This window comes from Tardiphaga sp. 839_C3_N1_4, assembly GCF_051811045.1.
GTDB lineage: Bacteria > Pseudomonadota > Alphaproteobacteria > Rhizobiales > Xanthobacteraceae > Tardiphaga.
The window spans coordinates 4,088,001-4,313,639 of sequence record NZ_JBPWQD010000001.1; the positions used below are offsets into that span (position 1 = coordinate 4,088,001).

General features: G+C 61.7%; 219 protein-coding genes, 2 tRNA genes and 1 pseudogene (2 of these 222 running past the window's edge). 109 read left to right on the forward strand and 113 right to left on the reverse strand.

What is annotated here, in order from left to right; genetic code table 11:
- On the forward strand, positions 1–315 hold the 3' portion of the coding sequence (locus AB8A38_RS19555; RefSeq protein WP_315839918.1) for a YggS family pyridoxal phosphate-dependent enzyme. It extends 414 nt beyond the left edge of the window; 315 of the gene's 729 nt are visible here — the last part of the coding sequence; its start codon lies off the left edge, out of view; the stop codon is at positions 313–315.
- Between the two features lie 9 nt (positions 316–324).
- Here the strand turns inward: AB8A38_RS19555 and AB8A38_RS19560 are convergent, their stop codons facing one another.
- Positions 325–834, reverse strand: a complete 510-nt coding sequence (locus AB8A38_RS19560) for a L,D-transpeptidase family protein (protein ID WP_410001754.1) — start codon at positions 832–834, stop codon at positions 325–327.
- Between the two features lie 249 nt (positions 835–1,083).
- Here AB8A38_RS19560 and AB8A38_RS19565 point away from each other — a divergent pair, with 249 nt between their 5' ends.
- Entirely contained in the window at positions 1,084–1,770 is a 687-nt protein-coding gene (locus AB8A38_RS19565) for a response regulator transcription factor (RefSeq protein ID WP_068730214.1), read from the forward strand.
- Positions 1,771–1,842: 72 nt separating this feature from the next.
- Positions 1,843–2,292: a cyclic nucleotide-binding domain-containing protein gene (locus tag AB8A38_RS19570; protein ID WP_315839916.1), complete on the forward strand. Its 450-nt coding sequence runs from the start codon at positions 1,843–1,845 to the stop codon at positions 2,290–2,292.
- A gap of 6 nt (positions 2,293–2,298) precedes the next feature.
- On the opposite strand, the gene AB8A38_RS19575 is transcribed toward AB8A38_RS19570, so the two are convergent.
- From AB8A38_RS19575 to tesB, 8 genes are all read right to left on the reverse strand, one after another.
- Positions 2,299–3,114 carry an exodeoxyribonuclease III gene (locus tag AB8A38_RS19575; protein ID WP_068730212.1) on the reverse strand — a complete coding sequence of 272 codons (816 nt, stop codon included), beginning with the start codon at positions 3,112–3,114 and terminating at the stop codon, positions 2,299–2,301.
- 66 nt (positions 3,115–3,180) lie between these two features.
- Complete coding sequence (locus AB8A38_RS19580; RefSeq protein ID WP_439087122.1) at positions 3,181–4,035, reverse strand: outer membrane lipoprotein carrier protein LolA; 855 nt, start codon at positions 4,033–4,035, stop codon at positions 3,181–3,183.
- Between the two features lie 193 nt (positions 4,036–4,228).
- Complete coding sequence (locus tag AB8A38_RS19585) at positions 4,229–6,715, reverse strand: DNA translocase FtsK (protein ID WP_439087123.1); 2,487 nt, start codon at positions 6,713–6,715, stop codon at positions 4,229–4,231.
- Positions 6,716–6,754: 39 nt separating this feature from the next.
- Complete coding sequence (locus AB8A38_RS19590) at positions 6,755–7,984, reverse strand: aminotransferase class I/II-fold pyridoxal phosphate-dependent enzyme (RefSeq protein ID WP_315839912.1); 1,230 nt, start codon at positions 7,982–7,984, stop codon at positions 6,755–6,757.
- Positions 7,985–8,278: 294 nt separating this feature from the next.
- The gene (locus tag AB8A38_RS19595) at positions 8,279–9,718 is read right to left on the reverse strand and encodes an ammonium transporter (protein ID WP_089263149.1); all 1,440 of its coding nucleotides are present in this window, start codon (positions 9,716–9,718) and stop codon (positions 8,279–8,281) included.
- Positions 9,719–9,772: 54 nt separating this feature from the next.
- Positions 9,773–10,111, reverse strand: a complete 339-nt coding sequence (locus AB8A38_RS19600; RefSeq protein WP_068730208.1) for a P-II family nitrogen regulator — start codon at positions 10,109–10,111, stop codon at positions 9,773–9,775.
- A 469-nt stretch (positions 10,112–10,580) separates the two neighbouring features.
- Positions 10,581–10,919: a P-II family nitrogen regulator gene (locus AB8A38_RS19605; protein WP_068730207.1), complete on the reverse strand. Its 339-nt coding sequence runs from the start codon at positions 10,917–10,919 to the stop codon at positions 10,581–10,583.
- A 168-nt stretch (positions 10,920–11,087) separates the two neighbouring features.
- Positions 11,088–11,963, reverse strand: a complete 876-nt coding sequence (gene tesB / locus AB8A38_RS19610; RefSeq protein ID WP_315839911.1) for an acyl-CoA thioesterase II — start codon at positions 11,961–11,963, stop codon at positions 11,088–11,090.
- 142 nt (positions 11,964–12,105) lie between these two features.
- Between tesB and AB8A38_RS19615 the strand changes: the two genes are divergently transcribed.
- The gene (locus AB8A38_RS19615; RefSeq protein ID WP_315839910.1) at positions 12,106–13,326 is read left to right on the forward strand and encodes a ubiquinone biosynthesis hydroxylase; all 1,221 of its coding nucleotides are present in this window, start codon (positions 12,106–12,108) and stop codon (positions 13,324–13,326) included.
- A gap of 8 nt (positions 13,327–13,334) precedes the next feature.
- Here AB8A38_RS19615 and AB8A38_RS19620 read toward each other — a convergent pair whose 3' ends face one another.
- Complete coding sequence (locus AB8A38_RS19620; protein WP_315839909.1) at positions 13,335–14,312, reverse strand: LysR family transcriptional regulator; 978 nt, start codon at positions 14,310–14,312, stop codon at positions 13,335–13,337.
- A 102-nt stretch (positions 14,313–14,414) separates the two neighbouring features.
- On the opposite strand from AB8A38_RS19620, the gene gstA reads away from it, so the two are divergent.
- Genes gstA through AB8A38_RS19635 form a run of 3 tightly spaced genes read left to right on the forward strand, consistent with a single transcriptional unit; the run spans position 14,415 to position 16,062 of the window.
- Complete coding sequence (gene gstA, locus AB8A38_RS19625; RefSeq protein WP_315839908.1) at positions 14,415–15,041, forward strand: glutathione transferase GstA; 627 nt, start codon at positions 14,415–14,417, stop codon at positions 15,039–15,041.
- Positions 15,038–15,736, forward strand: coding sequence for a glutathione S-transferase family protein (locus AB8A38_RS19630; RefSeq protein ID WP_439087124.1), 699 nt, complete (start codon positions 15,038–15,040; stop codon positions 15,734–15,736). The genes gstA and AB8A38_RS19630 overlap by 4 nt, the downstream gene beginning before the upstream one ends.
- Positions 15,733–16,062, forward strand: coding sequence for a DMT family transporter (locus AB8A38_RS19635; RefSeq protein WP_439087125.1), 330 nt, complete (start codon positions 15,733–15,735; stop codon positions 16,060–16,062). Before AB8A38_RS19630 ends, AB8A38_RS19635 begins: the two co-directional genes overlap by 4 nt.
- 17 nt (positions 16,063–16,079) lie before the next feature.
- Here the strand turns inward: AB8A38_RS19635 and AB8A38_RS19640 are convergent, their stop codons facing one another.
- From AB8A38_RS19640 to trxA, 3 genes are read right to left on the reverse strand one after another with little or no spacing between them, the layout of a single operon-like run.
- Positions 16,080–16,280: a Trm112 family protein gene (locus AB8A38_RS19640; RefSeq protein ID WP_068730204.1), complete on the reverse strand. Its 201-nt coding sequence runs from the start codon at positions 16,278–16,280 to the stop codon at positions 16,080–16,082.
- 48 nt (positions 16,281–16,328) lie between these two features.
- A complete protein-coding gene (locus tag AB8A38_RS19645; protein ID WP_439087126.1) occupies positions 16,329–17,003 on the reverse strand; it encodes an LON peptidase substrate-binding domain-containing protein in 675 nt (224 codons plus the stop codon).
- 30 nt (positions 17,004–17,033) lie between these two features.
- The gene (gene trxA, locus AB8A38_RS19650) at positions 17,034–17,954 is read right to left on the reverse strand and encodes a thioredoxin (RefSeq protein WP_439087127.1); all 921 of its coding nucleotides are present in this window, start codon (positions 17,952–17,954) and stop codon (positions 17,034–17,036) included.
- 298 nt (positions 17,955–18,252) lie between these two features.
- Between trxA and AB8A38_RS19655 the strand changes: the two genes are divergently transcribed.
- The 4 genes from AB8A38_RS19655 (at position 18,253) to AB8A38_RS19670 (ending at position 21,131) form a co-directional block, all read left to right on the forward strand.
- Positions 18,253–18,327, forward strand: a tRNA-Gly gene (locus AB8A38_RS19655).
- Between the two features lie 159 nt (positions 18,328–18,486).
- On the forward strand, positions 18,487–18,936 hold the full coding sequence (locus AB8A38_RS19660; protein WP_170849625.1) for a hypothetical protein: 450 nt from the start codon (positions 18,487–18,489) through the stop codon (positions 18,934–18,936).
- Positions 18,937–19,195: 259 nt separating this feature from the next.
- Positions 19,196–20,464: a PQQ-dependent sugar dehydrogenase gene (locus AB8A38_RS19665; protein ID WP_439087128.1), complete on the forward strand. Its 1,269-nt coding sequence runs from the start codon at positions 19,196–19,198 to the stop codon at positions 20,462–20,464.
- Positions 20,465–20,540: 76 nt separating this feature from the next.
- Positions 20,541–21,131: a c-type cytochrome gene (locus AB8A38_RS19670; protein ID WP_439087129.1), complete on the forward strand. Its 591-nt coding sequence runs from the start codon at positions 20,541–20,543 to the stop codon at positions 21,129–21,131.
- A 54-nt stretch (positions 21,132–21,185) separates the two neighbouring features.
- On the opposite strand, the gene panE is transcribed toward AB8A38_RS19670, so the two are convergent.
- The 5 genes from panE to AB8A38_RS19695 all read right to left on the reverse strand — a co-directional run bounded on the left by panE (position 21,186) and on the right by AB8A38_RS19695 (position 25,787).
- Complete coding sequence (gene panE, locus AB8A38_RS19675; protein ID WP_439087130.1) at positions 21,186–22,109, reverse strand: 2-dehydropantoate 2-reductase; 924 nt, start codon at positions 22,107–22,109, stop codon at positions 21,186–21,188.
- A 151-nt stretch (positions 22,110–22,260) separates the two neighbouring features.
- Positions 22,261–22,998, reverse strand: coding sequence for an SDR family oxidoreductase (locus tag AB8A38_RS19680; RefSeq protein WP_439087131.1), 738 nt, complete (start codon positions 22,996–22,998; stop codon positions 22,261–22,263).
- A 12-nt stretch (positions 22,999–23,010) separates the two neighbouring features.
- Complete coding sequence (locus AB8A38_RS19685) at positions 23,011–23,625, reverse strand: 2-hydroxychromene-2-carboxylate isomerase (protein WP_315839899.1); 615 nt, start codon at positions 23,623–23,625, stop codon at positions 23,011–23,013.
- Positions 23,626–23,728: 103 nt separating this feature from the next.
- Positions 23,729–25,093 carry an MATE family efflux transporter gene (locus tag AB8A38_RS19690; RefSeq protein ID WP_244499663.1) on the reverse strand — a complete coding sequence of 455 codons (1,365 nt, stop codon included), beginning with the start codon at positions 25,091–25,093 and terminating at the stop codon, positions 23,729–23,731.
- 88 nt (positions 25,094–25,181) lie between these two features.
- The gene (locus tag AB8A38_RS19695) at positions 25,182–25,787 is read right to left on the reverse strand and encodes a DUF2239 family protein (RefSeq protein ID WP_439087132.1); all 606 of its coding nucleotides are present in this window, start codon (positions 25,785–25,787) and stop codon (positions 25,182–25,184) included.
- A 108-nt stretch (positions 25,788–25,895) separates the two neighbouring features.
- Between AB8A38_RS19695 and AB8A38_RS19700 the strand changes: the two genes are divergently transcribed.
- A complete protein-coding gene (locus AB8A38_RS19700) occupies positions 25,896–26,561 on the forward strand; it encodes a glutathione S-transferase family protein (protein WP_439087133.1) in 666 nt (221 codons plus the stop codon).
- On the opposite strand, the gene AB8A38_RS19705 is transcribed toward AB8A38_RS19700, so the two are convergent.
- From AB8A38_RS19705 to ggt, 3 genes are all read right to left on the reverse strand, one after another.
- A complete protein-coding gene (locus AB8A38_RS19705; RefSeq protein ID WP_439087134.1) occupies positions 26,558–27,457 on the reverse strand; it encodes an amidohydrolase family protein in 900 nt (299 codons plus the stop codon). The genes AB8A38_RS19700 and AB8A38_RS19705 overlap by 4 nt on opposite strands.
- Positions 27,444–28,748, reverse strand: coding sequence for an MFS transporter (locus AB8A38_RS19710; RefSeq protein ID WP_439087135.1), 1,305 nt, complete (start codon positions 28,746–28,748; stop codon positions 27,444–27,446). The genes AB8A38_RS19705 and AB8A38_RS19710 overlap by 14 nt, the downstream gene beginning before the upstream one ends.
- Positions 28,749–28,828: 80 nt before the next feature.
- A complete protein-coding gene (gene ggt / locus AB8A38_RS19715; RefSeq protein ID WP_439087136.1) occupies positions 28,829–30,574 on the reverse strand; it encodes a gamma-glutamyltransferase in 1,746 nt (581 codons plus the stop codon).
- A gap of 106 nt (positions 30,575–30,680) precedes the next feature.
- Between ggt and AB8A38_RS19720 the strand changes: the two genes are divergently transcribed.
- Positions 30,681–32,072 (forward strand): MFS transporter, encoded by a 1,392-nt coding sequence (locus tag AB8A38_RS19720; RefSeq protein ID WP_439087137.1) that lies wholly within the window; start codon positions 30,681–30,683, stop codon positions 32,070–32,072.
- On the opposite strand, the gene AB8A38_RS19725 is transcribed toward AB8A38_RS19720, so the two are convergent.
- Positions 32,069–32,989 (reverse strand): LysR family transcriptional regulator, encoded by a 921-nt coding sequence (locus AB8A38_RS19725; RefSeq protein ID WP_439087138.1) that lies wholly within the window; start codon positions 32,987–32,989, stop codon positions 32,069–32,071. The two genes, AB8A38_RS19720 and AB8A38_RS19725, sit on opposite strands and share 4 nt — an antisense overlap.
- Before the next feature lie 116 nt (positions 32,990–33,105).
- Here AB8A38_RS19725 and AB8A38_RS19730 point away from each other — a divergent pair, with 116 nt between their 5' ends.
- The 3 genes from AB8A38_RS19730 (at position 33,106) to AB8A38_RS19740 (ending at position 35,116) form a co-directional block, all read left to right on the forward strand.
- On the forward strand, positions 33,106–33,750 hold the full coding sequence (locus tag AB8A38_RS19730; protein ID WP_439087139.1) for a DsbA family protein: 645 nt from the start codon (positions 33,106–33,108) through the stop codon (positions 33,748–33,750).
- Between the two features lie 72 nt (positions 33,751–33,822).
- Positions 33,823–34,719 (forward strand): MBL fold metallo-hydrolase, encoded by an 897-nt coding sequence (locus AB8A38_RS19735; RefSeq protein ID WP_439087140.1) that lies wholly within the window; start codon positions 33,823–33,825, stop codon positions 34,717–34,719.
- Position 34,720: 1 nt separating this feature from the next.
- The gene (locus tag AB8A38_RS19740) at positions 34,721–35,116 is read left to right on the forward strand and encodes a nuclear transport factor 2 family protein (RefSeq protein ID WP_439087141.1); all 396 of its coding nucleotides are present in this window, start codon (positions 34,721–34,723) and stop codon (positions 35,114–35,116) included.
- A gap of 104 nt (positions 35,117–35,220) precedes the next feature.
- Here AB8A38_RS19740 and purH read toward each other — a convergent pair whose 3' ends face one another.
- The 3 genes from purH to AB8A38_RS19755 form a co-directional block, all read right to left on the reverse strand.
- A complete protein-coding gene (purH, locus tag AB8A38_RS19745) occupies positions 35,221–36,813 on the reverse strand; it encodes a bifunctional phosphoribosylaminoimidazolecarboxamide formyltransferase/IMP cyclohydrolase (protein WP_439087142.1) in 1,593 nt (530 codons plus the stop codon).
- Between the two features lie 100 nt (positions 36,814–36,913).
- A complete protein-coding gene (locus AB8A38_RS19750; RefSeq protein ID WP_439087143.1) occupies positions 36,914–38,605 on the reverse strand; it encodes a heparinase II/III family protein in 1,692 nt (563 codons plus the stop codon).
- A 183-nt stretch (positions 38,606–38,788) separates the two neighbouring features.
- The gene (locus AB8A38_RS19755; RefSeq protein ID WP_439087144.1) at positions 38,789–40,129 is read right to left on the reverse strand and encodes an RsmB/NOP family class I SAM-dependent RNA methyltransferase; all 1,341 of its coding nucleotides are present in this window, start codon (positions 40,127–40,129) and stop codon (positions 38,789–38,791) included.
- A 195-nt stretch (positions 40,130–40,324) separates the two neighbouring features.
- On the opposite strand from AB8A38_RS19755, the gene AB8A38_RS19760 reads away from it, so the two are divergent.
- Positions 40,325–40,555 carry a DUF1674 domain-containing protein gene (locus AB8A38_RS19760; protein ID WP_115033144.1) on the forward strand — a complete coding sequence of 77 codons (231 nt, stop codon included), beginning with the start codon at positions 40,325–40,327 and terminating at the stop codon, positions 40,553–40,555.
- A 111-nt stretch (positions 40,556–40,666) separates the two neighbouring features.
- Positions 40,667–41,182, forward strand: coding sequence for a thermonuclease family protein (locus tag AB8A38_RS19765; protein WP_439087145.1), 516 nt, complete (start codon positions 40,667–40,669; stop codon positions 41,180–41,182).
- 63 nt (positions 41,183–41,245) lie between these two features.
- Here AB8A38_RS19765 and AB8A38_RS19770 read toward each other — a convergent pair whose 3' ends face one another.
- From AB8A38_RS19770 to acs, 3 genes are all read right to left on the reverse strand, one after another.
- A complete protein-coding gene (locus AB8A38_RS19770) occupies positions 41,246–41,761 on the reverse strand; it encodes a L,D-transpeptidase (RefSeq protein WP_439087146.1) in 516 nt (171 codons plus the stop codon).
- A gap of 271 nt (positions 41,762–42,032) precedes the next feature.
- Positions 42,033–43,154, reverse strand: coding sequence for a Kelch repeat-containing protein (locus tag AB8A38_RS19775; RefSeq protein WP_439087147.1), 1,122 nt, complete (start codon positions 43,152–43,154; stop codon positions 42,033–42,035).
- A gap of 37 nt (positions 43,155–43,191) precedes the next feature.
- On the reverse strand, positions 43,192–45,141 hold the full coding sequence (acs, locus tag AB8A38_RS19780; RefSeq protein ID WP_439088561.1) for an acetate--CoA ligase: 1,950 nt from the start codon (positions 45,139–45,141) through the stop codon (positions 43,192–43,194).
- A 351-nt stretch (positions 45,142–45,492) separates the two neighbouring features.
- On the opposite strand from acs, the gene AB8A38_RS19785 reads away from it, so the two are divergent.
- On the forward strand, positions 45,493–46,599 hold the full coding sequence (locus tag AB8A38_RS19785; RefSeq protein WP_439087148.1) for a DNA topoisomerase IB: 1,107 nt from the start codon (positions 45,493–45,495) through the stop codon (positions 46,597–46,599).
- Between the two features lies 1 nt (position 46,600).
- Here the strand turns inward: AB8A38_RS19785 and AB8A38_RS19790 are convergent, their stop codons facing one another.
- From AB8A38_RS19790 to tsaD, 4 genes are read right to left on the reverse strand one after another with little or no spacing between them, the layout of a single operon-like run.
- Positions 46,601–47,311, reverse strand: coding sequence for a class I SAM-dependent methyltransferase (locus AB8A38_RS19790; RefSeq protein ID WP_439087149.1), 711 nt, complete (start codon positions 47,309–47,311; stop codon positions 46,601–46,603).
- On the reverse strand, positions 47,278–47,694 hold the full coding sequence (locus AB8A38_RS19795; RefSeq protein ID WP_439087150.1) for an EVE domain-containing protein: 417 nt from the start codon (positions 47,692–47,694) through the stop codon (positions 47,278–47,280). The genes AB8A38_RS19790 and AB8A38_RS19795 overlap by 34 nt, the downstream gene beginning before the upstream one ends.
- A gap of 7 nt (positions 47,695–47,701) precedes the next feature.
- Positions 47,702–48,682, reverse strand: coding sequence for an NAD(P)H-dependent glycerol-3-phosphate dehydrogenase (locus AB8A38_RS19800; protein WP_439087151.1), 981 nt, complete (start codon positions 48,680–48,682; stop codon positions 47,702–47,704).
- Positions 48,683–48,692: 10 nt separating this feature from the next.
- Positions 48,693–49,766, reverse strand: coding sequence for a tRNA (adenosine(37)-N6)-threonylcarbamoyltransferase complex transferase subunit TsaD (tsaD, locus tag AB8A38_RS19805; RefSeq protein ID WP_439088562.1), 1,074 nt, complete (start codon positions 49,764–49,766; stop codon positions 48,693–48,695).
- A 145-nt stretch (positions 49,767–49,911) separates the two neighbouring features.
- On the opposite strand from tsaD, the gene AB8A38_RS19810 reads away from it, so the two are divergent.
- From AB8A38_RS19810 to AB8A38_RS19825, 4 genes are all read left to right on the forward strand, one after another.
- The gene (locus AB8A38_RS19810; protein ID WP_439087152.1) at positions 49,912–50,658 is read left to right on the forward strand and encodes a uroporphyrinogen-III synthase; all 747 of its coding nucleotides are present in this window, start codon (positions 49,912–49,914) and stop codon (positions 50,656–50,658) included.
- A gap of 56 nt (positions 50,659–50,714) precedes the next feature.
- On the forward strand, positions 50,715–51,872 hold the full coding sequence (locus AB8A38_RS19815) for a COG4223 family protein (RefSeq protein ID WP_439087153.1): 1,158 nt from the start codon (positions 50,715–50,717) through the stop codon (positions 51,870–51,872).
- Between the two features lie 7 nt (positions 51,873–51,879).
- A complete protein-coding gene (locus tag AB8A38_RS19820) occupies positions 51,880–53,595 on the forward strand; it encodes a heme biosynthesis protein HemY (RefSeq protein WP_439087154.1) in 1,716 nt (571 codons plus the stop codon).
- Between the two features lie 153 nt (positions 53,596–53,748).
- Positions 53,749–53,824 (forward strand) — tRNA-Thr (locus AB8A38_RS19825).
- 56 nt (positions 53,825–53,880) lie between these two features.
- Here AB8A38_RS19825 and AB8A38_RS19830 read toward each other — a convergent pair.
- Genes AB8A38_RS19830 through AB8A38_RS19855 form a run of 6 tightly spaced genes read right to left on the reverse strand, consistent with a single transcriptional unit; the run spans position 53,881 to position 58,450 of the window.
- Positions 53,881–54,684 carry an ABC transporter ATP-binding protein gene (locus AB8A38_RS19830; RefSeq protein ID WP_315839878.1) on the reverse strand — a complete coding sequence of 268 codons (804 nt, stop codon included), beginning with the start codon at positions 54,682–54,684 and terminating at the stop codon, positions 53,881–53,883.
- A 5-nt stretch (positions 54,685–54,689) separates the two neighbouring features.
- A complete protein-coding gene (gene rutD, locus AB8A38_RS19835) occupies positions 54,690–55,490 on the reverse strand; it encodes a pyrimidine utilization protein D (protein ID WP_439087155.1) in 801 nt (266 codons plus the stop codon).
- A gap of 31 nt (positions 55,491–55,521) precedes the next feature.
- Complete coding sequence (locus AB8A38_RS19840) at positions 55,522–56,313, reverse strand: ABC transporter permease (RefSeq protein ID WP_439087156.1); 792 nt, start codon at positions 56,311–56,313, stop codon at positions 55,522–55,524.
- 1 nt (position 56,314) lies between these two features.
- Positions 56,315–56,701 carry a pyrimidine utilization protein C gene (gene rutC / locus AB8A38_RS19845; RefSeq protein ID WP_439087157.1) on the reverse strand — a complete coding sequence of 129 codons (387 nt, stop codon included), beginning with the start codon at positions 56,699–56,701 and terminating at the stop codon, positions 56,315–56,317.
- Positions 56,702–56,708: 7 nt separating this feature from the next.
- The gene (gene rutB / locus AB8A38_RS19850; protein WP_439087158.1) at positions 56,709–57,437 is read right to left on the reverse strand and encodes a pyrimidine utilization protein B; all 729 of its coding nucleotides are present in this window, start codon (positions 57,435–57,437) and stop codon (positions 56,709–56,711) included.
- Positions 57,437–58,450, reverse strand: coding sequence for an ABC transporter substrate-binding protein (locus tag AB8A38_RS19855; protein ID WP_439087159.1), 1,014 nt, complete (start codon positions 58,448–58,450; stop codon positions 57,437–57,439). The genes rutB and AB8A38_RS19855 overlap by 1 nt, the downstream gene beginning before the upstream one ends.
- Before the next feature lie 141 nt (positions 58,451–58,591).
- Between AB8A38_RS19855 and AB8A38_RS19860 the strand changes: the two genes are divergently transcribed.
- The 10 genes from AB8A38_RS19860 to AB8A38_RS19905 all read left to right on the forward strand — a co-directional run bounded on the left by AB8A38_RS19860 (position 58,592) and on the right by AB8A38_RS19905 (position 68,079).
- On the forward strand, positions 58,592–59,506 hold the full coding sequence (locus AB8A38_RS19860) for a LysR family transcriptional regulator (RefSeq protein ID WP_439087160.1): 915 nt from the start codon (positions 58,592–58,594) through the stop codon (positions 59,504–59,506).
- 76 nt (positions 59,507–59,582) lie between these two features.
- Complete coding sequence (locus tag AB8A38_RS19865; protein WP_439087161.1) at positions 59,583–60,875, forward strand: glutamate-5-semialdehyde dehydrogenase; 1,293 nt, start codon at positions 59,583–59,585, stop codon at positions 60,873–60,875.
- A 30-nt stretch (positions 60,876–60,905) separates the two neighbouring features.
- Positions 60,906–61,535 carry a nicotinate-nucleotide adenylyltransferase gene (locus tag AB8A38_RS19870; RefSeq protein ID WP_439087162.1) on the forward strand — a complete coding sequence of 210 codons (630 nt, stop codon included), beginning with the start codon at positions 60,906–60,908 and terminating at the stop codon, positions 61,533–61,535.
- 381 nt (positions 61,536–61,916) lie between these two features.
- Positions 61,917–62,282, forward strand: coding sequence for a ribosome silencing factor (rsfS, locus tag AB8A38_RS19875; protein ID WP_439088563.1), 366 nt, complete (start codon positions 61,917–61,919; stop codon positions 62,280–62,282).
- A 45-nt stretch (positions 62,283–62,327) separates the two neighbouring features.
- A complete protein-coding gene (gene rlmH, locus AB8A38_RS19880) occupies positions 62,328–62,810 on the forward strand; it encodes a 23S rRNA (pseudouridine(1915)-N(3))-methyltransferase RlmH (protein ID WP_315839869.1) in 483 nt (160 codons plus the stop codon).
- 159 nt (positions 62,811–62,969) lie between these two features.
- Positions 62,970–64,241 carry a murein hydrolase activator EnvC family protein gene (locus tag AB8A38_RS19885; protein ID WP_439087163.1) on the forward strand — a complete coding sequence of 424 codons (1,272 nt, stop codon included), beginning with the start codon at positions 62,970–62,972 and terminating at the stop codon, positions 64,239–64,241.
- Positions 64,238–65,614, forward strand: coding sequence for a S41 family peptidase (locus AB8A38_RS19890; protein ID WP_120287632.1), 1,377 nt, complete (start codon positions 64,238–64,240; stop codon positions 65,612–65,614). The genes AB8A38_RS19885 and AB8A38_RS19890 overlap by 4 nt, the downstream gene beginning before the upstream one ends.
- Positions 65,615–65,759: 145 nt before the next feature.
- A complete protein-coding gene (locus AB8A38_RS19895) occupies positions 65,760–66,968 on the forward strand; it encodes a divergent polysaccharide deacetylase family protein (protein ID WP_439087164.1) in 1,209 nt (402 codons plus the stop codon).
- 105 nt (positions 66,969–67,073) lie between these two features.
- Complete coding sequence (locus AB8A38_RS19900) at positions 67,074–67,577, forward strand: RNA pyrophosphohydrolase (protein ID WP_068730156.1); 504 nt, start codon at positions 67,074–67,076, stop codon at positions 67,575–67,577.
- A gap of 7 nt (positions 67,578–67,584) precedes the next feature.
- Complete coding sequence (locus AB8A38_RS19905) at positions 67,585–68,079, forward strand: RNA pyrophosphohydrolase (protein ID WP_439087165.1); 495 nt, start codon at positions 67,585–67,587, stop codon at positions 68,077–68,079.
- Between the two features lie 43 nt (positions 68,080–68,122).
- On the opposite strand, the gene AB8A38_RS19910 is transcribed toward AB8A38_RS19905, so the two are convergent.
- The 5 genes from AB8A38_RS19910 to AB8A38_RS19930 all read right to left on the reverse strand — a co-directional run bounded on the left by AB8A38_RS19910 (position 68,123) and on the right by AB8A38_RS19930 (position 73,301).
- Entirely contained in the window at positions 68,123–68,530 is a 408-nt protein-coding gene (locus tag AB8A38_RS19910) for a F0F1 ATP synthase subunit epsilon (RefSeq protein ID WP_315839866.1), read from the reverse strand.
- A gap of 158 nt (positions 68,531–68,688) precedes the next feature.
- On the reverse strand, positions 68,689–70,131 hold the full coding sequence (gene atpD, locus AB8A38_RS19915; protein ID WP_315839865.1) for a F0F1 ATP synthase subunit beta: 1,443 nt from the start codon (positions 70,129–70,131) through the stop codon (positions 68,689–68,691).
- Between the two features lie 76 nt (positions 70,132–70,207).
- Complete coding sequence (locus AB8A38_RS19920; protein WP_315839864.1) at positions 70,208–71,083, reverse strand: F0F1 ATP synthase subunit gamma; 876 nt, start codon at positions 71,081–71,083, stop codon at positions 70,208–70,210.
- Between the two features lie 122 nt (positions 71,084–71,205).
- Entirely contained in the window at positions 71,206–72,741 is a 1,536-nt protein-coding gene (atpA, locus tag AB8A38_RS19925) for a F0F1 ATP synthase subunit alpha (protein ID WP_315839863.1), read from the reverse strand.
- Positions 72,741–73,301, reverse strand: a complete 561-nt coding sequence (locus AB8A38_RS19930) for a F0F1 ATP synthase subunit delta (protein ID WP_315839862.1) — start codon at positions 73,299–73,301, stop codon at positions 72,741–72,743. Before AB8A38_RS19930 ends, atpA begins: the two co-directional genes overlap by 1 nt.
- 695 nt (positions 73,302–73,996) lie before the next feature.
- Here AB8A38_RS19930 and AB8A38_RS19935 point away from each other — a divergent pair.
- Complete coding sequence (locus tag AB8A38_RS19935) at positions 73,997–74,488, forward strand: septal ring lytic transglycosylase RlpA family protein (protein ID WP_092141086.1); 492 nt, start codon at positions 73,997–73,999, stop codon at positions 74,486–74,488.
- A 191-nt stretch (positions 74,489–74,679) separates the two neighbouring features.
- Here the strand turns inward: AB8A38_RS19935 and AB8A38_RS19940 are convergent, their stop codons facing one another.
- A complete protein-coding gene (locus AB8A38_RS19940; protein ID WP_439087166.1) occupies positions 74,680–76,878 on the reverse strand; it encodes a primosomal protein N' in 2,199 nt (732 codons plus the stop codon).
- Positions 76,879–77,023: 145 nt separating this feature from the next.
- Here AB8A38_RS19940 and AB8A38_RS19945 point away from each other — a divergent pair, with 145 nt between their 5' ends.
- From AB8A38_RS19945 to AB8A38_RS19955, 3 genes are all read left to right on the forward strand, one after another.
- On the forward strand, positions 77,024–77,656 hold the full coding sequence (locus tag AB8A38_RS19945; protein WP_315839860.1) for a carboxymuconolactone decarboxylase family protein: 633 nt from the start codon (positions 77,024–77,026) through the stop codon (positions 77,654–77,656).
- An 84-nt stretch (positions 77,657–77,740) separates the two neighbouring features.
- Positions 77,741–78,739 (forward strand): tyrosine recombinase XerC, encoded by a 999-nt coding sequence (locus tag AB8A38_RS19950; RefSeq protein ID WP_439087167.1) that lies wholly within the window; start codon positions 77,741–77,743, stop codon positions 78,737–78,739.
- A gap of 103 nt (positions 78,740–78,842) precedes the next feature.
- Positions 78,843–79,433: a DUF4337 domain-containing protein gene (locus AB8A38_RS19955; RefSeq protein WP_068730131.1), complete on the forward strand. Its 591-nt coding sequence runs from the start codon at positions 78,843–78,845 to the stop codon at positions 79,431–79,433.
- A 4-nt stretch (positions 79,434–79,437) separates the two neighbouring features.
- Here AB8A38_RS19955 and AB8A38_RS19960 read toward each other — a convergent pair whose 3' ends face one another.
- The 7 genes from AB8A38_RS19960 to AB8A38_RS19990 all read right to left on the reverse strand — a co-directional run bounded on the left by AB8A38_RS19960 (position 79,438) and on the right by AB8A38_RS19990 (position 88,421).
- A complete protein-coding gene (locus AB8A38_RS19960) occupies positions 79,438–80,331 on the reverse strand; it encodes an alpha/beta fold hydrolase (RefSeq protein ID WP_439088564.1) in 894 nt (297 codons plus the stop codon).
- 27 nt (positions 80,332–80,358) lie between these two features.
- Positions 80,359–80,889: a hypothetical protein gene (locus tag AB8A38_RS19965; RefSeq protein ID WP_439087168.1), complete on the reverse strand. Its 531-nt coding sequence runs from the start codon at positions 80,887–80,889 to the stop codon at positions 80,359–80,361.
- Between the two features lie 38 nt (positions 80,890–80,927).
- On the reverse strand, positions 80,928–82,331 hold the full coding sequence (gene lpdA, locus AB8A38_RS19970; RefSeq protein WP_439087169.1) for a dihydrolipoyl dehydrogenase: 1,404 nt from the start codon (positions 82,329–82,331) through the stop codon (positions 80,928–80,930).
- A gap of 45 nt (positions 82,332–82,376) precedes the next feature.
- Positions 82,377–83,123, reverse strand: a complete 747-nt coding sequence (locus tag AB8A38_RS19975; RefSeq protein WP_439087170.1) for an SDR family oxidoreductase — start codon at positions 83,121–83,123, stop codon at positions 82,377–82,379.
- A gap of 122 nt (positions 83,124–83,245) precedes the next feature.
- Entirely contained in the window at positions 83,246–84,490 is a 1,245-nt protein-coding gene (odhB, locus tag AB8A38_RS19980) for a 2-oxoglutarate dehydrogenase complex dihydrolipoyllysine-residue succinyltransferase (protein ID WP_439087171.1), read from the reverse strand.
- 115 nt (positions 84,491–84,605) lie between these two features.
- The gene (locus tag AB8A38_RS19985) at positions 84,606–87,563 is read right to left on the reverse strand and encodes a 2-oxoglutarate dehydrogenase E1 component (RefSeq protein WP_093757752.1); all 2,958 of its coding nucleotides are present in this window, start codon (positions 87,561–87,563) and stop codon (positions 84,606–84,608) included.
- A gap of 174 nt (positions 87,564–87,737) precedes the next feature.
- Positions 87,738–88,421 (reverse strand): TetR/AcrR family transcriptional regulator, encoded by a 684-nt coding sequence (locus AB8A38_RS19990; protein ID WP_439087172.1) that lies wholly within the window; start codon positions 88,419–88,421, stop codon positions 87,738–87,740.
- A gap of 237 nt (positions 88,422–88,658) precedes the next feature.
- Here AB8A38_RS19990 and AB8A38_RS19995 point away from each other — a divergent pair, with 237 nt between their 5' ends.
- The 4 genes from AB8A38_RS19995 to AB8A38_RS20010 all read left to right on the forward strand — a co-directional run bounded on the left by AB8A38_RS19995 (position 88,659) and on the right by AB8A38_RS20010 (position 93,565).
- Positions 88,659–89,201, forward strand: coding sequence for an OsmC family protein (locus AB8A38_RS19995; RefSeq protein ID WP_439087173.1), 543 nt, complete (start codon positions 88,659–88,661; stop codon positions 89,199–89,201).
- A 67-nt stretch (positions 89,202–89,268) separates the two neighbouring features.
- Positions 89,269–90,408, forward strand: a complete 1,140-nt coding sequence (locus tag AB8A38_RS20000; protein WP_439087174.1) for an acyl-CoA dehydrogenase family protein — start codon at positions 89,269–89,271, stop codon at positions 90,406–90,408.
- 125 nt (positions 90,409–90,533) lie between these two features.
- The gene (locus tag AB8A38_RS20005; protein WP_439087175.1) at positions 90,534–91,412 is read left to right on the forward strand and encodes a sulfurtransferase; all 879 of its coding nucleotides are present in this window, start codon (positions 90,534–90,536) and stop codon (positions 91,410–91,412) included.
- A 164-nt stretch (positions 91,413–91,576) separates the two neighbouring features.
- Complete coding sequence (locus tag AB8A38_RS20010; protein WP_439087176.1) at positions 91,577–93,565, forward strand: AI-2E family transporter; 1,989 nt, start codon at positions 91,577–91,579, stop codon at positions 93,563–93,565.
- Positions 93,566–93,750: 185 nt separating this feature from the next.
- On the opposite strand, the gene sucD is transcribed toward AB8A38_RS20010, so the two are convergent.
- From sucD to AB8A38_RS20040, 6 genes are all read right to left on the reverse strand, one after another.
- Positions 93,751–94,635, reverse strand: coding sequence for a succinate--CoA ligase subunit alpha (gene sucD, locus AB8A38_RS20015; protein ID WP_093757749.1), 885 nt, complete (start codon positions 94,633–94,635; stop codon positions 93,751–93,753).
- A gap of 4 nt (positions 94,636–94,639) precedes the next feature.
- A complete protein-coding gene (gene sucC, locus AB8A38_RS20020; RefSeq protein ID WP_089263274.1) occupies positions 94,640–95,836 on the reverse strand; it encodes an ADP-forming succinate--CoA ligase subunit beta in 1,197 nt (398 codons plus the stop codon).
- Positions 95,837–96,042: 206 nt separating this feature from the next.
- Positions 96,043–97,008 carry a malate dehydrogenase gene (gene mdh, locus AB8A38_RS20025; RefSeq protein ID WP_089263276.1) on the reverse strand — a complete coding sequence of 322 codons (966 nt, stop codon included), beginning with the start codon at positions 97,006–97,008 and terminating at the stop codon, positions 96,043–96,045.
- Between the two features lie 207 nt (positions 97,009–97,215).
- Entirely contained in the window at positions 97,216–98,400 is a 1,185-nt protein-coding gene (gene zapE / locus AB8A38_RS20030) for a cell division protein ZapE (RefSeq protein WP_439087177.1), read from the reverse strand.
- Positions 98,401–98,465: 65 nt separating this feature from the next.
- Entirely contained in the window at positions 98,466–99,002 is a 537-nt protein-coding gene (gene thpR / locus AB8A38_RS20035; protein WP_231078692.1) for an RNA 2',3'-cyclic phosphodiesterase, read from the reverse strand.
- 227 nt (positions 99,003–99,229) lie between these two features.
- Positions 99,230–99,937, reverse strand: a complete 708-nt coding sequence (locus tag AB8A38_RS20040; RefSeq protein WP_439087178.1) for an arylesterase — start codon at positions 99,935–99,937, stop codon at positions 99,230–99,232.
- On the opposite strand from AB8A38_RS20040, the gene AB8A38_RS20045 reads away from it, so the two are divergent.
- The 4 genes from AB8A38_RS20045 (at position 99,936) to AB8A38_RS20060 (ending at position 104,960) form a co-directional block, all read left to right on the forward strand.
- Positions 99,936–100,676, forward strand: coding sequence for an ABC transporter ATP-binding protein (locus tag AB8A38_RS20045; protein WP_089263284.1), 741 nt, complete (start codon positions 99,936–99,938; stop codon positions 100,674–100,676). The genes AB8A38_RS20040 and AB8A38_RS20045 overlap by 2 nt on opposite strands.
- A gap of 4 nt (positions 100,677–100,680) precedes the next feature.
- Positions 100,681–103,251, forward strand: coding sequence for an ABC transporter permease (locus AB8A38_RS20050; RefSeq protein ID WP_439087179.1), 2,571 nt, complete (start codon positions 100,681–100,683; stop codon positions 103,249–103,251).
- Positions 103,252–103,563: 312 nt separating this feature from the next.
- On the forward strand, positions 103,564–104,352 hold the full coding sequence (locus AB8A38_RS20055; RefSeq protein ID WP_439087180.1) for a Bax inhibitor-1/YccA family protein: 789 nt from the start codon (positions 103,564–103,566) through the stop codon (positions 104,350–104,352).
- A gap of 83 nt (positions 104,353–104,435) precedes the next feature.
- Positions 104,436–104,960, forward strand: a complete 525-nt coding sequence (locus AB8A38_RS20060) for a GNAT family N-acetyltransferase (RefSeq protein WP_439087181.1) — start codon at positions 104,436–104,438, stop codon at positions 104,958–104,960.
- A gap of 15 nt (positions 104,961–104,975) precedes the next feature.
- Here the strand turns inward: AB8A38_RS20060 and AB8A38_RS20065 are convergent, their stop codons facing one another.
- The 3 genes from AB8A38_RS20065 to acnA all read right to left on the reverse strand — a co-directional run bounded on the left by AB8A38_RS20065 (position 104,976) and on the right by acnA (position 109,415).
- Positions 104,976–105,338 carry a DUF2794 domain-containing protein gene (locus tag AB8A38_RS20065; RefSeq protein WP_315839846.1) on the reverse strand — a complete coding sequence of 121 codons (363 nt, stop codon included), beginning with the start codon at positions 105,336–105,338 and terminating at the stop codon, positions 104,976–104,978.
- Between the two features lie 436 nt (positions 105,339–105,774).
- Positions 105,775–106,527 carry a DUF1223 domain-containing protein gene (locus AB8A38_RS20070; protein ID WP_089263293.1) on the reverse strand — a complete coding sequence of 251 codons (753 nt, stop codon included), beginning with the start codon at positions 106,525–106,527 and terminating at the stop codon, positions 105,775–105,777.
- Positions 106,528–106,694: 167 nt separating this feature from the next.
- Positions 106,695–109,415, reverse strand: a complete 2,721-nt coding sequence (gene acnA, locus AB8A38_RS20075; RefSeq protein WP_315839845.1) for an aconitate hydratase AcnA — start codon at positions 109,413–109,415, stop codon at positions 106,695–106,697.
- A 230-nt stretch (positions 109,416–109,645) separates the two neighbouring features.
- Between acnA and ccmA the strand changes: the two genes are divergently transcribed.
- The 5 genes from ccmA (at position 109,646) to AB8A38_RS20100 (ending at position 112,548) form a co-directional block, all read left to right on the forward strand.
- Positions 109,646–110,248: a heme ABC exporter ATP-binding protein CcmA gene (ccmA, locus tag AB8A38_RS20080; RefSeq protein WP_439087182.1), complete on the forward strand. Its 603-nt coding sequence runs from the start codon at positions 109,646–109,648 to the stop codon at positions 110,246–110,248.
- Positions 110,245–110,919: a heme exporter protein CcmB gene (gene ccmB / locus AB8A38_RS20085; protein ID WP_315839843.1), complete on the forward strand. Its 675-nt coding sequence runs from the start codon at positions 110,245–110,247 to the stop codon at positions 110,917–110,919. The genes ccmA and ccmB overlap by 4 nt, the downstream gene beginning before the upstream one ends.
- Positions 110,920–111,056: 137 nt before the next feature.
- Positions 111,057–111,794: a heme ABC transporter permease gene (locus AB8A38_RS20090; RefSeq protein WP_315839842.1), complete on the forward strand. Its 738-nt coding sequence runs from the start codon at positions 111,057–111,059 to the stop codon at positions 111,792–111,794.
- Positions 111,794–111,973: a heme exporter protein CcmD gene (gene ccmD, locus AB8A38_RS20095; RefSeq protein ID WP_315844284.1), complete on the forward strand. Its 180-nt coding sequence runs from the start codon at positions 111,794–111,796 to the stop codon at positions 111,971–111,973. Before AB8A38_RS20090 ends, ccmD begins: the two co-directional genes overlap by 1 nt.
- Positions 111,970–112,548: a DsbE family thiol:disulfide interchange protein gene (locus tag AB8A38_RS20100; RefSeq protein ID WP_315839841.1), complete on the forward strand. Its 579-nt coding sequence runs from the start codon at positions 111,970–111,972 to the stop codon at positions 112,546–112,548. The genes ccmD and AB8A38_RS20100 overlap by 4 nt, the downstream gene beginning before the upstream one ends.
- Positions 112,549–112,551: 3 nt before the next feature.
- On the opposite strand, the gene AB8A38_RS20105 is transcribed toward AB8A38_RS20100, so the two are convergent.
- Entirely contained in the window at positions 112,552–112,947 is a 396-nt protein-coding gene (locus tag AB8A38_RS20105; RefSeq protein ID WP_315839840.1) for a nuclear transport factor 2 family protein, read from the reverse strand.
- A 132-nt stretch (positions 112,948–113,079) separates the two neighbouring features.
- Between AB8A38_RS20105 and AB8A38_RS20110 the strand changes: the two genes are divergently transcribed.
- Positions 113,080–113,586, forward strand: a complete 507-nt coding sequence (locus tag AB8A38_RS20110) for an Lrp/AsnC family transcriptional regulator (RefSeq protein WP_439088565.1) — start codon at positions 113,080–113,082, stop codon at positions 113,584–113,586.
- Between the two features lie 102 nt (positions 113,587–113,688).
- Positions 113,689–114,060, forward strand: a complete 372-nt coding sequence (locus AB8A38_RS20115) for a ComEA family DNA-binding protein (protein WP_315839838.1) — start codon at positions 113,689–113,691, stop codon at positions 114,058–114,060.
- 75 nt (positions 114,061–114,135) lie between these two features.
- Here the strand turns inward: AB8A38_RS20115 and AB8A38_RS20120 are convergent, their stop codons facing one another.
- The gene (locus AB8A38_RS20120; RefSeq protein WP_315839837.1) at positions 114,136–115,041 is read right to left on the reverse strand and encodes a LysR substrate-binding domain-containing protein; all 906 of its coding nucleotides are present in this window, start codon (positions 115,039–115,041) and stop codon (positions 114,136–114,138) included.
- Positions 115,042–115,278: 237 nt separating this feature from the next.
- Here AB8A38_RS20120 and katG point away from each other — a divergent pair, with 237 nt between their 5' ends.
- Complete coding sequence (katG, locus tag AB8A38_RS20125; protein WP_315839836.1) at positions 115,279–117,498, forward strand: catalase/peroxidase HPI; 2,220 nt, start codon at positions 115,279–115,281, stop codon at positions 117,496–117,498.
- Positions 117,499–117,708: 210 nt separating this feature from the next.
- Positions 117,709–118,314: a glutathione S-transferase family protein gene (locus AB8A38_RS20130; protein WP_116659774.1), complete on the forward strand. Its 606-nt coding sequence runs from the start codon at positions 117,709–117,711 to the stop codon at positions 118,312–118,314.
- Positions 118,315–118,320: 6 nt separating this feature from the next.
- Here the strand turns inward: AB8A38_RS20130 and fabI are convergent, their stop codons facing one another.
- The 3 genes from fabI to fabA form a co-directional block, all read right to left on the reverse strand.
- Entirely contained in the window at positions 118,321–119,127 is an 807-nt protein-coding gene (gene fabI / locus AB8A38_RS20135; protein ID WP_068730452.1) for an enoyl-ACP reductase FabI, read from the reverse strand.
- A gap of 4 nt (positions 119,128–119,131) precedes the next feature.
- Positions 119,132–120,358 carry a beta-ketoacyl-ACP synthase I gene (fabB, locus tag AB8A38_RS20140; protein WP_315839835.1) on the reverse strand — a complete coding sequence of 409 codons (1,227 nt, stop codon included), beginning with the start codon at positions 120,356–120,358 and terminating at the stop codon, positions 119,132–119,134.
- Between the two features lie 82 nt (positions 120,359–120,440).
- A complete protein-coding gene (fabA, locus tag AB8A38_RS20145; RefSeq protein WP_410001752.1) occupies positions 120,441–120,980 on the reverse strand; it encodes a 3-hydroxyacyl-[acyl-carrier-protein] dehydratase FabA in 540 nt (179 codons plus the stop codon).
- A 308-nt stretch (positions 120,981–121,288) separates the two neighbouring features.
- On the opposite strand from fabA, the gene irrA reads away from it, so the two are divergent.
- Complete coding sequence (gene irrA, locus AB8A38_RS20150; protein ID WP_089263317.1) at positions 121,289–121,777, forward strand: iron response transcriptional regulator IrrA; 489 nt, start codon at positions 121,289–121,291, stop codon at positions 121,775–121,777.
- A 22-nt stretch (positions 121,778–121,799) separates the two neighbouring features.
- Here the strand turns inward: irrA and AB8A38_RS20155 are convergent, their stop codons facing one another.
- A complete protein-coding gene (locus AB8A38_RS20155; RefSeq protein ID WP_439087183.1) occupies positions 121,800–122,567 on the reverse strand; it encodes an SGNH/GDSL hydrolase family protein in 768 nt (255 codons plus the stop codon).
- 20 nt (positions 122,568–122,587) lie between these two features.
- On the reverse strand, positions 122,588–123,115 hold the full coding sequence (locus AB8A38_RS20160) for an SH3 domain-containing protein (protein ID WP_315839833.1): 528 nt from the start codon (positions 123,113–123,115) through the stop codon (positions 122,588–122,590).
- A 224-nt stretch (positions 123,116–123,339) separates the two neighbouring features.
- On the opposite strand from AB8A38_RS20160, the gene AB8A38_RS20165 reads away from it, so the two are divergent.
- Positions 123,340–124,341, forward strand: a complete 1,002-nt coding sequence (locus AB8A38_RS20165; protein WP_120287607.1) for a 2-hydroxyacid dehydrogenase — start codon at positions 123,340–123,342, stop codon at positions 124,339–124,341.
- Between the two features lie 10 nt (positions 124,342–124,351).
- On the opposite strand, the gene AB8A38_RS20170 is transcribed toward AB8A38_RS20165, so the two are convergent.
- From AB8A38_RS20170 to tsaB, 11 genes are all read right to left on the reverse strand, one after another.
- Positions 124,352–125,128, reverse strand: a complete 777-nt coding sequence (locus AB8A38_RS20170; protein ID WP_439088566.1) for a tRNA (guanine(46)-N(7))-methyltransferase TrmB — start codon at positions 125,126–125,128, stop codon at positions 124,352–124,354.
- Between the two features lie 78 nt (positions 125,129–125,206).
- Positions 125,207–125,623, reverse strand: coding sequence for a helix-turn-helix domain-containing protein (locus AB8A38_RS20175; RefSeq protein ID WP_068730045.1), 417 nt, complete (start codon positions 125,621–125,623; stop codon positions 125,207–125,209).
- A gap of 272 nt (positions 125,624–125,895) precedes the next feature.
- On the reverse strand, positions 125,896–127,503 hold the full coding sequence (gene lnt, locus AB8A38_RS20180; RefSeq protein WP_439087184.1) for an apolipoprotein N-acyltransferase: 1,608 nt from the start codon (positions 127,501–127,503) through the stop codon (positions 125,896–125,898).
- Complete coding sequence (locus AB8A38_RS20185) at positions 127,500–128,615, reverse strand: hemolysin family protein (protein WP_439087185.1); 1,116 nt, start codon at positions 128,613–128,615, stop codon at positions 127,500–127,502. The genes lnt and AB8A38_RS20185 overlap by 4 nt, the downstream gene beginning before the upstream one ends.
- A gap of 1 nt (position 128,616) precedes the next feature.
- Positions 128,617–129,129: an rRNA maturation RNase YbeY gene (ybeY, locus tag AB8A38_RS20190; protein WP_068730038.1), complete on the reverse strand. Its 513-nt coding sequence runs from the start codon at positions 129,127–129,129 to the stop codon at positions 128,617–128,619.
- A gap of 65 nt (positions 129,130–129,194) precedes the next feature.
- Positions 129,195–130,250, reverse strand: a complete 1,056-nt coding sequence (locus AB8A38_RS20195; protein ID WP_068730036.1) for a PhoH family protein — start codon at positions 130,248–130,250, stop codon at positions 129,195–129,197.
- A gap of 4 nt (positions 130,251–130,254) precedes the next feature.
- On the reverse strand, positions 130,255–131,673 hold the full coding sequence (gene miaB, locus AB8A38_RS20200; protein ID WP_439087186.1) for a tRNA (N6-isopentenyl adenosine(37)-C2)-methylthiotransferase MiaB: 1,419 nt from the start codon (positions 131,671–131,673) through the stop codon (positions 130,255–130,257).
- 104 nt (positions 131,674–131,777) lie between these two features.
- On the reverse strand, positions 131,778–132,482 hold the full coding sequence (locus AB8A38_RS20205) for an HAD family hydrolase (protein WP_439087187.1): 705 nt from the start codon (positions 132,480–132,482) through the stop codon (positions 131,778–131,780).
- Positions 132,483–132,495: 13 nt separating this feature from the next.
- Positions 132,496–132,948 carry a Fur family transcriptional regulator gene (locus AB8A38_RS20210; RefSeq protein ID WP_068730031.1) on the reverse strand — a complete coding sequence of 151 codons (453 nt, stop codon included), beginning with the start codon at positions 132,946–132,948 and terminating at the stop codon, positions 132,496–132,498.
- A gap of 42 nt (positions 132,949–132,990) precedes the next feature.
- Positions 132,991–133,476 carry a ribosomal protein S18-alanine N-acetyltransferase gene (gene rimI / locus AB8A38_RS20215; RefSeq protein WP_439088567.1) on the reverse strand — a complete coding sequence of 162 codons (486 nt, stop codon included), beginning with the start codon at positions 133,474–133,476 and terminating at the stop codon, positions 132,991–132,993.
- A complete protein-coding gene (gene tsaB / locus AB8A38_RS20220; RefSeq protein ID WP_309941785.1) occupies positions 133,476–134,171 on the reverse strand; it encodes a tRNA (adenosine(37)-N6)-threonylcarbamoyltransferase complex dimerization subunit type 1 TsaB in 696 nt (231 codons plus the stop codon). Before tsaB ends, rimI begins: the two co-directional genes overlap by 1 nt.
- Before the next feature lie 376 nt (positions 134,172–134,547).
- On the opposite strand from tsaB, the gene AB8A38_RS20225 reads away from it, so the two are divergent.
- Positions 134,548–136,227, forward strand: a complete 1,680-nt coding sequence (locus tag AB8A38_RS20225; protein ID WP_439087188.1) for a methyl-accepting chemotaxis protein — start codon at positions 134,548–134,550, stop codon at positions 136,225–136,227.
- A gap of 72 nt (positions 136,228–136,299) precedes the next feature.
- Here the strand turns inward: AB8A38_RS20225 and AB8A38_RS20230 are convergent, their stop codons facing one another.
- From AB8A38_RS20230 to murJ, 4 genes are all read right to left on the reverse strand, one after another.
- Positions 136,300–136,869 carry a NifU family protein gene (locus tag AB8A38_RS20230; protein ID WP_120287600.1) on the reverse strand — a complete coding sequence of 190 codons (570 nt, stop codon included), beginning with the start codon at positions 136,867–136,869 and terminating at the stop codon, positions 136,300–136,302.
- Between the two features lie 136 nt (positions 136,870–137,005).
- Positions 137,006–137,500, reverse strand: a complete 495-nt coding sequence (locus AB8A38_RS20235; protein ID WP_089263331.1) for a universal stress protein — start codon at positions 137,498–137,500, stop codon at positions 137,006–137,008.
- A gap of 157 nt (positions 137,501–137,657) precedes the next feature.
- Positions 137,658–138,710 (reverse strand): tryptophan--tRNA ligase, encoded by a 1,053-nt coding sequence (gene trpS / locus AB8A38_RS20240; RefSeq protein WP_439087189.1) that lies wholly within the window; start codon positions 138,708–138,710, stop codon positions 137,658–137,660.
- A 93-nt stretch (positions 138,711–138,803) separates the two neighbouring features.
- Positions 138,804–140,354, reverse strand: a complete 1,551-nt coding sequence (murJ, locus tag AB8A38_RS20245; protein WP_439087190.1) for a murein biosynthesis integral membrane protein MurJ — start codon at positions 140,352–140,354, stop codon at positions 138,804–138,806.
- 160 nt (positions 140,355–140,514) lie between these two features.
- Here murJ and AB8A38_RS20250 point away from each other — a divergent pair, with 160 nt between their 5' ends.
- The gene (locus tag AB8A38_RS20250) at positions 140,515–141,516 is read left to right on the forward strand and encodes an adenosine kinase (protein ID WP_439087191.1); all 1,002 of its coding nucleotides are present in this window, start codon (positions 140,515–140,517) and stop codon (positions 141,514–141,516) included.
- 161 nt (positions 141,517–141,677) lie between these two features.
- On the opposite strand, the gene AB8A38_RS20255 is transcribed toward AB8A38_RS20250, so the two are convergent.
- Positions 141,678–142,862: a serine hydrolase domain-containing protein gene (locus AB8A38_RS20255; RefSeq protein WP_439087192.1), complete on the reverse strand. Its 1,185-nt coding sequence runs from the start codon at positions 142,860–142,862 to the stop codon at positions 141,678–141,680.
- 41 nt (positions 142,863–142,903) lie between these two features.
- Here AB8A38_RS20255 and AB8A38_RS20260 point away from each other — a divergent pair, with 41 nt between their 5' ends.
- From AB8A38_RS20260 to AB8A38_RS20270, 3 genes are all read left to right on the forward strand, one after another.
- Positions 142,904–143,053, forward strand: a complete 150-nt coding sequence (locus AB8A38_RS20260; RefSeq protein WP_439087193.1) for a hypothetical protein — start codon at positions 142,904–142,906, stop codon at positions 143,051–143,053.
- Between the two features lie 81 nt (positions 143,054–143,134).
- Positions 143,135–143,464, forward strand: a complete 330-nt coding sequence (locus AB8A38_RS20265; RefSeq protein ID WP_089263341.1) for a hypothetical protein — start codon at positions 143,135–143,137, stop codon at positions 143,462–143,464.
- A gap of 151 nt (positions 143,465–143,615) precedes the next feature.
- Positions 143,616–145,106, forward strand: a complete 1,491-nt coding sequence (locus tag AB8A38_RS20270) for an NAD-dependent succinate-semialdehyde dehydrogenase (protein ID WP_439087194.1) — start codon at positions 143,616–143,618, stop codon at positions 145,104–145,106.
- Positions 145,107–145,232: 126 nt separating this feature from the next.
- Here the strand turns inward: AB8A38_RS20270 and AB8A38_RS20275 are convergent, their stop codons facing one another.
- Positions 145,233–145,445 carry a hypothetical protein gene (locus tag AB8A38_RS20275; RefSeq protein WP_439087195.1) on the reverse strand — a complete coding sequence of 71 codons (213 nt, stop codon included), beginning with the start codon at positions 145,443–145,445 and terminating at the stop codon, positions 145,233–145,235.
- 271 nt (positions 145,446–145,716) lie between these two features.
- Between AB8A38_RS20275 and AB8A38_RS20280 the strand changes: the two genes are divergently transcribed.
- The 3 genes from AB8A38_RS20280 to AB8A38_RS20290 all read left to right on the forward strand — a co-directional run bounded on the left by AB8A38_RS20280 (position 145,717) and on the right by AB8A38_RS20290 (position 151,338).
- Positions 145,717–146,073 carry a hypothetical protein gene (locus AB8A38_RS20280; RefSeq protein WP_439087196.1) on the forward strand — a complete coding sequence of 119 codons (357 nt, stop codon included), beginning with the start codon at positions 145,717–145,719 and terminating at the stop codon, positions 146,071–146,073.
- 958 nt (positions 146,074–147,031) lie between these two features.
- The gene (locus AB8A38_RS20285; RefSeq protein ID WP_439087197.1) at positions 147,032–148,162 is read left to right on the forward strand and encodes an efflux RND transporter periplasmic adaptor subunit; all 1,131 of its coding nucleotides are present in this window, start codon (positions 147,032–147,034) and stop codon (positions 148,160–148,162) included.
- 8 nt (positions 148,163–148,170) lie between these two features.
- Positions 148,171–151,338, forward strand: a complete 3,168-nt coding sequence (locus AB8A38_RS20290; protein ID WP_439087198.1) for an efflux RND transporter permease subunit — start codon at positions 148,171–148,173, stop codon at positions 151,336–151,338.
- Positions 151,339–151,380: 42 nt separating this feature from the next.
- On the opposite strand, the gene AB8A38_RS20295 is transcribed toward AB8A38_RS20290, so the two are convergent.
- The 5 genes from AB8A38_RS20295 to AB8A38_RS20315 form a co-directional block, all read right to left on the reverse strand.
- Entirely contained in the window at positions 151,381–153,573 is a 2,193-nt protein-coding gene (locus AB8A38_RS20295) for an SLC26A/SulP transporter family protein (RefSeq protein ID WP_439087199.1), read from the reverse strand.
- Between the two features lie 175 nt (positions 153,574–153,748).
- Positions 153,749–154,666, reverse strand: coding sequence for a phosphoribosylaminoimidazolesuccinocarboxamide synthase (locus AB8A38_RS20300; RefSeq protein WP_439087200.1), 918 nt, complete (start codon positions 154,664–154,666; stop codon positions 153,749–153,751).
- 66 nt (positions 154,667–154,732) lie between these two features.
- Positions 154,733–155,650, reverse strand: coding sequence for a pirin family protein (locus AB8A38_RS20305; protein WP_089263359.1), 918 nt, complete (start codon positions 155,648–155,650; stop codon positions 154,733–154,735).
- A 104-nt stretch (positions 155,651–155,754) separates the two neighbouring features.
- Positions 155,755–156,357: a 3-keto-disaccharide hydrolase gene (locus AB8A38_RS20310; protein WP_089263360.1), complete on the reverse strand. Its 603-nt coding sequence runs from the start codon at positions 156,355–156,357 to the stop codon at positions 155,755–155,757.
- A 65-nt stretch (positions 156,358–156,422) separates the two neighbouring features.
- Positions 156,423–157,343 (reverse strand): LysR substrate-binding domain-containing protein, encoded by a 921-nt coding sequence (locus AB8A38_RS20315; protein ID WP_439087201.1) that lies wholly within the window; start codon positions 157,341–157,343, stop codon positions 156,423–156,425.
- 234 nt (positions 157,344–157,577) lie between these two features.
- On the opposite strand from AB8A38_RS20315, the pseudogene AB8A38_RS20320 reads away from it, so the two are divergent.
- Both AB8A38_RS20320 and AB8A38_RS20325 read left to right on the forward strand, forming a co-directional pair.
- Positions 157,578–157,697: pseudogene (locus tag AB8A38_RS20320) on the forward strand (DUF1127 domain-containing protein); the annotation flags it as partial.
- A 90-nt stretch (positions 157,698–157,787) separates the two neighbouring features.
- Positions 157,788–158,075 (forward strand): DUF1330 domain-containing protein, encoded by a 288-nt coding sequence (locus AB8A38_RS20325; protein WP_439088568.1) that lies wholly within the window; start codon positions 157,788–157,790, stop codon positions 158,073–158,075.
- A gap of 6 nt (positions 158,076–158,081) precedes the next feature.
- Here the strand turns inward: AB8A38_RS20325 and AB8A38_RS20330 are convergent, their stop codons facing one another.
- Positions 158,082–159,446 (reverse strand): MmgE/PrpD family protein, encoded by a 1,365-nt coding sequence (locus AB8A38_RS20330; RefSeq protein ID WP_315839814.1) that lies wholly within the window; start codon positions 159,444–159,446, stop codon positions 158,082–158,084.
- A gap of 159 nt (positions 159,447–159,605) precedes the next feature.
- Here AB8A38_RS20330 and AB8A38_RS20335 point away from each other — a divergent pair, with 159 nt between their 5' ends.
- Positions 159,606–160,751, forward strand: coding sequence for an FUSC family protein (locus tag AB8A38_RS20335; protein ID WP_315839813.1), 1,146 nt, complete (start codon positions 159,606–159,608; stop codon positions 160,749–160,751).
- Here AB8A38_RS20335 and AB8A38_RS20340 read toward each other — a convergent pair.
- Together AB8A38_RS20340 and AB8A38_RS20345 are read right to left on the reverse strand one after the other, a co-directional pair.
- A complete protein-coding gene (locus tag AB8A38_RS20340) occupies positions 160,735–161,196 on the reverse strand; it encodes a hypothetical protein (RefSeq protein WP_439087202.1) in 462 nt (153 codons plus the stop codon). The genes AB8A38_RS20335 and AB8A38_RS20340 overlap by 17 nt on opposite strands.
- An 87-nt stretch (positions 161,197–161,283) precedes the next feature.
- Entirely contained in the window at positions 161,284–161,757 is a 474-nt protein-coding gene (locus tag AB8A38_RS20345; RefSeq protein ID WP_439087203.1) for a DUF2867 domain-containing protein, read from the reverse strand.
- 171 nt (positions 161,758–161,928) lie between these two features.
- On the opposite strand from AB8A38_RS20345, the gene AB8A38_RS20350 reads away from it, so the two are divergent.
- From AB8A38_RS20350 to ccoS, 10 genes are all read left to right on the forward strand, one after another.
- Positions 161,929–162,888: a tripartite tricarboxylate transporter substrate-binding protein gene (locus AB8A38_RS20350; RefSeq protein ID WP_439087204.1), complete on the forward strand. Its 960-nt coding sequence runs from the start codon at positions 161,929–161,931 to the stop codon at positions 162,886–162,888.
- Positions 162,889–162,981: 93 nt separating this feature from the next.
- The gene (locus AB8A38_RS20355) at positions 162,982–163,356 is read left to right on the forward strand and encodes a nuclear transport factor 2 family protein (protein ID WP_315839809.1); all 375 of its coding nucleotides are present in this window, start codon (positions 162,982–162,984) and stop codon (positions 163,354–163,356) included.
- A gap of 240 nt (positions 163,357–163,596) precedes the next feature.
- Positions 163,597–165,255 carry a cytochrome-c oxidase, cbb3-type subunit I gene (ccoN, locus tag AB8A38_RS20360; RefSeq protein WP_439087205.1) on the forward strand — a complete coding sequence of 553 codons (1,659 nt, stop codon included), beginning with the start codon at positions 163,597–163,599 and terminating at the stop codon, positions 165,253–165,255.
- A gap of 2 nt (positions 165,256–165,257) precedes the next feature.
- Positions 165,258–165,998: a cytochrome-c oxidase, cbb3-type subunit II gene (gene ccoO / locus AB8A38_RS20365; RefSeq protein ID WP_315839807.1), complete on the forward strand. Its 741-nt coding sequence runs from the start codon at positions 165,258–165,260 to the stop codon at positions 165,996–165,998.
- Between the two features lie 2 nt (positions 165,999–166,000).
- On the forward strand, positions 166,001–166,186 hold the full coding sequence (locus AB8A38_RS20370) for a cbb3-type cytochrome oxidase subunit 3 (protein WP_315839806.1): 186 nt from the start codon (positions 166,001–166,003) through the stop codon (positions 166,184–166,186).
- Positions 166,177–167,058 carry a cytochrome-c oxidase, cbb3-type subunit III gene (ccoP, locus tag AB8A38_RS20375; protein WP_439087206.1) on the forward strand — a complete coding sequence of 294 codons (882 nt, stop codon included), beginning with the start codon at positions 166,177–166,179 and terminating at the stop codon, positions 167,056–167,058. Before AB8A38_RS20370 ends, ccoP begins: the two co-directional genes overlap by 10 nt.
- Positions 167,055–167,270: a hypothetical protein gene (locus tag AB8A38_RS20380; RefSeq protein WP_439087207.1), complete on the forward strand. Its 216-nt coding sequence runs from the start codon at positions 167,055–167,057 to the stop codon at positions 167,268–167,270. The genes ccoP and AB8A38_RS20380 overlap by 4 nt, the downstream gene beginning before the upstream one ends.
- Positions 167,271–167,286: 16 nt before the next feature.
- Complete coding sequence (locus tag AB8A38_RS20385; RefSeq protein ID WP_439087208.1) at positions 167,287–168,087, forward strand: DUF2189 domain-containing protein; 801 nt, start codon at positions 167,287–167,289, stop codon at positions 168,085–168,087.
- Positions 168,088–168,157: 70 nt separating this feature from the next.
- Complete coding sequence (locus tag AB8A38_RS20390; protein WP_439087209.1) at positions 168,158–170,419, forward strand: cation-translocating P-type ATPase; 2,262 nt, start codon at positions 168,158–168,160, stop codon at positions 170,417–170,419.
- A complete protein-coding gene (gene ccoS, locus AB8A38_RS20395) occupies positions 170,416–170,571 on the forward strand; it encodes a cbb3-type cytochrome oxidase assembly protein CcoS (RefSeq protein WP_089263381.1) in 156 nt (51 codons plus the stop codon). The genes AB8A38_RS20390 and ccoS overlap by 4 nt, the downstream gene beginning before the upstream one ends.
- Before the next feature lie 101 nt (positions 170,572–170,672).
- Here ccoS and AB8A38_RS20400 read toward each other — a convergent pair whose 3' ends face one another.
- Positions 170,673–172,007 carry an MFS transporter gene (locus AB8A38_RS20400; protein ID WP_439087210.1) on the reverse strand — a complete coding sequence of 445 codons (1,335 nt, stop codon included), beginning with the start codon at positions 172,005–172,007 and terminating at the stop codon, positions 170,673–170,675.
- 178 nt (positions 172,008–172,185) lie between these two features.
- Between AB8A38_RS20400 and cyoA the strand changes: the two genes are divergently transcribed.
- From cyoA to AB8A38_RS20435, 7 genes are all read left to right on the forward strand, one after another.
- A complete protein-coding gene (gene cyoA / locus AB8A38_RS20405) occupies positions 172,186–173,352 on the forward strand; it encodes a ubiquinol oxidase subunit II (RefSeq protein WP_439087211.1) in 1,167 nt (388 codons plus the stop codon).
- Positions 173,353–173,366: 14 nt separating this feature from the next.
- A complete protein-coding gene (gene cyoB, locus AB8A38_RS20410) occupies positions 173,367–175,391 on the forward strand; it encodes a cytochrome o ubiquinol oxidase subunit I (RefSeq protein WP_439087212.1) in 2,025 nt (674 codons plus the stop codon).
- Positions 175,388–176,020 (forward strand): cytochrome o ubiquinol oxidase subunit III, encoded by a 633-nt coding sequence (gene cyoC / locus AB8A38_RS20415; RefSeq protein WP_439087213.1) that lies wholly within the window; start codon positions 175,388–175,390, stop codon positions 176,018–176,020. The genes cyoB and cyoC overlap by 4 nt, the downstream gene beginning before the upstream one ends.
- The gene (gene cyoD, locus AB8A38_RS20420; protein WP_439087214.1) at positions 176,017–176,406 is read left to right on the forward strand and encodes a cytochrome o ubiquinol oxidase subunit IV; all 390 of its coding nucleotides are present in this window, start codon (positions 176,017–176,019) and stop codon (positions 176,404–176,406) included. The genes cyoC and cyoD overlap by 4 nt, the downstream gene beginning before the upstream one ends.
- On the forward strand, positions 176,406–177,242 hold the full coding sequence (locus AB8A38_RS20425; RefSeq protein WP_439087215.1) for an SURF1 family protein: 837 nt from the start codon (positions 176,406–176,408) through the stop codon (positions 177,240–177,242). The genes cyoD and AB8A38_RS20425 overlap by 1 nt, the downstream gene beginning before the upstream one ends.
- Before the next feature lie 84 nt (positions 177,243–177,326).
- Positions 177,327–178,700, forward strand: coding sequence for an ATP-binding protein (locus tag AB8A38_RS20430; protein WP_439087216.1), 1,374 nt, complete (start codon positions 177,327–177,329; stop codon positions 178,698–178,700).
- Positions 178,690–179,223, forward strand: a complete 534-nt coding sequence (locus AB8A38_RS20435; protein ID WP_089263395.1) for a response regulator transcription factor — start codon at positions 178,690–178,692, stop codon at positions 179,221–179,223. The genes AB8A38_RS20430 and AB8A38_RS20435 overlap by 11 nt, the downstream gene beginning before the upstream one ends.
- Positions 179,224–179,262: 39 nt before the next feature.
- Here the strand turns inward: AB8A38_RS20435 and AB8A38_RS20440 are convergent, their stop codons facing one another.
- Genes AB8A38_RS20440 through AB8A38_RS20455 form a run of 4 tightly spaced genes read right to left on the reverse strand, consistent with a single transcriptional unit; the run spans position 179,263 to position 183,383 of the window.
- Complete coding sequence (locus AB8A38_RS20440) at positions 179,263–180,702, reverse strand: amidohydrolase family protein (RefSeq protein ID WP_439087217.1); 1,440 nt, start codon at positions 180,700–180,702, stop codon at positions 179,263–179,265.
- Positions 180,703–180,710: 8 nt separating this feature from the next.
- Positions 180,711–181,736 (reverse strand): ABC transporter substrate-binding protein, encoded by a 1,026-nt coding sequence (locus AB8A38_RS20445; RefSeq protein ID WP_315839794.1) that lies wholly within the window; start codon positions 181,734–181,736, stop codon positions 180,711–180,713.
- A gap of 27 nt (positions 181,737–181,763) precedes the next feature.
- On the reverse strand, positions 181,764–182,537 hold the full coding sequence (locus AB8A38_RS20450; RefSeq protein ID WP_315839793.1) for an ABC transporter permease: 774 nt from the start codon (positions 182,535–182,537) through the stop codon (positions 181,764–181,766).
- Complete coding sequence (locus AB8A38_RS20455) at positions 182,538–183,383, reverse strand: ABC transporter ATP-binding protein (RefSeq protein WP_439087218.1); 846 nt, start codon at positions 183,381–183,383, stop codon at positions 182,538–182,540. It abuts the gene before it with no gap.
- 172 nt (positions 183,384–183,555) lie between these two features.
- On the opposite strand from AB8A38_RS20455, the gene AB8A38_RS20460 reads away from it, so the two are divergent.
- The gene (locus AB8A38_RS20460) at positions 183,556–184,257 is read left to right on the forward strand and encodes a GntR family transcriptional regulator (protein ID WP_093757697.1); all 702 of its coding nucleotides are present in this window, start codon (positions 183,556–183,558) and stop codon (positions 184,255–184,257) included.
- A 14-nt stretch (positions 184,258–184,271) separates the two neighbouring features.
- On the opposite strand, the gene AB8A38_RS20465 is transcribed toward AB8A38_RS20460, so the two are convergent.
- Positions 184,272–185,666, reverse strand: a complete 1,395-nt coding sequence (locus AB8A38_RS20465) for a PLP-dependent aminotransferase family protein (RefSeq protein ID WP_439087219.1) — start codon at positions 185,664–185,666, stop codon at positions 184,272–184,274.
- A gap of 275 nt (positions 185,667–185,941) precedes the next feature.
- Here AB8A38_RS20465 and AB8A38_RS20470 point away from each other — a divergent pair, with 275 nt between their 5' ends.
- The 4 genes from AB8A38_RS20470 (at position 185,942) to AB8A38_RS20485 (ending at position 190,720) form a co-directional block, all read left to right on the forward strand.
- Entirely contained in the window at positions 185,942–187,252 is a 1,311-nt protein-coding gene (locus tag AB8A38_RS20470; RefSeq protein WP_439087220.1) for a hydroxymethylglutaryl-CoA reductase, degradative, read from the forward strand.
- 165 nt (positions 187,253–187,417) lie between these two features.
- Positions 187,418–188,656, forward strand: a complete 1,239-nt coding sequence (locus tag AB8A38_RS20475; protein WP_439087221.1) for a CaiB/BaiF CoA transferase family protein — start codon at positions 187,418–187,420, stop codon at positions 188,654–188,656.
- Complete coding sequence (locus AB8A38_RS20480; protein WP_439087222.1) at positions 188,656–189,414, forward strand: enoyl-CoA hydratase/isomerase family protein; 759 nt, start codon at positions 188,656–188,658, stop codon at positions 189,412–189,414. The genes AB8A38_RS20475 and AB8A38_RS20480 overlap by 1 nt, the downstream gene beginning before the upstream one ends.
- 76 nt (positions 189,415–189,490) lie before the next feature.
- Positions 189,491–190,720, forward strand: coding sequence for an ABC transporter substrate-binding protein (locus AB8A38_RS20485; protein ID WP_439087223.1), 1,230 nt, complete (start codon positions 189,491–189,493; stop codon positions 190,718–190,720).
- Between the two features lie 66 nt (positions 190,721–190,786).
- On the opposite strand, the gene gyrB is transcribed toward AB8A38_RS20485, so the two are convergent.
- From gyrB to rpsT, 7 genes are all read right to left on the reverse strand, one after another.
- A complete protein-coding gene (gene gyrB / locus AB8A38_RS20490; RefSeq protein WP_089263407.1) occupies positions 190,787–193,228 on the reverse strand; it encodes a DNA topoisomerase (ATP-hydrolyzing) subunit B in 2,442 nt (813 codons plus the stop codon).
- 226 nt (positions 193,229–193,454) lie between these two features.
- A complete protein-coding gene (locus tag AB8A38_RS20495) occupies positions 193,455–194,549 on the reverse strand; it encodes an FUSC family protein (protein WP_439087224.1) in 1,095 nt (364 codons plus the stop codon).
- Between the two features lie 158 nt (positions 194,550–194,707).
- Positions 194,708–196,870, reverse strand: a complete 2,163-nt coding sequence (locus tag AB8A38_RS20500) for a hypothetical protein (protein ID WP_439087225.1) — start codon at positions 196,868–196,870, stop codon at positions 194,708–194,710.
- Positions 196,871–196,982: 112 nt separating this feature from the next.
- Entirely contained in the window at positions 196,983–198,131 is a 1,149-nt protein-coding gene (gene recF / locus AB8A38_RS20505) for a DNA replication/repair protein RecF (protein ID WP_439087226.1), read from the reverse strand.
- A 231-nt stretch (positions 198,132–198,362) separates the two neighbouring features.
- Positions 198,363–199,481 carry a DNA polymerase III subunit beta gene (gene dnaN, locus AB8A38_RS20510; protein ID WP_089263411.1) on the reverse strand — a complete coding sequence of 373 codons (1,119 nt, stop codon included), beginning with the start codon at positions 199,479–199,481 and terminating at the stop codon, positions 198,363–198,365.
- A gap of 242 nt (positions 199,482–199,723) precedes the next feature.
- Positions 199,724–201,157 carry a chromosomal replication initiator protein DnaA gene (gene dnaA, locus AB8A38_RS20515; protein WP_068729936.1) on the reverse strand — a complete coding sequence of 478 codons (1,434 nt, stop codon included), beginning with the start codon at positions 201,155–201,157 and terminating at the stop codon, positions 199,724–199,726.
- Between the two features lie 1,236 nt (positions 201,158–202,393).
- A complete protein-coding gene (rpsT, locus tag AB8A38_RS20520) occupies positions 202,394–202,660 on the reverse strand; it encodes a 30S ribosomal protein S20 (RefSeq protein WP_068729934.1) in 267 nt (88 codons plus the stop codon).
- 356 nt (positions 202,661–203,016) lie between these two features.
- Here rpsT and AB8A38_RS20525 point away from each other — a divergent pair, with 356 nt between their 5' ends.
- The 4 genes from AB8A38_RS20525 (at position 203,017) to AB8A38_RS20540 (ending at position 206,208) form a co-directional block, all read left to right on the forward strand.
- Positions 203,017–203,331, forward strand: coding sequence for a hypothetical protein (locus AB8A38_RS20525; protein ID WP_068729932.1), 315 nt, complete (start codon positions 203,017–203,019; stop codon positions 203,329–203,331).
- Positions 203,332–203,515: 184 nt separating this feature from the next.
- Entirely contained in the window at positions 203,516–204,172 is a 657-nt protein-coding gene (gene msrA, locus AB8A38_RS20530) for a peptide-methionine (S)-S-oxide reductase MsrA (protein WP_439087227.1), read from the forward strand.
- 183 nt (positions 204,173–204,355) lie between these two features.
- Positions 204,356–204,982: a polysaccharide biosynthesis/export family protein gene (locus AB8A38_RS20535; protein WP_410001896.1), complete on the forward strand. Its 627-nt coding sequence runs from the start codon at positions 204,356–204,358 to the stop codon at positions 204,980–204,982.
- A 227-nt stretch (positions 204,983–205,209) separates the two neighbouring features.
- Positions 205,210–206,208: a Bug family tripartite tricarboxylate transporter substrate binding protein gene (locus AB8A38_RS20540; RefSeq protein ID WP_315839781.1), complete on the forward strand. Its 999-nt coding sequence runs from the start codon at positions 205,210–205,212 to the stop codon at positions 206,206–206,208.
- Between the two features lie 161 nt (positions 206,209–206,369).
- On the opposite strand, the gene AB8A38_RS20545 is transcribed toward AB8A38_RS20540, so the two are convergent.
- Positions 206,370–207,041 carry a dienelactone hydrolase family protein gene (locus AB8A38_RS20545; RefSeq protein ID WP_439087228.1) on the reverse strand — a complete coding sequence of 224 codons (672 nt, stop codon included), beginning with the start codon at positions 207,039–207,041 and terminating at the stop codon, positions 206,370–206,372.
- 75 nt (positions 207,042–207,116) lie between these two features.
- Positions 207,117–207,458, reverse strand: coding sequence for a hypothetical protein (locus AB8A38_RS20550; RefSeq protein WP_439087229.1), 342 nt, complete (start codon positions 207,456–207,458; stop codon positions 207,117–207,119).
- A 214-nt stretch (positions 207,459–207,672) separates the two neighbouring features.
- Between AB8A38_RS20550 and AB8A38_RS20555 the strand changes: the two genes are divergently transcribed.
- Positions 207,673–208,767, forward strand: a complete 1,095-nt coding sequence (locus tag AB8A38_RS20555) for an HD-GYP domain-containing protein (protein ID WP_315839778.1) — start codon at positions 207,673–207,675, stop codon at positions 208,765–208,767.
- Positions 208,768–208,779: 12 nt separating this feature from the next.
- Here the strand turns inward: AB8A38_RS20555 and AB8A38_RS20560 are convergent, their stop codons facing one another.
- Together AB8A38_RS20560 and AB8A38_RS20565 are read right to left on the reverse strand one after the other, a co-directional pair.
- Positions 208,780–210,372, reverse strand: a complete 1,593-nt coding sequence (locus AB8A38_RS20560; RefSeq protein WP_315839777.1) for an AMP-binding protein — start codon at positions 210,370–210,372, stop codon at positions 208,780–208,782.
- A gap of 123 nt (positions 210,373–210,495) precedes the next feature.
- Positions 210,496–210,909, reverse strand: a complete 414-nt coding sequence (locus AB8A38_RS20565; protein ID WP_315839776.1) for a VOC family protein — start codon at positions 210,907–210,909, stop codon at positions 210,496–210,498.
- 143 nt (positions 210,910–211,052) lie between these two features.
- Between AB8A38_RS20565 and AB8A38_RS20570 the strand changes: the two genes are divergently transcribed.
- Both AB8A38_RS20570 and AB8A38_RS20575 read left to right on the forward strand, forming a co-directional pair.
- Positions 211,053–212,042 (forward strand): Bug family tripartite tricarboxylate transporter substrate binding protein, encoded by a 990-nt coding sequence (locus AB8A38_RS20570; RefSeq protein ID WP_089263420.1) that lies wholly within the window; start codon positions 211,053–211,055, stop codon positions 212,040–212,042.
- A gap of 155 nt (positions 212,043–212,197) precedes the next feature.
- Positions 212,198–212,458: a DUF3551 domain-containing protein gene (locus AB8A38_RS20575; protein ID WP_439087230.1), complete on the forward strand. Its 261-nt coding sequence runs from the start codon at positions 212,198–212,200 to the stop codon at positions 212,456–212,458.
- 24 nt (positions 212,459–212,482) lie between these two features.
- Here AB8A38_RS20575 and AB8A38_RS20580 read toward each other — a convergent pair whose 3' ends face one another.
- Positions 212,483–213,163 (reverse strand): spermidine synthase, encoded by a 681-nt coding sequence (locus AB8A38_RS20580; protein WP_120287549.1) that lies wholly within the window; start codon positions 213,161–213,163, stop codon positions 212,483–212,485.
- Positions 213,164–213,584: 421 nt separating this feature from the next.
- Here AB8A38_RS20580 and AB8A38_RS20585 point away from each other — a divergent pair, with 421 nt between their 5' ends.
- Both AB8A38_RS20585 and hutH read left to right on the forward strand, forming a co-directional pair.
- Positions 213,585–213,914 (forward strand): GCG_CRPN prefix-to-repeats domain-containing protein, encoded by a 330-nt coding sequence (locus tag AB8A38_RS20585; RefSeq protein WP_439087231.1) that lies wholly within the window; start codon positions 213,585–213,587, stop codon positions 213,912–213,914.
- Positions 213,915–214,076: 162 nt separating this feature from the next.
- A complete protein-coding gene (hutH, locus tag AB8A38_RS20590) occupies positions 214,077–215,603 on the forward strand; it encodes a histidine ammonia-lyase (protein ID WP_439087232.1) in 1,527 nt (508 codons plus the stop codon).
- Positions 215,604–215,618: 15 nt separating this feature from the next.
- Here the strand turns inward: hutH and fliI are convergent, their stop codons facing one another.
- From fliI to AB8A38_RS20605, 3 genes are read right to left on the reverse strand one after another with little or no spacing between them, the layout of a single operon-like run.
- Complete coding sequence (gene fliI, locus AB8A38_RS20595; RefSeq protein WP_439087233.1) at positions 215,619–216,950, reverse strand: flagellar protein export ATPase FliI; 1,332 nt, start codon at positions 216,948–216,950, stop codon at positions 215,619–215,621.
- Positions 216,951–216,978: 28 nt separating this feature from the next.
- Complete coding sequence (gene flgF / locus AB8A38_RS20600; RefSeq protein ID WP_315839771.1) at positions 216,979–217,749, reverse strand: flagellar basal-body rod protein FlgF; 771 nt, start codon at positions 217,747–217,749, stop codon at positions 216,979–216,981.
- A 1-nt stretch (position 217,750) separates the two neighbouring features.
- Positions 217,751–218,533 (reverse strand): DUF1217 domain-containing protein, encoded by a 783-nt coding sequence (locus AB8A38_RS20605; RefSeq protein WP_439087234.1) that lies wholly within the window; start codon positions 218,531–218,533, stop codon positions 217,751–217,753.
- 154 nt (positions 218,534–218,687) lie between these two features.
- Between AB8A38_RS20605 and motA the strand changes: the two genes are divergently transcribed.
- The 11 genes from motA to flgA all read left to right on the forward strand — a co-directional run.
- Positions 218,688–219,593 carry a flagellar motor stator protein MotA gene (gene motA, locus AB8A38_RS20610; protein ID WP_374725590.1) on the forward strand — a complete coding sequence of 302 codons (906 nt, stop codon included), beginning with the start codon at positions 218,688–218,690 and terminating at the stop codon, positions 219,591–219,593.
- Positions 219,593–220,528 (forward strand): FliM/FliN family flagellar motor switch protein, encoded by a 936-nt coding sequence (locus AB8A38_RS20615; protein WP_068729903.1) that lies wholly within the window; start codon positions 219,593–219,595, stop codon positions 220,526–220,528. The genes motA and AB8A38_RS20615 overlap by 1 nt, the downstream gene beginning before the upstream one ends.
- Positions 220,509–220,793, forward strand: coding sequence for a hypothetical protein (locus AB8A38_RS20620; RefSeq protein WP_093757678.1), 285 nt, complete (start codon positions 220,509–220,511; stop codon positions 220,791–220,793). Before AB8A38_RS20615 ends, AB8A38_RS20620 begins: the two co-directional genes overlap by 20 nt.
- Positions 220,794–220,826: 33 nt before the next feature.
- Positions 220,827–221,225 carry a flagellar motor switch protein FliN gene (gene fliN / locus AB8A38_RS20625; RefSeq protein WP_175369216.1) on the forward strand — a complete coding sequence of 133 codons (399 nt, stop codon included), beginning with the start codon at positions 220,827–220,829 and terminating at the stop codon, positions 221,223–221,225.
- A 12-nt stretch (positions 221,226–221,237) separates the two neighbouring features.
- The gene (locus AB8A38_RS20630) at positions 221,238–222,275 is read left to right on the forward strand and encodes a flagellar motor switch protein FliG (RefSeq protein ID WP_315839768.1); all 1,038 of its coding nucleotides are present in this window, start codon (positions 221,238–221,240) and stop codon (positions 222,273–222,275) included.
- A 12-nt stretch (positions 222,276–222,287) separates the two neighbouring features.
- Positions 222,288–223,364, forward strand: a complete 1,077-nt coding sequence (flhB, locus tag AB8A38_RS20635; RefSeq protein ID WP_315839767.1) for a flagellar biosynthesis protein FlhB — start codon at positions 222,288–222,290, stop codon at positions 223,362–223,364.
- A gap of 93 nt (positions 223,365–223,457) precedes the next feature.
- On the forward strand, positions 223,458–223,835 hold the full coding sequence (flgB, locus tag AB8A38_RS20640; RefSeq protein WP_092141368.1) for a flagellar basal body rod protein FlgB: 378 nt from the start codon (positions 223,458–223,460) through the stop codon (positions 223,833–223,835).
- A gap of 11 nt (positions 223,836–223,846) precedes the next feature.
- Positions 223,847–224,263, forward strand: coding sequence for a flagellar basal body rod protein FlgC (gene flgC, locus AB8A38_RS20645; RefSeq protein WP_315839766.1), 417 nt, complete (start codon positions 223,847–223,849; stop codon positions 224,261–224,263).
- Between the two features lie 2 nt (positions 224,264–224,265).
- Positions 224,266–224,586 (forward strand): flagellar hook-basal body complex protein FliE, encoded by a 321-nt coding sequence (locus AB8A38_RS20650; RefSeq protein WP_068729891.1) that lies wholly within the window; start codon positions 224,266–224,268, stop codon positions 224,584–224,586.
- Positions 224,587–224,595: 9 nt separating this feature from the next.
- Positions 224,596–225,384 carry a flagellar basal-body rod protein FlgG gene (gene flgG, locus AB8A38_RS20655; RefSeq protein WP_089263432.1) on the forward strand — a complete coding sequence of 263 codons (789 nt, stop codon included), beginning with the start codon at positions 224,596–224,598 and terminating at the stop codon, positions 225,382–225,384.
- Positions 225,385–225,409: 25 nt separating this feature from the next.
- Positions 225,410–225,639: the 5' end (the start) of a flagellar basal body P-ring formation chaperone FlgA gene (gene flgA, locus AB8A38_RS20660; RefSeq protein ID WP_315839765.1), read on the forward strand. The gene runs 247 nt beyond the window's last position; only the first 230 of its 477 coding nucleotides appear in the window; it begins with the start codon at positions 225,410–225,412; its stop codon lies beyond the right edge, outside the window.

Consider the following 225,639-nt stretch of genomic DNA (forward strand, 5'->3'; position numbering starts at 1 on the left):
GCGCAGCAGCGGACGCCACAGCTCTTCGTACAGCTCAACACTGGAGAGGAGCCGCAAAAGGCCGGCATCGCGCCGGGCGAGGCCGATGATTTCCTGGCCCGCTGTCGCGATACATACGGGCTGACGATTTCGGGACTAATGTGCATTCCGCCGGTTGACGATGCACCGGCGCCGCATTTCGCGCTGACGGCCAAGATCGCGGCTCGCAATGGACTGACTAAGTTATCGATGGGCATGAGTGCCGACTTTGCCATCGCCATCCAGTTCGGCGCGACTCATGTGCGCGTCGGCTCGGCGATTTTCGGACGTCGCTAGGCCAGAGGCCTAGCCGATGACAATCTTCGTCTTCGGCCCGATCCGGGCCAGCAGCCGCAGCATGGCCGGCTTGGTCATCGCCACACAGCCCGCGGTCGGCGCGAATTTCGGGCGGGCCAGATGCAGGAACACTGCGCTTCCCCGTCCGGCGATCCGCGGCCGGGTGTTCTGGTCGATCTCGATGATGAAATCGTAGAGATGATCCTCGCGGGCCAGTCGGTCGCCGTCATTTCCACGATCGAGCCGCACAGGCCGATTGTAGTGCCGGTCAGATGGATCCTCGCACCAGCCATCCATTGGCGTGATGGGGCGGATCGGCAGAAAGCTACGCGGACGTGGATTACGGTCGGCTCGCCACCACAGCCGGATGGGGCGAAACGTCCCACGCGGCGTTCCGCCATCGCCTTCGCGTTTGTTCGCCTTGATTCCGCCGCGACCGAGCGCGACGGGTATGGTTGTGTGATCGGTCGTCAGCCATCCACGGAGTCTGTCTCCGGCTGACGCGCGAATGTGAACCATAGTTAGCGGTCGATCACGCAAGCTTGTTCGATAAGTGTCTGAAATAACGAGACTTCCCATCCGAATCGCGAACTCCACCTTGCTATTTACCGCAAATGTTCTATTTCGCGCTGCAGCAGTACATTCGCCGGGAATGTCGCTGATTTTGCGCTAGAATATGCGTTAACGGCGAAGCCTGTCACGATTTCTGGCCCACTGTTTCAGCGCGGCGAACAACGCTCCGCCGCAGCCGTTCAAAGGATTGTCGCAATGCCCAATGCCCGCAAGATCCTGATCGTGGATGACGATACTGATTTGCGCGAGGCGCTGGTCGAGCAGCTGTCGCTGCACGAAGAGTTCGAGGCCTCCGCTGTCGACACCGGCGCCAAGGGCGCTACTGCAGCCAAGGCCAATTCCCCCGATCTGGTGCTGATGGATGTCGGCCTGCCCGATACGGACGGTCGCGAAGTCGTGCGCAGCCTGCGCAAGGGTGGCTTCAAGGCGCCGATTATCATGCTGACGGGACACGACACCGATTCCGACACCATTCTCGGTCTGGAGTCCGGCGCCAATGATTATGTCGCCAAGCCGTTCCGCTTCGCCGTGCTGCTGGCGCGCATTCGCGCGCAGCTCCGTCAGCACGAAGCCAGCGAAGACGCTGTTTTCACCGTCGGTCCCTATAGTTTCCGGCCTGGCTCCAAGATGCTCACCGGCGCCAATGCCAAGAAGGTCCGCCTGACCGAGAAGGAAACGGCGATCCTGCGCTTCCTGTACCGCGCCGGGCAGCTGCCGGTGTCGCGCGAGACGTTGCTGCAGGAAGTCTGGGGCTACAATTCCGGCGTCACCACACACACGCTGGAAACGCATATCTATCGGCTGCGTCAGAAGATCGAGAAGGACGCCGCCAATCCTGAAATCTTGGTGACGGAAGCCGGTGGCTACAAGTTGGTGCCGTGATACGATTGGGAAGCCGATTCGCCATTAGCTGTTCGGTGCCCTCCTTCGCGCGTCCCGATCACACGGTTCTACATGTCGATCGATGATGATGTAGCCCTGCTTGAGCGCGTCCCGACATTGCGCCTGTTGGGTATCGCCGCTTTGCGCGTGATCGCGATCGGCTCCGAGCAGCAGGAATTTGCGCGGGGCTCCGTGCTGTTCCGGCAGGGCGACGATGCCGATTGCGGCTACGTCGTCCAGACCGGCGCATTCCGCATCAGTCTCGACAACGGCAGCGATCATGAAGTGATCGCAGGCCCTGGCACACTGATGGGCGAACTTGCACTACTGGTGGCGATGCAGCGGCCCTCGACGGCGGTCGCCACGGAATATTCCAGTACGATCCGGATCACACGCAGCCTGTTTCAGCGCGTGCTCGACAGCGATCCTGCAGCCGCGCGCCGTCTGCGTGACGACATGGCGACCCGCGTCAGCCAGCTCGCCAGCGACGTGACGCTGATCGGCGCCAAGCTCAGCCAGTAACTGTTATCAAAGCTCCAGCACCGTCGTGACCGGTACGTGGTCCGATGGCCGCTCCCAGCCGCGTGCATCTGACGTGACGGTGAAGTCGCGGATCGAATCTTTCAGCGCGGACGACACCCAGATGTGATCGAGGCGGCGGCCGCGATTCGACGCCGCCCAGTCGGCAGCGCGGTAGCTCCACCACGTGTAGATCTTTTCCGACAGTGGAATGCGTTCGCGCGCGACGTCGATCCAGTTGCCTTCGCTCTGCACGGCGAGCAGCTTTTCGCACTCGATCGGCGTATGCGACACGATCTTCAGCATCTGCTTGTGCGACCACACGTCATTCTCATGCGGTGCCACGTTGAGATCGCCGACCAGGATGTGACGCGCATCGCCGCGCGGATGCAGCGGCTCGCAGGTCTTCATCTCGTCGAGGAACGAGAGCTTGTGCGCGAACTTCGCGTTCACGTCCGGATCCGGAACGTCGCCGCCGGCAGGCACATAGAAATCATGCACGATCAGCGGCACGGCCATGCCGGCCTTTTCGCCGAACGATACCGAGATGTGGCGCGAGTCCAGATTGTTGCAGAACACGCGGATGTCGCTGCTCTCGAATGGAAGTTTCGAGACGATGGCGACGCCGTGATAGCCCTTCTGCCCGTTCAATACGACATGGTCATAGCCGAGCTGTTTGAAGCGCTTGAGCGGAAAGGCATCGTCCGGGCACTTGGTTTCCTGCAGACACAGCACATCCGGCTGCATCTCTTCGAGAAACTTGGCGACAAGGTCGATGCGCAATCGCACCGAATTGATATTCCAGGTGGTCAGGGAAAAACGCATGGAAATCCGATGGTGAGACGGCGCAAGCGCGCCTGCTCATCATGAGGGCATCACCTGCAGCGAAAACTAATTCGCGCCGCTGGTGGGATACTTGGTGAAGTCGATCTTGAACAGCCCCGGGTCGGGCTTTTTCGCGGTATCGAGATTGTAGATCGCGACCGTAGTGTCATAGCCCTGCGGGTCGGTGACGGTCCACTGCTTGAGCTGGCCATCCTTGGTGCCGACCATCAGCATCAGGCGCGAGGTGCCGACCAGCGCGTTCTTTTCCTCGATGGTCACCGACGTATAGAGGTCGTCAGCGGTGACGGCGACCACATTGGTGTCCTTCATCAGATCGATGCGATCGGACAGCAGATAGCGCAACGGTGTCTGCGACAGCGGGTAGATGTCCTGGGTTGCCAGCTTGGAATCGCGGACGGCGAGCGACTGGCCGTCGGACACCATGGCGATGGTCGTCGGCGCATCATATTCGAAACGGACCTTGCCGGGCTTCTGGATGAAGAAATCACCGGTGGTGCGGCTGCCGTCCGGGCCCACCTGAACAAAGTTACCGCTCAGATTGCTGAGCGATGACAGATAGCTGCTGACTTTGCTCGCCTGCGCCTTCTGATTGGCGTCGAAGCTCATGAAAATGCTGGCGGGAACGTTGCGGCGCGGATCCGGAATGATTGGATTCGGCGGCGTGGATGTCGTCGTCGATGTCTTGGGTGCGATTGCTACTGGCGGACGAACGGCCTGGGGCTCGGAGGCCGACATCTGGAAACTGCCATTGCTGCGCGCCTGCGGTGCAGGTCGCGGCAATGGGATTGACTGGGCATAGGCCGAAGGCGCCACAATGGCGGCGACAAACGTCGCGACGAGGCCGGCTGCGCCGATGCGCAGGAAAGACCGGTCTGCGGCGTGATGGGTCGGGCGTCTCATCAAGGCGTCGTCCTGCTCGGCGGGTTCGGCGCATTTTACCGCGCTTTGCGTCAGAATGGGTACCGGTTTTGCGGTCCGGCCGGCGGTCTCTTGCGCCCCCGTCGCGGCTGACGCCACCAGCGCAGGCGCTAACCCGGAGCTGTGGCGATTTCGCGACTCGAAAGCGGGATTGTCCATCGACAGGGTCAAACTCTCAGAACCCGCTTTCTTCTTCTTCGATCAGAATTTCGCGTTTACCGGCATGGTTTGGCTGACCGACGATGCCTTCATTTTCCATGCGCTCGATCAGCGACGCTGCGCGATTGTAACCGATCTGCAGCCGGCGCTGGATGTAGCTGGTCGACGCCTTCCGGTCGCGCTTCACGATGGCAACGGCTTGCTGGAACAGATCGCCACCACCTCCATCGGCGCCCATGCCGGTCGAATCGAATACCGCGCCGTCCTCGCCTTCTTCCGGTTCTTCGGCGGTGACCGCCTCGAGATATTCCGGCTCGCCCTGCGTCTTCAGGTGGCGCACCACCTTCTCGACTTCCTCGTCCGACACGAAAGGACCGTGTACGCGCGAGATGCGGCCGCCGCCAGCCATATAGAGCATGTCGCCGCGGCCGAGCAGTTGCTCTGCGCCCATCTCGCCCAGGATGGTGCGGCTGTCGATCTTCGAGGTGACCTGGAAGGAGATGCGCGTCGGGAAGTTCGCCTTGATCGTGCCGGTGATGACGTCCACCGACGGTCGCTGCGTCGCGAGGACGACGTGCAGACCGGCGGCGCGTGCCATCTGCGCGAGGCGCTGCACCAGGCCTTCGATGTCCTTGCCGGCAACCATCATCAGGTCGGCCATTTCGTCGACAATGATGACGATATAGGGCAGCGGCGCGAGATCGAGTTTCTCTTCCTCGTAGATCGCCTTGCCGGTCTCCTTGTCGAAGCCGGTGTGAACGGTGCGCGAGAGCTCCTCGCCCTTGGCCTTGGCTTCCACGAGGCGCGCATTATAGCCGTCGATGTTACGCACGCCGAGCTTGGCCATGCGCTTGTAGCGCTCTTCCATCTCGCGCACGGCCCATTTCAGGGCGACGACGGCCTTCTTCGGGTCGGTCACGACCGGCGTCAACAGATGCGGGATGCCGTCATAGACCGACAGTTCGAGCATCTTCGGGTCGACCATGATCAGGCGGCACTGATCCGGCCGCAGCCGGTAGACCAGGCTGAGAATCATGGTGTTGATCGCGACTGATTTGCCCGAACCGGTAGTACCGGCGATCAGCATATGCGGCGTGCGCGCAAGATCGATGATGATCGACTCGCCGCCGATATTCTTGCCGAGGCAGAGCGGCAGCTTGATGCTGCCGTCATTGGTGTCCTGCACGGTCAGCAGTTCGCGCAAGTAGACGTTTTCGCGATGGGCGTTCGGCAGCTCGATGCCGATGGCGTTGCGACCGGGAACGACGGCGACACGGGCGGACAGCGCGCTCATGGAACGCGCGATATCGTCGGCAAGGCCGATCACGCGCGACGATTTGATACCCGGTGCGGGTTCGAGTTCGTACAGCGTGACGACGGGGCCGGGATTGGCTTTGACGATCTCGCCGCGCACGCCGAAGTCCTGCAACACGCCTTCCAGCGCGCGCGAATTGGCTTCGAGCTCGGCCTTGCTGAGCGGCTTGCGATCGGCGGCCTTCGGCGCGGTGAGCATGCCGACGGAGGGCAATTCGAACTTGCCGTTGGATTTGCGCACCGGCTCCTTGGCCGAGGATTTCTTGCGCGCCTTCGGGGCGGGCTCCTCTTCCTCTTCTTCTTCTTCGTAGTCGTGCTCTTCGTCTTCGTCGTGATCGCCCACGTCTTCGTCATGCGGCGCAATTGACGGGCTATTGCGACGAGCGCCGAGGTTCGGTTCCTGACGTTCGAAGGATGCCGCGCGCGCCTTGGGCTCGCTTGCAACCATCTTGCCATAGACCAGCGAGAGGAAACGGCCGAGACGCGCCTTCGCGCTCATCACGGCATGCGCAGCCCAGCCCAGCGAAACCGAGATCGAGCTGCGATCGCGGGTTTCGTCTTCCTCGAACGGCTCGTCGTCTTCCTCGATGTCGATCTCGGCAAACTCTTCCTTCGCCTGCGCGCCATAACCGCAGGCGATGAAGAAGGTCACGATCATCGCCGCGCAGAGAATAAAGCCGAGTACGAATCGATAGATGAAGCCGACGGGGCCAAATACGACCGCGGGCGCGCGAAACAGCGCGTCGCCGACCACGCCACCGACGCCGGTCGGCAGGGGCCACGACCCGCCATGCTGCCAGCAGCTGGCAAAGCCTGATGCGATGATGGTGCAAAGGACCCAGCAACCGATACGCAGTGCTTCGCGATCGAAATGCCGATGCGTCATCATCCGCCAGCCCCAGACGGCGATGGTGAGAATCATCATGATCGCGCCGAGGCCGAGGATCTGCATCAACAGATCGGCGCCGATCGCGCCGGGATAACCGGCGACATTGCGGATCGCACGCGAGGTGGCATGGCTCAGGCTCGGGTCCTGTACGGACCACGTCATCATCGCTGCCGCCGCGACACCTGCGGCGCAGACCAGGCCAAAGCCTGCCAGTTCACGCAGCCGTCGTCCCAGCATCTCGCGAATTGACGCGGGCAGATGGCCGACGAGAGGAATGACGCGTTCGATCGTGGTGCTCATACCGGAGTGCTCATGCGCCCTGCATTAATCCAGGGATCTTCAATTCAAAATTTTCACCAGCCGATGCAAAGCCTCGGCTGTCGTTTCACTGTCCTGCACCATGGCCAAACGAATATAGCCGGCGCCGGGATTGCTGCCGTCGGCCTGCGGGCGCGCCAGATAACTTCCGGGCACCACGCGCACGCCGCCATCGCGATACAGTCTCACGGTTGCCTCTTCGTCACCGCCATATGCGGAGACATCGAGCCACAGACAGAAGCCGCCGGCCGGTCGCTTGTAGCCGTAGCGATTGCCGAGGATCTGATCCGCAAGATCGAACTTCAAGCGGTAGAGCCTACGATTCTCTTCCACATGCGCTTCGTCGCTATAGGCGGCAACCGCGACCTGCTGCAGCGGTACCGGCACCTGCGGCGCGGCGACGTTGCGCAATTCGTGAAACGCGCTCAGGAACTTCTTGTCGCCCGCGACGAAGCCGACGCGCATGCCTGGCAGATTCGAACGCTTAGACAGCGACTGGAACGCAACGACATTGGCATAGTCGGGTCCGGCTGATGCCAGCATGCTGCCGGGCGCGGCCTGTGTGTAGATTTCCGAATAGCATTCGTCGGACAGCACGATGAAACCGTAGCGCAACGCGAGGTCGTGCAGCTTCTTGAAGTAAGCGGGCGTCGCGACGGCGCCTTGCGGGTTTGCCGGCGATGCGACGTACATCGCCACCGTGCGCGCCAGCGTGGCCTCATCGAGTGCGTCGAGATCGGGAAGGAAGCCGTTGGCCACCGTGGTCGGCATGAAGATCGGTTCGCAACCCGCGGCACGCGCACCGGCGCCGTAGGCTGGATAGAACGGATTTGGCAGCAGGATCGCCGGCGTGCCTTTGCGCGGGCCGACAAAGCGCGCGGCCGTGATCGCGGCGAAGAACAGGCCTTCGCGGCTGCCATTCAGCACCAGTATTTCGGTTTCCGGATCGAGGGCGCGCGGGAGATTGAAGCGCGTACCCATCCACGTAGCGGCGGCGCGGCGGAACGGCTCAATGCCCTTGGCGATCGGATAGCGGCCGAAATCGGCAGTGTGTTTGGCGAGGACCGGTCCGACGAAATCCGGCACCGGGTGCTGCGGCTCGCCCAATGACAGTGTGATCAGCGGTTGGCCGGGCTGATATGGCGCCAGCAATTCCGTCAGCCGCGCAAACGGTGAACGCTCGCCATTGGGCCCAGCCGAGGTCCGGCTGCCAGCGCCTTGCGCCGCGGAAGGAGGAGCGGTGAGTGCCATCAGGAAAACGCCAGTACTTTCAAGGCAGCCGATCGCCCCATGAGATCGGCCGAAACGAGATCAAACCACCATAGATACGGCGAGGTTAAGACGCGATTAACCATCGAGGGGCCGGCCTTGCTATCACGTGTTCGGCGGCCGTCCAGGCCTGCGCGGAGATCAGAATGGCCGCCCAAAAAGTGAAAGGCTCCAGCTTGCGCTGGAGCCCTTCGACGGTTGGGACATTGCCGGGTAGTGCCCCAACCGATCCCTTTGTGAGCATCCCGGACCGATGATCCGGGATACTCGTGACGCTTACATGTTGTAGGCGCGTTCGGTGTGCTCGGTGACGTCGAGGCCTTCGCGCTCGACTTCAACATTGACGCGGAGACCGACGATCACATCGACGACCTTGAACAGGATCGCCGAACCGACGCCCGACCACACCAGCGTGGTCGCGACAGCCTTACACTGCGCGATCATCTGGGTGACCATGTCGTAGTCGCCAATCTTGCCGGCGACGTAGTCCATGACGCCCGTGCCGCCGAGGGCCGGGTTGACCAGGATGCCGGTGCCGAGCGCGCCGATGATGCCGCCGACGCAATGGACGCCGAACACATCGAGCGAGTCGTCATAGCCAAGCGAGTTCTTCACGACGGTGCAGAAGAACAGGCAGACGACGCCTGCGACCAGACCGAGAACCATCGCGCCCATCGGGCCCGAGAAGCCGCAAGCCGGGGTGACGGCGACGAGGCCGGCAACCGCGCCCGATGCTGCACCGAGCAGCGACGGGTGACCCTTGGTCATCCACTCCGCGAACATCCAGGCCATCGCCGCAACCGCAGTTGCGAGGAAGGTGTTGGTCATCGCGAGAGCGGCAGTGCCCGAGGCTTCGAGGTTCGAACCGACGTTGAAGCCGAACCAGCCAACCCACAGCAGAGACGCGCCGATCATGGTCATGGTCAGCGAGTGCGGAGCCATCAGTTCCTTGCCGTAGCCGGTGCGCTTGCCGATGATCAGGCAACCCACGAGACCAGCAATGCCGGCGTTGATGTGAACGACGGTGCCGCCGGCGAAGTCGAGAGCGCCCCACAGGAACACCTGGCCGGCATCGGCCATGACTTCGTCAAGCTTGGCCTGAGCCGCAGCCTTCGCATCGGGAGCCGCAGCCGCAACAGCCTTGGCGGCTGCGACAATGGCGTCCGGACCGGCCCAGTACCAAACCATGTGCGCGATCGGGAAGTAGATCAACGTCACCCAGAGCGGGATGAACAGTGCAATCGCGGCGAACTTGGTGCGTTCTGCGAAGGCGCCGACGATCAGGCCGGGGGTAATGGCGGCAAAGGTCATCTGGAAGCAGAAGTAGACGAGTTCCGAGATGTTGGCGTCTGCGGTGAACGAAGCAGCCATCGAGTCAGGCGTCACGCCGGCGAGGAACGCCTTGGAGAAACCACCGATATAGGCCGAACCGCCAGTGAACGTGATGCTGTAGCCGTAGAGAGCCCAGATCACCATCACGATGCAAGCGGTGTAGAGGACCTGCATCAACACAGAGAGCATGTTCTTGGAACGAACGAGGCCGCCGTAGAACAGGGCGAGGCCCGGGACTGTCATCAACAGAACCAGCACCGTCGAGGTCATCATCCAGGCGTTATCGCCCTTGTTGACCGTCGGATCGGCGTAAGCCGCAGTTGCGGCGAACAGGCCAACGGCGAGTGCCGCCAATCCCGCGCCAGAGGGACGCTTAAACGTCATTGTGTTTGACTCCTGATTGAAGAATGGGTGAGCGCGAAATCCGAGGAATTCGACTTAGAGGGCTGCAGCATCGGCCTCGCCGGTGCGGATGCGAACCGCGTGGTCGAGGTTGATGACGAAGATCTTGCCGTCGCCGATCTGGCCGGTCTTGGCGGCCGTGGTGATGGCTTCGATGGTCTTGTCGACCTGATCGGAAGCGACAGCCACCTCGATCTTGATCTTGGGCAGGAAGCTCACCGCATATTCAGCGCCGCGATAAATTTCCGTATGGCCCTTCTGCCGGCCATATCCTTTGACTTCCGTCACCGTCAAACCATGAACGCCAATGGCGGTCAGGGCATCACGGACTTCCTCAAGCTTGAATGGCTTGATGATCGCCATAACAATTTTCATGGGTCCTATCCCCGCTTGGGCCCGACCGAAAACCGACCGGGCGATCTCGACTGAGGTTCACCACGCGGAGAAGTTCACTACGCGGGCACAGCCAGACCAGATAGAATCAAATGCCGTGCCAGATCGGCGGAATTCTCTAACGGTTTATGAATCCCCAGCTTTTCGCGTTTCTCACGTGATGAGACAGAGTGCGCTATTCCGTCGCGCCCAAACTCTAGTCAATCCTGCCCAAAAGGGAAGCATGACAGGCTCTCGACATATTCCTGCTTAGGCGGCGGGCAGCCCAGAGGTGTCCAAATACGTCAATCCGAGGCAAAAAACTCGAAATTGTCTAATCTGCAGGCCTTCCAACTGGCGCGCGTAGAATTGACATGGTTCAACCGGGCAAGGCAGTAGAGCCCTTCGGGCGTATTCGAGCGGACTGTGAGAGCAGCTCTGGCTGAAAGCCCAGTGGGCGCTGGCTTATTGCCTAAAGCGCGTCGCTGTCGGTCTCGCCGGTGCGGATACGCAGGGCGTGGTCGATCGGGGTCACGAAGATCTTGCCATCGCCGATCTGGCCGGTCCGGGCTCCGGTGGAGATGACCTCGACCGCCTTGGCTACGAGATCGGATGCCACAGCGATTTCGAGCCGCAGCTTGGGTAGGAAATTCACGATATACTCGGCGCCGCGATACATCTCGGTATGGCCCTTCTGCCGGCCATAGCCTTTCACTTCGGTCACCGTCATGCCGTGGACGCCGATAGCCGTCAAAGCCTGACGCACTTCATCGAGCTTGAAGGGTTTGATGATCGCGACCACGAGCTTCATGCAGGGCTTCCTCTTCGGGGCGGTGTACGACACTGCTTACGCAATCGCGCAACTTTATGCCATCCCTGTTGGCACGACGCGTGGAAATTGGGCGCCGGCGCTGCCTTCGGGCGGGCCAACTGCACGCCAGGACGGCAAGCAGTAATTCCGGACTGGAAGCGAAGCGACTTACGTCGCTGGCTTCTCGCGTCGCTCGCGTACTGAGCCTTCCTGCGCCACGGTCGCCACCAGCGTGCCGTCGGGCTTGAAGATCAGGCCGCGCGCGAGGCCACGGCCGTTCTGGGCGCTCGGCGAATCCTGGCTGTAGAGCAGCCATTCGTCGGCGCGGAACGGGCGGTGAAACCACATGGCGTGGTCAAGACTGGCCGCCATTGCCTGCCCGTCGAACAAAGTGCGGCCATAGCGGGCCATGATGGAATCGAGCAGTGAAAAGTCCGACGCGTAGGCCAGCGCGCACATATGGAGTGCCGGATCGTCCGGCAGCTTCGCGGCGGTACGAATCCAGAAATTAATCCGCCCCTCCGGAATCTTCTCGCCGGCATAACGCTGGAATTCGACCGGACGTAGCTCGATCGGCCGGTCGGACTCGTAATAACGGCGGATGAAATCGGGCATCTTCTCGATAATCGGATGTTTCGAGAGCTCTTCCGCAGTGAGTTTGTCCGGCGGTGGCACGTCCGGCATAGGATCCTGGTGGTTGAACGAGTCCTCCTCCTCGGCGTGAAACGACACCATCATCGAGAAGATCGCGTGGCCATGCTGGATCGCGGTGACACGCCGGGTCGAATAGCTCTTGCCGTCGCGCAGCCGCTCGACCTCGTAGACGATCGGAATCTGCGGGTCGCCGGGCAGGATGAAATAACAATGCAGCGAATGCGGCATGCGGTTTTCGACGGTGCGGCACGAAGCCACCATGGCCTGGCCGATCACCTGGCCGCCGAACACCCGCTGCCAGCGCGTTTTCGGGCTGCGACCGCGGAACATGTTCACCTCGATGGTCTCGAGATCGAGGATATCGATCAGATCGATCAGGCTCTTGGACATGTCGGCATCTTTCGCTCAGCGGCAATATTAAGGGAGGTTTACCAAGACCTTGGCCGTGGAGGCCCTGGTCCCATTGCCGCCCTTGTTTCGCGATCCTGTTTCGCCCAGCTATAAGCGCGTGGCAACAGCGAGAACGGATATCATGGCGGCACAACGAGGCATTGTCATCGGCGGCGGAGCGTTTGCCGGGCTGGCATTGGCGCTGGCGTTGCGGCAGGGGCTTGGCCCCGATCTGCCGATTATTGTTGCCGATCCCGCGCTGGCGGCCAGGCCGAGCCGCGATCCGCGCGCCACGGCCATCGTTGCTGCCTGTCGGCGGCTGTTCGATGCTCTCGGTGTCTGGGATGCTGTGGCTGCCGAAAGCCAGCCGATCCTCGACATGGTCGTCACCGATTCCAAGCTGGAAGACGCCACCCGTCCGACCTTCCTGACCTTCGGCGGCCATGTGGAGCCGGGCGAGCCGTTCGCACATATGGTCGAAAATCGCCGGCTGATCGACGAACTGGTGATCCGCGCCGAAGCGGCGGGCGTCGACCTGCGTGCGACTGCGGTGACGACATTCGATTCACGGGCCGACGGTGTCAGCGTCACGCTCGGTGATGGCAGCGTGATTGAAGCAGCACTTCTTGTCGCCGCCGATGGCGCGCGCTCGAAGCTACGTGAGCGTGCGGGCATCGCGACCCATGGCTGGGACTATGACCAGTCCGGTATCGTCGTCACCGTCGGTCATGAGCGCGATCATGACGGACGTGCCGAAGAACACTTCCTGCCCGCCGGGCCGTTTGCAATTCTGCCTTTGACTGGCAAGCGTTCGTCGCTGGTGTGGACCGAGAAGCGCACGGAAGCCGCACGCATCGTTGCGTTGCCGGACGATGAATTCCATGCCGAGCTTGAGAAGCGCTTCGGCCTGCACCTTGGCGAGGTCAAAGCACTCGATAAGCCGCGGGCATTTCCACTCGGCTACTTCGTCGCGCGCTCCTTCATCGGCGAACGGTTAGCGCTGATCGGCGACGCCGCACATGTGATCCATCCGATCGCGGGGCAGGGACTCAATATGGGTCTCAAGGACGTCGCGGCATTGGCAGAGACCATCGTCGATGCTGCAAGGCTCGGCATGGATTTCGGCCAGAGCGATGTGCTGGAGCGCTACCAGCGCTGGCGCCGCTTCGACACCATGACGATGGGTGTCGCCACCAACGTGCTGAACGTCCTGTTCTCGAACGATCTGCCCTTCGTGCGCAGCATCCGCGACATCGGTCTCGGCATCGTCGATCGCCTGCCGCCGCTGAAGGGCGCGTTCATCAAGCAGGCGGCGGGATTGTCAGGCGATGTGCCAAGGCTATTGAAGGGCGAGGCGCTGTAGTCAGCACGTCATGCGGTTACGCCGCTCAACGTGGAAGGTTTCTGATTCTTCTCGCCTTCGAACAGCGGGCGCTCGCGGATCAATCCTTCGCCGACGAGATCGAAGAAGGCCCTGACGCGCGCCGTATTCTTCAAATCCGCATGAGTCACGATCCAGAGTTCACCCTCGAGTTCCTTGAGGGGCTCAGACAGTGCTCTCGCCACCCCGGCGTCGTGATCCGCGAGATAGCACGGCATCAGCGCGAGCCCGATGCCGGCTTTCGCTGCGACGAGCTGGTTGACCAGACTGTTCGTCCGATAGACGAAGGCCTTCGATGGCGCGGCGCGTGACAGCCAGTCGGCAGCCGCGATGCCTGATGTTGTTTCGTCCCAGCCGATCAAGGAATGGCGATCGATCTCGGATGGATTCGATAACGGGCCGCCAATTGCCTCGAGATAGGCAGGGGCGGCATAGAGCCCCCACGCGATGGCCGACAGTCTGCGTCCCCAAAGATCGCCTTCCTTCGGACGGATAGGGCGCAATGCGATGTCGGCTTCGCGGCGCGACAGGCTCAGCACACGGTTTTCGATCACCAGCTCCACGACGATGCCGGGGTGAGCCCGCTGGAACGCGGCGAGAAGCGGCGTCAGCCGGCTATAGGCCAGCGTTTCCGACGACGTGACCGTCAGGCGGCCCGACAAACGATGATCGCGACCGGATATGTCGCGATCGAGCGCCAGCGCCTCGTCTTCCATGCGCTCCGCGCCGGCAGCCATCCGCGCACCGGCCTCGGTCGCCTGGTAGGCGCCGCCTGGAAGTCGTTCGAATAGGCGCACGCCAACCTTGCCCTCCAACGCTTTCAGGCGGCGGAAGGCCGTGGAGTGATCTACGCCGAGTGTGATCGCCGCCGCTGTCAGACTGCCCACGCGTTGGATGGCGAGCGCCAGCCGAAGTTCGTTCCAATCATCCATGTTGACGAAGATAGCAGTGGGTTTGCTTGCAGTCACGCAAGCCTCGCTGGCGAAATGCCAATGGGACTTGCGCCTGCGCGGACGCTACCTTGCTCGTGCGATAGCGAACCCACGACGGATGCAATGAAAGATCCAGCCATGAAACTCTATTACGCCACCGGTACCTGCTCGCTCTCGCCGCACATTGCTGCGAACGAAGCCGGTATTCCGTTTGAACTCGTGCGGGTGGATATCCGGAAGTCGCCCCATGTCACCGAGGCGGGTAGCGACTATTCGGCGGTGAACCCGAACGGTTATGTGCCGGCGCTGGCGCTCGATGACGGCACAGTGCTGACCGAGGGCACCGCGATCGTTCAATACCTTGCGGACCTCAAACCCGAAAGCGGGCTGGCGCCGCCTGCCGGCACACCGCAACGCGTTGAGCTGCAATCCTGGCTCAACTTCATTGCTACCGAACTCCACAAGATGTTCAGCCCGTGGCTGTTTCACCCCGAATATGGCGCGCAGGCGGGAGATGTTGCACGCGCAAAGATCGCAGAGCGGCTGGCGTCCGTCGAACGCCATCTGGCGGCGGGCCGGCCGTTCCTGCTCGGAGAAAGCTTCACAGTGGCCGACGCCTATCTGTTCACGATCGTCGGGTGGTCCAACTTCACCAAGGTGGATCTGTCCAACTTTCCGCATCTGCGCGACTTCATGGCCCGCGTCGAAGCGCGGCCCGCCGTGCAGCAGGCCATGCGCGCCGAGAGAATAAAGGTGAGCGCATGACCGTGGATCAGCCAGGCGCGCCAGCACTGACGCTCGTCAGTCATCATCTCTGCCCTTACGTGCAGCGAGCGGCCATCGTGCTTCCCGAAAAGGGCGTCCATTTCGAACGGCGCTATATCGATCTCGCGCACAAGCCGGACTGGTTTCATGCGATCTCACCGCTGGGCAAGGTTCCGCTTCTGCTTGTCCGGCGCGACGGCAATGACACCGCCGCGATCTTCGAGAGCGCGGTGATCTGCGAATATCTCGAAGAGACGCAGACAGGCGTGCGGCTTCACCCATCCGATCCGCTCGAACGAGCCGGGCACCGTGGCTGGATCGAGTTCGGCTCGTCCATCCTCGCCGATTTGTGGGGATTCGAGACGGCCACCGAAGCGAACGGCTACGAAACGAAGCGGAAGATGTTGGCGGGAAAATTCGGTCGCATCGAGGACGTGCTAACCGCAGCGCCGTTTTTCGCGGGGCAGCACTTCAGCATGGTCGATGCGGTTTACGCGCCGATCTTCCGCTACTTCGATGTGTTCGATACCATCGCTGACACGGAAGTCTTCGCCCAGACACCCAAGGTTCGGGCATGGCGCGCAGCGTTACGCGGGCGTCCGAGCGTAGCGAACGCCGTGACGACTGACTACGCCGACCGGCTGCGTGCATTCCTCACTGAACGGGACGCTCATCTTCTCAAGATCGCAGCATGAGCCAGGGTGTCGCATGGCTGCTGCTGATCGTGGCCGGGCTTCTGGACGTGGGGTGGGCGATCTCGATGAAATATGCCGCGGGTTACACCCGACCGGGCTGGACCATCCTGTCGCTGATTTTCCTCGCCGCGTTCGTCTATCTGCTCGGTCGGGTTCTGGAGGTTTTGCCGGTGGGGTCCGCCTACGCGGTATGGGTCGGGATCGGTGCAGCCGGGACGGTCTTGTTCGGAAGCGTGCTGTTTGGCGAATCGATGAGTCTGCTGCGTGGCGGTGGGGTTGCGCTCATCGTCGCGGGCATCGTCGCCCTGAGATTTGCGCCGGCATGAGCCGCTACATCAGAAATTTAGTCGATCTTCCGCGCTTCTTCCGGCAGCATGATCGGAATGCCATCACGGATCGGATAAGCGAGCTTGGCCTGGCGCGAGATCAGCTCCTGGCGGGCGGCATCGAATTCGAGTTGGCCCTTGGTCAGCGGGCACACCAGAATTTCGAGCAGCTTGGCGTCGACGGTGCTTTCGGCGCGCTCGATTGGCGGTGTGGTCATGGGGTGCGCTCCGGTGATGCGGTCGTGGATCATGGTTATTTATCAGAATTACTGCAGCGGTGGGTCGCCGCTGGTGCGCTTCTTGGCCAGATCCATTTCAGTGACAGCGATCAGGATCTCGGCGCGGGTCTTGAGATCGGGCGCTTCGAGCATCGCCTGCTTCTCGGGCGGACCATAGGGCGACATCATCGCCAGCGCGTTCACCAGGGCCTCATTGGGGGCCTTGTCGATGCCTTCCCAATCCACTTTCAGGTTGTTGGCCTTGAGGAAGTCGTTGAGTACCGCGAGCAGCGCGGTCCGATCGACATCATCTTCGCCTTTGCGTGCGGTAAAATCGTCGATGAAGGGGAAGTAGTCGACCTTGCACTGCCGGTACGCGGTCAGCACCGAGAGTTCCTGCACCACCTCGAAACGGGAAACGCCGGTCAGTTCGAGGATGTAGCGGCCGTCACCGGATTCGGCGAGCTGGGTGATGCGCCCGACACAGCCGACTTTGAACAGTGCCGGTCTGGCCTCATCGGGCGAATGCGCTGCGTCGGGCTGGATCATGCCAATCAGCCGGTGCCCGTCGCGAAGCGAATCGTCGATCATCGCCAGATAACGCTGCTCGAAAATGTTCAGCGGCATCTGGCCACGCGGCAGGAGCAGTGCACCCGGTAACGGAAAGACCGGGATCACCTCGGGAAGTTCGGCAGGCCCGCGATAGTCGGCATTGATGGGCATGTCCGGTTCCGATTCGTCACGCGAGGAGAATTACGAGAACAGGATAGTCGATAACCGCCTGCGACCGTCAACGGTGGCCTCATCCGTCGGTCCCCAGGCGTCGAAGAGCTGGATCAATTGCTTGCGGGCGCCGTCGTCGTCCCATTTGCGGTCACGCTTGACGATTTCGAGCAGATGACCGGTGGCCTCGCTGCGCTGGTTGCCGGCATTGAGCGCGATCGCAAGGTCGAAGCGGGCTTGATGGTCGAGCGGATTCGCCGCGACCTTCTGTTCCAGTTCGGTGACCGGACCGAGCGCGCTGGCCTGTTCGACCAGGTCGATCTTGGCCTGCACGGCCTTGACCGCAGCGTCCTCACGCTTCGCGACCGGGACGAGCTCAAGAGTCTGCTTGGCCTGCTCGATGGCGCCGGTCTCGACGTAACAGCGGGCAAGGCCAGCAATGGCGGCGATATTGCCGGCATCGGCGGCAATCACTTCGCCATAGATCGAGGCGGCGGTCGCCGGATCGCCTTCAGCCAGAATCGCTTCAGCCTCCTGAAGCAATTCCGCTGCCGTGGGCTCGGCGCCGGGCATGCCAGCTGTCAGCTTGTCGATGAACGCATTGACCTGGCTCTCTGGAACCGCACCCATGAAGCCATCGGCCGGCTGGCCGTTGACGAAGGCGATCACGGCGGGGATCGACTGGATGCCCATCTGGCCGGGAATCTCCGGATTCTCATCGATGTTCATCTTGACCAGCTTCACCTTGCCCTTGGCGGCGGTCACGGCTTTTTCGATGACAGGAGTCAGCTGACGGCACGGACCACACCAAGGCGCCCAGAAGTCGATCAGGACCGGCTGGCGCTTGGATTCCTCGATGACGTCCTGCACGAATGTGCGGGTGGTCGTGTCCTTGATGAGAGCGGTTGCTGCCTGCGGCGTCGCGGCGCCGCCCTGTTCCATGATGGTCACGTGAACCTCGCTCGATGTCTGAAAAATTTGGCTGCTTCTAGCATGGCCTGAGCGATTAAATGGCGTTGGTGACAGTAATTTGCAATCCGGTGAAATCGGTCCGGCAGGGGCCGATTCGACCCCGGAGGCGACATTTGGTTGTTTTGACCCATTTTCCGGGCAGAATCAGGCTCAAAGGGCCATAAACCGCGATTAACTCGCCGCGATCCGAGATGCAGTCTAACTGTTGCATTCGCCACCGGCATTTGGCATAGGTCTGCGCGTCGGCGGCGAGCAATCGCCGCCTGTCTTCTCGGATGCGGGTGTAGCTCAGTGGTAGAGCACGACCTTGCCAAGGTCGGGGTCGAGGGTTCGAATCCCTTCGCCCGCTCCAGAATTTTCCTGGTTTTTGGCATCAGTTTTATCGATCGCAGGCCGCCGTCAGGCGGCCTTGTCGTTTGTGATCCGCAGGCACGCAGATCCGCCCCGCATCGCTTGAAATCATCGGGCGTTGGGCAGACAATCCACGGGCGAAGCGGGTACGAGACTGACGATGCCGTCGACCACTGATTCCAATCTGGAAATTGCCAAGCGTGCCAATGACGAGGCGCGGGCGGATTTTGCGACCTGGGTGATGATGGCGAAGCTGAAAAGCCTCGACGCGCTGCCGCAGGAAGCCCAGACATTCTACGCGGGCTATCTCGCGCTGCTGGCGCGTGGCAAACAATCCGAGCCAGCCGCGGCCGAAGCCACCATCCAGACTGTCTACCGCAGCTATTATTCCCGCATGGGCGGCACCGGCATCGCGCCCATCATCAAGACGGCTTCGAGATCAAGACCAATGCCCGACGACAACAATAACAACGTCACGCCTTTTCGCCGGATCAAGCCCAACACGCCACCGCCCCCGCGCGAAAAGAAGAAGCTGCCGGTAGCGCTGATCTTCATCGGGTTGATCTTGCTGGCCGTTGCCTGGCGCTATCTCACCAAGGGCAGCCTTTAAAAAAACGTAGCAGTGATCGTGCGATGATGCGGTGCGATGCGCCAATTGCATCATGCTACTGGAACTAGCTCTCAAAATTTCTTTTCAGGATGTCGTCGTGATGGCGACCTCTTTCGTTTGCGCGAGCGTTAGTTGCGCTTTTCAGCTGCGACATTTGTGCTAGCATCTCACTGTCTGAGAAAATCACAGACCAATAAAGTTCGTATCGAACGTTCAATAAGACATAGCAGCCGCAATAAGCTGCACAGGGAGTGACGCGATGAAATCGATGACTGGTCGATCCGTTGTTGCGTGCGCCGCCATCCTCGCTACGGCGATCGGCATGGCCTCGCTCAATCAAGCGAGCGCACAGCAGAAGCTCAAGAGCTACAAATCCGATACCAAGGAATTCTGGACTAATCCGCCGGACGACTGGTTCCTCGGCGACGAGACCGAGGCACAGAAAGGGCTGGCGCCGCCGTCGGGTCCGCCGACCGGTGCGTCCGACGCCGAACTCGCAGCCATGATGAAGAAGATCAAGCTGCCGCCGGGATTCAAGATCGAGGTCTATGCATCCGGCGTGCTGGCGGCGCGGCAGATGGCCTGGGGCGATAAAGGCACGCTCTTTGTCGGCTCGTTCGGCCTCGGCAACGTCTATGCGATCACCGACAAGGGCGGCAAGAAAGAGGTCAAGACTGTCATCAAGGGCATGAAGATGCCGACGGGCATCGCCTTCCAGGACGGTGCGCTCTATGTGATCGATATCAACAAGCTGATCAAATACGAGAATGCCGAGGCAAATATCGACAAGCTCGGTGACGGCAAGGTGGTCTATGACGATATGCCGTCATTCGCGGCGCATGGCTGGAAGTATCTCGCGCCCGACAAAGACGGCTGGTTCTACGTTCCGTTCGGACCTCCCTTCAATATCGGCATTCCGCCGACCTCGCTGTCGCAGATCCGCCGTGTCGATCCCAAGACCGGCAATGCCGAAATCGTAGCGCTCGGCGTTCGCAACTCTGTGGGCGGTGACGTCGATCCCCGCACCGGCAAATACTGGTTCACCGAAAATGCGCGCGACTGGATCAGCGACGATATGCCGAGCGACAAGCTCAACATGATCTCGAAGCTTGGCGAGCATTTCGGTTATCCGCATTGCCATCAAGGCGACATGCCGGATCCGAAATTCGCCATGGGTCACAAGTGCTCCGAATTCACGCCGCCGGTGCTGAATCTCGGCGCCCATGTCGCACCCCTGGGGATGAAGTTCTACACCGGCAACATGTTTCCTGCCGAATACAAGAACAACATCTTCATTGCCGAGCATGGCTCGTGGAATCGGCACAAGTATCAGGGCGCACGTATCAAGCGTGTGATCGCCGGGCCGGATGGGAAGAACGCCAAGCAGGAGATCTTCGCCTCCGGCTGGATCGAGGGTGACCAGGGTTATCTCGGCCGCCCGGCCGATATCGTCCTGGCCAAGGATGGATCGCTGCTGATTGCCGACGATTGGGCAGGCGCAATCTATCGCATCAGCTACGCGAAGTAAGTCGCGAATTGCGTGAGGCTGGAGTTGTGTCATCCGCAGCTCCAGCCTCATGTATTCTGGAATGGGAATGTGGCTCATGCATCGTTCTACAATCGCGGCTGTTCTTGTCTTTCTAGTTCTTGGTTCTGGGTCCAGTCCGGCTGATGCCGCCGATATCGCCGCGGGCAAGGAGAAGGCCGAGCTCTGCAGCGGCTGTCACGGCGAAAACGGCATTTCGCAAATGGAGAACGTCCCTTCGCTCGCCGCACAGCCGGATCTGTTTATCCAGTGGCAGCTGGTGTTCTTCCGCTCGGGCACGCGCAAGAACGAACAGATGCAGCCTATCTTGGAGCAGATCGACAACAACGATATCCGCAATCTCGGCGCCTATTTCGCGTCGCTGAAACCGCCGGAGGGCAAGAAGCCCGATGACAATCCGGATTTGTCGGCCAAGGGCGCGCAGGCGGCGGTCGGCCGTCGCTGTGCATCGTGTCACACGGAAAGTTATGGCGGCACGAAGGCGGTGTCGCGCATCGCCGGACAGCGCGAGGACTATCTCGTCAAGGCGCTGCGTGACTACAAGTCCGGCGTCCGCGCCGGTGGCGGCATGGCAGCGATGGCCGAGGTTGCCTATTCGCTCAGTGAAGAAGAGATCACCGCGCTGGCGCATTATCTGGCGCATCTATGAAGGAAATCCGTAGCTCGGATTGCGATTGGCTTGATCCGGGCTACATGGTGATGCTTACGCTACTCGCTGATGTTCATACACCTTGAGATGCGTATAGATCATCCGCAGTCGCGGCACGGCGACCTTGGCGGCATCGGCGCGGGCGATGACATCTCCGACGATCTGGTCGGCCTCGATCTGCGCCTTGTTGAGGATGTCGCGATACATCGAGGCGGTCATCTTCGATCCTTCTGCCGTCAGCATGCCCTCGGTGCGTTCCAGGAACGCTGCCCGCGGTGCGAAACCATTGGCCTTGGCGACAGCGCTCATTTCATCGCGCACGCCGAGGATGAAGTCGCGGCCGCCGGGGGCTGCCACGATATCGCCGACAGCGCCGCGCATGGCGCTGGTCGAGCCGGCAATCGTCGCCAGGAACACCCACTTCTCCCACATATCCTGCATGATATTCTCGGAGGCTGTGCCTCCAAAGTTGCCGGTCGCCATGACGGCGGCGATCGCCTTCACGCGATCTGAACCGCCGCCCTTGCGTTCGCCGAAGCTGAGCACCTGCATCGGCGCCATCTGGACGACCTCACGCGCCTCGTTGAGCGTCGCTGCGATCTGGCATTGGCCGCCCATGACGTTCTCGGCGCCGAACTTCTTCTCCAGTACGTCGAGATGCTTCATGCCGTTGAGCAGCGGAATGATCGCCGTATTCGGCCCAACCGCGGGTGCAAAGGACGCGATGGCGTCGTCGAGGTCGAAGGCCTTGCAGCTCAGCAGCACGACATCGAATTTCTCCTTGATCGTGTCGGCCTGCACGGTGGGTGGATTCTTCAGGGTCACGTCGCCATGCGGGCTCTTGATGACGAGGCCGGCGCTCGCCAATTCGCTGGCGCGCTTTGGGCGGACGAGAAAGGTGATGTCATTACCGGCCTGCAACAGCCTGCCGCCGAAATAGCCGCCGATGGCACCGGCGCCGACCACGAGAATACGCATTGGGATGAGTCCATGTTGGATTGGAACGTGAAGCTGTCAAACAGTAGCCCGTCATTGCGAGCGAAGCGAAGCAATCCAGTTCCTTATCGATGCAGGGCTGGATTGCTTCGTCGCAAGGGCTCCTCGCAATGACGGCTGTGGTGTGAGCGGACTACCACTTCTCTCCGAACGGGCGGATCTCCAGCTCGAACGTCCAGGCGCTCCGCGGCTGCTGATAGAGCTGCCAGTATGACTGAGCGACCGATGCCGGTGGCATCAATAAATCGGGATTGTTCAGCGCGTCCTTGCCCCACATCTGCTCGCGGCGCTCGCGTACCCAGGCGGTGTCGACGCCGCTGTCGATGATCAGATGGGCGACATGGATGTTCTTCGGTCCGAGTTCGCGGGCCATCGCCTGAGCTACTGCACGCAATCCGAATTTGGCTGATGCAAAAGCGGCAAAGCCACTGCCGCCACGCAAGCTCGCGGTGGCGCCAGTGAAAAAGATGTTGCCCTGGCCACGCGGCATCATCAGCCGCGCAGCTTCGCGTCCGGCCAGGAAGCCGGAATAGCAGGCCATCTCCCAGACCTTGCGAAATACCCGCTCGGTCGTCTCCAGGATCGGGAAATTCACATTGGCGCCGACATTGAAGATGCAGACCTCCAATGGCGCATGCGCATCGGCGTCATCGAGGAAGGCGGCGATCTCGTCTTCCTTGCGGGCATCCAGCGAGCGCGCCACGATCGTGCCACCCATGGCCTCAATCTCCGCCACCAAAGGCGCCAGCTTGTCGCCGTTGCGGCGCCCGGCGAACACCGTGAAACCTTCGGCAGCAAATTTCTTGGCGATCTCGGCGCCGATATAGTCCCCGGCTCCGATGACAGCGACAGTGGCGTTGCGCTTCTGCATGAAACTCTCCCGTTACTTGCTGGCGCCGGTGATCAGTTCCTCGACTTCACGCAGCTGCTCCTTGCCGAAGAACATCTCGTTACCCACGAAGAAGGTCGGCGAGCCGAAGGCGCCGCGCTCGACGGCGGTCTGTGTGTTCGCCACCAGAACCGCCTTCACCTCGGGCTCCTGTCCGCGTGCGAACAATCTTGCGCCATCGAGACCCGAGTCGGTGAGCGCTTTGATGGCCACTTCGGGGTCGTCCATCTTCTTTGGCTCACCCCACATATGATGGAATGCCGCCTCGACGTATTTCTCGAACACGCCGTCAAGCTGTGCCGCGATGGCGACGCGCATCAGGTTCAGTGTGTTGACCGGAAAGAACGGATTCATCGTGTAGGGCTTGACGCCGAAACGCTTCACGAAGCGCTCGGTCTCGAGCTCATGAAATTCACGCTTGTTCTTGACGCCGGCATAGGTCTCGGCCGGCGAGCGATTGTTGGTGGCCTTGAAGATGCCCCCCAGCAGCACCGGGACGTATTCGAATGTCACGCCGGTGCGCGCTTCGATCGCCGGGATCGCCAGATGGCTGAGATAGGCGTTGGGGCTGCCGAAATCGAACAGGAATTGTGGCGACGTCTTGGTCAAGGCGGTCTCCCGAATTTTTATTGGGCGCAGTGTGGCGCAGCACGTGCGATGCGTCCACATCTTTTATGATGACCGTAATGCTATGGCTTGACGACACACAGTGTCAGATCAGACGCTGCACGGTCCGTTTGCGCCACACCAGCATGTAATAGCTCATCTGCAGAACAAACATGGCGCAGAAGGTGATAGGGTAGGCGGCCCAGACGCCATCGAGACCGATAGTGCGGCTGAGGATGACAGCCGAGGGCACCTCGATGGCAACGATGGCGAAAACCAGAAGCGCCAATGGTGCGAATACCGTTCCGCTGGCACGCATCATTCCGGAGAATGTTGTGGCCATGCCGAACAGGACCGAACTCCACAGTACAATGTGAAGCGACCGCTGTGCGAGTTCGAGGACCGCCGGATCGACAATGAAAAAGCTCATGAGGGTGCGGGAGAACAGGTAGGCGATCGCCACCAGTCCGCCGGTCAGGACGAGGTTCATCAGCAATCCGGTGCGGACGATGGCGCCGAGCCGGTCGGCCTGGCCGCGGCCGATGGCCTGCGCGCCGAAGATCGAGGCCGTAATCGAGATCGAAATGGCCGGAAACTGTACATAGCTCAAAATCTGGTTGACCGCGCCATAAGCGGCGGTCGCGTTGGAGCCGAAGCCGTTGACGAGGCCGAGCAGCACAAGTTCGGCGACCGACATTACGGCCATGCCGATCGCAGAAGGGATACCGATCCGCAACACCTTACGCAGCAGCGCGGGGTCAAGCCGTATTCTGCGCAGGAACTCCGCGTCGGGCGCGAGCGCGTGTTTCTTGCGGCGCAGGTACATGGCGAGCCAGAGCAGCGTGAACGCGCTCGACGCGGCCGCGGCGCAGGCAGCGCTGGCCACGCCAAGCCGCGGCAGGCCGAACCAGCCCTGGATCAGCGCCGGTGTGACGGTGAGGCCTATGAATGTGGATAGTGCCAGCGCCCATAGCGGCGTCACGGTGTCGCCGACGCCGCGCATCATCGATGTCATCAGAATGAAGATGAAGGTCGCCGGCATCGCCAGCATCATGATCCGGGCATAGGCGCTGGCCTGGTCGAGAACATCCGCCGGTGTCGCAAGCGCAACCATCATTGGTCGGCTCAACAGGCCGCCGAACACCGCGATGATGACCGCTAGCAGAAGAGCGACAGCGAGGGTCGTGCCGGCCACCGCCTTTACCTTGTGGCGCTCGCCCGCGCCCCAGGCCTGGCCAATCAGCACCGACGCGCCCGCTCCCAATCCCACGACGAAGGAGATGAAGAAAAACATTACCGGAAAGAACACCGATGCCGCCGCGAGCGCATCGACGCCGATCATCTGGCCGACATAGATGCTGTTGATGGTGCCGAATAGCGATTGCAGAATATTGCTCAGCATCATCGGTGCAAGGAAGGTGAGAAACGTCCTCCACAAAGGACGCGGTGTCATCGGCAAAGGCTCAGACATAGCGGGTTCTCGGTTGGCACGAAGACATAACGGTCCGTTAGCGCGCGTTGATGCGCACGGTGTTGTGGTGGTCGATGGGGCCGGGCGATCAGGCCGGTGGAGCGGCGGCCTGATCACGAAATGCGAGTATTACGATGTGATCGCGGATATCGACTGGCCAATCCGCGATGAGTTCGGTGAAGCGCCGTCGATCGCCGGCAAACAGCGCGCGCGACGCTTCCTCGAAGCCCGGCCGATCGCCGGCCATTGTCGACATGAAGTGATAGGCCGCATCGCGCGCGGCGCGTTGACGATCCCTGTCGCCGCTCGCGCGGCGGGCATTTTCTACCAGCTTGCGCAGCGCGACTGAGGCACCGCCCGGCTGTGCGCCGAGCCAATCCCAGTGTCGCGGCAATAGCGTTATCTCGCGGGCGACGACGCCGAGCTTCGGCCGGCCACGGCCACGGGGCTCAGCGGGTGCGTCGGTTTCCGGCTCGATGGCTATTGGCTGGGGCAGGCGAGCGACGATCTCGCGATGACTGCCGCGCAGATTGATATCGAGGGACTTGCCGGTGGCGTTGTCGAAAATGATGATCGGGTCGGCGATTGCGCCGGTCGCGATCTTGATTGCGATCGCCACCTCGGCCAATGGCCCAGAAGCCAGCAGCTTCGGGCCGGCAAAGGCGCTAAAGGGAGGAAAAGTCATTTCAGTCATGGGAATAAGCCCGTCTCATCATCAAGATCGACACTAATTATACCCGGATAATATATGTGTCAATATTACCCGGGCAATAATTAGGCGTGCCAGCCGCGAAGGATCGCCATGCTCACTGTCCATCACCTGAATAACTCGCGCTCCCAGCGCGTCCTGTGGCTGCTTGAGGAGCTCGGCACCCCCTATGAGATCATCAGATATAACCGGCAGCCCAACATGCTGGCGCCGCCGGAGCTGCGGGCGATCCATCCGCTCGGCAAGTCGCCTGTCATCACCGACAACGGCAACACGATCGCCGAGTCCGGTGCGATCGTCGAATATCTCGTCAAGACCTATGGCAATGGCTGGTTGATCCCGGCCGACAACACACCGGAGCGTCTGCGCTTCACTTACTGGCTGCACTATGCCGAGGGATCGGCGATGCCGCCGCTACTGTTGAAGCTCATCTTCATGATGCTGCCGAAGCGCGCGCCGTTGCTGATGCGCCCGGTGGTCAATGCCATCGCAGCGAAAGCGCTGAACACGTTGGTCGATCCGCAGCTCAAACAGCACATGGCGTTTTGGGAAGGCGAACTGTCGAAAAGCGAATGGTTCGCCGGCAACGAATTCACCGCCGCCGATATCCAGATGAGCTTCCCGCTCGAAGCTGCCTCGGCCCGCGCCGGATTGGAGCATGGCCATCCGAAGGCGATGGCATGGCTCGCGAAGATCCACGCGCGGCCCGCCTATCAGCGCGCGCTGGAGAAAGGCGGGCCGTATTCGGTAGGACGTTAGACCGCGGGGAAGCCGAACAGCTTCTGCGGATTGTTCGTGAGGATACGATTCCGCGTTGCCTCATCCGGCACCCACTCTGCTAGCAGGTCGAGCAGCTCGCTCACGCCCATCATCACGTCCCAGTTTGCCACATGCGGCCAGTCCGAGCCCCAGATGCAACGATCCGGATTGGCGGCGACCAGCTTCTGCGCGAACGGAATCGTATCGCTATAAGGCGGCCCACCCTGGATGCTGGTGCGATAAGCGCCGGACAGCCGCACCCATGCGCCGTCGCGCACGAGGCCGACCAGAGCGTCGAAGCCCGGATCTTTGATGCCGCGTGAGGTCGGGAAGTGTCCCATGTGGTCAACGAGGAATGGCACCGGCAGTTTCGCAAAGCGTGAGGCGAGAGCCGGAATATCCTTGGCATCGATCAGGAATTGCAGATGCCAGCCCATCTCGCGGCAGAGCGACGCATAGTCCTCAAGCTGCGCGAAACCCATCCCGCCGCCATAAAGCACGTTGAGCCGGAGGCCGACGCCGCCGGCTTCTTTCAGCGCGGCCTTCTCCTTCTCGGGGCAATCTAGTCCGATCACGGCGATGCCGCGCAGCCGCTGAGGATTGGCGGTGAGTGCATCCACCAGCAAGCGATTGTCCGTGCCATGCACGCTGACTTGCGTCAGTACGCCGTAAGTCATGCCGGTTGCATCGAGCATCGATAGATAAGACGCCGCCGTGGCTTCCGGCGGCGTGTAGCTGCGCCCGGCGACGAACGGATAGTCCGGCGGCAAGCCGATCACATGGGCATGCGTATCAACGGCACCCCGCGGCACGGTGAACCGTGTCGCGCTGCGCTGGGTCGGCTGCGGCCCCGGGCAAGCCCGGGGTTCGCTCGGGGATGAATCAGGCGTCTGCATAGAGAATACGTCCGCGGGTTTCAGGCAACGCATAGGCTGCAAGGAAGAACAGGCCGTAAGCCAGCACTGCGAAGATCGCGATGGCATTGCCGAGGCTGGTGGTATTGGACAGAGCGCCGACCAGGAACGGGAACAGAGCGCCGATGCCACGGCCGAAATTGTAGCAGAAGCCCTGACCAGATCCGCGCAGACGTGTTGGATAGAGCTCCGTGAGGAACGCGCCCATGCCGGAGAAGTAGCCCGACGCAAAGAAGCCGAGCGGGAAGCCGAGGATCCACAGCACTTCGTTGGTGAGCCTCACCTGTGTGTAGATCAGGATGACTGCGATGGCGCCGAGCGAGAAGGTCAGGAACAGGTTGCGGCGACCGATGCGGTCGGCGAGCCAGGCGCCGACGAGATAGCCGATGAAGGAGCCGACGATCAGCGCCGAGAGATAGCCGGTCGATGAGACGATCGACAGCTTGCGCTCGGTGGTGAGGAAGCGCGGCACCCAGAAGGTGATGGCGTAATAGCCACCCTGGCAACCGGTCGCAGCGAGCGACGCAAGGATCGTGGTCTTCAGCATCGGGCCGGCAAAGATTTCGCTGAGCTTGGGCCGATCGCCGCTGGCGTTCTGCCTGGCGCGGGTTTCCGCGGCGATGACCGGCTCTTCGACGTAGCGGCGCAGATACAGCACCAGCAAAGCCGGCAGTGCGCCGATGGCGAACATCCAGCGCCACGCCGTCTCTGGTGGGAGCCATGAGAACAGGACCGCTTGTGACAGCACCGCGAGACCCCAGCCGATTGCCCAGCCGGATTGCACCGAGCCGACAGCACGGCCGCGATATTGCGGACGGATGGCTTCGCCCATCAACACGGCGCCTGCGGCCCATTCACCGCCAAAGCCGATGCCGAGCAGCGCACGCGCCACCAGCAGCTGATCGAAGTTCTGCACGAAGGCACAGATCAGCGAGAAGAACGAGAACCAGAGGATTGTGAGCTGCAGCGTGCGGACGCGGCCGATACGGTCGGCAAGATAACCGCCGAGCCAGCCGCCGATGGCGGATGCGAGCAGTGTCACTGTGCCGGCGAGGCCGGCGGTGCCGGGATCGACGTTCCACATCACGATGATAGTGCCGATCACCAGCGGATAGATCATGAAATCCATGCCATCGAGCGCCCAGCCTGTGGCGCAGGCCCAGAATGTGCGGCGCTCGGGCGGATTCATGTCGCGATAGAAGGCCAGAAGGCTGGTGTCTTCGATCTCCGCGCGCTCGATGGCGCCGGGATCGGTTGGTCGGTTGCTGCTCATGATTGTTTCCCCCGTTTGTCATCTTGGTTCGGGGGGCGCTCACCGCGCGCCCCTGGGGGCACCGGATGTGTCATTGGACGTCAGTACCCAGATGCCTCAGCGCCACGCGTACGCGGATCAGGGGCACCAAGCAAGCCGTCTGGTGTCACGAGAATAGAATTGGCCGATGTCTGGCCCATCGGCTCGACGACCTTGTGGCCCATGGCACGCAGGGCATTAAGGGTCTCTTCGCTGAAGCCGCGTTCGATGCGAACTTCATCAGGCAGCCACTGGTGATGCAGGCGAGAGGTCGCGACTGCCGACATCACATCCATTCTGTAGTCGATCACATTGACGATCACCTGCAGCACCGTCGAGATGATGCGGCTGCCCCCGGGCGAGCCGGTGACGAGCACCGGCTTGCCGTCCTTCAGCACGATGGTCGGCGACATCGATGACAGCGGCCGCTTGCCGGGACCGGGCAGGTTGGCTTCGAAGCCGACAAGTCCATAGGCATTGGATGCGCCGGGCGCGGCGGTGAAATCATCCAGCTCGTTGTTGAGCAATACGCCGGTGCTATCGGCGATCAGGCCGACGCCATAGCTGAAGTTCAGTGTGTAGGTGTTGCTCACTGCGTTGCCGGCACTGTCGACCACCGAATAGTGGGTCGTATTCTGTCCTTCGCGCGGCGGTACGGCCGAGAGGGCATCGGTCCACGGCGTTGCCTTGCTGGGATCGATCGAGGCGCGCTGCCCGGCGGCGTAGTCCTTGGAAGTCAGCGTCGCGATCGGCGCGTTGACAAAAGCGGGATCGCCCAGATAGCGCGCGCGATCTGCATAAGCACGCTTCATGGCCTCGACCAGCAGATGCAGCGATGGTGCGGAGGCCTGCCGCATCTCGCCCATCGGAAAGCCTTCGAGAATATTCAGCGTCTCCAGCAGCACCGTTCCGCCGGATGATGGCAGCGGCATTGAGATGATGTCATAGCCGCGATAGCTGCCGCGGACCGGCGTACGAACCACGGGCTGATAGGTCTTGAGATCGTCTGCCGTGAAGATGCCGCCTGCTGCATTGATGCCGCTGACCAGCTTCTCGGCAACGGGGCCTTCATAGAAGCCGCGCGGTCCCTGTGCGGCAATCGCCGTGAGCGTTGTTGCGAGGTCTGTCTGGATCAACCGGTCGCCCTCGCGCAGCGAGGTGCCGTCATCACGCGAAAAGATCTTCTTTGTCGCGGGCCAGCGCACCAGGCGCCGGTGCCAATCCGGCAGTGTATCCGCACCATCGTCAGTCAGGATGAAGCCGTCGCGCGCCAGCGCAATCGCGGGCTGTAACAGATCCGACAACGTGAACTTGCCCGAGCCGTATTTCTCCAGCGCCAGCGCAAGTCCTGCGACCGTGCCGGGGATGCCGATGCCCAAAGCGGAATCGCGAGATTTCGCGGTGTCCGGCTTGCCGTCGCTGCCGAGAAACATGTTGCGGGTGGCAGCGGCCGGCGCGGTCTCGCGATAGTCGATGGTGACGTCTTCGCCGGAGGCTGTGTGAATCACCATGAAACCGCCACCGCCGATATTACCGGCGCGCGGATAGGTGACAGCCATGGCGAAACCGCTCGCAACGGCCGCATCGATCGCATTGCCCCCGCGCGCCATGACATCCGCGCCCACCTTGGCGGAGATTTTCTCCTGGGCGACGACCATGCCATGCTGGGCCGCGATGGGTTTGAGCGTGCCTGACGGTGCGGGGGTATAGATGTCGCGCGCCTGCTGCGCGTTTGTCGATGCCGGGACGACGAGTATAAATGCGAGTGCTGCGACGCACGTACAACGCAGGAAAGCAAACAGTGCCATCGATCACTCCGGCTGACAGCGGACATGATCGCATCGCCGTCTCGAATGCTATATGGCTTGTGAAACGTTCGAGACAACACTCTGTGATTCGCGGGGGATACCACGCATGGCGGTCGCCGCCGCTTCATCAGCCTCTGTGACAGCGGCGCCAAAGACCTACCCACCGCGCTCTGCGGTGATCAGCTGGATGTTTTTCGACTGGGCGGCCCAGCCTTACTTCAGTCTCATCACCACCTTTGTCTTCGCGCCCTATTTCGCCACGCGCGTGGCATCCGATGCGGCCACCGGACAATCGCTGTGGGGCTTCGCCACTGCTGCGGCCGGGTTGATCATCGCGCTGGCATCGCCGATGCTTGGCGCGATTGCCGATGCGAGCGGCCGCCGCAAGCCGTGGATCGCAAGCTTCGGTGCGATCTTCGTGATCGGCGCCTGCATCATGTGGATCGGCAAGCCCGGCGATCCCGCCATCATCCTGCCGCTGCTGATTGCCTATGGCTTGGCGACTATCGGCGTGGAATTTGCCACCGTGTTCAATAATGCGATGATGCCGACGCTGGTGCCGCCGGATAAAATCGGTCGCCTGTCCGGCTCGGGCTGGGCGCTCGGCTATGTCGGAGGTATCCTCAGCCTGATCATCGTACTCGGCTTCATGGCTGCGAACCCGACCACGGGGCGCACATTGTTCGGCCTGGTCCCGATCCTTGGCCTCGACCCCGCGACCTTCGAAGGCGATCGTATTTCGGCACCTCTGTCGGGATTGTGGTTCGTCGTCTTCGTACTGCCGATGTTTCTGCTGACGCCGGATTTTCCTGCGAAGGTTTCGCCCGGTAACGCCGTGCGTGCAGGTTTGACCGATCTCAGGCACACGCTAAGCGAATTGCCGAAGCATCGTTCGATGATGGCATTCCTGATTGCCAACATGATCTACACCGACGGGCTCGTATCGCTGTTCGCCTTCGGCGGCATCTATGCGGCAGGCACGTTCGGCTGGAATACGATTCAGATCGGCACATTCGGTATCATCCTGGCCATTGCCGGAACGTTCGGCGCCTTCATTGGCGGAAAACTCGACGATGCGTTCGGACCAAAGCGTGTGATCACCGGCAGCATCCTGCTGCTGCTGACCTCGATCATCGCGATCCTGCTGATTGATCGCGAAACCATCTTCTTCATCAAGGTCGCGCCGCCGGTGCCAGGCGGCGGCCTGTTCGCGGCGCCTGCGGAGAAGGCCTATCTCGCACTGGGTTGCCTGATCGGCATGGCGGGCGGTCCGCTGCAGGCGGCATCGCGCACGCTGCTGATCCGGCTGGCGCCGCAGGATCGCATCGCGCAGTTCTTCGGCCTGTTCGCGCTGACAGGGAAGGTAACGTCCTTCATGGGGCCGCTACTGATCGGCCTCGTCACCGCTGTCACCGCCAGCCAGAAGGCCGGCATGGCGGTGCTGGTGCTGTTCTTTGTCGGAGGCCTCGGCCTGCTCGCACGGGTGCGGGAAGACTAGGGTGCGCGTCCCGGGATATCTCCGATCGAATCCTTATTTCGCTCAGCAGCGGTGAGCATTTCGACAAAGGCGGTCACCTTGCGCGGCCGGAATTGTGCTGCAGGGTAAACGGTGTAGATGCCGCCGGACGGCAGCTGCCATTCCGGGAGGGCGTGGCTCAGCCGCCCTGAGGCTAGATCTTCGGCCACCAGGAAATCCGGCAAAACCGAAAGGCCGCCACCAGCTCTGACTGCCGCGAGTACCCCTGGCGTCGTGTCGATGCCCATGCTCGCCTGCATGCGCACGGTCCGTCGTTCGAGGTCGCTGCGCGAGAACTGACACAGTAGCGGTTCGCGCAGTGCCATGTTGGCAATGAACGGCAGCGCAGCGAGATCCTTTGGATCGTAGGTGGCCGCGATTCGATCCGCGAATGCAGGGGCACCGACCAGCAATTGTCGGAAGGATCCGATCTTGCGCGCCTGCAGGCTGGAATCTGCGAGCCAGCCGACCCGGATCGCCATGTCTATCTTGCCGGAGGTGAGATCCATCGTCTGGTCGCTTAGCGTCTGCTCCACGCGGCAGCCGGGATAGCGCTTTGTGAAGGCCGTGACCACCGGAATGACCACTGCGATACCGTAGTCGTTGGGCGCGGTGATGCGCAGGGTGCCGGTCGGCTCGGCGGCCGCTTGGGTGAGTTCGTTGAACGCATCCTCCGCTTCCCGCAAGATCATGACGCAACGTGCATGAAACATGCGGCCGGCCTCGGTCGGATGGACGCGCCGCGTGGTCCGGACGAGAAGGCTCGTCCGCAACTCCTGTTCGAGCTGCGTCACCTGCTGGCTCACCACGGCCTTGGTGATGCCGAGCCGCTCTGCCGCGCGCGTGAAGGAGCCTGTGTCAACGACAGCAGCGAAATAAGCCAGCCGGTTCAGGTTCATCGCTATGACCGTGAGGAACGGGATAGATTGTCAGTTAATAGCATACATTCTGTCTAGTTTGTCGGTCTTATTCGAGCATTTGCCGTGTGCCATAAATCGCGACCAAGGAGACCGATATGGCCGCTACAACGCACATCGCCTATCTCTTCGATCCGCTCTGCGGCTGGTGCTACGGCGCTTCCGCAATCCTCGAAAAGCTTGCCGCTCTGCCGGACTTTTCCATCGCGTTAGCTCCGACCGGGCATTTTGCCGGGTCTGGTGCCAGATCGATGGACAACGGTTTCGCTGCATTCGCCTGGGCCAATGACCAGCGCATTTCCCGCCTGAGCGGTCAGCCCTTCAGCGAAGCCTATCGCCGCAATGTCCTCGGGGATCACACGCGCCCCTTCGACTCTGGCCCGGCGACGCTGGCGATCACCGCAGTCGCACTCACTGCCCCGGACCGGGAGTTCGATGTTCTCAAGGCCATTCAGAATGCACGCTATGTCGAGGGCCGCGACAACACGGACATCTCGGTTCTCTCGCATGTGCTGCGCGCGTTGCAGTTGCCGGAGATCGCCGATCGCTTGGTCGCCCCTGATGACGCGTTGATCGCTGCTAACCGTACGCGCCTCGATACGGCACGCGTCGAGATGCGCCGATTTGGCGCCAATGGCGTCCCATCCCTCATTGTGGGCAACGGGGAGAGCCGACGTCTTGTCAGCGCGAGTAGTCTGTTCGGCAGCATGGAGACGCTCGTCGAGGAACTGAAGGCAGCCTGAGTTTTACCGATCAACAGCGACAGGCGAGCCACGCCTGAATTTTCCACTGCCCACTCTCACCAGGAGACGCCCATGTTCACCAGGAGAACCATCATGAAAACAACTCTTGCCGCCGGTGCAGTCGCTGTGTTCGCTCCAGAGGGAACGGGCTACGCGGCCGGTGGGCTTTCGTGGAAGCACTTCCCCGCCGGCCCAAAGGGTTTCTTTCGCGCCCCTGTGCTCATTACTGGGGCGTCCGAGGCTGTTCTGATCGATGGCGGCTTCACTTACTCCGACGGTCGGGCTGTAGCCGACGCAATCAAGGCGACGGGCAAGAAGCTCACCACCATCTATGTCAGCCAAGCCGACCCGGATTACTACTTCAGCCTCAAGCCAATTAAGGAAGCTTTCCCCGAAGCTCGAGTGATTGCAGCATCCGATACGGTGGCCGCCATCAACGGCAATGTGGAAAAGAAACTCGTAGTCTGGGGGCCGCAGCTTAAGGAAAACGGCCCGCAGACGCTTGCCGATGTCGTCATTCCCAAGGCTTTCGACGACAAGAAGCTCATCGTCGATGGTGAGACCATTGAGATCGTCGATGCAGAAGGGCTGGCCAGTCGGCGCTATCTCTTCGTGCCGTCGTTGAATGCGGTGTTTGGCGGGGTAATGATCTTTGCGGGTGTGTATGTCTGGACCGCCGATTCACCGACCAAGGAACAGCGCGCTGCATGGATCGCCAATCTCGATAAGATTACCGCCCGCAAGCCGGTAATCGTCGTGCCCGGTCACATGACGCCGGACGCTCCCACTGACCTTTCGGGTGTTGCGCACACCAAGGCCTACCTTGTTGCCTTCGAGGAAGAACTGGCCAAGGCCAAGGACTCGATAACGCTCAAGAGCGCCATGGAAGCCCGCTTCCCCGGTCTCGGCATGGGGGTTGCCCTCGACATCGGCTCCAAGGTCGCCACCGGCGAGATGAAGTGGGGCTGAGATGGGCGCCAATCTCGATCTGATCCGGGCTACCTATGAGGGATCATCATCGGAAGAGAACGGCCATAACCTGCTGGCCGCTCTCGCTCCTGATGCCGCGTGGACCGAAGCTGATGGTTTCCCTTACGCAGGAACTTACGTGGGGCCGGAGGCGATTGCGGCGGGTGTGTTTCGGCGCCTCGCCACCGAGTGGGTGGGTTACCGCGCCGATGTTCACACCTATCTCGAAGATGGCGACCGCGTCGCCGCCTTCGGCGTTTACTCTGGGACCTACAAGACGACGGGCAAGTCGATGCAGGCCGCCTTCGCACACCTCTACCTGGTGAGGGGCGGCAAGATCGGGCGCATGACGCAATATGTCGATACGCTCATGGTCCAGCAGGCCTTGGCTTTGTAGCCCGATCACGCCGCTCGATGCGCTGACTGAGAAGATCGATCATCTTGGTCTATCGGTTGGCCGTGGGCCGCTGGCTTAGCAGCCGGGGCTCCTTATGACCGCAACTAGTGCTTGAAGTGCCGGACGCCGGTGAACACCATGGCGATGCCGGCATCATCGGCAGCTTTGATCACTTCATCGTCGCGGATCGAACCGCCTGGCTGAATCACGGCCGTGGCTCCGGCCTCGATCGCCACCAATAGTCCGTCGGCGAAGGGGAAGAACGCATCCGATGCGACGACCGATCCTTTGGTCATAGGCTCGGCGAGTTTCAGTTCGGCAGCAGCATCCTGCGCCTTACGTGCGGCAATCCGAGCGGAATCGACCCGGCTCATCTGGCCTGCACCGATACCGACGGTGGCAAGGTCCTTCGCGTAAATGATCGTGTTCGATTTGACATGCTTGGCCACGCGGAATGCAAATTTGAGATCGCGCAATTCAGCCTCCGTCGGCTGTCGTTTGGTAACCGGCTTCAGGATCATGTCATCGACCACCGCATTGTCGCGGCTCTGTACCAGTAGGCCGCCAGCCACCGTCTTGTAGGTCAGGCCCGGCGCGCGCGGATCAGGCAGGCTGCCAGCCAGCAGAAGCCGGATATTGCGCCGTTTCGCGATAATCGCGATCGCTTCTTCGGTCGCGTCCGGCGCGATGATCACCTCGGTCAGGATCTCGGTGATGGTCTGCGCGGTCTCGGCGTCCAGCGTACGGTTCATGGCGATGATGCCGCCGAAGGCCGAAGTAGAATCGCAGGCCAGTGCCTTGCGATAGGCGTCGATCAGGTTGCTGCCTTCGGCCACGCCGCAGGGGTTGGCGTGCTTGACGATGACGCAGGCTGCGGTACGCTTTGGATCGAACTCGGCGATGCATTCATAGGCCGCATCGGTGTCGTTGATATTGTTATAGGACAGTTGCTTGCCCTGCACCTGCCGCGCCGAGGACACGCCGGGACGCAGTTCGGGCGTGCGATAGAACGCAGCGGTCTGGTGCGGGTTCTCGCCATAACGCAGCGCTTCGACGAGCTTGCCGCCGACGGCCCGGAAATCCGGCGCGTCGATTTTCAACTGATCGGCAAACCAGTTCGAGATCGCGGCGTCATAGGCTGCGGTGCGGGCATAGGCCTTGGCTGCGAGGCGGCGGCGCAGCGTCAGCGTGGTCGCGCCCTTGTTGGTGGCGAGTTCGTCGAGCACCGACTGATAGTCGGAGGGCTCGACGACGACGGTGACGTCGTCATGATTCTTGGAGGCTGCGCGGATCATTGCCGGACCGCCGATATCGATATTCTCAATACAATCCTCATAGGAGGCGTTCCTCGCGACGGTCTCCTCGAACGGATAGAGGTTCACGACGAGCAGATCGATCTGCGAAATTCCGTGATCCTTCATTGCCTTGGCGTGTTCGGCATTGTGGCGGATTGCCAGCAGGCCGCCATGAACCTTGGGATGCAGCGTCTTGACCCGGCCATCCATCATTTCCGGGAAGCCGGTGAGATCGGACACGTCGGAGACCTTCAGGCCCGCCGCGGCGATCGCCTTGGCGGTACCGCCGGTGGAGACGAGGTCGATGCCGTGTGCGGACAGCGCGCGTGCAAATTCGATCAGCCCGGACTTATCGGAAACGGACAATAGAGCGCGAGTAACCTTGCGCGGATGGTCGGTCATGATGCGTATCCCGTGGGAGAAGGATGCCGCGTAGCATGGTTTCGCGGTGCAAGAAACCGCAAGGGCTTGCATGCCAGCAATTTCGTTGTGAAGCCCTGATCTACAACGGCAATTCCGGCTCGCGGCGGGCGTTTCGTTTAGCAGTCGTCTGCGACGGCGAGGATGCCGAGCGGGCAAAACTCCAGCGAATACTGGAGGTCTGCTGGGCGTTCTGATGGATCACGATCTGGGCGCTCCGACGAGGTCCGTCATTGCCGGCCAGGAACACGCTGTCCTCCAGCTCAACCTTGTCGTCGAGGGCTTCGAAGGTCCAGACGTCGCGGTTCGGCAATACCAGCATGACGCCACGGGCGTCGCTGAGCCGGCTTGCCTTTACCGACGGGTGCAGATGGAAGCGCAAGGCGTAGTCGGTATTGCTGCCCTTCAGCCGCGCGCCGGGCGCCGCCGCTACGATGTCCTCGCCCTCGAGTTTTGAGCCATCCTCGGAGATCATCAGCACGCGCCGGTGCGTGACACCGAAGCGTGCGTGGTAGCCGTCATGCGAGGTGGTCAGTATGGTGCCGTTGGAGGTGATCTCGCGATAGCTCTCCACCACATGCGGGCCGTTGACGATCGGCGCGCCCTGCAGAAACTTCTTCATCGCGCTGCGTTCGACGAACTGGCACGACGAGGTGTTGTGATAGGTCATCGTCGAATGCGCCGGCGTGCCGCGTGCGAAAGAGCGCCAGTTGTCGCGCCCGGTCGACGGCATGCCGCAATTGATGACAATGCGGCTCGGGCCGGACGACAATTCGAACGACAGTGTGCCGGCGTGGGCGTCGTGGCTCACACTGGGCGGTGGTGGCGGGCCGGTGTCGATGATCACGGTCATCTGACCGGCTTCGAGACGCTGGAAGCCAGTATGCGGCATATGCGCCATCGGCACGCCGTGTGTGTCGTCATAAGCCAGCAGCGTCGCCAGCAAATGCGATGGTGCATTGCTCATGCCGTTGAACAGCGCGAACGAGCCGTCGCCATGGCGAAAGAACCGCAGCATCGGCATCATGCGGTCGATGGCGTTCAGCAGCGCCGGGGGCGGGGCTATATTGCGGGCGGCGAAAGTCTGTCGCAGTGGCAGAAAATCAATCAGCAATTCGATCAGTGCCCCGGGATTGCGCGAGATATGTCCGCCATCGGGGAGGATCTGGCGCTGTAATTCGTCGGAGAGTTTTCGTGTGGCGGTGCGGATGTGGCGCGCCTGATTGGCGAGGCAGAGTGAGGCGTAGCACAGCGCGATCAGTACCTGCAGCTTCGGCACGCCGTCAGGTGCGTGCGACAGCGCGTAGCGCAGCGAGCGAATCTCGCGGCTGAGCGAGCGGAGATAGCGGCGATAGAATTTGCCGTCGGTATCGCCGAGTACCAGTGGTGCCTGCGATAGTAGCGAGATCACACGGCGGGCGACGACGTCGGCGCGGCGTCCGACCGGGCGCTTGCGCGACGTATTCGACATCCAGTCGTCGATCAGCGAGCGCGCATTGGCGCGGGTGATGGCAGTGTCGGCGGCGCGCAGATGTCTCAGCCAGCCAAAGCCGAGCAGCGAGACTTCCCAGTCTTCCGACGGCGGTTCCAGGTCGAAGATCGAACGGCCGTGACAGGTCACGATCTTGCCGGCGAAGACGAAGCGCCCGGCATAGATTTCGGCGGCGCGGGTGGCATCGGTGGTGCGCAGATCATGCGGCGCGATGATCAGGCGATCTGTGCGTCCGGGCCAGAGCCGGGCCAGGGCTGCCGATCCGCCAGACGCGCGCGACATTGCGCTCCGCGCGAAGCGGCCGAGGATCAGCCCCGAGATACGTCTGCGATGTGCGACCACGCGCGCCTTGAACTGGAAGAGAAAGGGTTGTTGCGAATCCTTTTAGCCGGAAACGCGATCCGCACACAGTACAAGCAAGCCCCCTGTGGAAGCCTCGCGAATCGGGAGATTACTCTGTGAATATCAGGATTTAATCAGTCGCGCCGCATAGAAGCCGTCGAGCCCGCCAAGCCGGGGGTCGGCATGGGGCAGATGGCTCGGCAGAGTGCGCAGATCGCCATCGGAGGTGATGATCTCGGCAAGACCGGCCACTTCGCTGGCATCGGCCGGGGCGCGGCGCATGCTGGAATCCTTGGCCAGCAGGTCGGCGATGGCCTGTTCGCCTTCTTCGGGCTCCAGCGAACAGGTGCAATAGACCAGGGTTCCGCCGGGCTTCAGGATGGAGGCGGCCTTCTGTAGCAGGCGCCGTTGCAGCGCGGTCAGCATGACGATGTCGGAGTCTTGCTTGAGCCAGGCGACATCGGGGTGTCGCCGGATGGTGCCGGTGGACGAGCAGGGCGCGTCGAGCAACACGCCGTCAAAACCCTCGCCGGGATATTCGGTGCCGTCGACGACGACAGTTTCGGCTTCCAGCGACAGACGCGCCAGATTCTCGCGCAGCCGCGCCACGCGATTCGGCGAGCGGTCTACGGCCGTCACCTGAGCGCCGCCATGAACCAATTGCGCAGTCTTGCCGCCCGGTGCGGCGCAGAGATCGACGATGCGTTTGCCCTTGAGGTCGCCGAACAGTCGTGCCGGCAGTGCCGCCGCGGCGTCCTGCACCCACCACTGGCCGTCATCGAAGCCGGGCAGCATGGTCACCGAGCCCTGCAGCAGGGTTCGGACGGAACCTGTGGGGAGTACTTCGCCATGCAGGCGCATGGCCCAGGCATCGGCTTCGGATTTGACGGTGAGATCGAGTGACGGCTCATGGCTCAGCGCCACGGCCATTTCCTTCGCGGTCGTCTCGCCGTAATGCGCCGTCCAGCGCGCCATCAGCCAGGGCGGGATGTCGAGAGTCTGGGCGGCCACTTCGTCGATCAGCGGCTGGCCTTCGCGGGCGCAGCGCCGCAATACGGCATTGACCAGCCCGGCATATTTCGCGGCGCGCCGGTCGGACTGCACCATGCGGACTGACAGATCGACGGCGGCATGATCCGGCACGTCCATCCAGAGGATCTGGGCCGCGCCGATCAGGAGCGCACTTTGCGCACGCGGGGCATCGGTGGGGACGCCGCGGTCGAGCAGGCGGGAGAGAATATGCCCGAGCGTGCCGAGTCGGCGCAGGATCGTGGCAACCAGACGTCGCATCAGCGCGCGGTCGCGGTCGGATAGGGTTTTCAGGCCGGGATGGGCCGCGGCGCCTTCGAGTTGGTCGTCGAGGGTCCGATGCTTGTGCAATACGCCGTCGAGAATATCCGCCGCAATCCGTCGCGCGGCGAGGCCGGGGACCTCGGTTGGCGGTGCGTATCTTACTTGCGACATGCGAAAACATCACGACGGAGGGCGGGCAATGGCGCGGGCAGGCTCAGCATGCGGCCACTGGATGGGAGCGATTCTGTCGCATGCGAATATGCCAAATGTAAGAATCGCCCTTATATGCTCACAGTCGAACGGCAACTGTTCGACATTGATTTATGTAACGCGTGCCGCCCTTGCCGGTTCAGCAGGAAACCTGAGATGAACGACATTCCTTCCGAGTCCGCAACGTCTTTGCCGGAGCCTGAGCCGGCACCGAAGAAAGTTTTGACGCCCGCCGCGCAGCGTGCGCTGGCCGAGGCAGAAGAACGCCGGGCTGCAGCCGCAGCAGCACATACTGCGGCGAAAGCGAAAGAGTTCCAGGGACCTGAAGGCCCGGAGCCCACGCGCTTTGGCGACTGGGAACGTAAGGGCATTGCGTCCGACTTCTAACTCTTCGGATCACTGAGCCAGATTCTTCTGGCTGGTTGTTTCGACTCACATTATCGCAGGACGATGACCCCAGCATCGCGCATTCACCGTGCGTCGCCGTGGCGATCCCGCATGTCCGCGGCGATGCCGTGGGTATTAGTGCTTGGCCTGGCCGCCGGCACCATGCTGCCGGTGAAGCGTTGGCTGCCGTTCCTGCCCGGCGCGGATCAGACCGAGGCGGCCCGCGATTCCGAGGCGATCGTCAGGCGCGCCGGCAATGCTGAGGCGCGCTACTCGATCGAGATGCGCTATGCCATCGACGGCGATACTTTTGGCGCGCGCGTGCATCTTGGGTCGGGTGAAGACGTCAGCGTGCGCATTCGTTTGCGTGGCATCGATGCGCCGGAGCTGAAGGGGCAATGCGCGCGCGAGATCCAGAAAGCAGAAACCGCGACGGCTGCACTGACCAAGTTGCTCCGCGAGGGAAGTCTCACGATCTACAATATCGGGTCTGACAAATATCCCGGCCGCGTGGTCGCCGATGTCGCGACCAGGCAAACGCCCAACGTGTCTGCAGCAATGCTCAACGCAGGGCACGCGCGCCCGTATGGTGGCGGTCATCGTAGCGGCTGGTGCGATAGCCGATGAGATCAGCAAAACAAAAAGCCGCGCATCATGCGCGGCTTTTCAGAATGGCGAAGCTGCCAGCGATCAGCGCTGGGTGACGATCACCGGCGTGCCGACCGAGACGCGCGAATAGAGGTCGGTGATGTCTTCGTTGTACATGCGGACGCAACCGTAAGAGACATAGCCGCCGATCGAATTGGGGCGGTTGGTGCCGTGGATGGCATATTCGCCGCCGGCGAGGGTCATCGCAGCAACGCCCATCGGATTGGCTGGCGAACCGCCCGCAATCACATCGGGGATATTCGGATTGTCACGCTTGACGTCGGCTGGCGGAGCCCAGGCCGGCTGGCGGTACTTGCCGTCGATCTTGGTGGCGCCCGCCCACTGTTTGCCGGGCTTGCCGACGCCGACGGGATAGCGCACGGCCTGACCCTGTTCGAGCACGAGATACAGCTTACGCTCATTGGTCTTCACGACGATGGTGCCGGGGGCATAGTCGCCGTGGAAGCCGACCACATTGGGCGCTGCCTGCGCGGCGGGGGACATCAGGGCGCCAATGACAACGGTGGCTGCCAGCGCACCTGCAATCTTCAAGGACATCGATCTCTCCAGTTCGGCCCGGCCGTTGTGGCCGACGAGGTCGTGCCGCCCCTCAGGGCAGCGAAAACAATTGCACACGGGAAATTCTTGACCGGACGTGTAAACAACCGGTCTCTGCCGGCGCGGGGGAGTGCGCCAACGAGCGCCTAAAGAGGAAATCCGCTGAACAAAGTAAATGCCCGGAAAACAACACTCGCTCTAAATTGGCCAGCAGCGGCCATCTGCCCCTGACAATCGCGTGAGGCAGCCAGATGCGATGCGTTGGAGGTCACTAGGCCAGCGTAAAGGCCTCATGGACGGCGGATTGTACCGCGCCGCCGAGGACAGCGCCGCCACCGGCCACATAGATCCAGTCGCCAATAACTGTGGCGCCGACCGCATGGCGCGGGGTCAGCATCGGCGCGTGGCTCTGCCAGGTGTCGGAGGCCGGGTCGTAGCTTTCCATCTGTCCGTACACCTTGCCCTGGGTGAGCTGGCCGTTCTGCACCACGCCGGATTCGCCGCCCATCGCGAAGAGCCGGTCGCGATACACGACAAGGCCATGGCCCGAACGGGTCGTCGGCAGTGCGGCGCGCAGCTCCCATGTGTCGCGCTCGGGCAGATACACATGGTGCAGATCGGTATTGTACTCGAACGTATTGAAACGCCCGCCGATCACATGGATCACGCCGCGCGTGGCGACGCAGCCGACATGGTCGCGCGCACCGGGCAGTGCCTTGCGGGTCTCCCACTTGTCGGTCTTGGGATCATAGACTTCGTGCCAACTGACACTGGCGCGCTCAGCCGCCGGTTCCGACGCGCCGCCGATCAGATGGATTTTGCCGTTCAGCGCAACGGCAGCGCCGGCACCGCGTGGTCGCGGCAAGGGCGCGATCGTATCCCAGCGATTGGCAGCGACATCATAGGCATAGGCGTTCTGGTCCGAGCCGCGGTTCTGCTGCATGAAACCGCCGAGCGCATAGACGCGTCCGGCATCGGCAGCGACCGAAACATGGTTGGCGCCGCGCGGCAGGGGCGCTGCGTCGAGCCACTGATCCGAAGCGGGATCGTAGACGTGGTGATAGGGGCGGTCGACGCGGCCTTCGCCGTAGCCGCCGACGATATGCATGCGATCGGCCCATGATGTCGCCCAGGCCATCTCGCTGCGCGGTAACGGCAGTGCAGCGCGCGATGTCCACTTGCCCTGCGGTCCCTTCGGCGCGGGACTCTCAGTGACGCGCTGGGCTTCCTGCTCAGGCGTCATGTGATGCGGCACACCGCCCTGCAATTTGGCGTAGGGCTCTTTCGACGACGGGGCCGCGGGTAGTGCCGGATGACCGGCATGTTGTGCGCGGGCGGAAACTCCGCCCGCCACAACTGCAGCACTTCCCAACACGAATGACCGACGATCCATCACATCACTCCGTGTTCGCCGATAGATATGCGAGCAGTTACGCCCCCGGCTTCTTGTTCTGCCGGTGCTCGACGAGGTCCGTGACCACGGCGGGGTCGGCCAGTGTCGATGTATCACCCAGAGATGACGGTTCGTCTTCGGCGATCTTGCGCAGGATGCGGCGCATGATCTTGCCGGAGCGGGTCTTCGGCAGGCCCGGCGCGAACTGGATGAGGTCCGGCGAGGCGATTGGGCCGATATCCTTGCGGACCCAGGCTACCAGCTCCTTGCGCAGCTCTTCCGTCGGCTCGACGCCGTTCATCAGCGTGACGTAAGCGTAGATGCCCTGGCCCTTGATATCGTGCGGATAGCCGACCACGGCGGCTTCCGACACTTTCTCATGTGCGACCAGCGACGATTCCACTTCCGCAGTGCCCATGCGGTGGCCGGAGACATTGATGACGTCGTCGACGCGGCCGGTGATCCAGTAATAACCGTCGGCATCGCGGCGGCAGCCGTCGCCGGTGAAGTACTTGTTCTTGTAGGTCGAGAAATAGGTCTGCTCGAAACGGGCGTGATCGCCATAGACCGTCCGCATCTGGCCCGGCCACGACTTGGCAATGCACAGATTGCCCGAGGTCTCGCCGTCCAGCACCTTGCCATCGGCATCGACGATCTCGGGGACGACACCAAAGAACGGCCGCGTCGCCGAACCCGGCTTCAGTTTCGTAGCGCCGGGCAGCGGCGTGATGAGAATGCCGCCGGTTTCGGTCTGCCACCAGGTGTCGACGATCGGCGCACGCGCCTCGCCGACCACGTGATAGTACCACTCCCAGGCCTCCGGATTGATCGGCTCGCCGACCGAGCCCAGCAGGCGCAGGCTCTTGCGCGAGGTCTTCTTTACCGGCTCATCGCCGGCCTGCATCAGCGCGCGGATTGCGGTTGGCGCGGTGTAGAAGATGTTGACCTTGTGCTTGTCGATGACTTCCCAGAAGCGCGACATCGACGGATAGTTTGGCACGCCTTCGAACATCAGCGTGGTCGCGCCGTTGGCCAGCGGTCCGTAGAGAATGTAGCTGTGACCGGTAACCCAGCCGACATCGGCGGTGCACCAGTAGATATCGCCCTCATGATAGTCGAACACATACTGATGTGTCATCGAGGCGAACAACAGATAGCCGCCTGTGGTGTGCAGCACGCCCTTGGGCTGGCCGGTGGAGCCCGACGTGTAGAGGATGAACAGCGGATCTTCCGCATTCATCGGCTCGCAGGGGCATTCGGTGGTGACGACTTCGGCGGCTTCGCGATACCAGAAGTCACGGGCGGGATCCATGTTCACCGGTGTGCCGGTGTGCTTGACGACGACGACCCAGTCGACACCGCCGGCCTTCGCGACCGCGGCATCGACATTGTTCTTCAGCGGCACCTTCTTGCCGCCGCGCAGGCCTTCATCGGCGGTGATGATGATCTTCGACTGGCAGTCGGTGATGCGCTGCGCCAGCGAGTCCGGTGAAAAGCCGGCGAAGACGACAGAGTGGATCGCGCCGATGCGCGCGCAGGCGAGCATCGCGTAGGCCGCTTCCGGAATCATCGGCAGATAGATGGTGACGCGGTCGCCCTTGCCGACGTTGCGGTTGCGCAACACGTTGGCCATCTTGCAGACTTCGTCGTGCAGCTCCTGATAGCTGATGTGTTTCGACTGCGAGGGGTCATCCCCTTCCCAGATGATCGCGGTCTGATTGGCGCGCTTCGGCAGATGCCGGTCGATGCAATTATAGGCGGCGTTCAATACGCCATCCTCGAACCACTTGATCGAGATCTTGCCTGGGGCAAAGGACGTGTTTTCGATCTTGGTGGGGGCGTGGCTCCAGTTGAGGCGCTTGGCCTGCTCGGCCCAGAAGCCGTTGGAATCGCTGATCGAGCGTGCATACATCTCGTTGTATTTCGCGTCATCGACGAAGGCGCGCGTCGTCCACTCAGCCGGTACGTCGTAAATCTTGTCGGACATCGTCCCCTCCACCACCGTGCGACCGCTGCGCGAATTCGCCGCCAGCCGGTTCTCGTTGCGCGCAATATGCGCCGGCGCGAGATAGCTGGACAAGCGGGGCCGGACTAGGCCTTTGGTCGGTCCGTAAGGTCGCGGCCCCGATCACGTTCACGTTTTGACGGCCCGGAAATTTCATCATAAAGCCAATTCGGGTGCTTAACGGTAACCTGTAACCGAAATTGCGTGCCTGTGGACTCGCAATAGTTGCGGGGAGCCCCTAAATCGCCCTCGCAGGGACGGCCAAGCGGCTCGGAACCAAAAATCAATAAACGGCATTAGCAGAGACACAGGGCCGACGAGGCAGATAACACTATGATGGAACAGCAGAATTTCGCGCCTTCCCGGGCCGTTTCGGCCCGTTCTGTCGCGCGGCCAGCCCGTATGGCCAAGCCCAGCCCCGCGAGTGTGGAGGTTTTGGCCCATGAGATGGGCCTGAAGCTTGGAGATCAGTCTGAGCTGACGATCCGCCGGCTTAAGCGCGGAAAATCTTATTCCTTCGTCAGGGCCAACGGCACCCCGATCAAACATATCGGCACGATCAAGCGGCTGAACTCCATGGCGGTGCCCCCGGCCTATGCCGAGGTTCGCTATGCCGTTGATCCTACGTCGCATTTGCAGGCCGTAGGCCGCGACGCGGCCGGCCGGCTGCAATACCGCTATCACTCGGATTGGGAGAAGGTCCGCGAGCAACGCAAGGCGCATCGGCTGGCGAAGTTGGTGGCGGCACTGCCGAAGATCCGCCGCAACGTTTCGGCGCTTTTGGCTGGCGACGAGCCGACGCGTGAGTTCGCGCTCGCCGCTGTCATCGAACTCGTCACGCGCACCGCCATCCGTGCCGGCAATGAGAGCTACATGAAGCTGTCAGGCACGCGCGGCGCCACTACGCTGATGAAGTCGAACATCCAGCTCGAAGACGATTGCATCGTGCTCACCTTCAAGGCCAAGGGCGGTAAGGCAGTGCGCAAGGAGTCCAACGCGTCGAAGCTCGTCCGCGCGATTGGTATTCTGCACGACGTGCCGGGCAAACGCCTGTTCCAGTATCGCGACAATGCCGGCCGCATTCACAAGGTCAACACAGCAGCAGTGAACGCCTTCCTGCGCGATATCGCCGGCATCAAGATTTCACTGAAGGATTTCCGCACGTTGATGGCGTCGGCGACGGTGGCTGAAACCCTGTCACGGATCGAGCCGGCAGCCAGTGAGCGCGGACGCAGGAAGCAGGTGCTCGAAGCCGTGCGTTCGGCGGCGGACGAATTGCAGAACACGGCGGCGATCTGCCGCAAGAGCTATGTGCACGATACCATCGTCACGGCCTTCGAGGACGGCGTCCTCGCGCGCATCGCCGCGACGCAAACGGGCTATCGCTCGCAATCGAAGCGCGAGCAGCTTTTGGCGCAGGTGGTGGCAGAGGCAGGTTGAGTCAGGCGAGCGTCCATACCGCCGTGTTCTTGATCTCGGCATCTTCGAGATCGCGCGTCACCGGCACCTTGTATTCGGTCAGCTTTCGCAATTTGTCCTTTGGCAGATAGCTGCGACCGGGATCGCCGATTAGTACCGTCGCGCCGCGCACCGCCTGCGCTGAAAGAAATGCAAAAGCGCGCTCAGCGGTGTCCCGTTCATAGAAAATATCGCCTGCCAGAATCGTTTGTGCGGTGGGGGCAGATGAGCCGCCGAGCAGATCGTCACCGCGAGCGCTGATCGTAACGCCATTTTCAGCCGCGTTCAGTGCGATCGCCGTGCGCGCAAAGGCGTCGATGTCATAGGCGAAGACGCTGCTTGCCCCGGCTTTTATCGCGGCGATAGCCACAAGCCCCGATCCAGATGCGAGATCGATGGTGGTCCTTCCAGCAACATGCTCGGGATGATCGATAACGAAGCGCGCCAGCGCCTGTCCGCCGGCCCAGGCGAAAGCCCAGAACGGTGGCGGCAATCCGGCCTCGCCAAGTTCCTCTTCTGTCTTGCTCCACAGCGGCACGGCCTCGTCGGCCACGTACAACATGATTTCCGGCACCAGCGGCACCGGCAGCAGGCGTGTATTGGCACGAATGAATGCGACGGGGTCAGATATTGCAGTTGATTGGGCCGCGCCGTCGGCGCTCACAGCCCGCCCATTTTGCAGAGCAGCTTCCATTCCTCGGCAGTGATCGGCGGCACCGAAAGGCGGGACTGCTTCAGGATCGCGACGTCAGCAAGCTTCGGCTCAGCCTTGATTGCCGCTAGCGACACCGGCTTTGGCAGCTCTTGCGCGGCCTTGACGTCGACGCAGACCCAGGGCGTTCCCGGCTCGGCAGTGGGATCGGGATGATGCTCCCTGATGATCTCGGCGATACCCACGATCTCCTTGCCGATATTCGAATGATAGAAGAAGGCGCGGTCGCCCTTCTTCATCTTCATCATGTTCAGCTTGGCGGTGTGGTTACGGATGCCGGTCCATTCGGTGCCCTTGGCACCGGCCTTTTTCTGCTCGTCCCACGACCAGGCGTCGGGCTCCGATTTGATCAGCCAGTATTTCATCCCGTCTCTAACCTTCTGCCTTGAATGGCCGCGTCAGCAGGCCCTCGATGACCTGATCGATGGTCGCTTCGCCGGCCAAGATCGCCGCCACGGCTTTTGCCACCGGCATATCGACGCCCTTCGATGTCGCAAGTTCGATCAGCACCGGCGCCGTAAATTCACCCTCGGCAAGTTTGCCGCGCGCCGGCTGCTCGCCGCGGCCGAGTGCCACGCCGAGTGAAAAATTGCGCGACTGTGCGCTCGAACAGCTCAGGATCAGATCGCCCAATCCTGACAGGCCCGACAGCGTCTCGGTGCGCGCGCCACATGCGATGCCTAGTCGCAGTAATTCGCTGAAGCCGCGCGTGGTGAGTGCTGCGAGGGCCGAGGCGCCCAGTTCCTTGCCGGCGACGATGCCTGCGGCAATCGCCAGTACGTTCTTCGCTGCGCCGCCGATCTCGACGCCGCGCACATCGGTGGAGTGATAGGGACGGAACGTCGCCGAACCCAAAGCCTGCACGAGTGCGACGGCAATATCCTCGTCGGCGCAAGCGAGCGTCACGGCCGTGGGCAAGCCAGCTGCGACATCGTCAGCGAAATTCGGCCCTGACAGAATGGCAGGGATCGCATGCGGTGCGACGTCGGCGATGACCTCCGTCATGAATTTGTGACTGCCGCGCTCGATGCCTTTGGCGCATGCGACCACCGGAACGCCCGCCGGCAGTAGCGGCGCGAGCGCGGCCAATGCCTCGCGCAATTGCTGCGAGGGGACCGCGAGCAGAATGGTATCGGCGCGTACCGCCAGTGAAAGATCGGCGGTGACGAAGACAGAGTCATCGATGGCAGCGCCGGGCAGTCGTGGATTAGTGCGCGACACCTGCATCAGTTCGGCGGCGGCTATTGAGCGCGCATAGAGTACGGTTTCGCGGCCGGCGCGCGCGGCGACATCGGCCAATGCTGTGCCATAGGCCCCGGCGCCGATCACCGCCACTGAATTGAAGTCGGCCATGGTGTTCCAGTCAGTAAGCCGCGCGGGATTTGGAATGACCCGCTGGCGCCTTCGCGTCAGCGTCGAGCAGCCAGCGCGCGCGGGGCGGCGCTTCCATCGTGTCGGTGAGTCCTAGCGCAAGACGCTCTGCGCCGGCCCAGGCGATCATCGCGCCATTGTCGGTGCACAGTGCCGGCGGCGGGATGATCAGCGTGGTCTGCGCTTTTGCGGCGACGGTCTGCAGCGCGCCACGGATGGCCTGATTGGAGGCGACACCGCCGGCCGCCACCAGTGCATGCGGCGGGCCGAATTGATCCTCGAACAGTCTGAGGCCGACGCTCAATCGATCCGCCGTCGATTCCAGCGCCGCCGCCTGGAAGCTGGCGCAGAGATCCGCGATGTCCTGTTCTTCCAGCGGAATGAGACGGCTTGCCTCGTTACGGACCGCAGTCTTGAGACCGGAGAGCGAAAAATTCGCATCGGGCCGGCCGAGCATCGGTCGCGGAAAGGCAAAGCGCTTGGGATCACCGCCCGATGCGGCGCGTTCCACCTGCGGGCCGCCGGGATAGGGCAGGCCAAGCATCTTGGCGACCTTGTCGAAGGCTTCGCCCATGGCGTCGTCGACGGTGGTGCCGAGCCGGACATAGTGGCCGACGCCGAGCACCGCGACGATCTGGGTATGACCCCCGGAAACGAGAAACAGGCAATACGGAAACGCCAGCGCAGTGGTCAGCCGCGGCGTCAGCGCATGGGCCTCGAGATGGTTCACGGCCACCAGAGGCGTGTCATGCACCATCGCGATAGCCTTGGCGGTGGTGAGACCGACGATTACGCCACCGATCAGACCGGGCCCGGCTGCTGCGGCCACACCGCTTAGTTGCGCGAAATTGACGTCGGCGTCCTTCATGGCGCGGCCGACGATGCCGTCGAGCAGATCGATATGGGCGCGCGCGGCGATCTCGGGCACCACGCCGCCATAGGGCGCATGGTCGCTGATCTGCGAATGGACGATATTGGACAGGATCTTGCCGCTGCCGTCGGGCTGGCGTTCGATGACGGCGGCCGCGGTCTCATCGCAGGTCGTCTCGATTCCCAGCACCAGCATCGGTTGGTCGGTGGTCACTATCGGTCCTTGCTAAATCAGCCAAATCCGGGCTTTTCCTGCCCCCGGCGTAGCATTGCGGGGTTGCAAGGTGCAATCACTCGATGCCCTGCGTGGCACGCGAGACCCCCGAAACCGGACCTCAGATATGGCTATTCTCGTCACTCGCCCGCAGCCGGACACTACCAGCACCGCCGCCGCCTTGCGCGCGCGCGGCTTCGAGGTGCTGGCGGCGCCGATGCTGCGCTTCGAAAAGGTGATGCTGTCCATCGATTCGGACGCGGATTTCGGCGCGGTGGTCGTGACGTCGGCCAATGCACTGCGCGCACTCACCGATCAGCCGGTGCAGGCAACTCTGCTTCACCTGCCGCTGTTCGCGGTCGGCGACCGGACCGCCGAAGCCGCGCGCAATCTCGGCTTTGCTAGGGTCATGTCCGCCGAAGGTGATGCTGCGGCGCTGCGGGACCTGTTGACGGAGAGCAGCAAGAGGAAGCTGCTGAGCAAGACCCGCCCGCTCCTTTATCTGGCCGGCGCCGATCTTGCGCGGGATCTCGCTGGCGAACTCGGCGCGCGCGGTTTCACGGTGGTGACACAGACCACCTACCGGATGATGCCGGTGGCCGATCTGCCGGATGATGTTGCCGCGGCCTTCGTGGCCGGCAGAATCGAGGCCGTGCTGCATTATTCGCGGCGGAGCGCGCGGGCATTCTTCCAGGCGGTGGGCTTATCGGGCGTCGAGATCGCTGCCCTTGCAGTTCCACACTATTGCCTTTCAGCTGCGGTCGGCACGATTGCGCATGATGCCGGGGCTACCCAGGTCGTGGTGGCGCAGACTCCGGACGAAAATGCCCTGTTCGCGGCGCTGGACCGTGCCATCCCGCCATTATCGCGTTAAGACTGCTGTGACCAAATCCCGGTAGGGATCGGGCATGTCACGAGGGAACCGACGCCATGGCCGACGATAATGAGACGGGGTCGTCTCCGGATGCCGGCCGGCCCAAGCGGCCGCCGCCAACCATCGAATTGACGGCTGCCGAGGTCACCGAGCGTCCGGCTGCAGCGGAGCCTGCGGTACCGGAAACAGCATCGGAGTCCGTCGATACCGCGCCGTCGGACATGCCGCCGTCCGAGCCCGCCGCGGAGGCTGCGGTTGAAAAGCAGGCGCCCGTCTCGCCTGCGCGTGCACCTGTCCTGGTTCCCGCCGCCGTTGGCGCGGTTGCCGGTGCGCTTGTCGCCGGAATTGCATGGTTCGGCCTGAGCGGCATTGCATCGAGCGACAAGGCGGATGTCGATGCGCTCACCTCTCGCATTGCGCAGATCGAAGCGCGCCCGGTCGCTGCGCCGGATACGGGGCTGGCAACGCGGATCGATACGCTCGAGAAATCCATCGCGGGATTGCGTGGTGATCTCACTGCCGCGAAGACACAGTCGGATCGTGTCGTCGCCGATCTCAATCAACTGAAGTCCGCGCCGCGCACGGCCGCTGGCGTGGTCGATCTCGGGCCGATCAATGAGCGGCTCGGGCAGATCGAACGTGCCGCCAGCGAGCTGAAGTCCTCGGCCGCGCAACAGAATGCCAAGCCCGTCGATGATGCCGCCCTGCGCCGTGTCGTCGCGGCGTCGCTGCTCGATACGTCGGTGCGTCAGGGCGAGCCCTATGCGGCGGTGCTTGCGGCGGTCAAACCGCTTGCTGGCAATGCCAATCAGCTGAAGCCGCTCGATGCGTTTGCAACGACAGGCGTACCAAACGCAGTCGCGCTCAGCCGCGAACTGCTCGCAGTGTTGCCGAAGCCGGCTCCGGCGGAAGCGCCGGCCGCAGGTGCAGGTTTCATGGACCGCCTGCAGGCCGGCGCTGCGAAGCTGGTCCGCATCGAGCGCACCGACGCTGTCGGTATCGGCAACAACAGCAGCGCGGTCTCGCGCGCGGGCGCCGCTGCACGTAGCAACGACATCGCCACAGCCAAACGTGAGTTGCTTACGTTGTCTCCGGCGGATCGTGCCGTGGTTCAGCCCTGGCTCGATAAGGTCGATATGCGCGATGCAGCGCTGGCCGCTTCACGTCAATTCGCAGCCGACGCGATGGCGGCGCTCTCCAAACCGGCGCCATAGGAATCCGATGTTCCGCATCATTCTGTTTCTTGTGTTGATAGCGCTTGCGGCCGCTGGCGCCGCCTGGGTCGCCGATCAGCCCGGCGATGTCGTGATATCCTGGGGCGTCTGGCGCGCTTCGCCGTCGGTGCCGGTGTTTGTGCTGGTGCTCGGCCTGACCATCGTCGCGGTGGTGTTCGCCTGGTCGCTCCTGCGTGGTTTGTGGGGTGCGCCGAAGCGAATGCGCCGTCGCCGCCATGAAAAGCGTCAGGCGCGCGGACGTCAGGCCATCACGCATGGTTTGCTGGCGATCGGGCAGGGCGATGGCCACGCCGCGCGGCGTCATGCCGATATTGCCAGGCGTTTGACGGCTGACGATCCGCTCGCTCTGTTGCTGCATGCTCAGTCCGCCCAGCTCGATGGCGATCGTGCCGGTGCGCATCGTGCGTTTCAGGCGATGGCCGAGCGTGGCGATACGCGGCTGCTGGGTCTGCGCGGTCTGTTCATCGAGGCGCAGCGCAGCGACGATCCCGTCGCCGCCGTGACGATTGCCGAAGAAGCGTTGAAACTATCGCCGGGATCGACATGGGCCTCGCAGGCCGTTCTTGGCTTCCGCTGCGCGCAGGGCGACTGGACCGGCGCGCTGAAAATCCTCGACAACAATTTTGCCTCTGGCCTGATCGATCGCGCGGCGTTTCGTCGGCAGCGCGGCGTGCTGCTCACCGCGCGTGCGCTGGAGCTTGAAACCGGAGATCGCGATCTGTCCCGCGAGAGTGTGACCGAGGCGATCAAGCTTGCGCCAACTTTGGTGCCGGCCGCCGTTCTCGCCAGCCGATTCCAGAGCGAGGCGCATCAGACCCGCCGGGCGATGAAGATCATCGAGACAGCGTGGCTGGCGCAGCCGCACCCGGATCTCGCCGACGCCTATGCCCATGTGAAGCTCGGCGATTCCGCGCGCCAGCGGCTGGTCCGTGTCGAGACGCTGGCGTCGAAAGCGCCAGGCCATATTGAAGGCGCGCTGGCGATCGCCCGGGCGGCCATCGATGCCGCTGAATTTACGCGCGCCCGCGAAGCACTGGCGCCGTTCACGACCGATTCCACCCAGCGCGTTGCGATGCTGATGGCGGAAATCGAACGTACCGAACATGGCGACAGCGGCCGCGCCCGCGCCTGGACATTGCGTGCCGTGCGCGCGTTGCATGATCCGGTCTGGACGGCGGACGGCTATGTGTCCGATCGCTGGCGGCCGGTGTCGCCGGTCACCGGACGGATCGATGCGTTCCAGTGGCAGACGCCGCTGGCCGCGCTGCCGTCGGACAGGGCCTCGACCATCGAGACCGAGATTTTGCGCGAGACCGTGCTGGCTCCGCCGCCGGCAGTGCCTAAACCCGTGGTGCCCGTGCCGACCGAGATCACACCCTCCGCGCCGGCTCAGGACCTCACGGCGGAACCTGAAGTACCAGCGCAGCCCGAACCGGTGGCCGATGCTACGCCCGAGCCCGCCGAGGCGCCGGCGCCGCTCCCGAAACCGGCTCCCGCGCCGCCACCGCTATTCCGTGACCGCAGCGATATCGCCAGTGCCGCCAAGCCCGCGGTGGCTATTCCGGCCGTCATTCCCATCGTCAGGCCTCCGGACGATCCCGGCGTGGACGAGGCGGACGATTATCGCGATGAATTCGCCGAACTGAATGCCGGCCAGCAACAGGGCGGTTGGCGCGGTTTTCTGCGCCGTTTGGGTGGCTGACACCCCTGATTCAGGCCGAAGTGGTCGGTTTCGGCGGGTGGTTCGCCTGGATTTTCGGTCGGCAGATTCGCCCGGCTTCTTGCAAAGCGGAGCCCCGGGCGATATCAGATGCCCCAGCGTTTTCGGCCGAAAAGCCGAATCGCCGCTTGGTTCGCCGCAATAGCTCAGTTGGTAGAGCACGTCATTCGTAATGACGGGGTCACAGGTTCGAGTCCTGTTTGCGGCACCATTTGCGCTTCGGCGTCATATGTCTCAGCCACAACAATCAGCTACAGCTTTGACGCTTCACGCGGCCGTGGCAGGCATTTCCAGGTCGGCCCAGATATTGGCGAAATAGGACTGGAAGGCAGCGTCGGTGCGTAGCGCCACGGGATCGCGGCCTGCCTTGGGCAGGTCGATGATGTGCAGCGCCCGCACGGTCGCCGGACGCGCGCTGAGCACCAGAACCCGGTCGGCCATGGCGATGGCTTCGCCGATGTCATGGGTGACAAGAATGGCGCTCTTGCCGTTTTCGGCGATGATGCGCGACACGTCGGCTTGCAGCAGCAGGCGGGTCTGGAAGTCCAGCGCCGAGAATGGCTCATCGAGCAGGATCACCTGCGGATCGAACGCCAGCGTGCGCATGATTGCCACGCGCTGGCGCATGCCGCCTGACAAGGTTGCGGGCTTGGCGTTCTCGAAACCGGCGAGGCCGTAGGCGCGGATCAATTTCATGGCAATTTCGCGAGAGGTCTGCCGCGGCGCGCCGCGTACCTCCAAGCCAAGCATCACATTGTCGATGACGGAGCGCCACGGCAGCAGCAGATCCTTCTGGAGCATATAGCCGACATGCCCTGCGGCATCATCGACGCGGATGCCCCCGACCTCGACATGCCCCCGTGTCGGCTTCAGCAAACCCGCAATGACATTGAACAATGTGGACTTGCCACAGCCGGACGGGCCGACAATGGCCAAGGTTTCGCCCTGCCGCAGTTCAAAGCTGACGTCGCGGATAGCTTCGACATACTGCTTGCCGCTTCCGAAGGATGCGCCGACCTGTTCGGCCTTGAGCACAGCGGATGTGGATGGCGACGTTTCGATTTGCGTCATGACGTTCATGCATCCACCTCGCTGCAGAAGCCGAGCAGCATGTTATTGAAAACATCGGGAGTCACAGCGGTGAAGGCATGGGCGCCCCATTCCACCTCGCGCACGCGTGCGCCCGGAATAGCGGTGGCCAGTTGTTGCGAGAGATAGGCCGGCACCAGGCTGTCGTCCCGCGACGAGGCCAGCAGTGTCGGCGTTGCAATGGTCGCGAGGGCGTCGCCGGGATCAAAGGCGAGAAACATGTCGATGCGCGCATTCATCGTGGCAGCTGCCGGGAAGTGCGCGAGGATACGTTCTTCCTCGGCGTCCAGTTGCGCGGCATTGTCGGAAATCCAGCGCGGCGGATAGAGGAACAGCGGCTGCGCCCGCACATAGGCTTTCGGGCCGGACTGATTCAGGATCTGCTTGCGCACCTCGAAGCAGCGTCGCAGGAATGGATCGGCCCGGCCCCAACCGTTCACCACCACCAGACTGCGCAAGCGCGCGGGATGACGCAGGGCAAGTTCAATTCCGACGATGCCGCCGATGGCATGGCCCACCACGTGTGCATTGCTGACACCGGCATGGTCGAGCACATGCGTGATGTCATTGGCCATGCCGGCAATCGATCGCGGTGGTGCGCTGTTGGTTGCACTGCGGCCGGTGCCGACATGATCGTAAAGGATGACCTGGTGGTGTTGCGCGAGTGCTGTGACCTGCGGCGCCCAGAACGATCCGCTACCGCCCATGCCGGCCGACATGAGGATCGCCGTTCCGTGTCCATGAGTTTCGTAATAGATGTCGGCGTCACGGCCGCTGGCATAGGGCATGGTTGGTCTTGCAGGTTCGAGCGATGAAAAGTCAGAAGCGCAGGCGGCGTTCGAGAAGGTCGATCGCCCCGTACATCAGCAGTGCCACTGCCATGAGCGCGGCGATGCCGACCCAGACGGCGTTCAAATCGTAGAGCACGCCGGCGTAGTAGATCATGTAGCCGAGACCCTCTTTCGAGGCGATGTATTCGCCGACAACTGCGCCGATCAGCGCGAAGCCGACATTGAGACGGAAGGCGGACACGATCCACGGCATGGCGCCCGGAATGACGACCGTTCGCCAGGTCTTCCAGCGGCTGGCGCCGAGCGAGCGCATCAATTTGATCAGGTCGCTATCGACTTCCTTGGCGCCTTGCTGGGCGGTGATCACCGCGACGATGAAGGTGATGATGGCGGCGATGGCGATCTTCGATGAGATGCCGATTCCGAACCACACGATAATCAAGGGTGCGAGTGCGATCTTCGGCAGACCGTTGAGAGCGATGAGATAGGGGCGCAGCACCGCTGCGCTGGTTGGAAACAGCCAGAGGAGCAGACCAACAACACTGCCGGCGATGGTGCCAATAAGGAAGCCGGCAATGGCTTCCCAGGCAGTCAGTGCGGCATCGCGCAGGAGTTCGCCGTTGGCGATCAGGATAGAAGCCTTGGCGAAGATGCCGCTGGGCCGTCCATAGAGATAGACGGCGATCCATTTGAAGCTGATCGCAATTTCCCAGGCTGCAAGTAACAGAGCTAGCAGTGCCACTTGCAGCAGCGCGATCCGCAGGACCGGCGGCATCAGCCGCCGCTCGACATTGACCTGGGTGGCTTCGATGGTCGTCACATCAAGCTCGCTTGTGTGCGATCGACGCGATCTCGACGAGACAATCCGGTTTCACCAATCCGCATTGGATGCAGTAGCGGGCGGGCTTCTCGCCGGGGAAGTATTCGGCATAGACTTTATTGACGGCGCCGTAATTGGCCCAGTCGGTCACGAAGATGGAATTGAAGGTGACGTCGGCCATCGTCGCGCCGGCGGCGGTCAGCACGCTCTTGATGGTCTCAAGGATGTGCCGGGTCTGCGCCGCCGCATCGCCGACGTGAACAACGTCGTTGTTCTTGTCGAAGGCCAGCGTGCCGGACACATAGATCACGCCATTGGCCATCATGCCGGGCGAGTAGGGTGCGAGCGGCGGATGAGTGCCGGGCGGGATGATCGCGCGATCTGTCATGGGATCCTCAGGCTTTCGTGGATGGTTCGGTCTGCGCGAATGCGCGGCGGAAATCGGCCGTGCTGGAAACCCAGCCGAAGAAGGTTTCGATATTGAAGACGGCTGCCTTCTGGACGTAGTCGGGGCCGGCCTGGTGCGTGGCGTCCTCGAGCATCACGCCGAAATATTCGAGGTGGAAGCCGTCGCGCAGGGTCGATTCCACGCAGACATTGGTGGCAACTCCGCAAAAGACGAGATTGCGGATGCCGCGCGCGCGCAGAATGCTGTCGAACTGGCTGTTGAAGAAGCCGCTATAGCGCGGTTTCGGCACCACGATATCGCCCGGCTGTGGCTGGAGTTCATCGACAAGTGCATAGTCCCAGCCACCCTTGGCGAGCAGGCTGCCTTGTAATTCCGGGCGCGCGCGCATGGTCTTGAGTGCGTTCGATTTGTGCCAGTTCGGGGATCCCGGACCGCCGGCCTCGACATAGTCGGCGTCCCAGCCGTTCTGGAAGTAAATCACGGTGACGCCGGCCTCGCGCGCGACCTCCAGCGTCTCCTTGACGGCCACGATCGCTGCCTTGGCGCCGGTCACGTCGAAGCCCGCGAGATCCAGATAGCCGTTCGGCGACGCGTAGGCGTTCTGCATGTCGACGACGATGACTGCGGTCTCCTCGACCGCGAGCCGCAACGGCTCGGGGCGTGCGGGCAAAGTGACGTAGCGCCGTTCAGGCGGAAAGCTGGTTGAAACCGACATCACGCCAATCCGAATTCTTTGGTCGCTTTCTCGGCGAAGCGATTGTCGACCATTTGTGCATAGGGCAACGTCGTTGAGACTGCGCCGCCGCCTTGTTCGAGCAACATCGCGCGATCCCATTCCCCGGCGGAGATGGTCGGGTTTTTGGGGATAGCCGTCTTGCTGCCAAAGAAGTTCTTCGTCGCATTTCCTACGACCGACGGCGAGACTTTCGGAAAGTACTTCTCTGCGACTTCGGTGAAGACCGCATTGTTCTCGTGCATCATCTTCTGCGCCTCGGCGATGGCGTTACAGAAACCTTGCACCGCCTCCGGGTTGGAGGCGATCACGTCTTCGGTGGCCATGGCCGTCGTGAAACACAGCGGACCAAGCAGATCGGCAAATGATAGCGACGGTACGAGGCCAAACTGTTCCGCGCCGATGCTGATGTCCCATTCGAATGCGGTGGCGATGTCGGCACGGCCATCCTTGACGGCTGCGGCCTGGGCGCCCGGCGGCAACTCCAGGAAGGTGACGCCGGCTTCCTTGGGGTCGAACTTGCCGACCGTCTTCATCGCGTAAGTCGGGACCTGGATCGTCGAGGACGGAAATTTCAGCGTCGCGATGGTCTTGCCGCGGAGATCATCGATGGTGGTGATCTTGGTGTCCGGGCGGGTCATTCCCCACATCGACACGCCGCCGACGATCTTGGCGATATTCTTGATCTTGCCGCCTTCACGGGTGGCGTTGACGGACATACCAGGGCTGGTGACGCCGATCTGGCCACGGCCGGATAGCAGGATCGGCACCGGCAGTGCGATGCCACCCGCGGTCGACAGGTCGGTGTCGAGGCCATGTTTGGCGAACAGGCCCTTATCGGCGGCGACATAGAGCGAGGCATACATGCCGAGCCGGATGGCTTCGGACACCAGCACCTTGCGGCCGGCGGCAAATGCCGGGCCTCCCAGGCCTGCAAACGGTGCCGCTGCGGCGCCGATGAGCGAATATTTGAGTAGGTTGCGCCTGTCGATCATGCCTCTGTCCTCGCCGCCATTGCCGATGTCAGATGGTGCGCTGCATAATTTTTAGCCGCAGCGGTTTGTCGCATAAAATTCTTGCACCCGTTAATTTCATTAACAAGTCGGGAAAAATAGATATATTTATCTGTAATGCTTATGAATATCGACCTTCGGCAACTCCGTGCCTTCGTCGAGGTGGTTCAGGCTGGCAGTTTCAGCCGAGCCGCGCGGAAACTTGGCGTCTCCCAGTCCGCCCTCAGCCAGGCCGTTCGCCAGCTCGAGGACGAGCTGCAGGTCCGGCTGCTCGACCGGACGACGCGCAGCGTTCAGCTCAGCAAGGTCGGTGTCGAATTCCTGCCGGGGATCCAGCGTTTGCTCGCGGATCTCGATCACCAAATTCAGGATTTACGCGATCTGCGCGAGCATCGCCGCGGCCATGTGACGGTGGCTTGCGTGCCGTCGGTGGCATTGCGTCTGATGCCGGTGGTGTTGGCGAACTTCCAGCGCGAATATCCCATGGTGAGCGTGACGCTCAAGGAAGTGTCACGGCATCAGATCATTGCCGGGCTGCGCAGCGGCGACGCCGAGCTCGGCATCGCCAATGTCCCGGGCGAAGATGCCGATCTCGACGCGACGAAACTCGTGACCGACCGGTTTGCGCTGGTAATGCGACGGGATCACGCGCTGGCGTCACAAGACGCCGTCAACTGGGTGGACGGCGTCGCCGCGGGTATGATCGCGATGGCGACCGGCACCGGCATCCGGCTGGAAATGGAACGCGGTCTGCAGGAACTAGGGCGTAGCAGCCCGCTGCATGAGGCCGAACACCCGGCGACCTTGCTTGCCATGGTCGAGGCCGGCGTCGGCGTGGCGCCTTTGCCAGGTCTGGCGTTGCCGGCGACGGACCACCCCGTGCTGACCTTCCGCAGGCTGCTCGATCCCGTCATCGAGCGCGATCTGTATCTGATCCGTCGCGTCGGGCGTGACCTGTCGCCGGCCGGTCGCGCGCTTTACCGCGGCATCCAGCTCGTGGCGCAATCGATCCGCGAGCGCACTGCTGCCGGGTGGTAGCGAACACGCTTTGACCTTGCTCTCATGAGTCCCTATTTTGGGATGAACAGTCCTATTCCGTTAATTTGAGCCCCTTATGACCGCCTCGCTGAAAGCCATCGACGGATCGGCAGATTTGCCTGTCCTGATGAATGACCTCGCCCGGAGCGCCCGTGCGGCTGCGCGTGCGTTGGCGGTGGCTCCAACGGAGCAAAAGAACCGGGCGCTTGCGGCCATGGAGCGCGCGATCCGTGCCGGTGCGCCTGCGATTCTGGCGGCCAATGCCGAGGATGTCGCCGAGGTGCGTGCCAATGGCGCCACATCGGCCTTTATCGATCGGCTGACCCTGACCGAGGCGCGCGTGCACGTGATGGCGGATGGCATCCGCGTCATCCATGACATCGCTGATCCCGTCGGCGCCGTCACCGAGAGCTGGCAGCGGCCGAATGGAATGACCATCGAGCGCGTGCGCGTGCCGCTCGGCGTCGTTGCTGTGATTTTCGAAAGCCGTCCGAATGTCGCGGCGGATGCCGGCGTGTTGTGCCTGAAGTCCGGCAATGCGGTGATCCTGCGCGGCGGCTCGGACAGTTTCCGATCGTGTCGTGCGATTCACGAATGTCTGGTGCAGGGCCTGCGCGAAGCCGGTCTGCCTGAAGCTGCGATCACGCTGGTGCCGACGCGCGATCGTGCGGCTGTTGGTTTGTTGCTGACCGGACTCAATGGCGGCGTCGATGTGATCGTGCCGCGGGGCGGCAAGAGCTTGGTTGCGCGTGTCGAGGCCGAAGCGCGTGTGCCGGTATTTGCGCATCTCGAAGGCGTCAATCACACCTATGTCGATCACGCCGCGAAGCTCGATATGGCGAAGTCGATCGTGCTCAATGCCAAGATGCGCCGTCCCGGTGTCTGCGGCGCGACGGAAACACTGCTGATTGACCGCGCAGTCGTCGGCACGCATCTGAAGCCGCTGGTGGAGATGCTGATCGATGCCGGCTGCGAGGTGCGCGGTGACGTCGCCGTGCAGCAGGCCGATGCTCGCGTCAAGCCTGCAACGGACGAGGACTGGGACACCGAATACGAAGACGCGATCATCTCGGCCAGGGTCGTCGATGGTGTCGATGACGCGCTCGCGCATATTCGCGATCACGGTTCGCATCACACCGATGCGATCGTGACCGAGGACGTCGCGGTGGCCACGAAGTTTCTCAACGAAGTGGATTCGGCGATCGTACTGCATAACGCCTCGACGCAGTTTGCCGACGGCGGTGAATTCGGCTTCGGTGCAGAAATCGGAATCGCCACCGGCAAATTCCATGCGCGCGGCCCGGTCGGTGCCGAGCAGCTCACCAGTTTCAAATATCGCATTCACGGCACCGGACAGACCAGGCCGTGATGATGTGCGTTTCGGCGCGTGGAGACTGAATTGGATTTGCATTCAGTCCCGCCGGCGCAGGGCATACCGTCACATAGTCCCGGCATGCGGATCGGTCTGCTTGGCGGATCGTTCAATCCGCCGCATGCCGCGCATCGGGCCATCAGCCTGTTCGCGATGAAACGGCTGCAGCTCGATCGCGTCTGGTGGCTGGTCTCGCCGGGCAATCCGCTGAAGGATCAACGCAATCTGCACGATCTCGCCGAGCGCGCGGCTGCTGCGAGGGCGATGGCCGATCATCCGCGCATCGATATCACTTGTCTCGAGAGTGTCATCGGTACGCGGTATACCGTCGACACCATCAGCTACCTCCGACGTCGATGTTCGCAAGCACGATTTGTCTGGATCATGGGTGCCGACAATCTCGCCCAGTTTCACCGCTGGGAGAGCTGGCAGGTGATTGCCGGAGAGGTGCCCTTTGCGGTCATCGACCGGCCGCCGCAGAGCTTCCAGGGACTTGCATCGACCGCCGCCCAGGCCCTCGGCCGTTACCGGATACCGGAGCAGGACGCTGGGTCATTGGCCGATCTGAAGCCTCCCGCATGGGTATTTTTGACCGGTTTGAAGCTGAATCTGTCCTCCACCCGGCTGCGGAACCCGGATGGCAGCTGGAAGACGTAATTCCACAACACTCGCCCGATAAGTGCTATAGGGCGGGCGCTGGAATATTGAATCCGGCATTCCCACATGCATACTTGATCTCACCGGGCGTCGCATTCGGCGTCCCAATACAGTGAAAGGAATGGTCCTCTGGCCACTTCTGTATTGTCCAAGACGGGCGCCAAGAAAGCCTCGTCCAAGGCCGCTTCTCCTAAAGCGACCGCTTCGCCCAAGAAACCCACTTCGGTAAAGAAGACTGCCGCGCCGAAAAAGGCCGCCGCGTCAAAATCCGCAAAGCCGAAGGCCGCTACCAAGCCTGCTGCCGCAAAGGCCGCTCCAAAGGCTGCCATTCCGAAGAAGATTGCTGCGCCCAAAGCGAAGAAATCCGCTGCAGCAGCACCGCTGCGCGACAGCGCGACCGAAACGCTCAATCTCGTTCTCGCTCGCCTTGACGACATGAAGGCCGAGGAAACGGTGACTATCGACCTGCGCGGCAAGTCGGCCTTCTCCGACTACATGATCGTGACGACAGGCCGGTCGAATCGCCATGTCGGTGCGGTGGCCGAAAATGTTGCCAAGGGTCTCAAGGAAGCCGGCCAGAAGAAGCTGCATGTCGAAGGCCTGTCCAATTGCGATTGGGTGCTGATCGATACCGGCGAGGTCATTTTGCACGTCTTCCGGCCCGAGGTTCGCGAATTCTACAATCTGGAACGACTGTGGACGCAGAGCCCGTCGGATGAACCGCGGATCGGACTGAAGGCTGTTTGAGCCACGGGCATTCGGCAACGGCGCGACGCGTGCTAGTCTGCGCCAATGCATCTTCTTGTGATTTCCATCGGCAAGCTCAAGCAGGGTCCGGAACGCGAGCTCGCGGAACGGTACCGTGATCGCTTCGACGATATCGGCCGCAAGCTCGGTTTTCGTGGCCTTGCGATTCATGAAATTTCGGAAAGCCGCGCACGCGATGCGGCGACCCGGATCAATGAGGAAGCAGCGGCGATTTCGGCGCTGATTCCGGAAAAGGCTGTATTAGTAGCGCTCGACGAGCGTGGCAGCAGCGTCGACAGCGCCAGTTTCGCTCGCCATATCGGGAAGTGGCGGGACGAAGCGGTGCCGCATAATGTTTTTGTCATCGGCGGGGCGGACGGACTTTCGCCCGAATTGCGGCGCAAAGCCAAACTGAGCATTGCATTCGGCTCGGCGACCTGGCCGCATCAAATGGTTCGCGTCATGCTTCTGGAACAGATTTACCGGGCCGCTACAATTTTAGCTGGCCACCCGTATCACCGCGTTTAGCTCACGGTATTGAGCGTAACGCGTTTGAAAGAAGGCGCTGTCGAAACCACGATGCTGTCACCGCGGTCCATTCCATCTGAACACGACGCCGTTCGCCGCGGGATGTCGAACGCGTCGTCGTTTTCTATGATGCTGGTATCAGCGACTCTTGCAGGTTTGATGACGACCTCGGTCCGGGCGCAAACGGTTACGCCAATCCAGCAAGCCAATGCACCATCGCCTGATATCATTCGTCAGCGCGAGCAGGAGCTCGAAGCGATCCGCGCGCAGCAAAAGAGCGCCGCAGAGTTGCAGACGAAACTGAAAGCCGATATCGCGGCAATCGGACAGGATCGCGGCAAGCTTAGTCAGCAGCTCATCGATATCGCCGCCCGCGTCCGCGGCGTCGAAACCCGGATCGACGATGCCGAAGTGCGTCTGCGGCCGCTGGATGCGCGCGAGCAGAAGATCCGCGGCACGCTGGAATCGCGCCGCGGCGAAATCGTCGAAGTGCTGTCGGCGTTGCAGCGCGCGGGCCGCCGCGCGCCGCCGGCTTTGCTGGTACGTCCCGAAGACGCGTTGAAGTCGCTGCGTACGGCGATGCTGCTTGGCTCCGTCGTGCCCGACATGCGCGCGCGCGCCGAGAAACTGGTGGCTGACCTCAGCGAACTCGTGAATTTGCGCAAGGCGATCTCGACGGAGCGCGATCAGCTTGCCGGCGATCGCGACAAGCTGAAGGAAGAGCAGACACGCCTCGCGTCGTTTACTGAGGAGCGCCAGAAGCAGCAGTCGGCTGCGGAAAAGGACATGGAAGCGGAAGCCGCGCGTGCATTGACGTTGTCCCGTCAGGTCGACAGTCTGCAAGGCCTGATCGCGAAGATGGAGCAGGATTCCAAGGCGGCGGCGAAGGCAGCGGCCACAGCCAGTCTGCAGGGCACGCCGGCGGCGCTCAGCAACGGCAAGCCAAATATCGGCGCCTTCAAGGACCCCGGCAGGCTCAGTCCGGCGATCGCCTTTGCTTCCGCAAAGGGCATGCTCGCACTTCCGGTCAACGGGGTTAAAATTCGCAATTTCGGCGGTTCCGATGGTGTCGGTGGCGTCGAAAAGGGCATGTCACTGGCCGCACGGGCGGGTGCGCAGGTCACAACACCGTGTGACGGCTGGGTTGTTTATTCCGGTCCGTTCCGTAGCTATGGACAACTCTTGATCCTCAACGCTGGGGGCGGGTATCATGTCTTGATCGCCGGGATGGAGCGTATTTCGGTGAACATTGGTCAGTTCGTCCTTACCGGGGAACCGATCGCTGTCATGGGATCAACATCCCGGGTAGCATCCGTCCTTGCGGCCAATGCCAGCCAGCCTGTGCTTTATATCGAGTTCCGTAAGGACGGGACTCCCATTGATCCAGGCCCATGGTGGGCCGCTAACGAAGGCGAAAAGGTTCGCGGATGATGCGCAAGACTTCCATAATTCTGCTGAGTGCTGCCACTGGCGCGGCCTTGACGCTCTTCGTGACCCAGCCACGCGCCGTGTTCATGGGCACCAGTGCCCGCGCAGCGACCTCGGATACCTATCGTCAACTCAACCTGTTCGGCGACGTGTTTGAGCGCGTCCGCAGCGACTATGTCGAGAAGCCCGACGACAGCAAGCTGGTCGAGTCGGCGATTTCCGGCATGCTCACCGGTCTCGATCCGCATTCCAGCTACATGGACGCCAAGAGCTTCCGCGACATGCAGGTGCAGACCCGCGGTGAGTTCGGCGGTCTCGGCATTGAAGTCACCATGGAAGATGGCCTGATCAAGGTAGTGTCTCCGATCGACGATACCCCGGCATCGAAGGCCGGTATCATGGCCAACGACATCATCACCAGCCTCGACGAGGAAGCGGTGCAGGGTCTCACCCTGAACCAGGCCGTCGAGAAGATGCGCGGTCCGGTCAATACGAAGATCAAGCTGAAGATCATCCGCAAGGGTCAGGACAATCCGCTCGACGTCACCCTCGTGCGCGACAATATCCGTGTTCGCTCGGTGCGTGCTCGCGTTGAAAGCGACGATATCGCTTACATCCGCATTACGACCTTCAACGAGCAGACCACCGAAGGCCTGAAGCGCGAGATCGCGGCACAGACCGCGGCAATCGGCGCGGATAAGGTCAAGGGCTACATCATCGACCTCCGCAACAATCCGGGCGGTCTGCTTGAAGAAGCCGTCACCGTTTCCGACGCGTTCCTCGAGCGTGGCGAGATCGTCTCGACCCGCGGTCGTAACGCTGAGGAAACCCAGCGCCGCACGGCGCATGCTGGCGATCTGACCAAGGGCAAGCCGGTGGTCGTGCTGATCAATGGCGGTTCGGCTTCGGCATCGGAAATCGTCGCCGGCGCGCTGCAGGATCACAAGCGTGCGACCACGATCGGTACGCGCTCGTTCGGTAAGGGCTCGGTGCAGACCATCATCCCGCTGGGCTCCGGCAACGGTGCGCTGCGTCTGACCACGGCGCGTTACTTCACGCCGTCGGGCAAGTCGATCCAGGCCAAGGGCATCGTCCCGGACATCGAAATCGTGCAGGACGTGCCGGATGAGCTGAAGTCCCGCGACATCAAGGGCGAGGCTTCGCTCCGTGGCCATCTGAAGAACGATGGCGACGAGAAGACCGGTTCGCAGTCCTACGTGCCGCCGGATGCCAAGAATGACAAGGCGCTGAAGGCCGCTGCCGATTTGCTCCATGGCATCAAGGTGACGTCGAACGCAATCATCACGCCGCCGCCGGGAGCCGCTGCTGCTGCGGACAAGCCGGCAGACGACAAGGCGGCCGCCAAGCCGAACTGATCGACGAACGCACATCAATTCTGCGGAAAGGGCGGCCTTCGGGTCGCCCTTTTTGTTGGAATCCTCCCAAGGGATCCGATGTCCTTCCGGCTGCCGTGGCCACGACCGGGCGTGTTATTGTCCGGTCGGCTGATTCGGGAGATTCATGGCAGTGTCGGCGGACGATCTAAGCGCCCCGCTTGGACAGAAATCGAAACGTAAGCGTCAGTTCCGGCTGCCTTTTTCCGGAACGCAGGCGCTTGCCACGATTCTCGCCCTGCTGCTGCTCGGCTTTCTCGGTGTTGCCATCTTCAATAACAACCCGATGGGTGGCGAGCCGGTAGCGCGCGTAGCGATCAAAGCGCCTGCCGCGACCGATAATGAGAAGGTCGCCGCCAAACCGCCGGTCGAGGCTAAGCACGGTACGCCCGAGACGGCCAAGGCGCCTGAGGCTCCCGGTCAGAAGACCATCACCATCATCGACGGCTCCAGTGGCGCTCGTAAGGACGTCGTGGTGTCCAGTGAGGGCTCGGACAGCGCCGCGGTTGATGCACCGCCGCCGGTTATGACGGGTATCGATCAGAAATTGTTGGAGAAATCTCGCCACGGTCTAGTGCCGATCGCCATCGGCGCGCTGAAGCCCGTGACGGCCTATGCCGCCGGTTCCGAGGCCGAGCGCGCCAGGGCGATGAAGACGCCGAGCATTTCCATCGTCATTGGCGGCCTCGGCGTCGGTGCAGCCAAGACTACCGATGCCATCATGAAGCTGCCGCCGGCCGTAACGCTCGGCTTCACGCCCTATGGCTCGGATCCCGGCAAGCTGGTCGAACGCGCCCGTGCGCAGCGCCACGAGGTGCTGCTGCAGTTGCCGATGGAACCGTTCGACTATCCCGACAACGATCCGGGCCCGCAGACGCTGTTGTCCTCGGCTACAGCCGAGCAGAATCTCGATCGCATGATGTGGCACATGAGCCGCTTCCAGGGCTATGTCGGCGTCGCCAATTTCATGGGCGCGCGCTTCATCGCCACTGACACGGCGATGCAACCCATTGCACGTGAGGCCAGCAAGCGCGGGCTTGCATTGTTCGACGATGGCTCGACGCCGCGCAGCGTTGCCGCCGCGGCCGCCGAAGGGCAGGGCATGCCTTTCGCACGCTCCGATATTGCCATCGACGCGGTGCCGACCTCGGCAGACATCGACAAGGCGCTGGCGCGGCTCGAGGGGCTGGCCAAGGAACGTGGCGTGGCCGTCGGCGTCGCTTCGGCGCTGCCAATCTCGATCGAACGTATCAGCGCCTGGGCGAAAACCCTTGAAAGCCGTGGGGTCATGCTGGTGCCATTGACAACCGCGATGCTGAAATCAAAATCAAGCTAGCGTCTTTGGGCTAGGGTGAATTTGGCACGGCCGAATCGCTGCGATTCAGCAAGGTCGAATTGCTGCGTAAAGAGTGCTCGAACGGACGCGAGAGGCATTGACGGAATGGCGCGCTACGAAGACCTGCCCTATCGAACTTGCGTCGGAATGATGCTGATCAACCCGCAGGGGCTCGTCTTTATCGGCCGACGTGCCGGCGGTATCGAGCACGTCGATGACATGCATGTCTGGCAGATGCCGCAGGGCGGCGTCGATCCCGGTGAGGACACCTGGGAGGCCGCCAAGCGCGAGCTCTATGAAGAAACCAGCGTCCAATCGGTCGAGAAGCTCGGCGAAGTGCCCGACTGGTTGATCTATGACATTCCCCGCACGGTGGCCGGGCGGGCCTGGAAGGGTCGCTATCGCGGCCAGCGGCAGAAATGGTTCGCTGTGCGCTTCACCGGCGATGACAAGGAAATCAACGTCACGCATCCGCCTGGTGGCCACAAGGCCGAGTTCATCAATTGGCGCTGGGAGCCGATGAAGAACCTTCCGGAGCTGATCGTGCCGTTCAAGCGCCCCGTCTATGAGCGGGTGGTGAAGGAATTTGCCGGTCTGGCGGACGGCTAGTACTGGAATGACGGACAACCGCCCCTATCGCCCCAATGTGGGCGTCGCACTGTTCAATGCCGACGGCAAAGTTCTGATCGGCCGTCGTTTCAAGGATGACGGGCCAGAGATCATTCTGCCGGGCCTGGAATGGCAGATGCCTCAGGGTGGTATCGATCCCGACGAAGATCCTCGCGTCGCCGTAATGCGCGAATTATGGGAAGAGACCGGCGTCATCCATGCCGACTATCTCGGCGAGACCGGCTGGATGGCCTACGACTTCATCCCGTTCGAGAACCCCAGCCATCGCTTTGCGCAGTTCCGCGGGCAGCGGCAGAAGTGGTTTGCGCTGAAATTCACCGGGGATGATGCCGAAGTCGATCCGCTGACGCCGCGCAACGGTCAGCCGGCTGAATTCGACGCCTGGCGCTGGGAGCGGCTGGATCGCGTCGCAGATCTCGTGGTGCCGTTCCGGCGGGAGGTCTATCGCGCCGTGGCTGAGAGTTTTGCGAAATTTGTCTGAGGCGAAGCCCTGACGAAACGGAGCGCTATCCGGGCTATAGCGCTCAGTGCATCGCCGTCGAGGTCACGTGCTGCTGGATGACCTTGAAGTGGTCGATGCGCTCGATAGCGCGGTCCAGCGCGGAGCCTTCCTTCTCGGCCAGCTTTTCTTCCATCTCGGCGATCTGGCCTGCGAAAGCTTCACGGTCGAGCTCTTCTATCGAAGTCGCGACCTCGGCCAGCACAGTGAGGCCCTTGTCGGACACTTCGGCGAGGCCGCCGAGCACGATGATCTTCTGCTGGGTGCCGCCGGCCGTCACGATCATGATGCCTGGACGAAGCGCAGCTACCAGCGGCGCATGACCGGCCATCACACCGAGATCGCCAGCGACGCCGGGGATATCGACCTGATCGACTTCGCCCGCGAAAGCGAGTTTTTCCGGCGAGACGAGATCGAAATGAAAGGTGGCCATGTCGTTATCCGCTGACTGATCCCTTCCCCCTTGCGGGGGAGGGTTGGGGAGGGGGTAATCACGAGCGAAGGCGCTTGCGGCACCCCCACCCCGGCGCAAATGCGCCGACCCTCCCCGCCTAGCGAAGCTTTGCTTCGCGCGGAGGGAGGGTAAGAATTTTATGCCGCTTCCGCAGCCAGCTTCTTGCCCTTCTCGACGGCTTCTTCGATCGCGCCGACCATGTAGAAGGCGGCTTCCGGCAGGTGATCATACTTGCCTTCGACGATCGCACGGAAACCCTTGATGGTGTCGGCGAGTTCGACGAACTTGCCGGGCGAACCCGTGAAGATTTCAGCGACGAAGAACGGCTGCGACAGGAAGCGCTCGATCTTGCGGGCGCGGGCCACGGCCAGCTTGTCCTCTTCCGACAGTTCATCCATGCCGAGAATGGCGATGATGTCCTGCAGCGACTTGTACTTCTGCAGCACCTGCTGAACCATGCGAGCGGTCTGGTAGTGCTCTTCGCCGACAACCAGCGGGGACAGCATGCGCGACGTCGAGTCGAGCGGATCCACCGCCGGGTAGATGCCCTTTTCCGAGATGGCACGGTTCAACACGGTCGTTGCGTCCAAGTGAGCGAACGAGGTTGCCGGCGCCGGGTCGGTCAAATCGTCGGCCGGAACGTAGATGGCCTGCACCGAGGTGATCGAACCCTTATGCGTGGTGGTGATGCGCTCCTGCAGCGCGCCCATGTCGGTCGCGAGCGTCGGCTGATAACCCACCGCCGAAGGAATACGACCGAGCAGAGCGGACACTTCCGAACCTGCCTGGGTGAAGCGGAAGATGTTGTCGACGAAGAACAGCACGTCCTGACCCTGATCGCGGAAGTGTTCTGCGACGGTCAAACCTGACAGCGCGACGCGGGCGCGGGCGCCCGGAGGCTCGTTCATCTGGCCGAACACGAGAGCGCACTTCGACTTCACGGCCGGATCCGGATTGTGCGGGTCGGCATTCACCTTGGACTCGATGAACTCGTGATACAGATCGTTACCTTCACGGGTACGCTCGCCAACGCCGGCGAACACCGAGTAGCCACCGTGTGCCTTGGCGACGTTATTGATCAATTCCTGAATGAGAACGGTCTTGCCGACGCCGGCGCCGCCGAACAGGCCGATCTTTCCGCCCTTTGCGTAAGGCGCAAGCAGGTCGACGACCTTGATGCCGGTGACGAGAATTTCAGCTTCAGTCGACTGGTCGGTATAAAGCGGCGCTTCAGCATGGATCTCGCGGAGGCCTTCCGCATCGATCGGGCCGGCTTCGTCGATCGGCTCGCCGATGACGTTCATGATGCGGCCGAGGGTGCCAACACCCACTGGTACCTTGATCGGCGTGCCGGTGTCGGTGACTTCCTGGCCACGAACCAGACCTTCGGTGGTGTCCATCGCGATGGTGCGGACGGTCGATTCGCCGAGATGCTGGGCGACTTCGAGAACCAGGCGGTTGTTGCCGTTCTTGGTCTCGATCGCGTTCAGAATGGCGGGCAGGTAACCTTCGAACTGCACGTCGACGACGGCGCCGATGACCTGTGTGATACGTCCGGTCTGGTTGGCGGGGCTAGCCATGAAAACTTCTCCTTAAACCTCAAGGACTCTGAAGTCCGAAACTTGAACGGCGGTCGGGTAGACCGGATTATTGCTGTTAGATCGCCTCGGCGCCGGAGATGATTTCGATCAGCTCCTTCGTAATCATCGCCTGGCGGGTGCGGTTGTAGATCAGTGTCTGCTTGCGGATCATGTCGCCGGCGTTGCGCGTGGCGTTGTCCATCGAGCTCATCTGCGCACCGTAGAACGAAGCATTGTTCTCCAGCAGCGCGCGGAAAATCTGTACCGCGAGATTGCGCGGCAGCAGGCCGTCAAGGATCTCATCCTCGGCGGGCTCGTATTCATAGGTCGGTGTCGGGCCGGCATTGGCAGCAGGCGCTGCGACTTCCAGCGGAATGATCTGCTGGGCGGTCGGAATCTGCGAGATCACCGACTTGAAGCGCGAATAGAACAGCGTGCAGATGTCGAACTGACCGTCATTGAAGAGAGCCAGAACTTTCTTGGCGATATCATCGGCATTGACGAAGCCGAGCTGACGCACGGAACGCAGTTCGAGATGACCGACGATCTGCTTGTCGAAGTTGCGGCGCAGCTGCTCGTAACCCTTGCGACCGACGCAGAAAAACTTGACCTCTTTACCCTGGTTCATCAGCGCCAGCGCGCGTTCACGCGCCAGACGGACGATCGAGGAATTGAAAGCGCCACATAGGCCCCGCTCGCCGGTGCAGACCAGCAGCAGGTGGACCTGATCCTTGCCGGTACCAACCAACAGCGCCGGGCCGGTGCCCGGTGTGGTCGCGCTGGCGATGCTGGCGATCACGGTATCCATCTTCTCGGCGTAAGGACGTGCAGCTTCGGCAGCGGTCTGCGCACGGCGCAGCTTCGATGCCGCAACCATCTGCATCGCCTTGGTGATCTTCTGCGTCGCCTTGGTCGAGGCGATGCGGACACGCATGTCTTTAAGTGAGGCCATTCTCAGTCCACCCCGGCGATCTAGCTAATCAGCTGATCGCGAACCTCTCGTTCGAAACGTCCGACCTCGTGCCGGACATCAACGTGAATGGCCGGCAATAAGCCGGCCATTCATTGGCAGTATTAAGCAGCGTAGGTCTTCGCGAAGCCTTCGACGACGGCCTTGAGCTGGGCGGCGACGTCATCCTTGAGATCGCGGCTGTCACGGATCGCGTTGAGGATCTCGACGTTCTTGCCGCGCAGCAGCGACAACAGGCCGTCTTCGAAACCGCGCACCTTGCTGACCGGAAGCGTGTCGAGATAGCCGTTGGTACCGGCCCAAATCACGGCAACCTGCTCTTCCATCTTCAGCGGCGAGAACTGTGGCTGCTTCAGGAGTTCGGTCAGACGTGCACCGCGGTTCAGCAGGCGCTGGGTCGAAGCATCGAGGTCCGAGCCGAACTGCGCGAAGGCCGCCATTTCGCGGTACTGCGCGAGCTCGCCCTTGATCTTGCCGGCGACCTTCTTCATCGCCTTGGTCTGCGCGGCGGAGCCGACGCGCGACACGGACAGACCGACGTTCACGGCAGGACGGATGCCCTGGAAGAACAGATCGGTTTCAAGGAAGATCTGACCGTCGGTGATCGAAATCACGTTCGTCGGAATGTAGGCAGACACGTCGTTGGCCTGGGTTTCGATGACCGGCAGCGCCGTCAGCGAACCATTGCCCTGGGAATCATTGAGCTTCGCAGCGCGCTCGAGCAGACGCGAGTGAAGATAGAACACATCGCCCGGATAAGCTTCGCGGCCCGGAGGACGCCGCAGCAGCAGCGACATCTGACGGTAAGCAACAGCCTGCTTCGACAAATCGTCATAGATGATGACGGCGTGCATGCCGTTGTCGCGGAAGAATTCGCCGATCGTGCAGCCGGTGAACGGCGCGATGTATTGCATCGGAGCCGGATCGGAAGCGGTCGCAGCGACGACGACGGAGTATTCCATCGCGCCCTGCTCTTCGAGCACCTTCACGAACTGCGCAACGGTCGAACGCTTCTGGCCAACGGCGACGTACACGCAGTACAGTTTCTGGCTCTCGGGAGCGCCAGCAACGTTCAGCGACTTCTGGTTCAGGATGGTGTCGAGCGCGATTGCGGTCTTGCCGGTCTGACGGTCACCAATGATCAGCTCGCGCTGGCCACGGCCGACCGGGATCAGAGCATCGACCGACTTCAGGCCGGTTGCCATCGGCTCGTTGACCGACTTGCGCGGAATGATGCCCGGCGCCTTGACGTCGACGCGCATGCGCTTGTCGGCCTGGATCGGGCCCTTGCCGTCGATCGGATTGCCGAGACCGTCGACAACGCGGCCGAGCAGACCCTTGCCAACCGGCGCGTCCACGATCGAACGGGTGCGCTTAACAGTCTGGCCTTCTTTAATTTCGCGGTCAGCGCCGAAAATAACGACACCGACGTTGTCGGTTTCGAGGTTCAGCGCCATGCCGCGGGTGCCGTTCTCGAATTCGACCATTTCGCCGGCCTGGACGTTGTCGAGGCCGTAGACGCGGGCAATGCCGTCGCCGACGGACAACACCTGTCCAACTTCGGAAACTTCAGCTTCCTGGCCGAAATTCTTGATCTGGTCTTTGAGGATCGCGGAAATTTCTGCGGCGCGGATGTCCATCAGCCTGCCTCTTTCATCGAGTGCTTGATCGAGTTGAGTTTGGTGCGAAGCGAGCTGTCCACCATGCGGCTGCCGAGCTTGACGACAAGCCCGCCGATGATGGACGGATCGACTTTCACGTTGAGCGCGACGTCCTTGCCCGTCACTGACTTCAGCGCGGTCTTGAGAGCGTCGAGATTCTTGTCACTGAGCGGCTCGGCGACGGTGACGTCAGCCGTAGCTTCGCCCCTGAACTTGGCGACCAGCGCGCGGAAGCCGCGGATCACGTCATTCACCGCGAACAAACGACGATTCGCGGTCAGGACACGGAGGAAATTGGCGGTGATGCCGGTAATTCCGGCCTTCTCCAGCACCGAAGCCAAGGCCTTGCCCTGAACCTCTGCGGCGAATACCGGGCTGCGAACCAGTCGCGCCAGATCGGCACTGTCGGCCAGCATCGCTGTGAACTTGTCGAGATCGGCCTTCACCGCATCGACGGACTTTTCGTCACGCGCCAGCTCAAACAGAGCCGTCGCATAACGACCGGACATTCCCGAAACCGACGGATCTTCTGCTGCCACGAATTGCGCTCTTCAGGCTGTCAAACTCGCAAGGGAATAACTATCGCCCGAATGTGGCGCCTAGCGATCCAAGTCCTTGGAATTCAAGCGGGACTTCGATTTTTAGGTCACAACAAAATGTCGTGACCCGTTCAAATCGCGGCTTTGCTAACATAGCCCGCGCGCTGGTGCAACGCGACGAAAGCGTTTGATGATGCCTTGTCGCAGGCCTTCGCAAAGAATCATTTCAGGGAGATATGACGCGCCAATCGGGTCGCTGACGGAGTGTTTCATCGTCCATCTCCAAGGCGGAATTTCTTATTCCGCATGACGGTACACGGCGCCGATTCTTTTGAATCACGCAACGTCGAGTGCGGTGAGTCCGCAATTGAAATCGCGGCCGGGCAGCGCGGCGTGCGCGTTTCATGTCACCGTTTCGGGCTGCTTAACATTTACTTACCGAATGCTATCCATGCACGACGATCACTTAGCTATTCAGTATAGTTATGTAATGTGCAGTATATTTAATATTTAAAAATTCGTTAAAGCGGCTCATTAGGCATGTTCTGTTCCATCACAAGATATTTCATCTGGTCATGGAACGATTGCGTTGCCTATTTTACGCCTCATTACGTCGTCAAACGCTCAGCCAGTGAAATTGGGACGGGGGTCCACTTGCCACATTTGTGGCAATACTGTCTGAGGGACAACAACTTATGCTGCGTTACGGAAAATCGACGCTGGGCGCTATCGCCCGGCCGCGTACGGCAATCGCTGTCATGACTGCCGCTCTTGTTCTCGGGGGAACTGTTTCGGAGGCTTCGGCCAAATCCCGGCATCATCGCCATCACCACAAGCACCATCACGCCGCCAAGGCTTCGCCGTCGCTGTTCGATGCTAATGCATCGATCGCGCCTTCCACCGGCGGCCGTAGCTTCTCGGGTGTTGCGTCTTATTACGGCAACGAGTCCGGCAGCCGCACCGCGTCGGGTCAGCGCTTCAATCAGAATGCGATGACCGCCGCGCATCGTTCGCTGCCGTTCGGCACCAAGCTGCGCGTGACCCATGGCGGTCGCAGCGTTGTCGTCACCGTCAACGATCGCGGACCGTTCATCCGTGGCCGCGTACTCGACCTGTCGAAAGGCGCAGCGAGCGCGATCGGTTTGACTGGCCGTGGCGTCGGCCGCGTCGTCGCGGAAGTCATGTAAGCAAGACAAACGCGTCGCGTCCCTGACCTTCCAAGTTCAGTAGCGTTGTGTGTGTATTGAGTAGAGTAAGCGTTGAGTAAAAGAGCCTGCTGTCATCAAATGACAGCAGGCTTTTTTTGTTTTTGCGTTGTCAATTCACACCCTCATTCCAGGTTGCGCTCGCAAGAGCGAGCCTTCCAGAATGACGAAGCTCAAAGAAAGCTCTGCGGATCGACATCGACTTCGAGCTTTAGGTTGCCTGTAGGTTTTGGGCCGTGCGCGAGCCAGTCGCGGAGATAGTGCGACAGGTCGACATTGCGCGCCGACTTCACCAGCAGTCGGAAGCGATAGCGACCTTTGATCACGGCGAGCGGTGCTTCGGCGGGGCCGAGCACCATGATGCGCTCGTCGATCGGTGCTACGGCGGCGAGCTTGCGCGCATAGCCCTCCGTGGTTGGCCGGTCGCCGCCTGAGATGATCAGGCTCGCCAGTCGGCCGAAGGGTGGATAGCCCGCGCGCTCGCGGGCCTCGATCTCGCTGGCGTAAAACGCTTCGCGGTCGTTTGCGATCAGCGCCTTCATCACCGGATGTTCCGGCTGATGGGTCTGCAGATAGCCGACGCCACGTCCCTGTTCACGTCCGGCGCGGCCGATGACTTGATTGAGCATCTGATAGGTGCGCTCCGCGGCGCGCGGATCGCCATTGCCGAGGCCCAGATCGGCATCGATGACGCCGACCAGATTGAGCCGCGGGAAGTTATGGCCCTTGGCCACGAGTTGCGTGCCGATGATGACATCGACACGGCCTTCGGCGATTTCGGCCAGTTCGGTCCGCATCGCATCGATCGAGGTGATGAGGTCGCTCGACAGCACCATGGTGCGCGCATCCGGAAACAGGCTCGCCGCTTCCTCCTGCAAGCGCTCGACGCCCGGGCCAACGGCGACCAGCGACTCTTCGGCCTGGCAATGCGGGCATTGATGCGGGCGATGCATCGAGAAGCCGCAGTGGTGACACACCAGCCGCTGGCGAAAGCGATGATCGACCAGCCAGGCATCGCAGATCGTGCAAGCGAAGCGATGTCCGCAGCCGCGGCATAGCGTCAGCGGCGCATAGCCTCGGCGATTCAGGAACAGGAGCGCTTGCTCCTTGCGCTCGATGGCGATCTGGATCTTTTCGGCGAGACGCGGCGCGATGAAGCGGCCGCGCATAGGCCCTTCGCGGCGCAAGTCGATCGCCTCGATATGCGGCATATGCTGGCCGCCGAAGCGCGATGGCAGCGCGATGCGCTGATAGCGCCCCTTACGCGCATTGACCTCGGATTCGACCGACGGCGTCGCCGAGGCAAGCACGATGGGAATTTTGGCGATCGACGCTCGCACCACTGCCATGTCGCGGGCGTGGTAATGCGCGCCTTCGTCCTGCTTGTAGGCCTGGTCATGTTCCTCATCGACGATGATCAGGCCGAGTTTCGCGTAAGGCAGAAACAGCGCCGAACGCGCACCGACGATGACATGGGCTTCGCCATTGGCGATCGACGCCCAGTTGCGCGCGCGGGTGCGCGGCGTCAGTTCGGAATGCCATTCCAGCGGTCGCACGCCGAAGCGTTTTGAGAAGCGCTCGAGGAATTGCCCCGTCAGCGCTATTTCGGGCATCAGGATCAGCACCTGTTCGCCGCGCCTGATCACCTCGGCAACCGCCTCGAAATAGACCTCCGTCTTGCCGGAGCCGGTGACACCGTCGAGCAAAGCGGCGTGAAAATCCCCCTTGGCGGCGAAGGTCCGCATTGCTTCGGCCGCGACGGCCTGGTCGTCTGAAAAGTCCGGTTCGGCGAAGGTGGGATCAGGCGCCGGCGGCGGCAGCGCGCGGGGCATGGCTTCAATCGCAAGCGTGCCTTCATCGACGAGGCCGTCGATTACGCCGCCGCTGACTCCGGCTTCCTTGGCGGCTTCGGATTTCGCGTGCAGCAATCCGTCCGACAGGATCTCGATCAGCCGTGCGCGTGCCGAGGTCATGCGCTTGGGCACTTCGCCGACCAGGCGGACGCCCATGCGAACCCGCTCCGGGCCGAGGTGCTCGCCCATCCGCAGAGTCATCTTCATAACCATGCCGCGCGCGGACAACGTGTAATTCGCCACCCAGTCGACCAAGCTGCGCAATTCCTGCTTCAGCGGGGGGACATCGAATTTCTCGCCAACCTCTTTCAGGCGGTTGTGCAGCCGCGGATCGGGATTGGTGTTTTCTGCCCAGACCACGCCGATCACCTCGCGGGCGCCGAGTGGCACGCTGACGACATCGCCGGGCTGCAGATCGAGGCCACGAGGCACGCGATAGGAATAAGCCTGGTTCAGCGCGACCGGGACCAGCACGTCAACGACGCCAGACGATGTTTTGGTGCGCGCAGCTTCATCCATCGGCGGAATCAGACTCGAAATGGGGTATCCGCTAACCTAAGCTCGCGGTGCGGGCTGGACCAGTGCCGGCCGTGTGGCCCGGTCTTATGACCGATGGGCCGCCACGACAATGAAGCAAAAACAATAAGCCAAAGGGAGACCCTTCATGGGCCACAGGCTCGCCGGGGCAATCGCCTCATTCGTCATGTTTTCTGCCGTCGTGATACCTGCGCTGGCGCAGGACCGGATGCCGCCGATCCCGGCCGACAAATACACCGAAGCGCAGAAGAAGGCTGCCGAGGAGTTCTCCGGCGGCCGGGGCTATGAAGTCCGAGGCCCCTTCGTGCCGCTGATTCGCAGCCCGGAAGTGATGCTCCGCGCCAAGGCGATGGGCGATCATCTCAGGTTCAAGAGCGTACTGGCGCCGCGGCTCAGCGAAATGATCATCCTGATCACCGCGCGCGAATGGACCCAGCAATATGAGTGGGTTGCGCATCATGACATCGCGATCAAGGCCGGCCTGCGCAACGACATCGCCGATGCGATTGCAGATGGTCGGCGACCGGCGGGCATGGCCGAGGACGAAGAGGCCGCCTACGACATGTCGATCGAGATCCAGCGCACCAAACGCGTGAGTGATCCGACCTGGAACAAGGCCGTTGCCAAATTCGGCGAGCAGGGCGTCATCGATCTGCTCGGGATCAATGGCTATTACACCTTCCTGGCCATGGCCATGAATGCAGCGCGAACAGGCCTCCCGGCCGGCGTCGCGGAGCCCCTGAAGCGGTTCCCGGATTGACGATGCCGGCGGTTCACCAAAGTGAAACGAGCGGGGTGTGATAATCTCCGCCCGTTCGCGTGCCGCGAACTGCAAGGCATCCCGATGGCCAAGCTTTCCGACAAGAAACCAGCCGAAGCCAAATCAGGTGGGCCAGCGCCGATCGACCTCATCTGTGCGGATGCCGACGTCTCGCTGCAAATGACGCGCTGGCTGTCGCATTTGCGTGCCGAGCGACGGCTGTCGCCGAAGACGCTGGAGGCTTATGCGCGCGACGTCCGGCAGTTTCTGACATTTCTCGCCGAACACTGGGGCGCGCTCCTCTCGCTGCCACGTTTCGCCAAGCTCGAGGCTAGCGATATCAGAGCCTTCATGGCGGCACGGCGCAGCGATGACATCGGCGGCCGCTCGCTGATGCGGGCGCTGGCTGGTCTGCGTTCGTTCGGGCGATTTCTGGAGCGTGAAGGCAAAGGCAACGTCGGTGCGCTGTCAGCGATACGCGCGCCCAAAATCGGCAAGAGCCTGCCGAAACCGTTGCAGATGGTCTCGGCCAAGCGCCTCGCCGACGCCGACGAGCGCGCGGGCGAAAATCGCGATCCGTGGATCTGGGCGCGCGACGCCGCGGTCATGGCATTGCTGTATGGTTCGGGCTTGCGTATCTCCGAAGCCCTTGGTCTGTCACGCCGCGATGTGCCCGCACTCGGTGCCGGTGACGTGCTGATCGTCAATGGCAAGGGCAACAAGACCCGCATGGTACCCGTGCTGCATAATGTGCTGGAGCTCATCGCCGACTACGCCGCGCAGTGTCCGCATCCGCTCCCTGCCGATGGCCCGATGTTCGTCGGCGCACGCGGCGGGCCGCTTAGCCCTCGGATCATCCAGTTGACCATGGAGCGGATGCGTGGCGCGCTGGGCCTGCCCGACAGCGCCACCCCGCACGCGCTGCGCCACTCCTTTGCCACCCATCTGCTGACTCGCGGTGGTGACCTCCGCGCGATCCAGGAATTGCTCGGCCACGCCTCGCTGTCGACCACGCAGATCTATACCGGCATCGACACCGAGCGGCTGTTCGAGGTCTACAAGACCGCACACCCGCGAGCGTAGGGTCAGGCAAACCCCAGCTGTAGTAGAAGTGTCATGAGCTGGCCCTTGCGAAGTCGCCGCGGTTCGGTCAAATCGACACATCGACCAACCGGAGGGGATTACGATGGGCGCGCACGAAAGTATGGAGCACGCGGAGCATGCCGAGCATGCGTCCGGCTCGAACAAGAATATTGCACTGCTGATTGCCGTGATCGCGCTGTTTCTGGCGTTCTCGGAAACCCTCGGCAAGGGCGCGCAAACCGAATCCATCAGCAAGAACGTCGAGGCATCCAACCTCTGGGCGTTCTTCCAGGCCAAAAGCATCCGCCGCACCGTCGTTCAGGCGACGTCGGATCAGGCCAGGCTCAGCCTTGGCCTGATGGGGGACGATGCCGCCAAGGCCGCATTGTCCAAGCAGATCGACGACTGGAAGAAGACCGCGGATCGTTACCGCTCCGAGCCGGAGACTGGCGAAGGCTCCGAACAACTCGCCGCCCGTGCCAAGGAAGCCGAGCATGCGCGCGACCTCGCAATGGCGCGCTATCATCACTATGAAGTGGCCTCCGCCGCATTCCAGATCGGCATCGTGCTGGCATCGGCCACGATCATCACCGGCATGATCGCGCTGGCCTGGGTATCAGGCGCACTGGCGATTGCCGGCGTCGCCTTCACGGCGATCGGCCTGTTCGCGCCGCATGCGGTTCATCTCATGTAACGACTTAAGTCGAAGCGGTCCGGCATAGCTGCAGGACCGCTTCGCCAAACGCCTTGGGCGCTTCCTGCGGTACATTGTGGCCGACGCTGGGGATCACACGGCGCTCATAGTGCGCCGTAAAATACTGGCCGTGATTCTCCGAACCTTTCAATGGCCCCACGCCGTCATCAGCGCCGTGTAGCACAATGGTCGGAACATCGATCTTCGGCTGCGTTGCGAGTTGCGTTTCCAGGAAAGCATAATTCGGATCGCCGGCGACGCTGCCGGTACGGTGCATGTAGGAATGCACGACCACATCGACGAAGTCATCGTTGTCGAAGGCCAACGCCGAGCGCTCGAATGTCGCGTCGTCGAACGCCCAGCTGGGCGACCACATCTTCCAGAGCAGTTTGGCTAGTGCGTCGCGGTTCTGGATCAGGCCGTTGCGGCCGCGTTCGGTATGGAAATAATACTGATACCACTGTCGCGCTTCCTGCTCGGGAGCGAATGGCCGCGCTGCATTCGTCAGGTCCTGTATGTTGTAGCCGGTGCAGCTGACGAGGCCGTGCACGCGTTCCGGCCACAGCGCCGAGACGACGCAGGCTGCGCGTCCGCCCCAGTCATAACCGGCGACGACAGCCTTGCCGATCCGCAGCGCGTCCATCAGCTCCAGCAGATCCTGTCCGAGCGCAGCCTGTTGCCCCGAGCGGATGGTCGCGCTGGAAAGAAACCGCGTTGGCCCATAGCCACGCAGATAGGGCACGATGGTGCGGAAGCCGGCGGCGTTGATGACGGCGACCGCGTCGTCATAGCCTCTGATGTCGTATGGGAAGCCGTGCATCAGCAGGACCGGAAGGGCGCCGTCCGGGCCGCTGTATTCATAGGCGATGTCGAGAAGGGGAGTTTGGATGCGTGCCAGTTCAGCCAAGTCGCTCTCCGTTTAAGCCTACCGCGCCGAATGCGCCCGATGACGCAGCCGTTGTACCAGCCGCATCCAGCGCGATGATGAATTGGAGCGGAACATCGCCATCGCTGCCTTGATTCTTGCAGTCACAGGCGCGACCAATTCGCCGGCCCGGCGGCGGATGTCGAGAACGAATTCGTAGAGCTTCCGAAACCAGTTCATCTGCAACAGCTTCGGCCGTGTCACGTCGAAGATGAACGCGGCGACGCCGACGCCAAGAAACTTGCTGAACACGATGAGCGCGAAAGCGCTGATCCAATACTGATGCATGAGCAGCCAGGCGCCGGCCAGTTTCAAGGGAAACAGCAGGATCGCCGGAATAACAAACACGACCAGCGTCAACATTGGCGACAGCCGGGCGATTCGCGCGGCGAGCCATTCCTTGAAAGCGCGCAGCGGTATCGCTGCAACGACGCGCGCGACGACCGGTTCGAGATGATCCCACAGCCACGCTTCGATCAGGAAGATCAAAGCGAGGAAGAACCATAGCGGCTGCAACACGCGTCGCATCATGGTGTTCGTCTCCCAGCCGGCGTCGCGCCGGCCGTGACTCACATATGGATAGCGCGCTTGGCTACTGCAAATGCAGCTTCCTTCACCGCCTCGGAGCGGGTCGGATGGGCATGGCAGGTGCGGGCCAGATCTTCGGCGGAACCGCCGAATTCCATCAGCACGCAGGCCTCGTGGATCATTTCGCCGACTTCGCGGCCGATCATATGCACGCCGAGCACGCGATCGGTCTTCGCATCTGCGAGAATCTTCACAAAACCATCGGTGGTCTGGTTGACCTTGGAGCGGCCATTGGCCGTGAACGGGAACTTGCCGACATTGTAAGCGATACCGGCAGCCTTGAGCTCTTCCTCGGTCTTGCCGACGGCGGCGACTTCCGGCGTGGTGTAGACGACGCCCGGGATCACGTCATAGTTCACATGACCGGCCTGGCCGGCGAGAAGCTCGGCGCAGGCAACGCCTTCGTCTTCCGCTTTGTGCGCCAGCATCGGGCCGGCGACGACGTCGCCGATCGCGTAGATGCCCTTCACGTTGCTCGAGAAGTGATGGTCGATCTTGACGCGACCGCGTTCATCGAGCTCGACACCTGCTTCCTTGAGGCCAAGCGCTTCCGTGTAAGCCACGCGTCCGATCGCCACGAGAATCACATCGGCTTCGATGGATTCGGCAGCGCCGCCCGCGGCTGGCTCGATCTGGGCCTTCAGTTTCTTACCCGACGTATCGACGCCGGTGACCTTGGCACCGAGCTTGAAGGTCATGCCCTGCTTCTCAAGCATACGCTGGAACTGCTTGGCGACTTCGCCATCCATGCCGGGCAGGATACGGTCGAGGAATTCCACCACGGTGACTTCGGCGCCGAGGCGGCGCCACACCGAGCCAAGTTCGAGGCCGATCACGCCGGCGCCGACCACGATCATCTTCTCCGGCACCTTGTCGAGGGACAGCGCGCCGGTCGACGACACGATGCGCTTCTCGTCGATCTCGATGCCCTTCAGCTTCGCGACGTCAGAGCCGGTAGCGATGACGATGTTCTTTGTCTCCAGCGTCTGGGCCTTGCCGTCAGCGCCGGTGACTTCGACCTTGCCGGTGCCGAGCACACGGCCGGTGCCCATCACGACGTCGATCTTGTTCTTCTTCATCAGGAATTCGACGCCCTTGACGTTGCCGTCGATGCCCTGCTGCTTGAAGTTCATCAGCGCTGGCAGATCCAGCGTGGGCGCCGAGACCTTGATGCCCATCTTGGCGAAGGAGTGGCCGGCTTCCTCAAAAAGTTCCGACGAATAGAGCAAAGCCTTCGAGGGCATGCAGCCGATGTTCAGGCAGGTGCCGCCCAGCGTGCTGTTCTTCTCGACGACGGCGACCTTCATGCCGAGCTGCGCCGCGCGAATCGCGCAGACATAACCACCGGGTCCGGTGCCGATAACAACGAGGTCGTAAGAAGCCATGATGCAGTCCTGTATTGTCTTCAGATGATGTGGGGTGTCAGGGCCTCAGCGGCCACCGGACACGTCGAGAATGGTGGATGTAACGTAAGAAGCCTCGTCCGACAGCAACCAGACGATGGCATTGGCAACTTCATCCGCAGTACCGACGCGTTTCATCGGGACGTTGACGGAAAGACGATGCGCGCGATCCGGCTCGCCGCCTGATGCGTGGATATCAGTATCGATCAAACCGGGCCGAATGCCGGCAACGCGAATCCCTTCGGCTGCGACTTCGTATCCCAATCCGATGGTGAAGGAATCGATCGCGCCCTTCGACGCGGCATAATCGACGTAGGTGTTGGGCGCACCCAGTTTGGCGGCCACCGATGACAGATTGACGATGACGCCACCCTTGCCGCCATGCTTGGTCGACATCCGCTTCACGGCTTCGCGGGCGCAGAGAATGCTTCCGGTGACATTCACCGTCATCATGTTGGCGATGCGTTCGGCAGTCATCTGATCGACGCGGATGGAAGGGCCGACGATGCCGGCGTTGTTGATCAGGGCGCCGAGAGGACCAAAGGCGTCCGCTGCCTTGAACAGCGCAAGAATGTCAGCCTCGGAGCCGACATCGCATTTCACCGCGATGGCCTTGCCGTTGGTCGCTTCGATCTTCGAAACGACCTCGTTGGCGGCGGCTTCGTTGCTGGCATAGCCGACCACGACCTTGAACCCGCGTGCCGCGGCCTTGAGCGCCGTTGCGCGGCCGATACCCCGGCTACCACCAGTGATGATGATGACGCTATCGGTCATGTCCTGCTCCAGCTTCGCTGAGGTGCCAAGACTTCAGGTATCGAGGCTTCGGATATCAAGGCTTCTTGGTTATCAACCGGCAGCGTCGCCGCTACCGGTTGATAATAGTGAATAAGGAGAGATCAGAGATCCAGAACGAGACGAGCCGGATCTTCCAGGCTTTCCTTGACGCGGACGAGGAAGGTCACGGCTTCCTTGCCGTCGATGACGCGGTGATCGTAGGACACCGCCAGATACATCATCGGACGGATCTCGATCTTGCCGCCGACCACGACCGGGCGTTCCTGGATCTTGTGCATGCCGAGGATGGCCGACTGCGGTGCGTTCAGGATCGGCGTCGACATCAGCGAGCCGTAGATGCCGCCGTTGGTGATGGTGAATGTGCCACCCTGCATTTCGTCGATCTTGAGCTGGCCGTCGCGGGCGCGCTTGCCGAAATCCGCAATGGTTTTTTCGATGTCGGAGATCGACTTGGTATCGCAGTCGCGCACCACGGGAACGACGAGGCCCTTGTCAGTGCCGACGGCAACGCCGACGTGATAGTAGTTCTTGTAGATCAGGTCGGAGCCATCGATCTCGGCATTCACGGCCGGAATATCCTTCAGCGCCTGCACGCAGGCCTTGGTGAAGAAGCCCATGAAGCCGAGCTTGGTGCCGTGCTTCTTCTCGAACACATCCTTGTACTGCGAGCGCAGTGCCATCACGTTGGTCATGTCGACCTCGTTGAAAGTCGTCAGCATCGCGGCGGTGTTCTGCACGTCCTTGAGGCGGCGCGCGATGGTCTGACGCAGGCGCGTCATTTTCACGCGCTCTTCGCGGGCAGCATCGTCAGCGGGTGACGGCGCACGTACCTGCACGGCGGCGGCAGACTGATTGATCGGCGTCGGTGCCGACGCAGCCTTTTCGATCGCAGCGAGCATGTCGCCCTTCGTCACGCGGCCATCCTTGCCCGAGCCGGGGACGGTGGCGGCATCGATGCCGCTCTCTGCCGAGATCTTGCGGACCGACGGCGCCAGCGGCGCATCGACGGGGGCGGACTTCTGAGCGGGAGCAGGCGCAGCAGCGGCAGGTGCAGCGGCCGGAGCCGGGGCAGCGGGCTTCGGGGGAGCTGCAGCCGGCTTGGCGCCACCGGCACCATCGGTGATCTGGCCGAGCAGTGCGCCGACGGCAACGGTCTCGCCGTCCTTGGCAACGATCTCGCCGAGCACGCCGGCGGACGGCGCGGGCACTTCGATCGTGACCTTGTCGGTCTCGAGTTCGACCAACGGCTCGTCAACGGCGACGGCATCGCCAGCCTTCTTGAACCAGCGGCCGATGGTGGCTTCCGTCACGGATTCGCCGAGCGTGGGAACGCGAATTTCAGTCATTGTCTATTTCCTCTTGTGGCGTGGCGACCCGCTCGGTCATCCCTGCCTGAACTTGAAATCAATGGGATATGCGAATGCCCCGCGGGTGCGGGACATTCGCCAACAGAATGGAGGCTTAGCCGAGCGCTTCGTCGAGGAAGGCCTTGAGCTGGGCGAGATGCTTGGACATCAGGCCGGTGGCGGTCGCCGCAGATGCGGCGCGGCCGGCGTAACGCGGACGCTTGTGGGTGGCGTTGATCTGGTTGAGCACCCATTCAAGATACGGCTCGATGAAGTGCCAGCCGCCCATGTTGCGCGGCTCTTCCTGACACCAGACGAATTCCGCACCCTTGAAGCGGGTCAGCTCCTGCACCAGCGTCTTCAGCGGTACCGGATAGAGCTGCTCGATGCGCATCAGGTAGACATCGTCGATGCCGCGCTTCTCGCGCTCCTCGTAGAGGTCGTAATAGACCTTGCCGGAGCACAGCACGACGCGACGGATCTTGTTGTCGGCGGTGAGCTTGATCTTCTCGTCCGGCAGCTTCTCCGCATCGTCGAACAACACGCGGTGGAATGAGGTGTCGGCACCGAGTTCGCTCAGCTTCGACACCGCACGCTTGTGGCGCAGCAGCGACTTCGGCGTCATGACGATCAGCGGCTTGCGAATCTCACGCTTCAACTGACGACGCAGCATGTGGAAGTAGTTGGCCGGAGTGGTTGGATAGACCACCTGCATGTTGTCTTCCGCACACATCTGCAGGAAACGCTCAAGGCGTGCGGAAGAATGCTCCGGGCCCTGGCCTTCATAGCCATGCGGCAGCAGGCAGACGAGGCCCGACATACGCAGCCACTTGCGTTCACCCGAGGAGATGAACTGGTCGAACAGCACCTGTGCGCCGTTGGCGAAGTCGCCGAACTGCGCTTCCCAGATGGTCAGCGCCTTCGGCTCGGCCAGCGAGTAGCCGTATTCGAAGCCGAGCACGGCTTCTTCGGACAGCAGCGAGTTGATGACCTCGTAGTGACCCTGGTCGGGCTTGAGGTGGTTGAACGGCGTGTAGCGGCTTTCGTCTTCCTGGTCGAACAGCACCGAATGGCGCTGCGAGAAGGTACCGCGCTCCGAGTCCTGGCCGGACAGCCGGACATGGTGGCCTTCTTCCATCAGGGTACAGAATGCCAGCGCCTCGCCGGTCGCCCAGTCGATGCCTTCGCCACTGTCGATCGCCTTGGCGCGGGTGTCGAGGAAACGCTGCACCGTGCGGTGAACGCGGAAACCATCGGGCACCTTGGTGATCTTGGCGCCGATCTCCTTCAGCGTCTTGACGTCGACGCCGGTTACGCCGCGACGGGGATCTTCCTCCTGGTCGGCATATTTGAAGCCGGCCCACTTGCCGTCGAGCCAGTCAGCCTTGTTCGGCTTGTAGCCGGCGCCGGCTTCGAGCTCGGCATCGAGACGGGCGCGCCAGTCGGCCTTCGCCTTGTCGACTTCGCCTTCGGTCATCACGCCATCGGCGATGATGCGCTTGGCATAGATATCCAGCGTCGACTGATGCGCGCCGATCTTCTTGTACATCACCGGCTGGGTGAACGCTGGCTCGTCGCCTTCGTTATGGCCGTGGCGGCGATAGCAGAACATGTCGATGACGACAGGCTTGTGGAACTTCTGCCGGAACTCGATCGCGATCTTGGCAGCGAACACCACCGCTTCCGGATCGTCGCCGTTCACGTGGAAGATCGGAGCATCGATCATCTTCGCGACATCGGACGGATAGGGCGACGAACGGGAGTAACGCGGATAGGTGGTGAAGCCGATCTGGTTGTTGACGATGAAGTGGATCGAACCGCCGGTGCGATAGCCCTTCAGGTCCGACAGCGCGAAGCATTCCGCGACCACGCCCTGACCTGCGAAGGCCGCATCGCCATGCATCAGCAGCGGCAGCACGGAAATACGCTGGTCCGGCGGATCACCATTCTGGTCCTGCTTGGCGCGGACCTTTCCGAGCACCACGGGATCGACGATTTCAAGATGCGACGGGTTCGCCGTCAGCGACAGATGGATATTGTTGTTGTCGAACTCGCGATCCGACGAGGCGCCGAGGTGATACTTGACGTCACCCGAGCCCTCGACCTCGTCCGGATTGGCCGAGCCGCCCTTGAATTCATGGAACAGCGCGCGGTGCGGCTTGCCCATCACCTGGGTCAACACATTGAGGCGACCGCGATGTGGCATGCCGACGACGATGTCACGGACACCGAGGCTGCCGCCGCGCTTGATGATCTGTTCCAGCGCTGGGATCAGTGATTCGCCGCCGTCGAGGCCGAAGCGCTTGGTACCGGTGAACTTGACGTCGCAAAACTTCTCGAAGCCGTCGGCTTCGACCAGCTTCTGGAGGATGGCGCGGCGGCCTTCCGGCGTGAAGCTGATTTCCTTGTCCGGGCCTTCGATACGTTCCTGGATCCACGCCTTCTGTGCGCGGTTGGAGATGTGCATGAACTCGACGCCGAGGGTCTGGCAGTAGGTGCGCTGCAGGATCGCAACGATCTCGCGCAGCGTGCCGTATTCGAGGCCGATGACGTTATCGAGGAAGATCTTGCGGTCGTAGTCGGCATCGGTGAAGCCGTAGGAGCGCGGATCGAGCTCCTCGTGATCCTTCTGGCCTTCGATGCCCAGCGGATCGAGATTGGCGTGGAAATGGCCGCGCATGCGGAAGGCGCGGATCAGCATCAAGGCGCGCACCGAATCGCGGGTCGCCTGATTGATGTCGCCGGTCGGGGCGGCAGCACCGGGCTGCGCGGTCTTGGCGGCGAGCTTGGCGCCCATCACCTTCTCGACCTGGGCCCAGTTGCCGTCCATGGCGGAGGTCAGGTCGTCCTTGGGCGTCAGCGGCCAGTTGGCCTTCTCCCAGGACGGGCCTTCGGCGTTCTTTTGAACGTCGGCGGGCGAGTCCTTCAGGCTCTTGAAGAACTCCTGCCACTCGGCGTCCACCGAGGAGGGGTCCTTTTCGTAACGGGCATAGAGTTCGTCGATGTAAGTGGCGTTTGCGCCTTGCAGAAATGAGGAGAGTGCAAAGGCGGCGTTCGCGTCCTGGCGAGACATGATGGCGTCCTGATTTGGTATCGCGCGGAAATTTTAACGAGGGCTGATCCGGTTGCCGGACCATCCTAAAGTCGAGCGAGCTTCTACCCTATTTAATCCGAATGTGCGCCCTGAAAAGCACGAAGAACTGAATATTTCGTCAATTCTTTGTGCGCGAGATTTTGTCCGCTGATTTCAGTCGACGACACTGAGGTCTTCCTTAGCCAAAGCGGCAGCGCCTCCTTGCAGTCCGGCGCGCCGGGTGCGGCGGATTTTGGGCGGTCCGCAGGCCTCGTCGAGCAGGGCATTGGCGGCCATGCCGGCGGCGTCCGCGACGGTCGGATCGCGGGTCACCATGGCGGCGACGATGGCGCCGTCCATCAAGAGGCCGATCTGGTGCGCGAGAAAGTCCGGCTTCTTGGCGCCCGCAGCCTCGGCCAGTCCGGAGATGTGCTTGAGAACGAACGATTTATGCCTGATTGTGATGTCGCGTAGCCTGGTTTCGTCCTTGGAATGCTCGCCGACTGCATTGATGAAAACACAGCCATAATAGGTCTCTTCGGCAAACCAGCTCTTCAGCGCGGGGAAGATCGAATCCAGTTTTTCACGCGGAGTTCTGGCGCGTTCCACGGCGGCAATGAACCAGCCGCGCCAGGTCTCGCTCTCCGCCCTGAGCACGGCGTCGACCAGGTCGTCCTTGGATTTGAAGTTTTTGTAGAGGGTGGTTTTGGCCGTACCGGCCTCACTGACGATGGCGTCGATGCCGGTGGCATTGATGCCATTCTTGCAGAACAGCCTTGTTGCCGCGTCCATCAGCCGCTCCCGCGGCGTTACCTGCGGAACATTGCTTTCGACAGCCTGCGGCATCGCATCAGTCATGCCCTGTCATATGTCATGGCGCGCACGCGGCGCAAGCGATCATCGGTTCCTGACCAATATTCGAGCGGGTAAATACGCTTTTGCCGCGCTAAGCGGCAGTTCAGCCTGCGCCCCATTTTGCGCCAATTGCGCAACTCGCTGATCCCACGATGATTTTCGCATCGGCCGACGCTGGCACGGTTTCTGCAAAGCTACAGAACGTTCTGTATCTTTCCATCTTTCCAAGGGAGAAAACCAATGACTGCTGTTGCCGCCAAAACCGCCCTGACCGGCTGCCTCGCGCCGATCGACAAAGGCGGGCTCGAACAGCTGATCGCCAACGGCAAAGCCAATCCCAACGTCATCAAGACGCTGAAGTGCAAAACGGTGGCCGAGGGCAAGTTCCGCCACGCCAACTATATCCGCAACCTGCCGCCCTACATCGTCGATGAGCCGCCGGCGCTACTCGGCGACGACACTGCGCCGAATCCGTCAGAGGCGTCATTGGCGGCGCTTGGCTCCTGCATCGCCGTCGGCCTGCACGCCAATGCCGTGCATCGGGGTTGGACCGTCAACAAACTAGAACTGCAGCTCGAAGGCGATCTCAATATCACAGCTGTCTGGGGCACCGGCGATATCAGCGAGAAGCCGGTCGGTTTTACCGATGTGCGCATCAAGGTCGACATGGAATGCGAAGGCGTTTCGCAGGCCGAGATCGATGCGCTGATCACCCACGTCAAGAAGTGGTCGCCCGTCGCCAACACGTTTACGCGCCCGGTCAATCTCGAAGTCTCTGCCTGAATGTGAGTTAGCGCGGCCGCAGCGATGCGGCCGCAGTCTCTCTTCCTTGCGCGTGACGGAGATCGACATGACCACGACGGCAGTGCTGCGGAAATCTGACGATATTGAAGTGACCGGCGACACACCGTCGCTCGTCGAACGAATAGCCGCCGTCGCGCGCACCGATCTTTCACCGATCGCTTTGGAGATCGATGAAGGCACGATCTATCCGGATCGGGCGCTACGTCATCTCGGCGATGTCGGTGCCTGGTCGGCACACGAGGATCTCGGTGAGACGATCGCTGGCATCACCACCATCGGCGAGACTTGCGGCTCCACGGCCTTCATGGCGTGGTGCCAAAACACGCTGGTCTGGTACATCCTCAACTCCGATAACGTCGCACTGAAGGCGAAATATCTCAGCGCCGCCGCGAGTGGCAAGCTGCTTGGCGGCACCGGTTTGTCCAATCCGATGAAGAGCTTCTTTGGCATCGAGAAGCTCAAGCTGAAAGGTCGCGGCACTGATGGCGGCTATATCGTGCGCGGCGCTCTGCCCTGGGTCTCGAATCTTGGTCCCGACCACATGTTCGGCACCATCTTCGAACTCGATGACGGCTCCGGCGAGAAGGTGATGTTCCTCGCCGATTGCGCCGACGAGAATCTCTCGCTGACGCCATGCAAGCCGTTCCTTGCGATGGACGGTACCGGTACCTACGCCGTGCAATTCCGCGATGTCTTCATTCCAGACGATCAGGTGCTCGCGGCACCGGCGATGTCTTTCGTGAAGAGAATTCGCGCGGGGTTCATCCTGATGCAGATGGGCATGGGCCTCGGGCTCGTGCGCGATTGCGTTGCTCTCATGGAGAGCGTCAAGCCGTCGCTCGCCCACGTCAATTGTTTCCTGCCGCAGCAGCCTGAGGATGTCGCCGGACTTCTCGCGAAAATGGAGGCCGAGGCGATGATGCTCGCGGCCACACCCTTTGACACGAGCAATGCCTATTGGCGCAGCGTCGTCGAACTGCGTTTGCGCGCCGGTGACGCTGCGGTCGCTGCTGCGCATGCGGCCATGCTGCATTGTGGCGCACGCGGCTATCTCAAATCGCACCGCGCCCAACGCCGGCTGCGTGAAGCCTATTTCGTGGCGATCGTCACCCCCGCCACCAAGCAGCTCAGAAAAATGCTCGCAGACAATGCGCGCGAATATCAGGGAGACCAGGGCGGGGCGTGATCCCGGTCATGCAAATGATCCCGATCACGCGAACGGAAAGCGAATTGACTTAAGTCACGGCGAAACGACAGGCGATCCAGCACAAACGATTCAACAACGACGGTTCAACACAGTGGAGGCTTTCAATGGCTGAAGTTCTCATTTCCGCAGACGACCTCGTCACGTTCATGAAGTCAGAACCTTGTGTCATCATCGACACGCGCAATCCCGACGCCTATGCGGCCGGGCATATCCCCGGCGCCGTCAATCTCCATGAGATCTTTACGTTCCTCGCCACCTCGACGCCGGAAGGCATGGACGAGCTGAAGAAGAAGTTCGCCGAAGCCTTCGGCGGTGCGGGCCTGTCCGGCAGCGAGACTGCGGTGATCTACGAGCAGTCGATGAATTCGGGCTTCGGTCAGTCCTGCCGCGGCTACTTCTTGCTGGAGTTTCTAGGCTATCCCAGGATCAAGGTTCTGCATGGCGGCTTTGAGGCCTGGACCATGAAGGGCCTGCCGACCACCACGGATGTTCCGACGTCGACAGCAGCATCCTTCGCCATCAAGCCGGAAGCCGGTTCGATCCTGATCGATGCAGGCACCATGCAGGGCGCGCTCGGCAATCCATCGATCGCCATCCTCGACGTGCGCGATGTCGACGAGTGGATCGGCGAAAGCTCGTCGCCTTACGGCAAGGATTTCTGCCCGCGCATGGGCCGCATTCCCGGTGCTGTCTGGATCGAGTGGTACCGCATGATGAAGCCGACATCGGAAGGTCCGCGCTTCAAGTCGAAGAATGAGATCCTCGCCGAATGCGCCACTGTCGGGATCACGCCGTCGACCACGGTGTATCTCTACTGTTTCAAGGGCGCGCGTGCGTCGAACACCTTCCTCGCGCTGAAGAACGCCGGCGTCGCCGATGTGCGAATGTACTTCGGGTCGTGGAACGAATGGAGCCGCGATACGAAGTATCCGATCGAGGAAGGTTTGCCGCTGGTTGGCGAGAAGCAGGCGCAGGCGGCGTAACCACAAACTGTCGTTCCGGGGCGCTGACGGCGCGAACCCGGCATGATAGTCAAAAGGCCTCGCTCGCGCGTGAGCGGCCTTATTCCTCGGACACCACTGCCGCTCCGGGAACTTTGCCTCCCCGGAGCGATTGGCCCGTTATTTCCTCCTGGCCGGTGCCCGAAATGCAAATCGACCCCGTGTTGACCCCCGATCGCGGCGGCAGGTCGATGGACGAGGTGATCGGCCTCCTCAGCATCGTGGCGCGCGCTATCCTTGCCGGAATGATCATCGCGACCCTGTATTACGGACGCGATATCTTCGTGCCGATCGCGCTGGCGATCCTGCTCAGCTTCGTGCTGGCGCCGCCGGTGCGCCTTCTGCAGAGCATCCATGTCCCGCGCAGCTTTGCCGTCGTCGGCGCGGTGCTGTTGGCCTTTGCGTGCATCTTCGCGCTCGGCAGCCTGTTTGCCGCGCAGCTCACCGATCTCGCCGGCGACCTCCCAAAATACCAGACGACGATGCGCGAAAAGATCCAGTCGCTGCGCAGCACCACTGCCGGACGGGGCACGCTGGAGCGGGCGTCCGACATGCTGAAGGATCTGAGCAAGGAGCTGGACAAGCCGAATGCGGTCGTCCCGGGCAGGTCGTCCGGCGCGCTGGTCGCCGGTCCGAAAGACGGGCCGGTCACCCCCGTGCCTGTCGAAGTCCGGCAGCCCGATCCGAGTGCGCTGGAAAGTTTACGCACGCTACTGTCGCCGCTCGTCCACCCGCTCGCCACGACCGGCATCATCATCATCTTCGTGATCTTCATCATGCTGCAGCGGGAGGACCTGCGGAATCGCCTGATCCGCCTTGCGGGCACGCACGATCTGCAGCGCACCACCGCGGCGCTCGATGACGCTGCGGCCCGGCTCAGCCGGCTGTTCCTGACGCAGCTCGCGGTCAACGGCGCGTTCGGTCTCGTGATCGGGCTCGGCCTGTGGGCAATCGGCATCCCGAGCCCGGTATTGTGGGGCATCCTGGCCGGCGTGCTGCGCTTCGTGCCCTATGTCGGCGCGGTCATCGCCGCCGCGTTCCCGCTCATTCTCGCCGTGGCGGTGGATCCCGGCTGGTCGCTGCTGGCATGGACCGCGGCGCTCTTTCTCATTGTCGAGCCGATCGTCGGGCATGTGATCGAGCCGCTGGTCTATGGCCGCAGCACCGGGCTGTCCCCGGTTGCCGTCGTGGTCGCCGCCACGTTCTGGACCGCGTTGTGGGGCCCGATCGGCCTCGTGCTGGCGACGCCGTTGACGGTGTGCCTCGTCGTCCTGGGCCGGCATGCCGAGAAACTCCAGTTTCTCGATGTCATGTTCGGAGATCGCCCGGCGCTGTCGCCGCCCGAAATATTCTATCAGCGCATGCTGGCCGGCGATCCTACCGAAGCCGCCGAGAAGGCCGAGCAGTTTCTCAAGGAACGCTCGCTGCTGTCCTATTACGAAGAGGTGGCGGTGAAGGGGCTGCACCTCGCACGCAGCGATGTCGAGCGGGGCGTGCTGAACGATACGCGCCAGATCAAGATGCGCGACGCCGTCCAGGAATTTGTCGTCGACCTCGCGGATGTCGACGAAGCTGCCGAGGATACGGAGCAGACGACCGATGCGGAGGCGTCCTCGGTGGTTGACGATATTTCGGAAAAGGCCTCCGCCGAGCGCGTACGGGTTCTCAAGCCCGCCGACATTGCACCGGCATGGGCGGGCGAACATCCGCTGCTGTGCATCGCCGGGCGAACCATTCTCGACGAGGCGGCTTCGCTGATGATGGCGCACCTCGCCACCGAACACGGCATCGCCGCGCGGACGGAGCCGGCCGACGCGCTGGGAGTTGCCAATGTGGTGCGCCTGGAGACCGGCGGCGTTGCCGCCGTATGTTTGATCTATCTGGACAAGGCCGTGCCTTCGCACATGCGCTACGCGATCAAGCGCCTGCGGCGCCGGATGCCGAAGGCCAAAATTATCTTGTGCTGCTGGGCAGAGGGCCTGCAACCCGAAGCGCTCGAGCAACTTCGCAGCGACGCCAAAGCCGACCTGGCCGCGTCATCGCCGGGCGAGGCACTGAAACTCTGCGTGCGTGGCGCTGCACCGGAAGCAGCGGACGCATTGGCGTCTGCGGGGCAGAATGCAGCGGCTGGCTAAGCACGGGCAAGCCTGCAAGCTCGTCATTGCGAGGAGTAAAGCGACGCGACAATCCAGAGCCACAAGCTCGGCAAGAACTGGATTGCTTGGTCGCAAGAGCTCCTCGCAATGACGGAAGAGTTCACGCAAAACAAAAGGCCCGCTCTTACGAGCGGGCCTTTTGCAATTTGATACCAACCGCCGAACTAGCCCTTCAGCACATCCACCAGCGTGGTGCCGAGGCGCGCCGGCGATGGCGAGACGCGGATGCCGGCGGCTTCCATGGCGGCGATCTTCGACTGGGCGTCGCCCTTGCCGCCCGAGACGATGGCGCCGGCATGGCCCATGCGACGACCGGGAGGTGCGGTGACGCCGCCGATGAAGCCGACCATCGGCTTCTTGCGGCCGCGCTTGGCTTCGTCCTTGATGAACTGCGCCGCGTCTTCTTCCGCCGAACCACCGATTTCGCCGATCATGATGATGGAGGTGGTCTTGGGGTCGGCCAGGAACATCTCGAGCACGTCGATGAATTCGGTGCCCTTGACTGGGTCGCCGCCGATGCCGACTGCCGAGCTCTGGCCGAGGCCGGCCTGGGTGGTCTGGAACACAGCTTCATAGGTCAGCGTGCCGGAACGCGACAGGATGCCGACGCTGCCGGGCTTGAAGATGTTGGCCGGCATGATGCCGATCTTCGATTCGCCGGCAGTGACGACGCCCGGGCAGTTCGGCCCGATGAGGCGTGACTTGGAGCCGGACAGCGAACGCTTGACGCGCACCATGTCGAGCACCGGAATGCCCTCGGTGATGCAGACGATCAGCGGGATTTCCGCGTCGATGGCTTCGCAGATCGCGTCTGCTGCGCCCGGCGGCGGTACATAGATCACGGACGCATCGGCGCCGGTCTTGTCGCGGGCTTCGGCCACGGTGTCGAACACCGGCAGGCCGATATGTGTCGAGCCGCCTTTGCCCGGCGAAGTGCCGCCGACCATCTTGGTGCCGTAGGCAATCGCCTGTTCGGAGTGGAAGGTGCCGTTCTTGCCGGTAAAGCCCTGGCAGATGACCTTGGTGTTCTTGTCGATCAGGACGGACATCGGCTTACTTTCCCTTCACGGCGTTGACGATCTTCTGAGCGGCGTCGTCGAGATCGTCGGCGGGCAGAACGTTGAGACCGGATTCACGGATGATCTTCTTGCCTTCCTCGACATTGGTACCTTCGAGGCGGACAACCAGTGGCACCTGGAGGCCGACAGCCTTCACTGCGGCGACAACGCCGGCAGCGATGACATCGCACTTCATGATGCCGCCGAAGATGTTGACCAGGATGCCCTTCACGTTCGGATCGGCAGTGATGATCTTGAACGCTGCGGTCACCTTCTCCTCGGAAGCGCCGCCACCGACGTCGAGGAAGTTGGCCGGGCTTTCGCCATAGAGCTTGATGATGTCGAGCGTAGCCATTGCGAGGCCGGCGCCGTTGACCATGCAGCCGATGGTGCCGTCGAGCGCGATGTAAGCGAGGTCATATTTCGACGCTTCGATTTCCTTGGCGTCTTCTTCGGTCGTGTCGCGCAGCGCGACGATTTCCGGGTGACGATACAGCGCGTTCGAGTCGAACGACATCTTGGCATCGAGGCACTTGAGTTCGCCCTGCTTGGAGATGATCAGCGGATTGATCTCCAGCATGTCCATGTCCTTGGCGATGAATGCGGTGTAGAGCTGCGACACCAGCTTCTCGGCCTGCTTGGCGAGATCGCCCTTGAGGCCCAGCGCCTGCGCAACGGTGCGGCCGTGGTGGCCCATCACGCCGGTGGCTGGATCGACCGAGAAGGTCACGATTTTGTCCGGGGTGTTGTGCGCGACTTCCTCGATGTTCATGCCGCCTTCGGTGGAAACCACGAAAGCCACGCGTGAAGTTTCACGGTCGACGAGCAGCGAGAGGTAGAATTCCTTTTCGATGTCCGAGCCGTCTTCCAGATAGATTCGGTTGACCTGCTTGCCCGCCGGGCCGGTCTGTTCGGTCACGAGGGTCGCGCCGAGCATTTCCTTGACGAACTGCTTGGTCTCGTCAATCGACTTGGCAAGGCGGACGCCGCCCTTGTCGCCGGCCGATGCTTCCTTGAACTTGCCCTTGCCGCGGCCGCCGGCGTGGATTTGGCTCTTCACCACCCACAATGGACCGCCGAGCTGCTTGGCGGCGGCTTCAGCTTCCTCGGCCTTGAGGATGGGCACGCCCTTGGAAACGGGCACGCCGAATTCCTTCAGCACGGCCTTCGCCTGATATTCATGGATATTCATAAGTTGCTCCCGAACCCCGGATGGTGAACTTGGAATTCACGTCGTTTTCTTTGAACTGGCATACCGTATACCAAGCATGCCGCAAGTCAAAGCCGACGATAATTCCGCGTGACGGACGAATTGGCTGAGGGGTTCGTTGCAGTGTTTGCCAACGTCGTCAAATGCAAAACCGGCACCCAGAGGGTGCCGGTGAAGTGATCTTGATCTTAGCCGAGCAGGTCGGGCGCGATCTTCTTGCAGGCGTCCATCAGGCCGACCACCGAAGCGACCGACTTGTCGAAGCCTTCCTTGTCCTTGCCGGCCAGTTCGATTTCGACGATGCGCTCGACACCCTTGGCGCCGATGACAACGGGAACGCCGACATACATGTCCTTCACACCGTATTCACCGTTGAGGTGAACGGCGCAGGGCAGAACGCGCTTCTTGTCCTTGAGGTAGCTCTCAGCCATCGCGATGGCCGACGCGGCCGGAGCGTAGAAGGCCGAACCGGTCTTCAGCAGGTTGACGATCTCGGCGCCGCCGTTGCGGGTGCGGTCGACGATCTCGTCGATCCGGGCCTGCGAGGTCCAGCCCATCTTGACGAGGTCGGGCAGCGGAATGCCCGCAACGGTCGAATACTTGACCAGCGGAACCATGGTGTCGCCGTGGCCACCGAGCACGAAAGCGGTGACGTCTTCGACCGACACGTTAAATTCATCGGCCAGGAAGTAGCGAAAGCGCGCAGAGTCCAGCACGCCGGCCATGCCGACGACCTTGTTTGCCGGCAGGCCGCAGGCCTTCTGCAGCGCCCAGACCATCGCATCGAGCGGGTTGGTGATGCAGATGACGAAGGCGTTCGGGGCGTACTTCTTGATGCCTGCGCCAACCTGCTCCATCACCTTGAGGTTGATCGAGAGCAAATCGTCGCGGCTCATGCCCGGCTTACGCGGCACGCCGGCCGTGACGATGATGACGTCCGAACCTTCGATCGCCTCATAGGAGTTGGCGCCGGTCAGCTTGGCGTCGAAGCCGTCAACCGGCGAGGATTGCGCGAGATCGAGCGATTTGCCCTGCGGCACGCCTTCCGCAATGTCGAACATCACGACGTCGCCGAGTTCTTTCAGGCCAACGAGGTGAGCAAGTGTTCCGCCGATCTGACCAGAACCAATCAATGCGATTTTGTTACGCGCCATGGGAAATCTATCCTTTAAGCCCGAAGGGGTAGGGAGGGAGCAGGAAATGCTGACAGGCTGGTTATCCCTTTCGCGGACACCGTTCAAGTCGGGGCCTGCCCAATTGTCGAGCGCCGGCCTGCAATGCAAATTATTATGAGCAAACCGGAAATTGGAATCGCTCGCGAAAGTACCGATTCCGCTTTGATATCGATCCAAACGCGCGCGTCAGGTTTCGACCAGGCCCGTGGTGGCGCCTGACGCCGTGGAATCGCTGCGGCCATGGGGCAGGGCCAGATATGTTTCTGAACCCATCTCGAACAGCCGCGACGCGGTCCGCGCGAATTCCATTGCCTCGAAACCTTCGCTGGCCTGATACAGCGCGTGCGGTTCGCCGGCGGCTGAGGCCATCAGCTTCACGGCATTGTCATAGAGCGTGTCGATCAGCGCGATGAAGCGCTTGGCGGCGTTGCGGTCGCCGTAGTCCATCATCGGAATATGTTCGATGAAGAGCGTGTGATAGTCGTGCGCCAGTTTCAGATAGTCTGACGCGCCAAGCGGCTTCTCGCAGAGGTCCCCAAATGAAAACCGGGCCACGCCCTGCGCTTCCAGGGGAACACGCAGCGTGCGGCCCTTGATCGAGATATTGCGCGACTTTGCCGGTGCGCCGCCCGTGAGCTTTGCCCAAGCCTTGTCGAGCGCGGCCTTTGCTGCATCGTCGTCCGGCACCAGCCAGCTCTTTACGCCGGCCAGTTTTTCCAATCGATAGTCGGTGCGCGAATCCAGTTTGCGCACTTCCATATGCTCTTCGATCTGTTTGATGAATGGCAAAAACAGCGCGCGGTTGAGGCCGCCTTTATAGAGATTGACGGGTTCGACGTTGGACGTCGCGAAGACGACGGTGCCGAGTTCGAACAGCCGTGCGAACAGTCGGCCGAGGATCATCGCATCGGCGATGTCGGTGACGTGAAATTCGTCGAAGCAGAGGAGCCAGGCTTCGTCGAAGATCGAATTCGCCGTCAGCGCGATGACATCGCCGTCGGGGAGCTCGCCGCTCGCGATTTTCTGGCGAAAATTATAGATGCGCTCATGGGTGTCGGCCATGAACTCATGGAAATGAGCGCGACGCTTGTGCGTGACCGCGCTGGCTTCGAAGAACAGGTCCATCAGCATGGTCTTGCCGCGGCCGACCTCGCCATGGACGTAGAGACCGCGCGGCGGTTGCATATCCTTGTCGCCGAACAGGCGTCCGAAGAAGCCCTGCTTGCGCGGTGGCTTATAGGTGGACAGCGCAACATCGAGCGTCGCGATGGCCTCGACGGCGCCGGCCTGCGCCGGGTCAGCCTCGATAGCGCCGGAGGCTACGAGGGCTTGATATTGTTCGCGGAAGGATTGCGGAGGGCTGGACGACATGGGGCCCTAACGGCCCCATGCGCCCGGAAAATGCAAGATGCGAATTGGTCGAAGCGGATATGCGCTCATGCGCAGAGCGCGTAGGAATCCTCCACCAGATAAGGGCCGCCGCCCGTGGATGCCCGCGAGGAGAACAGTACGAAGCGCGAGGCGGTGAAGATCTTCGTCGGGAAGTAGCCGCGCACCGAAAGATAGTCGGCGACGTCACGGTCGCAGGAATCGCGCAGCCGGGCCAGCGTGACATGCGGCGTGAATTTGCGGCCCTCGGGCTCGAGCCCGCAGCGGCGCACCAGCCGTTCCAGTTCGGATTGCAGTTCAAGCAGCGGACGGCTCGGATCAACCGAGGCGACGACAGCGCGGGGCTTCTTGCCGCCGAAGCTCGACAGGCCGCGCACCGCGACCTCGAAGGGTCGGCGTTCCACGCGCGACATCAGATCGGCGATTTCGTTGGCGGAAACGCCATCGATATCGCCGATGAAGCGAAGCGTGACATGATAATTTTCGGGATCGATCCAGCGTGCGCCTGGCAGGCCGCCACGCAAATTGGCCAATGTCTGGCCGATCTCGGCTGGTATCTCCAGTCCGGCGAACAAACGCGGCATAGTCAGCTCCTCTTTGCCGGGGCGCGATTTTCGCCGAAAGGTGCTGACTACGGTGTGCTTACGCACGCCCGCACCCCTCGGCGAAAATCATGCCCGAACAAACGAGCCGGTGACGAATCACCGATGTCTTTTTTTACCCGACTTCTGTGACTCTGCGAAGCAGATGCCGCGCTCGGTGCATGAAGGTTCCGTGAAAAACCGTCATTAAGGTTGAGGCTGCCTGTTTCTCAATTGCGTTGCCCAGCGATCGTGCCGACAAATGCCTCGACGCTGGGCAGGATATTTTTCACGACGACGTCGACGCCATCCGCTGTCGGATGCATCGCGTCGGCCTGGTTGAGTTTACTGTCACCGGCGACGCCTTCGAGAAAGAACGAATAGAGCGGCACGCCAAATTGCTTGGCGAGATCCGGATAGATCGAATTGAACTTTTCCGCATAGTCGGCACCGTAGTTCGGCGGTGCCACCATGCCGCAGAGAAGCACGGCGATGTTGCGGGCCTTCAGCCGCGTCAGAATCTCAGTCAATGCCGCACGCGGGACCTTCGGATCGGTGCCGCGTAGCGCGTCGTTGGCGCCGAGTTCGACGATCACGCCCTGCGTCCCCCCGGGCACCGACCAGTCGAGCCGCCCGAGGCCGCCCGAGGTGGTATCCCCGGATACACCGGCATTGATCATCTCGACCTCTATCCCCTTGTCGTTCAGGGCCTTTTGTAGCCGGACCGGAAACGCGGCTGCCGCCGGCAGGCCATAACCTGCGCTCAGGGAGTCCCCCAGCACGACCAGTTTGACGGGCTTGGCCGTGCCGGTGGCAGCCGTCTGCGCCGTGGCGGTGGGGATCGGAAGTGCGACCGTCAGTCCGGCGACGACCAGCCACATAAACGTGCGCAGCAGCCCCTCGACCGCCGCAAACGAAGTGCCATATGAAGCTCGCATGGATACTTTCATTGAAGCCTCATCATCGGCCGGCGTTTCGCCGGACACCATTTCAATCTCGAACATCAACCTCTCGCTCGGTACCGGCGCGGCGCGCGTGCATATCCTCAAGGATATCAGCCTGCGCGTCGGATCGGGTGAAGCGATCGGGCTGATTGGCCCATCGGGCTCCGGCAAGTCCACGCTGCTGATGGTGATGGCGGGGCTGGAGCGTCCTGACTCCGGTCAGGTGGTGGTCAATGGCACCTCTTTCAATGATCTCGATGAGGACGGATTGGCGCGGTTTCGCGGCCGTCATGTAGGCATCGTCTTCCAGTCCTTTCACCTGATCCCGACCATGACTGCGCTGGAGAATGTCGCGGTACCGCTGGAGCTGGCAGGTCATCCCGATCCGGCCGGCCGTGCGGCGCGCGAGCTGGAAGCGGTCGGCCTCGGCGCCCGTCTGCATCACTATCCGACCCAGCTGTCTGGTGGCGAACAGCAGCGCGTCGCGTTGGCGCGCGCATTGGCGCCAGATCCCGCGATCCTGGTCGCCGACGAGCCGACTGGCAATCTCGACGAATCCACCGGCGGCCAGATCGTCGATCTCTTGTTCGCGCAGCACGCGCAGCGCGGCATGACGCTGGTGCTGGTGACCCACGACAATACGCTGGCGCATCGCTGCGACCGCGTGGTGCGATTACGTTCCGGTCGGATCGATGGGCCCGCCACCGAGCGCAACTGGGTCGAGACGGCCTGATCCGATGACCACCATCACCGAGACCATTCCTAACAGCCGAGGCCCGTCGCTGGCGTTGCGTTACGCTTTCCGCGAGATGCGCAGCGGCCTGCGCGGCTTTTACGTTTTCATCGCCTGCATCGCGCTGGGAGTCATGGCCATCGCCGGCGTCGGCTCGGTCGCGGCAAGTTTGGGCGAGGGCGTGGCGCGCGAAGGCCGTACGCTGCTCGGCGGCGACGTGGCATTCTCGCTGATGCAGCGTGAGGCCAAGCCGGACGAACTCGCCTTCTTGCGCGCACGCGGTGCAGTGTCGGTTGCCGCAACGCTGCGCGGCATGGCGCGCGCGCCGGACGGCAATCTTGCGCTTGTTGAGATCAAGGCCGTCGATGGCAGCTATCCCTTGCTCGGCAAGGCGACCCTGGCGCCGGACATGCCGATGAGCGATCTGCTCGCCGAACGTGACGGGGCCTATGGCGCCGCGACGGATACGACATTGATGGCCCGGCTAGGCCTCAAGGTTGGTGACCGCCTCACGGTCGGTAATGCGACGTTCGAGCTTCGCAGCGAAATTTCAGCGGAGCCCGACAAACTCGCCGGCGGTGTCGGTTTCGCGCCGCGTTTCCTCACCAGTGAGGACGCTCTGCGCGCCACCAAGCTTCTGCAGCCCGGCAGTCTGGTGCGCTGGATCTACCGTGTTCGCCTGCCGGACACCGTTTCCGGCGATCGCGCTGCCAAGGCGCTGGCCGACGATGCGCGTGTCCAATTGCCGCAAGCAGGCTGGGAAATCCGTTCGCGTGACAATGCATCGCCGCAGCTCGAGCGCACCATCACGCGATTCACCCAGTTCCTGACGTTGGTCGGCCTCGCGTCACTGCTGGTCGGCGGCGTCGGTGTCGCCAATGCCGTGAAGAGCCATATCGACCGCCGCCGCGATGTCATCGCGTCGTTGAAAGCGCTTGGCGCGACCGGCCGCGACGTATTCGCGATCTACCTCACCCAGGTACTGGTGTTGGCGGTGATCGGCTCGTTGATCGGCATGGTGGTCGGTGCGTCCCTGCCGTTTGCCATTGTCGGCCTGTTCGGCAAGCTGCTGCCGCTGCCGGTGGTGCCGGCGCTTCATCTCGGCGAGCTGGCGTTGTCGTTGCTGTACGGGCTGCTGACGGCGCTGGCCTTCGGCCTATGGCCCTTGGCGCGCGTACACGACGTGCCGGTTGCGGCGCTGTTTCGTGATGCGGCACTGACGGAATCGCACCGGCCGAAGCTGCGCTATATGCTCTGGATGGCACTCGTGGTCGGGCTACTGATCGCGGTGGTGGTCGGGCTCGCTTACGACAAACGGGTTGCTGCCGTGTTCGTGGTGTCCTCGATGGTGGTATTCGCCCTGCTGCGCGGTATCGCCGGCGCATTGATGGCTTTTGCGCGCAAATTACCGCGGCCGAGCATGACCATGCTGCGGCTGGCTATTGCCAATATCTACCGGCCGGGCGCGCTAACGCCGTCGGTGGTGATGTCGCTCGGGCTCGGCCTGACTGTGCTGGTGACCGTCACCCAGATCGACGGTAATCTGCGCCGGCAGTTCATGGCAGCGCTGCCGGAGAAGGCGCCGTCGTTCTATTTCATCGACATTCCCTCCACCCAGGCCGACCGCTTCAGCGCATTTCTCAAGGAGAAGCAGCCGCAGTCGACGGTCGAGGATGTGCCGATGTTGCGCGGCCGGATCGTTGCCGCGCGCGGCGTCAAGGCGGAAGACCTCAAACCGTCATCCGATGCCGAATGGGTGCTGCAGAGCGACCGCGGCCTCAGTTACACCAATGAGGTTCCGCGTGGCTCCAAGCTGGTCGAGGGCGAATGGTGGGCACCCGACTATAGCGGGCCGCCACTGGTGTCGTTCGAGAAGAAGCTGGCCGACGGGCTCGGGCTCAAACTCGGCGACGAGGTCACCGTCAACGTGCTCGGCCGCGATATCACCACCAGGATCGGCAATATGCGGTCCGTCGACTGGCAGAGCCTCGGCATCAATTTCGTGCTGGTGTTCTCGCCCAATACCTTCCGCGGTGCGCCGCATACCCATATTGCCACGCTGACCGAACCGAAGTCCGATCCGTCCCAGGACGCCGGTCTGGTCAAGGCGGTGGCCGACGCATTCCCGATGATCACCACCGTCCGAGTTCGGGAAGCGCTCGACACTGTGGGATCGGTTGTCACAAATCTCGTGCTGGCGATCCGCGGTACCAGCGCGGTGACGCTGCTCTCGGCCATTCTCGTGCTCGGTGGCGCGCTGGCCGCCGGTCACCGGCATCGCGTCTATGACGCCGTGATCCTCAAGACCCTCGGCGCCACGCGTGCGCGGCTTCTGGGTGCCTATGCCCTCGAATATCTGATGATCGGCCTGGCCACGGCAGTGTTTGGGGTCATCGCCGGCTCGGTGGCGGCGTGGCTGATCGTCACGCGCCTGATGACGCTGAGCTTCGTCTGGCAGGCTGGTAGCGCGGCTGGCGTCGTGCTGGCGGCGCTAATTGTCACAGTGGGCCTGGGTCTGGTGGGTACGTTGGTAGCCTTGAACCAGAAGCCTGCCACCGTGTTACGGAATTTGTGACCTGTTTTGACACGAAGCAGCCTTTGCGCGGGCTGATTCGTGCAAAATGACTGAGAAATCGCCAAGCTTGTGTCAGGCTGAAAGTTTACCAGGATGCCTGAATACGAATCGGAGCGACATTCCGCCACGCGTGGAAGCTTGCAGCGAATGTGTTAGTTTACCACATACCCTTTGGGTCAGACATCGAGCGCAGATGACATCGATTTTTTATGAAATCGAGTTTAGTGTCAGGAAGCGCAGATATCTGGGATACAATTCGAACCGGCGACGCGAACCCTTTGCGATCAGCCGGACAACATCGAGGTTTCGACCATGTCGGATCTAGACCGTAACTATGCTTCCCCCTTCGGCCGGGCCGGCGCGCGCGATGCCGCTGCCGTGGACGCCGGACTGCGCTCCTACATGCTGCGCATCTACAACTACATGACGATCGGTCTGGCCATCACCGGCCTGGCTGCTCTCGGCGTGTACATGGCGGCTGTCACGACCGACCCGTCGGGCGCTGCTGCCCGGATCGGCAGCTCCTACCTGACGCCGTTCGGCTATGCGATGTTCGTGAGCCCGCTGAAGTGGGCGTTCATCCTGGCGCCTCTTGTGATGGTGTTCGCCATCTCGTTCGGCATCAACCGGCTGAAGCCGGCCACCGCGCAGTTGCTGTTCTGGGCCTTCGCGGCTCTGATGGGCATCTCGCTGTCGTCGATCTTCCTGGTGTACACGCACACGTCGATCGTGCGGGTGTTCTTCATCACCGCTGCCTCGTTCGGTGCACTGAGCCTTTACGGCTACACCACCAAGCGTGACATGACGGGCATGGGCTCGTTCCTGCTGATGGGCCTGTTCGGCATCATCATCGCGAGCGTCGTGAACATCTTCGTCGCTTCGTCGATGCTGCAGTTCATCGTGTCGGTCGTCGGTGTGCTGATCTTCGCGGGCCTCACTGCCTACGATACCCAGAGGTTGAAGAACGACTACATCTACGGTTACGCCTCGCAGGGCGGCGATATCGCCGAGCGCGCGGCGATCACCGGTGCCCTGTCGCTTTACCTGAACTTCATCAACCTGTTCACGCTGCTGCTGCAGCTGCTCGGACAGCGTGAATAAGCTTCAGAACATAGAGAAGATCTTAGCCCCGGCCGAAAGGCCGGGGCTTTTCTTTTGGGCGGAGCAAAAATAGTCTCAGCGCCATGTCCGATACTGAAGTCAGGCCCGCCACGGCGACAGATCTGCCCGCGATCACCGCGATCTATGACGAGGCGGTGCAGTTCGGCACGGCCACGTTCGAACTGATCCCGCCAGATTTGGCCGAGATGACGCGGCGTTTCGAGGCGCTGGTGAGCGGGGGCTATCCGTATCTCGTGGCTGTGCTGGAAGGCCGGGTTGTCGGCTATGCCTATGCCAGCGCGCATCGCCCGCGACCGGCCTATCGTTTTACCGTCGAGAATTCGATTTATCTCGATCCGAAAGCCCAGCGGCGAGGCGTTGGCGGCAAACTTCTGGCGCGGCTGATCGCCGAATGCGAGAGCCGCGGCTACCGCCAGATGGTCGCCGTGATCGGCGACAGCGCCAATGCTGGCTCCATCGCGGTTCATCGCAATGCCGGGTTTCAGATGGTTGGGGTGCATCCCGATGTCGGTTTCAAGTTCGATCGCTGGCTTGATACCGTTTCGATGCAGCTCGCACTTGGCGACGGCGCCCGCACGCTGCCCTGACGCTCTGCGAATCGATTACACTACCGCCAGCTTGCGATCGATTACCAGGAGCACGCGGTCGAGTTCCTGGCCGCGGCGCAGGATCAGGCCACCAGCCGAAATCACGCTATACATGCCCTGCTTGCGCGCCAGTCGCGGATCTTTCTCGATGCGATAGAGCGGCACTTCCGACGAGCGGCGGAACACCGAGAACACCGCGCGGTCGCGCAGAAAGTCGATGGCGTAATCACGCCACTCGCCGTCGGAGACCATACGGCCGTACAGATTGAGGATGCGGCTGAGCTCAAGGCGGTTGAAGCTGACGACCGGCGCGGCGGCGGCAGAGCCCGTCGCCGCGCGATTCTCGGTGGGCTCAGCATCTCCCGGAATCACATTCATACAGCGCCTCCTGTCATATCGCCGACATGATCGCGCCGACCGCGGTCCTCTGCAAGGGCCGATCCGCAGGCCCGATGGTAGAAATTTCCCGTCACGGGAACGTCAGGTGAATCTTATTGCCGCCAAATTTTGGCCCATCGGGCGCCCTTCTGGATTGCGACAAGAAGATACTGCGTCGGGTCCGGTTCTTCCGGTCTCGGATTCCTCAGCCCCCAGCCCCCCGCGGTCGTTGGGATCGGACCCTGCGCAGGAAGTTAATCCCCACTGGGCCAACGCAAGTTGGTCCTTTTCTTTTTGGTGGATGCTTTTGCGAGACCATCAAGCGTCATTGCGATAGGCGAAGCGACGAAGCAATCCAGTCTTCGCCGAGGGCTCACAATGATGCAGGCACGCCACGCGTAAGCGCAGCAGCTACCGAAGTTATCAATCTGATGACTTACTGCAGCGACGTATAGGCCGCGCCGCGCATCGCGCCGGGCTTGTCGCGCGTGCCGTCTTGCACATAAACGACGGCCGCATCGACTCCATCCCTGGAGATGTTCTCCAGCGGCAGCGTCCAGTTGGCGGCGTTGCCGGTCCAGTCACCGACCTTCAGCCAGTTCCGGACGACATTGTAGTAGGTCAGTTGCTTGCCGCGATTCTCACCGCGACCGACCGTGATCGGCACTGCCTTCGACACGGAACAGATCCAGACTTCGCCGTGCGCCGTATCCGGCGCATTGCTCGATGCGGCAACGGACACGTTGACGTGTTTGCCGGAAACCGACATCGACACCGGCACCGTCATCACAGTGCCTTTCTTGGTTTCGCTGATCGCGCCCTGGATACGATCGGCATCGCTGCCGATCACCTGAGTGGCGCCGTTGACAACGACTTGCGGCGTGTAGACGTCGCGATCTCCGCGCATCTGTGAATAGGCTTTCTGACGCGCGCTGAAACGCGAGTCGGCCAGCGTATCCTTCCAGCCAAGGTAGTCCCAGTAGTCGATCGGCATGCTTAATGCGATCACGGACGGGTCTTTGGCGAGGTCGCCGATGATCTTGTCTGCAGGCGGGCAGGACGAGCAACCCTGCGAGGTGAAGAGCTCCACCACGGCCCGGGGCTGAGCCAGCGCGCTACCACTCGCTGCAATGGCGGCGCATACGCTGAGCGCGCCTGTCCACTGCGATATGCCGCCAAAGGATTTCATGAGGTTTTGCCACGCTCGAGGTGAGACACATGACAGACGGTGTCGCACATTGGTGTCGCTAACACGTTCATGCCCTCAAACGCCAGAAGGCGGCCCTTCATAGGCCGCCTTCTGTTCACTAGCCACTCACTTCGCGGTGAGGCACTACGTCACACCACGTATAGGCGTCAGGCTGCAAGCTGACGCAGCACGTAATGCAGGATGCCGCCGTTGCGGTAATATTCGAGCTCGTCCAGCGTATCGATGCGGCAGAGCAGCGTCTCCTTGTGGAGTGAGCCATCGGCCGACACGATTTCCGCCACCATCTGCTGGCGCGGCTTGATATCGCCGGTCAGGCCGCGGATCGTGACCTTCTCGTCGCCCTTGAGGCCGAGCTTCTTCCACGACGAACCATTCTCGAAGGTCAGCGGCAGAATGCCCATGCCGACCAGATTGGATCGGTGAATACGTTCGAAGCTTTCGGTAATCACGGCGCGAACGCCAAGCAGACGCGTGCCCTTTGCCGCCCAGTCGCGCGACGAGCCGTTGCCGTATTCGGCACCGCCGAACACGACCAGTGGCACCTGCTCGGCCTGATACTTCATCGCGGCGTCGTAGATCGACATCGCTTCGCCATCGGGCCAGTGCTTGGTCATGCCGCCTTCCGGCACGTTGCCGTCAGCACCCTGCATCATGAAGTTCTTGATGCGGATGTTGGCAAAGGTGCCGCGCATCATCACTTCGTGGTTGCCGCGGCGCGTGCCGTACTGGTTGAAGTCGGCCGGGCGCACCTGGTGCTCCGACAGATACTTGCCGGCGGGTGAGGTGAGTTTGATCGAACCGGCCGGCGAGATGTGGTCGGTGGTGATCTTGTCGCCGAACAGAGCCAGGATGCGCGCATCGACGATGTCGGTGGTCGGCTCCGGTTCCTTCTTCATGCCTTCGAAGTAGGGTGGGTTCTGCACATAGGTCGAACCCATGTTCCACTTGTAGGTCTCGCTCTCGACCGTCTTGATCTTGCGCCAGTTGGCATCGCCGTCGAACACGTTTGCGTACTTCTTTTTGAAGATCGTCGACGTCACGTACTTCTTGATGAAGGCGTTGATATCCTTCGTGGTCGGCCAGATGTCTTTCAGGAACACCGGCTTGCCATCCTTGCCTTCGCCGATCGGCTCGACCGCTAGATTCTTGGTCACCGTACCGGCAAGTGCGTGCGCGACGACCAGCGGCGGCGAGGCGAGATAGTTTGCCTGCACGTCCGGCGAGACGCGACCCTCGAAGTTACGGTTGCCCGAGAGAACCGCTGCGGCAACGATGCCGTTGTCGTTGATCGACTTCGAAATCTCCGGCGGCAGCGGGCCGGAATTGCCGATACAGGTGGTGCAGCCGAAGCCGACGAGGTTGAAGCCGATCTTGTCGAGGTCGAGCTGCAAGCCGGAATTGGCGAGATATTCAGCGACGACCTGCGAGCCCGGCGCCAGCGAGGTCTTCACCCACGGCTTGGTCTTGAGGCCCTTGGCCACGGCGTTACGTGCCAGCAGGCCGGCGGCGATCAGCACGCTCGGATTTGAGGTGTTGGTGCAGGAGGTGATGGCAGCGATCACCACGTCGCCATGGCCGACATCGAAGTTCTTGCCCTCGACGGGGAAGCGCGCGTTGTGGTTATCCGGCTTCTTGTATTCGGTGGTTAGCGCGGCAGAGAAGCCTTCGGCGATGGCGGGCAGTGCGACGCGGCCTTCCGGACGCTTCGGGCCGGCCATCGAGGGTACGACGTCGCCGAGATCGAGCTTCAGCGTTTCGGTGAACACCGGATCGGGCGACTTGGCGGTGCGGTACAGGCCCTGCGCCTTGGCATAAGCGGCAACCAGTGCGACACGCGCCGATTTGCGGCCCGAAGTTGTCAGATAGTCGATGGTGGCGGCATCGACCGGGAAGAAGCCGCAGGTTGCGCCATATTCTGGCGCCATATTTCCGATTGTCGCCTTGTCAGCGACCGACATGGCGTCGAGGCCGGGGCCGTAGAATTCCACGAACTTGCCGACGACGCCCTGCTTGCGCAGCATTTGGGTGACGGTGAGCACGAGGTCGGTGGCGGTGACGCCTTCCTTGAGTGCGCCCGACAGCTTGAAGCCGACCACGTCGGGCAGCAGCATCGACTGCGGCTGGCCGAGCATCGCGGCTTCCGCCTCGATGCCGCCGACGCCCCAGCCGAGCACGGCGAGGCCGTTGACCATGGTGGTATGCGAGTCGGTGCCGACCAGCGTGTCCGGATAGGCGACCTCGAAGGTGGCGGTCTTCTTGCCGACCGTCATCTTCTGCTTCTTCGTCCAGACGGTCTGGGCGAGATATTCGAGATTGACCTGGTGGCAGATGCCGGTGCCGGGCGGCACGACGGAGAAATTCGAGAACGCGCTCTGGCCCCACTTCAGGAACTCGTAACGCTCCTTGTTCTGCTTGTACTCTTCGGCGACGTTTTTGCCGAACGCCTTGTTGTCACCGAAGAAGTTCACGATCACCGAATGGTCGATGACCAGATCGACCGGGACCAGCGGGTTGATCTTCTTGGGATCGCCCTTCAGCGCCTGCATCGCGTTGCGCATCGCGGCAAGATCGACCACCGCGGGGACGCCGGTGAAGTCCTGCATCAGCACGCGCGCAGGGCGGAACGAGATTTCGTGCTCGAGCTTGCGCTTCTTCAGCCATTTCGAGAAAGCAACGATGTCTTCCTTCTTGACGCTGCGGCCGTCCTCGTTGCGCAGCAGATTCTCGAGCAGGACCTTCATCGAATAGGGCAGCTTCGAAATGCCCGCGAGACCGTTTTTCTCAGCGAGCGGGAGGCTATAGTACACGTAAGTTTTAGCGCCCACCTTGAGGGTTTTTTGGCACTTGAAACTGTCGAGCGAGGTCATGTGAAGGGGTCCCAATTCAGTTGACCGATACCCGGAAAATGGTACCGAGACACCGTCGGCGGAGAAGGCCGGTTTGCTCGCAGGCGCCGATTGTGTGCTGCATCAAGTTCCGACTTATAGAATCTTTCTAGAACCGCTGCCATATCGACAATCGTTTGCAGCCCTGCGAAATGATGCAACAACGCCGCGGCGACCTCTGAACCAAATCAGATGGTCATGGAAGGGTTAGGATGCGGCTCTCGGGGCGCAATTTGAGATGCCTGCGGGGTGGCCGCGAAGTCTTCGCCGGGCTCGATTTCGATGCCACGGCAGGCACGACCGTGGCGGTCATTGGCCCTAACGGAGCAGGCAAAACCTCGTTGTTGCGGTTGATCGCAGGCCTGCTGGCGCCGGCCGAGGGCTCCATCACTCTCGAGGGCGGCGACGGCGAAATGACTGTTGCCGAACAGGCCCATTACCTGGGCCACCGCGACGCCATGAAGCCGGCTTTGACGGTGACGGAAAACCTGACCTTCTGGGCCGACTTCCTCGGTGGCACGCCGGCCGATCCAGCCACGTGCATTGCAGCAGTGGGCCTCTCCCATGCCGCGGCGCTACCCGCGGGCTTCCTGTCGGCCGGCCAGCGCCGCCGGCTGTCGATCGCGCGATTGCTGACCGTCCGCCGGCCGATCTGGCTGCTCGACGAGCCGACAGCGGCGCTCGATCTGGTCAGTCAGCGGGTATTCGCGGGACTGATGACGGATCATCTCGCCACTGGCGGTCTGATTATCGCTGCGACCCATGGCCCGCTCGGCATTCCTGCACGGGAGTTGCGCATCGGGGGCGAGGCGTGAGTGCCCTTGGCGCGTTGATTCGACGCGACATCCGCATTGCCGTCCGGGTCGGCGGCGGGGCGCTGATCGGTGTGCTCTTCTTTCTGACGGTTATCGTGCTGATGCCCTTCGCGCTGGGGCCGGATCTAGCGCTGCTGGCACGGCTGGGGCCGGCGATTCTATGGCTCGGGGCGCTGCTCGCGAGCCTGCTGACCCTCGACCGGCTGTTCACTGCCGATCACGACGATGGTTCTCTGGATCTCATCCTGATGAGCCGGACGCCGCTGGAACTCGCCTGCGCCGCCAAGGCCCTTGCCCACTGGCTGGCCGCAGGCGTGCCGCTGATCGTCGCGACGCCAGTGCTGGGGCTGCTGCTCAATCTCGACGGTCCGTCGACGCTGGCAGTGGCGCTGACGCTACTGGCGGGTACGCCAGCACTGACTTTCACTGGCATGATCGGTGCCGCACTGGCGGTGACGCTGCAGCGCGGTGGGCTCTTGCTGGCGGTGCTGGTGTTGCCGTTGTCGATCCCGGTGCTGATTTTCGGCGTTGCGGCGTCGAATGCCGCCATCCTTGAGCAGGGGGCGCTGACATTCTCGACCCCGTTCTCCATTCTCTGCGCGCTATCGCTGGCGAGCCTCGTGATCGGGCCTTTTGCGGCGGCGGCGAGCCTGCGGCATGGACTGGATTGAGACGGTTGGAATAATCGCGACAGGCTGAGACACTGGATTGACCTGGGTGGATTGACTTGGGTCAACTCGTCGCGAGCTGTGTTGAACGAGAATAAGTTGCATTGATCGCGGACAGAGCCGCGACTATTGGAAATGCCATGACGCTGACCGAACTCGCCAATCCGACCCGGTTCCTGTCGCTTGCCACACGCATCCTGCCGTGGCTGGCGATAGTGACGGGCGTTCTGCTCGCCATCGGCCTGTATCAGTCGGCCATGGCCCCGGATGACTACCAGCAGGGTGCCACCGTCAAGATCATGTTCATCCATGTGCCGAACGCCTGGCTATCGATGTTCGTCTGGGGCGTCATGAGTGTGGCATCGCTGGGCACGCTGGTGTGGCGGCATCCGCTCGCCGATGTCGCCGCCAAGGCGGCGGCGCCGATCGGCGCCGCCTTCACCTTTCTCGCGCTGGTCACGGGATCGCTCTGGGGCCGGCCGATGTGGGGCACCTATTGGGAATGGGACGCCCGACTGACTTCGGTGCTCATTCTGTTTCTGATGTATCTCGGCCTGATCGCGCTGTGGCGCGCCGTCGAAGATCCATCGCGCGCGGCGCGCGCCGCTGCGGTGCTGACGCTGGTCGGTGCCATCAATATTCCGATCATCAAGTTCTCGGTCGATTGGTGGAATACGCTGCATCAGCCGGCTTCGGTGATAAAGATGGGCGGCTCGTCGCTCGACAAGTCGTTTTTGATCCCGCTGTTGGTGATGGCTGTGGCGTTCTCGCTGCTGTTTATCACACTGCATCTCGCGGCCATGCGTAACGAGATCCTGCGGCGTCGTTTGCGCGCGTTACAGATGTTGCAGGCCGCGAAGCCGGTGGCACTTCCGTGATGGCGCTTGGTCCCTACGCATCTTTCATCGTCACGTCCTACGCGCTGGTCGCAGCGGTGGTGCTGATCCTCATCGTGTGGATCGCCATCGATCACCGCCGCGTCCGTGCGCGGCTGCATGAGTTGGAATCCTCCGGCGTGGCGCGGCGCTCGGGTCGTGGTACGACGGATCTCACATGACCACGCAGGCCACTCCGAAGCGCCGCTGGGTACTGGCATTGCCTCTGCTGATCTTTGCCGCGCTCGCGGCGCTGTTCTGGTTTCGGCTCGGAGCCGACCCCGCGAAACTGCCCTCGGCATTGATCGGCCGCGCCGCGCCCCAGACGACATTGCCGGCACTGGAAGGCCTCACCGATAGCGGTGCGCCGGTGCCGGGTCTCGATCCCGCAGCCTTCAAGGGCAAGGTCAGTCTCGTCAATGTCTGGGCATCGTGGTGCGTGCCGTGCCACGAGGAGGCGCCGCTGCTGACAGAACTCGGCAAGGACAAACGGCTGCAGCTGGTCGGCATCAACTACAAGGACGCGCCGGACAACGCGCGCCGCTTTCTTGGCCGCTACGGCAATCCGTTCGGCATCGTCGGCGTCGACGGCAACGGTCGCGCCGCGATCGAATGGGGCGTCTATGGCGTGCCCGAAACCTTCATCGTCGGCCGCGACGGCCGCATCGCCTACAAGATGGTCGGCGGCATCACGCCGGAGAATTACGAGCGCGTGCTGAGGGTCGAGATCGACAAGGCGCTGCAGGCAGGGTCCTGACGTCTATTGATCCGTCGCCTCGAGCCGCCGGGCAACATGAAACGACTTCGCGGTCACCAGCCAGGCCTCGCCGATGCGATGATAGGACAGGTAGTCGCAATACCAGACCGTATCGATCCGGACGACAACCTTGACCAGCGCCTGGGTCGGTGCGGCGAAGTCCACCAGCAACACCTCCTGTTCGCGCGGCGCGCCCTTGCTCTTCGGCGATGGTGTGGAGGCCAGCATCGCCTTGTAGTCTGCAGCCGGCAGCAAACGCAGGCTGCCGTCGCGCAGTCCATGCAGTTGCGCACTTCCGGCAAATACCTGGTCAAAATGCGAGACGTCGTTATCGAACATCAGATCGAAGTAGCATTCGACGGCATCGAGCAGTGATTGCGTTATCAGTCGGTCGGGCATCGGGATGCTCTTTCGTTGGGAGAATGAGTCCGACGATGACACTTGACCCCTGCGCATGTCCTTGCGAATTTAGCTAATATGGAGCGCGTCCGCGCAACGAATGATCTTTTGCTGACCTTTGATTGGTGGGTCATGCCCGAAATCCAGTTGGACGACATCGATCGCCGAATTATCGCGGAGCTTCAGGCCGACGGCCGCCTGAGCAACATCGAGCTGGCCGATCGGGTCGGCCTGTCGCCGTCGCCGTGCTTGCGGCGGGTCAAGAACCTGGAGCGAGCGGGATATATCGATGGATACCGTGCGGCGCTGCGGCGTGAGCGCGTTGGATTGGGGTTTACGGCCTTCGTCGGTGTGAAGATCGATGGGCATGCCAACAAGCGTGCGATCGCTTTCGAGAAGGCCGTCGTGGAGATGCCCGAGGTGGTCGCATGCCATCTCGTGTCCGGCGAGTCCGATTACTTTCTTGAAGTGGTCGTGCCTGAACTGGCTGACTATCAACGTTTCCTTGTCGGCAAGCTTCTCAACCTGCCCATCGTGCGTGAGGCGCGGAGCAATATCGCGATTCAAACGCTGAAGGCGGGCGCACCGCTCCCGCTCGAACACTTGAAGCCGGTCGCTCCCGAAATACGCGCGAAATAAACTTCAGCTTTTATCTGCGGTTCATTTTCGCGCCATGGCGGCGCCATGAATCCGCAGCTAGCTTGATGGCGTTACTTAAACCGTCCTTGGAGGGACACCACGATGCGCCATTTCAAATTTGCTACTTTGACCGCTGCCGCTCTCACTCTGGGTCTACTCGCATCCGCGCCGTCGATGGCGCAGTCGCCGCAGCCCGCTGCTCCCGCCGGCAAGATGGCCCCGGCTGCCACATCTAAGATGGCGCCTGCCAGCGAATCGAAGATGGCCCCGGCACCGAAGGCTGAACTGCTTGATCTCAACTCGGCGACCGTCGAGGCGCTCGAAGCTCTGCCCGGTATCGGCAAGGCCTATTCGGCGGCCATCGTCAAAGGCCGTCCGTATAAGGGCAAGGACGAACTCGTGCAGAAGAAGATCGTGCCCGAGAAGACCTATGACGGCATCAAGGACAAGGTGATCGCCAAGCAGAAGAGCTAAGCGCGATCGCTTCACTCGTCTGGAAACGCACCGGCGCAGCCGCGCCGGTGCGTTTTCTTTTGTGGCCCATATCGATCAGCCGATAACGCTGTCCTTCACCACATCGCCCAATGCGGCGAAGTCCGCTTTGCGCGGCGACGTCCGGCGAAAAGCGAGGCCGATGGTGCGGCCGGGCTGCGGATTCTCCAACCGCAGGAATTTGACGCGCTGGTCGCGTTGTTCGACGTCGGCGGCGATCTGCGGGATCAATGTCACGCCATAGCCGCTGGCGACCATCTGCATCACCGTGGAGAGGCTGGACGCAGCGAAGGCCATGCCGTTGCCGCCGGACTGATGGCCGCGCGCTGCGGTGGCGCAGAAGGCGAGCGCCTGATCGCGCAGGCAGTGGCCGTCTTCCAGCAGGATCAATCGGCTCTGGTCGATCTCCATCGCCTTGATGCGTTTGTCGGCCGGGCGGGGATCGTTTGCCGGCACCGCGAGCAGGAACAGATCGTCGAACAATTTGGCCGTGTCGATCTCAGGCTCACCAAGCGGCAGGGCCAGCATCGCGGCATCGAGTGCGCCTGACTTGATATCGTCGACCAGTTGCCTGGTCTGCGTCTCGCGCAGCTCCAGCCGCAATTCCGGAAACTGTTTCTGTAGCACCGGCAGGATCCGCGGCAGCAGATAGGGCGCCAGTGACGGGATCACGCCGAGCGTCAGCCGCCCGGTCAGGAGTCCGCCGCGATGCCGCGCAAAGTCCACCAGGTCGCGCGAGGCCGCCAGCACGTCCTCGCCGCGCCGTGCCACTTCGCACCCGACATCGGTCAGCATCACCTCGCCGGGCCGGCGCTCCACCACCTTGACGCCCAGCGTCCGTTCGAGATCGCGTATCTGCATCGACAGCGCAGGCTGGGTGACGTTGCAGGCCTCGGCCGCGCGGCCGAAATGGCCGTGTTTGGCGAGCGCGGCGAGATAGCGGAGCTGGCGGAGCGTGATCATGGATCATCAGATAAACTGATCGGAGAGAGAAGACAATTCGACTGGACCTGATCTAAGAATTCTTCCAATCTCTCGTCACGAAATCCAATTAGGGTGAGCGCCAAGCTCGCCGAGGAATTCGGCAGATAATTGAAATTAGACAGCTTTTGGAAAATTTGAGCGGTGTCTCTACGGCGATCCGGCAAGCCGGCATCGCCTGGGACTGCTCCCGTTCCAGACAGCCGGAAGGAGAGAACGATGGACGCGAAGACTGATGATGCCGGCAAGTGCCCGATGGGGCACGGCGCAAAGGGCAACGGACCCAAGAGCAAAGGCCATGGCAACAAGGATTGGTGGCCGGGCCAACTCGACATCGGCGTGCTGCATGCCATCCACCCGTCCGCCGATCCGCTCGGCGCAGCGTTCGATTATGCCAAGGAATTCGAAAGCCTCGACCTTGACGCGGTGATCAAGGACCTGACTGCCCTGATGACCGACTCGCAGGAATGGTGGCCGGCCGACTTCGGTCACTACGGCGGTCTGTTCATCCGCATGGCCTGGCACAGCGCCGGCACCTATCGCATCACCGACGGCCGTGGCGGCGCCGGTGGCGGTCAGCAGCGCTTCGCACCGCTGAATTCGTGGCCTGACAATGTCAACCTCGACAAGGCGCGCCGGCTGCTGTGGCCGATCAAGCAGAAATACGGCCAGAAGATCTCTTGGGCCGACCTGTTCATCCTCACCGGCAACGTCGCTTTGGAGTCGATGGGCTTCAAGACCTTCGGTTTCGCCGGTGGTCGCGCCGATACCTGGGAGCCGGAAGAGCTGTACTGGGGACCCGAAGGCACCTGGCTGGGTGATGAGCGCTACAGCGGCGAGCGCGAACTCGCGGAGCCGCTCGGTGCCGTGCAGATGGGCTTGATCTACGTCAATCCGGAAGGCCCGAACGGCAATCCCGATCCGCTCGCCTCGGCGAAGGACATCCGCGAGACGTTCGCCCGCATGGCGATGAATGACGAAGAGACCGTTGCGTTGATTGCCGGCGGTCATACCTTCGGCAAAACCCATGGCGCAGGCGATCCGTCTTTTGTCGGAGTGGACCCGGAAGGCGGCGATCTCGAGGATCAGGGCCTCGGCTGGAAGAGTACCCACGGCACCGGCAAGGGCGCAGACGCGATCGGCAGCGGTCTCGAAGTCACTTGGACCTCGACGCCGACGAAGTGGAGCAACAACTTCTTCTGGAATCTGTTCGGCTACGAATGGGAGTTGACCAAGAGTCCGGGTGGCGCGCATCAGTGGAAGCCGAAGAACGACGCCGGCGCAGGCAGCGTACCGGACGCTCACGACAAGTCGAAGCGTCACGCGCCTGCGATGCTGACCTCCGATATCGCGCTCAAGGCCGATCCGATCTACGAGAAGATCTCGCGTCGCTTCTATGAAAATCCGGATGAGTTCGCCGACGCCTTCGCGCGCGCCTGGTTCAAGCTCACCCATCGCGACATGGGCCCGATCGTGCGCTATCGCGGCAAGCTGGTGCCGAAGGAAACGCTGATCTGGCAGGATCCGATCCCGGCCGTCGATCACCCGTTGATCGGCGACAAGGACGTTGCGGACCTGAAGGCGAAGATCCTCGCCTCCGGTCTCACGGTGCCACAGCTCGTTTCCACCGCCTGGTCATCGGCCTCGACGTTCCGCGGCTCCGACAAGCGCGGTGGCGCCAACGGTGCGCGCATCCGTCTCGCGCCGCAGAAGGACTGGGAAGTCAACCAGCCGGACCAGCTCACGATCGTGCTCAGCAAGCTCGACGCGATTCAGAAGGACTTCGGCAAGAAGGTGTCGATTGCCGACCTGATCGTTCTCGGCGGCGTTGCTGCGATCGAGAAGGCGGCGAAGGATGCCGGCGTGACCGTCACGGTCCCGTTCGTGCCGGGCCGCATGGACGCGTCGCAGGAGCAGACCGACGTGCCGTCGTTCGCGCCGCTGCAGCCGCGTGCCGACGGTTTCCGCAACTATATCCGCAACACCCATCAGTTCATGAAGCCGGAGGAAGCTCTGGTTGATCGTGCGCAATTGCTGAAGCTGACGGCGCCCGAAATGACGGCGCTGGTCGGCGGCCTGCGCGTCCTCGGCGCCAATGCCGGCGACAGCAAGCACGGCGTGTTCACGTCGAAGCCGGGCACGCTGACCAACGACTTCTTCGTCAATCTGCTCAGCATGGACACGGTGTGGTCGAAGGCGGCCGGTTCGGATGACGTCTATGAAGGCCGCGACCGCAAGACCAATGCGGCGAAGTGGACAGCCACGCGTGTCGACCTGATCTTCGGTTCGCACTCGCAGCTCCGCGCGCTCGCCGAAGTCTATGGCAGCGCCGACGCCAAGGAGAAGTTCGTGAAAGACTTCATCAAGGCTTGGGTGAAGGTGATGAACGCGGACCGTTTCGATCTCGCCGAACAGCCGATGCTGCAGGCGGCTGAGTAACCTCGGCCCGCCATCGTGAATATAAAAGCCCCTGCGACTATGTCGCGGGGGCTTTTTCTTGTCGCGCCGCGTCACACTCAACTGTCGTCGTCCGGCCTGATCCCCGCTTTCGTGGGTATGAGAGTTTCAGAGAGTCTGAGCGCTGCGCGTCTTGCAGCTTTCTCCGAATCCTCGCACAAATGGCAAAATGTTTCTCCGGAGGATCTCCAGATGATGAAACTCTACTGGTCGCCACGCTCGCGTTCGTTCACCGCGCTTTGGCTGATGGAGGAAACCGGCGTCGCCTATGAGCGCGTGCTGACCGATATCTCCACCGGTGCGCAGCGCACGCTGGAATTCCTCGCCGTCAATCCGATGGGCAAGGTGCCGGCTCTGCAGGACGGCGACGCCACCATGGCTGAGGCTGCGGCGATTTGCGCTTATGTAGCCGAGCGCTATCCCGACGCGAAGCTGGCGCCCCCGCTCGGGGACTCGCATCGTGCGAAATATCTCTATTGGCTGTTCTTTGCGCCGGGCTGTATCGAACCGGCGATCGCACAGATCGCGACCAAGATGGAGCTGAATCCGGTGGCCGCAGGCTGGGGTGATGCGCAGCGCGTGTTCGATGTGCTCGAAGCCGCGCTTGATGAAGGTCCGTGGATTCTCGGCGCGCAATTCTCTGCCGCCGATATCGCCATCGGTTCAGGATTGAACTTTGCCGTGCGCAATTTCAAGATGGTGCCGTCGCGCCCGGCGTTTGAGCGCTATCTCGACCGTTGCAGCGCCCGTCCGGCCTTCCAGCGTGCGATGGAATTTGCATCGGGGGAAAAGACGTAAGGCGAATTACTCGCCGGCGTCTGCCTTCAACGCATCCGGATGCGGCATCGAGATGATGTTGTAGCCGGAGTCGACGAAATGCGTTTCACCGGTCACGCCGCCGGAAAGATCCGACAGCAGATACAGCGCAGTGCCGCCGAGTTCTTCCAGTGTCACGCCGCGGCCGAGCGGCGAATGTTTCTGCTGGAATGCGAACATCGCGCGGGAATCGCCGATGCCCGAGCCGGCCAGTGTACGTACCGGGCCAGCCGACACCGCGTTGACGCGAATGCCCTGGCGGCCGAAGTCCGATGCGAGATAACGCACCGAGGCTTCGAGAGCGGCCTTGGCAACGCCCATGACATTGTAGTTCGGCATCACGCGGGTCGATCCGCCGAAAGTCAGCGTGATCATAGCGCTGCCGGGCTTCATGATTTCCGACGCGCGCTTGGCGACTTCGGTGAAGGAGAAGCAGGAGATCACCATGGTGCGCGAGAAATTCGCGCGCGTGGTGTCGGCGTAGCGACCCTTGAGTTCGTTCTTGTCGGAGAAGCCGATGGCGTGGACCAGGAAATCCAGCCCGCCCCATTTCTCCTTGATCGCAGCAAAGGTCGCGTCGACGCTGGCGATGTCCTCAACGTCGCAGGGCAGGATCAGATCGGCATTGAGCGATTCCGCCAGCGGCTTGACGCGCTTGCCAAGCGCATCGCCCTGATAGGTGAAAGCCAGTTCGGCACCCTGCGCATGCAGGGCCTTGGCGATTCCCCACGCGATCGAATGATCATTGGCGACGCCCATGATCAGTCCGCGCTTGCCCTGCATCAGTGATGGCATCGCGTTATGCATCCATCCGCTTGAAGACCAGCGTGGCGTTGGTGCCGCCGAAGCCGAAGGAATTCGACAGCACGGTGCCGACCTTCACATTGTCGATGCGCTTGCGCACGATCGGCATGTCGGCGAACACCGGATCGAGTTCGGTGATGTTGCCGCTCTCGCAGATAAACCCGTTCTGCATCATCAGCAGCGAGTAGATTGCTTCCTGCACGCCCGTGGCGCCGAGCGAGTGGCCGGTGAGGGCCTTGGTCGCCGAAATTGGCGGGCATTTCTCGCCGGTACCGAACACGTTGCGGATCGCCTGCATTTCCGGCGGGTCGCCGGCCGGCGTCGAGGTCGCATGCGGGTTGATGTAGTCAATCTTGATGCCGCCAGTGGTGGCCAGCGCCATCTTCATGCAACGCTCTGCGCCTTCGCCCGACGGGGCGACCATGTCGTAACCGTCCGAGGTGGCGCCGTAGCCAATGATTTCGCCGTAGATCTTGGCGCCGCGTGCTTTTGCGTGTTCGAGTTCTTCGACCACGACAACGCCGGCGCCGCCGGCGATGACAAAGCCGTCGCGACTGACGTCATAGGGACGCGAAGCGGTGGAGGGTGTGTCGTTATACTTCGATGACATCGCACCCATGGCGTCGAACAGCACCGAGAGCGACCAGTCGAGTTCCTCGCAGCCGCCAGCAAACACGACGTCCTGCTTGCCCCACTGGATCATCTCATAGGCATTGCCGATGCAGTGGTTCGAGGTCGCGCAGGCGGAGGAGATCGAATAGTTCACGCCCTTGATCTTGAACCAGGTCGCGAGCGTGGCGGATGCCGTCGAGGACATCGCCTTCGGCACCGCGAACGGGCCAACGCGCTTTGGCCCCTTCGTTCGCGTGATGTCCGCGGCTTCGACGATGGTGCGTGCGGAAGGCCCGCCCGAGCCCATGATGATGCCGGTGCGTTCGTTGGAGATATCGGCCTCTTCGAGGCCGGAGTCCTGGATCGCCTGTTCCATGGCGATGTGATTCCATGCGGCGCCTTCGCCGAGGAACCGCATCGCGCGGCGGTCGATCACATCGGCCGGATTGATGGTCGGTGCGCCTTGCACCTGCGAACGGAAACCGAGCTCTGCATATTTGTCGGCGCGCGTAATGCCCGACTTTGCCTCATGGAGGCTCGCAAGCACTTCTTGAGTGTTGTTTCCGATAGATGAGACAATGCCCATCCCCGTGACGACAACCCGCCTCATGATCGCCTCGCCCTTTGAATTACGTTGTTGTGGAACTGGCGGTCGCCCCCTCGGAGACCGCCGTTGAATGGCACCCGGTAAATTACGTTCCCGGCTGCAATGCGGCAGGTGCTTCCTGCTTGAACAGGCCGACCTTCAGGTCCTTGGCGCGATAGATAATCTCGCCATCGGCCGAAAGCGAGCCGTCAGCAATCCCCAACCACAATTTTGAACGCATCACCCGTTTGATATCGATGGTGTACACGACCTTCTTGATGTTCGGGAGAACCTGACCGGAAAACTTCAGCTCGCTCAGCCCGAGCGCACGTCCGGGACCGATGCCACCCGACCAGCCCAGAAAGAACCCGACCATCTGCCACATGGCGTCCAGGCCGAGGCAGCCCGGCATGACCGGATCGCCCTTGAAGTGGCAGGCAAAGAACCAGAGGTCCGAATTGACGTCGAGTTCAGCGCGCACGAGACCCTTGCCGAATTCGCCGCCATCAGCCGTGATCTCGGTGATGCGGTCGAACATCAGCATCGGCGGCAGCGGCAATTGCGCGTTGCCGGGTCCGAACAGCTCGCCGCGGCCGCAGGCCAGCAGGTCTTCATATGCGTAGCTGTTGCGTTGTTCCTGGATCATGCCGGCTTTCTGGGTCCATCGATGGTGGTGGCTACCCGGGTCGAGTCGCCACATATAGAATTGTTCCAAATGACACGGGAACTCGCCCCGGCTCGGCGCTCTCTATCATAGGCTTAGGGGGGCGGCAAAGCGCCGGATCGCCTGCTTTTGGCGGGATATTGACCATGTTGCGATGCACTGCGGAAGCATCCCTTCTGATGCATGGCTCCTAGTTGCGAAAACCTTGCATCTGAGGCTCCGCCTTTCTATAATAGAAGGCTAATTCAGTGTTCTTTTTGAGTGTGAACGGCAGGATTACTGACGTGGATATGAGCGACAGCGTTTCAGTTCTGGATGACGCAGCTGCGGTTGCGGAAATCAATCATGGCCGCCAGCCGGCTTTGACTGGTTGCCCGTGGCATGACGTCAACGAGATGCTGCAGTCGGTCGGTCTGCGTCCCACCCGTCAGCGCATGGCGCTGGGCTGGCTGCTGTTTGGCAAGGGCGCCCGCCATCTCACTGCGGAAATGCTCTATGAGGAAGCGACCCTCGCCAAGGTGCCGGTGTCGCTGGCAACCGTCTACAATACGCTCAATCAGCTCACGGATTCCGGCCTGCTTCGTCAGGTCAGCGTCGATGGTACGAAGACCTATTTCGATACCAACGTGACCTCGCATCACCACTACTATCTCGAGAACAACCACGAGCTGGTCGATATTCCGGACCAGAACCTCGTGCTGACCAAGATGCCGGAAGTTCCCGAGGGCTTCGAGATCAGCCGCATCGACATGGTCGTTCGTCTGCGCAAAAAGCGCTAACGGCTTTATCCAAATTCTGAAGTTATTTGCGCCGTCGAACCGGTTTCGGCGGCGTTTGCTCGCCAGCTACAGCCGTCGCCACGATCGCGCGGGCGAGGGCGCGGCCGGTGCATTCGTAGCCGGCTGCGGAATTGTGTAGTCCGTCCCAGGCCGTCAGCGCGCCCATGGAGAGCCCTGCGTCCACTGCACGGCGCATCAGCTCGAAGCGCGAGAACAGCGGCACGCGTTCCTGCCGGGCGGCTTCAGCTATGCTCGCCTGCATCCTGGAATATTGCGATGCGAGAATGACCGGCGCGTATTGCTGATCCATCAGGATCACGTCGGCCCCGTCAGCCTTCAGCAGGCGGATGCCCTCGACGATCCTGCTGGTCAGGCTGTCCGCGCTTTGCAGCCAGGTCACGTCATTGGTGCCGATCTGCCAGATCACCAGATCCGGGCGATGCGCCAGCACATCGCGGTCGAAGCGGACGATATTGCCCGGGATCGTGTCGGCGTTCCGGCCGCTATTGATGACCTCCAGCCGCAGTTCCGGCTTCAGGTGCTGCAGCTCGCTCTGCAGCATGCCGGGATAGGTTTTGGCGGGGTCGGATTGCCACAGGCCGAGCGTCGATGACGAGCCCATGGCGACGATCTTGAGCGGGCCACCGGTTTTGAACGCAGCCACGGTGCGCGGAAGGGTCGCATCACCAGACAGTCGCTGATCCACAGCCAGGCACGTCTCAGTGGCGGATTGGGCGGGGCCGGACCATGACAGCGCTGCAGCGCCGATCAGTGCGCCGGCGCAGGCCAAGCTCCTGATGCCGGATGTGCTCAGTTCACCTTCTCGTCGGCGTAAACGCCCCATAGCCGCTGCTGTTCGATCCAGCCGTCGAAACCGTTGCCAATCACACGGCACCAGCCATTGTTGCAGCGCTTCACCTGCGCCACAACGCCGGCCTGCAGCCGGGCCACAACAGCGCTGGTCGCATCCGGATTGTCATAGATTGAGGCGAGTTCGTCTTTGGATTTCATGGTCACGACCGCGGTGCGGCGGCCGGACAGCAACGAGTGATAAACCCAGCCCTCGGCGCCCTCGGAATCGCGGACGCGGCGCCAGTTCTCATATTCGGCGGTGATCTCCACCGGCAGGCCGGAGCGAGTATAGACCCAGGCGACATCGTTGTCCTTGGTGGGGCCGGCGCGGACATTGACGTGATCCGACTTGAGGCTGACGTAGCGCGGCACCGGCAGGCCGCTGGCGCCCAGCGGCGTATCCTTGGCAGCGAGAACCGGATCGATTGCTGTCGCGATCAGGGTAACCATCGCCAACACCGCACACGCAAACTGCCGGAACGCCATCAACCCCACCTCAACCCAATCCAAAGAACGCAACTATCGCCGCGCCGCACGCGCCCGCTGGGTTCTTGTTTTGGCTCGGTCTTCTGCTAGAGAGGACCGAAGGCCAAGGCACCAAAAAGGGTGTCGGGGAACCCGAGGAAACGGTGAATTCGCGGCTGCGGCAGTTTCGAACAACCGGGTTAATGCGGACTGAACGGATTAGCCAAAGCGCGAGTGAGCAGGACATGTCGGTCAAGAAAAAGCCTCTCGTCATCGTCACGCGCAAGCTGCCGGACTCGATCGAGACCCGCATGCGCGAACTGTTCGATGCGCACATCAATCTCGACGACACGCCTCTGACGCCCGAGCAACTCGCTGAAGCGACCCGCACTGCCGATGTGCTGGTGCCAACCGTCACCGACGAAATCACCAAGGAACTGCTCGAGCATCCCGACTGCAAGCTCAGGCTGATCGCCAATTTTGGCAACGGCGTCGATAATATTGACGTCACCGCCGCCCATGCCCGCGGCATCACCGTCACCAATACGCCGAAGGTGCTCACTGAAGACACCGCCGACATGACCATGTCGATGATTCTCGCGGTACCGCGCCGGCTGATCGAGGGTGCCTCGATCCTGACCGAGGGCAAGGACTGGCAGGGCTGGTCGCCGACCTGGATGCTGGGCAAGCGGCTCGGCGGCAAGCGGCTCGGCATCATCGGCATGGGCCGCATCGGCCAGGCTGTGGCGCGGCGCGCCCGGGCCTTCGGACTGCAAATCCACTATCACAACCGCAAACCCGTCGCGCCGAAAATCGCCGAAGAACTCGGTGCGACCTATTGGGATTCGCTCGACCAGATGCTGGCGCGCATGGACATCATCTCGGTGAACTGTCCGCATACGCCGGCGACGTTCCACCTGTTGTCAGCACGTCGTCTCAAGCTGATCCGCAAGGACGCCTATATCGTCAACACCGCGCGCGGCGAGGTGATCGACGAAGAGACGATGATCAAGCTGATCGAGTCGGGCGACATTGCCGGTGCCGCGCTCGACGTGTTTGAACATGAGCCCGCGGTGAGTCCGAAACTGGTGCGGCTCGCGCGCGCCGGCAAGGTCGTGCTGCTGCCGCATATGGGCTCGGCGACGATAGAAGGCCGAGTCGAGATGGGCGAGAAGGTCATCATCAACATCCGCGCCTTCCTCGATAACCACAAGCCGCCGGATCGTGTGCTTCCGAACATGCTGTGAGGCGAAGCGCTTACGCTCGCCTCTTATCTTCCGAGATCAGCTTGAAGATGAGATAGGCCGCAATGCGGCCCTCACGCGTGGCTTTGCGGCCGTAGCGCGTCATGGTGTAGTTCGGCCATGGCAGACGCCAGTCAACGGCGCGCTCTGCAGTCCAGGTGAAATCCGGCGATCGCGAGACATGCCAGAGTGTCCACGCGACGTAATCCGGAATGTCATGCACGAAACGAAATTCGCCTGAGGGTTTCAGCACGCGCGCCATCGCAGCCAATGTTGCGTCCTGCACGAAGCGGCGCTTCCAGTGACGCTTCTTCGGCCATGGATCCGGATGGATTAGGTCGATGCGTGACAGCGATTGCGCCGGTGCCCATGTGAGAAGTTCGGCGGCGTCGCCGGCGACGAGGCGGATATTGCCGATGTTCTGCGCTTCGATCTGCGTCAGAATCTTCGCCATGCCGTTGATATAGGGCTCGCAGCCGATGAAGCCGATATGTGGATGCGCCAGCGCTTCCGCGACCAGATGTTCGCCGCTGCCGAAGCCGATTTCCAGACGCACGGTCTCGACGTCTGTGCCGAACAGCGTGCGAATATCGTCAGGCGCGGGATGCGCGATGTCGACGGTGAGTGCGGGCAACCGCGTCGCCATCAGGTCGGCCTGATGATCGCGCAGCTTGTGGCCCTTGCGGCGCCCGAAGAACGAGCCGGTATAGTAGCCGCTCTCGGCATGCGTGGACGCACCCGCGTCAGCGGGGTCGTCGTGATCGTTATTGTCGGAATCGGCTGTGGTCATCGCGCGCGAGTGATACAGCCGAAACGCCATCGGCGCCATCAGGCGCGATGACGTTTTTCCGTTGAAAGTACCGTGATTTTAGCGCTGATCCGGGGCTTCGCGCGAAGCGATCTGCTCGACCAGGTCGACGATGCTGCGGCGGAGCTTGGCATCGGTGATGCGCGTGAAGGCGCGGGTCAGAGCGAGGCCTTCGGAGGTGGCGAGGAAGTCGGAGACATAGGCAGGCGAGGACGCTTCAGCGAAGCCTTCGCCATTATGGATCGCACCGGGGCCGCCTTCGAACAGGAACGAGACGGGGACCTGCAGGATTTCCGAAATCTGCTGCAGCCGGCTGGCGCCGACGCGGTTGGTGCCCTTCTCGTATTTCTGAACTTGTTGAAACGTCAGACCAAGGGCCTCGCCCAGCTTTTCCTGACTCATGCCGAGCATAATGCGCCGCATGCGCACACGGCTGCCGACATATTTGTCAACAGGATTGGGCGCTTTCGTCGACATCTCAATTACTCCTGGATCACATCAAGGGAGACGGATCATGCGTGGCAATCCGTCATTAGGTCGGCTTCGGTTGTAACCAAAGGTATCCTAGTGGATTATAACAACCGCGCAAATTTTCCTAAGCGGAAAATTTAAGCCACTGCACCTTTATTTCTCAATAGGTGAGAAATAAAGCTAACAAAGCTAGCTTAAAAAGCAATCACATCGGGACGGTTGTTCGGTAGGCGGCGAAAGCGGGCTCGCCAACTATATCAAATGCTTCAAGTCTCGCGCTAGTGGCGTGCCGGCGTACGCCGCCGAACAGCGAAAATGATCGCGAGTGCAACGAACATCGCGGCGGGAATATCGCCGATTTTCGAATAGACCGTCGGCAAAATGGCCACCGGCAATCCCGAATCCAGCACGCCTTCGACACCGAGATCGAGCCGCGCGATCACGCGGCCGACAGGGTCGACCACGACGGAAATGCCGGTGTTCGCAGCGCGAACCAGCGGCAGGCCTTCCTCGATGGCGCGGACGCGGCTCTGCTGCAGGTGCTGATAGGGCCCCGTGGAAATCCCGAACCAGCCATCATTGGTGAGATTGACGATCCAGCCCGGCCGATCGTTACGCGTGGTGATATCGTCTGGGAAAACCGCCTCGTAGCAGATCAGCGGCAGCATGCGCGGTGCGCCGGGAATGTCCATCGGCTTCCGACGGGTGCCGGGAATGAAGCCGCCATGGACTTTGGTCAATTGCTGGAAGCCGATCTTCTCCATGAAGCTCTGGAACGGCAGATACTCGCCGAACGGCACCAGATGAAGTTTGTCGTAGGTCGACAGGATGCTGCCGTCGTGATCGATCACATAAATGGAATTATAGGCCTGCGTAATGCGCACACCGAGCGGCGCATCGGGCGGTCGCACCGCGCCCGTAACCAGCACGGTGCCCTTCGGCAGCAGATTGGCGATCTGCGCCATCGCGTCGGGTTCGCGCGACAGGAAGAACGGGAATGCGGATTCCGGCCAGATCAGAATGTTGGCTGCGCCAACGCCTGAATTCTGCGGACCAGTCGCGCGGTCCGATAGCGCAAGATATCTGCTCATGACATCCGCCTTGGCGGAATAGTTGAAGCGCGTGTCCTGCGACAGATTCGGCTGCATGATGCGCAGCTTCACATTGGCAACCAGTTGCGTCGGGGTGCGCGATAGCCGGGCCATGCCATAGGCGCCCATCACGACGAGCAGCACCAGCGCAAGCGCCGGCGCCAGCCATGGCCGCTGCGTGCGCGAACGGCCGTCGATCAGAACCGCAGGCGATGCAAAGATCGCGACGGTGACAAATGTCAGTCCCCACAGGCCGATCAACGACGCGCTCTGCGCCAGCGCGAGCGGTTCGGTGAGTGCATAGCCGAACGCATTCCAGGGAAAGCCCGTCAGCACGTGGCCGCGCAGCCATTCGCCGATCGTGAGACTCGCCGCGAGCGCGAAGATGCGGCTGGCGTCCTTGGTCCAGAGCAGACGCGCCAGTGCGAAACCGATCGCGGTGAACAGCGCGAGATAGGCGGGCAGGCCGCAGATCGCGGCGGGCAACAGCCATGCGAAGGTCTGCGCGTCGACGAGGAAAGCGTAGCCGATCCAGTATAGGCCCGGCACGAAATAGCCGAAGCCGAACCACCAGCCGGCCATGGCGGCGGCTGGAATGCCGCGCATCTTGCCTGCGGCAGCGCCATCGATCAGCCAGACGACGATCGGGAAGGTGAAGAACAGCACCGGCCAGGCATTGAACGGCGCCATTGCCAGCGACGACACCGCGCCGGCCAGCAGCGCGATGCCTGCGCGCTTCCAACCCCATGCGAGAATGATGCTGAGTGCGATCGAGCGCAGGCTACGTGATGTCACGGCGTTCCCGCGCTGTCGCCTGACGGAGGCGTATTCACATTGTCATTGGAAGGTGCTGCGCCGGTGTCCGACGTCGTATCGCGGCGGCGCGGCTCGCGGGTGCGCGGCGCAGGCCGCTCCTTGCGAGGCCCGACGCGCAATCGCTTGACGCGACGCGGATCGGCATCGAGCACTTCGATCTCGAAATTACCAGGGCCGGAAATCACTTCGCCGCGCACGGGCAGCCGTCCGACATGGGTGACGAGATAGCCGCCGAGTGTCTCGACTTCCTCGCCGTCTTCGCCGGTCTCGAATTCTTCGCCGATCATGGCACGCACGTCATCGAGGCTGGCACGTGCATCGGCGATGAAGCTGTCGCCTTGCCTGACAATGGATGGCGGCTCGTCGCTGTCGTGTTCGTCATCGATCTCGCCGACGATCTGCTCGACGATGTCCTCGATAGAGACGAGGCCGTCGGTGCCGCCATATTCGTCGACAACGAGTGCGAGATGGATGCGTGCTGCCTGCATTTGCGCGAGCAGATCGATCGCGCGCATCGATGGCGGCACGTAGAGCAGCTTGCGGATGATGCCGGTCTCGACGACGCTCTGCGCCAGATCGACCGAACGCAGGTCGAGGCCGGCGGGAAACACTTTCTTCTTCTTGGTCGTCGACGGCACGACGTTGCGCGCCTTCACGGTCATGTATGCCAGCAGGTCGCGGATATGGACGATGCCGACGGGATCGTCGAGAGTTTCGTTGAATACAACCAGGCGCGAATGCGCCGCGCTCTCAAACAGGCCCATCAATTCGCCGAGCGAGATGTCCTGCTTCACCGCGATAATATCGGCGCGATGCACCATGACGTCGGCGATGCGGCGCTCGTTGAGCCCCAGAATATTGCGCAGCATCGTGCGCTCGATGGTGGAGAAGCCGGTCTCGTCCGGCGCGGAGGCGTCGAGCACGACTTGCAGGTCGGCACGCACCGAGCCCGGCTTCCAGCCGAACAGCGAGCGGATCGCGCGGGTCAGCCAGGTCTCCGACGTTGGGCGCATGACCTCGCCGTCGTGAACCACCGCAGGCAGATTGCTTGAGGTTTTCGAATGATCGTTTCTAGTGTCGCCGTCCGGCATCTCAGGTCACCCGATCCTGATCTGCATAGGGGTCTGGGATTCCAAGTGTCGCCAGGATCTCGCGCTCCAGCGCTTCCATCTCTTCGGCCTCGTCGTCCTTCTCATGGTCGTAACCGACCAGATGCAGAAAACCGTGAATGGCGAGATGGCTGAGATGATTGGTGAAGGTCTTATCTTCCTCGTCAGCCTCGCGGCGCGTGGTCTCATAGGCGATCGCGATGTCGCCCAGCATGCGCGGCATATCATCGGGCTCGTCCGCGCCTTCGGGTGGCTGCAGCGCCGGGAATGACAGGACGTTGGTCGGCTTGTCGATGCCGCGCCAGTTCTGGTTCAGCGTACGGATGCCCGCATCGTCGGTGAGCATGATGGCGAGTTCGGCGTCGGCCGTGTCGGTATCGACCATGGCAGCGGCGGCTTCGATGGCGCGGTGGATCACGGCGTCGGCATCGGCCTCCGCGGACCAGCAATCGGCGACAACAAGAACCTCTGTCGCGGGAGATGAATAGGTCGGCATCGGTATCGAACTTCTTTCGCGAACGGACCCGATCCCGGGTCCGTCGTCAGCGTATGAGTGTGTCATCAGGTCTTTGTAGCGACCGCCTTCTGCGGCGTTCCTTCGTAAGCGGCGACGATGCGGGCCACGAGTTCATGGCGGACGACGTCCTCGCCGGTGAATTTCACCTGCGAAATGCCCTGCACGCCATCGAGCAGACGCGCGGCTTCGGCGAGACCCGAGGTCTGGCCATTGGGCAAGTCGACCTGCGAGGGATCGCCGGTGATGATCATGCGGCTGTTCTCGCCGAGACGCGTCAGAAACATCTTCATCTGCATTGAGGTGGTGTTCTGCGCTTCGTCGAGAATGATTGCGGCATTGGTCAGCGTGCGACCGCGCATGAACGCAAGCGGCGCGATTTCGATTTCGCCGGTCTGCAACGCGCGTTCGACAATGCGCCCGTCCATCAGGTCATACAATGCGTCATAGATAGGGCGCAGATAGGGATCGACCTTCTCGCGCATATCGCCGGGCAGGAAGCCGAGCCGTTCGCCTGCTTCCACCGCGGGACGCGACAGGATGATGCGATCGACCTCCTTGCGCTCGAACAGCATCGCCGCCTGCGCAACCGCAAGCCAGGTCTTGCCGGTACCGGCGGGGCCGATGCCGAACACCAGCTCGTTGCTTCTCAGCGCGCGGATATAGGCGTCCTGCGTCGCGGTGCGGGCACGCACCGGGCGCTTGCGCAGATTGATGGTGTCGAAATTCGAGGCGGCTGCTTTCGATCCCTTGGGATCGAACGGAAACAGCGTGCCTTGTGCCAGCGTCGCGCGGATCGTGCCTTCGACATCGCCGGGGGCAAGGTCATGGCCCTGCACCGCTTGCGCATAGAGCGTTTCGAGGACGCGCCGTGCGGCATCGCAGGCGTCGCGGGTACCGGTGAGGGTGATGTGGTTGCCGCGGGAATCGACGACGACATTCAGCCGGCGTTCGATGATCGCGAGGTTCTGGCCATAAGGCCCGACCAGCGAAGAGGCCGCCCGGTTGTCATCAAAGTCGATGACGACCTGCGTCTCGGCCTGCGGTGGAGTATCGAGTTTACGAACAGCGAGCGTAGACGAATCCGATGCGCTTTTGGCCAAGAATTCAGGCTCCCGTGACGGTGTGAGAACGGACTGGCTGCAACACTGGTGGTACTGGAGAACTGGCAACTGGAGGTGATGTGAGGCTGCCGAGCAGGCTGTAGCGCTCCAGGCTCTCAATGGTGACCGGAAGCACCTGGCCGATGATGTCGTCGGAGGCCATCACATGGGCTGGCTGCAGGTAAGCGGTACGCCCGACGATCTGGCCGGGATTGCGCGCGGGGCGTTCGAACAGCACATCCACAGTGCGTCCAATCGTGGCCGCGTTGAAGGCCGATTGCTGGCTGTCGATCAGGTTCTGAAGCCGCACCAATCGCTCGTCCATGTCAGCCTGTGACACCGTCTCCTGCAAATCCGCGGCCGGCGTTCCCGGACGCGGCGAATACTTGAACGAATAAGCGCCAGCGTATCCGATTTGTGTGACGAGCGCGAGCGTGGCTGCAAAATCTTCCTCGGTCTCGCCCGGGAAGCCCACGATGAAATCAGAAGTAAAAGCAATGTCTTGCCGCGCGTCGCGAAAACGATCGATGACGCGGCGATAATCTTCGGCTGTATGTTTGCGGTTCATGGCCGCCAGAATGCGGTCGGAACCGGACTGGACGGGCAGATGCACGAACGGCATCAGCTCCGGCAAATCGCGATGCGCCGCGATCAGCGTGTCCTCGACATCGCGGGGATGGCTGGTCGAATAGCGCAGCCGGGCGATACCGGGAATCTCGGCGAGGCGATAGAGCAGCGTGCCCAGCGCCCACGGGCGGCCGTCGGGACCCTCGCCGTGATAGCCGTTGACGTTCTGCCCGATCAGCGTGATCTCGCGCACGCCGTTATCGGCGAGCCGCTGCACGTCGTCGATGATCTTCGCCACCGGGCGCGAGACTTCGGAGCCGCGGGTGTAGGGCACGACGCAGAAGGTGCAGAACTTGTCGCAGCCTTCCTGCACGGTAACGAAAGAGGAAATGCCGCGGGCACGAATCGCTGCCGGCTTCGGCGGCGGCAGGAAGCCGAACTTGTCCTCGATGGGAAATTCAGTGTCGAGCGCGCGGCCACCGGCTTTCGCCTGTTTCAGCAGCGCCGGCAGGTTGTGATAGCTCTGCGGCCCGACCACGACATCGACAACGGGGGCGCGGCGAATGATTTCGTTGCCTTCGGCCTGCGCGACGCAGCCGGCGACGACCACGTTCATCTTGCGTCCGGCCTGCGCGGCTTCCGCCTTGGCGACGCGCAGCTTGCCGAGCTCCGAATAGACCTTCTCGGACGCCTTCTCGCGGATGTGGCAGGTGTTGAGGATCACCAGATCCGCGTCGCCGACATTGGCCGTCTCGACGAAGCCTTCCGGCGCCAGCGTGTCCATCATGCGCTGGGCATCGTAGACGTTCATCTGGCAGCCGTAGGATTTGATATGCAGCTTACGCGGCGCGGTCATGGAACCTGTAATGGGCTGGAAATGCGCTTGCTGCGCAGCGCTCAATTATAGGCTAACGCTCGAAAAATCCAGCATTTCTGCAAAATATAAGTGCTCGCAATGGCTTAGGCGAGGCCGACGGGCTCGCCAGCCAGTGCGCCCCTGACCACCAGGCCAGGGAGCTGCCGCATATCGTCGAATACAAGATGGGCTCCAGCGGCCGTCAGGGCTGCCGCGGTGGCTGGGCTGCAATGGCCGCCGCCGTGATAGCCGAACACGGTCATGCCGGCGGCGACGCCCGCCGTAACGCCGGGAATGCTGTCCTCGATCACCACGCAGCGCTCGGGTGCGGCATTCATTTGCGCGGCGGCAAACAGAAACAGATCGGGCTGCGGCTTGCCGCGCTCGACCTGCAGAGCGGAAAACACATGCGGATCGAAACGATCGAGCAGCCCGGTCGTAGTGAGGCTGCTGCGAATGCGTGTCGGTGTGCCCGAGGACGCTACGCAAACCGGCTGTGACAATATTGCGAGTGTCTCGGCGATATGCGGGATCGGCTGCAGCTTCGCGCCTAACACCTCGTCGATCGTGGCTTTCAGCGTCGCGGTGTAGTCATCGGGCAGCACGCGGCCGAGCTCGGTCTCGACTTCCAGGCGCGCCTCGCGCGCGGACCGGCCGAGGAAACGCTCATGCACCTGATCGGCGGTGATGGGATAACCGAACTGGGTCAGGACATCCGCGTGGACGACGCAGGCGAGGGACTCACTGTCGACGAGCACGCCGTCACAATCGAAGATGACGAGATCGAAGCGCGAAGAAACTGAACTCACTTGGTTGATTCGCTCACTTGGTGGTTTTGTCCTCGTCGAGCGGCACGCAGTACAGCTCCAGCCGGTGATCGACCAGCTTGTAACCGAGCTTCGCGGCGACTTCAGCCTGCAATTTCTCGATCTCTTCAGACGTGAATTCGATGACGGTCCCGTCACGCAAGTTGATCAGATGGTCGTGATGGCTGTCACGCATCGTCTCGTAGCGCGCGCGGCCTTCGCGAAAATCGTGACGCTCGATGATGCCGGCGTCTTCGAACAGCTTCACCGTGCGATACACCGTCGAGATCGAGATCTTGTCATCCACCGCAACGCAGCGGCGATACAGTTCCTCGACATCGGGATGATCGTCGGCTTCCGCCAGAACGCGCGCAATCACGCGGCGCTGTTCCGTCATGCGCATGCCGGTCGCGGCGCAGCGCGCCTCGATACCAGCAGACTTCATCGCAGATGATTTCAGTGCAGTCATGATCCGGGTCCCATCGTGGCTTCTTTTGCCACTCCGCAGGCGTCAGGACAAGTCGCGCCGCATCACCAGCGCATTCAATTCCGCTCCATCCGCTTCCTTGTAGTAACGTTCCCGGCGTCCCGCGACTGCGAAGCCGGTTCTGTCATAAAGCCGCCGCGCCGGTAGATTGTTTTCCTCGACTTCGAGGAACACGGTACGCACGCCGCGACCGGCCAGATGACCGAGATGGGTGAGAAATAGATCGCGCGACAGGCCGCGGCCGCGATAACCGGCCGATACGGCGATGGAGAGAATCTCGGCTTCGTCGGCCGCGATTCGCGAGACCGCGAAGCCGATGAGGTGGCCGCGCAGTTTCAGCCGATGCACGAGGGTGTTTTGTTCGCGCAGCATCTGTTCGAACTCCCCGGCACCCCAACCGCGATGGAAGGACGCGGCATGCAACCGCGCAAGTTGTCGCGCGTCGCGCAATGTCGCGGGCTCGACCACCGCGTTGCCGCGGCTGAACAGGCGCAGCAACCAGGCCGGCATCATGATGCGGCTAGTGCGGCCTGCTGCATCAGGCTGCTTTGCGGCTTGGCATCAGGGGCGCGCAGATAGTAGGGACGCGCCAGCGCGGTTTCCGGATTCACCGCGGCGCCAAGCCATGCCACCCATGAGATTTCGGGAGCGGGTTGCATGTCGACGCGCAACGGCGCCGGCGCATCGGACGGCCAACGCGCGGCCAGGATCTCTGCGGCATTGCCGACCAGATACGGTGCGCCGAACTGCACGGCCTCAAGGGCCTCGTCGATGGGGATGACGCCCGGCCGCACCAGCGAGGTGCCGTTACCGCTGACGACCTGGAAATAGACATGGTCATGCCGCGCATCGATGGCGGCGATGACAGGCGCATCCATGTTCTCACTGACGACGGGTGCCGCATAGGCCGTCAGTGTGGTGATGCCGACCACAGGCTTGCTCGCCGCCAGGCCAATGCCGCGCGCCGCCGCCAGGCCAACGCGCAGGCCGGTAAAGCTGCCCGGACCAGTGGTGACGGCAATGCGGTCGAGGTCGGCGAAGGCGATGCCAGAGCCCGCCATGACGCGCCCGAGCAACGGCATCAGCGCCTCGGCATGTCCGCGCTTCATCGGCATGGACTCATGCGCAATGAGCTTGCTGGTGCGGGTGTCGAGGATGGCTGCGGCGCAGGCATCGAGGGCGGTATCAATGGCAAGGATCAACATAAAAGAGACGCTACCACGGCTTGCGAGGGTTTGCGCCTGCCACTCGCAGAATATCGCTCCACGCGCAATGGTGCTGTGATTCGCTTTGCTGCCGGAGAGGGCGGCAGCTTTGGCGTGCATCCACTACTCGCTTTCTCATAAAGATATTTCACAAGATACGATAGCGAGACCACAAAAGTTCCCGTGAGCGAAATGGGCTCGTGGAACAGCTTCAGTTTCACTCTGGTTAAAAGCTTCACTTAATAAATTCTTCGGAGATCGATGAGATAAGCATACCGTTTGGAAGCGACATTTCGCGGATGCGTGTGGCTTTCATGCGGGCTGAAATTATTCGTCTAATTTTTTGGATACGATTATATTTATGGGAGGCGATCCGATGCTGCATTGGTTGAGCAGTTCAGAGGCGCGCGAGGGGCGGGCCCTGGCGGCAGCGATCAAAAAATCGCAAGCCGTGATCGAGTTCAGCGCTGACGGCACGATCCTCGGAGCCAATCCAAACTTTCTGTCCGCCCTTGGATATACGCTGGAAGAAATCGTCGGCAAGAACCACAGCATGTTCGTGACGCCGGAAATGAAGAGCAGCGCGGAATATCGCGCGTTCTGGAATAACCTCAATCGCGGCGAGTACCAGGCCGGCGAGTTCAAGCGTCTCGGCAAAGGTGGCAAGGAGGTCTGGATCCAGGGTTCCTACAACCCGATCCTGGGGAATGATGGCAAGCCCCTGAAAATCGTCAAGTTTGCCATGGATACAACTGCAGTGAAAATCCGCAGTATGGACGATGCCGGCAAGATCGCAGCCATCGGTCGTTCGCAGGCTGTCATCGAGTTCAAGCTCGATGGGACGATTGTCACGGCCAATGACTTATTCTTGAATGTCATGGGTTACAATCTCGCGGAAATCGAAGGCAAACATCACAGCATGTTTGTCGATTCTGCAACTCGCGACGGCGCGGCCTATCGCGAATTCTGGGCCAGCCTCAATCGTGGTGAATATCAGGCCGCCGAATACAAGCGGATCGGCAAGAACGGCAAAGAGGTCTGGATTCTCGCGACCTACAATCCAATCCTTGATGAGACAGGCCGGCCAATCAAGGTAGTCAAGTTCGCGTCAGACGTTACCGAACAGAAGCTGCGCACGGCGAATTTCTCAGGTCAGATCGAGGCCATCGGCAAGTCGCAGGCCGTGATCGAATTTAGCATGGATGGCATCGTTCTCAGCGCCAACGAGAATTTTCTGAGCGTGCTCGGCTACGCGCTCTCGGAAATACAGGGCAAGCACCACAGTATGTTCGTTGTGCCGAATGAGCGCGACGGTGCGGACTATCGCGAATTCTGGGCGGCGCTCAAGCGGGGTAACTATCAGGCGGCGGAGTACCAGCGGATCGGTAAGGGCGGCAAACAAGTCTGGATACAGGCTTCGTACAATCCGATCCTCGACCTCAATGGCAAGCCCTACAAGGTCGTGAAGTATGCCACCGACACCACGGCGCAGGTGATCGCGCGCATGAAGAGCGAACGCGTGCGGGCGATGATGGAATCGGTCGCCGCCGGCGCCGAGGAACTGAACGCGTCGGTGCGCGAAATCTCTGAAGCGATGATGAAATCAAAGACCACGGCGATGTCTGCCGTGGGCAAGGTCGAGTTGGCGGACGATCAAGCGCAGCGTCTCAGCACGGCAGCGCAGGCGATGAGCGGGATCGTCGAGCTGATTGGCAACATCACCGGACAAATCAACTTGTTGGCGCTGAATGCCACCATCGAATCGGCGCGTGCCGGCGAAGCCGGTCGTGGCTTTGCGGTCGTTGCATCGGAGGTGAAAAATCTGGCCAACCAGGCCAAGCAGGCGACCGATAAGATCGCCAGCGAGATCGGCAGCCTCAATGGCATTTCGAGCGATGTGGTCGATGCGCTGAACGCGATCAAGCAGGAAATCCAGAACGTCAGCGAATATGTCACCGCAACGGCGGCTGCCGTCGAAGAGCAGAGCACGGTGACGAACGAGATGTCATCGAGCATGCAGCGCGCCGCAGAAGAAGCCGCAAGCATCGGTCGCTAAGGGGAGGCCAGTTCCAGAAACGAAAATGCCCGGGATTGTCCCGGGCATTGAGGTGTCGCGGTGCGACCGAACTTACATCGGGCGGACTTCTACAACGTCCGGCACGAAGTGCTTCAGCAGGTTCTGGATGCCGTGCTGCAGGGTCGCTGTCGATGACGGGCAGCCGGCGCACGACCCCTTCATGTTCAGATAGACGATGCCGTCCTTGAAGCCGCGGAAAGTAATGTCGCCGCCGTCATTGGCCACGGCGGGGCGGACGCGGGTCTCGATCAGGTCCTTGATCGTATCGACCGTCTCGGCGTCTTCCTCGTTGAAGAATTCGGCCTCGTCGTCGGAGATCACGTCGCCCTTCACGCTGCCGTCGGCCATCAGCGGCGCGCCGGACATGTAGTGCTCCATGATCGCGCCGAGGATCGCCGGCTTGAGGTGCTGCCAGTCGCTGTCGTCCTTGGTCACGGTGACGAAGTCGGAGCCGTAGAATACGCTGGTGACGCCCTTCACGGCGAACAGTTTTTCGGCCAGCGGCGAACGCGTGGCCGCTTCCGGCGAGGTGAATTCCATGGTGCCGCTGTCGAGCACGTCGCGGCCGGGAATGAACTTCAGCGTTGCGGGATTGGGGGTAGCTTCGGTCTGGATGAACATCGGTCTCTCCTGCGTCGCCGGTTCAAGGCCGGCGCGTGAGTATCCCCTAGCAGATGGCGACGAAAAACGCACGATCAAGGCGCGAAATCGCCGAATTCGGCCTATTTCGCAGTCCCTTAGCCGTCCGAAAGGGTGGTTACGACAGGGCGTCGATGTCGAGGTCGCTCAGGGCGCCCGACACGATGACGACCGGCACCGGAAACGAGCCGACCAGCTTGGCCATCATGGTGACGATCGGGCCGGGGCCTTCCGCGCCGGCCGAGGCAGCCAGCACCAGCATGGAAATGTCGACGTCCTTGTCGATTACGTCGAGGATTTGCTCGGTGGGATCACCCTCGCGGATCACGCGTTCAGGGGTGATGGCGGCGATGCCATTGGCGCGGCCCGAGGCGCGGTCCAGCGCGGCATTGGCGCCTTCTTCGGCTTCGGCCTTCATGACGTCGGCAACGCCGAGCCATTGCTGGTTGCGATCTTCAGTGTCGATGATGCGCAGCATTACCACGCCGCCACCGACACGAATGGCCCAGCGACTGGCGTAATATACTGCGCGATCCCATTCCTCGCTGTCATCGACGACCACGAGGCATTTCGGCTTGTGGCCGCTCTCATAACTACGTCGCTGGGTGCTCATGCATGTCCCGATGCTGTGGCGCGTCTGATGCGCCAGAATGTGAGCGGCTTGGCAATCGTGTCATGCTGCCACGGCGCAGCGGCGTTCGACAAGCGCGACGCAAGGATGACTTGCGTCGCGTCGATTGTGGCGGAGAAAAGGAATGCGGTAGCGAAAATTACCGCTTGTGGACGAAGCCGATGATGTCCTTCACGGACTTGATGGTTTCGGCAGCGATGACACCTGCGCGTTCACCGCCATCGGCCAGAACCTGATCGACATAGGTCAGATCGGATGTCGTCAGCCGCTTCATCTCGCCGGCGATAGGCGACAGTTTTTCGACAGCGAGATCGACGAGGCTCGATTTGAAGCCGGAAAACTGCGCGCCGCCGAATTCTGTGAGAATGTCAGCCTTCGACCGGTTGGACAGTGCGGCATAGATACCGACGAGATTGTCGGCCTCGGGACGCGGCTCGAGGCCCTTCTCTTCCGACGGCAACGGTTCCGGATCGGTCTTCGCCTTGCGGATCTTCTGCGCGATGGTGTCCGCATCATCCGTAAGGTTGATGCGCGAATTGTCCGACGCGTCCGACTTCGACATCTTCTTGGTGCCGTCGCGCAGGCTCATCACCCGCGTCGCCGGACCAGTGATGACAGGCTCGGGCATCGGGAAGTAGGGACCCTCGTGGCCCTGCGCAGCAATGGACTCGGAGAAGTCGTTGTTGAACTTCTGCGAGATGTCGCGGCACAGTTCGAGATGCTGCTTCTGGTCCTCGCCGACCGGAACGTGCGTGGCGCGATACAGCAGAATGTCCGCAGCCATCAGCACCGGATAATCATAGAGACCCACGGACGCGTTTTCGCGGTCCTTGCCAGCCTTTTCCTTGAATTGGGTCATGCGGTTCAGCCAGCCGAGGCGGGCGACGCAGTTGAAGATCCAGGCCAGCTCGGCATGGCCGGACACCTGGCTCTGGTTGAAGATGATCTGCTTTTTCGGATCGATGCCCGAGGCGATGAAGGCCGCAGTCACTTCACGGGTATTGCGGCGCAATTCATCCGGGCCGCCCCACACGGAAATCGGCACGGTGACGGCATGCATATCGACCACGCAGTAGATGCAATTATGCGTCTCCTGCAGTTTGACGAAATTCACGATCGCGCCGAGATAGTTGCCGAGGTGCAGATTGCCTGTCGGCTGTACGCCCGAAAAAACCCGTTGAGTAAAAGCCATCGTCTAGTTCCTGTGCGCCCGTGGTGGAATGCGGGCCAAGGGGCGTGACTTGCCATAGGCGCCGGGCGGCGTCCATTGCCAATGTGACCGTGGCTAGATGGCAGGTGCCTTCCTGAGGGCGCCGCGGACCTCGGCCCAGCGCACTGCGCCGGTGAGCGTGAGCAGTGCTGCGTAGATTGCCAGTCCGGAAGCAATCAGGAGGCCCAGCAGGCTCGCTCGTACCAGGCTGTGGGCCTGCACCGTCCAGGGCAAGACAATATGCGTGGTGAGCCATAGCAGCCCCCCCATGACCAGCGAGGACAAGATGATGATCGGCAAGCGGCGTCTTGCATCATGGTCGAGTGAGAAGCCGAAAGCTGCTGCGCTCCGGACGATCAAGAAGGCCGCGCTGCTCCACGCCGCCAGCGCGATCGCCGCAGCGATGCCGCTCGCACCGAATGGCTTACTCAAAACCAGTGCGGAGATGATCGCGACGAGCAGGCCGATGAGCGTTGCCAACAGCGGTGTGGTCGTGTCCTCGCGTGCGAAGAAGGCGGGCGACAAGGCTTTCACGAGCACCTGAGCGGGCAGGCCCAAAGCCAGCCATATCAGCGCGCTTGCAGTCGAGGTCGTATCGCTCGCGCTGAACGCGCCGTGTTGGAACAGAAGCTGCACGATGAGATGGCTCAATATCATCAATCCGAGCGTAGCCGGCAATGCAATGCCGATCGCGAGTTCAAACCCGCGAGATTCCGCCTGCGCGATGGCTGCGTGATCGTCTGATCGCACGGCGCGCGTCAATGCGGGGACAAGCACAGCGCCCATGGCCGTTCCGACAATGCCGAGCGGCAGTTCGATCAGGCGGTTAGCAAAGTATAGCCACGACACGGCCGCCGGAGTCGTCGATGCGATAATTGCGCCGGTGACGATGAGAAGCTGCGGCCCGGAATTGGCGACCATGCCGGGCAGCGCCTTGCGAAAGAAGCCGCGCATCTCGCCATCGAGCGACAGCCGCAAAGGCGCCGCAAGATTGCCGCCAGATTTCCGCAAGATCAGCATCAGCAATTGCAGCAGCCCGGCAATGCCCACAGTGGCCGCCATGACCATAGCGGCAGTGCCTGGCTCCTGCCGCCATACCAGCAGTAGGGTCATGACGGCGATCAGGGCGATGTTGAAGAGCAGCGGCGAAAATGCGGTCAACGCGAAGCGTTGTTGCGCGTTCAGCAGGCCCATCATGACAGTGACGGGGCCGGCGAAGGCGAGATAGGGCAGCATCAAACGCGCATTGTCGACGGCGAGCTGCAGCGTCGGCTGGCCGACGAAACCCGGGGCAAGCAGTGCGATCACGAGCGGCATCGCAAAGCCGATCAGGATCGTGGCGACGATCAGCGCAACGCTGATGGTGCCGAGCACGCGACCCGCAAAAGCTGCGGCTGCGACGGCACCCTGCGTCGTCTGGATGCGCAGCCAGGCCGGAATCAGCGCCGCATTCAGCGCGCCTTCGGTGAGCAGCCGCCGGATCACATTGACCAATTGAAACGCCACCAGAAAAGCATCCGCGATCGGGCCTGCACCGAGCAGCGCGGCGACCATCGAGTCGCGGGCAAAGCCAAGCAACCGCGATGTCAAAGTGCCCGTGGAAACGGTCAGGATGGAACGGATCATAGAACCATCGTAAGGGGCTGTCCTTGCTGGCGCGGGGCAGAACGTGATAGTCGCTGCAGCCATCAAACCGGCCTTTGCCGACGGCTCAACTTGGGCGACCGCGAGACGAGTTGAAACGGATTTTCAGCCTCATCGCAATTGCCGCAACGGGATATTCTTAATGACCTCAGCGAAATATGACGTGCTCGGAATCGGCAATGCGATTTTCGACGTGCTGGTGCAGGCCGACGACAAATTTCTCGCCGCGCATGAGATGACCAAGGGCGGCATGGCGCTGATCGACGAAGCCCGCGCCACCGCGATCTACAAGGCGATGGGGCCTGCCACTGAAATGTCCGGCGGTTCGGCCGCCAATACCATCGTCGGCCTCGCCAGCCTCGGCGCCCGCGCGGCCTATGTCGGCAAGGTCAAGGACGATCAGATCGGCGCGCTCTACACCCACGACATCCGTGCCGCCGGCGTTGCCTTCGACACCAAACCCGCCACCGGCGGTCCTGCCACCGGCTGTTCCTACATCCTGGTGACGCCCGATGGCGAGCGCACCATGAACACCTATCTCGGTGCCGCGCAGGATCTGACGCCCGACGATATTGACGCCGCGGCAGTCGCTGCCTCGTCGATCGTCTATCTCGAAGGCTATCTGTGGGACCCCGCCAGCGCCAAGGAAGCCTTCGTGAAGGCCTCGAAGATCGCCCACGACGCCAAGCGCCAGGTCGCATTGACGCTGTCGGACGCTTTCTGCGTTGGTCGTTATCGTGCCGAGTTTCTCGACCTGATGCGTTCGGGCACCGTCGATCTTATCTTCGCGAACGAGGCCGAGCTGACCTCGCTCTACGAAACCACGGATTTCGATGCGGCGCTCAAGCAACTCGGCCAGGACACCAAGCTCGGCGTCGTCACCCGCAGTGAGAAGGGCTGTGTCGTGACATCGGGCGACGGTGTCGTTGCAGTGCCTGCACACAAGATCGAGAAGCTCGTCGATACCACCGGCGCGGGCGATCTGTTCGCGGCGGGCTTCCTGTTTGGCCTGGTGCGCAACGCCGGGTATGAGAATGCCGGCAAGCTCGGCGCGATGGCCGCCGCTGAAGTCATCCAGCATATCGGCGCGCGTCCGCGGGTTTCGCTGAAGGACCTGGCGGGGAAGAACGGGTTGCCGGTTTAAGGCTGCATTTCTTGGGCTTTCTTCTCTGTCGTCATGCCCGGCCAGCGCGAAGCGAGCTTCGCTAGATGTGCCGGGCATCGACGTCTTGGCAAGAGAGGAAAGTCGTGGATGGCCGGTCAAGCCCGGCCATGACGTGGTGAGAGATCAGCGCATCGCGGCTCTCACGCCGCCTTCTTCGCGCCGACCCCCGCATAGACCGCCCGTTCGAAATCCGAAAACACCTTCAAACAAGTCGAATCCGCAAACGGCAGCACCTGCATCATGATGACGCCGGTGATATCTCGGGCGGGATCGATCCAGTAATAGGTGTTGGCGAGGCCGGCCCAGGCGAGGCTGCCGGCGCTGCGGCCTTCGGCTGACTGCGCCGTATTGATCATGAAGCTGAGGCCGTATTTCTTGTCGATACCCGGAAGGAAGTCGACATTGTTGCTGGCGGTCGGCACTGCTGAGGTCATCGGCGTCATGTTGAGTTCGCCGATGTGGTTTTGGCTCATCAGCGCGACGGTCTCTGGCTCTAATATCCGATTGCCGTTGCCGGTCCCGTTGTTCAGCATCATTTGCGTAAACTTGATGTAGTCGGGGGCGGTGCCATAGAGCCCCCCGCCACCGGCGAAGAATTCCGGATCCTGTTTGATCTCGAACGGGATCGGGGTCAGTGCACCCTCGGCGCCGCGGCTGTGCATGGCAACGAGGCGCTTGCGCTGGTCGCCGCCAATCACGAAGGCGGTGTCGTTCATCCCAAGCGGCGCTAGCAAATGGTTCTGGAAATAGGCGTCAAGGCGTTCGCCGCTGACGGCCTCGACGACCTTGCCCACGAAGTCGATATTGGTGCCGTATTCCCAGCGGGTCCCGGGATCGCGCATGATCGGCACCTTCATGGCGGCGTTCAGTCCGGACCGAAACGGGGGAATGCCGGTCGTCTCGAGATAGCGCACCATGTCGCCGTTCCACATGTCGTAGCAGAAACCGGCGGTGTGGGTCAGCAGATGCCGCAGGGTGATCGGCTGGCGCGGCGGACGCAGCCTTGGCGTGCCCTCACTGTCGAAGCCATCCAGCACCTGCGTCTCCGCGAGGTCCTGAAGCACGGTCGCCAGCGGTGCATCCAGCGTCAATTTGTCCTGCTCGACCAGCTGCATCGCTGCAGCTGCCGTGATCGCCTTGGTCATGGAGGCGATCCAGAACACGCTGTCCGGTGTGATGGTGGTATCCTTGGATGCGTCGCGCTTGCCGAACGCCCCTTGGTACATGATCTCGTCCCGCGTCGCAGCCATCGCCACGGCACCAGGAATCGCACCTGTTTCGCTGGCTTGCTGCAGAAGCCGGTCAATCTCGACTTGAACTGACATCCGTTTCCTATCCGATTTCTTTGATCTTACCGATTTCCGGCGTGGACATTCAACTTGAGCGCGAGGTCGTCGGTCTCGCGGATGTGATTGCATTTGCGCTGGTTTTGGCGTTTGAGAGGAACCATATCGGCCATGGGAGCGAGTTTAACGCGCCCTGGAACGAAATTGGCGCAGCTGTGTTCAAAAAATGACGTGAACGTCAAAGCGCCTTCCGACACTAATCCGTAAGACCATGAGTAACAGGTGCAGCGTGACAGCTGCGGAGACCGACGATGATCGCGAACTGGACCGACTGGAAACATTACCCCCGCGCTTCCCGTGGCGAGAGCATCGAGGCCCCGATCGGTCCAGGAATTTTCGAGGTTCGCGTGGCGCAGACCGGCGCCCTTTTCGCTTTCGATGCGGCCGACAATCTGGCGCAGGCGTTGGCGAAGATTTCGGCCCCGCCCAAATCGTTTATTTCCTGGTTCGGTCGCAGCGACGCCGCGATGCTGCCGGAGCTGGAATACCGCACCTTCTCCACGACCACCCGTGCCAACGCCCGCATCGCTTTCGAGCGAATGATCGATCGGCGCGAGACCTATATGCGCGGCGCGGCCTGATCGGGGTTGCGACGTTCTCGGACGTTGAGTTCGGCGTTAAATCCCCCTGCGGGCGATAGCTGCCATTCGCTGCCAAGGGGCGCTTTCGGGCCTATACTCCTCTACAAGTCCGCGGCTATACGTTCGCGACACTTCCGCAGGAGAACCGCCCATGTCACCGACCGCCGCTGCACGTCAATCTTCCGCCCCTTCGCTGCGCGACCGCCTCAAGGACCCCTCGCTGCTGCGCGACAAGTGCTACATCGACGGCGCCTGGGTCGGCACCGGCGAGACGGTGGTCACCAACCCGGTCAATGACGTCGAACTCGCCAGGGTGCCGAATATGAGCACCAAGGAAGCGACGGAGGCTGTCGAGGCTGCCGAAAAGGCGTTTCCGGCCTGGGCCAAGTTCACCGCCAAGCAGCGCTCCAACATCCTGCGCAAGTGGTTCGAGCTGATCATCGCCAATCGCGAGGATCTCGCGCTGATCCTGACCACCGAGCAGGGCAAGCCGCTGGCCGAAGCGCTGGGCGAGGTCGATATCGGCGCCGCCTATATCGAATTCTTCGCCGAGGAAGCCCGCCGCGTCTATGGCGAGACCATCCCGACCCAGCGTGCCGATGCCCGGCTCCTCGCCATCAAGCAGCCGATCGGTGTGTGCGGCGCCATCACCCCCTGGAATTTCCCGAACTCCATGATCACCCGCAAGGTGTCACCGGCGCTGGCCGCCGGCTGCACCGTGGTGCTGAAGCCCGCCAACGAGACGCCGCTGTCGGCGCTCGCACTGGCTGAACTCGCCGAGCGTGCCGGCGTGCCGAAGGGCGTGCTCAACATCATCACCGGCGATGCGTCGTCCATCGGCCTCGTGCTCTGCGAACACCCCGCCGTGCGCTTTGTCGGCTTCACCGGCTCCACCAATGTCGGCAAGATTCTCTACAAGCAGGCTTCGGTCGGCGTGAAGAAGCTTGGCCTCGAACTCGGCGGCAACGCACCCTTCGTGGTGTTCGACGATGCCGACATCGATGCCGCCGTCGAAGGTGCGATTGTGTCGAAGTATCGCAACATGGGCCAGACCTGCGTCTGCGCCAACCGCCTCTATGCGCAGGATGGCATCTACGACCAGTTCGTCGAGAAGCTGTCGAAGAAGGTCGCGGCGATGAAGGTCGGCGACGGCACCGAACAGGGCATCACCCAGGGTCCGCTGATCAACGAGAAGGCCGTCGAGAAGGTCGAGCGTCACATCGCGGACGCGGTGAAGGGCGGCGCCAAGATCGTCACCGGCGGCAAGCGCCATGCGCTCGGCGGCACGTTCTTCGAGCCGACGGTGCTCGCCAATGTGAAGCCGGATGCGCTGGTCTCGCAGGAAGAAACCTTCGGTCCGCTGGCGCCGGTGTTCCGCTTTAAGGACGAAGCCGACGTCATCGCCATGTGCAACGCCTCGCCGTTCGGTCTGGCATCGTACTTCTATTCGCGCGATCTCGGCCGTGTCTGGCGTGTCGCGGAAGCGCTGGAGTCCGGCATGGTCGGCGTCAATACCGGCCTGATCACCACCGAAGTCGCTCCGTTCGGCGGCGTGAAGGAATCAGGCCTCGGCCGCGAAGGTTCGCATCACGGCATGGAGGAATATGTCGAGATCAAATACATCATGATGTCGGGAATCTGAGGCGCCACCTCCGACCCAGTTAAAAATTCATTATGCGTCATGCCCGGCCAGCGCGAAGCAAGCTTCGCGAGATGTGCCGGGCATTTGCATTTGGGCTGGCAGTGCCAATAGCTGAGCCAGCGTCGCTCAGTAGCAGCGACGGACGCGCACGCCATTGACCCAGACCGTGCGGCACGCGACCGCCACCGGACGGCGCACCACGGCGGCGCCACGATAGCCAGCGCAGCCGGCGCGGTAGACGCCGCGTGCGCAGACGACGGCGTTGGCGTCGGTGGCTTCAAACGTCATTGTCGTACCGAATGTGAGAACGGCTGCAACCATCATCAAGAAAGTACGCATGGCAATCTCCCGGCTGTGTCGGTTGTCAAAGGACTTGATCAGAAAGGTTCGTTGGCTTCAGTGGTGACGTAAGCGGAATACGAACAAAAGTTTCGGAAACAGCTTCAATTGCAAAGAGTAGTTTGCAAGTACACGGAAAAATTCCGCGAGCAATCAGAAATCCTGCAACAGCGTCTTGCGCCTTGATCCGGCAGTGCATCTACCAAATACTTGCCGACTTGAAACATACGATGGGGCTATTTCGCCCGATGTTGAATCAGCAGGAGAAAGCATGTCGGATTTCAGGACCAGGTGGCTTGCTTTTCACAATCGACATATCGAACCCGTCTCAAAGGAAATTTTCAGTCACGTCGAAAAGATGGTGATCGGCACTTTGATCATATCGGCCGGCGCGCATGTATCGAGCGATGAGCCCTCTATCGTTCTGTTCGGATACCTGCGCCACGGTCTCGTTGGTCGTGGTGTCGAACTGTTCGGAATAATTCTATTGCTACTGAATTTCATCAATGGCCTCTACAAGCTTGCAAAGCTGGAGTGGCATGTCGCGTTTCAAGTCGCGATGTCGTTCTGTTACATCATTCTATCTGCCCGGTTGATTCAGCTGATCCTTGCCTTTCGTGGAGAGTAACGGACGCGGTCGGCGAATCACCATCGCGCAGCCTCAGTCATCGTTGAGCGAACGGCGCCAGGACGCTGGTGCAAGCCGGTGAGAGCGAAGTGCTATTGCTGGCCAGGCACTGCACGATGCGACCGCCACCCGGCGCAATGCCGCCGCAGAGCGATCTGATATCGCCGCCGCATGCTGATCTCATCACGAGCAATTCTTCGCGTGGCTGCATCGGCCGCAGCACGATGGCTGCAGGAGCGGCGGTGGCAGCAGGCGCAGCGGTTGTGGCTGCCGCGGCAGGCGGTGGGGCTGTGCTTTTCGCTGCCGCCTTTGGTGCGGCAGTGGCGGGCGCGGACTTGGTAGCCGGTGGTGCTGCTTCTGTCTTGGGTGTTGCAGCAGGCGTCGGCGCGGTAGCCTTCGGTGCTGCTGTTGGCGCTTGGACTGCGCGCACCGCGCTCGCACATCCCGCAGAAAGACTCGCCATGTTCTTTTGCAGGCACTGCAACGAGGCTTCTCCACCAGGCGGAACGCTCGAGCAATGCGCGATATAATCCGAGCGACACTGCGTCTTGATCGCGTCACGCTGCGCCTGGCTCGGCGCTTGCGCAAAGGAGGGGCTTGCGATTGCGATTAGGATTAGAATGATAGTAGCCATCGACACGCGATATGGCGCGGCCAAGCCGAACATGAAATTCATCGCTAAAATCCTCGTTGCTACTGCCCGCTCAGTCAGGGCAACTGCGTAAAATCTTCAAGAAGCGTGAGTTCTGAAAGGCATTCGCAAAACAACTTCGGTCCGACATCATTTTACGGTTTCGGTTTCACTACAAGTGGATTGTTGCTATTGATGCGGACGGCTGTCGTTTTTTGGCCAAGGATTTTTTAAGAGTCTTTTGATTGAGGCAGGGTAATGCGATTTGTGCGCGCCTGTTCATCTGGACCGAAAGATCGCATTGAGCAGCTGCAGCATGTCTCGGTCATGCGTGTTTCAAGCGTAGCGCTGGCGAGCCTCTTTTTAAGTGCCTGCGAGCAAAACACTTTCGTACCGCCACCGCCGCCGAAGGTTGAGGTGGCGGTTCCTGTGCAGCGCGGAATCACGCGTTTTCTCGAAGCGACAGGCAATACAGCGCCGATCAAGAATGTCGATCTCGTGGCGCGCGTTCAAGGCGTTTTGCAGTCGATCAACTATCAGGACGGCTCCTTCGTCAAGCAAGGCATGACGCTGTTCACGATCGAGCCTGAGACATACCAGTTGAAACTGGAGCAGGCACAGGCTGCGGAAGCCGGTGCGCAGGCGTCTGCAAAGCAGGCGGAAGCGGATTTCAAGCGCCAGTCGGACCTCGTATCCCGGCAGGTTGTTGCGCAGTCAACGCTCGAGCAGTCGACGGCGACACGCGAAAATTCACAAGCCAATCTGCAGCAGGCGCAAGTCAACACCAAGATCGCGGCCGTCAATTATGGCTATACGAATGTCATTGCGCCGTTCGACGGCATCGTCAGCGCGCATCTGGTGTCGGTTGGCGAACTGGTCGGTGTCGCGTCGCCGACCCAGCTTGCGACGATCGTGCAGCTCGATCCGATCTATGTGAATTTCAACGTCAACGAACAGGACGTGCTGCGCATCCGCGATGAGGCCCGGCGGCGCGGGCTGACGGTCAGCGATCTCAGACAGTTGCCAATCGAGATAGGTTTGCAGACCGAGACCGGTTTTCCGCACAAGGGCCAGATCGATTACATCTCGCCGACCATCAACCAGTCGACGGGTACGCTGCCGGTGCGCGGTGTGCTGCCAAATCCGGATCGCATCCTGTTGCCCGGTTTCTATGTTCGCGTTCGCGTGCCTATCGACAGGCAGGACAACGCCCTGCTGGTGCCGGATGTATCGCTCGGCAGCGATCAGGCCGGGCGTTATGTGCTGGTCGTGAATGGCGACAATGTCATCGAACAGCGCAAGGTCGTCACCGGACCGCTGGAAGGTGAGCTTCGCGTGATCGAAAGCGGGCTGAAGCCGGCTGATCGCGTCGTCATTGCAGGCCTGTTGCGTGCCATTCCGGGGCAGAAGGTCGATCCCCAACTGAGAAAGATCGAAGCGCCCGCCCCGACCAAATAGGACAGGCCATGATTTCGAAGTTCTTCATCGAGCGGCCGGTCCTGTCCAATGTAATCGCGCTGCTGATGATCCTGATCGGCGGCGTCTCGCTCTACGGTCTGGCTGTTGCGCAATATCCAGACGTGGTGCCGCCGACCGTCCAGGTAACGACGCGCTATCCCGGCGCCAGCGCCAAGACCATCGTGGACACGGTCGCGCTGCCGATCGAGCAACAGGTCAATGGCGTCGAGGACATGCTCTATATGCAGTCCTACAGCGCTGCTGATGGCACCTATTCACTCACGGTCACGTTTAAGATCGGCACCGATCTGAATTTTGCGCAGGTGCTGGTGCAGAACCGCGTATCGAGCGCGCTGTCGTCGCTGCCGACCGCGGTGCAGAATCAGGGCGTGACCGTTCAGAAGAAATCGACGGCGATCCTGTTGTTCGTGACACTGACGTCACCGAAGGCGACCTATGACAGCCTGTTCCTGAGCAACTACGCCACGATCAACATCCGGGATGAGCTGTCGCGTCTGTCGGGGGTTGGCAATGTAACGGTGTTCGGCGCCGGCCAGTATTCGATGCGGATATGGCTGGATCCGAACAAGCTGCAAGCGCGCGGGCTGATGCCGCAGGATATCATCCAGTCCATCCAGCAGCAGAGCCAGCAGGTTTCTGCGGGGCAGATCGGCATGCCGCCGACACCCCCGGGGCAGGCCTTTCAGTATACGCTGAACATCAACGGGCGGCTGGATGATCCCGGTGAATTCGAGGACATCATCGTCAAAACCGGCGACAATGGCGATGTCACGCGGGTCCGTGACGTCGGACGCGTCGAATTGGGTGCGCAGACCTACAGCCAGATTTTCTCGCTCAATCAGAAGCCGGCCGTCGGCATCGGCGTATTCCAGTCGCCGGGCGCCAATGCACTCGAGGTGGAGAAGGCTGTCGAGAAGAAGATGGCGGCGCTGGCCACGCAATTTCCCGACGACATCAAGTACGACACGCCGTTCGACACGACGAAATTCGTCCAGGCATCGATTGACGAGGTCTACAAGACCCTTATCGAGGCCGGTCTGCTTGTGCTGGTGGTCATCCTGATCTTCCTGCAGGACTGGCGCGCGATGCTGGTGCCGGCGACGACGGTGCCGGTGACGATCATCGGCGCCTTCGCGGCGATGGCGGCCCTCGGTTTCACCATCAATCTGTCGACCCTGTTCGCCATCGTGCTGGCGATCGGCATCGTCGTCGACGACGCCATCGTGGTTGTCGAAGGCGCGGCCTACAATATCGAGCAGGGCATGTCCGGCCACGATGCGGCGATCAGCGCGATGGACAAGCTATTCGCCCCGATCATCGGCATCACGCTGGTGCTGATTTCGGTGTTTCTGCCGGCGGCGTTCCTGCCTGGGCTGACGGGGCGCATGTATGCGCAATTTGCACTGGTCATCGCGGCCACGGCGCTGCTGAGCGCCATCAATGCGGCCACGCTGAAGCCGACACAATGCGCATTGTGGCTGCGCCGCCCGGTGCCGCCGGAGAAGCGCAATTTTTTCTATCGTGGGTTCAACAGGGTCTACGACCGCCTCGAACGGGGCTATGCCGCTCTGATCGGTCGCATGGTCGCGCATAGCAATCTCTCGGTTGTCCTGGCATTGATCCTGATCAGTATTGGCGGTTACGGCCTGTCCCGGATTCCCACCGGATTCATCCCGATCGAGGATCAAGGCTATCTGCTGGTCGCAGTCCAGTTGCCCGATGGTGCCGCGCTGGATCGGACTCAGCGTGTACTCGATCGGGTCAGTGAATTGGCCGCGAAGACGCCAGCTGTGGAACAGGTGGTTACCATCGCCGGCATCTCCGCGCTCGACAGCAGCTCCAGCGTGGCCAATGCCGGTGTCGCCTATCTCATCCTGAAAGAATGGAGCGAGCGCGGACCGGGACAGGATCTTCGTTCGCTGTTCGTTGGATTGAACGAGAGCCTGTCGGTGATTCCAGAGGCGCGCATTCTGGTGATCCCGCCGCCGCCCATTCAGGGCATCGGCAACGCGGCGGGCTTCGCCATGCAGATCGAACTGCGCGATGGCAATGCCGATTACAGCAAGCTGCAGGCGATCACCGGGGCGATTGTAGCTAATGCAGAGACGCAGAGTGCTTTGCAGCGCGTCAGTTCGCCGTTCCGCTCGATGGTGCCGCAATTCGATATCGAGATCGACCGTATCAAGACCCAGACCCTGCATGTCACGACGGATCAGGTGTTCTCAACCCTGTCGTCCTATCTGGGCTCGTCCTTCGTCAACCAGTTCAACAAGTTTGGCCGCACCTTTCAGGTCTACACACAGGCAGATGCCAAATTCCGGCTGACTGCCCGGGACATCGAGAACCTGATGGTCCGCAACCAGCAGGGCAACATGGTCCCGCTTGGCACCGTGGCGAAGATTACGCCTGCCGTGGGGCCGTCGCTGATCAGTCTCTACAATCTCTATCCGACGGCGACGGTGATCGGCCTGCCAGCACAGGGCTACAGTTCCGGACAGTCCATGGCGTTGATGGAGCAGATCGCGGCCAAGACTTTGCCTCCGGGAACGGGCTTCGAGTGGACGGCGATGTCGTATCAGGAAAAGATCGTCGGCAATCAGCTCTATTATGTGTTCGGCCTTGCGTTGCTGCTCGTCTATCTGGTGCTCGCCGGACAGTATGAAAGCTGGTACGCGCCGATTTCGGTGATCCTGGCCGTGCCGCTGTCACTGCTTGGCCCGATGGCGGTACTCACCGCGCTGCGGATCGAGAATAATCTCTACACCCAGATTGGCATTATCCTTTTGATCGCGCTTTCGGCGAAGAACGCGATCCTGATCGTCGAGGTGGCGATCGAGCTGCACGTGCATGATCGCAAGCCACTACTGGAGTCTGCAGTCGCAGCGGCGCGTGCGCGCTTTCGGCCGATCCTAATGACGTCCTTCGCCTTCATTCTCGGCGTGCTGCCGCTGGTGCTCGCGACCGGCGCCGGCGCCAACGCCCGCAAGTCGATCGGCATCACCGTGTTCTCGGGCATGCTCGCCTCGACCTGCCTTGCCGTCCTGTTCGTTCCAACCTTTTTTGTCGTCGTCCAAAGGTGGGAGAACTGGCGCGCCACCCGCAAGGCAACGAAACCTGCCAATTCAGCCGTCGGTGTCGGCGGCTCCAACTCGTAGACGATCGTGACGTCCGTTTCAGATGCGTCGTGTCGGCTATTATTATCTTCGCAGCACCGCGATCATCCGGCTGGCAAAAGCGAGCCTCTCCGCCATCACAGACACGAAATAGGTCAGCAGCTTCTGGCTCAATGCAGGATGGTTTTGCTTGATGTCCTCGAAGGCGTCGGCGCGCAGCAGATATAGCACGCTGGCGATCTCTGCCTGGATGGTGGCGCTGCGCGGGGTATAGGCGACAAGGCCCATTTCGCCCACCGTCGTGTAACGCCCGAGGCTGCGCACCCGCGTCAGCTTGCCATCGCCCGCCGGCACCATGATGCCGAGTCGGCCGTCCAGAATGAAGTGCATGGAATCGGCAGCGTCGCCGGCCTGAACGATGATCTCGCCGGCAACGACCTCGACGCGCTGGCAGCGGCGCATCAGTTCTTCGGAATCGTCGGCGGTGCGCAGGATCTTGGTGAACCAGTCGCGCAAGTTGGCTTCTTCTTCGGCGAGTCCACGATGCCTGACGATCACCTCGTTCTCGCACCATTCCAGCGCGTGATCGAGTTCACCCATGACCTTGACGGCGTCATCGATGAACAGGCTGGCGCGCAAATTGCGATTGGCTGACGGGTGCAGGTTGGCGAGGACCAGCGTGGTGCCGTGGCCTTCAGCGATGCGCTTGATCTGGGCGAAGCTGTGGGCCGCGGACGAGTCGATGCCCGTCACCAGCTTGAAGTCGAAGACGAGATAGCGGCATTCAGGATGGCGGCGCAGCAGCGCCTTGACGTGCAGATACAGTCGGTTGGCCGAGCCGAAGAACAGATAGCTCTGCAGATTGAGGCCCTGGATTTCGCGGCCATGTGCTGCCAGCGTGCGCTGATCCTCAAGCGACCGATCGAGCGAACTGCGATATTCCGAGCCATCGAAACTGTATTTGATCGAGGACACCCGCGACACGCTGAGCGCAAAGGTGGCGCAGCCGATCACGATGCCGATCAGCACGCCGGCCACGAAACCCCATGTGAGAATGATAATGATGATCGCCAGCAGTGACAGGTAGTCGAGCAGCGACAGCCGCTTGCGGGAGTCGACGATCCAGCGATGAAGTTGCTCCAGGCCGAGATACAGCAGCAGGCCACCGAGCACGAAGCGCGGCATATAGGCCAGCAGCGCGGGGTCGACGACGAGCATCAGCGCGGCTGCCGCGGCGACGGTGAGGCCCGAAAGCCGCCCTGTGGCACCGCTGTTGCGATTCAGGAGCGAGCGGCTGATCGAGATGCAGCCGGCATAGCCTCCGAGTACACCGGCCAGGATATTGGCCGCCCCGGTCGCATTGAGCTCGCGTTCGATATCGGCTTCCCGATGTGCGGCGACTTCGAGGCCCGTCGTATTGAACAGGGTGCTTACGGCCGTCACGAAGATCACGGCAATGAAATTGCCGATCAGTCCGGGCAGCGCCTGCCACGGGTAACCGTCGCTGAAGAATGCCCAGGGCAAGGTCAGGCTGGCTTTCGGCGGCGATGCGAAAGTCCAGCCCATTGTTTGGGCCTCGATCACGGACACGCCTGCGATCCGGAAGACGAGATGCGCCGCTATGACGCTTCCGAGAAGAATCATCGGCAGGCCTAGTGGGTTACGTGACCGATGCCAGGTCGCATAGATGGTCAGTGCCACGGCTGCCGCGGCTAGCAACTCGTAGAGCGTCATCGGATTGGCGAGTTTTGTCAGGTTCGCCCATTGCAGCTTGTAGCCGGTGATCACCTGAATAGCGCCGGCGACGATCAGGCAGGCGGTGGCGCCCAAAAATCCGCCGATGACCGGATAGGGCACATAGCGGATCGCGCGTCCCATGCGGGTAACGCCGAAGCCGCACAGCACGAGGCCGGTGATGATCGTGGCCGAGGACAGGGTGATAAGTACCGGGCCGAGCAAGGCAGACGGCGCATCGGCCGTAACGATGTGTTCGACCAAGGCTGCCGCCAGGATGGCGGTGACGGCTGCAGTAGAGCTCTCGGGGCCGGCGACCGCGAAGGGGAACGAACTGCCGAGCGCGATGACGGCGGCGATGACGCTCGCAGAGATGAAGGTCGCGGCGATGCCGTAGGGCAGCAGCGAGGCCAGCGGCCCGGTGAAGATCAGCACCGAATAGGACAGGCCGAAGCTGATGGTGAGGACGCTGGCGATCAGGCCGCCGAACACGTCATTACGCCATGCGTGCAACACGCCCGGGCTGACAAGGGAGTCAGTCATGGGCGGCTACTTTCGCAATGACGGGCGATGAGGAGGGCGGGCCGGAAGTATGTCACGCGCGAACCTGTAGGAGCGCTGCGCGACAGGCGCAACCGCCGCCGTCTCTGGTAGACGACGGCGAGATGCACGGACAAGACTATTTTTATGACAGTCCGCGGGAAAGACAGTCAGTTTGTTAGTTGATGACCAGCTCCGTGCCGGTTAGGCGGCGATAGGCCTCCAAATAGCGCTTGCTGGTGGCGTCGATCACCTCAGGGGGCAGCCGCGGCGGCGGGGCTTCGCCGTTCCAGCGGCCGGCGCGGCGCTCGATGTCGAGATAGTCGCGCAGCGGCTGCTTGTCGAAGCTCGGCTGCGGCTGGCCCGGTTTATAGACGTCGGCGGCCCAGAAACGGGAGCTGTCCGGGGTCATCACCTCGTCGATCAGGATGATGCGGCCATTGCTTTCCCTGCCGAATTCGAACTTGGTGTCGCCGATGATAATGCCGGCCTCGCGGGCGATCTCTTCCCCCTGGGTGTAGACGGCGCGGGTCATGCTCTCGAGGGTGAAGGCATCCTCCTCGCCGATAATCTGGCGCATCCGGGCGATGGTGATGTTTTCGTCATGGCCGGTCTCGGCCTTGGTGGCCGGGCTGAACACCGGCTCGGCGAATTTCTGGCTTTCGCGCAGCCCCGCTTCCAGCTTCTCGCCGGCCAGCGTGCCTGACGCGGCATATTCCTTCCAGGCCGAACCCGAAATGTAGCCGCGGATCACGCACTCGATCGGGAAGACGGTGGTGCGGCGGCACAGCATGGCGCGACCGGCCAAGGCGGCCCGGTGACCTGCGAGCGCCGGCACCTGCCCGATGATCTCGTCGGCATCGGCCGAGATCATGTGATGCGGGACCACGCCGCCAAGCTGGTTAAACCACCAGGCGCTGATCTGGGTCAGCACCGCGCCCTTCATCGGGATGGTCTCGTTCATGACTACGTCGAAGGCACTGATGCGGTCGGTGGTCAGCAGCAGCACGCGGTCGTCGCCGACGGAATAGATATCGCGCACCTTGCCGCGACCGATCTTGGGGAGGGGCAGGTCGCTGGTGGCCATCGTGGTCATGTCAGGGTCTTTCGAAAGCAGAGTCGTCCGGCGTCTGGCCGGCGGCGGCGTGATGAAGGAGTGAGCCTATTCCGGCAGCGGGATGAATTCGTGTTCGTTGGGCACATGGGCGAAGCGGCCGGTCTTCCAGTCCTCTTTCGCCTGCTCGATGCGCTCCTTGCTAGAGGACACGAAATTCCACCACAGATGCCTCGGCCCTTCCAGCGCGTCGCCGCCGAGGAACATCATGCGGGTATTGCGCGTCGCCTTGATGGTGATCGCGTCGCCGGGCCGGAAGATCAGCAGTTGCGGCCCCTCATGGCGGTCGCCGGCGATCTCGATCTCGCCATCGACCACATAGACCGCGCGCTCCTCATGGTCCGGATCGAGCGGCACGCTGGTGCCGGCCTCGACCGCCACCTCGGCATAGAACCACGGCGACACCATCGACACCGGCGACGCTTTGCCAAACGCCTTGCCGGCGATCACGCGTGCGGTGAAGCCGGTATCGGTGATGGTTGGCAGGCTGTCCGCGGCATAATGCTGGAACGACGGCGCGATTTCCTCGGAACCTTTAGGTAATGCGATCCAGCTTTGCAGACCGAGCATCTTCTGGCCGTCGCGGCGTTGCACATCCGGAGTGCGCTCGGAATGGGCGATGCCCTTTCCGGCAGTCATCAGATTCATGGCGCCGGGCTGGATCTCGCGGACATTGCCCTCGCTGTCGCGATGCATGATCGCGCCGTCGAACAGATAGGTCACCGTGGCCAGGCCGATATGCGGATGCGGCCGCACGTCCATGCCCTTGCCGGAGATGAACTGCATCGGGCCGAAATGGTCGAAGAAAATGAACGGGCCGACCATCTGCCGCTTGCCATGGGGGAGGGCGCGGCGGACGAGGAAGCCGTCGCCGAGATCGCGGGTGCGCGGCACGATCACGAGCTCCAGCGCGTCGCAGGTCTGCGCGTCGCCGAGGATCGGATCTTCTGATGGTTGCCAGCTCATGAGGGCTCCGTGGGGTTGGGGCTATCATAGCAGCATTTGGCGGGGCGGGTAAAAGGGGCTCAGCCCGGATGGATCGCTCCGTCCGGACTGAGGAATGGCTGTGCTTACAGCGGCTTGATCTGGACCTTGCGGAATTTCACCACGCCGGAGCCGTATTGCAGGGCGATCGGGCCGGCGGCGTGCTTGGTGTCCTCGACGTCGACGGTCTTTTCACCGTTCAGGATCACCGTGAGCTTCGGGCCCTTGGCGGTGATCTCGTAGGTGTTCCACTTGTCCGCCGCCTTGGGCATCGGATTGACCTTGGCCACATCGACGATAGCGCCGGTGCCATAGGACGGGTCGGGCCGCTTGTCGAAGATGTTGACCTCGTAGCAGGTCTTGCCGTCGATCACCTTCGGGTTATCGCAGCGGATGAAGATGCCGCTATTGGCTTCGGCATCGGTCCAGAACTCGGCCTTGATCTGGAAATCCTTGTAAGGCGTCTTGCTGACGAGATAAGCGAGGTCCTTGCCGGAGAGCAGCTTGTCGGCGGCGAGCGCCCCGTCCTTCATCTCCCAGTTGGCGTCGCCGACCTTGTCCCAGTCACCCATCTTGGTGCTGTCGACCAGCGTGACCCAGCCATCAGACTGGCTCATGGCAGGCTGGATTGTCGTAAGAGCCGCGACGCCGATAACGAATCCGGCCGCAATCGCTGTAACGCGCAACATAAAGGTCTCCTCCCGTTTGCTTTTTATTGGCGTGACGTTAGCCACGGGAGAATGCGGTTGTAAATCTACTTCACATTGTGCGGTGCGCTAACGCTTGATGCCTTGCGCTTAGCTGCGGGGCCGCGGGTTGTTCGTTCGTCCAGCAGCACTTTTTGCATCGCCTGGACGTTCGGCGAAGCCGCGCCCTTGCGCCAGATCAACACGGTCTCGGCGTGATTCTCGCCGCGCGGCAGGCGATGCACGGTAAGCCGCTTGCCCTCCGGGAATGTCGACAACACGCTTTCCGGCAGCAGCGCGATGCCCATACCCGCGACTACGCAGCCGAGCATGGCGTGATAGGAGCCGAGTTCGATGGTGCGCTCGGGCATCTCGCCGCGTTTCGCATACCAGTCTTCCAGCCGCTTGCGATGCGGGCAGCCGTTCTCGAACACCAGCACCGAGCGCGGCGCGCTGTCCTTGCGGCCGATCGGCGGATGGCGTGGCGACGACACGATCACCGGCTCCTCGTCGAACGCATGCATGCGGTCGAACGGTGCCGCGGCAATCGGCTCGGCCACAAAGGCGGCGTCGAGATCGCCGGCGAGGATGCCCTTCGCGAGGGTCTCCGGGTTGCCGATGCGCATTTCAAGCTGCACGTCGGGATAGCGGCGGTGAAATTCATGGAGCGGTCCGGGCAACCGTACCGCCGCGGTGCTCTCCATGGCGCCGAGGCGGAAGACGCCGCGCGGCCGCGGGTCCTGCACCGCATCGCGGGCCTCGTCGGCGAGCGCCAGCAGCCGGTCGGCATAGCCGAGCAGCGTTTGCCCTGCTGGCGTCAGATGCAGGCGCTTGCCCTCGCGCACGAACAGCGCCGTGCCGAGATCGTCTTCGAGCTGACGCACCCGCGTCGTCACGTTGGACTGCACGCGATGCAGCCGCTCGGCGGCGCGCGTCACGCCGCCTTCGCGCACCACGGCGCGGAAGATGCGCAGCTCGGACAGATCCATGCATCTCCCCATGAGATCGAAATGATCATAATTATTCATTTTATGGGATGAAATGCGCTGGGTAAACCATCATGGCCAACGTCACCGCATAAGCGGAGAGGGGCGGACATGATCGACAATGAACCCGAACCGCACGCGCACGATCCGCGCTACCTGACGCCGCTGCAATGGACCGCGCTGAAGCGATCCATCGTCCGGGGCATCCATGTCGAGCGCGGCCGGATGTTGCGTGCGATGGCGATCGCCGTCGTCGCAGCCCTGCCCCGCGGCTGGCGCAGCCTGCGCGAGCGGCAACAGGCGCGAGACCAACTACGCTCCATGAGCGACTACGAATTGCGCGATATCGGCGTGACCCGCGCCGCCATTGATGCCGTGACCCGCCACGGCAATGACGATGCGACGCAGGACGCGCCACAACGATCATATCAAAACTGGAGAGCTATGATGTCGAAAGCCTACTGGATTGTCCGCGTCTCGGTGCGCGACGAGAGCCGTTATCCGGAATATCTCGCCGCGGCCAAGCCGGCGTTCGACAAGTTCGGCGCACGGTTCATCGTGCGCGGCGGCGCCTTCGAAACCATGGAAGGCGACGCCCGCGATCGCAATGTGGTGGTGGAATTCGCCGACCGCGCGACCGCAACCGCCTGCTACCGTAGCCGGGAATACGAAACCGCCAGATCCATCCGGCAAAAATACGCCGAGGCCGATTTCATCATCATCGACGGCGCCTGATGTCCGTTACCGGCCCAGTGCCGTCGCCGTTGCCACGCGGTCGAAAGTCTCGAGCGAGAGGATCGCATCCGCAAATTTCTCGGCGCGATTGCTCAGCACGGGGCGCGCGAGCTGCAGGAACTTCTGCTGCATGGCGGCGGCATCGGGAAACGATGTCGGCTCGCCCGAGGGATCGGCATAGATGCGCTCATGCACGCCGTCCTCGGTGGTGATGCTGACCCGTGCGCCGAACGGGTGGCGCTTGCCTTCGAGGCGTTCGTCCTGAACCACGTCGAAGCGGTCGGCCAGCGTGTTGATCGCGCTGTCGCCGAGGCGCTTGTAGTCGTCCCAGCCGAAGCTGCCCTGGTCGAGCGCGAGCGCGCCGGTGAAGAACATCGAGAACTGGCCGCCAACGATGGAGGTCGGGTGACGCTTGGTGGCGGCGTCGCCGGTCAGCGTGATGCCGTTGCGATGCAGGCCGATCTCGACGCGCTTGACCTGCTCGGGCGTCAGATTGTGCTCGCGCCGCATCGCCACCAATGCGTCGATGGCCGCATGTGTATAGCGGCAGCTCGGATAGGGTTTGATGCCGATCTTCATGGTCTCATAGACCGAGCCGAGATCGGCCACGGCCCTCTCCGGATGCGCATTATCGCTATAGCCAACCAGGAGGCCGTGCTTGCCTTCGACGGATTCGGTCGCGCCGATGAATTCGTTGCGCGCCAGAGTCGCGGCGATCACGCCGTTCATGGCGGCGGCGCCGACCTGGTAGCGCTTGTTCCAGGCGCCGTTGACAAGGAATTGCAGCGAGCCCGCGGCCTGGCTACCCGACACGCCGAAGGCTGAAATCAGCTGATCCTTTGAGAGCCCGAACAACTTGCCGGCTGCAGCCGCAGCACCATAGGTGCCGGCCGTCGCGGTGGGGTGGAAGCCCTTGGCATAATGCGAGGTCGGGTCGAGGGCGTTGCCGAGCCGGCAGCAGACTTCATAGCCGGCGACGATGGCTGTGAGCACCTGCTTGCCCGATGCGCCGACCATTTCGCCGACGGCGAAGGCGGCCGGAACCACCGGCGCGCTGGGATGCAGCGAGGAATCGGCATGGGTGTCGTCGAAATCGAGCGAGTGGCCGAGCGCGCCGTTGAGCAGAGCGGCCACAGCTGGCGTCCAGGTCTTGCTGTCGCCGAACACGGTGGATTCGCCCTTGCCGTCCAGCGACAGGGCTTCCAGCATCTTCAGCAGTGAGGGGGTGGATTCAGCCTCGCTGCGGGCACGGATGGTGCTGCCGAGATAATCGAGGGTGAGGACCTTGGCGCGCTCCAGCACGTCCCGCGGAATGGCGTCGAACTTCAGGTCCGCGACATAGGCGGCAAGCGTTGCAGTCTCATTGGCCATTGTGTTTCCTCACTCTTGTTGAAATAGCCTTAGGCGGACCAAATCGGCGTTTCAAGCGGCCATGGCGACGCGTGGATCAGCCATGTTTAAACAGACTTGCTTTAAACAGTCTCGCCGAAGCCGGTGGACCAAAATTCATTTCAGGGATCAATTTGTGACATGTCCGCATCGAAGCGAATTCTCGGCTTCCTGAAACGGGTGGTTGCTTTCTTCCGGGCGCGAAAGGTCGAACTCGGCCTCGGCGTCCGGGTGACCACAGCGGCGCTTGCGGCGCTGATCATAGCCCTGACCGTCGGGTTGAAACTGCCGCTCTGGGCCGTGCTGACGGCGATCATTGTCACCCAGATGAGTGTCGGGCGGTCGTTGAAGGCAACGCGCGATTATCTGGTCGGGACCATCGGCGGTGCCATTTACGGCGGCGCGGTCGCGATCCTGATCCCGCATTCCAATGAAGGCGCGCTGCTCGCCGTTCTGGTGTTGGCGGTGGCGCCGCTGGCCTTCATCGCGGCGATCAATCCCAGCCTCAATGTTGCAACGGTGACAGCGATCATCGTGCTGCTGCTGCCGATGATGAATCACAACACACCACTGGAATCCGCCATCGACCGCGTGCTCGAAGTGACCGTGGGTGCGATCACCGGCTTGTTAGTGTCGTTCCTCGTGCTGCCGTCGCGGGCGCATAGCCAGGTCCGGGCCAGTTCGGCAGAGGCGCTCGATCTGATCGCGACGGCGCTAACGGAGCTGCTGGCGTCGCTGACGCGCGGGCGCGACAATGAGGCACTGCACCGGTTGCAGGACGGCATCGGTCACGCTCTTACAAGTCTGCAGGCGATTGGAGCCGAAGCCGAGCGAGAGCGTGCGGCGCATTTGTCCCGCGGACCCGATACAGGTCCGTTGCTGCGTACGACGCTGCGGCTGCGGCATGACCTGGTGATGATCGGCCGCTCGACCGTGGTGCCCTTGCCATCTGCGCTTCAGGTTCGTCTTGCGGGCCCACTCTCGCGCGTGAGCGATGCCATGACGACGTTTTTGCATTCGACGGCCGTGGCACTGCGCAGCGGCACCGGCGCGCCGGCGATCTGGCCGGTGCAGACGGCACTACAGGCCTATGCGGGAGAGGTCGCGGCGCTTCGTCAGGAAGGTCTGACGCGCGGATTGCCCGGCGATGTCGCCGAACGCTTTTTTGCCATCGGCTTTTCGCTGGAGCAGATGCGGCAGAACCTGAAGGATCTCGAACGTTGCGTCGCCGAATGGGCGGCCGCGGACGCTGACCCGGTCAGCAAGGAACCTACTGACGTGACTTGAGCAATGCCAAGGCGTGGAGCTGAAGCTTTTCCGGGTCGCGCTCGCCGCGCGACGCTTCATCGAGAATGCTGCTCGAGAGTAACTGCACCGCATCCGATGAAATCCGCAGCGGCAATTCGTCGAGGCAGCGATCCAGCGCCGTTGACATCGCGGTCACCATCTCCGGGCCGAACGCCTGGTTTCGCGGATCGTCAGCCTGAGGTGCCAGATCGGGAGACGCAACGTCCCGAATGCGTGCCGACAGCCGCGCCGCCTCGGCTAGCACACGTAGGTAGATCAATCCGGCCTCGCTGAGCGCCTCTTCATCGGTCTGTCCTGACCGCGCCACGGCGACAATCCGCGCGGCAAGGCGGCGGCGGTTCTCTGGCGTGTCTGCGGACTCGCCTTCATGTGTCACAAAGGGCTGCCAAGCGGCATCAAACGCGTGTGCCAGCGTGACTTTCAACTCGTCGTTCTGCGGATCAATCTCGGTAAATGGCATATGAGCTAACGGGCTGCGATGACCCAGGTTCCCACGGCCACCGCGGCAAATTCAGCGCGTGACCTGCCGCAGCATGGAGCGGACCACCATCCGGTGAAACGGCTTGATGACCGTCAGATAGATGCGTCCGAGCCAGTTGTGCATCAGCACTACCGTCGTTGCCGTAACGCGCTGGCCAACGCCGTCTGCTGCGACGTCGATCACGACGCGGAAATCGAGATGGCTGTCGTTGAAGCCTGCGACAAGGCGCTGCGGCGTCTCGCTGAGCACGGGGAAGAAGCCGACCTTGTCGACATCCGAGTGACGCGCGGATTGCGCCGTCTTCAGCCCGAAGGGCGCAACGATCAGATCCCGCAGCCGCATCAAGGCGTCCACCCAGCGCGGGGAACGGCTGAACATGCGGGTGGCGGCGTCGCGGGCGGTCAGGTCTGTCGTCTCGGTGGAGATGCTGAATGCATCGGCGAATTGCGCGCCGGTCAGCAGGCTGTGAGTGTCGATTGTCGGGTGAACCATGGAGATGGTCATCAGGACCTCCGTAGACGTCAAAAAGCGGCACCGCGCGCCGTTGGTTACGCCGCTCTGCAGCATAACATGTCTTTGCGTCCGGCGCCCGATACTCCCTAAGATCACGGAAAAATCAGGCAAGACTTGTTTAGGCAAGACTGGCTTAGCAACACTTGGTCGGGGAGATTCGGGATGGCTTGGCTCAGGCTTGCTCCGCTCTGTCTGGCGCTGTTCGCGCCACTCTCCGCATCTGCGCAGGACTATCCCACTCGCCCCATCACACTCGTCGTGCCATTTGCCGCTGGCGGCAGTTCCGACGTCAATGCACGGCTGATTGCCGAGCAGATGGGCCGGCATCTCGGTCAGCCCATCGTGATCGAAAATATTGGCGGCGCGGGCGGGGCCGTGGCGCTCGCCCGCGTCGCGCAGGCTCCGCCAGACGGCTACACCATCGTGCAGGGTAATAGCGGCACCAATACCGCAGTTTATCTGTTCACGCCTGATGTGAAATTCGCGCCGTCGGATTTTGCAGGCATTGGCATGTTCAACAAGAGCTCGGCGATGGTCGCTATCCGGCGCAATTTTCCGGCGGAGAATCTCGCGCAATTCATTGCCCATGCGAAGCAGAATCCCGGCAAGCTGAATATCGGTCACTCCGGCGTAGGCTCGCAGAACTATCTGTTCTGCAAGGCTTTCGCCCAGGCCGCGGGTATCGACGTCACGCTGGTCGGCTATCGCGGCGGCGGTCCGGCATTGAACGATCTGATCGGCGGGCAGATCGACGGCATCTGCGATTCCTCGGCCTCCGTGACCCCGGCCATCCAGGGCGGTCTCATTCGCGCCATCGCGCTGGCATCCAGAACGCGTCTGCCGCATTTGCCTGACGTTCCGACTGCCAGCGAGGCCGGATTGCCGCAATTTGAAATATCCGGTTGGTATGCGCTGTTCGCGCCGAAGGGCACGCCCGCGCCGATCATCGGGAAGCTCAATGCCGCGATGCGCGCCGCCGTTGCCAACCCCGATTATCAGAAACGGCTCGACGATCTCGGCTCCATGCCTGCTGGCGAGGCTGAAATGGCGCCGGCCTATCTCACGGCCTTCGTGCCGCAGGAGATAGAGCGGTTTCGAAAGATGCTCGCTGACAGCAAGTGATTCAAAGTCGGATGACCTATGCAACGGTACAGTATGGCCGTCATCGCTTTGATGTTATAAGGGTTCCAGTGCGGCTACCGGTGGGGGAATGCGTTGGCTTACGATCGTTCGACCGTTGAAGCGGTCATCCAGCATTATTTCGATGGCCTCTACGAGGCTGATGCCGAGAAGCTTGGCGCGATCTTTCATCCGAGTGCAGATCTGCGCTGGGTGGAGAATGGCGAGCTGAAGGTGCTGGCCATGCCTGACTGGATGGCCATGGTCCGCAAGCGCAATTCGGGCAAGGTCGAGGGCAAGTCGCGCGAGGACTTTATCGTCACGGTCGATCGCTCCGATGACAAGACAGCCTTTATCAAGGTGCGCTGCCAGCTGCCGCCGCGTTACTTCACCGATTACCTGATCGCGATGAAGCTGGCTGATGGCTGGCAGATCGTCTCGAAATCCTATCGTTACGACGTGAAGGACTAACAGCGCGGGTATCCTGCCTGCTCCTGCAGACGCAGCGAGCCAGGTTCGGTTGCGCGACGTTGATTAGAAGTATCAAAAATTGCGATTGATCCCGGTCGGAATCCGTTCGCGGGCTTGACCTAAGTCAATCGCTGTGGCGGCGGAGTGAGCTACTCTTGATGGTGTGGGGATGCTCTGTGCCGATCGGGCGCTGCGCGTCTTGCCTGACGAGCCGCCGCGAGACGAGCAGGGGATGACCGGATGATCGCGCAATTGACCAAATCGGAGCGGCAGCTTGCGCTGATCATCCTGCTGGTCTTTACGACTTGCGGTCTCGCGATGGCGATCGCCGGCCGTCAGGACCCGCTCGGCGTCCATGGTGCGATTGTCATGCTGGCTGGGATCGCCGGCATCTTCGGTGTCATCTATGTCTATTACGAGCCGGAGCCGGACGAGGCCCGGCTGGCGCTGTATTACGATGACCCCACCAAACTGGCGATCATCCTGGCGATGATCTGGGCCGTCATCGGCATGTTCATCGGCGACTGGGTTGCCTGGCAGCTGGTGTTTCCCAATCTGACATTCGATGCCGGCTGGTCGAGCTTCGGCCGCATCCGCCCCGCGCATACCAGCGCAGTGATCTTCGGCTTCGGCGGCAATGGGCTGATCGGCACCTCGCTCTATGTGCTGCAGCGCACCTCGCGCGCGCGATTGCCGGATCAGATCAGCCCGTGGTTCGTGCTGCTCGGTTACAACCTGTTCTGTGTGCTCGCCGCCACGGGCTATCTGATGGGCGTCACCCAGTCGAAGGAATATGCCGAGCCGGAATGGTATGCCGACCTTCTGCTGGAGATCGTCTGGATCGTCTATTTCATCATCTATATGCGGACGCTGGCGCGGCGGAAGGAGCCGCATATCTACGTCGCCAACTGGTACTACATGGCGTTCATCCTGGTGGTGGCGATCCTGCACACCGTCAATAATCTGGCGATGCCGGTCTCGTTCGGTCACGCCAAGAGCTATTCGGCCTTTTCCGGCGTGCAGGATGCGATGACCCAATGGTGGTATGGCCACAACGCAGTCGCCTTCTTCCTCACCTCCGGCTTCCTCGGCATGATGTATTACTATCTGCCGGTACGGGCGGGGCGGCCGATCTATTCCTACCGGATGTCGATCATCTCGTTCTGGGGCATCACCTTCATGTATATGTGGGTGGGCTCCCATCACCTGCATTACACGGCGCTGCCGCAATGGGTGCAGACGCTCGGCATGACTTTCTCGCTGATGCTGCTGATTCCTTCGTGGGGTTCGGCGGGCAATGCGCTCCTGACGCTGAACGGTGCCTGGTACAAGGTGCGCGACGACGCGACGCTGCGTTTCATGATGGTGGCCGCGGTGTTCTACGGTCTCACCACGTTCGAGGGATCGTTCATGGCGATTCGCTCGGTGAATTCGCTATCGCACTACACCGACTGGACTGTCGGTCATGTCCATGCCGGCGCGCTCGGCTGGGTGGCCATGATCACCTTCGGCTCAATCTATGCGTCGGTGCCGTGGCTGTGGAAGCGCGAGCGGATGTATTCGCCGGCGCTCGTCGAATGGCACTTCTGGCTCGCTGTTGCCGGCCTCTTCACATACGTCTTCGCGATGTGGAATTCAGGTATCATCCAGGGCTTGATGTGGCGCACCTATAATAGTAGCGGCACGCTGTCTTATTCCTTCATCGAGACAGTGATCGCGATGAAGCCTTATTACGTTGCGCGCGCGGTCGGCGGGTTCTTCTTCCTCGCTGGCGCGGTGATCGGTCTCTACAACATCGTCATGACCATCCGCACTGCTGGTCAGCCGGCCGATGAACGCGCCGCAGATCGTCCGGTGGCACAGCCCGCTGGCGTGCCAGCGCTGCAGCCGGGAGAATAGCGATGGGTTTCCTCGGTCTGCACTACAAGCTCGAACGCAAGACGATGAGTCTTGCCATCGGCATTATCGTTGCCGCCAGCATCGGTGGCCTCATCGAGATCGTGCCACTGTTCACGATCCATCAGACGGTGGAGGATGCGCCGGATATGCGCGTCTATACGCCGCTCGAAATCGCCGGCCGCAACATCTACATCCGCGAGGGCTGCTACGCCTGTCATTCGCAGATGATCCGCACATTGCGCGATGAGGTCGAGCGTTACGGGCCATATTCGCTCGCGGTCGAATCCAAATACGACCATCCGATGCTGTGGGGCTCGAAGCGTACCGGACCGGATATCGCGCGCCTCGGCGGCAAATATTCCGACGAATGGCACGTCAAGCATCTAATCAATCCACGTGACGTGGTGCCGGAATCCGTGATGCCACCTTATGCCTATCTCACGCGCGCCAAGGCGCGGATCGACGATCTCGGTCTGCATCTGGCCGCGCTGCGCAAGGTCGGCGTGCCGTATACGGACGAGATGATCGCCAACGCATCCAACGATGCCTATGGCCAGACCTCGCCGGATACGCCCTTCGCCGAAGGCGTCACCAAGCGCTATGGCGAGGCAACCAATGTGCGCGCCTTTGACGGTCAGCCCGGCGAGCCGACGGAGATGGATGCGCTGGTCGCTTATTTGCAGATATTGGGCAAGCTGACCGATGCGGCTCACAAGGCCAAAACGGCTGCGGTGGGAGAATAACGATGGAGCATGAGACCACCGTCTGGTTCGCGAAATCCTTCGGACTGTTCTACCTGATCGCCATGTCGGTCGGCGTGGTGGTCTATGCCTATTGGCCGAAGAACAAGACGTCGTTCGACTCTGCCGCGCAATCGATTCTCGACCCCTCTGTTGAGGACAAGCCGTATGAGGCGAAGCGATGGCAGTAGAGGAACGCGATCCCGTCTCCGGCTATCTCACCACCGGCCACGAGTGGAACGGCATCAAGGAGCTGAACACGCCGGTGCCGCGTGCGGTGGTCTTCTTTCTTTGGGCGACCTTTCTCTATTCGGTCGTGTACTGGATCTTGATGCCGGCCTGGCCACTGGGCGTGACCTATACCAAGGGCCTGCTCGGGATCGACCAGCGCAACATCGTGGCCGAGCAGATCAAGGACGCGGCCTCGGACCGCGCCAAGTGGAGCAAGCTGATCGAGACCGAAAGCTTCGAAGCTATCCAGGCCGATCCGAAGTTGATGAAGATCGTGAAGCAGACCGGCGCGACGTTGTTCGGCGACAATTGCGCGGCCTGTCATGGCCGCACCGCCGAGGGCGGCAAGGGCTTTCCGACGCTGGTGTCGCAGGCCTTCCTGTGGGGCGGTACGCCCGATGCGATCGCCGAGACGATCCGCGTTGGCATCAATTCGCCGCACAAGGATTCGCGGACGTCGCAGATGCCGGCCTTCGGCCGCGACGGGATGCTGAAGCGCGAGCAGATCGACGATGTTGTCGACTATGTCCGCAGCCTGTCGAATCCCGCAGTGGCGAAGGTGATCGCGCCTGCGAAACTCGCCAGCGGCAAGGCGGTGTTCACCGACAATTGCGTCGCCTGCCACGGCGAGAACGCGACCGGCAATATCGAACTCGGTGCGCCGAACCTGCGCGACAATTTCTGGATCTATAGCGGCGACGCCCAATCGGTCTTCACGACTGTCTGGGGTGGCCGGCAGGGCCACATGCCGAGCTGGGATTCGCGCCTGTCGGGGCTCGATCGCAAGATTCTCGCGCTCTATCTCGTCAACCTCAGGGCTGCCGGGCCATGAGTGCAGCAGCAATGAAGCAGGTCAACGCGAAGTTCTGGGTCTGGATGGCGGTTGCTGCCGGCCTGCTACTGGTGCTGATGGCCAATGCGCACATGGTCTATGTGGCATTCTCGTCGCAGCCCGACTGTATTGATCACGTCAAGCGCGGCGCCAGTGTCGCGGAAGCCGGCAAATTCAGCGCGGCCTCCTCGTCATGCACGCCGCGTCATTGAGATTGCGAGGTCGAAGATGAATCTTCCAGCCGTTTCTCCTCCGCTGCCGTCCTCCGTCTCGTGGAATCGCCATGTCGCGCCATCCGTCGCCTTTGACTGGCTCAAAGCCGGCTGGCGCGATCTGACGATTATCCCGTCGGTGAGCCTCAGCTATGGCGTGCTGGTTTTCGCAGTTTCGGTTGTCCTCGTCGGCGGATTGTTCGCCTTCGGCTGGGACTACATCCTGTTTCCGGCCTTTGCAGGCTTCATGGTGGTCGGGCCGATACTCGCCATCGGACTCTATGAGAAGAGTCGCCGGATCGCCGCCCATGAGCGGGTGTCGCTGCTGCAGATGATCCTTGTCCGGCCAAAGTCGGGAGGGCAGTTGCTGTTCGCGGGCCTCTTGTTGTGCTCGCTAATGCTGGTCTGGATCCGCGCCGCAGTGATCATCTACGCGCTGTTTTTCGGCATGAACCCGTTTCCCGGCCTCGATGGCGTTGCGGCCATGCTGTTCACCACGCCCGTTGGCTGGGCGATGCTGATCGCGGGCACTGCGGTCGGCGGCATCTTTGCGGCATTCTCCTTTGCGATCAGCGTGTTCGCCATTCCCGTGCTGCTCAACGAACGCGTCGATGCGCTCACCGCCATGGGCACCAGCATGGGGATGGTCTGGGCCAATCTGCCGGTCATGCTGACTTGGGCGGGAATCGCGCTGGCTTTGTTCTTGATCAATGTCATGACCGGCCTGCTCGGTATGATCGTCGTGTTTCCCGTGCTCGGTCACGGGACATGGCACGCCTATGTGGGGATGAAGCCGGGTGTCGAGGTGACTGGCTAGAGCATGATCCGGAAAAGTGGGAACCGGTTTTCCGAAAGGATCATGCGCAAAGTGAGAAGCGAGGTCTCCGATGAGTTGCTGTGGCTCAGGAGCAGAATTGGCCATACTGGCGTCGCCGGACCCGCGCGAAGTCCTGCTGGTCAGCCGTATCATTGCCGGCGGTTTGAGGCAGACCGATCTCTCGGTACCGGACGTTCATTGCGGCGCCTGTATTCGTACGGTCGAGAAGGCGCTGGGCGCGCTCGATGGCGTGACGTGGGCGCGGGTGAATCTCTCGACCAAGCGCGTTACCATCAAATGGCGCGCCGATGCCACACCGCCGCCTTTCATCGAAACGCTGCGCAATGTCGGCTATGAGGCGCATCTGTTCGAAGTCGATGGCGATGCCACGGATACGATGCTGTCGGAACTGATCCGTGCGCTCGCGGTGTCGGGCTTTGCGGCGAGCAATATCATGCTGCTGTCGGTGTCGGTGTGGTCCGGTGCCGAGCCCGCGACGCGCGATCTGTTCCACGGCATCTCTGCGCTGATCGCGTTGCCGACGCTGATCTATTCCGGCCGGGTATTCTTTCGCTCGGCCTGGCAGGCGCTGCGTCACGGTCGCACTAATATGGATGTGCCAATCTCGCTCGGCGTATTGCTGGCCTTCGGCATGAGCCTGTACGAAACCGCGATCCATGGGCCGCATGCTTATTTCGATGCCTCCGTGACACTGCTGTTCTTTCTACTGATCGGCCGCACCCTCGATCACATGATGCGTGAGCGCGCGCGTGTCGCGGTGAAGGGGCTCGCACGCCTGGCGGCGCGGGGCGCGTTGGTTCTGCAGAGTGACGGTGCGCAGACCTATCTGCCGGTCGGCGAAATCACGCCGGGTATGACCATCATGCTCGCTGCCGGCGAGCGCGTGCCGGTCGATTCGCAGGTGACCAAGGGTCTGTCGGAACTCGACGTCTCGCTGGTCACCGGTGAGAGCGTGCCGCAGCCGGCTCTGCCGGGTTCAGTGCTGCGCGCGGGTACGCTGAATCTCACAGGGCCTCTGATCATCACGGCGACAGCCTCGGCCAACGAGTCGTTCCTCGCGGAAATGCTGCGGATGATGGAAGCCGCAGAGCAGGGCCGTTCGGTCTATCGCCGCATCGCCGATCGTGCGGCCGGGCTCTATGCGCCGGTGGTGCATCTTACCGCGGCCATCACGCTGGTTGGCTGGCTCATCGTGTCCGGCGACGTTCATCGCGCGATCACTATTGCCGTCGCGGTGCTGATCATCACCTGTCCCTGTGCGCTTGGCTTAGCTGTGCCGATGGTGCAGGTGGTTGCTGCGCGGCGGCTGTTTGAGAGCGGCATCATGATCAAGGATGGCGGGGCGCTTGAGCGTCTCGCCGAGATCGATACGGTGGTGTTCGACAAGACTGGCACACTGACGCTTGGCAATGCCCGCGTCGTCAATTCGGACAACGTCGATCCTGCGACCCTGGCGTTGGCCGGCGCGATCGCCGCGCATTCACGTCATCCCTATTCGCGTGCACTCGCTGCTGCCGTTTCAACAACGACGACTCCGATTGCGCTCGATGATGTCTCCGAACATCCGGGCTGCGGCATGGAAGCGCGTCTCGGCGGCAGCGTGCTGCGCCTCGGGCGGCCGGAATGGGCCACCGATACCAGCGGTATGGATCTCGATGGCTCTTCCGTCGTGTTGTCGCGCGATGGACAATGCGTGGCGGATTTCCGCTTCGAGGATCGGTTGCGTGCGGGCGCGGCTGAAACGGTCGGCGCATTGAAGCGCGACGGACTGTCAGTCGAGGTTGTCTCGGGCGATCGCCAGACGCCGGTGCGGACACTCGCTGCAGGCATGGGCGTGCCATATTTCGCCGGCGTGCTGCCGGGCGGCAAGGCGGCGCATGTGGCCGAGCTGGCATCCGCCGGCAAGAAGGTGCTGATGGTTGGCGACGGTCTCAACGACACGCCGGCGCTGATGGCCGCGCATGCGTCGATGGCGCCGGCATCGGCTGCCGATGTCGGGCGCAACGCGGCAGATCTCGTCTTCTTGCGCGAGGACCTGTCGGCGGTGTCTCAGGCAATCGCGGTCTCGCGCGAGGCCGGGCATCTCGTGCGGCAGAATCTCGCTCTGGCAGTCGGCTACAATCTCATTGCGGTGCCGATCGCGATCATGGGTCACGTCACGCCGCTAGTTGCCGCGATTGCGATGTCCGGTTCGTCCATCGTCGTGGTGGCCAACGCGCTGCGGCTGCGTGGCCGCGGCAAGTCCGACAAGTCTCAGGGCGCAAGCGCATCAACGCCGCGAATGTCAGTCAGAATGGAGCCGGCGGAATGACAGACTACTTCTATCTGATTCCGATCGCCATCGGGCTTGGCCTGTGCGGCCTCGCGGCGTTCCTGTGGTCGCTGAAATCAGGCCAGTATGACGACCTGCAGGGTGCCGCCGAACGCATCCTGCACCAGGATGATGTGCCGCTGTCGCATTAGCGAAGCAGATGCCGGTTTGCGTCAGGGAAACCAGCCAGAACAAAAAGAAAGAGCCCCGGTTCTGCTCAGAACCGAGGCTCTTTCTTTAGCGGCAGTGTTGCTTATGGCTGGATCGCCGAGGCGTCGCGGCTGGCGAACTGCCGGTTGATCGAGATCGCAAGCAGGGTCACGACCGCGCCCGACAGCAGATACACGCCCGACGAGGACAGGCCGAAGCGGCTCGACATCACCAGCGCCACGAATGGCGCGAAGCCGGCGCCGAACAGCCAGGCAAGGTCGGTGGTGAGCGCCGAACCGGTGTAGCGGAAGCGCTTCGAGAAGCTCGATGCGACCGAGCCCGACGACTGACCGAGCGACAGGCCGAGCAGGATGAAGCCGGTCACCATGAAGGCCAGTTCGCCGACGATGCCGCCGTCCAGCATCTGCGGTGCGAAGCCGCTGAATACCGCGATGGCAATCGCCGAACCGGTCAGCAGCGTGCGGCGACCGACCTTGTCGGCGACGTAGCCCGACACGATCATGGCGATGATGCCGAATACGGCACCGATACATTCGACGATCAGGAAGCGGCCGGGTGCTTCGCGGGTGAACAGGAACACCCATGAGAGCGGGAACACTGTGACCATGTGGAACAGTGCGAAGCTCGCCAGCGGTGCGAAGGCGCCGATCACAACGGTGCGGCCCTGCTGGGCGATCGTCTCGGTGATCGAGGATGGCTCAAGTTCGCGGGCTTCGAAGAGTTCGGTGTAGCCCGGCGTCACCACCATGCGCAGGCGCGCGAACAGGGCGACGACGTTGATGGCGAAAGCAACGAAGAACGGATAGCGCCAGCCCCAGTCGAGGAAGTCATCAGCGGACAGCGTGTCGACGAAGAAGGCGAACAGCGCGCTCGCCACCAGAAGGCCGATCGGGGCGCCGAGCTGCGGGATCATGGCGTACCAGCCCTTCTTGCCTTCCGGCGCATTCAGCGCCAGCAGCGAAGCAAGACCGTCCCAGGTGCCGCCCCAGGAAATGCCCTGGCCGATACGTGCAGCAGCCAGCAGCCAGGCTGATGCGACGCCGATTGATTCGTGCCCGGGCAGGAAGGCGATGGCGACGGTGGCAACGCCGAGCAGGAACAGCGCGATGGTCAGCTTGGCGCCCTTGCCCTGGCTGCGATCGATAGCTGTGAAGATCATCGTGCCGATCGGGCGGGCGATGAATGCCAGCGAAAAGATCGCAAAGGAATAGAGAGTGCCGGTCAGAGGATCGAGATAGGGGAAGACGAGCTTCGGAAACACCAGCACCGAGGCGATCGCATAGACGAAGAAATCGAAGAACTCGGAAGTTCGGCCGATGATCACGCCGATGGCGATCTCGCCCGGGTTGACCTCACCGTGGCCATCCGCGTGCAGAAGGCGTGCGTCCCGTTCCATCGTCGATGACGTCTGCGCCATTTTTTCTATCCGTCGGTAGTGTGTTGAAGGTCATGCAATCGACGCCCAAAGGGCGACGCGAGGTTGACGATTTGTCGCGAACCGCGTCTTCGGACCATTGGACAAATTGTCCAATGTTGCCCTGCAGCAAATGCGCCTAACCGTGCGCGCGAACGAACATTATCGAATGGGTAACACCTTGAGCCGCCTACGGATACTCCTTTTGCTGCCCTTGGTTGCCTTGCTGGGCGGATGCAATTTCGTCGTGATGAATCCTGCGGGTGACATCGCAGTGCAGCAACGCGATCTCGTGGTCATTTCCACGGTGTTGATGCTGCTGATCATCGTGCCGGTAATGGCCCTGATCGTGTTCTTCGCCTGGAAGTACCGGCAGTCGAATGCCGACGCGAAATACGAGCCGGACTGGGATCACTCGACCCATCTCGAGCTGGTCATCTGGTCGATGCCCCTCCTCATCATCATCTGTCTCGGCGCAGTGACCTGGTCCAGCACGCATCTGCTCGACCCGTATCGTCGGCTCGACCGGATTGCGCCCGGCAATGCTGCGAGCCTTCTTGAGCCGCTGCAGGTCGAAGTCGTCGCGCTCGACTGGAAGTGGCTGTTCTTCTACCCGGAATACGGCATTGCTACGGTCAATGAACTGGCCGCGCCGGTCGATCGTCCGGTGCGCTTCAAGATCACTGCGTCGTCGGTGATGAACTCTTTCTATATCCCCGCGCTCGCTGGTCAGATCTATGCGATGCCGGGCATGGAAACCAAGCTGCACGCGGTCATCAACAAGGCTGGCGTTTATGACGGCTTCTCGGCGAACTATAGCGGCGCTGGCTTCTCCGGCATGCGCTTCAAGTTCCATGGCGTCGATCAGGCCGGCTTCGATGCCTGGATCGCCAAGGCCAAGGCGAGCAACGAGACACTGAGCCGCGAGGCCTATCTGGAGCTCGAAAAGCCCAGCGAGAATGTGCCGGTTCGTCTCTACAAGGAAGTCGCGCCTGATCTCTACAAGGCGATCCTCAACATGTGCGCCCAGCCCGGCAAGATGTGTATGAGCGAGATGATGGCGATGGATGCGAAGGGTGGTCTGGGCCTCGCCAGCGCCCGCAATATCCTGCCGCTGAAGTACAATATCTCGATGCTCGACGGCACAAGTTCGACGAAGAACTACGTCGCCAGCGTCTGCACCCTCGCCGAGGCCGCACGCGAAGCAGCCGATCACCGCTCGACGACGACTCCACTTGACCCGACGCCGGTCACCGGTGCTGGTCTCGCGCGCCCCGGTGCCGCCCCCGCGCCGTTTAATTTCACGCCTGCGCCGCCGCCTGCCGAGCGGCGCGCTTCCAACACCTGATCGGGTCGATCTAAATGTCTGATACAGCCGCAGTGGCAAATACCGGGCTTGCGAAGTTCATCTTCGGCCGCCTGACGCTTGAATCGTTTCCCTATCATGAGCCGATTCTGGTCGCGACTTTCGCGATGGTCGCACTCGGCGGCATCGTGCTGCTCGGCGCGCTGACCTATTTCAAGCTGTGGGGCTATCTCTGGAAGGAGTGGTTCACCAGCGTGGACCACAAGAAGATCGGCATCATGTACATGGTGCTGGGCATCGTCATGCTGCTGCGCGGTTTCGCCGACGCCATCATGATGCGCGCTCAGCAGGCCATGGCCTTCAATGGCTCCGACGGCTTCCTGCCCGCCCATCACTACGATCAGGTGTTCACGGCGCATGGCGTGATCATGATCTTCTTCGTGGCGATGCCGCTGGTCACCGGCCTGATGAACTACATCGTGCCGCTGCAGATCGGTGCGCGCGACGTGTCGTTCCCGTTCCTGAACAATTTCAGCTTCTGGATGACGACCGGCGGCGCCATCCTTGTCATGATGTCGCTGTTCGTCGGTGAATTCGCCAAGACCGGCTGGTTGGCTTATCCGCCGCTGTCGAATCTCGGTTACAGTCCGGATGTCGGCGTCGACTATTATATCTGGGCGCTGCAGGTCGCCGGTGTCGGCACGACGCTATCGGGCATCAACCTGATCGCGACCATCGTGAAGATGCGTGCACCCGGCATGACCATGATGAAGATGCCGATCTTCACCTGGACTTCACTCTGTACCAACGTCCTGATCGTCGCGTCCTTCCCGATCCTGACTGCTGTACTCGCGTTGCTGTCGCTGGATCGTTACGTCGGCACCAACTTCTTCACGAACGATCTCGGCGGCAACCCGATGATGTACGTGAACCTGATCTGGATCTGGGGCCACCCGGAGGTTTACATCCTGATCCTGCCGCTGTTCGGCGTGTTCTCGGAAGTGACCTCGACCTTCTCGGGCAAGAAGCTGTTCGGCTACACCTCGATGGTCTACGCCACGCTGGTCATCACGATCCTGTCCTATCTCGTCTGGCTGCATCACTTCTTCACCATGGGCTCGGGCGCCAGCGTGAATTCCTTCTTCGGCATCACGACGATGATCATCTCGATCCCGACGGGGGCCAAGATATTCAACTGGCTGTTCACGATGTATCGCGGCCGCATCCGGTTCGAACTGCCGATGATGTGGACGATCGCCTTCATGCTGACCTTTGTGATCGGCGGCATGACCGGCGTTCTGCTCGCAGTGCCGCCGGCCGACTTCGTCCTGCATAACAGCCTGTTTCTGATCGCTCACTTCCACAACGTGATCATCGGCGGCGTGGTGTTCGGCATCTTCGCGGCCATCAACTTCTGGTTCCCGAAGGCCTTCGGCTTCAAGCTCGATCAGTTCTGGGGCAAGGTCTCGTTCTGGGGTTGGGTCCTCGGTTTCTACTTCGCCTTCATGCCGCTCTATGTGCTTGGTTTGATGGGCGTCACCCGCCGCCTGCGCACCTTCGACGATCCGTCGCTGCAGATCTGGTTCGTCATCGCTGCTTTTGGTGCGGTTTTGATCGCCATTGGCATCGGTGCTTTCCTCGTCCAGATCGCCGTCAGCATCTGGAACCGCGAGAAGCTACGCGACACCACAGGAGATCCCTGGAACGGGCGTACGCTGGAATGGGCAACGTCGTCGCCGCCGCCGGATTACAACTTCGCTTTCACTCCTGTCATTCACGACAATGACTCGTGGTGGGATATGAAGCGCCGCGGCTATACGCGTCCGCTGGAGGGCTTCAGGCCGATCCATATGCCGAAGAACACCGGCACCGGTGTGATCCTCTCTGTCCTGGCCACCGCGATGGGCTTCGCTCTGATCTGGTACATGTGGTGGCTCGCGGCCCTGAGCTTCATTGCCATCGTCGGCGTCGCGATCTTCCACACCTTCAACTACAACCGTGACTTCCACATCCCGGTGGAGGACGTCATCCGTACCGAAGGCGAGCGTACGAAACTTCTCGCAGTACAGGCCGCGTCATGAACGTACCGACCCAAACGATAAACGGCACTGAAGTCCCGGTCTTCTACGTCGTTGACGAACACGATCATCCGGCCGGTTCAAGCACCATGCTGGGCTTCTGGCTCTACCTGATGAGCGATTGCCTCATCTTCGCGATGCTGTTCGCCACCTTTGGCGTACTCGGCGGCAGCTATGCTGCGGGACCCGGGCCGAAGGATCTGTTCGACCTCAACCTGGTTGCGCTCAACACCGCGATGCTGCTGTTTTCATCGATCACATACGGCTTCGCGATGCTGGAGATGATGAAGGGCAGAGTGAAGTCGACCCAGATGTGGCTTGGCATCACCGGCCTGTTCGGCCTCGCATTCCTGTGCATCGAACTCTATGAGTTCCATCATATGATCCACGAAGGTGCTGGCCCCTGGCGGAGCGCCTTTCTGTCGTCCTTCTTCACGCTGGTCGGCACCCACGGTCTGCACGTCACCTTCGGCATCATCTGGCTGGTCACGCTGATGGTGCAGGTCGCTCGCTTTGGCCTGATCGAGGCGAACCAGCGCCGACTGATGTGCCTGAGCATGTTCTGGCATTTCCTCGACGTCGTCTGGATCGGCGTCTTCACCTTTGTTTATCTGCTAGGAGTGCTGCGATGAGCGCCGATGCACATGCCGCGCACGGACATGGTCACGATAACCACGGCCACGATGCTGGCCGCGACCATGGTTCGTTCAAGTCGTATATGACCGGCTTCTTCCTCTCAGTCATCCTTACCGCCATTCCGTTCTGGCTGGTGATGACCGGTGCGATCGGGAACAAGAACTGGACCATCGCGATCGTCGTTGCGTTCGCTGTGGTGCAGATCGTGGTTCACATGATCTACTTCCTGCATATGAATGCGACGTCGGATGCCGGCTGGACCATGATGGCGCTGATCTTCACGATCATCATCGTCGTGATCGCGCTGAGCGGTTCGCTCTGGGTGATGTACCACCTCAACGTCAACATGATGCCGGTTCACGACATGAGGAATATGCCCTGATGGCCATGGCGCGCGCCAACGACGGGATCGTCGTGGGCCGCCCGGCCAGACAGGAGTCGTCTGAATCGAAAATCGAATCCGGGCGGTCGCCACGTAGCGCGACAACCCTCACGGTGCTGGGTCTGCTGGCACTGCTCGGCATCGCGGGATTGACCGCGCTGGGCATCTGGCAGGTCGAACGCCGCGCCTGGAAACTGGATCTGATCGCACGTGTCGATCAGCGCAGCCACGCCGAGCCCGAAGCTGCACCCGGGCCTGCGGCGTGGCCTGCGATCAATCGCAATGACGATGAATATCGTCGCGTCAGCGTCACCGGGCGGTTCGTGCCGGGTGCCGACACTCTGGTGCAGGCGGTCTCGGATCTCGGCGCCGGTTTCTGGGTGCTGACGCCGCTGCGCGCCGAGGCCGGCTACACCGTGCTGGTGAACCGGGGCTTCGTCAGCCCGGACGAGCGCAAAGCCGGCGTATTTGCGGCGCCCGCGACGCCGGTGTCGGTGACAGGCCTGCTGCGCGTCACCGAACCGAAGGGCGGGTTCCTGCGGTCAAATGATCCCGCTGCCCAGCGCTGGTATTCCCGCGACGTCGAGGCTATTGCCGCCAGCCAGACGCTCGGCGGGCTGCGATTGCAGGATGTCGCGCCCTATTTCATCGATGCCAATGCCGCGCTGGACGCACCGGGTCAGCCCCACGGCGGCCTGACCGTGATCGCCTTCCCGAACAACCACGTGGTCTATGCGATCACCTGGTTCGGCCTCGCTTTGATGCTGGCCGGCGGTGCCCTGTTCGTCGCTCGCGACGAGTGGCGGATTCGGAAAAAATCACTACCTCGCGTATGACGTCATAGATGATGCGTTGGTCCGATTGAGGCCGGCCGATCAAGCTGACGGGACCAGATGCCGGGTTTGGGAGCAGAGAGCAACGTGGGGACACAAGACGTCACTGGCGTCAGTGCAGTGGCCCCGTCGCCTATTGACGCTGCGGGGGCAACCAAACCTGCTGCGTTCTCGGCTTTACCGCTCGACGAAACCACCAATATCAAGAACATCAATCTGCTGATCCAGTTGCGCTGGATCGCAGTGGTCGGGCAAGTCCTGACTATCGGCTTCGTGCATCTGGTGATGGGCATCGCGTTGCCGTGGATGGCCATGGTGGCGGTGCTGTGCGGGTCGGTATTCCTCAATGTCATCAGCCAGGAGTGGCTGCGCCAGCAAACCGACGCGCGTGACCGCGAACTGCTTCTGCTCCTGCTGCTCGATGTAGCGGCGCTGACGGGGCAGCTCTATCTGAGCGGCGGCGCGACAAACCCATTCGTGTCGCTCTATCTGCTGCAGGTGACGCTCGGAGCAATGCTGCTGAACGGTCGCTCGACCTGGGTTGTAGTCGTTGTCGCCTGTCTGTGCTTTGCCGGGCTGATTGTGTTTCATCGCCCGTTGGAGCTACCGGACACGCTGCGTGACAACCTCTTCCAGCTGCACATTATAGGCATGCTGATCTGCTTCGTGCTGGATGCAGCGTTGATCGTCGTTTTCATGACGCGGATCGCACAAAACCTGCGCGAGCGGGACGAGGGTCTCGCAGCGCTGCGCCAGCAAGCCGCGGAGGAAGATCATATCGTGCGCATGGGCCTGCTCGCCTCTGGGGCCGCGCATGAGCTTGGTACGCCGCTGGCATCGCTGTCGGTCATCCTCAGCGACTGGCGCCGCATGCCGGCGCTGGCCAAGGATCCTGAATTGATGGAAGAGATCGCTGAAATGCAGGCCGATGTACAGCGCTGCAAGTCGATCGTCACCGGCATCCTGATGTCTGCGGGTGATATGCGCGGTGAAGCGCCTGCCGTCACATGCGTGCACGATTTCTTCAGTGAGCTGGTTGAGGAATGGCGCATCGCGCGCTCAAGCAGAACGCTGGTCTATGAGAACCGGTTTGGCGAGGATATGCCGATCGTTTCGGATTCTGCGTTGAAGCAGATGATTTTCAATGTGCTCGACAATGCGAATGAAGTATCGCCGCTCTGGATCCGTCTTGCCATCGAGCGCGATGGAGACCAACTGGTGCTGAAGGTCAGCGACATGGGGCCGGGTTTCGCCAAGGAGATGCTGGCGAATCTTGGAAAACCCTACAATTCAAGCAAGGGCCAGTCCGGGCGCGGGCTCGGTCTGTTTCTGGTGGTCAATGCCGTCCGCAAACTGGGCGGCGCGGTGGTGGCGGAGAATCGTCCCGTGGGCGGCGCCCTCGTGTCGTTGTCGCTGCCACTGTCCGCCCTCGCGATTGGAGCGCGCAAACATGTCGGATGAACGTCTGCTGATCATTGTCGAGGACGACGAGGGTTTCGCGCGCACGCTAAAGCGCTCGTTCGAGCGTCGCGGTTACACCGTGCTGCATTCCGAGGGCTTCGAGACCTTGACCGAGGTGCTCGGCGACAAGGTGCCCGGCTATGCGGTCGTCGATCTCAAGCTCGGTGGAGCCTCGGGTCTCGCCTGTGTCGAGGCGCTGCATGCGCTGAGCCCTGAGATGCTGATCGTGGTGCTCACCGGCTATGCCAGCATCGCCACGGCGGTGGAGGCGATCAAGCTCGGCGCGTGTCATTACCTCGCCAAGCCCTCGAACACCGACGACATCGAGGAAGCCTTCCAGAAAGCGACCGGCGATGTGCAGGTGGCGCTCACGGAGCGCCCGACCTCGATCAAGACGCTGGAATGGGAGCGCATTCACCAGACCCTGGTGGAAAGCGACTTCAACATCTCCGAGACGGCGCGTCGTCTTGGCATGCATCGTCGTACGCTAGCGCGAAAGCTTGAAAAGCGTCAGGTGAACTGAAGCGGCTCGGTGTTCAGTGAGCTGGTAACATCCCTGCTGCTAGCAACACCCCTGTTGCCGGAACCAGTGCGATACGGCGCTTTCGAACGGCGCCCAGGCACGTTCGAACGCCTTGAATTGCGGCACGCTCTTGCGATAGAGCCCACGCAACTCGGTCTCCATGGCCTCCAGATCGACGCCGGTTGGCTTGCCATCGCGGCTGATGGTGCGGCCGTTGACGACGACATCGCGAATGCAGCTTGAATTGCCGCGCGCAAACAGCATGTCGATCGGATCGACCGGCATGATGGCATCGCGGTCGAGCTGGCCGATATCGAGGGTCACGAAATCCGGGACCTCTCCGGTCGTGAGCGTGCCCGGGCCGGGCGCGCCAATCGATCTGCGGCCGTTGCGGATGGCGAGTGCGAGAAACTCTGCCCGACTCCAGGTGCGGTCGAAGCCGAGCCCATCATGGGCCATTTGCACGAGGCGCATTTCGCGGATCGCATCGTCGTCTTCGTCGAGGGCAACGCCGTCGATGCCGACGGCAATAGGGCAGCCGCGGCGATGGGCATCGGCAATCGGTGCGAGGCCGGAATGCAGATGCAGATTGGAGCTGAAATTCGTCACGATGGTCGCGCCGGACTCGGCGATCATGTCGAGTTCGTCCGGCCGCGCATGAATGCAATGCGCCAGCGTCAGCCGGTTCGACAGCAAGCCGATATTCTTGAGGAAGCGCACCATACCGTCGGGAAAGGCGCGGTCGGCCCATTGCCGCTGATAGATGGTCTCGAGCAGATGCATGTGGACGCGCCGGCCGGTGGTGGCCGAGCGTTCGGCAATCGCCTCGAGCAGCGCGGTGGAACACCACTGGACGCCAGCCGGCCCGAATTGCACGTCGATCATCGGTCCCGCGATGGCCGCATGAATGGCCTCGACGCGGTCGAGATATTCGGATGGCGTCGGGCTCGGACGAATGAACATGTCCTGGATCGCGCTGCGGTCGTCTTCGGGCAATGCGGCAAGCACGTCGGCGCTATCGCCATAGACGATCGGGTTCTGGTCGCGTACGGCCAGCGCGAAGGCCAGCCGGATGCCGACATCGCTCGCGGCCTTTGCGATTGCGATCGACTCGTCGAGAATCGGCATTTTGCCGCTCGGGCGGGTGTAATGAATCATCGCTCCGCCGCAGCCTGCTCGCGCCGAACGGGCGAGCGAGACAGCGGCGACGAGATAGGGATCGGGCGGCGTGCCGAAGGCCGAGCGGACGATCCACGATTCCAGCGGCATGTTTGATGCGCCGAAGGATGTCATGGACGGCCGGGCATGGTCGTGGGCGTTGACCAGTGCGGGGATGATCAGGTGATTTGTCTGCGGCGAAATATGCGCGCCGGCCGAGACGCTCGTGATCAGACCATCCGCATGGTGGATGCTGGCCTGAGGCACGAGGCCTCGATCTGTGCCGGTGAAGATATGAGCCGCAGACAGAACCTCAGTCATGGACGTAATCAGTTCTTCGTATAGATGAGCTCGCGCTCGGCGCGCGGCGGTAGGAATTCGCGGGAGAAGATTTCCTGTGGGGTCGGCGTGCGGCTGAGGCCGTAGCCCTCCACAACCATGCCGATGGCGCGGGCCATGCGATCGTCCTTGATGTCGCCGGTGCCGATTTCCTTCATCTCCGGCGTGACGATCAGCTTCTCGAAGGCATATTGCAGGCGGCGCTTCTCGACAGGGATGTCGATGAGGTTATCAAAGGTGGCGATCGCCTTGAGGGCTTCGTTTTGGTCCTTGGCGACCGCGAGATGCCCCTTGTTGATGGCGCGCACGAGGCCGGCAACGGCCTTCGGATTCTCCTTCAGCAGCTTCTTCGACACCATCACGCCGTTGGAATACAGGTCGAGGCCGTAGTCACCGAAGGTGAACCACTTGAAGTCCTTCTCCGGATCCTGACGGTTCAGCACTAGGTTGAAGTAACTGGTGATATTGAAGACGAGGGCGGCGTCGATGTCGCCCTTGATCAGCATCGGCTCCTGCAGATTGGGCGCCATGTTCGATACTTTGATCTTGTCGCCAGCGAGGCCGTTCTTCTGGATGAAGACCGGCAGCAGGCGGGTCGTCGGCGTGCCCTGCGCGCCGCCCAGCGTGCGGCCTTCGAAATCCTTGATGCTATTGATGCCGCTGGTGTTCTTGGTCACGATGGCGAAGGGTGGCTGGTTCCACATCTGATACACCATCACCGGCGAATCCTGCGGACGCGTCGAGGCGTTCTGGATAATGGCATTGACGTCGCCGAAGCCGGCATCCCAGGCGCCGGACATAATGCGCGTCACCGTCGCGCCGGAGCCTTCGCCCTGGTCGATCACCACGTTGAGGCCCTCTTCCTTGAAGAAGCCCTTCTCCTTCGCATAGAGGAAGGCGGCGTCGGCGCCCTGGGTCTTCCAGCCCAGCGTGAACTTGATGGTCGTCTCCTGAGCGAAGGCGGAGCCTGTGAGCAGGACGCTGCCCACGGCGAGGGCGGTCAATCTCTTCAACATGACGTTCTCCTGGTTGGTGTGAGGTGATTAGGTCGCAACGAGATCGTTCTTGCGCGTGGCCCAGCCGGTCACGCGCGCCTCGATCAGAGAGAAAATGACGTAGAGCGCCACGCCAAGGATCGCGAGAATGAACAGGCAAGCGAAGACGAGCGGGACGTTGAAGTTCGACGATGCGCTCATCATCACATTGCCGATGCCGCGATTGGACGCGACAGTTTCTGCCAGAACGGCGCCGACGAAGGCGTAGCTGACAGCGACTTTGAGCGAGGCGAAGAAGAACGGCATGGTGCGCGGCAGGCCGACATTCCACAGAATGTCCATCTTGCTTGCGCCAAGGGCCTTCAGCACGTCCTCGAGTTCCGGCTCGGTGGTGGCGAGACCGGTCGCGATGTTGACGACGATGGGGAAGAAGCAGATCGACAGTGCAGTCAGAATCGCAGGCACGGAGCCGGAGCCGAACCACAGAACGAAGATCGGCACGACGGCGACTTTCGGGATCGACGAGAAGCCGACCAGCAGCGGATAGGCGGTGTCATAGGCGACTTTCGAGACGCCGATGATTGCACCGAGCACCACGCCGAGGCCGACGCCGAGCGCGAAGCCGGCCATGGTGGTGCTGAGGGTCTGGATGATATGCGGCCACAACACCGGGAGGCGCGCGATCAGTGTCGCGAGAACATCGGTCGGGCGTGGCAGGATCAGATCGGACATGCCCGAGACGATGCAGAACAGCTGCCATCCCGCGAAGAATGCGACGATCAGTCCGAACGACCAGAGTTTCTGACGGAGGCCGAGATTCATTTATGCCTCTTGCGTGGCCGGAGCATTGCTCCGCGCATTGACGATGAGGTCGCGCAGACGCTGGTTCAGCGCAACGAAGTCGGGCTCGAAGGTCATCGGGATGGTGCGCGGGCGCGGAAAGTCCACCGCGCTGTCGTCGAGGATACGGCCTGGGCGCGCGCTCATCACGCAGATGCGGCTGGCGAGGAAGCCGGCCTCGCGGAGATCGTGCGTTACGAGCAGCACTGTTGGTTTGTGTTGCAGCCAGAGGCTCTGGAGGATCGACCAGAGCTCTTCCTTGGTGAACTGGTCGAGTGCGCCGAACGGTTCGTCCAGCAGCAGCATGCGCGGCTCATGAATCAGCGCGCGGCACAGATTGGCTCGCTGCAGCATGCCGCCGGACAACTGCCAGGGATATTTGTTGCCGAAATCCTTGAGGCCGACCTGGGCCAGCAATGCATGGGCCTTGTCGCGAAATTCGCCTTTGCGCTTCTGCCGATACTCGGACCGGAACGGCTCCACGATCTTGAGCGGAAGCATGATGTTCCGCTCAATGGTCAGCCAGGGCAGCATGGTCGGGTTCTGGAACGCCATGCCGATCCGCAGCGCCTTGGCAGCGACCTCGCGGCCGCCGACGATGACGACGCCGGTGGTGGGGCGGAGCAGATTGCTGACGAGCTTGAGGATCGTCGACTTGCCGCAGCCGGAGGGGCCGACAAGGGCAAGGAATTCGCCATCGGGAATGCTAAGGTTGGTCTCGGCGAGCGCCGGCGTGGCGGTCGGGCCGCGGCCGAACGTTACGGAGGTTGCGGACAGCTCAACGGCGGTCGGTCTGCGTTGGCCCTCGGCGGGCCCATTTTGTTGCATACTTGTCATAGCAATAAGTGCATGCAATTGGGGTGCCACTTGAGTCCGGGGCGAAACGTTGTCATTTTACGCTCGCTCGCCATTCCATGCGGAATTATTGGGCATCTACTCTCTTAGATTGCATGCACTTCGGGCAAAGCTCACGTGCAGCGATCACGATAGGTCTGACTGAATGCCAGAAGCGCCGAATTCAAAAGACAAGGTTGGGATGATCTGCCGCGCGCTGCGGCGGGCGATCATCGAGCAGGCTCTGGAACCCGGCGCCAAGCTTCCCGAGGACTCTCTGGGTGAGCGCTTCGGCGTTAGCCGCACCATTGCGCGCTATGCACTCGGGCAACTGGCGTCCGAGGGGCTTGTGGAGCTGCGACGTAACCGCATCGCGGTGGTGGTGACGCCGAGTTGGCAGGATGCGCGGGACATCTTCGACATCCGGATGGATCTTGAGCGGCTGATCGTCCGCAAGATCGCCGGCAAGCTCAGCAGCAGTCAGATCGCGCGCCTCAAGGCGCATGTCGAGGCGGAGCGTGAGGCGCATGACGGGCCGAACGCCGTGTCCATTCGCCTGGCGACTGAATTTCACATCATGCTGGCGTCGATGACCAATAGCCCGGTGCTGGTCCGCTATGTCAGCGAGATCGCCTATCGGTGCTGTCTGACACTGTCGCTGTTCAGCCGGCCGCATTCATCGGAATGCGGCATCAGCGAGCACATAGCGATCATCGAAGCGCTGCAGGAGGGCGACGCCAACAAGGCGATGTCGCTGATGCATTCGCATCTGGACTCGGTCGCCAACCGCGCGCTGGTGGAGCCGACCCCGGCGCGGGGCCGGGATCTGCTGGATGTGCTGGCTCCCTATACCGAGGAAGCGACCTGAAGGCGTCGCGGCGTCTATTGCAGCCGGCGCAGCAGAAATTCGTAGAATTTCGGATTGTCCGCCCGCGACACATTGATCCTGATCGCCCGTGCCAGCGGGCTGTTCTTGTCGAGGCAGAACAGGCTTCCCGGCGCGATAAAGATGCTGTCCTTCGCGCCTTCGCGTGCCAGTGCCATGTCGTCGATTCCGTCCGGCAGCAGCAGATACAGGTAATAGCCCGTGCGTGCGTCGGCATAGAGCCGATGTCCGCCGCGCACGAGATTGGCGCGCACCTGGCCCATGGCGGCTTCACTCCGCTGTCCCAGCCGCTTCAGGTGCCGGTCATAGTGGCCGTCCGCGAGCAGCCGGTGCAGCAGCCGCTCAACATGTCCTGAACTGTTGACGGTGGTAAGCATCTTCAATTCGGCCAGTGTCGCGATGCGGTCGCTGCGAGCTGCGATGAAGCCTGATCGCAGGCTCGCCGACAGCGTCTTCGAGAAGGTCCCGATCGAGATCACATTGTTCAACTGATCGAGCGTCGCCAGCCGGCTGTTCACCGCCATCGGCAGATCGGCAAACGGGTCGTCCTCGACGATCACGAGGTTCGATCGCATCACCGTCTGAAGCACTGCATGTGCTACGGGTAGCATGATCGATCCTCCGGTCGGATTGTGGCCGAGCGACTGCGTGAAAAATAGCTTCGGCCGCTCCGACTGGATCTTTGCCGCGAGGTCGTCGACATCCGGCCCATCCACCAGGCGGCGAACACCGACGATACGAATCTGCGCCAGCGTGAGCTTTGCGAACAGAGGATAATAGCCGGGCTCGTCCACCAGCACCGTATCGCCAGGCGACAGCATCGCGCGGATGATCAGGTCGAGCGCGTGATTGGCTCCGAATGTGAGCAGAAGCTCGTCTTCCTTCACCGCGATTTGGTGGGCTTGCAGCCGCAATGCGATCTGTTGTCGGAGCGGCAGGAATCCGAGCGCGGAGCCATAGGCGTCAGCGGCGACCGGCAGGATCCGTCCGGTCCCGCTCAGATGGCGCTTGATCTCCGATTGCTCCGTCCACGACGCCGGCGGCCGTCCGTCGCCGACGCGGATCTCGAAATTCTGCGAGAGCTGGGCGCTCAGCAGCGATGCGATGTCGACGGCTTCGCTCACGTGTTTCGGTCGTCCGCCATCATCGCCGCGGTAGATGACCACGAAACCGGAGCCTGCCTTTGCCGCGACGAGATTGCCAAGCACCAGTCGGTCATAGGCTTCGACCACGGTGTTCTTCGACACGCCAAATTCCCCGGCGGCCTTTCTGATCGAGGGCAGGCGGTTGCCTTCCGGCAACGCGCCGGAGAGGATTCGCACACGCAACCGGCCGGCCAAAGTCTCGGCCAGCGTTGTGCTGCGATCGGACGGCTCACGAGAAGTGGTCAAGCAATGCCTCCAGGTGCAGTGCTGGACGGTCCATCGGAGCCGTACCTTTCTCCAAGAGCGACAAGATTGAATTCAATTGTCCAGTCTCATGTCTTCGCGCAGATGGACCTGGTCTGCGCTCCATTTGCACGGAAGAATGCTGCATCCGCGAATAGAGAGGTCATATCGGCATGGGTACAGTCTAGGACAATATTTCAGAACTGTCTCTTTCGGACGTCATCCGCGGATGCCTAACGTGCCGCCAACAGAAGATCCTGTGTGTGGGAGGCGCCGCAATGGCCGGTTCGAAGTCGGGCGAACAGCCCGGAAAGATCAATTCGCGTTTGGAAAATCTGCGCAATCTCGCGCCTGCCGAAAGGCTGGGCCGTGTGATCGACGCGACCTCACTCGGTGACACCGAGCGCGCGGCCTTTGGCCCCGGTGCGCTGCCGCTCGAACTCGCCAATGGCATGATCGAGAATGTCATCGGCACGTTCGAACTGCCGGTCGGTATCGCCACCAATTTTACCGTGAACGGCCGTGACTACCTGATTCCGATGGCGGTCGAGGAGCCGTCGGTGGTGGCCGCGGCGTCCTATATGGCGCGCATCGTTCGCAAATGCGGCGGTTTCCAGACCTCAAGCTCCGCGCCGATCATGCGTGCGCAGGTGCAGGTGTTAGGCGTGACCGACGTGCACGGCGCCCGTGCGCGCGTGCTACGCGAGCGCGATGCCATCCTTGAGGCGGCGAATACCAAAGACAAGGTGCTGATCTCGCTCGGCGGCGGCTGCCGCGACGTCGAGGTGCATGTGTTCGAAAACACATCGGTAGGGCCGATGATGGCCGTGCATCTCATCGTCGACGTGCGCGATGCCATGGGCGCGAACACCGTCAACACGATGGCGGAGACGGTCGCGCCGCTGATCGAGAAGATCACCGGCGGCGAGGTTCGCCTTCGTATTTTGTCGAATTACGCCGATCTGCGCATCGCCCGCGCCATGGTGTCAGTGACGCCGGAGGCGTTGAAGACCGAGGAATATAATGGCGAGCGGATTGCCCGCGGCATCGTCGAGGCCTGCGCGTTTGCGATCGTCGATCCCTACCGCGCGGCGACTCACAACAAGGGCATTATGAACGGTATCGATCCCGTCGTGGTCGCCACCGGCAATGACTGGCGCGCCATCGAGGCCGGCGCCCATGTCTGGGCCTCGCGCTCCGGCCGCTACACCTCGCTCACCAATTGGGAAATTGATGGCAAGGGCAATCTCGTCGGCACCATTGAGATGCCGATGGCGCTCGGCCTCGTCGGCGGTGCCACCAAGACCCATCCCGCCGCGCGAGCGGCCCTGAAGATACTTGGCGTGCAGAGTGCGCAGGAACTGGCGGAAGTCGCCGTTGCCGTCGGTCTGGCGCAGAACATGGGCGCGCTTCGTGCGCTGGCCACCGAAGGCATCCAGAAGGGGCACATGGCACTGCATGCGCGCAACATTGCCATCGTCGCCGGTGCTACCGGCGACGAGATCGAAAAGGTCGCCGCCGCGCTCGCCGCCAATCACGACGTGCGTGTTGATCGCGCCAAGGAAGTTATCGAGAAGCTGCGTTCGTAAAAAGTGGAGGCGTTCTAACGCCACTTTGTGCAACGCAATTTCGTGCAGGCGTCACACCTGCACGGCCGGCGGGTATGAAAATGTATCTTCGATACTCATGCTCTTGTACGAAAACCACGCGTGCCGATGTTGTCGGCGGATATTCGTATGGACTGGGAGGATGATGTGAACACTGCAGAAAAGATAGATGGGCTCAAGGAGCGCAACGGTCCTCTCAAGGGCGTGACGGTGCTTGACATCACGCGTGTTGTCGCAGGTCCATTCTGCTCGATGTTGTTCGCAGACTTGGGTGCCACCGTGATCAAGGTGGAGCATCCCGGAGAGCCGGATTATGCGCGGACCTTTCCACCCTTCGTCGGCAACGACGATGAGCAACTCAGCGCCTTCTTCACACAGTTCAACCGCAATAAGAGGGGCATTACGCTCAATCTGAAATCCGATGATGGCAAGGCCCTGCTGAAGAAGCTGGTGCAGAAGGCCGACATCCTCGTCGAGAACTTCCGGCCGGGCACCATGGACAAGCTTGGCCTCAGCTACGAGGTGCTGCGCGAGATCAATCCCAGGCTCGTCTACACCGCTATTAGTGGCTTCGGGCGCACAGGTCCAAATTCATCCAAGCCGGCCTATGACAATACGGGGCAGGCGGCCGGCGGGCTGTGGTCGATGAATGGCTATGCCGATATGCCGCCCGTTCGCGTCGGCACGATCATCGGGGACCTCGCCGCTTCCCTCTATGCGGCTATCGGAACGCTCGCAGCATTGCGAGAGGCGGAGAAGACCGGCGTCGGTCAGGTGGTCGATGTGTCTCAGCAAGACTCCGTGCTGACACTGACCGAGAACGCCGTGGTTCGTTACACCGCGCAGAAAGAGGTCGCCTCGCCACTGGGCAACGATCATCCGTTCGTTCGACCCTATGGCCAGTTTCCCTGCAAGGACGGCTACGTTTTCTTCGGCGGCTACACCGACAAGTTCTGGGCGATCACCTGCGCGCTGTTCGGCGAGCCGGAACAGGCCAAAGATCCTGCCATCGATACGATGGAGAAGCGGTTCGATCACGCGGTGGCAGAGACCAGGGTCAAGCCGCTGCTGGAACGCTGGTTCGCGAACTACACCAAGGCCGAACTCGAGGAGATGGCGGGCGACAAGATCCCGCTCAGCGCCATCAAGACCATCGCCGAAGTAGTCGAAGATCCGCATATCGCCGCACGCAACATGATCGTCGACGTTCCGATCGCCGGAAAGCTGATCGGCATGTTCGGTCTGCCGATCAAGCTATCCGGTGCGGGACAGATGTCGTTCGAAAAAGCGCCGCTGCCTGGCGAGGACAATGCAGAGGTTCTCTCCCGGTTGGCGGATGTCACGGCGGCCGAACTGGTGCGTCTCAAGGCGTCGGGAGCGATCTGATGGCGATTGATTTCACCAAGGACAGTCACGTCGCAACGGTCCGGATCAACCGGCCGGACAAGATGAATGCGCTGACGCTCGCCATGTATGACGACCTCGGCCGCGCATTCCACGCCATCAAGGATGACGATGAGATCCGGGCCGTAGTGCTGACCGGCGCGGGCGATCGCGCCTTCTGCGTCGGTGCTGACCTCCGGGAGTCTATTCCTGCACTTGCGGCGGACACGATCGACATCTCTGCCTGGGACCCGGCCCACATCAAGTTTCCCGGATTCTATAAGCCGGTCATCAGCGCCATTCGCGGCATGTGCATGGGCGGCGGGTTCGAGATCATGCTGGCGACGGACATCCGGATCGCGGCGCGCGACGGTGTCTTTCAACTGCCCGAACCGAAGCACGGTTTCGTACCGGCGGGAGGCACGCTCGTGCGCCTGGTCCGGCAGATCGGCTACGCGCATGCCATGGAGATCATGCTGACGGCGGAGCGCTTTTCCGCGGATGACATGCTTGCCAAAGGCGTCGTCAACCGGGTTGTCGATTCCGATCAAGTCGAACCACTGGCCTATGAGATGGCAGCCAGGATCGCGGCACTGAGTCCGATCGCCGTCCAGACCATCAAGGAAGCGGCGCTGACGCTTCAGGACCTGCCGCTCGCAGAAGCATTTCGCGTGGAGGCCGCGCTCGGTCAGCGCACCTTCACGAGTGCGGATGCCAAGCGTGGCCTGGCTGCGTTTGCGAACAGAGGAAATGAGAAGTGACGATGCGATAGGTCCCTGGAGAGATCGCGCGTCGCAGGCGTATTGAAAAATCAAAAACGTAAAAGGGGTGGAGGATATGAGACGATCTGAACTGGGTGTGTGCTTTACGACGGCGATTGCCAGCGTTTTTCTTTGCACGGTCTCTGCTTTGGCGCAGAACGCACAGGTCTCGGATGGCGTCGTCCGTGTCGGCGTGATCGAGGATATGTCGGGCGTCTATGCCGACATTACTGGCAAGGGTGCCGTGACTGCGGCGCAGATGGCGGTGGAGGATTTCGGCGGCAAGGTCCTCGGCATGCCGGTCGAAGTCGTATTCGCAGATCACCAGAACAAGCCCGATATTGCCGCCAACGCTGCACGCAAATGGTTCGATACCGACAAGGTCGATGCCATTCTCGACGTTGCGTCGTCGTCGCCTGCTTTGGCCGTCCTTGAAATCGCCAAGGAGAAGAAGAAGATCATCACGCTGAGCTCGCCGGGATCGACCCGGATCACGAACGAGGTGTGTGGACCCTATGTGGTTCATTGGGCCTATGACACATTCGCGATCGCGAACAGCACTGGCAAGGCGCTTGTCAGCCAGGGTTTCGATACCTGGTATTTCGTGACGGCGGACTATGCGTTCGGTCAAGGCCTTGAGAAGGACACTGGCGATGTCGTCAAGGCATCGGGCGGCAAGGTCGCCGGTGCAACGAAACACCCGGTCGGGACCGCGGACTTCGCCTCCGTCCTACTGCAGGCACAGTCGTCCAAGGCCAAGGTTGTGGCTCTCGCCAATGCCGGCGGTGACACCATTAACTCGATCAAGCAGGCGGCAGAGTTCGGCTTGACAGCAGGCGGCCAGAAGCTCTCGGCGCTGGCGGGATTTATCAACGACGTTCACGGTCTCGGATTGAAAGAGACTCAGGGGCTGACGATCACCGAGGCGTCGTATTGGGACATGAACGACGAGACGCGGAAGTGGTCGAAGCGCTTCTACGGGAAGGTGAACGCCATGCCGAACATGCTTCAGACGGGCACATATTCATCGGTACTGCATTATCTGAAAGCCGTGCAGGCCGCCGGCACCGACAGCACCGAAGAGGTGATGAAGAAGATGCGTGAACTGCCCGTCGATGACGTGTTCTACAAGAACGGCAAGATCCGCGAAGATGGTCGTATGGTCCACGACATGTATCTGTTCGAGGTGAAGAAGCCGAATGAGTCCAAGGCGCCATGGGATTACTATAAGCTGCTCGCCACGATCCCGGCAGATCAGGCCTTCCAGCCGTTGGAGCAGTCGCGCTGCCCGCTGGTAAAGAAGTAGGTAAACGCAAAAAGGCCCGCCAAGAATGGCGGGCCTTTTCAGTTTTATCTCTGGGGTACGATCCGCTTACACGTCTACATTCGCGCTGAGCGAATTGTCTTGAATGAATTCGCGGCGCGGTTCGACCACATCGCCCATCAGCTTGGTGAAGATGTCGTCGGCCTCGTCGACTTCCTTGACCCGGACTTGCAGCAGCGAACGCTCATTGGTGTCGAGCGTGGTTTCCCAGAGCTGGCCGGGGTTCATCTCGCCCAGACCTTTGTAGCGCTGCAGAGCCACGCCCTTGCGGCCGGCGTCGGTCACGGCCTCGAACAGGCTGACAGGCCCGTGGATCGGGAATTCGATGTCCTTGCGGCGCAGGACGCCGGATTTCGGGTAGGCCTCCTGCAGGCTGCCGGCATATTCGTCGAGCTTGCGCGCATCGGCGGAGCCGAGCAGGGCGTCGTCGATGAAGGAGACGTCCTTCACACCGCGAATCGTGCGTTCGAAGAAGAAGCCCTGGCCTTCGCGGAATTCACCGATCCAGCCGCGCTCGACTTCGTCGGCCAGCGCGTCCAGGCGCTTGGCGATGTAGTCGGCGGCGGCATTGGCGGTGGCGAGATCAGCGGTGACCCGCGGATTGAGTACGCCAGCGATTGCAGCCTGCTCGACGACCTTACGGTTATAGCGCGAGTGCAGATTGTTGAGCGTGCCGCGGATGATGCGGGCATCTTCCACCAGCGCTAGCAGATCGCGGCCTGTGCGATCCTCGCCCGAAGCGAGCTTGAAGATGCAGTCGTCGAGACCGGTATCGATCAGGTAATCTTCCAGCGCCCGCTCGTCCTTGAGGTATTGCTCGGACTTGCCGCGCGTCACTTTGTAAAGCGGCGGCTGAGCGATGTAGAGATAGCCGCCTTCGATCAGCGTCGGCATCTGGCGGAAGAAGAACGTCAGCAGCAGCGTGCGGATATGCGCGCCATCGACGTCGGCGTCCGTCATCAGGATGATCTTGTGATAACGCAGTTTCGACAGGTCGAAGTCGTCGCGGCCGATGCCGGTGCCGAGCGCTGTGATCAGCGTGCCGATTTGTTCGGAGCCGAGCATCTTGTCGAAGCGCGCGCGCTCGACATTGAGGATCTTGCCGCGCAGCGGCAGCACGGCCTGGAATTCGCGGTTGCGGCCCTGTTTCGCGGAGCCGCCTGCCGAGTCACCCTCGACGATGAACAGTTCGGACTTGGCGGGATCGCGCTCCTGGCAGTCGGCCAGTTTGCCGGGCAGGGAGGCGATATCCAGGGCGCCCTTGCGCCGGGTCAGTTCGCGGGCCTTGCGGGCGGCTTCGCGGGCGGCGCCAGCTTCGATCACCTTGCTGACGATGATCTTGGCTTCGGTCGGATGTTCCTCGAACCACGAGGCGAGGGCTTCGTTGAGAACGTTCTCGACCACCGGACGCACTTCCGACGACACCAGCTTGTCCTTGGTCTGCGACGAAAATTTCGGATCGGGCACTTTCACTGACAGCACGGCAGTGAGGCCTTCGCGGCAATCGTCGCCGGTCAGCGCGATCTTTTCCTTCTTGGCGACAACTTCGGCATAGCCGTTGACTTGGCGCGTCAGCGCGCCGCGGAAACCGGCCAGATGCGTGCCGCCGTCACGCTGCGGGATGTTGTTGGTAAAACACAGCACGTTCTCGTGGTAGCTGTCGTTCCACCACATCGCGACTTCGACACTGATGCCGCTCTGTTCGGCGCGCATTACGATCGGCGTCGGCACCATCGCCTTCTTGTTGCGGTCGAGATATTTGACGAATTCCTCGACGCCGCCCTCATACATCATGTTCTCGGTCTTCTCGACCGGATGACGCAGATCCGACAATCTGATGTTGACGCCAGAATTCAGGAAGGCGAGTTCGCGCAGACGATGTTCGAGTGTCGCGAAATCATATTCGAGTGTCGTGAAGGTTTCCGCCGAGGCATAGAACGTCACTTCGGTGCCGCGCCTGCCATTGGCATCGCCGACCACCGAGAGCGGCGCCACCGCGTCGCCATGGGCGAATTCGATGCGGTGCTCTTTGTCGTTGCGCCAGACGCGAAGGATCAGCTTGCTCGACAGCGCGTTGACGACGGACACGCCGACGCCATGCAGACCGCCGGACACCTTGTAGGAGTTCTGGTCGAATTTTCCGCCGGCATGGAGCTGGGTCATGATGACCTCGGCTGCCGAGATGCCTTCGCCCTTGTGGATGTCGACGGGAATGCCGCGACCATCGTCGCGCACCGTCACCGAACCATCGGCATTCAGAATGACTTCGACGGCGCTGGCGTGACCGGCCAACGCTTCGTCGATCGCGTTGTCGACGACTTCGTAGACCATGTGATGCAGGCCGGAACCGTCATCCGTGTCGCCGATATACATGCCCGGGCGCTTGCGGACGGCGTCGAGTCCCTTCAGGACCCGGATCGATTCCGCACCGTATTCGATGGGAATGGCATGCTCAGTGTCGGCGATGGGTTGCCGGGCTGGTTCAGTCATGTAGGGGCCTTCGAAGGTGTGCCGAATCAGCGCGGAAAACGGCGCCTGAATCGCTCTATTTGTGCCATGAAAGGCGCATTGCGCCTAGCGCAAAGTAACGCGCAGCAAGCTATTGAATAAATAGGTTTTTTTGGCGCCGTTTCAAGCCGATTTGAGGCCGTTTTCGTAGCCTGATTTCGCGCCTGTTCCGGGCATCGAAATGCCCGGCTTGCGTGCATCCGAGAGGCTATTTTTCGGCCAATCCCACAGCCGGTTTGGCGGGGGTCCCCTTCAGGCCGCGCCGGGCGATCAAATGCGCGGCCAGCACGACCGGCTCCAGCAGAACCATTCCGAACAGAATGCCAAACAGGCGGTCATAGCCGGGCTCCAGGGCGGCATTGGCGTAGTTGTCAGGCACCAGCACCACGAGGAAGGCCAAAGTGAATTGCAGGCCCGCATAACTCATGGAGGGCGGGCCATTTTCGATGTGACGGCCGATCATGACGCCGAGCGCGAGTCCGATGGTCATCACGACGGGCGAATGGCGGCTGACCAGCAGGATTGCGCTGGCCAGCAGGCCGCCCGCGAGACAGCCGACCAGCCGGTTCATCATGCGCGAGGAAACCGGGCTGAGCATGCCCTCCGCAAGCAATGCGGCTGGCACCAGCATGACCGCGAAGATCGTGATGCTGGATTGGCTGAGCGAGGGGATGCCGAGCCACTGCCAAGCCCACGGGATCAGCGCCAATGCAATGCCGCCGACCAAGGCGTGACGCGCTACCGTGGCGTGCCAGTGCCGCGTCGGCTGGTCGACCGGCTTGGCGCGCAGATTGTTGTCCGGATTCGGTAACGCGAGCCGCACTGTCCAGGTCGAGATCGCACTGACGATGACGCAGGCGGTGGTACCGGCCAGCACTTCGAGCACGCGCGTCGAGGCAAAGCGCAGGATCGGCTCGCGCGCATGTTCCATGCCTTCGATCAGCACCATCAGGAAAGTGAGGCCGGTGAACAGCCAGGCATAGGCGCGGCGGCCGACGATGGCGAAATAAAGGGTGATGCCGCCACCGATCAGAAGACCCAGACTCAGCAGCACCGGCTGGCGCAGCAGCAAAGGCGCTGCGACAAGCGCGAGTCCTGCGCCAGCAAGCGTCCCAATCACGCGGAGGATGCCGCGCGTAAAACTTTCGGCGACATGCGAGCGCATTACCATGTATCCGGAGAACGCGGCCCAGCCGACATTCTCCGCGCCGATGGCGTGCGACAAGACGATTGCCAGCAGCACCGAACAGATGCATTCGGCCTCGTCGATCATGCGCGGTCCGGGAATCGGAAGCGAACGCATTTCGTTTCCGAACGCGCGCGCGATCCGCGACAGATGAATGGCCAAAAATACCAGCATGGCCAGATATTTATGCTGTCGAACGTGGTCTACAACAGACGATTCTTCATGGCCCAATGCAGTGGCGGACGCGTGCGCTGGCGCGCTTGCACGCTTTGTCCTCAGTAGAGCTGCAGCGGGAGGATATCCCGACCGTCAGGGCCAACCATCAGGCCCCAGCTGTCGTTGGCCGCCACCTTGATCGTACTGTCATGCGCGGGCTTGCCCGCGGCCTTGATCGTGACCTTGTAGGCGCCGGGCGGCAGTTCCATCGTCGGCCCGTTCGGATTTTGCGGTCCGCCCACGCCGGGCGCGACCTTGAGCGTCTTGTTATTGACGCTGACCGACACTTCCGTGTCACCCATATTGCCGAACAGCAGCCGAACCTTGCCCAGCGCGGGCAGGATGCCCGCCTTCGTCGCTTCTGCGGGATGGCGCACCACCAGACTGACCGTGGTCTCGTCGTTGCGGCGTTCCAGCTTCAGCATGGCCGGACCATCGGGCGCCTTGAAGGCCAGCATGGCGCTGTCCGGCTTGATGACAGCGCTCTTCGTGTCTTCCTGCCACTGTCGCTGCGTGAGTTCGCGTCGGTAGAACGCCAGAACCGAGTCCAGTCCCGCAGGCACAGATGCACTCAACTCATGTCTGAACGGCGCGCCGCCTGGCAGCCCTGAAGTACCCAGCGATCGCAACGTCCGCTGCTTCGGTGTGGGATAATCAGTGTCGCCATCGGACTCAAGAACCTGTTCGGCGCTCTTGGCGTTGCCCGTGGTGGTGGTGGCAACGGCCGCGACAGGCACGCCCTTCAGACCCGAGCCTGTCGCCGTGACATTGACCTTCGGGCCCATCTGCATCGCCGTCATTGAGATGCTCTGCTTGGCCTTGCTGAAATTCAACACCACCATATTGGGATTGTTGATGACTGACGGCGTGCTCTTCCAGCCGAGCGTCTTCATTCCGCTGCGGTAAAAATCCGCCAGCGCGCTGACGCTTGATGAGCTGGTGAATGCGAGCCTGCCATCGGCGCCGTCAAAGTCGATCTCGCTGGCGGTGTCGGGGACGGGAATCGGTGTGCTTGAACCGTCCATCGCGCGCAACGCAGTTTCCGGCCCACGCGCGGCTTGTGCCGCGGCGCGCTTCGCATCCGCTTCGGCAATAGCCGCTTGCCCTAACGCGAGTGCATCCTTGATAAAGCGGTCGTCTGCTTCCTTTTTGGCCTTCGCGCGCGCTGCGATCACAGATGGCAGAATTTGTACGTCGATCTGCACGGTGGTCAGATCGTATTTGCGACCGATCTGCAGCGTTGCCGTCTCTTCTGGCGAGGTGAATGCGAGCGAGGCGCGATCGGCGGTGACGACGGTGTCCTTGCTCTGTTCGATCCAGCCCTTCTTGCCGAGTTCGCGGCGATAGAAGGCGAGCACGGGGCCGAGCTCGGCCGGGATCAGCGCATGTGCTTCGCGCTTGACGGAATCTGCGCTGCCGGTGGTTCCGGCAGATTTGATGCGTTCCGGCCGCGGCAAGCCTGCGGATTCAGGACCCGCAGCGAGATTTTGCGGAAGCGCGAATGGCGCAACGCGTATCTCGACGTTGGTCCTGCCGTCGGTGCCTCGCTGCAAGGTCAGCATCACTGGCAATTGCCGCGTGTTGCCGTCACGGGTGAAATAGACACGCACGCCATTTGCGATCGTCTCGTCGATCTTCGCGTCCGGCCAGCGGGTCTCCGCAGCGCTCACGGCCAGCGGCGACCAGCCCAACGCAGCGAGTTCTTTCTGAAAGAAAGCCAGCGTTGCGTCGATCGTTTCGGTGGTCATGCATCCAAGATACGGTCGCCGCTCGTCATAGACGATGTCGGTTGCACGTTCAGGGAAGGGCAGGTTCACTTCCAGGCGCTGTGAGCTGTAGCTGACACCCGACCGGTCCGTTCGGCTGCCGTCGGTCATGAAGGATGCCAACACGCCCTGCGCGCCCTTCTTGTACCAGCGACTGCGATTCGAGGCTTCGAATGGCGGTGTGTAGGCGATCCAGCCGTCGGCGGCGAGTAGTCTGCCGGTACTCGCAATGGTGTCCGCGACAGTGCCCGCGCCAAAATAGCTGGCGCTGAGGTTGGGATATTTGGTGGCTTCCGGCCGGGCCGTAGCGCCTTCGATGTATGGCAGCGTTCTCACATCCACCAAGCCGTCTTCGGCGCGGCAGGCCAGCGAGCCGCCGGCGATGGCGGTGCTGACGAGCAGGGCCAACAGGCAGCGTCTGGCCGGGAGCTGCATCCCGCGTTTGCTTGAAAACATTACAGAAAGCCTCCGGCGTTTGCTTGCGTGCATGCAAAAGCGCTGCCCACAAGGGCAGCGACATTATTTGCGCGGGGCACTTAGAGTGAGTTGTAGGAGGTGTTGCTTTGGTTCAACCGGTCGGCTGGCGCCGCGCGATACGCCCATTGGCGACGTCGAAAATCTCGCCGGATGGGCCGATATCTGCGAAAGCAACAGGATCGGCGCCGGTCATCCAGACCTGGGCGCCCAATTTCGAGAGTTCGCCGAACAGCGACTTGCGTCGATCAGGGTCGAGATGGGCGACGACTTCGTCAAGTAACAGGAGCGGCGTGATGCCGGTCATCTCCGCGACCAGCGTGGCGTGGGCGAGGATGAGCCCGATCAACAGGGCCTTCTGTTCGCCGGTGGAGGCATCGCGCGCCGGCATGTTTTTCGGCGCATAGATCACCTGCAGATCGGTGAGATGCGGGCCGTCGCGCGTGCGGCCGGCGGCGGCATCACGCGGGCGACCATCGCGCAAGATCTGGCGATAGCGATCTTCGACCGCTGTGGCCGGTTCATTGACCAGCGCATTTTCCATCCAGCCGTCGAGCATGATGAGTGCGGATGGAAAGGCCGAGGCTTCGCCGCGCACGCGCAGCATCTCTGCGAGCCGCATCGCGGTCTGGCCGCGCGTCGCGGCGACGGCGACCGCGAGTTCGGCGGTCTCGCGCTCGATGGCATCGAGCCAGTGGGCGTCGCTGTTCCGGTCTTCGAGCAAGCGGTTGCGCGAACGCAGGCTTCGCTCGAGCGCGGAGACGCGACCGGAGTGATCCTTGTCGATGGCCAGCACGAGGCGGTCGAAGAAGCGCCGGCGTTCGGAGGCGGCGCCCATGAACAACTGGTCCATCGCGGGCGTCAGCCACACCATGCGCAGGTGATCGCCGAATGCCGCGGCAGAACCGACAGGCTCCCGGTCGATACGACAGCGACGGCTGGTGGACGCACCTTCTGCCGCGGGGGCATCGATGCCGGTGCCGAGTGTGGCGAGACCAACTTCACCCTCGACAGTCGCCGACACGGCCCAGGAGCCGTCGCCTTCGTTATTCGCAACGTCTTCGAGCGTCGCGCGGCGCAGGCCGCGGCCTGGCGACAGAAACGAGATCGCTTCGATGCAATTTGTTTTGCCGGCGCCGTTCGGGCCGACGAGGGCGACCATGTCCGCCGACGCCTCCAGCGACGCCGCGCGATAGCTGCGGAAATTGGTGAGCGACAGGCGATGGATGCGGGAGGCGGTCATTCGTGAATATGGGACTCAGCTAAAGTCGTCGCAACGCGCTGCGCCAATCTCCGTTGTCATCCCGCCTAGTGCGCCGAAGGCGCATGCGGGGCGGGGATCCATAACCACGGCCCGGCACAATCAAAACGGCAGAGTCGTGGCTACCTAGCTGCAACTAGTTCTTCGGCGGCTATGGGTCCCCGCTCCGCGCGCGCCTTTGGCGCGCTAGGCGGGGGCGATACCTGAAGGAACTCACACCCGCATCGGCATCAGCACATACAGGGCGCCCTTGGCGTCCTTGTCCTGCACCAGCGTCGGCGAGCCGGGATCGGCAAGGCGCAGCACGGCAACTTCGCCTTCGATCTGGGCGGCGATGTCGAGCAGATAGCGCGAGTTGAAGCCGATATCGAGCGCGTCGGAGGCGTATTCGACCTCGAGCTCTTCCGTCGCGCTGCCGGAATCCGGATTTGTCACCGACAGCACGAGCTTGCCCGCCGACAGCGCGAGTTTCACGGCGCGGCCGCGTTCGCTGGAAATCGTCGAGACGCGGTCGACTGCGTTCTCGAAATCCTTCTTGTCGATCACCAGTTCCTTGTCGTTGTTCTGCGGGATCACGCGGCCATAGTCGGGGAAGGTGCCGTCGATCAGTTTCGAGGTCAGAACCACATTGCCGAGCGTGAAGCGGATCTTGCCCTGCGACAGTTCGATGGTGATCTCGGCTTCGAGGTCCTCGATCAGACGCTGCACTTCACCGACCGTCTTGCGCGGCACGATGACGCCCGGCATGCCGTCGGCGCCCTTGGGCAGCTTGAGGTCAATCTGTGCCAGACGATGACCGTCGGTGGCGACGGCGCGCAAGGTTGCCGCAGTCGCAGTGCCGGCGGCGTGGAGATAGATGCCGTTGAGATAATAGCGGGTCTCTTCGGTGGAGATCGCAAACTGCGTGCGGTCGATCAGGCGCTTCACGTCGGAGGCGGGCAGCGCAAACGAGTGCGTCATTTCGCCGGCGGCGAGATCCGGGAAATCATTCTCCGGCAGCGTCTGCAGCGTGAAGCGCGACCGGCCGGCGCGGATCGCCATCACCGAGCGGTCGCCATCGGCTTCGAGCACGATCTGGGAGCCGTCCGGCAGTTTGCGGACGATGTCGTAGAACATATGGGCAGGCACGGTGGTGGAACCGGCGGTGCCGACTTCGGCGGCCAGGGTTTCCGTGACTTCAAGGTCCAGGTCGGTGGCCTTTAGCGACAGCCGGGCATTTTCGGCGCGGATCAGCACGTTGCCCAGGATCGGAATCGTGTTGCGGCGCTCGACCACGCGATGCACGTGGCTCAGCGACTTCAGGAGTTGCGCGCGTTCGACGGTGACCTTCATAACAAAACCCGCCCGATTCAATCCGGTGTCGTGTGGAAATGCCTGGCGGCCCGAACGGGCGCCGCGGCGATGACACCCGCGAGCTCGATCAGTGGATTTTGCTCAATCCCGCGGGGGACCGCAAGGTGGCGTGGATGGCCGGGAAGCGCAAGAGAGATGCGCTTCCGGCCCCCAATGTTTTGACGGTTAACACCCTCGTCCTGCCCCGGCGCACGCTTTGGCGCACCGGGGGTGGGGACGCTTTACTCCTGGAGTTGGCGCTTCAGCGTTTCGACCTCATCCTGCAGGGCCACGTCCTTGCCGACCAGCGCCTCGATCTTGCGTACGGCATGCAGAACCGTGGTGTGATCGCGGCCACCGAAGCGGCGGCCGATTTCCGGCAGCGAGCGTAGCGTCAGGGTCTTGGCCAGATACATCGCAACCTGACGGGGGCGCACGACATTGGCGGTGCGGCGCGACGACAGGAGGTCGGACCGGCTGACATTGTACTGACGCGCGACGACACGCTGGATGTCCTCGATCTTGATGCGCTTCGGCTCCTGCGGGCGGATCAGGTCGCGCACTTCGCGCTCGGCCATTTCCAGCGTGACCGGCGTGGCGTTCAGCTTCGAATGCGCTAGCAGGCGGTTGATTGCGCCTTCGAGGTCGCGGCCGTTATGGGTGATGGTGCGGGCCAGATAGTCCAGCACCGGCTCCGGCACCTCGAACGAGGCGTGATGTGCACGCGCCGCGGCAACGCGCGATTTCAGGATGCCCAGGCGCAGCTCTTCGCCGAGCGAGCTCATTTCGACGACGAGACCGCCGGCGAGGCGCGAACGCACGCGTTCGTCGAGGCTTTCCAGATCCGACGGCGGACGATCAGCGGCGATCACCACCTGGCGGCCGGCATCGATCAGCGCATTCAGTGTGTGACAGAATTCGGCCTGCGTGGTCTTGCCCTGCAGGAACTGCATGTCGTCGATCACCAGCACGTCGATGCCGCGTAGCGCTTCCTTGAAGGCGAGCGCCGTCTGCGTCTTCAGTGCGGCGACGAAGCCGTACATGAACTTCTCGGCGGTGAGATACAGCACCTTGCGGTCGGGGCCGGAATTGCCAGCCCAGGTCACGGCTTGCAACAGATGGGTTTTGCCAAGGCCGACGCCCGCATGGATGTAAAGCGGGTTGAACATCACCGGATCGCCGCGGCGACCTTCGGCGACCTGACGCGCGGCAGCATGGGCCAGCGTGTTGGCGCGGCCGAGTACGAAGCTCGCAAAAGTCAGGCGCGGATCGAGCGGCGAGCCGCCGAGTGCTTCATGGCTGGCGGACACCGGCGCGGTGGCTGTGGCGCGGAGTTCGGGCGCGTGACGGTTGTTGGACGTCTCGGTGCGGCGCGCTTCGGCTGGTGCGGCGGCTTCCTTGTTGGCGGGCGCCACGTTGCGCATTGCCGAACGCACGGTGAGATCGACGCGATGAACTTGCGGCATCTCGGCCTGCCAGGCGTTCAGCACGCGCTCGGCATAGTGGGCCTGGATCCAGCTCTTCAGGAATCGGGTGGGTACCGAAAGATGGACGCTGTCGTCCTGCACGCTTTCGAGATCCATCCGCGCGAACCAGCTGGAGTAAACGTCTTCACCAACGGTCGACCGCAGCCGACCTTTCACGCGAGACCAGTGATCCTGTTCCATATTAGCCATTGTCAGAGAACTTTTCAGATAGAGTGAGTGTCCGGCACAACGCTGCCGATGAATGTCCGCGTATGGAGACGCGGTGCGACCTCGTGTGACGCGTCGTCTTCGGGCACAGCTCCGCCAACGGCCATCTGGCCGAGGTCAGATCAGTGATGTCGAAGAGGACCTCGTCGCGAGGTCAGCGCGTACTGGAGGGTCTGTCGGGAGCGTGGGCGGAGGTCCGGGTCGCCGCATGTGCTGCCATATCTGAGTGAAACGCAGATCGCAGTCGCAGGAATGCTGTCGTGGTCGATTTGCGCATAAGTCCTCCCCCGCTCGCCGCGGTCGCTCGCGGCAAGATGTCAGTTCACATGTGGTTCAAAGTTAGTCCGCAACGCTGAACATCGAAACTCGTTCAGTCGCATTCCCGTATCGTCGTCTTGCCCGCTCGCCTGCCCGCTTACTTCCGCACCGTCCGCTTTGCTGGTTGCGATTGGCCGGTGCGCATTTCTTTTCAAAGCATCCGAATGGATACCCGAGAAATTTCGACACAGAACAACCCTTCCCATATTGCTATGGGCTGCGATCCGATCAAAGCTTGGAAGGTGTCGCTAACCTGAAGACCGTCGCTGATCCTAAGGTCCGTCCTGGTTCTTAAATCGCTCTGATCTGAAGAACCGCGGGCGCCGCGAGTGATTAAAGAAATACAGCACGCCCGGTTTCTCGCAACGGAATCATTTTTCAGGTGCCCCGCAAAAGCCTCACTTGGGCAGCCCGGAACACGTCGTGATTTTTTTGACGATGCGTCAACGTTTTGAATCAACGCGCTGAATCGTAATGTGACAGTGCCGTTGCAGATTCGATCCAGCGAAAAAAGAAATTCATAATTCATTTACGAATGAAGGGGCGGAGTCCGCGTTTTCAAACTGGTCCGCTTCGCTATGCCGATAAGTGATTAGAGCCGCGCGTTTTTTTCTGTGCGTTGAGTCAGGGTAACCCTAGACATCGGGCTCGCGCTGGCGGCGTGGCGCTGTTGCTTTTTCAGAATCACGCTGACGCAAGCGATAACGCGGATTGGCACTCGGTGTGATGTGTTGTGCGTTCCGGCTGTGCCGTTGAAGAGACATGACGAGACGCGCATCGCGCAAGCGCGCGGCGGTCTTTGCGCTTCATCAGAATTTGTGACGCGATAGCGCGAACGCATTGCGGCATAAAAAAGCCCGGCGTGAAGCCGGGCTTTTTGGAAAGAATGTTGTCGTCAGATTACTGCGCGAGCTTCGCGATCTGATGGACGAGACGCGAGACCTTGCGGCTTGCGAGATTCTTGTGAACGAGGTTGCGCTGAGCGGCCTTCATCAGTTCGGGCTCGGCGAGCTTCATCGCCTTTAGCGCCGCTTCGCGGTCGCCGCTCTTGATCGCCGCCTCGACGGTGCGGACGGCACCGCGCATCTGGGTGCGGCGGGACTTGTTGACGATGGTGCGGCGGGCAATCTTGCGCGTCGCCTTCTTGGCGGAGGTCGTATTGGCCATAATCTCACTATCCTTCAGCAGCGTCCCGTCTCGGGCGCCGGGCTGATTGACGTCTGCCGCTCGACTGCGGCCAACGCTGATCTGTTTCCGGGGTGTTCCTGAAAATGCTATCCCCGGAGCGGCAAAGCTCACGCGTTTCGAAACTCACGGGGCGCGCCGCTCAAAGAACAGCGGCGGCGGGATTGCGCCCACCGCCATTGGCGCTCCTTATAGAGTGCCCGATTTCCACCGTCAACGCCTTCCGGCTGTGCCTTTAGACGAAAAACAGCCGCAGGCTGGCGGTTAAGTTGCTGATGAGGTTGAATTTCTCGGGTTTGCCCGGTATTGCCGGGGGTGAGAGCGATGAGGGGATTCGGATGATCCGCGGGTTTTTCCGCCTGATAGGGCTGTTACTGCTGGCCGGTGGGTTCGTGTTCCTGGTCTATGATGGGGCGCGCTCGATTGCCGATCAGGCGCTGCGGCTGACCCGGCTCGGGGAGTTCTGGAACGACATCAACCAGGCCAGCCAGCGTTCCTTCCAGGCGATGGTCGATGCCAATGCGCCGTTCCTCAGCGGGCTTCTCAAACTGCTGCTCAACCAGCCGGCCTGGGCCGTCATGGGCGTGCTCGGCATCGTGCTGATGCTGTTGTTTCGGCCAAGCAAGCCGTTGATCGGCTATTCGCGGAATTGAACGGTGCTCGGCGACGTAACACACCTGCCGTTTCCCTCGTAGATACCTATATTGCCACCTGAGATACGCCGCGCGGCAGGAGTGAATCCGGTTCTGCCTCGCGGGTGCTGTTGGCCCCCAAATCTGCGCATTCGTCCAGCGAACCGGAGTCCACTTCGTTCGCGAGCGCGCCGGGAGATGACTTATGCTGTTCATGCGCAAGACTGCTGCATTGCCGACCGCGGCCGAAGCGCTGCCCGGTCGCGATACGCCGATCCCAACTGCCAAGCATCACTTCGTCAATGGCAGCAACATCCAGCCGCCCTATCCGGAAGGAGTTGAGCAGGCGGTGTTCGGGCTTGGCTGTTTCTGGGGCGCAGAGCGCAAGTTCTGGGAGCTCGGCGACGGCATCTATACGACCGCGGTCGGTTACGCCGGCGGCCTCACGCCGAACCCGACCTATGAAGAGACCTGCTCGGGCCGCACCGGTCACACCGAAGCGGTGCTGGTGGTGTTCGATCCGAAGAAAATTTCTTACGAGCAGTTGCTGAAGACGTTCTGGGAGAGCCACGATCCGACCCAGGGCATGCGTCAGGGCAACGACATCGGCTCGCAATATCGCTCGGCAATCTACACCTTCAGCGATGCACAGCGCGATGCCGTCGCAGCGTCGAAGGCGGCGTATCAGAAGGCACTGTCCGCGAAGGGCCTCGGCACCATCACCACCGAGATTGCGCCGGCCGGGAAGTTCTACTTCGCCGAGGACTATCACCAGCAGTATCTGGCAAAGAATCCCGGCGGCTATTGCGGTCTCGGCGGCACCGGTGTGTCGTGCCCGATCGGGGTCGGCGTCACGGCCTGAGCTGACTACGGCTAAGTGTAGATAAACAACGTCAAAAGCCCGCTTTCGGAGCTCCCGAAGGCGGGCTTTTTGCTGTCTGATGGAAGGCCATGACAACGGAATTTTAACCATAAGAGGCCAAAACCGAGGCTGCCTCTATGAGGGATATGTCCAGTGTCGTCTGCCCGCGCGTTTCGTCTGCCCATGATTGTCGCGGTTGCCGCGCTGGCTTTGTCCGGCTGCATGCGGAGACCGGGTCCTGTTGCAGTGGTTGCGCCGGCTGCTGATCTCGACACGCTAGCTTATGGTCGCCCGGGTTACGGCCCGGCAGCAATGCCTGTCGCTTATGCTCCCCCCGTCTCGACCTACGATGCGCAGTACAAGCTCGATGCCGGCGACAAGCTGCGCGTCGTGGTCTACGGCCAGGAAGGTCTCACCAATTCCTACGCCATCGATGCCGGTGGCGCGATCACCATGCCGCTGATCGGCCGCGTGCCCGCGCGTGGCATGACGCCCGCTGCCCTGGCTGCGAGCATCACCGGCCGCCTGCGCAATGGCTTCATTCGCGAGCCGTCGGTGGCTGTCGAAATCGAAGCCTACCGTCCGTTCTTCATTCTCGGTGAAGTTGCCGCTCCCGGACAGTATCCCTACGTGCCCAATATGAGCGTCGAAAGCGCGATCGCCATTGCCGGTGGTTTTTCGCCGCGCGCCAAGCGTGATGAAGTCACGCTGACCCACACCACCATCGAGGGCTCGTATCGCGCCGTAGTGCCGTTGGGTACGCCGATCAATCCCGGCGATACGGTGTTGGTCAGCGAACGCTGGTTCTGATCGCGCGCATCAAGCGCCGTCGTCGCCCCAAGCGTGATTTTCTCCGCTTTGCGGAAATAGAACGGCGTACTCCCGATAATTAAAGGCTGCGATGTATAGGCGCATCGGCGTCAGGACGCGCGTTGCGCTGTATCAGAATCGTCTTTCGCACTGTAAGCAATGGTCAAGCGAGGCCAACTCGTCGAAGCGCCGCTATGTCGGTGCAACCAGATTTCAGGGGGGAATAGATGAAGACGAGTCCGTCGATCAAGGCCATGCGCGGTGTCACTCTGGCAGTCATGGTGGCGTTGGGAGCGGTGTCGTCGCGAGCATCCGCGCAGACGGCGCAATCCTATCCCGATCGGCGCATCACCTTTGTCGTGCCCTATGCGCCCGGTGGTGCCACTGACGTCGCCGCGCGCCTGCTGGCGCAGAGGCTGCAGGAATCCTGGAAGCAGACCGTCACCGTGGAGAACAAGCCGGGCGCCGGTGGCGTGATCGGCAACGATTTCGCTGCCAAGGCTCCGGGCGATGGCTACACGGTGCTGATCGCAATCACGCAGATCATCCAGGCGCCGAGCCTGATGTCGAAATTGCCCTACGATGCGTTCAAGGATCTCACGCCCGTCACGCAGGTCGCGATCTCGCCGATCGTGCTCGTCGTGCCCGAAGCGCAGCCGATGAAGTCCGTGAAGGAACTGGTCGATCTTGCCAAATCCAGTCCCGGAAAATATCCGTACGGCACTTTCGGCAATGCCACCACGTCGCATCTTTATGGCGAGCTTCTGAAGAAGAACACCGGCATTGATATGACCCATGTGCCGTATCGTGGCGCCGCGCCGTTGCTGAACGATCTGCTCGGCAATCAGGTTACTGCGGCCTTCCTCGACTTCACCACCGCCGGTCCGCAGCTCGAAGCCGGCAAGATCCGTCCGCTCGCAGTGGGCGGCGAGAAACGCAAGCCCAAGCTGCCGAACGTGCAGACCATGGCTGAACTCGGCTATCCCGGTTTCGAGGCTGAAGGCTGGGTCGGCGTGTTCGTACCGGCGGCGACGCCGAAGGACATTGTGAACAAGCTGTCGGCCGAGCTCGGCCGCATCATCAATTCACCGGAAGGGACCGCCGGCCTGCAGGCGGTCAATCTCGTTCCGGTCGGTGATAGCCCCGAATCTTTCGAGAAAAGCCTGCGTCGCGACTTTGAGCGCTGGGCAACGGTGGCAAAGACAGCGGGCGTGAAGGGCGAGTGATGTTCCAATCTCTCCCGATTGGCAGGGAAAGATCGAGGCTGCTCCCTCTCAGTCGTCATACCCGGGCTTGACCCGGGTATCCAGCTTTGCCCAAGCGCTTGTTGGTGCCGCAAAGGTGGATTGCCGGGTCAAGCCCGGCAATGCGTGGAGAGGGCGGCGGCTTACTTCAGATGCTTCGCGAGGAACGCGAGGCTCCGTTCTCTCGCAACATCCGCGCTGGCCTTGTTATAGCTGGCGCGCTGATCGCAATTGAAACCGTGCTCGGCTCCGTCGTAGACGAAAATCTCCACATCCGGCCGCTTAGCGCGAATGGTCTCGACGTCCGAGAGCGGAATGCCGCGATCCTTTTCGCCAAAATGTAGCTGTGTCGGCACGGTCGGCTTGTCGTCGGCAAAGCGCACCACGGCGCCGCCGTAATAGCCGATGGCGGCGCTGAGGCCCGTCAATTTCGTGGCGGCGGCAAAGGCGACGCTGCCGCCAAGGCAAAAGCCGATGATGCCGACATTGCCGATATCCCCAACGGAATCGATCGCGGCCTGGGTATCGCGCAGCATCGCGGGCCAATCCGGATTAGCAACGAACTTGCGCGCGATGGCGATTTCCTCGGGCGAATAACCGGACTGGAAATTGGGCTCGGTGCGATCGAAGATCGACGGCGCCACCGCCACATAGCCTTGCACGGCGAAGCGATCGCAGACCGTGCGGATGTGGTCGTTTACGCCGAAGATCTCCTGGATCACGACCACGGCGCCCTTGGGCTTGCCCTCAGGCTGGGTGCGGTAGGCGCCGAGCTTGAAGCCGTCAGATGCGGTCAGCGTGATGTCTTGTCCCACGAGGTATTCCATATCGTTGTTGAAGGGTGAGGTCTGTTTGGCGCGGACGGCAGCAGTGGTCTACTCACAAAGCGGCTACTGCCACATCCAGTTTCGGCTCCAGTCGCCCTTCCAGCCGGTCAGGCGTCCCTTGCGAAACTGGAGATAGAGGCGGTCGCGGCGGTCGAAGAAGCCGCTCCCGCCGAAGTTGCGGATCGCCAGATAGATCTCATGCTCCGCCCGGCCGCTGATATAGGTCAGTGGCGTACCCAAAGCGCGGGCGGCATCATCCGTTGCCATGCCGAAGGCCAGCGGCGTGGCGTTCGAAAGGGTTGCCGTGAATGGCAGATCGGGCGTCGTTCCGGCGGGCTGCCCGTGGGCTGGAACCGTGATGGCGAGGGCGCTCGCGACGCCGAGGATGAACCTGATGGTCTTCATAGCGCGATTGTTTTCCGGATCGGATACCGGTGCAAGGCGGGATTGCTTAAAGTTTTCCCGAAGTCCCTAACCACCCGATAGTGCTATCCGCCGGAATGAAACCTTCCGCGGGCCGATCAGGAAGCATTAACAATACCCATTAAGCTTCAGGAACCCTGTTCCAAGGTATGTATGTCCTGCTTGCGGCCCGTTCGCCGCAATAGATCGAGGGCATATGACCGCTTCAGTCAAACAATCGCCGGCGCGCCGCCGACTGCTTCTGGCATCGGACCGCAGCGATAGCAGCAGCGAACTCGTCGACATCCTGCAGAAGGTCGGCGAAGTGGATGTTGTCCCAACGTCAGACATTCCGGAGACGCCGCCCAGCGAGCTGTCGGGTATCGTGGTCGATATCAATCTGCGCTCGGCAGAGGCCGTGCAGCGCGTGCGCAACAAACTGCGCCACAAATCCTATGAAGCGATACCGCGCCTGTTCGTGCTAGCCGACTCGCTGCATCACGGATCCATGCAGGCCTGGGCGCTCGGCGCCACCGATACGATCGCGCGGCCGTTCGATGCACGTGGCATCATGCAGCGCATTCGCGCGGCATTTCCAAACCCGCATGACGAGGACTTCTCCGCGCGCGGCAAGGCGCTGAATCGCGGCGTCGAGGCGGCGCATGCGGTGATGGTCAAGATCTTCGAGAAGCTGCCCGCCGGCGTTCCGCTCACTTTCAACGACGTGATGCAGGCCGAGAACCAGATTCTGAAGGCCATCAAGCGCACGTCACTGCGCGAATGGCTGGCCGCCGTCGGCCGTCATCATAATCACAGCTATCGTCACTGCCTGTTCGTGACGGGGTTCGCGGTGGCCTTTGCGCAGCATCTGGGCATGCGCGACGAAGATCAGCGCCGCCTCACGCGCGCAGCCCTCGTCCATGATGTGGGCAAGGCCTTCATCCCGGTCTCGATCCTGGACAAGCCGGGCAAGCTCACCGAGGACGAGACGCTCGAGATGCGCAAACATCCACGTCTCGGCTTCGAAGCACTGGTGGCGCAGGGCAGTTTTCCGCGCGAGATGCTCGACGTGGTGCTGCATCACCACGAATTCCTGGATGGCAGCGGCTACCCCGATGCGCTGGCCGGCGACCAGATCAGCGACATCGTTCGCTTGATGACCATCGTCGACATCCACGCAGCTCTGGTGGAGCGGCGTGCCTATCGCATGGCCTTCACGCATGCCAAGGCGTTCGAAATCATGGAGCAGATGGGCGACAAGATCGACCAGCAACTGCTACAGGTGTTCCGCCCGGTGGCGCTCGGCGCGTAAGCGCCGTTCGCCTCAGGCCAGCAGCTTGCGCAATTCCGCCTTGGCTACTTTTTCAAGCGTCGAACGCGGCATCTCGTCCACGAAGTGGATTTCGTGCGGCACCTTGAAATCCGCCAGCCCGCTCTTGCAAGCCGCCATGACATTGTCATGCAGCGCCGGTGGCGTCTGCGCCACGCCGGCATGGGGGATAATGAAAACCACCGGCACTTCATCCAGCATCGGATGCTTCTTGCCGACGACGGCCGCCTCGCGAACGCCGGGCACGGTGATGACCACCTGCTCGATCTCGGACGCTGCCACGTTCTCGCCGCCGACCTTCAGCATGTCCTTGGCGCGATCGCCGAACTTGATATGGCCGCGCTCCAGCAGCGTGACGCGGTCGCCGGTGATGAAGAAGCCGTTCGCGTCGAAGCTGTCTGAAGTCGCGGCCTCGTTGTGCAGATACTCCTTGAACAGCGACAGGCCGGGAATGCCCTTGATCGTGAGATTGCCAGTCTCACCCACGGCGGTCGGCGTGCCGTCGTCATTGGTGACGCGGATGCCATATTCGGTTGCGGCGCGGCCGATGGCCATCGGCGTGTTAGGCTGATCGACCTCGCCGATGATGCCGTGAGTAATGGTTTCGGTCATGCCCCACCAGCCGATGATCTTGACGCCGAATTTGGCGAAGGCCGGCGGATCGCAGAACGACGCACCCCACAGCCGGAAATGATGCTTCGGGACGTCGTGCTCGAGCAGCGCCTTCATGCAGAATGGGATCGTCGAAAGCCAGGTGGCGCGATGTTCGAGAGCCACGTCCCAGAACCGGCGCGCGGAAAAACGCGGCTGAAGCACTAGGGAGGCACCGACCCACAACGTCGCCAGCATCGAATAGGCCAGCGCATTGGTATGAAACAGCGGCAGATAAGTCATATGCGTATCGAACGCATGCAGGTCTTGATGCGCGGCGTTCACCTTGCCGCCCCATAAGGCATTGGCGTGGGTCCACAGTACGGCTTTGGGCCGCGACGTAGTGCCCGACGTATATTGCACGCTGCAATGTGCCCAAGGATCGACAGGGCGGCGCGGACGGTCGGCGCTGTCGGCGAACAGGGATTCGAACCGCTCAGCCTTGCCGATCGCATGGCCGTCGGCCGATGCGCCGGCATTGTGCGAGGTCACAGCGATCCAGCGCAGCTTCCGGCAATTGGCGGCGACGAGCTCGGCATAGGATGGTTGCGTGATCGCCGCGACCGCGCCGCAGTGATCCGCGAAATATTCGATCTCGCTGGCCGACGAACGGGTATTCGTGGTGACCGCGATGGCGCCGAGTTCGACACAGGCGAACCAGGCCAGCAGCATCTCGACGCAGTTATCGAGATGGATCAGCACATAGTCGCCCTGAACGATGCCGCGTCTGGCGAGGCCTGCGGAAAGTGCCCCGACGCGCTCGTGAAACTCGCCATAAGTCCATGGCCGCGCTGGCGCATCGAATGGCGACCAGATGATGAAAGGGTGATCGCGACGCGTCTCGGCGCGCATGCGCAGCAGCCACGGCACGTCCATGCCGTCGAACGGGCCGATCGAGCCGGGAATCATGGCGGGATTCGTCGCGGGGTAGGGCATGCATCCTCCGTCGAAAGCCGCCGGAGCGACCGCTTACGCGGGGGCGGCTTTCTTATTCTTGTTTTTAGGGAGGATGTTGTGCCATCGGCGACCGCGCGGTGCAAACCGCTCCGGCATGTAGGATCAGCCTATTTCGTAAGACGAAATTTCAATCAGGCTGCCATCGGGATCCCGACAATAGACTGAGCGCAAGGTGCCCCGCGCGCCCTGTTTGGCCACCGGGCCTTCCTCGATGGCGACGCCGCAAGCGCCGAGATGCGCGACCACGGCATCGGGCGGCGATGCCGTGAGAAAACAGAGGTCGTCGCTGCCGGCCATCTCATGATCCGCCGTGAACCACTCGATCTTATCGGCGCCGATCGGCCGCAGATTGATCTTTTGCGCGCCAAAACTCACCGATGTGCGCGGCAACTTGCCCGGACCGGGATCGAACACCTTCACCTCCATGCCCAGGACGCGTTGATACCAGGTGGCGGAGCGCTGGACGTCAGTGACATTCAGGACGAGATGATCAAGGGCCGTGACGGTGAGGGACATGAAATGGTCCTTGGCGTTTCTTTGGGCTGGTGCCGCAGTAGTGTCGCACTGGTCGATAGTTGAATTGTTTGGTAGATACGGCCGTTGTCAATTCAACACACGCTGACCGCGCGCAAAGTTGCGGCAGCCGGAGGGAATAAAATATGACGTCACGTCGTGCCGCGATCGGTCTGATTGCGCTTGGCTTTTCTGCTTTTACTGCAACCGCTCTCGTTCCCGTCAGCTCGGCGCTGGCCGTGGACTATCCGACGCGGCCGGTTCGCTTTGTCGTCGGCTATCCCGCTGGCGGTGCAACCGATATTCTGGCCCGTCTGATCGGGCAGAAGCTATCCGAGCGAACCGGTCAGCAATTCGTCGTCGAGAACAAGCCGGGCGCCGGCAACAATATCGGCACCGAATCTGTCGTGAATGCAGAACCCGACGGCTACACGATCCTGCTGGTCAATCCAGCAAACTACATCAACGCGACGCTTTATGGGAAGCTGAGCTTCAATTTTGTGCGTGATATCGCGCCTGTTGCTGCCTTCCATCGAACCGCCAATGTGATGACCGTCAACAAGGACATCACGGCGAAGACCGTCGGAGAATTCATCGCCTATGTGAAGGCCAATCCGGGCAAGGTGAACATGGCGTCGTCGGGTAACGGCACCTCGGTGCATCTGTCCGGCGAGATGTTCATGATGCTATCAGGCGCCAAGATGCAGCATGTGCCCTATCGCGGTGCCGCGCCAGCGATCACTGACATGCTCGGCGGTCAGGTCCAGGTGATCTTCGACAACATGCCGTCAATCATCCAGCATATCCGCTCGGGCAGCCTTCGTGCGCTGGCGGTGACGACCACCGAGAAGTCGTCGCTGTTGCCCGATGTGCCGACCGTCGCGGAAACCGTGCCGGGTTATGAGGCCAGCGCCTTGTTCGGCATGGGCGCGCCGAAGAAGACGCCGCCGGAGATTATCGCCAAGCTCAACGCGGACGTAAATGCGGTGCTGGCCGATCCGGCCGTCAAGGCCAAGCTGATCGATCTCGGCGGCGAACCGCTGATCGGACCGCCGGAAGCCTTCGGCAAGATGATCGTCGCCGAGACCGAGAAGTGGGAGAAAGTGGTCAAGGCCGCAGGCCTTAAGGTCGAATGAACCCATGCGGCACTATGGTGTTTAATCCTCGTGATTGCGCCAGTGTTAGCGCGTGATCACGAGACCGGGATGTACCGGAGCCTGCGGGAACGTTCATCCGCAGGCTCTGTTGCTTTCTGGGGATGTCATAGGACCGCTGCCGCGGAGGAGAAGACATGACGCGTAATCTGATGCTGTCCGTGCTGGCTGTTGGTGGTGTTTCGGCGATGGCTTTCAGCCCTGCAGCTGCCGCCCCGACCTACCCCTATTGCATCCAGTCGCAGGCTTTCGGGACCGATTGCTCCTATCCGAGCTATGAAGCGTGCCAGGCCACTGCATCGGGTCGCGGCGTCGACTGCATCGTCAATCCGCGTCTGGCGTTCAGCCCGCAGCCTTATGCCGAACCGCGCCGCAGTCGGCGTTCGGTCGCCTATTAAGGCCCATCTTCATGGCGGCGACGACTATGTTTTTGGCTTCGTCGCCAGCCAGATGACGTGACGGGCGCCGCCGCGTGTGCCGGTGGCGCGGATCTTGATTTCCTCGGCGTTGAAGCCTGCCTTGCCGAGGAGCGCCGTGAACTTGTCATATGGAAATGACGACCAGACGGCCAGTACGCCGCCCGGACTGAGCGCGGCCTGGGCCGCGCGCAACCCTTTCAGGTCATAGAGCGCATCATTCGATTTTCGCGTTAGGCCTTCGGGTCCGTTGTCGACATCGAGCAGGATCGCATCATATTTGCCGCGTGCACCAGCGATGGCTTTAACGACATCGCCTTCGACAATCTCCACACGCGGATCACTCAGGCTGTCGCCAGACAGCTCAGCCATTGGGCCACGCGCCCAGGCGACGATTGCGGGCACCAGTTCGACCACGGTGATCTTCGCCTTTGGGCCGAGCACCTTTAGCGCAGCGCGCAATGTAAAGCCCATGCCATAGCCGCCGATCAAAAGCCGCGGCGCCTTCATGTCCTTGAGGCGAAAGCAGGTGAGCGTCGCCAGCGCTTCCTCGGAGCCGAACAGCCGACTGCTCATCAATTCGTTCTGGCCGAGCTTAATGGTGAATTCGTGCCCGCGCTGCATCAGGCGCAGCGGCACGCCGCCGCCGGGGACTTCGGTCGTATCGATCAGTTTCCAGGGAAGCACGGGTGTCTTTCATCAAGCGATTGCACGGCGGCCGGTGGTAGCGCGAGAACCGAGCCTCACGCAACTCGGCTCATGCAAAGGCCTTACAGCAACTGAAGCCGCTCGTGTCGCAGCACTTCGATCGCAGCGGGATCAGATGCGGGGTTCCAGTCTCTGGAATAGCTCCAACACGTCGCTGCATCTTTGTTTAAGGGAACTACACTGATGAAGTACTTCGCGTGGCAGCTCCGTTCGCCGTCTTAACGGGCGGATAACTAACCGAACGGGTTGTGCCGGTGCATTGATAGAACGGAATTGCAAACGGTATCTGGTGCCTCTAAGCAGAATGGAGACCAACGCATCTTCGGGTTGCGCATCGCGCGGCAAGGCGAAGACGCTTTCGTCGGGGCCGAGTGATCTTCAACTCATCGAGAGGAATAGAATGACCAAAATTCTGCACCTGATGGCGCCATGTCTCGTCGCCATGTTTATCGTCTCGACGCAGGCAAGCGCTGCGCCGATGATGGGCCAGAGCATCGCTGTCGAAGCGCACTTGATCCCGGTTGCGGGTGGCTGCGGTCCGAACGGCTGGCGCGGTCCCTATGGTGGCTGCCGCTATACACCTTATTACGGCCCACTCCCGGGCGGCTACTATCAGGAAGCTCCCGTAATGGGGAACGGCTGCCCTCCCGGTTACTGGCGCGGTCCGTGGGGCCACTGCCGCAACACGCCCTATCACGGCAATCTGCCGGGCGGCGGCTGGAAGCCATAAGCCAAACGTGACGCTGCGTCGCACGTCGCGGCCCACGGTCTGACTGTCGATCAGCTGAAAGGCCAGCCGCAAGGCTGGCCTTTTTTGTTGCACGCAAACATTGAAGCGCAGCGTTGGATGTGTTGCCTTGGGCCATCTACGGGATGGCTTGGAGTTACTTTTATGACGATGCGGTTCACACCGGGTGCGGTGACGCTGGCAGACTGGCGATCGATCTATCGGGGGGCGGTACCAGTTCTCGACGAGAGCTGTATTCCCCGCATCAATGCCAGTGTTGCGGCAGTTGCCCGGATCGTCGCCAAGGGCGAACCCGTCTATGGCATCAATACAGGCTTCGGAAAGCTTGCTCATGTCGGCATAGAAGCCGAAAGCATCACGGCCCTGCAGAAAAACATCGTGCTGTCGCATTGCGTGGGCGTCGGCGACCCGGCGCCAGCGCCGGTGGTGCGGCTGATGATGTGTCTCAAGCTTGCGAGCCTGGCACAGGGTTTCTCCGGCGTCCGCATGGAGACGGTCCAGTTGCTCAGCGCCATGATTGCGCATGACATCACGCCTATCGTGCCTGCGCAGGGATCGGTCGGTGCCTCCGGCGATCTCGCCCCGCTCGCGCATATGGCGTCGGTCATGATCGGCGTCGGCGAGGCGCTGACGACGTCCGGGCGATTGCCGGCGACGGAGGCGCTCGCCAGTGCGGGCCTGCAGCCGATCGAGCTGCAGGCCAAGGAAGGACTGGCGCTGCTGAATGGCACGCAGTTCTCGACAGCCTATGCGCTGGCGGGATTGTTCGAGGCCGAAATTCTTTTTAAGACCGCACTCGTCAGTGGTGCCTTGTCCACCGATGCCGCGCGTGGCTCGGATACGCCGTTCGATCCGCGCATCCATCAACTGCGCAAGCATGAAGGGCAGATCGTATCAGCCCAGGCATTGAAGGAACTTCTCGCCGGCAGCGCGATTCGCGAGTCGCACCGTACCGGCGACGTCCGTGTTCAGGATCCTTATTGCCTTCGCTGTCAGCCGCAGGTGATGGGCGCCGCGCTGGACGTTTTGCGACAGGTGGCCACCATGCTTCTCACTGAAGCGAATGGCGTCTCCGACAACCCTCTGGTCTTTGCCGACGACGATATTGCGATCTCCGGTGGCAATTTTCATGCGGCGCCGGTTGCCTTTGCGGCGGATATGACGGCGCTTGCGATCTGTGAGATCGGATCGATCTCTGAGCGCCGGATCGCCATGCTGGTGGATCCGGTGCTATCCGGTGTGCCCGCGTTCCTGACACCGAAGCCGGGGCTTAATTCCGGCTTCATGATCGCGCAAGTGACGGCCGCGGCGCTGGTATCTGAGAACAAGCAGCGGGCTTATCCGGCCAGCGTCGATTCGATTCCGACATCTGCCAATCAGGAAGACCATGTTTCGATGGCGGCGCATGCGGCACGGCGGCTGTTGCCGATGATCGAGAATGCGATGGCTGTCATTGCCATCGAGCTCCTGGCGGGTGCGCAAGGTTGCGATTTTCATACGCCGCTGAAGTCCAGCGATCGTTTGGAGAGCGTTCGCGCACGTATCCGGGCAGACGTCGCCCATCTCGACGAGGATCGATATTTTCACGACGACATTCAGAAGTCGCTGCGCCTTGTGCGGTCCGGAGCGATCGTCGCGGCAGCGAATCTCGACACGATCCCGGGCGTCTAGAGCGCTGGAGCGCAGTTAGCCGATTGCAGTCTTGATCACGCTGAGCAATTCCTGGAACGGCTCGGCGCAGGACGGATCGGTCGGATGCTGTTGCAGCACGTCGTAGATCTTGGGTACGAGCTGGACGGCCTGGTCCAGCTCGCTGTCGCGGCCCGCCTGATAGCCGCCCATCAGGCGAAGGTCGCGGGTGTCTTCGAAACGCGCGATCATGGCACGCAGCTTGCGCACCAGATTGGCTTCCTCCGGCGACCACACATGCTGGCCGAGGCGCGAGACCGATGACAGCACGTTGACGGCCGGATAGCGGCCCTGATCGGCAACGTCACGATCCAGCATGATGTGTCCGTCCAGCGTACCGCGTACCGTATCTGCCACGGGCTCGTTGTGGTCGTCGCCGTCCACGAGCACGGCAAAGACACCGGTGATGCAGCCCTGGCCTTCGAGGCCCGGTCCTGAACGCTCCAGCAGTCGTGGGAGTTCGCTGAAGACGCTCGGCGCGTAGCCCCGTGCGATCGCCGGCTCGCCGGTGGCGAGCGCGACTTCGCGCGATGCATGGGCGAAGCGCGTAACCGAATCGACGATCAGCAGCACCGATTCGCCGCGATCACGGAAATATTCGGCGATGGTCATGGCCGTCTTCGGCGCCAGTCGTCGCATCATCGGACTTTCGTCGCTGGTCGAGACGACCGTGATGGCACGGGACTTGTGATGCACCAGCGCTTCCTCCAGGAATTCACGCACTTCGCGGCCGCGTTCGCCGACCAGTGCCGTGACAACTGTGTCGAAGCCGGAGCCGCGTGCCAGCATCGAGAGAAGGGTGGTCTTGCCCACGCCGGAACCGGCGAAAACACCGATGCGCTGGCCGATGCAGAGCGGTGTGAAGAGATCGACGACGCGAACGCCGGTGCGCAGCGGCTTGCTCACGCGGGAGCGGCTCATCGCCGGCGGGGGATTTGCGTCCGTTTGCATCTCGCGTTCGCCGACGGGCATGTCGCCGGCGCCGTCCAGCGGCTCACCGAGAGCGTTGATGACGCGACCTTTCCAGGCCGGATGTGGGGACAGTGTCTTGGGAGGCATTCGGAAGGCGGGAACGCCGAGGCCGGCAGCAAAGTGGGAATCGAACGGTTTGGCCGTCACGCCGTCATTATCGATCCGCACGACCTCACCGAGATGAACCTGCTTGTCGATCTCCAGTCCGATCAATTCGCCGAGCCTGACATAGCGCGACAGGCCGGAGACGCGAAAAAGCGTCGGCGTCACCTCGGACACCATGCCGCCGACACGAACCGTAGGCACGTCCCGGCGCAGGGTTGCGATGGTCGATTCGAGTTTTTCAAGCGCGTTCATCGAGCTCTCCCGCCGGTCACATCAGGCATCAGGCTTTTGGATCGCCCAGCGTGCGAATGGCGCTCTGCATGGTGCTTTCGGAATTGTCGATCAATGAGCTGACGCTCTGGAAGGTGCGCTGTGCAGTCATCATCTGAGTGAGTTCTGTCAGAGGATCGACATTCGATCCTTCCACATAGCCCTGCTGAAAGCCGACCGTGACGAAGTCGAGCGCGGTGGTCGCGGGCTTACTGGGGATCACGCCCGAAGTTCCGAACCGCTCCAGCTTTGCGTCCGGGGCGATGTCAAACAGGCCAAGCTGACCGACCTGGATGCGGCCCTGCGAAATGGTGCCATCGCGCACGATCGTCAGCGGGCCAGCATCGGGATCGACGATGATCGGCGTGCCGCCTGAATCGAGGATTGGATAGCCGGTGAGGGTCTGAAGCTGCCCGTTGATGTCGATCTGCATGCGGCCGTCGCGCGTATAGACGGGGCCGTTCGGACCGGCGAACGCCATCCACGTCGTGTTGCCGGGATCGGGGCCGCCGGGGTAGGCGGCCATGCTGTTTCCGGTGACCGCGACGTCCAGCGTGTTGCCGGTCTGGGTGATAGCGCCTTCCTTGCGCGAGATGAAGTTCTCGCCGGGCGAGGAGAACGCGACCGCCTGCGTTGCTGCGCGCGACATTGCAGTCTCGAACTTCACCGCGTCGGCACGAAACGCGGCGGTTTTCATATTGGCCATGTTGTTGGCAATGGTTTCGAGTCGCTTCTCAAGCGAGACCTGGGCCGAGAGGCTGACATAGAGCGCTGATTGCATTTTATCGTCCGATTTTCAGGTTCTGTAGGGTGGTCAGCACATCCGTGCTGAGGCCCATTTCGAGCGGCTGCGTGATGAGGGTGCTTGAAGCCGACTGGGCGGTGGACGTTCCGTTCTCCATCTCCCACATCACCGAAAAACGCTGCAGGAACTTCTGCAGCTTTTCGGGGGTCTGGAAATCCGCGATGTCGACTTTCGCGCTGAGCATATTCGCCTGTTTGTCGACATCCGCCATCGAGGTTATCGGTGAGATGCCAAGCGCGATCTGGGCGACCTTGATCAACGCCGGATCAGCGAGAATCTGATAGATGCTGGTGATCTTGGGCGCCTTGCGCTCGAAATAGAGTGCCAGACGAACGCCTTCATTTTGCGATCCGGCGTCTTCCTCGAGTTGCTGCCGGACGTATTTCTCGACGGTGCCGACCTGCGCGGCGGTCGTGCTCGTCGCCTGGTCACCCAGCTTCGCGAAGTCGAATGCGGTGGCGAATTCGCGGTAGCGGGCGTCGGAAAGCTTGTTGGCGAACGTGGTCGAGCTGGCAACGCCTTCCGTAAGAACCTTGCGCATGAACGCCTTGGCATAGGTCATGTCGCTCAACCCGTAAGCCTTCATGGCATAGCTGAACAACCGATAGTCGCCGATGAATTCGTCGATCGTCTTCACATCGCGGATGTGTGACAGGTAGTATTCCGTGTCCTTCGACACGTCCGGCTTCTCCATCGTCTGCTGCAACGATTTGACGATATTCTTGGAGATCTGCTGGTAGCTTGCGATTGTCGAGACCATCGGCAGTGGGTTCCCAGTCTGCGGGCGCATGCGGCGAGACTGGCCTCAAACTCCCCGCACAAGCTTGCGCGGGGCTGGCCGCCGCAGGCCGATGTCAGCCTCGTGCAAGCATCGTTGCCTAAGTGAATCGTATCCTCAATTTGGAGCGGTGCGCTTGAGCATTCTCTTTGGTGTCATTATCACACTCGCCAGTCTGATCGGCGGCTTCACCGCGATGGGCGGGCATCTCAGCGTGATATGGCAGCCCTGGGAGTTCGTCATCATCATGGGGATGTCGCTGGGCACCTATGTCATTGCGAATCCCTGGAAAACCGTGGTCGACACCGGCCGTGCCACCGTGCAGGCATTGACGGTCGCGGTCCCGAAGCAACGCCATTACCTCGATCTGCTCGGGCTTCTGCATTCGCTGATGCGCGAGGTACGAAACAAGGGTCGCAACGAGGTGGAAGCTCATATCGACGATCCATCATCGTCAGAAATATTCACTGCCTTCCCGACCGTTCTCGCCAATGAGCCGCTTCTGCACTTCATCTGCGACTACTTCCGGCTGATCATCATGGGCAGCGCGCGGCCGCATGAGATCGAAGCGCTGATGGACGAGGAAATCGAAACCATCATTCGCAGCAAGATGAAGCCATATGGCTCGTTGATGATGGTCGCCGAAGGACTGCCGGCGCTCGGTATCGTGGCCGCGGTACTCGGCGTCATCAAGGCGATGGGCGCTCTCGATCAATCCCCTAAATTGCTCGGCGGCTTCATCGGCGCGGCTCTGGTCGGCACATTCGCCGGCATCTTCTTGTCCTACGGACTTGTCGCGCCGCTGGCCCACAAGATCAAGCTGGTGCGCGAGCAGCGCGCGCGGATGTATGTGATCGTCAAGCAGTCTCTGCTCGCCTTCATGAACGGGGCCCTGCCGCAGATCGCGATCGAACACGGCCGCAAGATGATCGGTCCTGGTGAACGCCCGTCGATCGATGTCGTCGAAAGCGAAACCATCTCCGGCGGGCCTGCAAAAGCGGCACCTGCTGAACCCTCGGCGAAAGCGGGAGCACGGGCCTGATGTCAGAAGTAAAGTCAGGCCGCGTAGATCAAGGATCAGATCAACTTCTAGGGGCTGCCGGAATCTCCGTCGAACGCATGCCGATGCTGCATGTGATTTTCGACCAGATGACGAATCTTTGCGCCGAAAGCCTGCGATCCATGTCGCCTTCGCAGTCGTATTTCTCGCTAAGCAGCGTGGGCAGTGATCGCCTCTCCGATATCCTCGATCGCTATGAGGGCGAAGCCATTGCCGCGGTCTTCTATGCGCAAGCATGGGACGCCCGTATCCTGATCGGGTTTGATCGCGATTTCGTCTATACGATGATCGAACTCCTGTTCGGTGCTGATGGTGCGGAGCCGCCGCTGGATATGCCGCGGGTATTCTCGAACGTGGAGCTGCACGTCGCGCAATCGCTGTTCGAGCGCTTCGGCAAGGCTTTGCAGGCGTCATTTGATCGCGCCTCGGACGTGACGTTCAACCTGGAACGCGTCGAGACGCGCATGGACTATCTTGCGATCGGCCGCCTCAACAACATGGCCGTGTGTGCGAAGATCCTGCTGCAGGGTCTCGATCGCGGCGGCGAGATGTTCATCGTCATTCCGCACGCAGCGCTCAATCCGATTCGGCAGGCGTTGTCGCAGATCGTATCCGGTGAGTCGGCATCCACCGATCCGAACTGGAGCCGTCAGTTGCACAGCGAGATCAAGCGGACCGAAGTCGTTCTGAAGGCGGTCCTCGAAGAGCGACAGTTTACCCTCGGCGAGGTCGCGAAATTTCACGTCGGCCAGGTGCTCAAGCTCAATGCCACGCCGGACACGATGGTTCGCCTCGAATGCAATGACCAACGCCTGTTCTGGTGTCAGCTCGGCCAGATGAACGGCGTCTATTCATTGCAGGTCAAGGAATCGGCCGACCAAAAACGGGAATTTATCGATGGTATCCTCGCTCGTTGACATCATCCTTTTTGCAGCCCTGCTCTTCACGAGCATCCGCGTCACCAAGATGCATCGTGAACTCGTCAAGTTGCGTGCGCATCAGGGGGAGTTCACTGCGGTGGTCGGCAAGACCAATGAGACGGTGGACGACATGGTATTGATGGTACGCGAGTTCAGTTCGGACGGACGGCAAATGGTTCAGGCGCTTGGCGACAAAATAGATGAGGCACGCAAGGCTATCGCGGAAATCGATACTCGCACTGCGGCACAAAATCCGGCTTAGGCCAAGATCTGAGTTTTCAAGAAGGCAGGGGATATGAAGCAACCATTCGATATCGATCCAGTAAGCGCAGCGACCGCTACAGCTAGCGACCCGCTCAAGGCTGACGGCGCGTCGTTCGGCAAACTGGCAGATCTCGCGGCTCGCGCTGCCGAGGAAACCAGCCGGCTGACAAATCTCGAGCCGATCCTGCGCATCCCGGTCACAGTGCAGGTGCTGCTTGGTTCAGCGACCATGCCGGTCGCCGATCTGATGAAGCTTGGCCGTGGCGCAGTGATCCCGCTCGATCACCGTGTGGGCGAACCTGTCGAAGTCGTCGTCAACGGACGCATCGTTGCACGCGGTGCAGTCGTGGTCGTGGAAGATGAGAATTCGCGTTTCGGTGTATCGCTGACGGAAATCGTCGGAGGAGCGGCCGGGGATCCGGACGCTTAAAGAGATTTTCCCATGGCCTTCAATGCACCTGCTAAGCGCGCCGGCACCAGCGTCAAACCGCTGGGTGGTACCGAGAAAGCGGCAGCTCTTCTGCTAGCCATGGGGCGTGAGCTCTCGGGCGGCCTGCTTCGGGAGTTCGATCCCGAAGAGATCAAACTGGTCACGCGCGCTGCGGCTGAGCTCAAGCCCATCTCGGGGCCTGAGCTCGAGGCAATCATCGAGGAATTCGCTCAGAATTTCTCGGAAGGTCCGAATATTTTCGGCACCGTCGGCGAGCTGGAGAAGCTGCTGAACGGCGTGCTGCCGCCGGACCAGATTACTGACATCATTTCCGAAGTTCTGGGCAACAAGACCAAGTCAGTTTGGGAGCGCATCTCTCTCGTCTCGGAAAGCCTGCTCGCCAACTATCTGCTCAAGGAGCATCCGCAAACCGCTGCACTCATTCTCTCGCGGGTGAAGCCGGCGTGTGCTGCCCGCGTGATGAGTCATCTTCCGCCGGATATCCGGCACGACCTGATGCGGCGCATGCTCAGCCTCAAGCCTGTTGTCGAGGATGCCATGGGCATTATCGAGAAAACGATGCACGAAGACTTCATGATCAATTTCGCTCGAAACCTGGCGTCCGACACCTATCCGCGCATGGCTGACATCATCAACAAGATGGAGCGGACGCAGATGGAGGAATCGCTGAAGAACCTCACCGAATCGCGACCGAAGTCCGCCGAAATTCTGAAGGGCATGCTGTTTACCTTCGACGATATCGTCAACCTCACGGCCAAGGCACGCATGCTGATCTTCGATCAGGTGCCGACCGACCGCGTGGTGATGGCGCTCAAGGGATCGGATACAACGTTCCGCGAGCTCATTCTGTCGTCGCTCGCCTCGCGGACCCGTCGTCTGGTGGACCACGAACTGGCAAACGGTATTCCTGCGAATCAGCGCGAGATCCTGGACGCGCGGCGCGCCATTACCGACCTTGCGCTCGATATGGCTGGACGCGGCGAAATCGAACTCAATCCCGATCAAGAAGATCAGCCAGTATTCACCTGAAGATAGAGCATTGTGTCTGACGAACCCGATAAGGACAGTAAAACCGAAGAGGCGACAGAGAAGAAGGTTCGTGATTCCGTAGAGAAGGGCCAAATCCCGGTCTCGCGCGAAGCGCCGATTTTCGCCTCTATGCTCGCGCTATTGATTATTCAGAGCTTTCTAACCACCGACAACGTGAGAAAGCTGACAATCACTTTAGCCCGATTGATCGACGATCCGTCGGGCATCCGCATCCGTAATGGAACGGATGCTATCGAGTTGCTCTCCGCGGTCGGTATGAGTGCGGCGGGACTGGTTATTCCGATTGTTATTGTCCTGATGCTGGCGGGGCTGGCGTCATCGTTCCTGCAGAACGCACCGCGAATTGTGTTCGATCGCATCCAGCCGGAAGCCTCGCGCATCTCAATAGCGAAAGGTTGGGGCAGAATCTTCGGTGCGCAGGGACGTGTGGAATTCGGAAAGTCGGTCTTCAAGTTCGCCGCTATCAGTCTGGTCGTGATGATCGTCCTGCGGGCTGAGGAGGCCGTGGCCGTGAATGCATTGTTTAGCGATCCGGCGGCCGTTCCGGAATTGGTGTTGACTACCGCAATGCGGCTCGTCTCCGCCATCAGCATTGCGACCATCGTCCTGGTATCGCTCGATCTCGTCTGGGCACGCTTCCATTGGCGCCGCGAACTGCGCATGACGAAGCAGGAGATCAAGGACGAGTTCAAGCAGGCCGAAGGCGATCCGATCGTCAAATCGCGGTTGCGTTCGTTGGCGCGCGATCGCGCCCGCAAGTCGATGCTGGCGGCCGTGCCGCGCGCCACGCTGGTGATCGCGAATCCCACGCATTACGCGATTGCGCTGAAGTACAAGCAGGGCGAAGACGCTGCGCCGACGGTGCTTGCAAAGGGGCAGGACCTGATCGCGCTGAAGATCAGGGAAATCGCCGAGAAGAATGGTGTTCCGGTGGTGGAAGACAAGATGCTGGCGCGCTCGATGTACGATGTCGCATACATCGACAAGATGATTCCGTCGGAGTTCTTCCGCCCTGTCGCAGAAATCATCTACTTCCTGCATTCGCGAAAGCAGAAGACGAACGTATAGGCGCTCGGCGCATGTCGTGATGCGCATCTCCAGCCTCGGACAAGTTTCCATTTGTAAACCATGATGAAGGAATCATGTTTGCCTGGGGGATAAGTGGGACCCGTCTATCTCTTCGACGTCGCCTCATCGCATGAGCGATGGCTGTCGCTGCGGCAGTCCGCAATCTCGGCGAATGTCGCCAACGCGAACACGCCGGGCTATCGCGCGCAGGATATCGAGCCGTTCAACAAGATCATTGAATCGAAGGTCGTGCCCGTGACGGTGACGTCACCGGCGCACATCACGACCGGTTCTTCAGTTGAAGCCCAGGGCATGCGCAAGGAGAAGAGCTGGGAAACCGTGCACTCCGGCAACTCTGTCAGCCTCGAGCAGGAAATGCTGAAGGCCGGCGATATCAATCGCGACTACTCACTGAATACGGCGATCGTCAAATCGTTTCATCGCATGTTCATGACAAGCATGAAGACCTGAGGGAGATGACGATGATTGATCCGTTGCAAGCATCTGTTCAGATCGCAAGTTCCGGCCTCGAAGCGCAGTCGACCCGCTTGCGGGTCGTGTCGGAGAACCTTGCTAACGCCAATTCGACGGGCCGCACGCCAGGCTCGGATCCGTATCGCCGCAAGACCACGACCTTCACGGCCGAGATGGACCGTGCCGCCGGCGTGCGCATGGTCAAGGTGAAGGATGTCGGAACCGATCAGGCGCCGTTCCGTGTGGACTATGAACCAGGCCATCCGGCTGCCGATTCAACCGGCTATGTAAAGCTGCCCAATGTGAACTCGTTGATTGAAATGGGCGACATGCGGGAAACCAACCGGTCCTTCGAGGCCAACCTACAGGTCATCAAACAGGTGAGATCCATGGTGTCGATGACCATCGATCTCTTGAGGAGCTAACCATGCTTGAAGCGGTATCCTCAGTCATCAGCAGTGCTGGTGAGCTCGCCAAAACCAGCGAAGTCATCAATTCCGCGACACCCGCGGTGCAGCCCGGTGCGGCCACCGTCGGTTTCAACAACGTCCTCGAACAGGTGGCAGCCGATGCCATCGGTTCGATCAAGGCCGGCGAAGCCGCGTCAATCCAGTCCATTCACGGCAAGCTCTCGGCACAGAAGGTGGTCGAGGCGGTCATGTCTGCCGAACGGTCATTGCAGATGGCTGTCGCCGTCCGCGACAAGGTCGTTCAGGCGTATCAAGAAGTCAGCCGAATGGCGATTTGAGGTTTAATCATGAGAGCTCTGGCCATTGCTGCCACCGGTATGGGCGCGCAGCAGCTTAATGTCGAAGTGATCGCGAATAATATCGCGAATATCAACACGACCTCGTACAAGCGATCCCGCGCGGAATTCACCGATCTGTTCTATCAGATCGACCGTGCGCAGGGTGTGCCCAATCGAAGCGGTGAGGGCGCGGTACCGGAAGGCGCCAAGCTCGGTCTCGGCGTGCGTTCGGCTGCCGTGCGCAAGCTGCATCTGCAGGGCGCAATGGCGCAGACTGGCAACACTTATGACATGGCCATCAATGGCCGCGGCTGGTTCCAGATTGCCGGTCCCAATGGTGAGACACTCTACACACGTGCCGGTGCATTCAACTTGAATGAAAACCGCCAGCTCGTGACGCCGGACGGCTATCTGGTGACGCCTGCGATCATCGTCCCGCAGAATGCTGTGGATGTCACTGTCAACGAGTCCGGTCAGGTCTTTGCGAAGGTCGACGGGACCGTTGCGCCAGTTCAGCTCGGGCAACTCTCGCTCGCGAACTTCTCAAATGAAGCTGGTTTGGACCCACTCGGCGGAAATCTCTATCGCGAGACGGTTTCATCCGGCGTGCCCGTTGTTGGCTTCGCAGGTGATATTGGCTACGGCAAGCTGCATCAACACTATCTTGAGAGTTCGAACGTCGATCCGGTGAAGGAAATCACCGAGCTGATCTCGGCGCAGCGTTCCTATGAAATGAATTCAAAAGTCATCCAGGCGGCTGACGAGATGGCCTCAACCATCTCGAAGGGTATGCGGTAAATCCACAGAACGGGATCTCGGCCTGATGCGCGCAGTCACCATTGTCACCCGCTGGGTCGCGAGCTTCGTGCTCGCGGCCGGCATCGCAGGCGTCGCGGATGCGGCGGAAGAGGCCGTTCGCTATCCCGTGCCAGCCACCGCGATCTATCCTGGTGACGTCATCAGAGATGAAATGATCATGGATCGCAACTTTGCGCCCAATATTCAGGGTGCAAGTGCCTTTATCAACGACCGTGCGTCGCTCGTTGGCCGCAT

Excerpts from the sequence above, each read along its gene's own strand:
- AB8A38_RS19590 (WP_315839912.1), bottom strand. The coding sequence starts at position 7,984 with ATGGCACTCACCGCTCCTCCTTCCGCGGCGCAAGGCGCTGGCAGCCGG.
- AB8A38_RS20445 (WP_315839794.1), bottom strand. The coding sequence starts at position 181,736 with ATGTTGAAGAGATTGACCGCCCTCGCCGTGGGCAGCGTCCTGCTCACA.
- AB8A38_RS19630 (WP_439087124.1), top strand. The coding sequence starts at position 15,038 with ATGACCGTGGATCAGCCAGGCGCGCCAGCACTGACGCTCGTCAGTCAT.
- AB8A38_RS19965 (WP_439087168.1), bottom strand. The coding sequence starts at position 80,889 with ATGATGCGACGCGTGTTGCAGCCGCTATGGTTCTTCCTCGCTTTGATC.
- AB8A38_RS19975 (WP_439087170.1), bottom strand. The coding sequence starts at position 83,123 with ATGACCGATAGCGTCATCATCATCACTGGTGGTAGCCGGGGTATCGGC.
- trpS (WP_439087189.1), bottom strand. The coding sequence starts at position 138,710 with ATGGCTTTTACTCAACGGGTTTTTTCGGGCGTACAGCCGACAGGCAAT.
- AB8A38_RS19635 (WP_439087125.1), top strand. The coding sequence starts at position 15,733 with ATGAGCCAGGGTGTCGCATGGCTGCTGCTGATCGTGGCCGGGCTTCTG.
- lpdA (WP_439087169.1), bottom strand. The coding sequence starts at position 82,331 with ATGGCTTCTTACGACCTCGTTGTTATCGGCACCGGACCCGGTGGTTAT.
- AB8A38_RS20315 (WP_439087201.1), bottom strand. The coding sequence starts at position 157,343 with ATGGATCTGTCCGAGCTGCGCATCTTCCGCGCCGTGGTGCGCGAAGGC.
- rimI (WP_439088567.1), bottom strand. The coding sequence starts at position 133,476 with ATGCCGGCCTGGTTGCTGCGCCTGTTCAGCCGCGGCAACGCGGTGGTC.
- AB8A38_RS19860 (WP_439087160.1), top strand. The coding sequence starts at position 58,592 with ATGAATATCGACCTTCGGCAACTCCGTGCCTTCGTCGAGGTGGTTCAG.
- AB8A38_RS19585 (WP_439087123.1), bottom strand. The coding sequence starts at position 6,715 with ATGAGCACCACGATCGAACGCGTCATTCCTCTCGTCGGCCATCTGCCC.
- AB8A38_RS19660 (WP_170849625.1), top strand. The coding sequence starts at position 18,487 with ATGCCGTCGACCACTGATTCCAATCTGGAAATTGCCAAGCGTGCCAAT.
- AB8A38_RS20480 (WP_439087222.1), top strand. The coding sequence starts at position 188,656 with ATGGCGATTGATTTCACCAAGGACAGTCACGTCGCAACGGTCCGGATC.
- AB8A38_RS20330 (WP_315839814.1), bottom strand. The coding sequence starts at position 159,446 with ATGGCCAATGAGACTGCAACGCTTGCCGCCTATGTCGCGGACCTGAAG.
- AB8A38_RS20280 (WP_439087196.1), top strand. The coding sequence starts at position 145,717 with ATGTCGGATTTCAGGACCAGGTGGCTTGCTTTTCACAATCGACATATC.
- AB8A38_RS19680 (WP_439087131.1), bottom strand. The coding sequence starts at position 22,998 with ATGCAGAAGCGCAACGCCACTGTCGCTGTCATCGGAGCCGGGGACTAT.
- irrA (WP_089263317.1), top strand. The coding sequence starts at position 121,289 with ATGAGCGACAGCGTTTCAGTTCTGGATGACGCAGCTGCGGTTGCGGAA.
- AB8A38_RS20100 (WP_315839841.1), top strand. The coding sequence starts at position 111,970 with ATGACCACGCAGGCCACTCCGAAGCGCCGCTGGGTACTGGCATTGCCT.
- AB8A38_RS19905 (WP_439087165.1), top strand. The coding sequence starts at position 67,585 with ATGACGGACAACCGCCCCTATCGCCCCAATGTGGGCGTCGCACTGTTC.
- AB8A38_RS20290 (WP_439087198.1), top strand. The coding sequence starts at position 148,171 with ATGATTTCGAAGTTCTTCATCGAGCGGCCGGTCCTGTCCAATGTAATC.
- AB8A38_RS20110 (WP_439088565.1), top strand. The coding sequence starts at position 113,080 with ATGCCCGAAATCCAGTTGGACGACATCGATCGCCGAATTATCGCGGAG.
- AB8A38_RS19995 (WP_439087173.1), top strand. The coding sequence starts at position 88,659 with ATGACTGCTGTTGCCGCCAAAACCGCCCTGACCGGCTGCCTCGCGCCG.
- fabA (WP_410001752.1), bottom strand. The coding sequence starts at position 120,980 with ATGATCCAGGAACAACGCAACAGCTACGCATATGAAGACCTGCTGGCC.
- AB8A38_RS19795 (WP_439087150.1), bottom strand. The coding sequence starts at position 47,694 with ATGAAATACTGGCTGATCAAATCGGAGCCCGACGCCTGGTCGTGGGAC.
- AB8A38_RS20160 (WP_315839833.1), bottom strand. The coding sequence starts at position 123,115 with ATGGCGTTCCGGCAGTTTGCGTGTGCGGTGTTGGCGATGGTTACCCTG.
- AB8A38_RS20350 (WP_439087204.1), top strand. The coding sequence starts at position 161,929 with ATGGCTTGGCTCAGGCTTGCTCCGCTCTGTCTGGCGCTGTTCGCGCCA.
- ccoN (WP_439087205.1), top strand. The coding sequence starts at position 163,597 with ATGATCGCGCAATTGACCAAATCGGAGCGGCAGCTTGCGCTGATCATC.
- ccoO (WP_315839807.1), top strand. The coding sequence starts at position 165,258 with ATGGGTTTCCTCGGTCTGCACTACAAGCTCGAACGCAAGACGATGAGT.
- AB8A38_RS19820 (WP_439087154.1), top strand. The coding sequence starts at position 51,880 with ATGTTCCGCATCATTCTGTTTCTTGTGTTGATAGCGCTTGCGGCCGCT.
- recF (WP_439087226.1), bottom strand. The coding sequence starts at position 198,131 with ATGACCGCCTCCCGCATCCATCGCCTGTCGCTCACCAATTTCCGCAGC.
- AB8A38_RS19565 (WP_068730214.1), top strand. The coding sequence starts at position 1,084 with ATGCCCAATGCCCGCAAGATCCTGATCGTGGATGACGATACTGATTTG.
- katG (WP_315839836.1), top strand. The coding sequence starts at position 115,279 with ATGGACGCGAAGACTGATGATGCCGGCAAGTGCCCGATGGGGCACGGC.
- rutC (WP_439087157.1), bottom strand. The coding sequence starts at position 56,701 with ATGACAGATCGCGCGATCATCCCGCCCGGCACTCATCCGCCGCTCGCA.
- AB8A38_RS20555 (WP_315839778.1), top strand. The coding sequence starts at position 207,673 with ATGACCGCTTCAGTCAAACAATCGCCGGCGCGCCGCCGACTGCTTCTG.
- gstA (WP_315839908.1), top strand. The coding sequence starts at position 14,415 with ATGAAACTCTATTACGCCACCGGTACCTGCTCGCTCTCGCCGCACATT.
- AB8A38_RS20460 (WP_093757697.1), top strand. The coding sequence starts at position 183,556 with ATGCCAGAAGCGCCGAATTCAAAAGACAAGGTTGGGATGATCTGCCGC.
- AB8A38_RS19730 (WP_439087139.1), top strand. The coding sequence starts at position 33,106 with ATGGCCGCTACAACGCACATCGCCTATCTCTTCGATCCGCTCTGCGGC.
- gyrB (WP_089263407.1), bottom strand. The coding sequence starts at position 193,228 with ATGACTGAACCAGCCCGGCAACCCATCGCCGACACTGAGCATGCCATT.
- AB8A38_RS19735 (WP_439087140.1), top strand. The coding sequence starts at position 33,823 with ATGTTCACCAGGAGAACCATCATGAAAACAACTCTTGCCGCCGGTGCA.
- AB8A38_RS20380 (WP_439087207.1), top strand. The coding sequence starts at position 167,055 with ATGAGTGCAGCAGCAATGAAGCAGGTCAACGCGAAGTTCTGGGTCTGG.
- ccoS (WP_089263381.1), top strand. The coding sequence starts at position 170,416 with ATGACAGACTACTTCTATCTGATTCCGATCGCCATCGGGCTTGGCCTG.
- AB8A38_RS20230 (WP_120287600.1), bottom strand. The coding sequence starts at position 136,869 with ATGTTCATCCAGACCGAAGCTACCCCCAATCCCGCAACGCTGAAGTTC.
- AB8A38_RS20300 (WP_439087200.1), bottom strand. The coding sequence starts at position 154,666 with ATGACCACGATGGCCACCAGCGACCTGCCCCTCCCCAAGATCGGTCGC.
- tsaD (WP_439088562.1), bottom strand. The coding sequence starts at position 49,766 with ATGCTGGTGCTGGGAATCGAGACGACCTGCGATGAGACCGCGGCCGCC.
- AB8A38_RS19885 (WP_439087163.1), top strand. The coding sequence starts at position 62,970 with ATGACGACCTCGGTCCGGGCGCAAACGGTTACGCCAATCCAGCAAGCC.
- AB8A38_RS19705 (WP_439087134.1), bottom strand. The coding sequence starts at position 27,457 with ATGCAGACGCCTGATTCATCCCCGAGCGAACCCCGGGCTTGCCCGGGG.
- AB8A38_RS20630 (WP_315839768.1), top strand. The coding sequence starts at position 221,238 with ATGGCCTTCAATGCACCTGCTAAGCGCGCCGGCACCAGCGTCAAACCG.
- AB8A38_RS19985 (WP_093757752.1), bottom strand. The coding sequence starts at position 87,563 with ATGTCTCGCCAGGACGCGAACGCCGCCTTTGCACTCTCCTCATTTCTG.
- AB8A38_RS19710 (WP_439087135.1), bottom strand. The coding sequence starts at position 28,748 with ATGAGCAGCAACCGACCAACCGATCCCGGCGCCATCGAGCGCGCGGAG.
- ccoP (WP_439087206.1), top strand. The coding sequence starts at position 166,177 with ATGGCAGTAGAGGAACGCGATCCCGTCTCCGGCTATCTCACCACCGGC.
- mdh (WP_089263276.1), bottom strand. The coding sequence starts at position 97,008 with ATGGCGCGTAACAAAATCGCATTGATTGGTTCTGGTCAGATCGGCGGA.
- AB8A38_RS20535 (WP_410001896.1), top strand. The coding sequence starts at position 204,356 with ATGATTGTCGCGGTTGCCGCGCTGGCTTTGTCCGGCTGCATGCGGAGA.
- AB8A38_RS20130 (WP_116659774.1), top strand. The coding sequence starts at position 117,709 with ATGATGAAACTCTACTGGTCGCCACGCTCGCGTTCGTTCACCGCGCTT.
- AB8A38_RS20455 (WP_439087218.1), bottom strand. The coding sequence starts at position 183,383 with ATGCAACAAAATGGGCCCGCCGAGGGCCAACGCAGACCGACCGCCGTT.
- AB8A38_RS20470 (WP_439087220.1), top strand. The coding sequence starts at position 185,942 with ATGGCCGGTTCGAAGTCGGGCGAACAGCCCGGAAAGATCAATTCGCGT.
- flgF (WP_315839771.1), bottom strand. The coding sequence starts at position 217,749 with ATGCAATCAGCGCTCTATGTCAGCCTCTCGGCCCAGGTCTCGCTTGAG.
- AB8A38_RS20210 (WP_068730031.1), bottom strand. The coding sequence starts at position 132,948 with ATGACTGCACTGAAATCATCTGCGATGAAGTCTGCTGGTATCGAGGCG.
- AB8A38_RS20500 (WP_439087225.1), bottom strand. The coding sequence starts at position 196,870 with ATGTTTTCAAGCAAACGCGGGATGCAGCTCCCGGCCAGACGCTGCCTG.
- AB8A38_RS19570 (WP_315839916.1), top strand. The coding sequence starts at position 1,843 with ATGTCGATCGATGATGATGTAGCCCTGCTTGAGCGCGTCCCGACATTG.
- cyoB (WP_439087212.1), top strand. The coding sequence starts at position 173,367 with ATGTCTGATACAGCCGCAGTGGCAAATACCGGGCTTGCGAAGTTCATC.
- AB8A38_RS20275 (WP_439087195.1), bottom strand. The coding sequence starts at position 145,445 with ATGCGTACTTTCTTGATGATGGTTGCAGCCGTTCTCACATTCGGTACG.
- AB8A38_RS20285 (WP_439087197.1), top strand. The coding sequence starts at position 147,032 with ATGCGTGTTTCAAGCGTAGCGCTGGCGAGCCTCTTTTTAAGTGCCTGC.
- fabB (WP_315839835.1), bottom strand. The coding sequence starts at position 120,358 with ATGAGGCGGGTTGTCGTCACGGGGATGGGCATTGTCTCATCTATCGGA.
- AB8A38_RS20010 (WP_439087176.1), top strand. The coding sequence starts at position 91,577 with ATGCAAATCGACCCCGTGTTGACCCCCGATCGCGGCGGCAGGTCGATG.
- AB8A38_RS20050 (WP_439087179.1), top strand. The coding sequence starts at position 100,681 with ATGACCACCATCACCGAGACCATTCCTAACAGCCGAGGCCCGTCGCTG.
- flgC (WP_315839766.1), top strand. The coding sequence starts at position 223,847 with ATGATTGATCCGTTGCAAGCATCTGTTCAGATCGCAAGTTCCGGCCTC.
- dnaA (WP_068729936.1), bottom strand. The coding sequence starts at position 201,157 with ATGGCTAATATGGAACAGGATCACTGGTCTCGCGTGAAAGGTCGGCTG.
- AB8A38_RS20370 (WP_315839806.1), top strand. The coding sequence starts at position 166,001 with ATGGAGCATGAGACCACCGTCTGGTTCGCGAAATCCTTCGGACTGTTC.
- AB8A38_RS19665 (WP_439087128.1), top strand. The coding sequence starts at position 19,196 with ATGAAATCGATGACTGGTCGATCCGTTGTTGCGTGCGCCGCCATCCTC.
- AB8A38_RS19575 (WP_068730212.1), bottom strand. The coding sequence starts at position 3,114 with ATGCGTTTTTCCCTGACCACCTGGAATATCAATTCGGTGCGATTGCGC.
- AB8A38_RS20550 (WP_439087229.1), bottom strand. The coding sequence starts at position 207,458 with ATGAAGACCATCAGGTTCATCCTCGGCGTCGCGAGCGCCCTCGCCATC.
- rpsT (WP_068729934.1), bottom strand. The coding sequence starts at position 202,660 with ATGGCCAATACGACCTCCGCCAAGAAGGCGACGCGCAAGATTGCCCGC.
- AB8A38_RS19725 (WP_439087138.1), bottom strand. The coding sequence starts at position 32,989 with ATGAACCTGAACCGGCTGGCTTATTTCGCTGCTGTCGTTGACACAGGC.
- cyoD (WP_439087214.1), top strand. The coding sequence starts at position 176,017 with ATGAGCGCCGATGCACATGCCGCGCACGGACATGGTCACGATAACCAC.
- AB8A38_RS20450 (WP_315839793.1), bottom strand. The coding sequence starts at position 182,537 with ATGAATCTCGGCCTCCGTCAGAAACTCTGGTCGTTCGGACTGATCGTC.
- AB8A38_RS20250 (WP_439087191.1), top strand. The coding sequence starts at position 140,515 with ATGACCTCAGCGAAATATGACGTGCTCGGAATCGGCAATGCGATTTTC.
- AB8A38_RS19800 (WP_439087151.1), bottom strand. The coding sequence starts at position 48,682 with ATGGCCGACTTCAATTCAGTGGCGGTGATCGGCGCCGGGGCCTATGGC.
- AB8A38_RS20105 (WP_315839840.1), bottom strand. The coding sequence starts at position 112,947 with ATGCCCGACCGACTGATAACGCAATCACTGCTCGATGCCGTCGAATGC.
- purH (WP_439087142.1), bottom strand. The coding sequence starts at position 36,813 with ATGACCGACCATCCGCGCAAGGTTACTCGCGCTCTATTGTCCGTTTCC.
- AB8A38_RS19695 (WP_439087132.1), bottom strand. The coding sequence starts at position 25,787 with ATGACTGAAATGACTTTTCCTCCCTTTAGCGCCTTTGCCGGCCCGAAG.
- AB8A38_RS20560 (WP_315839777.1), bottom strand. The coding sequence starts at position 210,372 with ATGCCCTACCCCGCGACGAATCCCGCCATGATTCCCGGCTCGATCGGC.
- AB8A38_RS19560 (WP_410001754.1), bottom strand. The coding sequence starts at position 834 with ATGGTTCACATTCGCGCGTCAGCCGGAGACAGACTCCGTGGATGGCTG.
- AB8A38_RS19700 (WP_439087133.1), top strand. The coding sequence starts at position 25,896 with ATGCTCACTGTCCATCACCTGAATAACTCGCGCTCCCAGCGCGTCCTG.
- AB8A38_RS20305 (WP_089263359.1), bottom strand. The coding sequence starts at position 155,650 with ATGAGCTGGCAACCATCAGAAGATCCGATCCTCGGCGACGCGCAGACC.
- AB8A38_RS20495 (WP_439087224.1), bottom strand. The coding sequence starts at position 194,549 with ATGCGTTCGCTTCCGATTCCCGGACCGCGCATGATCGACGAGGCCGAA.
- AB8A38_RS20585 (WP_439087231.1), top strand. The coding sequence starts at position 213,585 with ATGACCAAAATTCTGCACCTGATGGCGCCATGTCTCGTCGCCATGTTT.
- AB8A38_RS20620 (WP_093757678.1), top strand. The coding sequence starts at position 220,509 with ATGGTATCCTCGCTCGTTGACATCATCCTTTTTGCAGCCCTGCTCTTC.
- AB8A38_RS20570 (WP_089263420.1), top strand. The coding sequence starts at position 211,053 with ATGACGTCACGTCGTGCCGCGATCGGTCTGATTGCGCTTGGCTTTTCT.
- AB8A38_RS20335 (WP_315839813.1), top strand. The coding sequence starts at position 159,606 with ATGTCCGCATCGAAGCGAATTCTCGGCTTCCTGAAACGGGTGGTTGCT.
- rutD (WP_439087155.1), bottom strand. The coding sequence starts at position 55,490 with ATGCCCTATGCCAGCGGCCGTGACGCCGACATCTATTACGAAACTCAT.
- AB8A38_RS20170 (WP_439088566.1), bottom strand. The coding sequence starts at position 125,128 with ATGACCACAGCCGATTCCGACAATAACGATCACGACGACCCCGCTGAC.
- AB8A38_RS20185 (WP_439087185.1), bottom strand. The coding sequence starts at position 128,615 with ATGCCGGACGGCGACACTAGAAACGATCATTCGAAAACCTCAAGCAAT.
- AB8A38_RS20385 (WP_439087208.1), top strand. The coding sequence starts at position 167,287 with ATGAATCTTCCAGCCGTTTCTCCTCCGCTGCCGTCCTCCGTCTCGTGG.
- AB8A38_RS20345 (WP_439087203.1), bottom strand. The coding sequence starts at position 161,757 with ATGACCATCTCCATGGTTCACCCGACAATCGACACTCACAGCCTGCTG.
- atpD (WP_315839865.1), bottom strand. The coding sequence starts at position 70,131 with ATGGCTAGCCCCGCCAACCAGACCGGACGTATCACACAGGTCATCGGC.
- rutB (WP_439087158.1), bottom strand. The coding sequence starts at position 57,437 with ATGTCGGTTTCAACCAGCTTTCCGCCTGAACGGCGCTACGTCACTTTG.
- AB8A38_RS19750 (WP_439087143.1), bottom strand. The coding sequence starts at position 38,605 with ATGTCGCGCGCGTCTGGCGGATCGGCAGCCCTGGCCCGGCTCTGGCCC.
- AB8A38_RS19790 (WP_439087149.1), bottom strand. The coding sequence starts at position 47,311 with ATGGAAGCTGCTCTGCAAAATGGGCGGGCTGTGAGCGCCGACGGCGCG.
- AB8A38_RS20270 (WP_439087194.1), top strand. The coding sequence starts at position 143,616 with ATGTCACCGACCGCCGCTGCACGTCAATCTTCCGCCCCTTCGCTGCGC.
- tesB (WP_315839911.1), bottom strand. The coding sequence starts at position 11,963 with ATGTCCAAGAGCCTGATCGATCTGATCGATATCCTCGATCTCGAGACC.
- AB8A38_RS19865 (WP_439087161.1), top strand. The coding sequence starts at position 59,583 with ATGACCGCCTCGCTGAAAGCCATCGACGGATCGGCAGATTTGCCTGTC.
- AB8A38_RS20485 (WP_439087223.1), top strand. The coding sequence starts at position 189,491 with ATGAGACGATCTGAACTGGGTGTGTGCTTTACGACGGCGATTGCCAGC.
- murJ (WP_439087190.1), bottom strand. The coding sequence starts at position 140,354 with ATGATCCGTTCCATCCTGACCGTTTCCACGGGCACTTTGACATCGCGG.
- AB8A38_RS20235 (WP_089263331.1), bottom strand. The coding sequence starts at position 137,500 with ATGAGCACCCAGCGACGTAGTTATGAGAGCGGCCACAAGCCGAAATGC.
- AB8A38_RS19830 (WP_315839878.1), bottom strand. The coding sequence starts at position 54,684 with ATGACGCAAATCGAAACGTCGCCATCCACATCCGCTGTGCTCAAGGCC.
- AB8A38_RS20325 (WP_439088568.1), top strand. The coding sequence starts at position 157,788 with ATGTCGAAAGCCTACTGGATTGTCCGCGTCTCGGTGCGCGACGAGAGC.
- AB8A38_RS19600 (WP_068730208.1), bottom strand. The coding sequence starts at position 10,111 with ATGAAAATTGTTATGGCGATCATCAAGCCATTCAAGCTTGAGGAAGTC.
- AB8A38_RS19775 (WP_439087147.1), bottom strand. The coding sequence starts at position 43,154 with ATGGATCGTCGGTCATTCGTGTTGGGAAGTGCTGCAGTTGTGGCGGGC.
- dnaN (WP_089263411.1), bottom strand. The coding sequence starts at position 199,481 with ATGAAGGTCACCGTCGAACGCGCGCAACTCCTGAAGTCGCTGAGCCAC.
- AB8A38_RS19690 (WP_244499663.1), bottom strand. The coding sequence starts at position 25,093 with ATGTCTGAGCCTTTGCCGATGACACCGCGTCCTTTGTGGAGGACGTTT.
- AB8A38_RS19740 (WP_439087141.1), top strand. The coding sequence starts at position 34,721 with ATGGGCGCCAATCTCGATCTGATCCGGGCTACCTATGAGGGATCATCA.
- rlmH (WP_315839869.1), top strand. The coding sequence starts at position 62,328 with ATGCATCTTCTTGTGATTTCCATCGGCAAGCTCAAGCAGGGTCCGGAA.
- AB8A38_RS19920 (WP_315839864.1), bottom strand. The coding sequence starts at position 71,083 with ATGGCCTCACTTAAAGACATGCGTGTCCGCATCGCCTCGACCAAGGCG.
- AB8A38_RS19765 (WP_439087145.1), top strand. The coding sequence starts at position 40,667 with ATGTCCGCGGCGATGCCGTGGGTATTAGTGCTTGGCCTGGCCGCCGGC.
- AB8A38_RS20400 (WP_439087210.1), bottom strand. The coding sequence starts at position 172,007 with ATGGCGCAGACGTCATCGACGATGGAACGGGACGCACGCCTTCTGCAC.
- acs (WP_439088561.1), bottom strand. The coding sequence starts at position 45,141 with ATGTCCGACAAGATTTACGACGTACCGGCTGAGTGGACGACGCGCGCC.
- AB8A38_RS19640 (WP_068730204.1), bottom strand. The coding sequence starts at position 16,280 with ATGACCACACCGCCAATCGAGCGCGCCGAAAGCACCGTCGACGCCAAG.
- thpR (WP_231078692.1), bottom strand. The coding sequence starts at position 99,002 with ATGCCGCGTTTGTTCGCCGGACTGGAGATACCAGCCGAGATCGGCCAG.
- AB8A38_RS19955 (WP_068730131.1), top strand. The coding sequence starts at position 78,843 with ATGGGCGCGCACGAAAGTATGGAGCACGCGGAGCATGCCGAGCATGCG.
- AB8A38_RS19595 (WP_089263149.1), bottom strand. The coding sequence starts at position 9,718 with ATGACGTTTAAGCGTCCCTCTGGCGCGGGATTGGCGGCACTCGCCGTT.
- AB8A38_RS20565 (WP_315839776.1), bottom strand. The coding sequence starts at position 210,909 with ATGTCCCTCACCGTCACGGCCCTTGATCATCTCGTCCTGAATGTCACT.
- flgG (WP_089263432.1), top strand. The coding sequence starts at position 224,596 with ATGAGAGCTCTGGCCATTGCTGCCACCGGTATGGGCGCGCAGCAGCTT.
- AB8A38_RS19605 (WP_068730207.1), bottom strand. The coding sequence starts at position 10,919 with ATGAAGCTCGTGGTCGCGATCATCAAACCCTTCAAGCTCGATGAAGTG.
- AB8A38_RS20435 (WP_089263395.1), top strand. The coding sequence starts at position 178,690 with ATGTCGGATGAACGTCTGCTGATCATTGTCGAGGACGACGAGGGTTTC.
- AB8A38_RS19940 (WP_439087166.1), bottom strand. The coding sequence starts at position 76,878 with ATGGATGAAGCTGCGCGCACCAAAACATCGTCTGGCGTCGTTGACGTG.
- AB8A38_RS19990 (WP_439087172.1), bottom strand. The coding sequence starts at position 88,421 with ATGACTGATGCGATGCCGCAGGCTGTCGAAAGCAATGTTCCGCAGGTA.
- AB8A38_RS20005 (WP_439087175.1), top strand. The coding sequence starts at position 90,534 with ATGGCTGAAGTTCTCATTTCCGCAGACGACCTCGTCACGTTCATGAAG.
- panE (WP_439087130.1), bottom strand. The coding sequence starts at position 22,109 with ATGCGTATTCTCGTGGTCGGCGCCGGTGCCATCGGCGGCTATTTCGGC.
- AB8A38_RS20440 (WP_439087217.1), bottom strand. The coding sequence starts at position 180,702 with ATGACTGAGGTTCTGTCTGCGGCTCATATCTTCACCGGCACAGATCGA.
- AB8A38_RS20000 (WP_439087174.1), top strand. The coding sequence starts at position 89,269 with ATGACCACGACGGCAGTGCTGCGGAAATCTGACGATATTGAAGTGACC.
- AB8A38_RS20425 (WP_439087215.1), top strand. The coding sequence starts at position 176,406 with ATGGCCATGGCGCGCGCCAACGACGGGATCGTCGTGGGCCGCCCGGCC.
- fabI (WP_068730452.1), bottom strand. The coding sequence starts at position 119,127 with ATGCCATCACTGATGCAGGGCAAGCGCGGACTGATCATGGGCGTCGCC.
- tsaB (WP_309941785.1), bottom strand. The coding sequence starts at position 134,171 with ATGTTGATCCTTGCCATTGATACCGCCCTCGATGCCTGCGCCGCAGCC.
- AB8A38_RS20165 (WP_120287607.1), top strand. The coding sequence starts at position 123,340 with ATGTCGGTCAAGAAAAAGCCTCTCGTCATCGTCACGCGCAAGCTGCCG.
- AB8A38_RS19945 (WP_315839860.1), top strand. The coding sequence starts at position 77,024 with ATGGGCCACAGGCTCGCCGGGGCAATCGCCTCATTCGTCATGTTTTCT.
- AB8A38_RS20225 (WP_439087188.1), top strand. The coding sequence starts at position 134,548 with ATGCTGCATTGGTTGAGCAGTTCAGAGGCGCGCGAGGGGCGGGCCCTG.
- AB8A38_RS19760 (WP_115033144.1), top strand. The coding sequence starts at position 40,325 with ATGAACGACATTCCTTCCGAGTCCGCAACGTCTTTGCCGGAGCCTGAG.
- AB8A38_RS20060 (WP_439087181.1), top strand. The coding sequence starts at position 104,436 with ATGTCCGATACTGAAGTCAGGCCCGCCACGGCGACAGATCTGCCCGCG.
- AB8A38_RS20255 (WP_439087192.1), bottom strand. The coding sequence starts at position 142,862 with ATGTCAGTTCAAGTCGAGATTGACCGGCTTCTGCAGCAAGCCAGCGAA.
- AB8A38_RS20045 (WP_089263284.1), top strand. The coding sequence starts at position 99,936 with ATGGATACTTTCATTGAAGCCTCATCATCGGCCGGCGTTTCGCCGGAC.
- AB8A38_RS20065 (WP_315839846.1), bottom strand. The coding sequence starts at position 105,338 with ATGAATGTGATTCCGGGAGATGCTGAGCCCACCGAGAATCGCGCGGCG.
- AB8A38_RS20265 (WP_089263341.1), top strand. The coding sequence starts at position 143,135 with ATGATCGCGAACTGGACCGACTGGAAACATTACCCCCGCGCTTCCCGT.
- acnA (WP_315839845.1), bottom strand. The coding sequence starts at position 109,415 with ATGACCTCGCTCGACAGTTTCAAGTGCCAAAAAACCCTCAAGGTGGGC.
- AB8A38_RS20120 (WP_315839837.1), bottom strand. The coding sequence starts at position 115,041 with ATGATCACGCTCCGCCAGCTCCGCTATCTCGCCGCGCTCGCCAAACAC.
- AB8A38_RS19645 (WP_439087126.1), bottom strand. The coding sequence starts at position 17,003 with ATGCCCATCAATGCCGACTATCGCGGGCCTGCCGAACTTCCCGAGGTG.
- AB8A38_RS20175 (WP_068730045.1), bottom strand. The coding sequence starts at position 125,623 with ATGTCGACGAAAGCGCCCAATCCTGTTGACAAATATGTCGGCAGCCGT.
- AB8A38_RS20525 (WP_068729932.1), top strand. The coding sequence starts at position 203,017 with ATGATCCGCGGGTTTTTCCGCCTGATAGGGCTGTTACTGCTGGCCGGT.
- ggt (WP_439087136.1), bottom strand. The coding sequence starts at position 30,574 with ATGGCACTGTTTGCTTTCCTGCGTTGTACGTGCGTCGCAGCACTCGCA.
- sucD (WP_093757749.1), bottom strand. The coding sequence starts at position 94,635 with ATGTCCGTCCTGATCGACAAGAACACCAAGGTCATCTGCCAGGGCTTT.
- AB8A38_RS20390 (WP_439087209.1), top strand. The coding sequence starts at position 168,158 with ATGAGTTGCTGTGGCTCAGGAGCAGAATTGGCCATACTGGCGTCGCCG.
- AB8A38_RS20055 (WP_439087180.1), top strand. The coding sequence starts at position 103,564 with ATGTCGGATCTAGACCGTAACTATGCTTCCCCCTTCGGCCGGGCCGGC.
- cyoC (WP_439087213.1), top strand. The coding sequence starts at position 175,388 with ATGAACGTACCGACCCAAACGATAAACGGCACTGAAGTCCCGGTCTTC.
- AB8A38_RS19810 (WP_439087152.1), top strand. The coding sequence starts at position 49,912 with ATGGCTATTCTCGTCACTCGCCCGCAGCCGGACACTACCAGCACCGCC.
- miaB (WP_439087186.1), bottom strand. The coding sequence starts at position 131,673 with ATGACCGCGCCGCGTAAGCTGCATATCAAATCCTACGGCTGCCAGATG.
- AB8A38_RS19720 (WP_439087137.1), top strand. The coding sequence starts at position 30,681 with ATGGCGGTCGCCGCCGCTTCATCAGCCTCTGTGACAGCGGCGCCAAAG.
- zapE (WP_439087177.1), bottom strand. The coding sequence starts at position 98,400 with ATGTCGTCCAGCCCTCCGCAATCCTTCCGCGAACAATATCAAGCCCTC.
- AB8A38_RS20605 (WP_439087234.1), bottom strand. The coding sequence starts at position 218,533 with ATGGTCTCGACAATCGCAAGCTACCAGCAGATCTCCAAGAATATCGTC.
- msrA (WP_439087227.1), top strand. The coding sequence starts at position 203,516 with ATGCTGTTCATGCGCAAGACTGCTGCATTGCCGACCGCGGCCGAAGCG.
- AB8A38_RS19910 (WP_315839866.1), bottom strand. The coding sequence starts at position 68,530 with ATGGCCACCTTTCATTTCGATCTCGTCTCGCCGGAAAAACTCGCTTTC.
- AB8A38_RS20090 (WP_315839842.1), top strand. The coding sequence starts at position 111,057 with ATGACGCTGACCGAACTCGCCAATCCGACCCGGTTCCTGTCGCTTGCC.
- AB8A38_RS19900 (WP_068730156.1), top strand. The coding sequence starts at position 67,074 with ATGGCGCGCTACGAAGACCTGCCCTATCGAACTTGCGTCGGAATGATG.
- AB8A38_RS19950 (WP_439087167.1), top strand. The coding sequence starts at position 77,741 with ATGGCCAAGCTTTCCGACAAGAAACCAGCCGAAGCCAAATCAGGTGGG.
- AB8A38_RS19580 (WP_439087122.1), bottom strand. The coding sequence starts at position 4,035 with ATGAGACGCCCGACCCATCACGCCGCAGACCGGTCTTTCCTGCGCATC.
- ccmD (WP_315844284.1), top strand. The coding sequence starts at position 111,794 with ATGGCGCTTGGTCCCTACGCATCTTTCATCGTCACGTCCTACGCGCTG.
- AB8A38_RS20115 (WP_315839838.1), top strand. The coding sequence starts at position 113,689 with ATGCGCCATTTCAAATTTGCTACTTTGACCGCTGCCGCTCTCACTCTG.
- AB8A38_RS20540 (WP_315839781.1), top strand. The coding sequence starts at position 205,210 with ATGAAGACGAGTCCGTCGATCAAGGCCATGCGCGGTGTCACTCTGGCA.
- AB8A38_RS19770 (WP_439087146.1), bottom strand. The coding sequence starts at position 41,761 with ATGTCCTTGAAGATTGCAGGTGCGCTGGCAGCCACCGTTGTCATTGGC.
- AB8A38_RS20615 (WP_068729903.1), top strand. The coding sequence starts at position 219,593 with ATGTCAGAAGTAAAGTCAGGCCGCGTAGATCAAGGATCAGATCAACTT.
- sucC (WP_089263274.1), bottom strand. The coding sequence starts at position 95,836 with ATGAATATCCATGAATATCAGGCGAAGGCCGTGCTGAAGGAATTCGGC.
- ccmA (WP_439087182.1), top strand. The coding sequence starts at position 109,646 with ATGCGGCTCTCGGGGCGCAATTTGAGATGCCTGCGGGGTGGCCGCGAA.
- AB8A38_RS20650 (WP_068729891.1), top strand. The coding sequence starts at position 224,266 with ATGCTTGAAGCGGTATCCTCAGTCATCAGCAGTGCTGGTGAGCTCGCC.
- AB8A38_RS19755 (WP_439087144.1), bottom strand. The coding sequence starts at position 40,129 with ATGTCGCAAGTAAGATACGCACCGCCAACCGAGGTCCCCGGCCTCGCC.
- fliN (WP_175369216.1), top strand. The coding sequence starts at position 220,827 with ATGAAGCAACCATTCGATATCGATCCAGTAAGCGCAGCGACCGCTACA.
- atpA (WP_315839863.1), bottom strand. The coding sequence starts at position 72,741 with ATGGACATCCGCGCCGCAGAAATTTCCGCGATCCTCAAAGACCAGATC.
- AB8A38_RS19935 (WP_092141086.1), top strand. The coding sequence starts at position 73,997 with ATGCTGCGTTACGGAAAATCGACGCTGGGCGCTATCGCCCGGCCGCGT.
- AB8A38_RS19855 (WP_439087159.1), bottom strand. The coding sequence starts at position 58,450 with ATGATCGACAGGCGCAACCTACTCAAATATTCGCTCATCGGCGCCGCA.
- AB8A38_RS20070 (WP_089263293.1), bottom strand. The coding sequence starts at position 106,527 with ATGAAATCCTTTGGCGGCATATCGCAGTGGACAGGCGCGCTCAGCGTA.
- AB8A38_RS19670 (WP_439087129.1), top strand. The coding sequence starts at position 20,541 with ATGCATCGTTCTACAATCGCGGCTGTTCTTGTCTTTCTAGTTCTTGGT.
- AB8A38_RS19815 (WP_439087153.1), top strand. The coding sequence starts at position 50,715 with ATGGCCGACGATAATGAGACGGGGTCGTCTCCGGATGCCGGCCGGCCC.
- AB8A38_RS19895 (WP_439087164.1), top strand. The coding sequence starts at position 65,760 with ATGGCAGTGTCGGCGGACGATCTAAGCGCCCCGCTTGGACAGAAATCG.
- odhB (WP_439087171.1), bottom strand. The coding sequence starts at position 84,490 with ATGACTGAAATTCGCGTTCCCACGCTCGGCGAATCCGTGACGGAAGCC.
- AB8A38_RS20295 (WP_439087199.1), bottom strand. The coding sequence starts at position 153,573 with ATGACTGACTCCCTTGTCAGCCCGGGCGTGTTGCACGCATGGCGTAAT.
- hutH (WP_439087232.1), top strand. The coding sequence starts at position 214,077 with ATGACGATGCGGTTCACACCGGGTGCGGTGACGCTGGCAGACTGGCGA.
- AB8A38_RS19890 (WP_120287632.1), top strand. The coding sequence starts at position 64,238 with ATGATGCGCAAGACTTCCATAATTCTGCTGAGTGCTGCCACTGGCGCG.
- AB8A38_RS20575 (WP_439087230.1), top strand. The coding sequence starts at position 212,198 with ATGACGCGTAATCTGATGCTGTCCGTGCTGGCTGTTGGTGGTGTTTCG.
- AB8A38_RS19785 (WP_439087148.1), top strand. The coding sequence starts at position 45,493 with ATGATGGAACAGCAGAATTTCGCGCCTTCCCGGGCCGTTTCGGCCCGT.
- AB8A38_RS20040 (WP_439087178.1), bottom strand. The coding sequence starts at position 99,937 with ATGCGAGCTTCATATGGCACTTCGTTTGCGGCGGTCGAGGGGCTGCTG.
- AB8A38_RS19615 (WP_315839910.1), top strand. The coding sequence starts at position 12,106 with ATGGCGGCACAACGAGGCATTGTCATCGGCGGCGGAGCGTTTGCCGGG.
- fliI (WP_439087233.1), bottom strand. The coding sequence starts at position 216,950 with ATGAACGCGCTTGAAAAACTCGAATCGACCATCGCAACCCTGCGCCGG.
- ybeY (WP_068730038.1), bottom strand. The coding sequence starts at position 129,129 with ATGCCGACCTATTCATCTCCCGCGACAGAGGTTCTTGTTGTCGCCGAT.
- AB8A38_RS20310 (WP_089263360.1), bottom strand. The coding sequence starts at position 156,357 with ATGTTGCGCGTTACAGCGATTGCGGCCGGATTCGTTATCGGCGTCGCG.